The 230686-nt window shown below is 54.7% G+C and carries 217 protein-coding genes, 9 pseudogenes and 1 other annotated feature (2 of these 227 cut by a window edge); of the genes and pseudogenes, 129 read left to right on the plus strand and 97 right to left on the minus strand.

All coding sequences use genetic code 11. The features are described from left to right. The 6 genes from oppA to M2433_RS01090 all read left to right on the plus strand — a co-directional run. On the plus strand, window positions 1-932 hold the 3' portion of the coding sequence (gene oppA / locus M2433_RS01065) for an oligopeptide ABC transporter substrate-binding protein OppA (protein ID WP_059311605.1). The gene continues 700 nt to the left of window position 1, outside the view; only the last 932 of its 1632 coding nucleotides appear in the window; its start codon lies beyond the left edge, outside the window; the stop codon is at window positions 930-932. Window positions 933-1016: 84 nt separating this feature from the next. Beyond that, on the plus strand, window positions 1017-1937 hold the full coding sequence (gene oppB / locus M2433_RS01070; protein ID WP_047348244.1) for an oligopeptide ABC transporter permease OppB: 921 nt from the start codon (window positions 1017-1019) through the stop codon (window positions 1935-1937). A gap of 14 nt (window positions 1938-1951) precedes the next feature. After that, window positions 1952-2860: an oligopeptide ABC transporter permease OppC gene (oppC, locus tag M2433_RS01075; RefSeq protein WP_047348245.1), complete on the plus strand. Its 909-nt coding sequence runs from the start codon at window positions 1952-1954 to the stop codon at window positions 2858-2860. 11 nt (window positions 2861-2871) lie between these two features. Then, complete coding sequence (locus tag M2433_RS01080) at window positions 2872-3885, plus strand: ABC transporter ATP-binding protein (RefSeq protein ID WP_429052293.1); 1014 nt, start codon at window positions 2872-2874, stop codon at window positions 3883-3885. Then, a complete protein-coding gene (oppF, locus tag M2433_RS01085; RefSeq protein ID WP_025756558.1) occupies window positions 3882-4886 on the plus strand; it encodes a murein tripeptide/oligopeptide ABC transporter ATP-binding protein OppF in 1005 nt (334 codons plus the stop codon). The genes M2433_RS01080 and oppF overlap by 4 nt, the downstream gene beginning before the upstream one ends. A 14-nt stretch (window positions 4887-4900) precedes the next feature. Beyond that, window positions 4901-5770 (plus strand): ion transporter, encoded by an 870-nt coding sequence (locus tag M2433_RS01090; RefSeq protein WP_429052295.1) that lies wholly within the window; start codon window positions 4901-4903, stop codon window positions 5768-5770. A gap of 31 nt (window positions 5771-5801) precedes the next feature. Here M2433_RS01090 and M2433_RS01095 read toward each other — a convergent pair whose 3' ends face one another. Further along, the gene (locus M2433_RS01095) at window positions 5802-6131 is read right to left on the minus strand and encodes an HI1450 family dsDNA-mimic protein (RefSeq protein WP_006810881.1); all 330 of its coding nucleotides are present in this window, start codon (window positions 6129-6131) and stop codon (window positions 5802-5804) included. Between the two features lie 33 nt (window positions 6132-6164). Next, on the minus strand, window positions 6165-7625 hold the full coding sequence (gene cls / locus M2433_RS01100) for a cardiolipin synthase (protein ID WP_047348247.1): 1461 nt from the start codon (window positions 7623-7625) through the stop codon (window positions 6165-6167). A 158-nt stretch (window positions 7626-7783) separates the two neighbouring features. On the opposite strand from cls, the gene M2433_RS01105 reads away from it, so the two are divergent. The 7 genes and pseudogenes from M2433_RS01105 to M2433_RS01135 form a co-directional block, all read left to right on the plus strand. After that, a complete protein-coding gene (locus tag M2433_RS01105) occupies window positions 7784-7957 on the plus strand; it encodes a YciY family protein (RefSeq protein WP_086379783.1) in 174 nt (57 codons plus the stop codon). A 108-nt stretch (window positions 7958-8065) separates the two neighbouring features. Then, on the plus strand, window positions 8066-8701 hold the full coding sequence (leuE, locus tag M2433_RS01110; RefSeq protein WP_047348248.1) for a leucine efflux protein LeuE: 636 nt from the start codon (window positions 8066-8068) through the stop codon (window positions 8699-8701). Between the two features lie 115 nt (window positions 8702-8816). Further along, window positions 8817-8958 (plus strand): annotated as a pseudogene (locus M2433_RS01115) (Cox family DNA-binding protein); the annotation flags it as partial. A gap of 166 nt (window positions 8959-9124) precedes the next feature. After that, window positions 9125-9620: pseudogene (locus M2433_RS01120) on the plus strand (replication protein B). Between the two features lie 66 nt (window positions 9621-9686). Next, entirely contained in the window at window positions 9687-9905 is a 219-nt protein-coding gene (locus M2433_RS01125; protein WP_429052299.1) for a DUF2732 family protein, read from the plus strand. 22 nt (window positions 9906-9927) lie between these two features. After that, window positions 9928-10190 (plus strand): annotated as a pseudogene (locus M2433_RS01130) (DUF5405 family protein). Between the two features lie 388 nt (window positions 10191-10578). Next, window positions 10579-11346 (plus strand): annotated as a pseudogene (locus M2433_RS01135) (replication endonuclease); the annotation flags it as partial. Between the two features lie 127 nt (window positions 11347-11473). Here the strand turns inward: M2433_RS01135 and M2433_RS01140 are convergent. The 3 genes and pseudogenes from M2433_RS01140 to M2433_RS01150 all read right to left on the minus strand — a co-directional run. After that, the gene (locus M2433_RS01140; RefSeq protein ID WP_429052300.1) at window positions 11474-12121 is read right to left on the minus strand and encodes a HEPN domain-containing protein; all 648 of its coding nucleotides are present in this window, start codon (window positions 12119-12121) and stop codon (window positions 11474-11476) included. 2 nt (window positions 12122-12123) lie between these two features. Further along, window positions 12124-13320, minus strand: coding sequence for a DUF262 domain-containing protein (locus tag M2433_RS01145; protein ID WP_429052301.1), 1197 nt, complete (start codon window positions 13318-13320; stop codon window positions 12124-12126). Between the two features lie 386 nt (window positions 13321-13706). Further along, window positions 13707-14123, minus strand: a pseudogene (locus tag M2433_RS01150) (phage portal protein); the annotation flags it as partial. On the opposite strand from M2433_RS01150, the pseudogene M2433_RS01155 reads away from it, so the two are divergent. From M2433_RS01155 to M2433_RS01180, 6 genes and pseudogenes are all read left to right on the plus strand, one after another. Continuing rightward, window positions 14117-14293 (plus strand): annotated as a pseudogene (locus M2433_RS01155) (GPO family capsid scaffolding protein); the annotation flags it as partial. The pseudogenes M2433_RS01150 and M2433_RS01155 sit on opposite strands and share 7 nt — an antisense overlap. 5 nt (window positions 14294-14298) lie before the next feature. Further along, window positions 14299-14763, plus strand: a complete 465-nt coding sequence (locus M2433_RS01160; RefSeq protein WP_429052303.1) for a phage tail protein — start codon at window positions 14299-14301, stop codon at window positions 14761-14763. Continuing rightward, a complete protein-coding gene (locus M2433_RS01165; RefSeq protein WP_429052305.1) occupies window positions 14760-15929 on the plus strand; it encodes a phage late control D family protein in 1170 nt (389 codons plus the stop codon). Before M2433_RS01160 ends, M2433_RS01165 begins: the two co-directional genes overlap by 4 nt. 77 nt (window positions 15930-16006) lie before the next feature. Next, the gene (locus M2433_RS01170; RefSeq protein WP_429052306.1) at window positions 16007-16228 is read left to right on the plus strand and encodes a DNA-binding transcriptional regulator; all 222 of its coding nucleotides are present in this window, start codon (window positions 16007-16009) and stop codon (window positions 16226-16228) included. 89 nt (window positions 16229-16317) lie between these two features. Continuing rightward, on the plus strand, window positions 16318-17205 hold the full coding sequence (locus M2433_RS01175; protein WP_429052309.1) for a hypothetical protein: 888 nt from the start codon (window positions 16318-16320) through the stop codon (window positions 17203-17205). Window positions 17206-17509: 304 nt separating this feature from the next. Beyond that, window positions 17510-18463: a bifunctional helix-turn-helix transcriptional regulator/GNAT family N-acetyltransferase gene (locus M2433_RS01180; RefSeq protein WP_429052310.1), complete on the plus strand. Its 954-nt coding sequence runs from the start codon at window positions 17510-17512 to the stop codon at window positions 18461-18463. Window positions 18464-18504: 41 nt separating this feature from the next. Here the strand turns inward: M2433_RS01180 and M2433_RS01185 are convergent, their stop codons facing one another. Then, on the minus strand, window positions 18505-18801 hold the full coding sequence (locus M2433_RS01185; RefSeq protein WP_047348250.1) for a YciI family protein: 297 nt from the start codon (window positions 18799-18801) through the stop codon (window positions 18505-18507). 220 nt (window positions 18802-19021) lie between these two features. Here M2433_RS01185 and tonB point away from each other — a divergent pair, with 220 nt between their 5' ends. After that, window positions 19022-19744 carry a TonB system transport protein TonB gene (gene tonB / locus M2433_RS01190; RefSeq protein WP_429053093.1) on the plus strand — a complete coding sequence of 241 codons (723 nt, stop codon included), beginning with the start codon at window positions 19022-19024 and terminating at the stop codon, window positions 19742-19744. Window positions 19745-19783: 39 nt separating this feature from the next. On the opposite strand, the gene yciA is transcribed toward tonB, so the two are convergent. The 4 genes from yciA to M2433_RS01210 all read right to left on the minus strand — a co-directional run bounded on the left by yciA (window position 19784) and on the right by M2433_RS01210 (window position 22054). After that, window positions 19784-20179 carry an acyl-CoA thioester hydrolase YciA gene (gene yciA / locus M2433_RS01195; RefSeq protein ID WP_008502796.1) on the minus strand — a complete coding sequence of 132 codons (396 nt, stop codon included), beginning with the start codon at window positions 20177-20179 and terminating at the stop codon, window positions 19784-19786. Window positions 20180-20283: 104 nt separating this feature from the next. Continuing rightward, a complete protein-coding gene (locus tag M2433_RS01200) occupies window positions 20284-20823 on the minus strand; it encodes a septation protein A (protein WP_023312088.1) in 540 nt (179 codons plus the stop codon). A 57-nt stretch (window positions 20824-20880) separates the two neighbouring features. Next, window positions 20881-21624, minus strand: a complete 744-nt coding sequence (locus M2433_RS01205; RefSeq protein ID WP_429052312.1) for a YciC family protein — start codon at window positions 21622-21624, stop codon at window positions 20881-20883. 25 nt (window positions 21625-21649) lie between these two features. Beyond that, complete coding sequence (locus M2433_RS01210; protein WP_063429628.1) at window positions 21650-22054, minus strand: YkgJ family cysteine cluster protein; 405 nt, start codon at window positions 22052-22054, stop codon at window positions 21650-21652. 282 nt (window positions 22055-22336) lie between these two features. Here M2433_RS01210 and ompW point away from each other — a divergent pair, with 282 nt between their 5' ends. Beyond that, complete coding sequence (gene ompW / locus M2433_RS01215; protein WP_059309855.1) at window positions 22337-22969, plus strand: outer membrane protein OmpW; 633 nt, start codon at window positions 22337-22339, stop codon at window positions 22967-22969. A 145-nt stretch (window positions 22970-23114) separates the two neighbouring features. Then, window positions 23115-23288, plus strand: coding sequence for a hypothetical protein (locus M2433_RS01220; RefSeq protein ID WP_429052314.1), 174 nt, complete (start codon window positions 23115-23117; stop codon window positions 23286-23288). A gap of 192 nt (window positions 23289-23480) precedes the next feature. Here the strand turns inward: M2433_RS01220 and yedF are convergent, their stop codons facing one another. The 8 genes from yedF to trpL form a co-directional block, all read right to left on the minus strand. After that, window positions 23481-23714 carry a sulfurtransferase-like selenium metabolism protein YedF gene (gene yedF, locus M2433_RS01225; RefSeq protein ID WP_006175744.1) on the minus strand — a complete coding sequence of 78 codons (234 nt, stop codon included), beginning with the start codon at window positions 23712-23714 and terminating at the stop codon, window positions 23481-23483. Beyond that, window positions 23711-24922: a selenium metabolism membrane protein YedE/FdhT gene (gene yedE, locus M2433_RS01230; protein ID WP_429052315.1), complete on the minus strand. Its 1212-nt coding sequence runs from the start codon at window positions 24920-24922 to the stop codon at window positions 23711-23713. The genes yedF and yedE overlap by 4 nt, the downstream gene beginning before the upstream one ends. 179 nt (window positions 24923-25101) lie before the next feature. Beyond that, window positions 25102-25911, minus strand: a complete 810-nt coding sequence (trpA, locus tag M2433_RS01235) for a tryptophan synthase subunit alpha (RefSeq protein ID WP_429052316.1) — start codon at window positions 25909-25911, stop codon at window positions 25102-25104. Further along, a complete protein-coding gene (gene trpB, locus M2433_RS01240; RefSeq protein WP_429052318.1) occupies window positions 25911-27104 on the minus strand; it encodes a tryptophan synthase subunit beta in 1194 nt (397 codons plus the stop codon). Before trpB ends, trpA begins: the two co-directional genes overlap by 1 nt. Before the next feature lie 10 nt (window positions 27105-27114). Then, window positions 27115-28473, minus strand: a complete 1359-nt coding sequence (gene trpCF, locus M2433_RS01245) for a bifunctional indole-3-glycerol-phosphate synthase TrpC/phosphoribosylanthranilate isomerase TrpF (RefSeq protein ID WP_429052320.1) — start codon at window positions 28471-28473, stop codon at window positions 27115-27117. A gap of 3 nt (window positions 28474-28476) precedes the next feature. Beyond that, window positions 28477-30072 carry a bifunctional anthranilate synthase glutamate amidotransferase component TrpG/anthranilate phosphoribosyltransferase TrpD gene (gene trpD, locus M2433_RS01250; RefSeq protein WP_429052322.1) on the minus strand — a complete coding sequence of 532 codons (1596 nt, stop codon included), beginning with the start codon at window positions 30070-30072 and terminating at the stop codon, window positions 28477-28479. Then, window positions 30072-31634 carry an anthranilate synthase component 1 gene (locus tag M2433_RS01255; protein WP_429052324.1) on the minus strand — a complete coding sequence of 521 codons (1563 nt, stop codon included), beginning with the start codon at window positions 31632-31634 and terminating at the stop codon, window positions 30072-30074. The genes trpD and M2433_RS01255 overlap by 1 nt, the downstream gene beginning before the upstream one ends. 23 nt (window positions 31635-31657) lie before the next feature. Next, window positions 31658-31752: a sequence feature (Trp leader region), on the minus strand. Next, entirely contained in the window at window positions 31729-31773 is a 45-nt protein-coding gene (gene trpL / locus M2433_RS01260) for a trp operon leader peptide (protein WP_106993556.1), read from the minus strand. (Overlaps the previous feature by 24 nt.) Before the next feature lie 127 nt (window positions 31774-31900). Between trpL and rnm the strand changes: the two genes are divergently transcribed. From rnm to rluB, 3 genes are all read left to right on the plus strand, one after another. Beyond that, window positions 31901-32794 carry an RNase RNM gene (gene rnm / locus M2433_RS01265; protein ID WP_429052326.1) on the plus strand — a complete coding sequence of 298 codons (894 nt, stop codon included), beginning with the start codon at window positions 31901-31903 and terminating at the stop codon, window positions 32792-32794. Then, window positions 32791-33411 (plus strand): L-threonylcarbamoyladenylate synthase, encoded by a 621-nt coding sequence (locus tag M2433_RS01270; RefSeq protein WP_003856793.1) that lies wholly within the window; start codon window positions 32791-32793, stop codon window positions 33409-33411. Before rnm ends, M2433_RS01270 begins: the two co-directional genes overlap by 4 nt. 96 nt (window positions 33412-33507) lie before the next feature. Further along, window positions 33508-34383, plus strand: coding sequence for a 23S rRNA pseudouridine(2605) synthase RluB (rluB, locus tag M2433_RS01275; protein ID WP_008502809.1), 876 nt, complete (start codon window positions 33508-33510; stop codon window positions 34381-34383). A 33-nt stretch (window positions 34384-34416) separates the two neighbouring features. Here rluB and cobO read toward each other — a convergent pair whose 3' ends face one another. Then, window positions 34417-35007, minus strand: a complete 591-nt coding sequence (gene cobO / locus M2433_RS01280; protein ID WP_429052328.1) for a cob(I)yrinic acid a,c-diamide adenosyltransferase — start codon at window positions 35005-35007, stop codon at window positions 34417-34419. Next, window positions 35004-35765: a YciK family oxidoreductase gene (locus M2433_RS01285; protein WP_429052329.1), complete on the minus strand. Its 762-nt coding sequence runs from the start codon at window positions 35763-35765 to the stop codon at window positions 35004-35006. The genes cobO and M2433_RS01285 overlap by 4 nt, the downstream gene beginning before the upstream one ends. 251 nt (window positions 35766-36016) lie before the next feature. Here M2433_RS01285 and sohB point away from each other — a divergent pair, with 251 nt between their 5' ends. Continuing rightward, complete coding sequence (gene sohB, locus M2433_RS01290) at window positions 36017-37063, plus strand: protease SohB (RefSeq protein WP_429052331.1); 1047 nt, start codon at window positions 36017-36019, stop codon at window positions 37061-37063. A 34-nt stretch (window positions 37064-37097) separates the two neighbouring features. Here sohB and M2433_RS01295 read toward each other — a convergent pair whose 3' ends face one another. Beyond that, window positions 37098-37349 (minus strand): YciN family protein, encoded by a 252-nt coding sequence (locus M2433_RS01295; RefSeq protein ID WP_023312072.1) that lies wholly within the window; start codon window positions 37347-37349, stop codon window positions 37098-37100. 399 nt (window positions 37350-37748) lie between these two features. Between M2433_RS01295 and topA the strand changes: the two genes are divergently transcribed. The 5 genes from topA to acnA all read left to right on the plus strand — a co-directional run bounded on the left by topA (window position 37749) and on the right by acnA (window position 45232). After that, window positions 37749-40346: a type I DNA topoisomerase gene (topA, locus tag M2433_RS01300; protein WP_429052332.1), complete on the plus strand. Its 2598-nt coding sequence runs from the start codon at window positions 37749-37751 to the stop codon at window positions 40344-40346. 187 nt (window positions 40347-40533) lie between these two features. Further along, entirely contained in the window at window positions 40534-41508 is a 975-nt protein-coding gene (gene cysB / locus M2433_RS01305; protein WP_006175683.1) for an HTH-type transcriptional regulator CysB, read from the plus strand. Window positions 41509-41844: 336 nt separating this feature from the next. Next, entirely contained in the window at window positions 41845-41985 is a 141-nt protein-coding gene (locus M2433_RS01310; protein WP_216689425.1) for a YmiA family putative membrane protein, read from the plus strand. 311 nt (window positions 41986-42296) lie between these two features. Then, the gene (gene ymiC / locus M2433_RS01315) at window positions 42297-42395 is read left to right on the plus strand and encodes a small membrane protein YmiC (RefSeq protein ID WP_429053094.1); all 99 of its coding nucleotides are present in this window, start codon (window positions 42297-42299) and stop codon (window positions 42393-42395) included. Between the two features lie 161 nt (window positions 42396-42556). Continuing rightward, complete coding sequence (acnA, locus tag M2433_RS01320) at window positions 42557-45232, plus strand: aconitate hydratase AcnA (protein WP_429052334.1); 2676 nt, start codon at window positions 42557-42559, stop codon at window positions 45230-45232. A gap of 37 nt (window positions 45233-45269) precedes the next feature. Here the strand turns inward: acnA and ribA are convergent, their stop codons facing one another. Beyond that, complete coding sequence (gene ribA, locus M2433_RS01325; protein WP_047348267.1) at window positions 45270-45860, minus strand: GTP cyclohydrolase II; 591 nt, start codon at window positions 45858-45860, stop codon at window positions 45270-45272. Between the two features lie 197 nt (window positions 45861-46057). On the opposite strand from ribA, the gene pgpB reads away from it, so the two are divergent. From pgpB to yciH, 5 genes are all read left to right on the plus strand, one after another. Next, entirely contained in the window at window positions 46058-46825 is a 768-nt protein-coding gene (gene pgpB / locus M2433_RS01330) for a phosphatidylglycerophosphatase B (protein WP_059309867.1), read from the plus strand. 148 nt (window positions 46826-46973) lie between these two features. Further along, window positions 46974-47282 (plus strand): LapA family protein, encoded by a 309-nt coding sequence (locus M2433_RS01335; RefSeq protein WP_023312067.1) that lies wholly within the window; start codon window positions 46974-46976, stop codon window positions 47280-47282. 6 nt (window positions 47283-47288) lie between these two features. Continuing rightward, complete coding sequence (gene lapB, locus M2433_RS01340; RefSeq protein ID WP_047348269.1) at window positions 47289-48458, plus strand: lipopolysaccharide assembly protein LapB; 1170 nt, start codon at window positions 47289-47291, stop codon at window positions 48456-48458. 185 nt (window positions 48459-48643) lie between these two features. Then, entirely contained in the window at window positions 48644-49381 is a 738-nt protein-coding gene (pyrF, locus tag M2433_RS01345; protein ID WP_429052336.1) for an orotidine-5'-phosphate decarboxylase, read from the plus strand. Next, on the plus strand, window positions 49381-49707 hold the full coding sequence (gene yciH / locus M2433_RS01350; protein WP_047348270.1) for a stress response translation initiation inhibitor YciH: 327 nt from the start codon (window positions 49381-49383) through the stop codon (window positions 49705-49707). The genes pyrF and yciH overlap by 1 nt, the downstream gene beginning before the upstream one ends. 105 nt (window positions 49708-49812) lie before the next feature. Here the strand turns inward: yciH and osmB are convergent, their stop codons facing one another. The 3 genes from osmB to M2433_RS01365 form a co-directional block, all read right to left on the minus strand. Next, a complete protein-coding gene (gene osmB, locus M2433_RS01355; protein ID WP_008501216.1) occupies window positions 49813-50031 on the minus strand; it encodes an osmotically-inducible lipoprotein OsmB in 219 nt (72 codons plus the stop codon). Between the two features lie 263 nt (window positions 50032-50294). Beyond that, a complete protein-coding gene (locus tag M2433_RS01360) occupies window positions 50295-51047 on the minus strand; it encodes a DNA-binding transcriptional regulator YciT (RefSeq protein ID WP_047348271.1) in 753 nt (250 codons plus the stop codon). A gap of 43 nt (window positions 51048-51090) precedes the next feature. Continuing rightward, a complete protein-coding gene (locus M2433_RS01365) occupies window positions 51091-51273 on the minus strand; it encodes a hypothetical protein (RefSeq protein WP_047348272.1) in 183 nt (60 codons plus the stop codon). Between the two features lie 193 nt (window positions 51274-51466). Between M2433_RS01365 and M2433_RS01370 the strand changes: the two genes are divergently transcribed. Then, window positions 51467-52336, plus strand: coding sequence for a crotonase/enoyl-CoA hydratase family protein (locus M2433_RS01370; protein ID WP_429052339.1), 870 nt, complete (start codon window positions 51467-51469; stop codon window positions 52334-52336). On the opposite strand, the gene pdeR is transcribed toward M2433_RS01370, so the two are convergent. From pdeR to M2433_RS01405, 7 genes are all read right to left on the minus strand, one after another. Further along, the gene (gene pdeR, locus M2433_RS01375; protein ID WP_059309871.1) at window positions 52333-54324 is read right to left on the minus strand and encodes a cyclic di-GMP phosphodiesterase; all 1992 of its coding nucleotides are present in this window, start codon (window positions 54322-54324) and stop codon (window positions 52333-52335) included. The two genes, M2433_RS01370 and pdeR, sit on opposite strands and share 4 nt — an antisense overlap. 324 nt (window positions 54325-54648) lie before the next feature. Then, window positions 54649-56583 (minus strand): exoribonuclease II, encoded by a 1935-nt coding sequence (locus M2433_RS01380; protein ID WP_429052341.1) that lies wholly within the window; start codon window positions 56581-56583, stop codon window positions 54649-54651. Window positions 56584-56671: 88 nt separating this feature from the next. Beyond that, complete coding sequence (locus tag M2433_RS01385; protein WP_429052343.1) at window positions 56672-57658, minus strand: CMD domain-containing protein; 987 nt, start codon at window positions 57656-57658, stop codon at window positions 56672-56674. Window positions 57659-57810: 152 nt separating this feature from the next. Further along, window positions 57811-58599, minus strand: a complete 789-nt coding sequence (gene fabI, locus M2433_RS01390) for an enoyl-ACP reductase FabI (protein ID WP_003856831.1) — start codon at window positions 58597-58599, stop codon at window positions 57811-57813. Between the two features lie 270 nt (window positions 58600-58869). Continuing rightward, window positions 58870-61965: a multidrug efflux RND transporter permease subunit gene (locus tag M2433_RS01395; RefSeq protein WP_429052345.1), complete on the minus strand. Its 3096-nt coding sequence runs from the start codon at window positions 61963-61965 to the stop codon at window positions 58870-58872. A 4-nt stretch (window positions 61966-61969) separates the two neighbouring features. Next, complete coding sequence (locus M2433_RS01400; RefSeq protein ID WP_429052347.1) at window positions 61970-62881, minus strand: ABC transporter six-transmembrane domain-containing protein; 912 nt, start codon at window positions 62879-62881, stop codon at window positions 61970-61972. A 122-nt stretch (window positions 62882-63003) separates the two neighbouring features. Further along, window positions 63004-63390, minus strand: a complete 387-nt coding sequence (locus M2433_RS01405) for a hypothetical protein (RefSeq protein ID WP_047648706.1) — start codon at window positions 63388-63390, stop codon at window positions 63004-63006. Window positions 63391-63661: 271 nt separating this feature from the next. Between M2433_RS01405 and M2433_RS01410 the strand changes: the two genes are divergently transcribed. Next, window positions 63662-64366 carry a response regulator gene (locus M2433_RS01410; RefSeq protein WP_121423960.1) on the plus strand — a complete coding sequence of 235 codons (705 nt, stop codon included), beginning with the start codon at window positions 63662-63664 and terminating at the stop codon, window positions 64364-64366. Continuing rightward, window positions 64363-65427: an ATP-binding protein gene (locus M2433_RS01415; protein ID WP_429052348.1), complete on the plus strand. Its 1065-nt coding sequence runs from the start codon at window positions 64363-64365 to the stop codon at window positions 65425-65427. Before M2433_RS01410 ends, M2433_RS01415 begins: the two co-directional genes overlap by 4 nt. On the opposite strand, the gene M2433_RS01420 is transcribed toward M2433_RS01415, so the two are convergent. The 7 genes and pseudogenes from M2433_RS01420 to M2433_RS01450 form a co-directional block, all read right to left on the minus strand. Beyond that, window positions 65408-66349, minus strand: coding sequence for an ATP-grasp fold amidoligase family protein (locus M2433_RS01420; RefSeq protein WP_429052350.1), 942 nt, complete (start codon window positions 66347-66349; stop codon window positions 65408-65410). The genes M2433_RS01415 and M2433_RS01420 overlap by 20 nt on opposite strands. A 149-nt stretch (window positions 66350-66498) precedes the next feature. Continuing rightward, window positions 66499-67305, minus strand: coding sequence for a putrescine export ABC transporter ATP-binding protein SapF (gene sapF, locus M2433_RS01425; RefSeq protein WP_096151370.1), 807 nt, complete (start codon window positions 67303-67305; stop codon window positions 66499-66501). Window position 67306: 1 nt separating this feature from the next. After that, on the minus strand, window positions 67307-68299 hold the full coding sequence (gene sapD, locus M2433_RS01430; RefSeq protein WP_047348278.1) for a putrescine export ABC transporter ATP-binding protein SapD: 993 nt from the start codon (window positions 68297-68299) through the stop codon (window positions 67307-67309). After that, a complete protein-coding gene (gene sapC, locus M2433_RS01435) occupies window positions 68299-69189 on the minus strand; it encodes a putrescine export ABC transporter permease SapC (RefSeq protein ID WP_126786845.1) in 891 nt (296 codons plus the stop codon). Before sapC ends, sapD begins: the two co-directional genes overlap by 1 nt. Beyond that, complete coding sequence (sapB, locus tag M2433_RS01440; RefSeq protein ID WP_023335929.1) at window positions 69176-70141, minus strand: putrescine export ABC transporter permease SapB; 966 nt, start codon at window positions 70139-70141, stop codon at window positions 69176-69178. Before sapB ends, sapC begins: the two co-directional genes overlap by 14 nt. Next, window positions 70138-71778, minus strand: a complete 1641-nt coding sequence (gene sapA, locus M2433_RS01445) for an ABC transporter substrate-binding protein SapA (RefSeq protein ID WP_429052352.1) — start codon at window positions 71776-71778, stop codon at window positions 70138-70140. The genes sapB and sapA overlap by 4 nt, the downstream gene beginning before the upstream one ends. A gap of 104 nt (window positions 71779-71882) precedes the next feature. Further along, window positions 71883-72047 (minus strand): annotated as a pseudogene (locus tag M2433_RS01450) (site-specific integrase); the annotation flags it as partial. A 467-nt stretch (window positions 72048-72514) separates the two neighbouring features. Here M2433_RS01450 and M2433_RS01455 point away from each other — a divergent pair. From M2433_RS01455 to M2433_RS01470, 4 genes are read left to right on the plus strand one after another with little or no spacing between them, the layout of a single operon-like run. Then, window positions 72515-74239, plus strand: a complete 1725-nt coding sequence (locus tag M2433_RS01455) for a type I secretion system permease/ATPase (protein WP_429052354.1) — start codon at window positions 72515-72517, stop codon at window positions 74237-74239. Continuing rightward, window positions 74232-75545, plus strand: coding sequence for an HlyD family type I secretion periplasmic adaptor subunit (locus M2433_RS01460; protein WP_429052355.1), 1314 nt, complete (start codon window positions 74232-74234; stop codon window positions 75543-75545). The genes M2433_RS01455 and M2433_RS01460 overlap by 8 nt, the downstream gene beginning before the upstream one ends. 47 nt (window positions 75546-75592) lie before the next feature. After that, window positions 75593-76906, plus strand: coding sequence for a TolC family outer membrane protein (locus M2433_RS01465; protein ID WP_429053096.1), 1314 nt, complete (start codon window positions 75593-75595; stop codon window positions 76904-76906). 28 nt (window positions 76907-76934) lie between these two features. Then, the gene (locus M2433_RS01470) at window positions 76935-78668 is read left to right on the plus strand and encodes a polyurethane esterase (protein WP_429052357.1); all 1734 of its coding nucleotides are present in this window, start codon (window positions 76935-76937) and stop codon (window positions 78666-78668) included. 84 nt (window positions 78669-78752) lie between these two features. Here M2433_RS01470 and pspF read toward each other — a convergent pair whose 3' ends face one another. Continuing rightward, on the minus strand, window positions 78753-79730 hold the full coding sequence (pspF, locus tag M2433_RS01475) for a phage shock protein operon transcriptional activator (protein WP_429052359.1): 978 nt from the start codon (window positions 79728-79730) through the stop codon (window positions 78753-78755). A 165-nt stretch (window positions 79731-79895) separates the two neighbouring features. Between pspF and pspA the strand changes: the two genes are divergently transcribed. The 15 genes from pspA to M2433_RS01550 all read left to right on the plus strand — a co-directional run bounded on the left by pspA (window position 79896) and on the right by M2433_RS01550 (window position 94334). Continuing rightward, window positions 79896-80564: a phage shock protein PspA gene (gene pspA / locus M2433_RS01480; RefSeq protein ID WP_059309888.1), complete on the plus strand. Its 669-nt coding sequence runs from the start codon at window positions 79896-79898 to the stop codon at window positions 80562-80564. Between the two features lie 49 nt (window positions 80565-80613). Then, window positions 80614-80838: an envelope stress response membrane protein PspB gene (gene pspB / locus M2433_RS01485; protein ID WP_047348287.1), complete on the plus strand. Its 225-nt coding sequence runs from the start codon at window positions 80614-80616 to the stop codon at window positions 80836-80838. Then, window positions 80838-81197, plus strand: a complete 360-nt coding sequence (gene pspC, locus M2433_RS01490; protein WP_023617934.1) for an envelope stress response membrane protein PspC — start codon at window positions 80838-80840, stop codon at window positions 81195-81197. Before pspB ends, pspC begins: the two co-directional genes overlap by 1 nt. A 12-nt stretch (window positions 81198-81209) precedes the next feature. After that, entirely contained in the window at window positions 81210-81431 is a 222-nt protein-coding gene (gene pspD / locus M2433_RS01495; protein WP_429052361.1) for a phage shock protein PspD, read from the plus strand. Between the two features lie 212 nt (window positions 81432-81643). Continuing rightward, a complete protein-coding gene (locus M2433_RS01500) occupies window positions 81644-83329 on the plus strand; it encodes a sugar phosphorylase (protein ID WP_429052362.1) in 1686 nt (561 codons plus the stop codon). A 15-nt stretch (window positions 83330-83344) separates the two neighbouring features. Next, window positions 83345-84637, plus strand: a complete 1293-nt coding sequence (locus tag M2433_RS01505) for an ABC transporter substrate-binding protein (RefSeq protein WP_429052363.1) — start codon at window positions 83345-83347, stop codon at window positions 84635-84637. A 22-nt stretch (window positions 84638-84659) separates the two neighbouring features. Further along, on the plus strand, window positions 84660-85541 hold the full coding sequence (locus M2433_RS01510; protein WP_429052364.1) for a carbohydrate ABC transporter permease: 882 nt from the start codon (window positions 84660-84662) through the stop codon (window positions 85539-85541). After that, entirely contained in the window at window positions 85528-86370 is an 843-nt protein-coding gene (locus M2433_RS01515) for a carbohydrate ABC transporter permease (protein ID WP_429052365.1), read from the plus strand. The genes M2433_RS01510 and M2433_RS01515 overlap by 14 nt, the downstream gene beginning before the upstream one ends. A 31-nt stretch (window positions 86371-86401) precedes the next feature. After that, the gene (locus M2433_RS01520) at window positions 86402-87454 is read left to right on the plus strand and encodes a zinc-dependent alcohol dehydrogenase (protein ID WP_429052366.1); all 1053 of its coding nucleotides are present in this window, start codon (window positions 86402-86404) and stop codon (window positions 87452-87454) included. A gap of 16 nt (window positions 87455-87470) precedes the next feature. Further along, window positions 87471-88259: a sugar phosphate isomerase/epimerase family protein gene (locus tag M2433_RS01525; protein ID WP_429052367.1), complete on the plus strand. Its 789-nt coding sequence runs from the start codon at window positions 87471-87473 to the stop codon at window positions 88257-88259. 2 nt (window positions 88260-88261) lie between these two features. Then, window positions 88262-89329 carry a Gfo/Idh/MocA family protein gene (locus M2433_RS01530; RefSeq protein WP_429052369.1) on the plus strand — a complete coding sequence of 356 codons (1068 nt, stop codon included), beginning with the start codon at window positions 88262-88264 and terminating at the stop codon, window positions 89327-89329. Beyond that, window positions 89323-91602, plus strand: coding sequence for a glycoside hydrolase family 65 protein (locus M2433_RS01535; RefSeq protein WP_429052370.1), 2280 nt, complete (start codon window positions 89323-89325; stop codon window positions 91600-91602). Before M2433_RS01530 ends, M2433_RS01535 begins: the two co-directional genes overlap by 7 nt. After that, the gene (pgmB, locus tag M2433_RS01540; RefSeq protein WP_429052372.1) at window positions 91592-92260 is read left to right on the plus strand and encodes a beta-phosphoglucomutase; all 669 of its coding nucleotides are present in this window, start codon (window positions 91592-91594) and stop codon (window positions 92258-92260) included. The genes M2433_RS01535 and pgmB overlap by 11 nt, the downstream gene beginning before the upstream one ends. A 10-nt stretch (window positions 92261-92270) precedes the next feature. Further along, a complete protein-coding gene (locus tag M2433_RS01545; protein ID WP_429052373.1) occupies window positions 92271-93353 on the plus strand; it encodes an ABC transporter ATP-binding protein in 1083 nt (360 codons plus the stop codon). Between the two features lie 66 nt (window positions 93354-93419). Beyond that, window positions 93420-94334, plus strand: coding sequence for an OmpG family monomeric porin (locus tag M2433_RS01550; RefSeq protein WP_429052376.1), 915 nt, complete (start codon window positions 93420-93422; stop codon window positions 94332-94334). Window positions 94335-94368: 34 nt separating this feature from the next. Here M2433_RS01550 and M2433_RS01555 read toward each other — a convergent pair whose 3' ends face one another. Continuing rightward, entirely contained in the window at window positions 94369-95379 is a 1011-nt protein-coding gene (locus M2433_RS01555) for a LacI family DNA-binding transcriptional regulator (protein WP_429052377.1), read from the minus strand. A gap of 155 nt (window positions 95380-95534) precedes the next feature. Here M2433_RS01555 and M2433_RS01560 point away from each other — a divergent pair, with 155 nt between their 5' ends. From M2433_RS01560 to tyrR, 3 genes are all read left to right on the plus strand, one after another. After that, the gene (locus M2433_RS01560) at window positions 95535-96932 is read left to right on the plus strand and encodes a YcjX family protein (RefSeq protein ID WP_429052378.1); all 1398 of its coding nucleotides are present in this window, start codon (window positions 95535-95537) and stop codon (window positions 96930-96932) included. Then, on the plus strand, window positions 96929-97981 hold the full coding sequence (locus M2433_RS01565; protein ID WP_429052379.1) for a TIGR01620 family protein: 1053 nt from the start codon (window positions 96929-96931) through the stop codon (window positions 97979-97981). The genes M2433_RS01560 and M2433_RS01565 overlap by 4 nt, the downstream gene beginning before the upstream one ends. 112 nt (window positions 97982-98093) lie before the next feature. Further along, window positions 98094-99635 carry a transcriptional regulator TyrR gene (tyrR, locus tag M2433_RS01570; RefSeq protein WP_059309903.1) on the plus strand — a complete coding sequence of 514 codons (1542 nt, stop codon included), beginning with the start codon at window positions 98094-98096 and terminating at the stop codon, window positions 99633-99635. Window positions 99636-99672: 37 nt separating this feature from the next. On the opposite strand, the gene M2433_RS01575 is transcribed toward tyrR, so the two are convergent. Beyond that, on the minus strand, window positions 99673-100881 hold the full coding sequence (locus M2433_RS01575) for an aldose 1-epimerase family protein (protein WP_429052381.1): 1209 nt from the start codon (window positions 100879-100881) through the stop codon (window positions 99673-99675). Window positions 100882-101156: 275 nt separating this feature from the next. Beyond that, the gene (tpx, locus tag M2433_RS01580) at window positions 101157-101663 is read right to left on the minus strand and encodes a thiol peroxidase (protein ID WP_429052382.1); all 507 of its coding nucleotides are present in this window, start codon (window positions 101661-101663) and stop codon (window positions 101157-101159) included. Window positions 101664-101770: 107 nt separating this feature from the next. Here tpx and ycjG point away from each other — a divergent pair, with 107 nt between their 5' ends. Then, window positions 101771-102736, plus strand: a complete 966-nt coding sequence (ycjG, locus tag M2433_RS01585; RefSeq protein WP_429052384.1) for an L-Ala-D/L-Glu epimerase — start codon at window positions 101771-101773, stop codon at window positions 102734-102736. Here the strand turns inward: ycjG and mpaA are convergent. Next, window positions 102727-103440 carry a murein tripeptide amidase MpaA gene (gene mpaA, locus M2433_RS01590; protein ID WP_429052386.1) on the minus strand — a complete coding sequence of 238 codons (714 nt, stop codon included), beginning with the start codon at window positions 103438-103440 and terminating at the stop codon, window positions 102727-102729. The genes ycjG and mpaA overlap by 10 nt on opposite strands. Window positions 103441-103625: 185 nt before the next feature. Here mpaA and M2433_RS01595 point away from each other — a divergent pair, with 185 nt between their 5' ends. Both M2433_RS01595 and M2433_RS01600 read left to right on the plus strand, forming a co-directional pair. Beyond that, complete coding sequence (locus M2433_RS01595; protein ID WP_429052387.1) at window positions 103626-105242, plus strand: peptide ABC transporter substrate-binding protein; 1617 nt, start codon at window positions 103626-103628, stop codon at window positions 105240-105242. 122 nt (window positions 105243-105364) lie between these two features. Further along, window positions 105365-106120 (plus strand): hypothetical protein, encoded by a 756-nt coding sequence (locus M2433_RS01600; protein ID WP_429052389.1) that lies wholly within the window; start codon window positions 105365-105367, stop codon window positions 106118-106120. A 55-nt stretch (window positions 106121-106175) separates the two neighbouring features. Here M2433_RS01600 and M2433_RS01605 read toward each other — a convergent pair whose 3' ends face one another. From M2433_RS01605 to M2433_RS01620, 4 genes are all read right to left on the minus strand, one after another. After that, complete coding sequence (locus M2433_RS01605; RefSeq protein WP_429052391.1) at window positions 106176-106739, minus strand: DJ-1/PfpI family protein; 564 nt, start codon at window positions 106737-106739, stop codon at window positions 106176-106178. 216 nt (window positions 106740-106955) lie between these two features. Continuing rightward, a complete protein-coding gene (locus M2433_RS01610) occupies window positions 106956-107096 on the minus strand; it encodes an Ecr family regulatory small membrane protein (protein WP_048339062.1) in 141 nt (46 codons plus the stop codon). Between the two features lie 72 nt (window positions 107097-107168). Further along, entirely contained in the window at window positions 107169-108401 is a 1233-nt protein-coding gene (locus tag M2433_RS01615; protein ID WP_429052393.1) for a diguanylate cyclase domain-containing protein, read from the minus strand. 92 nt (window positions 108402-108493) lie between these two features. After that, on the minus strand, window positions 108494-110623 hold the full coding sequence (locus tag M2433_RS01620) for a putative bifunctional diguanylate cyclase/phosphodiesterase (protein WP_429052396.1): 2130 nt from the start codon (window positions 110621-110623) through the stop codon (window positions 108494-108496). Between the two features lie 456 nt (window positions 110624-111079). Here M2433_RS01620 and M2433_RS01625 point away from each other — a divergent pair, with 456 nt between their 5' ends. From M2433_RS01625 to dbpA, 4 genes are all read left to right on the plus strand, one after another. After that, window positions 111080-112222, plus strand: coding sequence for a methyl-accepting chemotaxis protein (locus M2433_RS01625; protein WP_429052398.1), 1143 nt, complete (start codon window positions 111080-111082; stop codon window positions 112220-112222). Between the two features lie 155 nt (window positions 112223-112377). Continuing rightward, window positions 112378-113361: a zinc transporter ZntB gene (zntB, locus tag M2433_RS01630; RefSeq protein ID WP_047348324.1), complete on the plus strand. Its 984-nt coding sequence runs from the start codon at window positions 112378-112380 to the stop codon at window positions 113359-113361. 273 nt (window positions 113362-113634) lie between these two features. Further along, a complete protein-coding gene (locus M2433_RS01635) occupies window positions 113635-113817 on the plus strand; it encodes a hypothetical protein (RefSeq protein ID WP_072250527.1) in 183 nt (60 codons plus the stop codon). Window positions 113818-113844: 27 nt separating this feature from the next. Further along, window positions 113845-115218, plus strand: a complete 1374-nt coding sequence (dbpA, locus tag M2433_RS01640; RefSeq protein WP_429052401.1) for an ATP-dependent RNA helicase DbpA — start codon at window positions 113845-113847, stop codon at window positions 115216-115218. A 42-nt stretch (window positions 115219-115260) separates the two neighbouring features. Here dbpA and ttcA read toward each other — a convergent pair whose 3' ends face one another. After that, window positions 115261-116196 carry a tRNA 2-thiocytidine(32) synthetase TtcA gene (gene ttcA / locus M2433_RS01645; RefSeq protein ID WP_429052403.1) on the minus strand — a complete coding sequence of 312 codons (936 nt, stop codon included), beginning with the start codon at window positions 116194-116196 and terminating at the stop codon, window positions 115261-115263. Window positions 116197-116245: 49 nt separating this feature from the next. After that, a pseudogene (locus M2433_RS01650) lies at window positions 116246-116494 on the minus strand (tyrosine-type recombinase/integrase); the annotation flags it as partial. A 535-nt stretch (window positions 116495-117029) separates the two neighbouring features. Here M2433_RS01650 and M2433_RS01655 point away from each other — a divergent pair. The 8 genes from M2433_RS01655 (at window position 117030) to M2433_RS01690 (ending at window position 122229) form a co-directional block, all read left to right on the plus strand. Next, window positions 117030-118553: an EAL domain-containing protein gene (locus tag M2433_RS01655; protein WP_429052405.1), complete on the plus strand. Its 1524-nt coding sequence runs from the start codon at window positions 117030-117032 to the stop codon at window positions 118551-118553. A gap of 95 nt (window positions 118554-118648) precedes the next feature. After that, window positions 118649-118993, plus strand: a complete 345-nt coding sequence (locus M2433_RS01660; RefSeq protein ID WP_429053097.1) for a DUF1294 domain-containing protein — start codon at window positions 118649-118651, stop codon at window positions 118991-118993. A gap of 70 nt (window positions 118994-119063) precedes the next feature. Continuing rightward, window positions 119064-119504 (plus strand): VOC family protein, encoded by a 441-nt coding sequence (locus M2433_RS01665; protein ID WP_429052406.1) that lies wholly within the window; start codon window positions 119064-119066, stop codon window positions 119502-119504. A 154-nt stretch (window positions 119505-119658) separates the two neighbouring features. Further along, complete coding sequence (locus tag M2433_RS01670; RefSeq protein WP_429052408.1) at window positions 119659-120108, plus strand: hypothetical protein; 450 nt, start codon at window positions 119659-119661, stop codon at window positions 120106-120108. 254 nt (window positions 120109-120362) lie between these two features. After that, the gene (locus M2433_RS01675; RefSeq protein ID WP_429052411.1) at window positions 120363-121394 is read left to right on the plus strand and encodes a methyltransferase; all 1032 of its coding nucleotides are present in this window, start codon (window positions 120363-120365) and stop codon (window positions 121392-121394) included. Between the two features lie 65 nt (window positions 121395-121459). Beyond that, the gene (locus tag M2433_RS01680) at window positions 121460-121657 is read left to right on the plus strand and encodes a hypothetical protein (protein WP_429052413.1); all 198 of its coding nucleotides are present in this window, start codon (window positions 121460-121462) and stop codon (window positions 121655-121657) included. 3 nt (window positions 121658-121660) lie between these two features. After that, on the plus strand, window positions 121661-122077 hold the full coding sequence (locus tag M2433_RS01685; protein ID WP_429052415.1) for a GFA family protein: 417 nt from the start codon (window positions 121661-121663) through the stop codon (window positions 122075-122077). Between the two features lie 74 nt (window positions 122078-122151). Continuing rightward, on the plus strand, window positions 122152-122229 hold the full coding sequence (locus M2433_RS01690) for a hypothetical protein (protein ID WP_223239581.1): 78 nt from the start codon (window positions 122152-122154) through the stop codon (window positions 122227-122229). 337 nt (window positions 122230-122566) lie between these two features. On the opposite strand, the gene ompC (M2433_RS01695) is transcribed toward M2433_RS01690, so the two are convergent. Both ompC (M2433_RS01695) and nifJ read right to left on the minus strand, forming a co-directional pair. Continuing rightward, window positions 122567-123676: a porin OmpC gene (ompC, locus tag M2433_RS01695; RefSeq protein ID WP_047348331.1), complete on the minus strand. Its 1110-nt coding sequence runs from the start codon at window positions 123674-123676 to the stop codon at window positions 122567-122569. A 389-nt stretch (window positions 123677-124065) separates the two neighbouring features. Continuing rightward, the gene (gene nifJ / locus M2433_RS01700) at window positions 124066-127590 is read right to left on the minus strand and encodes a pyruvate:ferredoxin (flavodoxin) oxidoreductase (protein ID WP_429052417.1); all 3525 of its coding nucleotides are present in this window, start codon (window positions 127588-127590) and stop codon (window positions 124066-124068) included. Between the two features lie 271 nt (window positions 127591-127861). Between nifJ and M2433_RS01705 the strand changes: the two genes are divergently transcribed. Beyond that, window positions 127862-128128, plus strand: coding sequence for a putative hemolysin (locus tag M2433_RS01705; protein ID WP_047349054.1), 267 nt, complete (start codon window positions 127862-127864; stop codon window positions 128126-128128). On the opposite strand, the gene hslJ is transcribed toward M2433_RS01705, so the two are convergent. The 4 genes from hslJ to M2433_RS01725 all read right to left on the minus strand — a co-directional run bounded on the left by hslJ (window position 128129) and on the right by M2433_RS01725 (window position 131232). Next, window positions 128129-128566, minus strand: a complete 438-nt coding sequence (hslJ, locus tag M2433_RS01710; protein ID WP_429052419.1) for a heat shock protein HslJ — start codon at window positions 128564-128566, stop codon at window positions 128129-128131. A 127-nt stretch (window positions 128567-128693) separates the two neighbouring features. Then, on the minus strand, window positions 128694-128822 hold the full coding sequence (locus M2433_RS01715; protein WP_008501283.1) for a DUF2474 domain-containing protein: 129 nt from the start codon (window positions 128820-128822) through the stop codon (window positions 128694-128696). Further along, window positions 128822-129832, minus strand: coding sequence for a cytochrome d ubiquinol oxidase subunit II (gene cydB, locus M2433_RS01720; protein ID WP_429052421.1), 1011 nt, complete (start codon window positions 129830-129832; stop codon window positions 128822-128824). The genes M2433_RS01715 and cydB overlap by 1 nt, the downstream gene beginning before the upstream one ends. Continuing rightward, window positions 129832-131232, minus strand: coding sequence for a cytochrome ubiquinol oxidase subunit I (locus M2433_RS01725; RefSeq protein ID WP_429052422.1), 1401 nt, complete (start codon window positions 131230-131232; stop codon window positions 129832-129834). Before M2433_RS01725 ends, cydB begins: the two co-directional genes overlap by 1 nt. A gap of 391 nt (window positions 131233-131623) precedes the next feature. Here M2433_RS01725 and M2433_RS01730 point away from each other — a divergent pair, with 391 nt between their 5' ends. From M2433_RS01730 to patD, 7 genes are all read left to right on the plus strand, one after another. Beyond that, window positions 131624-131812, plus strand: a complete 189-nt coding sequence (locus M2433_RS01730; RefSeq protein WP_047348336.1) for a hypothetical protein — start codon at window positions 131624-131626, stop codon at window positions 131810-131812. A gap of 82 nt (window positions 131813-131894) precedes the next feature. Beyond that, window positions 131895-133304, plus strand: a complete 1410-nt coding sequence (locus M2433_RS01735) for a PLP-dependent aminotransferase family protein (protein ID WP_429052424.1) — start codon at window positions 131895-131897, stop codon at window positions 133302-133304. 272 nt (window positions 133305-133576) lie between these two features. Beyond that, the gene (gene ydcS / locus M2433_RS01740; protein WP_429052426.1) at window positions 133577-134722 is read left to right on the plus strand and encodes a putative ABC transporter substrate-binding protein YdcS; all 1146 of its coding nucleotides are present in this window, start codon (window positions 133577-133579) and stop codon (window positions 134720-134722) included. 17 nt (window positions 134723-134739) lie between these two features. Next, window positions 134740-135753, plus strand: a complete 1014-nt coding sequence (locus M2433_RS01745; protein ID WP_429052428.1) for an ABC transporter ATP-binding protein — start codon at window positions 134740-134742, stop codon at window positions 135751-135753. 7 nt (window positions 135754-135760) lie between these two features. Continuing rightward, entirely contained in the window at window positions 135761-136699 is a 939-nt protein-coding gene (locus tag M2433_RS01750; protein WP_429053098.1) for an ABC transporter permease, read from the plus strand. Further along, window positions 136689-137495, plus strand: coding sequence for an ABC transporter permease (locus tag M2433_RS01755; protein ID WP_008501291.1), 807 nt, complete (start codon window positions 136689-136691; stop codon window positions 137493-137495). Before M2433_RS01750 ends, M2433_RS01755 begins: the two co-directional genes overlap by 11 nt. A gap of 24 nt (window positions 137496-137519) precedes the next feature. Beyond that, window positions 137520-138944 (plus strand): aminobutyraldehyde dehydrogenase, encoded by a 1425-nt coding sequence (patD, locus tag M2433_RS01760; protein ID WP_429052430.1) that lies wholly within the window; start codon window positions 137520-137522, stop codon window positions 138942-138944. Between the two features lie 37 nt (window positions 138945-138981). Here patD and M2433_RS01765 read toward each other — a convergent pair whose 3' ends face one another. Genes M2433_RS01765 through M2433_RS01775 form a run of 3 tightly spaced genes read right to left on the minus strand, consistent with a single transcriptional unit; the run spans window position 138982 to window position 139876 of the window. Beyond that, window positions 138982-139164, minus strand: coding sequence for a DUF1869 domain-containing protein (locus M2433_RS01765; protein WP_159339355.1), 183 nt, complete (start codon window positions 139162-139164; stop codon window positions 138982-138984). Between the two features lie 4 nt (window positions 139165-139168). Next, a complete protein-coding gene (locus M2433_RS01770) occupies window positions 139169-139522 on the minus strand; it encodes a DUF1971 domain-containing protein (protein WP_063428347.1) in 354 nt (117 codons plus the stop codon). 27 nt (window positions 139523-139549) lie between these two features. Beyond that, window positions 139550-139876, minus strand: a complete 327-nt coding sequence (locus M2433_RS01775; RefSeq protein ID WP_063428399.1) for a DUF1971 domain-containing protein — start codon at window positions 139874-139876, stop codon at window positions 139550-139552. Window positions 139877-140120: 244 nt separating this feature from the next. Here M2433_RS01775 and M2433_RS01780 point away from each other — a divergent pair, with 244 nt between their 5' ends. Next, window positions 140121-140294, plus strand: coding sequence for a GhoT/OrtT family toxin (locus tag M2433_RS01780; RefSeq protein ID WP_003856960.1), 174 nt, complete (start codon window positions 140121-140123; stop codon window positions 140292-140294). An 86-nt stretch (window positions 140295-140380) separates the two neighbouring features. Beyond that, the gene (locus tag M2433_RS01785) at window positions 140381-141151 is read left to right on the plus strand and encodes an alpha/beta fold hydrolase (RefSeq protein ID WP_063956551.1); all 771 of its coding nucleotides are present in this window, start codon (window positions 140381-140383) and stop codon (window positions 141149-141151) included. Window positions 141152-141207: 56 nt separating this feature from the next. On the opposite strand, the gene M2433_RS01790 is transcribed toward M2433_RS01785, so the two are convergent. From M2433_RS01790 to M2433_RS01800, 3 genes are read right to left on the minus strand one after another with little or no spacing between them, the layout of a single operon-like run. After that, a complete protein-coding gene (locus M2433_RS01790) occupies window positions 141208-143385 on the minus strand; it encodes a virulence factor SrfC family protein (RefSeq protein WP_063956548.1) in 2178 nt (725 codons plus the stop codon). Then, a complete protein-coding gene (locus M2433_RS01795; protein ID WP_429052434.1) occupies window positions 143382-146363 on the minus strand; it encodes a virulence factor SrfB in 2982 nt (993 codons plus the stop codon). The genes M2433_RS01790 and M2433_RS01795 overlap by 4 nt, the downstream gene beginning before the upstream one ends. Window positions 146364-146367: 4 nt before the next feature. Beyond that, a complete protein-coding gene (locus M2433_RS01800; protein WP_429052436.1) occupies window positions 146368-147708 on the minus strand; it encodes an SrfA family protein in 1341 nt (446 codons plus the stop codon). Between the two features lie 283 nt (window positions 147709-147991). Between M2433_RS01800 and M2433_RS01805 the strand changes: the two genes are divergently transcribed. Continuing rightward, on the plus strand, window positions 147992-149590 hold the full coding sequence (locus tag M2433_RS01805; RefSeq protein ID WP_429052439.1) for an ABC transporter substrate-binding protein: 1599 nt from the start codon (window positions 147992-147994) through the stop codon (window positions 149588-149590). Between the two features lie 96 nt (window positions 149591-149686). Continuing rightward, window positions 149687-149920, plus strand: coding sequence for a YdcY family protein (locus M2433_RS01810; RefSeq protein WP_429052440.1), 234 nt, complete (start codon window positions 149687-149689; stop codon window positions 149918-149920). 3 nt (window positions 149921-149923) lie between these two features. Here M2433_RS01810 and M2433_RS01815 read toward each other — a convergent pair whose 3' ends face one another. Continuing rightward, window positions 149924-150373, minus strand: coding sequence for a DMT family transporter (locus M2433_RS01815; RefSeq protein ID WP_032656841.1), 450 nt, complete (start codon window positions 150371-150373; stop codon window positions 149924-149926). Further along, complete coding sequence (locus M2433_RS01820; RefSeq protein WP_047348350.1) at window positions 150370-150888, minus strand: GNAT family N-acetyltransferase; 519 nt, start codon at window positions 150886-150888, stop codon at window positions 150370-150372. Before M2433_RS01820 ends, M2433_RS01815 begins: the two co-directional genes overlap by 4 nt. Window positions 150889-151036: 148 nt before the next feature. On the opposite strand from M2433_RS01820, the gene M2433_RS01825 reads away from it, so the two are divergent. The 3 genes from M2433_RS01825 (at window position 151037) to M2433_RS01835 (ending at window position 153642) form a co-directional block, all read left to right on the plus strand. Continuing rightward, the gene (locus M2433_RS01825; RefSeq protein ID WP_008501301.1) at window positions 151037-151612 is read left to right on the plus strand and encodes a helix-turn-helix domain-containing protein; all 576 of its coding nucleotides are present in this window, start codon (window positions 151037-151039) and stop codon (window positions 151610-151612) included. Window positions 151613-151677: 65 nt separating this feature from the next. After that, window positions 151678-152718, plus strand: a complete 1041-nt coding sequence (locus M2433_RS01830) for an NADP-dependent oxidoreductase (protein ID WP_429052444.1) — start codon at window positions 151678-151680, stop codon at window positions 152716-152718. Between the two features lie 255 nt (window positions 152719-152973). Beyond that, window positions 152974-153642, plus strand: a complete 669-nt coding sequence (locus M2433_RS01835; protein WP_429052446.1) for a GntR family transcriptional regulator — start codon at window positions 152974-152976, stop codon at window positions 153640-153642. Between the two features lie 119 nt (window positions 153643-153761). Here M2433_RS01835 and pqqU read toward each other — a convergent pair whose 3' ends face one another. Beyond that, window positions 153762-155876, minus strand: a complete 2115-nt coding sequence (pqqU, locus tag M2433_RS01840; protein ID WP_429052448.1) for a TonB-dependent receptor PqqU — start codon at window positions 155874-155876, stop codon at window positions 153762-153764. Window positions 155877-156118: 242 nt separating this feature from the next. Here pqqU and M2433_RS01845 point away from each other — a divergent pair, with 242 nt between their 5' ends. Then, entirely contained in the window at window positions 156119-157180 is a 1062-nt protein-coding gene (locus tag M2433_RS01845; protein WP_429052449.1) for a YncE family protein, read from the plus strand. A gap of 50 nt (window positions 157181-157230) precedes the next feature. Here the strand turns inward: M2433_RS01845 and ansP are convergent, their stop codons facing one another. Then, complete coding sequence (gene ansP, locus M2433_RS01850; protein ID WP_429052450.1) at window positions 157231-158727, minus strand: L-asparagine permease; 1497 nt, start codon at window positions 158725-158727, stop codon at window positions 157231-157233. A gap of 328 nt (window positions 158728-159055) precedes the next feature. Beyond that, window positions 159056-159946: a LysR family transcriptional regulator gene (locus M2433_RS01855; protein ID WP_429052451.1), complete on the minus strand. Its 891-nt coding sequence runs from the start codon at window positions 159944-159946 to the stop codon at window positions 159056-159058. Window positions 159947-160058: 112 nt separating this feature from the next. Between M2433_RS01855 and M2433_RS01860 the strand changes: the two genes are divergently transcribed. Then, entirely contained in the window at window positions 160059-160457 is a 399-nt protein-coding gene (locus M2433_RS01860) for a (R)-mandelonitrile lyase (RefSeq protein WP_429052452.1), read from the plus strand. On the opposite strand, the gene M2433_RS01865 is transcribed toward M2433_RS01860, so the two are convergent. Next, on the minus strand, window positions 160454-161989 hold the full coding sequence (locus M2433_RS01865) for a methyl-accepting chemotaxis protein (protein WP_429052454.1): 1536 nt from the start codon (window positions 161987-161989) through the stop codon (window positions 160454-160456). The genes M2433_RS01860 and M2433_RS01865 overlap by 4 nt on opposite strands. Before the next feature lie 341 nt (window positions 161990-162330). On the opposite strand from M2433_RS01865, the gene M2433_RS01870 reads away from it, so the two are divergent. The 11 genes and pseudogenes from M2433_RS01870 (at window position 162331) to M2433_RS01920 (ending at window position 172619) form a co-directional block, all read left to right on the plus strand. Continuing rightward, window positions 162331-162870, plus strand: coding sequence for an AAA family ATPase (locus tag M2433_RS01870; protein ID WP_429052455.1), 540 nt, complete (start codon window positions 162331-162333; stop codon window positions 162868-162870). A gap of 110 nt (window positions 162871-162980) precedes the next feature. Beyond that, the gene (locus M2433_RS01875; RefSeq protein ID WP_429052457.1) at window positions 162981-163982 is read left to right on the plus strand and encodes an LLM class flavin-dependent oxidoreductase; all 1002 of its coding nucleotides are present in this window, start codon (window positions 162981-162983) and stop codon (window positions 163980-163982) included. After that, window positions 163979-165100: an amidohydrolase gene (locus M2433_RS01880; protein WP_429052459.1), complete on the plus strand. Its 1122-nt coding sequence runs from the start codon at window positions 163979-163981 to the stop codon at window positions 165098-165100. Before M2433_RS01875 ends, M2433_RS01880 begins: the two co-directional genes overlap by 4 nt. 16 nt (window positions 165101-165116) lie before the next feature. Further along, a pseudogene (locus tag M2433_RS01885) lies at window positions 165117-167380 on the plus strand (NtaA/DmoA family FMN-dependent monooxygenase). 9 nt (window positions 167381-167389) lie between these two features. Then, window positions 167390-167899 carry a GNAT family N-acetyltransferase gene (locus M2433_RS01890; RefSeq protein ID WP_059309951.1) on the plus strand — a complete coding sequence of 170 codons (510 nt, stop codon included), beginning with the start codon at window positions 167390-167392 and terminating at the stop codon, window positions 167897-167899. 9 nt (window positions 167900-167908) lie between these two features. Beyond that, window positions 167909-168835: an amino acid ABC transporter permease gene (locus M2433_RS01895; RefSeq protein ID WP_047348365.1), complete on the plus strand. Its 927-nt coding sequence runs from the start codon at window positions 167909-167911 to the stop codon at window positions 168833-168835. Next, window positions 168819-169592 carry an amino acid ABC transporter ATP-binding protein gene (locus M2433_RS01900; protein ID WP_059309952.1) on the plus strand — a complete coding sequence of 258 codons (774 nt, stop codon included), beginning with the start codon at window positions 168819-168821 and terminating at the stop codon, window positions 169590-169592. Before M2433_RS01895 ends, M2433_RS01900 begins: the two co-directional genes overlap by 17 nt. Before the next feature lie 9 nt (window positions 169593-169601). Further along, window positions 169602-170489, plus strand: a complete 888-nt coding sequence (locus tag M2433_RS01905) for a transporter substrate-binding domain-containing protein (protein WP_429052463.1) — start codon at window positions 169602-169604, stop codon at window positions 170487-170489. A gap of 47 nt (window positions 170490-170536) precedes the next feature. After that, window positions 170537-171154: a glutathione S-transferase family protein gene (locus M2433_RS01910; protein ID WP_429052464.1), complete on the plus strand. Its 618-nt coding sequence runs from the start codon at window positions 170537-170539 to the stop codon at window positions 171152-171154. Between the two features lie 37 nt (window positions 171155-171191). After that, a complete protein-coding gene (pptA, locus tag M2433_RS01915) occupies window positions 171192-171422 on the plus strand; it encodes a tautomerase PptA (protein ID WP_047348369.1) in 231 nt (76 codons plus the stop codon). Window positions 171423-171617: 195 nt separating this feature from the next. Continuing rightward, on the plus strand, window positions 171618-172619 hold the full coding sequence (locus M2433_RS01920; protein ID WP_429052465.1) for a Kdo(2)-lipid IV(A) acyltransferase: 1002 nt from the start codon (window positions 171618-171620) through the stop codon (window positions 172617-172619). Between the two features lie 44 nt (window positions 172620-172663). On the opposite strand, the gene M2433_RS01925 is transcribed toward M2433_RS01920, so the two are convergent. Then, complete coding sequence (locus tag M2433_RS01925; protein ID WP_429052467.1) at window positions 172664-174349, minus strand: NAD-dependent malic enzyme; 1686 nt, start codon at window positions 174347-174349, stop codon at window positions 172664-172666. Between the two features lie 413 nt (window positions 174350-174762). Here M2433_RS01925 and M2433_RS01930 point away from each other — a divergent pair, with 413 nt between their 5' ends. Beyond that, window positions 174763-176085 (plus strand): 2-hydroxycarboxylate transporter family protein, encoded by a 1323-nt coding sequence (locus M2433_RS01930; protein ID WP_429052469.1) that lies wholly within the window; start codon window positions 174763-174765, stop codon window positions 176083-176085. Window positions 176086-176119: 34 nt separating this feature from the next. Here M2433_RS01930 and M2433_RS01935 read toward each other — a convergent pair whose 3' ends face one another. Then, complete coding sequence (locus M2433_RS01935; protein ID WP_429052471.1) at window positions 176120-176581, minus strand: winged helix-turn-helix transcriptional regulator; 462 nt, start codon at window positions 176579-176581, stop codon at window positions 176120-176122. Window positions 176582-176641: 60 nt separating this feature from the next. Between M2433_RS01935 and M2433_RS01940 the strand changes: the two genes are divergently transcribed. Further along, on the plus strand, window positions 176642-176878 hold the full coding sequence (locus M2433_RS01940; RefSeq protein ID WP_429052474.1) for a tautomerase family protein: 237 nt from the start codon (window positions 176642-176644) through the stop codon (window positions 176876-176878). A gap of 36 nt (window positions 176879-176914) precedes the next feature. Here the strand turns inward: M2433_RS01940 and M2433_RS01945 are convergent, their stop codons facing one another. After that, window positions 176915-177214: an ArsR/SmtB family transcription factor gene (locus tag M2433_RS01945; RefSeq protein ID WP_429052475.1), complete on the minus strand. Its 300-nt coding sequence runs from the start codon at window positions 177212-177214 to the stop codon at window positions 176915-176917. A 161-nt stretch (window positions 177215-177375) separates the two neighbouring features. Here M2433_RS01945 and fusA point away from each other — a divergent pair, with 161 nt between their 5' ends. Then, on the plus strand, window positions 177376-179475 hold the full coding sequence (gene fusA / locus M2433_RS01950; protein WP_429052478.1) for an elongation factor G: 2100 nt from the start codon (window positions 177376-177378) through the stop codon (window positions 179473-179475). 77 nt (window positions 179476-179552) lie between these two features. Here the strand turns inward: fusA and M2433_RS01955 are convergent, their stop codons facing one another. Beyond that, the gene (locus tag M2433_RS01955; RefSeq protein ID WP_429052479.1) at window positions 179553-179978 is read right to left on the minus strand and encodes a DUF3828 domain-containing protein; all 426 of its coding nucleotides are present in this window, start codon (window positions 179976-179978) and stop codon (window positions 179553-179555) included. Window positions 179979-180001: 23 nt separating this feature from the next. Here M2433_RS01955 and M2433_RS01960 point away from each other — a divergent pair, with 23 nt between their 5' ends. Beyond that, entirely contained in the window at window positions 180002-180142 is a 141-nt protein-coding gene (locus M2433_RS01960; protein WP_429052481.1) for a hypothetical protein, read from the plus strand. Window positions 180143-180213: 71 nt separating this feature from the next. Here the strand turns inward: M2433_RS01960 and M2433_RS01965 are convergent, their stop codons facing one another. The 3 genes from M2433_RS01965 to M2433_RS01975 all read right to left on the minus strand — a co-directional run bounded on the left by M2433_RS01965 (window position 180214) and on the right by M2433_RS01975 (window position 182305). Next, the gene (locus M2433_RS01965; RefSeq protein WP_429052483.1) at window positions 180214-180693 is read right to left on the minus strand and encodes an Hcp family type VI secretion system effector; all 480 of its coding nucleotides are present in this window, start codon (window positions 180691-180693) and stop codon (window positions 180214-180216) included. Between the two features lie 186 nt (window positions 180694-180879). Further along, window positions 180880-181593, minus strand: a complete 714-nt coding sequence (locus tag M2433_RS01970) for a hypothetical protein (RefSeq protein ID WP_429052484.1) — start codon at window positions 181591-181593, stop codon at window positions 180880-180882. Window positions 181594-181732: 139 nt separating this feature from the next. Beyond that, a complete protein-coding gene (locus tag M2433_RS01975; protein ID WP_429052486.1) occupies window positions 181733-182305 on the minus strand; it encodes a flavin reductase family protein in 573 nt (190 codons plus the stop codon). Between the two features lie 106 nt (window positions 182306-182411). Here M2433_RS01975 and nhoA point away from each other — a divergent pair, with 106 nt between their 5' ends. After that, a complete protein-coding gene (gene nhoA / locus M2433_RS01980) occupies window positions 182412-183257 on the plus strand; it encodes an N-hydroxyarylamine O-acetyltransferase (RefSeq protein WP_429052487.1) in 846 nt (281 codons plus the stop codon). Between the two features lie 39 nt (window positions 183258-183296). Here the strand turns inward: nhoA and M2433_RS01985 are convergent, their stop codons facing one another. Next, window positions 183297-184223, minus strand: a complete 927-nt coding sequence (locus M2433_RS01985) for a LysR family transcriptional regulator (protein ID WP_429052488.1) — start codon at window positions 184221-184223, stop codon at window positions 183297-183299. A gap of 153 nt (window positions 184224-184376) precedes the next feature. Between M2433_RS01985 and M2433_RS01990 the strand changes: the two genes are divergently transcribed. The 12 genes from M2433_RS01990 (at window position 184377) to M2433_RS02045 (ending at window position 197656) form a co-directional block, all read left to right on the plus strand. Next, window positions 184377-185465: a 4-oxalomesaconate tautomerase gene (locus M2433_RS01990; protein ID WP_429052490.1), complete on the plus strand. Its 1089-nt coding sequence runs from the start codon at window positions 184377-184379 to the stop codon at window positions 185463-185465. 75 nt (window positions 185466-185540) lie between these two features. Continuing rightward, window positions 185541-186785, plus strand: coding sequence for an MFS transporter (locus M2433_RS01995; protein WP_063428287.1), 1245 nt, complete (start codon window positions 185541-185543; stop codon window positions 186783-186785). 70 nt (window positions 186786-186855) lie between these two features. Next, entirely contained in the window at window positions 186856-187719 is an 864-nt protein-coding gene (locus tag M2433_RS02000) for a fumarylacetoacetate hydrolase family protein (RefSeq protein WP_429052492.1), read from the plus strand. Between the two features lie 18 nt (window positions 187720-187737). Next, on the plus strand, window positions 187738-188805 hold the full coding sequence (gene citC / locus M2433_RS02005; RefSeq protein WP_429052494.1) for a [citrate (pro-3S)-lyase] ligase: 1068 nt from the start codon (window positions 187738-187740) through the stop codon (window positions 188803-188805). A 24-nt stretch (window positions 188806-188829) separates the two neighbouring features. Then, window positions 188830-189120 (plus strand): citrate lyase acyl carrier protein, encoded by a 291-nt coding sequence (gene citD, locus M2433_RS02010; protein WP_429052496.1) that lies wholly within the window; start codon window positions 188830-188832, stop codon window positions 189118-189120. Continuing rightward, window positions 189120-189995: a citrate (pro-3S)-lyase subunit beta gene (gene citE, locus M2433_RS02015; protein WP_429052497.1), complete on the plus strand. Its 876-nt coding sequence runs from the start codon at window positions 189120-189122 to the stop codon at window positions 189993-189995. Before citD ends, citE begins: the two co-directional genes overlap by 1 nt. A 30-nt stretch (window positions 189996-190025) precedes the next feature. Then, window positions 190026-191546: a citrate lyase subunit alpha gene (citF, locus tag M2433_RS02020; RefSeq protein WP_429052499.1), complete on the plus strand. Its 1521-nt coding sequence runs from the start codon at window positions 190026-190028 to the stop codon at window positions 191544-191546. Between the two features lie 5 nt (window positions 191547-191551). Continuing rightward, window positions 191552-192091, plus strand: coding sequence for a citrate lyase holo-[acyl-carrier protein] synthase (gene citX / locus M2433_RS02025; protein WP_429052500.1), 540 nt, complete (start codon window positions 191552-191554; stop codon window positions 192089-192091). Then, entirely contained in the window at window positions 192066-192941 is an 876-nt protein-coding gene (gene citG, locus M2433_RS02030) for a triphosphoribosyl-dephospho-CoA synthase CitG (protein WP_429052501.1), read from the plus strand. Before citX ends, citG begins: the two co-directional genes overlap by 26 nt. Before the next feature lie 18 nt (window positions 192942-192959). Further along, window positions 192960-193508 (plus strand): RBBP9/YdeN family alpha/beta hydrolase, encoded by a 549-nt coding sequence (locus M2433_RS02035; protein ID WP_429052502.1) that lies wholly within the window; start codon window positions 192960-192962, stop codon window positions 193506-193508. 17 nt (window positions 193509-193525) lie between these two features. Continuing rightward, window positions 193526-196120 (plus strand): bifunctional aconitate hydratase 2/2-methylisocitrate dehydratase, encoded by a 2595-nt coding sequence (gene acnB / locus M2433_RS02040; RefSeq protein ID WP_429052504.1) that lies wholly within the window; start codon window positions 193526-193528, stop codon window positions 196118-196120. Window positions 196121-196216: 96 nt separating this feature from the next. Beyond that, window positions 196217-197656 (plus strand): anion permease, encoded by a 1440-nt coding sequence (locus M2433_RS02045; protein WP_429052505.1) that lies wholly within the window; start codon window positions 196217-196219, stop codon window positions 197654-197656. A gap of 82 nt (window positions 197657-197738) precedes the next feature. On the opposite strand, the gene narI is transcribed toward M2433_RS02045, so the two are convergent. The 6 genes from narI to M2433_RS02075 form a co-directional block, all read right to left on the minus strand. Continuing rightward, the gene (narI, locus tag M2433_RS02050) at window positions 197739-198419 is read right to left on the minus strand and encodes a respiratory nitrate reductase subunit gamma (protein ID WP_429052506.1); all 681 of its coding nucleotides are present in this window, start codon (window positions 198417-198419) and stop codon (window positions 197739-197741) included. Next, window positions 198416-199111, minus strand: a complete 696-nt coding sequence (gene narW / locus M2433_RS02055) for a nitrate reductase molybdenum cofactor assembly chaperone (protein ID WP_429052507.1) — start codon at window positions 199109-199111, stop codon at window positions 198416-198418. Before narW ends, narI begins: the two co-directional genes overlap by 4 nt. Next, on the minus strand, window positions 199111-200655 hold the full coding sequence (gene narH, locus M2433_RS02060; protein ID WP_047348396.1) for a nitrate reductase subunit beta: 1545 nt from the start codon (window positions 200653-200655) through the stop codon (window positions 199111-199113). The genes narW and narH overlap by 1 nt, the downstream gene beginning before the upstream one ends. Beyond that, entirely contained in the window at window positions 200652-204392 is a 3741-nt protein-coding gene (locus tag M2433_RS02065) for a nitrate reductase subunit alpha (RefSeq protein ID WP_429052509.1), read from the minus strand. Before M2433_RS02065 ends, narH begins: the two co-directional genes overlap by 4 nt. A 67-nt stretch (window positions 204393-204459) precedes the next feature. Beyond that, window positions 204460-205845 (minus strand): NarK family nitrate/nitrite MFS transporter, encoded by a 1386-nt coding sequence (locus M2433_RS02070; protein WP_429052510.1) that lies wholly within the window; start codon window positions 205843-205845, stop codon window positions 204460-204462. A gap of 209 nt (window positions 205846-206054) precedes the next feature. After that, window positions 206055-206630 (minus strand): TetR family transcriptional regulator, encoded by a 576-nt coding sequence (locus tag M2433_RS02075; RefSeq protein ID WP_429052512.1) that lies wholly within the window; start codon window positions 206628-206630, stop codon window positions 206055-206057. A 116-nt stretch (window positions 206631-206746) separates the two neighbouring features. Between M2433_RS02075 and M2433_RS02080 the strand changes: the two genes are divergently transcribed. Together M2433_RS02080 and M2433_RS02085 are read left to right on the plus strand one after the other, a co-directional pair. Beyond that, window positions 206747-208234, plus strand: coding sequence for an MFS transporter (locus tag M2433_RS02080; RefSeq protein ID WP_429052513.1), 1488 nt, complete (start codon window positions 206747-206749; stop codon window positions 208232-208234). 95 nt (window positions 208235-208329) lie between these two features. After that, window positions 208330-210213, plus strand: coding sequence for a potassium transporter Kup (locus tag M2433_RS02085; protein WP_429052515.1), 1884 nt, complete (start codon window positions 208330-208332; stop codon window positions 210211-210213). 8 nt (window positions 210214-210221) lie between these two features. Here M2433_RS02085 and M2433_RS02090 read toward each other — a convergent pair whose 3' ends face one another. The 7 genes from M2433_RS02090 to M2433_RS02120 are packed head-to-tail and all read right to left on the minus strand — an operon-like array spanning window position 210222 to window position 216672. Next, complete coding sequence (locus M2433_RS02090) at window positions 210222-211448, minus strand: Zn-dependent hydrolase (protein ID WP_429052516.1); 1227 nt, start codon at window positions 211446-211448, stop codon at window positions 210222-210224. Beyond that, window positions 211445-211927 carry an L-2-amino-thiazoline-4-carboxylic acid hydrolase gene (locus M2433_RS02095; protein ID WP_059386947.1) on the minus strand — a complete coding sequence of 161 codons (483 nt, stop codon included), beginning with the start codon at window positions 211925-211927 and terminating at the stop codon, window positions 211445-211447. Before M2433_RS02095 ends, M2433_RS02090 begins: the two co-directional genes overlap by 4 nt. A 17-nt stretch (window positions 211928-211944) precedes the next feature. Continuing rightward, window positions 211945-213102: a branched-chain amino acid ABC transporter substrate-binding protein gene (locus M2433_RS02100; protein ID WP_429052518.1), complete on the minus strand. Its 1158-nt coding sequence runs from the start codon at window positions 213100-213102 to the stop codon at window positions 211945-211947. A gap of 28 nt (window positions 213103-213130) precedes the next feature. Next, a complete protein-coding gene (locus M2433_RS02105; protein ID WP_429052520.1) occupies window positions 213131-213850 on the minus strand; it encodes an ABC transporter ATP-binding protein in 720 nt (239 codons plus the stop codon). Further along, window positions 213843-214610, minus strand: coding sequence for an ABC transporter ATP-binding protein (locus M2433_RS02110; RefSeq protein WP_429052522.1), 768 nt, complete (start codon window positions 214608-214610; stop codon window positions 213843-213845). The genes M2433_RS02105 and M2433_RS02110 overlap by 8 nt, the downstream gene beginning before the upstream one ends. Continuing rightward, window positions 214607-215713, minus strand: a complete 1107-nt coding sequence (locus M2433_RS02115; protein WP_429052523.1) for a branched-chain amino acid ABC transporter permease — start codon at window positions 215711-215713, stop codon at window positions 214607-214609. Before M2433_RS02115 ends, M2433_RS02110 begins: the two co-directional genes overlap by 4 nt. A gap of 8 nt (window positions 215714-215721) precedes the next feature. After that, the gene (locus M2433_RS02120) at window positions 215722-216672 is read right to left on the minus strand and encodes a branched-chain amino acid ABC transporter permease (RefSeq protein ID WP_063956486.1); all 951 of its coding nucleotides are present in this window, start codon (window positions 216670-216672) and stop codon (window positions 215722-215724) included. Window positions 216673-216842: 170 nt separating this feature from the next. On the opposite strand from M2433_RS02120, the gene M2433_RS02125 reads away from it, so the two are divergent. Continuing rightward, on the plus strand, window positions 216843-217787 hold the full coding sequence (locus tag M2433_RS02125) for a LysR substrate-binding domain-containing protein (protein ID WP_429052525.1): 945 nt from the start codon (window positions 216843-216845) through the stop codon (window positions 217785-217787). Here the strand turns inward: M2433_RS02125 and M2433_RS02130 are convergent. From M2433_RS02130 to yddG, 3 genes are all read right to left on the minus strand, one after another. Beyond that, window positions 217777-218217, minus strand: a complete 441-nt coding sequence (locus M2433_RS02130) for a GFA family protein (RefSeq protein WP_059309986.1) — start codon at window positions 218215-218217, stop codon at window positions 217777-217779. The genes M2433_RS02125 and M2433_RS02130 overlap by 11 nt on opposite strands. A gap of 77 nt (window positions 218218-218294) precedes the next feature. Beyond that, window positions 218295-219377, minus strand: coding sequence for a porin OmpC (gene ompC, locus M2433_RS02135; protein WP_429052527.1), 1083 nt, complete (start codon window positions 219375-219377; stop codon window positions 218295-218297). Between the two features lie 620 nt (window positions 219378-219997). Next, window positions 219998-220876, minus strand: coding sequence for an aromatic amino acid DMT transporter YddG (yddG, locus tag M2433_RS02140; RefSeq protein WP_429052529.1), 879 nt, complete (start codon window positions 220874-220876; stop codon window positions 219998-220000). Window positions 220877-221097: 221 nt separating this feature from the next. On the opposite strand from yddG, the gene fdnG reads away from it, so the two are divergent. The 3 genes from fdnG to fdnI are packed head-to-tail and all read left to right on the plus strand — an operon-like array spanning window position 221098 to window position 225690. Continuing rightward, a complete protein-coding gene (gene fdnG, locus M2433_RS02145; protein ID WP_429052531.1) occupies window positions 221098-224145 on the plus strand; it encodes a formate dehydrogenase-N subunit alpha in 3048 nt (1015 codons plus the stop codon). An 11-nt stretch (window positions 224146-224156) separates the two neighbouring features. Next, window positions 224157-225041 (plus strand): formate dehydrogenase subunit beta, encoded by an 885-nt coding sequence (gene fdxH, locus M2433_RS02150; protein ID WP_047348414.1) that lies wholly within the window; start codon window positions 224157-224159, stop codon window positions 225039-225041. Continuing rightward, window positions 225034-225690: a formate dehydrogenase-N subunit gamma gene (gene fdnI / locus M2433_RS02155; RefSeq protein ID WP_429052534.1), complete on the plus strand. Its 657-nt coding sequence runs from the start codon at window positions 225034-225036 to the stop codon at window positions 225688-225690. The genes fdxH and fdnI overlap by 8 nt, the downstream gene beginning before the upstream one ends. A 65-nt stretch (window positions 225691-225755) precedes the next feature. On the opposite strand, the gene M2433_RS02160 is transcribed toward fdnI, so the two are convergent. The 3 genes from M2433_RS02160 to ppk2 form a co-directional block, all read right to left on the minus strand. After that, window positions 225756-226079, minus strand: a complete 324-nt coding sequence (locus M2433_RS02160; protein WP_429052535.1) for a CcdB family protein — start codon at window positions 226077-226079, stop codon at window positions 225756-225758. After that, window positions 226079-226267, minus strand: a complete 189-nt coding sequence (locus tag M2433_RS02165) for a type II toxin-antitoxin system CcdA family antitoxin (protein WP_429052537.1) — start codon at window positions 226265-226267, stop codon at window positions 226079-226081. Before M2433_RS02165 ends, M2433_RS02160 begins: the two co-directional genes overlap by 1 nt. A gap of 102 nt (window positions 226268-226369) precedes the next feature. Beyond that, on the minus strand, window positions 226370-227137 hold the full coding sequence (gene ppk2 / locus M2433_RS02170) for a polyphosphate kinase 2 (RefSeq protein WP_429052539.1): 768 nt from the start codon (window positions 227135-227137) through the stop codon (window positions 226370-226372). A 253-nt stretch (window positions 227138-227390) separates the two neighbouring features. Here ppk2 and M2433_RS02175 point away from each other — a divergent pair, with 253 nt between their 5' ends. After that, entirely contained in the window at window positions 227391-228035 is a 645-nt protein-coding gene (locus tag M2433_RS02175) for a QnrE family quinolone resistance pentapeptide repeat protein (RefSeq protein ID WP_429053099.1), read from the plus strand. A 120-nt stretch (window positions 228036-228155) separates the two neighbouring features. Next, window positions 228156-229331: an MFS transporter AraJ gene (gene araJ / locus M2433_RS02180; protein ID WP_429052540.1), complete on the plus strand. Its 1176-nt coding sequence runs from the start codon at window positions 228156-228158 to the stop codon at window positions 229329-229331. Window positions 229332-229336: 5 nt separating this feature from the next. Here the strand turns inward: araJ and M2433_RS02185 are convergent, their stop codons facing one another. Together M2433_RS02185 and M2433_RS02190 are read right to left on the minus strand one after the other, a co-directional pair. After that, the gene (locus M2433_RS02185; RefSeq protein ID WP_429052542.1) at window positions 229337-230428 is read right to left on the minus strand and encodes an alkylhydroperoxidase domain protein; all 1092 of its coding nucleotides are present in this window, start codon (window positions 230426-230428) and stop codon (window positions 229337-229339) included. 10 nt (window positions 230429-230438) lie between these two features. Continuing rightward, on the minus strand, window positions 230439-230686 hold the 3' end of the coding sequence (locus M2433_RS02190) for a putative FMN-dependent luciferase-like monooxygenase (RefSeq protein WP_063956470.1). 742 nt of this gene lie beyond the right edge of the window; the window shows 248 of its 990 coding nt (coding positions 743-990); its start codon lies off the right edge, out of view; the stop codon is at window positions 230439-230441.

Below are 230686 nucleotides of genomic sequence, written 5' to 3' on the forward strand. Positions count from 1 at the left end.
CGCAGTATTGGGACAACGCGAAAACCGTGATTAACCAGGTGACCTACCTGCCAATCTCTTCCGAAGTGACTGACGTTAACCGCTACCGCAGCGGTGAAATCGACATGACCTATAACAACATGCCGATTGAACTGTTCCAGAAACTGAAAAAAGAGATCCCGAAAGAAGTTCACGTCGATCCGTACCTGTGCACCTATTACTACGAAATCAACAACCAGAAAGCACCGTTCACCGACGTGCGTGTACGTACTGCGCTGAAGCTGGCACTGGATCGCGATATCATCGTGAACAAAGTGAAAAACCAGGGCGATCTGCCGGCGTACAGCTATACCCCTCCATACACCGATGGCGCAAAACTGACTGCGCCAGAGTGGTTCAAAGAAACGCAGGAACAGCGTAACGCAGAAGCGAAGAAATTGCTGGCCGAAGCGGGCTATACCGCTGACAAGCCGCTGACCTTCAGCCTGCTGTACAACACCTCCGATCTGCACAAAAAACTGGCTATCGCCGTTGCCTCAATCTGGAAAAAGAACCTGGGCGCAAACGTGAAGCTGGAAAACCAGGAGTGGAAAACCTTCCTCGACAGCCGTCATCAGGGCACCTTTGATGTGGCGCGTGCAGGCTGGTGTGCGGACTATAACGAACCGACCTCCTTCCTGAACACCATGCTGAGCGACAGCTCAAACAACACCGCGCACTATAAGAGCCCGGCGTTTGATAAGCTGATTGCTGACACGCTGAAAACTACTGACGAAGCACAGCGTACCGAACTGTACTCTAAAGCTGAGCAGCAGCTGGATAAAGATTCCGCGATCGTTCCGGTTTACTACTACGTTAACGCCCGTCTGGTGAAACCGTGGGTAGGTGGGTATACCGGTAAAGACCCGATGGATAATATCTACGTTAAAAACTTGTATATTATCAAGCATTAATGGCAATGAGTGGGGCGGGCTTGCTCGCCCCACGGTGTCTAACCAACGTCACATTATATAGGCACACGCCAGAAGGTACGGGCAATGTTGAAATTTATCCTACGTCGCTGTCTTGAAGCGATTCCAACGCTTTTTATTCTAATTACGATTTCCTTCTTTATGATGCGTCTTGCACCGGGAAGTCCATTTACCGGTGAGCGTACGCTGCCGCCAGAAGTTATGGCGAATATCGAAGCGAAATACCATTTAAACGATCCTATCTCCACCCAGTACTTCAATTATCTTAAGCAGCTGGCCCACGGTGATTTTGGACCGTCATTTAAATATAAAGACTATTCCGTTAACGACCTGGTGGCGTCCAGCTTCCCGGTTTCGGCCAAGCTGGGTGCTGCGGCATTCATTCTGGCCGTCGTTTTCGGGGTTGCCGCAGGCGTTATCGCCGCGCTCAGACAAAATACCAAATGGGATTACGCCGTAATGGGGGTGGCGATGACCGGGGTAGTCATACCCAGCTTCGTTGTCGCGCCATTACTGGTAATGATATTTGCCATCACGCTGAAGTGGCTGCCTGGCGGCGGCTGGAACGGCGGGGCATTAAAGTTCATGATTTTGCCGATGGTGGCATTATCTCTGGCGTACATCGCCAGTATCGCGCGTATCACCCGTGGTTCAATGATTGAAGTGCTGCACTCAAACTTCATTCGTACCGCGCGCGCAAAAGGGCTGCCGATGCGCCGGATTATTTTCCGCCACGCGCTCAAGCCGGCGCTGTTGCCCGTGCTCTCCTACATGGGGCCTGCCTTCGTCGGGATCATCACCGGTTCAATGGTTATCGAAACGATCTACGGTCTGCCGGGCATTGGCCAGCTGTTCGTTAACGGCGCGCTCAACCGCGACTATTCGCTGGTGCTGAGCCTGACCATCCTCGTTGGTGCACTGACCATTCTCTTTAACGCGATCGTCGATGTGCTGTATGCCGTCATCGATCCGAAAATCCGTTACTAACGCTGGAGCACGCCATGATGTTGAGTAAGAAAAACAGCGAGGCGCTGGAAAACTTCAGTGAAAAACTGGAAGTAGAAGGCCGTAGCCTCTGGCAGGACGCGCGCCGTCGCTTTATGCACAACCGTGCAGCGGTCGCCAGTCTGGTTGTTCTGGTGATTATCGCGCTGTTTGTGACCCTGGCGCCGATGCTGTCGCAATTTACCTATTTCGACACCGACTGGGGCATGATGTCCAGCGCGCCAGATATGGAATCCGGACACTATTTTGGCACAGACTCTTCCGGGCGCGATCTGCTGGTGCGCGTTGCTATCGGTGGCCGTATCTCGCTGATGGTGGGTATCGCAGCCGCGCTGGTGGCGGTGATCCTGGGCACGCTTTACGGCTCACTTTCCGGCTATCTTGGCGGTAAAGTGGACTCGGTAATGATGCGTCTGCTGGAAATCCTGAACTCCTTCCCGTTTATGTTCTTCGTCATCCTGCTGGTGACCTTCTTCGGCCAGAACATCCTGCTGATCTTCGTGGCCATCGGGATGGTTTCCTGGCTGGATATGGCGCGTATTGTTCGCGGCCAGACGCTGAGCCTCAAACGTAAAGAGTTTATCGAGGCCGCGCAGGTAGGGGGCGTCTCTACCGGAAATATCGTGGTTCGTCATATCGTTCCTAACGTGCTGGGCGTGGTGGTGGTGTACGCCTCGCTGCTGGTGCCAAGCATGATTCTGTTTGAATCCTTCCTGAGCTTCCTCGGGCTGGGTACGCAAGAACCACTGAGCAGCTGGGGCGCGCTGCTGAGCGATGGCGCAAATTCAATGGAAGTCTCACCGTGGCTGCTGCTTTACCCGGCGGGTTTCCTGGTCGTCACTCTGTTTTGTTTTAACTTTATCGGCGATGGCCTGCGTGATGCCCTCGACCCGAAAGACCGTTAAGGAGCGCCGTCATGAAAATTATTGAAACGGCCACTGCGCCACAGGCGCAACAGCAGAGCAATCTTCTGCTGGATGTGAAAGACCTCCGCGTGACCTTTAAAACGCCGGACGGGGATGTTACCGCCGTCAACGATCTTAACTTCAACCTGCGTGCGGGCGAAACGCTGGGGATCGTGGGTGAATCCGGCTCGGGTAAATCCCAGACCGCCTTTGCGTTGATGGGGTTGCTGGCAGCGAACGGTGTGATTGGTGGTTCCGCAAAATTCAACGGCCGTGAAATCCTCAACCTGCCGGAGCATGCGCTGAACAAGCTGCGCGCCGAACAGATCTCGATGATTTTCCAGGATCCGATGACCTCGCTGAACCCGTATATGCGCGTTGGCGAGCAGCTGATGGAAGTGCTGATGCTGCACAAAGGCCTGGGTAAAGCAGAGGCCTTTGAAGAGTCCGTTAAAATGCTGGATGCGGTGAAAATGCCGGAAGCGCGTAAGCGTATGCGCATGTTCCCGCACGAGTTCTCTGGCGGTATGCGTCAGCGCGTGATGATTGCGATGGCGCTGCTGTGCCGCCCAAAACTGCTGATTGCCGATGAACCCACCACCGCGCTGGACGTCACCGTTCAGGCGCAAATCATGACCCTGTTGAACGAGCTTAAGCGTGAGTTCAACACGGCGATTATCATGATCACCCACGATCTGGGCGTGGTTGCGGGCATTTGTGACAAAGTGCTGGTGATGTATGCCGGTCGAACCATGGAATACGGAAACGCGCGCGATGTGTTCTATCAGCCTGCGCATCCGTACTCAATCGGCCTGCTGAATGCGGTCCCGCGTCTCGATGCGGAGGGGGAAGCGCTGCTCACGATTCCGGGCAACCCGCCAAACCTGCTGCGACTGCCGAAAGGCTGCCCGTTCCAGCCGCGCTGTCCGCACGCGATGGAAATCTGCAACAGCGCACCGCCGCTGGAAGAGTTTGCACCAGGCCGTCTGCGCGCCTGCTTTAAGCCGCAGGAGGAGCTGGTATGAACGCATTAGATGAAAAACGCAACGTGCTGCTCGAAATCGCAGACCTTAAAGTGCATTTCGACATCAAAGACGGAAAACAGTGGTTCTGGCAACCGCCAAAGACGCTGAAGGCAGTGGATGGCGTGACGCTGCGCCTGTACGAAGGGGAAACCCTGGGCGTGGTGGGCGAATCCGGCTGCGGTAAATCGACCTTTGCGCGAGCGATTATCGGTCTGGTAAAAGCCACCGGCGGCAAGGTGGCCTGGCTGGGTAAAGATCTGCTGGGAATGAAGCCTGACGAGTGGCGGGACGTGCGCAGCGATATCCAGATGATATTCCAGGATCCGCTGGCGTCATTAAACCCGCGTATGACCATCGGTGAGATTATTGCCGAGCCGCTGCGTACCTATCATCCGAAGATGCCGCGTCAGGAAGTCCGCGATCGTGTTAAGGCGATGATGATGAAAGTGGGTCTGTTGCCTAACCTCATCAACCGCTATCCGCACGAATTCTCCGGTGGCCAGTGCCAGCGTATTGGTATTGCGCGCGCGCTGATCCTCGAGCCGAAGCTGATCATCTGTGATGAGCCGGTTTCCGCCCTGGACGTTTCTATTCAGGCTCAGGTCGTAAACCTGCTGCAAAAACTGCAGCGTGAAATGGGGCTGTCGCTGATCTTCATCGCACATGACCTGGCCGTAGTGAAACACATCTCTGACCGCGTGCTGGTGATGTACCTGGGTCATGCCGTGGAGCTGGGCACCTACGATGAGGTGTACCACAATCCGCTGCACCCTTACACCAAAGCGCTGATGTCCGCGGTGCCGATTCCCGACCCCGATCTGGAAAAGAATAAAACGATACAGCTTCTGGAAGGGGAATTGCCCTCACCGATTAACCCGCCGTCAGGCTGCGTCTTCCGGACGCGATGCCCTATGGCCGGGCCGGAGTGTGCGAAAACGCGTCCGGTTCTGGAAGGCAGTTTCCGACATGCGGTTTCCTGCCTGAAAGTAGACCCGTTATAATCGCAAGGGCTGACATGATGTCAGCCCTTATTTTTTGCGAGGTAATCGTGTCGCGTTTATTCACGTCAGCCCGTCGTCGGCTTTATCATTTATTATTCGATCCTGAAACGGTATCCGGACGACGCTTCGAAGGTCTTTGTGGTTTATTTGCGCTGCTCAGCGTGGTTGTCATCTTTATTGAATCGGGGGCCGGGACGCAATACCACCTGACGTTTGATGAATGGCATATCTTTGTCTGGCTTGAGCTGGCGATAACGCTGGTCTTTACCGCTGAATACATCCTCAGAGTGGTTACCTGGCCTAACCCAGCCCGATATGTTTTTAGCTTTTGGGGGGTTATCGATTTAGCCACCATCCTGCCGCTCTATGTAATGTGGCTGTGGCCGGAAATCAGCCTGAGCTATGTCTTTGCCTGGCGCGCGATGCGCGTTATTCGGGTATTACGTATTCTGAAATTACTGCGGTTTATGCCGTCATTGCGCATATTCTGGAGTGCAATCGTTAGCGCGCGACATCAGCTTATTCTGTTCTATTCCTTTATTGCCATCGTCATGATTGTTTTCGGCGCGCTGATGTATTTGATAGAAGGGCCGAAGTATGGCTTTACGACGCTCAATGCGTCGGTGTACTGGGCGATTGTGACCGTCACGACCGTGGGGTACGGTGATATCACACCCCATACGCCACTGGGCCGCATTGTGGCGTCAGTGCTTATCTTGATTGGATATTCGGTGATTGCAATCCCGACGGGACTCATTACTACGCACATGAGCAACGCATTTCAGAGCCGCAAGCAGCAGCGTAAATGCCCGAACTGCCATCAGGGTGAACATGAACACAGCGCCCGGTTTTGTAACCGCTGCGGAAGTGAATTGCCGGAGTAAATAAAAAAGGCTGCAATCGCAGCCTTTTTTATTATTCGCGCCAGAGTATATGGCACAGCTTGTGGTCTTTCTCGCGACACAGCAGGACGCGGGCGAAGATGTCGTTAATTTCGCCGCCATCTTCATCGGCCAGCCCAATCACCACTTCGGCAAAGAAGTCAGGATTAAGGTCAAAATCCACATGCTCAGCCCAGTCTTCTGAAGGGTCGAACAGTTCAGCGCCGCCGCGCTCTTCGAACTGAAGATTAAAGAGGATCACGTCTGCGGGATCGAGGTTATCAACCGCCAGTTCGAGAAAAATGTCATAGGCCTGCTCGAGCGTTTCGTCTTCGGTCAGGCGATTGTTCAGATCCATTTCCATGATGACTACCTGTTTAACATCGTTGGGCACGTTTTACAGCAACGGACTAAAGAAGTAAAACAGTCGTTCGGCAATTCTCTGCCACAGCGGACGTTTTACCCACAGTCTGGCATCCAGCAGCCGCGAGCGGGAGATATAATCATCCTGCACCGCCGCAAGATCGCCGCCAAAGCCGGCATCATCAATCACCAGCGTGATTTCAAAGTTTAGCCACAGGCTACGCATATCCAGGTTGACCGTCCCCACCAGGCTCAGCTCGCCGTCGACGAGAACGCTCTTGGTGTGGAGCAAGCCGCCCTCAAACTGGTAAATCTTCACCCCCGCGGCCAGCAGTTCGCTAAAGAATGCGCGGCTGGCCCAGCCCACCAGAAGGGAGTCATTTTTGCGTGGCAAAATGATGCTCACATCGACGCCGCGCTGCGCTGCGGTGCAGATTGCGTGCAGAAGATCGTCGCTCGGGACAAAGTAGGGCGTCGTCATGATCAGATATTCACGCGCCGAGTACGTTGCCGTCAGCAGCGCCTGATGGATCAAATCCTCCGGGAAACCCGGCCCGGAGGCAATGGTATGGATGGTGTGACCGCTGGCCTCCTCAAACGGCATAATATTGCCGTCCGGCGGCGGCGGCAGGATACGCTTGCCGGTCTCTATCTCCCAGTCGCAGGAGTAGACGATGCCCATCGAGGTGGCAATCGGCCCCTCCATGCGCGCCATCAGATCCACCCACTGGCCAACACCCGAGTCCTGCTTGAAGAAGCGCGGGTCAACCATATTCATGCTGCCGGTGTAGGCAATATAGTTATCGATCATGACCATCTTACGATGCTGGCGGAGATCCATCCTGCGCAGAAATACGCGCAGGAGATTCACTTTCAGCGCCTCTACCACTTCGATACCTGCATTTCGCATCATGCCCGCCCACGGGCTACGGAAGAACGCTACGCTGCCTGCGGAGTCAAGCATCAGGCGGCAATGAATGCCGCGCCGCGCGGCGGCCATCAGCGATTCAGCGACCTGGTCGGCCATCCCGCCGGGTTGCCAGATGTAGAAGACCATCTCGATGTTATGGCGGGCCAGCTGGATATCGCGGATTAACGCCTGCATGACGTCGTCGGACGAGGTCAGGAGCTGGAGCTGATTGCCTTTAACGCCGCCAATCCCCTGACGAAGCTCGCAGAGCTTAAACAATGAGGAGGCGACGCTACTGTTCTCCTCGGCAAAGATATGTTTGCAGGCTTTAAGATCGTGGAGCCACTTCGCGGTTGAAGGCCACATGGCGCGGGCCCGTTCGGCTCGGCGTTTACCCAGATGAAGCTCACCGAAAGAGAGATAGGCAATAATTCCGACCAGCGGCAGGATGTAGATTATCAGAAGCCAGGCCATGGCAGAGGGTACGGCTCTGCGCTTCATCAGGATGCGTAACGTCACACCCGCGATTAACAGCCAGTATCCCAAAATGACCAGCCAACTCACCACGGTGTAGAAGGTTGTCATAGGTAAAAAAATCCTTTTGAAAGCGTATTGTTAAGAGTGTACGCATCAGGATTCATCTGGCAAATAAAAACGCCAGGTAAAAGCGCTGGTTTGCTGCCGGGTTGGGTTTATAATGGCCTTTCTTTAAGAGAAAAAGTGTTAGAGAAAGAGTTGTAAACATGAAGCGCAGTAGAACAGAAGTAGGGCGCTGGCGCATGTTGCGACAGGTGAGTCGTCGCAAGGCTCGTTGGCTGGAGGCACAATCCCGCCGCAATATGCGTATTCACGCCATCAGAAAATGTGGATTGACCAGACATCGTAACGCGTTGCTGTTCGCCGTCCAGGATATCTGAGAACCATGAGGGCACCGTAATGGTGCCCACTGTTTTTATAGCGTCTGATTTTGGGGAATAGCGTATTTGCAGCGATATTCCTGTTGTGTTTAGCAAAAGGAGGGAGAAGTGTTTGCGGAGTTTGGTGTACTGAATTTCTGGACGTACGTTGTTGGCGCATTTTTTATTGTGCTGGTGCCGGGGCCAAATACCCTGTTTGTGCTGAAAACCGGGATCGGCCACGGCGTTAAAAAAGGCTATCTCGCCGCGACAGGGGTATTTATCGGCGATGCGGTACTGATGTTTCTGGCCTGGGCGGGCGTGGCTGCATTAATCCAGACTACCCCGGTGCTGTTTAATATCGTGCGCTATCTCGGGGCCTTCTATCTGCTGTGGCTGGGCGGTAAAATGCTCTGGTCGGTTATCACCCGGCAGAATCATGCTCACGAGAGCGGAACCGAGCCTGCCAGCGCGATCATGAAACGCTCGCTGGTATTAAGCCTGACGAATCCAAAAGCGATTCTGTTCTACGTATCGTTTTTCGTTCAGTTCATTGACGTGAATGCTGAGAACACAGGTACCTCTTTCCTGATCCTCGCCACCACGCTTGAACTGATTAGCTTTATGTATATGAGCTTCCTGATCTTCTCCGGCGCGTTTGTAACGCGTTATCTGAAAACCAAAAAGAAACTGGCAAAGCTGGGGAACGGGCTGATAGGGCTGCTGTTTGTCGGGTTTGCGGCGAGGCTAGCGTCGCTACATTGATTGAATGAAAGGCTCCTGCGGGAGCCTTTTTAATGTCTGGCGTAGCTGGAAAGCCGCGCCAGACAAGGCTTCACGTTTTACTACTAGCAGTCAAAAGCCATAAAAAGCGGCTAGAGTGACTGATCCGCAGTCAACGAGTGGGCGCGCAGGGGAATATTGGGTCTACCTGCCAGCATGGAACAAAGAAATGAAGATGGCTTATGACAGCCGCCCGAAGGGGTTGGCTAATGTGGCTCGGATTAGGGGAGCCAGTATGAAGAATGAACCTCGTTGCATTGCACAGTTACTTCGAAGAGAAAGCCCTAATCTGATCAACTTCACTATCACTCGCGGTCGCGGACGCAAGGGCATCATCATCCGAACCCGTAAGACGGGTGTTATCGAGAAGCTTCGTCGCTTGGTTAAAAAGAGAGGACTGTGGTTATGACGGTAATGACACTTGATGTAATCCAGAAACAACCAAAAGCGCTTCGTGGTCTGCAAGTATCTGGCTCAGCCTCGCTGGCAGGACACTTGCGATTTTTACAATCAGATGATGGAGCGGGAGCGTCTTACGGTTTGTTTCCACGCTCAATTAAAACAGCGTCACTCTGTGATGCGCTTAGAGGAAATGACCGAAGCCGATCGTGAGCGTCTTGTTTGTACACTTGATGAAATGAGAAATGCATTCACCCGGTATCGTCAACTTGGCGCGTCAAAAGCAACTTTCACCAGCCGCCTGACCCTCAGCCAAAGGCGCTCATTGTTTCTTCATGCTGGGCTGACAGAGCAGGAATTTATGATGCCGCACTGGCGTTTGAATGAAGAGGATTGTTACTGGCGTGACAAACTTTTCCGCGCTCTGCGAGAGCTGTTCAGTCTTTTTGAGTACGCACCAACTATTCTAACCTCGGTAAAACCTGAGCAGTATTTATATTAATTAATCTGGATTCGTTTTATTACGCGCCATACAGCGTGGGGACTCCTTTTGTCCGAAGATAGGCAAATGCAAAAACAAAATACAGCGCAGCGGGGGATGTATTCGGCACATCTGGCGCAGGCAGTAAGCGAGGCACAGCGCGACTTGGCGACCCGTTTCTCTTCTCAGTTTGATGGGCTTATCGCGTACATCAGTAAGTCAGAACTTAATCGTACCGAGATTATCGAGTTATTAGGCCTGGAGTCGGAAAAGTTACACAACTCAATTTTCGGTAGAGCTGGTTAACCACTGTTAACAGGAAGCAAAAATGAGCATACACATCGAGATTAATAACCAATACGTCATCACCAGTGACCTCTATCAATTCATTTTGCAGGAAAAAAGACCGCTACATCCGGGAAAAATGAAGGTAAGGAATGGTTGGACGTTGTGGGTTACTACCCAACTATCCCTAAGCTTATCTCAGGCCTGGTTTTGCATGATCTTTTGACCAGCGATCTTACTGGCTTCTCAGCTTTGGAAGCTCGGATTGAACGCATGGGGAAGCAATGTCTGGACGCTTTTAAATAATATGTCCAAAGAACCTCAGGGGCGTGTTGCCCCCTCGCCACCACCACCATTTTTGAAGGGGACCAGTGATTCATTCGTTGGTGCTTATCCCTGGAATAACGTCACCAAAGAGGCAATTGGCCGCGACAGACACCTTACACGTGCCGAACTCCGTCAGGTGCAAGGTGTTTTAAACCGGATTGACCGTCTGCCGTTTTTCCTGCAAACGCTGTTTACATCGCGTTATAACTTCATCCGCCGTAAAAAGAGCCCTTTAGGTGGGCTGTATTTCCTTAAAAACACATTTGAGCGCAAGCTGCTGCCACGTCTTGAGCGTGTTAATGAGCTGTGCGGGATAAATGAAACCGCCTCGATTGGGTTTCTGTCTGCGCGGGATGAATATGCACGCCTCCCGACGATGGGCGCTTACCGCGAACTACGCAAACTGCCGCGTGGGGTGAGTATTGCCTGCGAGTTTGACGACAGGGTCCGGGCCGCGCGAGCTGCTGCAGATGAGGGGGACTTTGAGCGGTACATCATCGCGCAGGGTGGGGCAAACATGCCGCGTGATGCTCAGGCCGTCAGGGTCGCCCGTAAGGTGACGGATGAGGTCAACGAAGACGAGGAAGATATCGAGAGGGTTGTTGGGATTTATGCCCCTCATCTCGGGGCTCATCGTGTCCATGTAACCCGTACAGCCGAATGGCGCATCGTTCCAAAGATTTTGGCCGTTGAGCCTTTGACCTTAAAAAGCGGCTCTGCCGCGCCTCGGAGTCCTGTCAATAACTGTGGAAAGCTCGCCGGCGGTGGTGATCCAGTGATGACACCTACACCGACTGAGCAAGCCGCAGCGGTGTTAAATCTGATTGAGCGCGGGGTGACCGGATGGAACGAGCCAGATGTCGTGAAAGGGCTTCACGGGGCGTTAAAAGCTAGCGCACCTCGCAGGAATCGCCAGCAAATAAAGAATGTACCACTTAAAACTAGCGAGCAAGCGCCATCAGCGAGGATGACAAAGCTCGAAAGAGGGAGGATGGCGCAAATACGATTCGATTTAGCTCAGGAAGGTATTACCCCGGAGCGGTGGGAACTCGATGCGCTGTCGCGTGGAGCAACGGTGATTTATGGAGATAGAAAATTCTCTTATCCAGATAGCGATGAGTGGCTGGGTTTCTAAACAAGCATGTAAAGATGATTGAATTGTTAAAGTACCGAGGACTAGTTGTGAGTGATATCAGTGATTTTCTCAGGAGTTTGTCAGCTGAAAGCCATGTAAAAACATGGCTTAATTTTATATCTAGGAGCTATATCGTTTCTTTTATTGCAGCTAGCTTTAAATCTAGTTCACGGAAACAATTGAGTAAAAAATTAACATCTTCGAGCTCGTCTTGAGGGTTGATTTGTTGATTAACTCTTCCTGATGTGTGCGCGATCTCACCTCGCTTGGAGCCAAAACTATCCAATTTTGGCAACATTTCAGGCTCTAATTCTTCGATATCTATACCAGTAGGTAATATAAGTAATTTGAAATTTTTAGCTTTAATTCCATGATTGGACTTTACTTTTTTCATGAATTGCTTACTGGCTATATTCATGACTTCACGGAGGGATTCTTTGGGATGGCTTCTTCCTTGAGATAGATTGATTATCTCCTGATTATTTTCTTCATCACCGACAGACCAGCAACTGTGATATGCAGCAAGAAACGAAACAATCGTCATGGAAGGAATTTTGTTCTCCCCCCATTGCCTTAAAGCATAATTCACAGTCTCAGCAGATACATCTTCCAAATAAGATTCAAACTCTGCATGAGTCAAAAGCCGATATCCCTTTGCCATATCTAACTGGACAGGGTCGTACTCACCTATAGGAGAAAACTCCGCAGGAAGCAAGTGTCTCCTTAATTCTTCGAGCCTCTCCTGCAATGTGATAAACCGACTGGAGCTAGCCATAATTACACCACTTTAATTCTATTAGTAGTATCATCAATAACCAGAGTAGGTAATTTAGTCCCTAATAATAAATTTAATTCATCGAACCATACTGAAATCCTAGTATGGGTTGATTTGAGGCTTTTTGTAGTAGTTTCAATTGATGTAAGGAATGCAAAGTTTTCATTGCAAAGCCTTCTGAACAGCTCCTCAACCTCCTTTTCTCTGCCAATCACTGCCGCACGCACTTCAGGATATGAGAATGCAAGAGTCATGATGTCAAAAATAGCTCTGTTAAATTTCTTTTCATAATCGACTGCGAACCATTTTCTATAACTGTTACCATTAAATATTTTTACAATGGTTTCATGAGCATGATTGAGATTTTGATATTGATCTTCAATCATACTCTCAACTTTTCCCCAATCCCTATTGAAAATAAGGCAGGTGTTATCCAGGAACTTTTTAAGATCACCAGCATAGTCTGGAAGGAAATTTTTGAGTGCATAATATCTCAAAAGTAGTTCATTATCACGCATTCGAAAATCGGGTTTTTTAAGTTTTAATATGCTTTTGATCGCTTCGTTTTCTGGCGCGACACTATCAATATAGGAAACGAAACTTCCCGGATGAAGAGCTTGCCTAAGTTCTTGAGGTGCGAGTTGTACGCTGCCAGTGTTGAGCCGTAAAAACACATGATAAAGGAACTCTTCACTTGGCCAATTCTTAATTACAACGGTTCTTATTGGCTGGTTTTCGAAAGCAGCAACATCGTTAAAAAAATCAGCATTCTCTCTAAGATCGTGAAGGTTTTTACCTTTGAGATCAGCTCTGATTTCTAGACCGCTTAATTTTAAGGACTCATAAACCAAATCATCTTTTTCAGCGGCAAATTGACGAATGCTTAATAGTCGTTGCTTTCCGTCGAGAACTATATATGCGCCTCGCTGATCCTTTCTTTCTGCCAAAACAAGCTGCGGGATAGGTAGCCCCAATATCAATGATTCAATAAAATTACTTTTCCTAGATTTGTCCCATGCATCGCGACGTTGAAAATCAGGATTGAGTTGAATATTGTTTTTATTAATCTGATTGATAATAGTTTCTGTAGTCCAATCAGTACCGCTAACTACAGCAGCCGAGAAGTCTGTTCCTTCGACCAACTCAACATCATCTTCGTTTTCAGCCTGTTCTTCATACTCAAAAAAATAATCTGACATAAACCCCTCTCCTATACAGGTTCAAGCTTTTGATTACAATGTTACTTATACAATCTACAAGTTCGAATGCATCTTTTCCTGCATCAGGATGCATCAAAATGCATGCAGAATGTTAAGTAGTTTTTATTAACTGATACCTCATCATAGCTCTTTGAGTAGTAGTGATGCAATTGCATCAAAAGCGACCCATTAAGCGGGTAGGCGAGGCGGGGATAGCACTGCGCGCCAGACGTGGTGACGGGATTTATTTTTGCGCGTCTGTGCGTGTCGTGGTGGCGCGCTGTAATGTGAAGTCGGTCAAGGTGATGTCGGGGCGCTTGCGTCGCGTATGCGGCGTATGGTTTGCTCTGAGGGTGTGCCGCCCGGAGGCGGCATTTTGGGCGGGTTTAGTCGGTCTCGATGCTGTAATCCTTAAAGCGGATCACCTCCATTCCTAACCAATCGTGAATCTCTTTAAACCGCTCCTGCAGCAGCGTCAGCTCGTTACGCACAAATACCCGCGCCACCTTCTCGATATCGCCCATCGAGCCGATATTTTCAGGCTTGCCGCCCATGAGCTGGAACGGCACGCGGTGCGCGTCGAGCAGATCAGCGGCGCTCATCTTCTTGATGTTAAAAAAATCATTCTTCTTGGCGACTTCACTCAACGGCACGATCTTAATGCCATCCGGTTTCCCGTTCGGGTCGTAGAAAAACAGTTTTTTAAAATTCCCGAGTCCTTTCGAGTCGCGCATCGCGGAGCGCAGCGCCTCTACGTCGGTGCTGCTTTGCGCCGCGTCGGTCACGTACATGATGTAAGCAGGCCAGCGATGACGCCCGTCTCGCTGACGTGCATGAGGCGGTGACCGCCGTCACCGAGCAGGTGCAAACCAATCTCAGCGCTACCGACCAGCGCGTCACTGAACTGGAGACCGCTTATGCGCAGCTTAAGCAGGAACTGACCAGAAAAGTCGATGAAAACGCGCGGGTGTTTAAAGCATGTTAATGGTTTTAGGTTTGTTTGTGTTTGAGCGCCGCACGCTGCCCTATCAGTCCATGCAGTATTCGAAGGATTACCGCTGGGCGTCAAACGACCGTATCGGACAGCCACCGGCTTACCAGTATCTCGGGGAAGGTGAAACCACGCGCACGCTGTCGGGTGTGCTCTATCCCGAAATTACCGGCGGACGCCTGTCACTGACCGCCATCGAGCTGATGGCAGACGAGGGGCGCGCGTGGCCGCTGATTGACGGAACGGGCATGATCCACGGCATGTATGTAATCGACAAAGTGACGCACACGCACACCGAGCTATTCAGCGACGGAGCGGCGAGAAAAATCGAGTTTAGCCTTTCCCTTAAGCGGGTCGATAAATCGCTGGCGGTCATTTATGGCGATCTGAAAACGCAGGCCGACAATCTGGTCACGTCTGCCGGTGACTGGCTGGGAGGGCTGGCAGGATGATTACGGGAATGGATATTCAGGCCGGGGCGAAGATTGCCCCGGCGTTTATGCTCAAGCTCGATAACGACGATATCACCCAGGATTTTAGTGACCGCCTTATCAGCCTGACCATGACCGATAATCGCGGATTCGAGGCCGACCAACTCGATATCAAGCTCGATGACACTGACGGCCAGATAGCAATGCCACCGCGCGGAGCAAAGTTGACGCTGTGGTTAGGCTGGCAGGGATCCGCGCTGATAAAAAAAGGGACGTTCACGGTCGACGAAATCGAGCACAGGGGCGCACCTGATACGCTGACCATCCGGGGGCGAAGCGCCGATTTTCGCGGGATGCTGAACTCTCGTCGGGAACAGTCATGGCATGACACCACGCTCGGGCAAATTGTGGAGACGATTGCGGCACGCAATAAACTGATGGCCAGCGTGGCCGACACGCTGAAAACCGTCGTCGTGCCTCACATTGACCAGTCGCAGGTATCCGACGCGGTGTTTCTGTCCCGCCTGGCTGAACGGAACGGGGCGTCGGTTTCGGTAAAAGCAGGGAAACTGTTATTCCTGAAAGCGGGGAGCGGTAAGACGGCCAGCGGAAAGCCCATTCCGCAGATGACGCTTGAGCGCGGGGACGGCGATCGTCATCAGTTTGCCATTGCTGACCGGGAAGCCTATACCGGCGTGACGGCAAAATGGCTGCACACCAAAGACCCGAAGCCGCAAAAGCAAAAGGTGAAGCTCAGGCGTAAGCCAAAAGAGAAGCATCTCCGCGCGTTGCAGCACCCGAAAGCGACCCAAGCCCCGGCAAAGGCCAAAGCCAAAAAAGAGCAGGAAGCGCACGAGGGTGAGTATATGGCCGGAGAAGCTGACAACGTGCTGGAGTTGACGACCATTTACGCGACAAAGGCGCAGGCCATGCGCGCCGCTCAGGCGAAGTGGGACAAGCTGCAGCGAGGTGTCGCGGAGTTTTCAATCTCGCTGGCGTTTGGCCGGGCAGATTTATTTCCTGAAACGCCAGTCGCGGTAAAAGGGGTTAAGCGCGTCATAGACGATCAGGCGTGGATAATCAGCCGGGTGGTGCATAACCTCAACGGGAGCGGCTACACGACGGGCTTAGAGCTTGAGGTTAAGGTTTCGGATGTGGAGTACGAAAGCGAAGAATTAGCGCAGTGATTTGCTTTTTAAGTCTTTGTTATATAAAGTAAAAGTGAGTAAAATTAACGCATCTAAAATTAAATGAGGTGCTCGCCATGTTTCACTGTCCAAAATGCCATTTTGCCGCTCACGCCCGCACAAGTCGCTATTTTACTGACACGACCAAAGAGCGGTATCACCAGTGCACAAACATCAACTGCAGCGCGACGTTTGTGACCACTGAAACGGTCGAACGCTTTATCGTTTCACCGGGTGAGGTGGTGCCAGCATCGCCACACCCGACAGAGTCAGGTCAACAAAGAATTCAATGGATTTGATCATTAAGTGATTAGTGTATCAACAATTTGCATGTGTGAATGGTATAATTAAGTTTTTGAAATAGATTGTATTTATTAAAGGATGGTATATGCAGCAGCAGGAATTTTATTTACATGATTTTAATGGTTTATTAGAAAAATACAATGAGGTTTGTTCATGGTTTTCTAGTATGGGGTTTAAGTATGCTTCCACAAGATATGGCATCTATCAAAAAAATCTTCAAAAAATGAACTCTTGGTCAAAAGGAGAAAAGATTTTCGATCTAGTAGAGGATGAAAATAAAATCCCTTTAATAAAATCGTTCTTGAATTCTCATATAGAAGCTAATGAAATTATAAGAGTTTATAATGATTTGTCTGTATTGAATCATCAGGAATTTCAAGACCAGATTAATAAAATAATCTCCGGGCAGGAGTATAGAGGATTGGTTGATAACGATCAGGCAAGAGATTTTTTGTTTGAATTATCGACCGCATCAAGATTTATTCGTGCTGGCTACAATGTCTCGCTCAAAGGTATATGCGACATAGTTGTTGAACTCCCTGATGGGAAATCTCTATTTGTAGAATGCAAGAGAATAAAATCGATTAAAAAACTTGCCAAGAATATTAAGATAGCTAATCAACAAATCGACAGGAGAATCAAAGATAGCGGCTCCTTGAAAAACATTGGATTAGTCGCGATAAACATAACGGATTTGCTTCCGGAAATTTATTTAATGCCTCTTGATAATATACAATCAGTAATCACTTTTCATAGGGAAGTAGCGAAAAGATTTGCATTTGATAATGCTGAAAGCTTCGGTTCTGGTAAGAAAAATAAAATTATTGGAGTTATTAGTGAAAGTTCGATTTCGAAGTTAATCACTACGGGAGGAATAGCTTACTCAAGACATACAGGTAACATTCCTTATGTTGAAAGTGATTTTTTTGAAGAGTTAGCTCCTAAGCTAAGCAATCAAGATATTGTAAAATAAAATTCTGGTGAATATTCACAAACTCACCAGAGTTAATGTGTTTTATTAATGGATCTAATATTAACGCATATCAAACATTAGTTTTTATCAGAGAATATCAGTAATATTTACCTTATGAAAAAAGCCCCGCAATCGCAGGGCTTCTCATACCGATGTGGTCAACATGTGGACATGATCTGAAACAAATCCTTTTATTTCATTATGTTGAAGCATTTAAAAAAACTCCTGAGGGAGCCTTTTTAATTCTGTTTGACAGCCGCTCACTATTTAGTTGTATAGTGCAACTAAATAGTGAGGGCATAATATGCACACCGAAAATCCCGTAGTCAGCGTTATCCGTAGTTCCTCGCGTCTGATGGTGCGAGAGTTAGGCTTTATGGCTTCCACTCTGGCCTCAACCCATTATTCACCCTCTGCCGTGCACACCCTCGTCGAAATCGCATTGCGCAAGAAAATGACGGCGGGTCAACTGGTGCAGCTGCTGGGTCTGGAAAAGTCCAGCGTCAGCCGAATGCTGGCTCGCCTGATTGCCGCGGGTGAACTGGAAGAGGTGGTCTCCACTGACGATGCCAGAGCAAAATGTCTCAGGTTGACTGCGAAAGGCCATGAGACGGTCAAAAAAATTAATACCTACAGCAACGAGCGAGTTGTCTCAGCGATAAAGTCCCTGGAGCCCGCTCAGCAGCAAACCATCTCTCAGGGATTATCCCTTTACGCCAACGCGCTGCTGGCGTGTCGTGAGACGACTGTCGATACCCGCCCCGACGAGCTTAAGATTGTGCAGGGTTATCTACCCGGCATGATTGGCCGCATTGCCGAAATGCACGGGTGCTATTACGCCCGAGGGCATAATTTTGGTCGCTTCTTTGAGGCCAAAGTGGCCGCAGGTCTGGCTGAGTTTAGTGGTCGGCTGGACAAACCCTGTAACCAGGTCTGGCTGGCGGTGATGAACGACAGGATCGTGGGGTCGGTGGCAATCGATGGCGAGGACTTAGAACAGGGCGAAGCCCACCTGCGCTGGTTTATTATCGACGACGGCTGTCGGGGCCATGGCGCGGGAAAAAAATTACTCACCGAAGCCATGCGTTTTTGCGACAGCGTTGGGTTTTCAGCCGTGCATCTCTGGACATTTAACAAGCTGACCACCGCCCGGCGGCTTTATGAATCGTTTGGTTTTACGCTGGTGAAAGAGTGGGAAGGCGACCAGTGGGGAAGCCTCATGACGGAGCAGCAGTTTACCCGGCACAGAGACGCGTAGCCGCCGCCATAAAAAAGGCTCCTTTCGGAGCCGCTTTGGTATCAGAACACTTTCTTATACGGTCGAACCGTCACCTTCGCATACACGCCCGCAGCAACGTACGGATCAGCGTCAGCCCAGGCCTGAGCGGCTTCCTGGGATTCAAACTCGGCAATGACCGTGGAGCCCGAAAAACCGGCGGCACCTGGGTCATTGCTGTCTACTGCAGGCATCGGGCCAGCGGTCAGTAACCGACCTTCATCCTGGAGCAACTGCAAACGCGCGAGGTGGGCAGGGCGAACAGACTGGCGTTTTGCGAGTGAATCAGCAACATCTTCAGAGTAAATCACGTAAAACACGGCGAAGCTCCTTAACCGGTAAAAGTGTCAGTTACGTTATGTGAAAGGGCAAACGACTGCAATGTAAAATAAAAACAATGTTAATGTCCTGATCTGAATGCGCCTTTTTTGGCCTCTTATGCGCTAAAGTTGCGCCAGAGCAAAGTGTCTTATTGAATATGATTGCTATTTGCATTTAAAATCAGTGTTCGGTTTTTTAACGTTGATGATTATGACTTCGATGACCCTTGATTTACCTCGCCGCTTTCCCTGGCCGACACTGCTTTCCGTCGTGATTCACGGTGCCGTTGTGGCGGGTTTGCTGTATACCTCGGTTCATCAGGTTATTGAAATGCCAGCGCCCGCGCAGCCGATTTCGGTGACAATGGTATCACCGGCGGATCTCGAACCGCCGCAGGTTGCACCTCCGCCGCCACAGCCGGTTGCTGAGCCGGAGCCAGAACCCGAGCCCGTTCCGGAGCCGCCGAAGGAAGCCCCGGTGGTTATCCATAAACCTGAACCGAAGCCAAAACCTAAGCCGAAGCCAAAGCCGGTGAAGAAGGTCGAGGAGCGTCCGAAACGCGAGGAGCGCCCGGTTGAACCGCGCGCGACGCAGCCGGTTGAAAATGCAGCGCCTTCACGTCCGGTGATGAACAATACGGCAACGACCGCAAAGCCGACGGTAACCGCGCCTGCGGGTCCGCGTGCCCTGAGCCGCAATCAGCCTCAGTATCCGCCTCGCGCTCAGTCCCTACGTATTGAAGGCCGCGTGCGGGTGAAGTTTGACGTCACGGCGGAAGGTCGCGTTGATAACGTGGAAATCTTGTCTGCTCAACCGTCTAATATGTTTGAGCGAGAAGTGAAAACGGCTATGCGCAGATGGCGTTATGAGCCCGGCAAGCCTGGTAATGGCCTGATAGTGAACATTGTTTTCCGCCTGAACGGCGGGGCGCAGATGGAATGAAAAAAGCCTCCTGATGGAGGCTTTTTTTTTGTCTGTCGATCAGGCCTGCGGAAGCTGACGAGGTTTACCCTCGCTGTCCACTGCGACATAAATAAACAGCGCTTCGGTGGCCTTGTAGCGCTGTCCAATCGGCTCAGATGAGACTTTCTTGACCCATACTTCAATGTTGATTGAAATAGAGGTATTGCCGCGCTTGACGCAGCGCGCGTAGCAGCAAACCACATCCCCCACCGCAACCGGGCGCAGGAAGGTCATGCCATCCACTCTCACGGTGACCACACGCCCATGTGCGATCTCTTTTGCCAGAATTGCGCCGCCCATATCCATCTGCGACATCAGCCAGCCGCCAAAAATATCGCCATTGGCATTGGTGTCAGCGGGCATTGCCAGTGTGCGTAAAACCAGTTCGCCCTGAGGGGCGTTAGTTGTTGTCATTGTTTTAACTCGTAACGGAAGACTTCAGGCGGGATGCTACTATGATTTCGAGGCGGTGAGAATAGACCAGAACGCCTGTCGTTAACGTCCTGGTCAGTCCTTAATCAGTGCTTATCGTCCTGCGGCATGTGGCGATAGATATATACGCCGCTTAACAGCGTGAAGATAAGCGTCAGCGCGGTCAGGCCGAAGACCTTAAAGTTGACCCAGATATTCTGCGGCAGCCAGAAGGCGATATAGATGTTGGCGAGGCCGCAGAGAATAAAGAAGACCGCCCAGGCGATATTCAGACGCGACCAGACTTCCTGAGGCAGGGTCAGCTCCTTGCCCAGCATGCGCTGGATCAGCGGTTTTTTCATTACCCACTGGCTGATGAGCAATGCACCGGCAAACAGCGCGTAAATCACCGTCACTTTCCACTTAATAAATTCATCGTTGTGGAAGAACAGCGTAAGACCGCCGAACACGGCAACCAGGACGAACGTTATCAGCGCCATTTTTTCGACTTTACGATAGCGAACCCAGCTGTAGATCAGTACAACAGCGGTCGCAACGATCAGCGCAGTGGTCGCGGCATAAATGTCATACAGCTTATAAAAAGCAAAAAAGACCACGAGCGGTAAAAAATCAAGAAACTGCTTCATTCTCTGTGATTCCATCTTCTGAGCGGGGCGGGAGACAGCGATGTCCCCGCCTCAGGATTACTGACGAATTAACATATACAGGCGGAACAGATAGACCAGCAGTACCGCTGAAATAAGATTGCTCAGCGTATTCGCCACCACTGCGCCAACGTTTGGCGTCAATACCGCAAAATTCGGTGCAAACAGTAACAGGAGCGTTTTGGCGAGCAGCCAGCCGATCACGGCGGGAGCCACAAGACGCATATTAGCCCATGCCAGTCTGATGCTGCTGCGCATCGCGGTAAAAATACCCATTTTGTCCTGCACAACCATGACAGGGGCAAAGGAGAGCACGATAGCCAGTAACACACCCGGCACCACGACCAGCATAATCCCCATTTGCACCAGCAGGGTGGTTAAAAAGATCAGGATAAAAAGCTTAGGCAAGACCGGCGCGCTGGCACCAATCGCCCGTAAGGCGCTGACCCGGTGACCCGCCGATACCAGCTGAATCATCAGTAAAACGCCGCCCGCCAGAACCGCATTACCAATAAGGCCTGAGAAGGTGGATGCGGCAGAGGCCCGCAGCAGAATTTGCTGCTGCTCCGGCGTCATGTTTTGCACCAGCTCAAACAACCCCACGCTTCCCGCAAGATGGTCGCCCTGGCTCAGGCTGGCAATCTGTTCTTCACTCGGTGAGAACGCATGACCCAGCATCACCGTGATAAAGGCGCAAAGCAACGCGATCAGTAAAAAGGTTATGAACTGATTGCGGAAAAAGTTTCCCGTGTCACGGTAGACAGACTTCGCCGTGATAGACATGCACTCTCCTTGAGTATTGCAGGTGTTAATTAGCCGGCAATTGTACACCGGATGCGCCTGCTGTGGCAGCATCAAGGCTTGTATGGAAAAGCATATCTTTGTAAAGCGGCGGTAATCCAACGCGCGCCCGGGCGCGATTGCAGGATTCATTGACCTGCCCATCTTCTCCCGACATGGCAAATTCCCGGCACGGGCTGGGACGATCCTCATAGATAGAACACCGGGTAGCGACCCCGGGCTCACCCTGTAGCGCCGCGCAGCGGACCTGTTTTTGGTTCGTGCCGCTCATGCAGCGCAGAAAAGGCGTTAGCGGCTCTGTGAGATGAACCGGAACGGTACCGCCGCCATCGCTGGCTTCGGCCCAGTAGAAAGAGACTCGAAAATACGCACAACAGGCTCCGCACGTCATGCACGGGTTTTTATCACTCATGGCACACCTGCAAATGAAGAACGCATCAAATCAACTTGTGAGAACGCTAAATTATCCAGCCGCCAGAGGAAGAGCAAGAGGGGGAAATGAGAAAATTCTGTAACTGTGAAATGCCAAAAATTGACATGGAAACAACTTATTGCTTTTTGATGTGCCACAAAAAATTAACCCAGATCAATGAATGTTAAATTACTGGTTTTAATGTGATCTGCGGCAGATCACTTAATACTCTTTTGTGAGTATATTCTCACCCGCGATTAAAACCACAACGATGGAGCGGATATGAAAAAATTAGCGGTGGCAGCCCTTGTATTAAGCAGTCTCTCTGGCGGCGCGTATGCGCATGAAGCAGGCGAATTCTTTATTCGTGCCGGTTCGGCTACGGTTCGCCCAACTGAAGGTTCTGATAACGTGCTGGGGATGGGCGGTTTTAACGTCAGTAATAATACCCAGCTAGGGTTAACCTTTACCTATATGGCGACGGATAACATTGGTGTTGAGCTTCTGGCCGCAACGCCTTTCCGTCATCGCGTAGGTCTTGGACCAACCGGTGATATCGCCACGGTGCATCATCTGCCGCCAACGCTGATGGCGCAGTGGTACTTTGGTGACTCAAGCAGCAAGGTGCGTCCTTATATTGGCGCAGGTGTGAACTACACCACCTTCTTTGATGAGAAGTTTAACGATACCGGGAAAGAGGCAGGTCTGACCGATCTCAGCCTGAAAGATTCGTGGGGCATGGCAGGGCAGGTCGGGCTGGATTATCTGATTAACCGCGACTGGTTAATTAACGCTTCCGTCTGGTATATGGATATTGATACCGACGTACGCTTCAAAGCGGGCGGTCAGCAGCAAAGCATCAGCACTCGCCTCGACCCGTGGGTATTTATGTTCTCTGCGGGTTACCGTTTCTGATCTCCCGTCAAACTGGCCACGCGGTGGCCAGTTTGTTTTGCATGCTTCAAAACGACGGATACACCGGTCGCTCATCAAGTTTTACGCAGTGCCTCAGGACCTTTTCCCCATCATATAAATAGCTGAAAGCGTCGCTGGAGGTGGAATGGAAAAGAATATCGCCATTCGCAAACGGGATAATTTCGGTATCTCCCGCGCGCTTGTGTCCCGCACCGGTTTCGAAATGACCGCGCCACCTTTCCTGCGTATGGTCGTAAACGTGCAGAATAATCTCGACGAGCCCTCTTTCCGGACAGTTAAGGCGCAGGAAGGTAGATGAGAAATTCAGGGAGAATGCGTGAAAGGGAATCAATAGGGTGAAAACCAGTAAAGCTCGTAAATACATCAAACCGCTAAAACCTCCTTTAAAAGGGATGTGAGATTTTACTTAAGTCGAAGGTTTGGGTTTTGCTGTGGATCAAGACGCCTTACAATTCAAAGCGATAAAGGCCCCTTATGGGGCCTTCAGCGATTATTTTTGAATCAAATAGCGAATGGTCGGGCCATCCTGCTGGATGTCCAGCACGGTGTAGCCGTGATTTTTGGCATCCAGAGGAATGTTATTTATGGACTGCGGGCAGTCGCTCACCACTTCCAGAATTTCACCTTTTTTAAGCTGCGGGAGCGCTTCAAGCGTCGCGACGGCCGGGTAAGGGCAAGGTTCACCGACCATATCCAGGCGGTAGTCAGGCACGATATCTTTCATGCAGCATTCTCCTGCGTTTCAGTTTTGACGGTGGCACGACGAAAGAACCGTTTCTCCTGCGCGACAACCAGTAAAAAAGCGACAAGCAGCAGGCCATAGGTGACCAGCAGGCCGCCGAGCGGACCGAAAGCGCTCAGCAGGTTGACCTTATCCCAGCTCGTGGCTAGCGCCGGGGAGAGATCGTCCCAGAAGTACGCCAGGATCGTCGAGCCGATAACGTTTCCGAGGCCCACCCACCAGTAATGCACCTGACCTTCAACGGCGCGGTACATCCAGCCGGTTTCACACCCGCCGGCCAGCACAATTCCGAAGCCAAACAGCAGACCGCCAATCACCGCGTTAGGGCCAGCCCACATGATTTTCGGTTCGACGCCTAGCTGAACATAGCTGAAGATACCGATGGCGCTGACCGCCATCCCGGCGATAATCGCCTTCGCCATCATCGTGCGGCCGGTGATCCACATATCGCGAAACGCTGAGGTGAAGCAGATCTGCGCGCGTTCAATGAGCAGGCCAAAACCCACACCGAACAGCATTGCCAGACCGAGTTTGGGCTGGTTCATGGCCGTACACAGCGCCCATGCCACCATAGCGAAAAAGACCAGCATACCGAGGCGGAAACGGCGACGCGCCTGAGAGGGCTTTTGCGTGAGCGGCGACGCGGCGCTCACTTTGACCATTTTGACGGGAATACGAAACAGCGGCAGAAGGGTAAATTTAGCGCCAAAGTAAGAGCCGATGGCCGTAGCGACAGCAAAGAACCACGCATGCAGCGAAAACTGAGGGATCCCGGTAAAGAAAGCGGCAAGGTTACACCCCATCGCCAGGCGCGCGCCGAATCCGGCAATGATGCCGCCGACAATCGCCTGCAAAATGCGGATCCGGCTTTTGGGCAGCCTGAGCTTGACGTTATTTGCCCACAGCGCGGCAGCAAAACAGCCGCCGAACATGCCGATGATCATCATGCCGTCGATGCGGGTTAGCGGCGTGCCGTCAAGATGAATGAGTTTAAAGTATCCCCACTCTTCGGTATGTACGCCAGCCAGTTGCAGCAGTTGCCCACCCCAGCGGGTGAACTCGCCGGTAACTGCCCAGAAGGTGCCTGTAATGCCGAAGTAGTATGTAGAGAGAATGCCCGCCGCAATGACGGCCGGGACAGGTGACCAGAACTTAACCAGGTAAGTCTGTTTGAAGTATTGCCATGACATGAATAAGCCTCTGAACTCAGAAGGTTAATACTGAAAAGAGACCAGATAATACGCTTATGGCAAGGGTTGAAAAGCCATTCACACCGAAAATATCGACAGGATCAATTTTGACCTAATCCTTTGGTGACGTTGGGCACGGAAGGAGAACCGTCTGGCTGGAATGCCAGACGGTAGAAGGGTTATGCTTTGCGCGTCGCGGCTTTCATGCCGCTGACGAACGCTTTCAGCTCGGCCAGCATCTGCTCTGGCTTGTCCACGTTCTTCTCAATGATTTTGACGATAGCAGAGCCGGAAATCGCACCTGCCGCTTTCGCCTCAATCGCCGCGGTGACCTGATCGGGAGATGAAATCCCGAAGCCCTGCAGCGGAGGTGCAGCGTGGTATTCAGCCAGCTTTTCCACCAGATGATGCAGCGGGAGCGCCGCCTTGTTCTCCGCACCGGTCACGCCAGCCCGGGAGAGCAGGTAGGTATACCCGCGTCCGTAAGAGGCAATCTGGCGCAGCAGCTCGTCATCAGCATTTGGTGGGCAGATGAAAATCGGGGCCACATTATGGCGTATCGCCGCCTGGCGGAACGGCGCGGACTCTTCAACCGGCACGTCGGCTACCAGCACCGAGTCAACGCCCACCCGCGCGCACTCGGCATAAAATTCGTCGATTCCGCGGTTAAACACCAGGTTAGCGTACATCAGCAGACCAATAGGAATGGTCGGGTGCTTCTGGCGGATCGCGGCCAGCATCTCGAAACACTGGGTTGGCGTCACGCCCGAAGCAAATGCGCGCAGCGTCGCGTTCTGAATGGTTGGGCCATCCGCCAGCGGGTCAGAGAACGGAATACCCAGCTCGAGTGCATCAGCGCCGGCTTCAATCAGGGTGTCAATAATCTTCAGCGACTGTTCCGGGCCCGGATCGCCCAGAGTGACGAAGGGAACGAACGCGCCTTCCTGGCGGGATTTCAGCTCTGCAAATACGTTATCGTAGCGTTCCATCAGATTTCCCCTCGTGCTTTCAGAATATCGTGAACGGTGAAGATATCTTTGTCACCGCGACCGGAAAGGTTCACCACCAGCAGCTGCTCTTTTTCCGGGTTTTCTTTAACCATTTTCAGCGCATGCGCCAGCGCGTGCGAAGACTCCAGCGCCGGGATGATCCCTTCGCTGCGACACAGTGTTTTGAATGCTTCCAGGGCTTCGTCATCGGTAATGGAAACATAATCCGCGCGACCGGTGCTGTTCAGGAAGGCATGCTGTGGCCCTACAGAGGGGAAATCGAGACCGGCAGAAATAGAGTAAGACTCTTCAATCTGGCCTTCATCGGTCTGCATCATTGGCGCTTTCATACCGAAGTAGATCCCCACGCGGCCATGCTTCAGCGGCGCGCCGTGTTCGCCCGTTTCAATTCCGTGGCCGGCGGGTTCAACGCCAATCAGGCCCACGCTGGTGTCGTCAATGAAATCGGCAAACATGCCGATGGCGTTAGACCCGCCGCCAACGCAGGCGATAACGGCATCCGGCAGGCGACCCTCTTTTTCGAGGATCTGCGCTTTAGTTTCTTCACCGATCATGCGCTGGAATTCGCGCACGATGGTCGGGAACGGATGCGGACCCGCAGCGGTACCCAGCATATAGTGCGCGGTCTCATAGCTGCCAGACCAGTCGCGCAGCGCTTCGTTACAGGCATCCTTCAGCGTGGCGGAGCCGCTGTGCACCGGGATCACTTCGGCGCCCATCAGACGCATGCGGAACACGTTCGGTGACTGACGCTCAACGTCTTTCGCGCCCATGTAGATGCGACACTTCAGGCCGAGCAGGGCGCTGGCGAGCGCGGAGGCGACACCGTGCTGGCCCGCGCCGGTTTCAGCGATGATTTCGGTTTTGCCCATACGCTTTGCGAGCAGCGCCTGACCCAGAACCTGGTTGGTTTTATGGGCACCGCCGTGCAGCAGATCTTCACGCTTCAGATACAGCGTGGTTTTCGTGCCTTCCGTCAGGTTACGGCATTTGGTCAGCGCCGTTGGGCGGCCCGCGTAATTTTTCAGCAGGTCGGTGAATTCAGCCTGAAACGCCGGATCTTTCTGCGCGCTGACAAAGGCTTCTTCCAGCTGGCGCAGCGCGGGCATCAGGATTTGCGGGACGTACATCCCACCAAACTCACCAAAATACGGGTTAAGTAATGTCGTCATCTTCTCTTCCTTAATATGCACGCAGAGTTTTAAACACTGAGGCCAGTTTGCTGGCATCTTTTATGCCGGGTTGGGTCTCTACGCCTGAATTGAAATCAAGGCCTGCGCAGCCGGTTTTGGCGGCTTCAACACAGTTATCCGGGCTTAATCCACCCGCCAGCAGGACGTTGTCCAGCTTTTCGCCGTTCAGCAGCGACCAGTCAAATCGCTGGCCCGTGCCGCCCTGGCCGTTATCGAGGACGTATTTGTCCACATGGTTCAGGTTTCGCGGGGGCAAGGTATCGCCGACGCTTTGTGCTTTCCAGATCTGCACCTGAGGCGCGAGAGCGGTTCGCAGGGCATCGATATACGCCTGATCTTCGCCACCGTGGAGCTGCACCGCGCTCAGAGATAACGACTCGGCTTTTGCCACGACCTCTGCGATATCCGCATTGCGGAACACGCCGACATAGCTGAGAGGGGCCGCGGCGATCACCTTACGCGCCTGCTCTTCGCTCACCGCCCGAGGGGAGGTATCCACGAAAATCAGTCCGCCGTAAATGGCACCTGCTTCATACGCGGCCTGGGCATCCTGTTCGCGGGTTAAGCCGCAGACTTTGTTTTCACCCAGCAGCACGCGTCGCACGGCAGCATTGAGATCGTCATGCTCCATCATGGCGGAGCCAATCAGGAAACCGTTAGCAAAGTGGCTCAGCTCTCGTACCTGGGCGTAACTGTTAATCCCGGACTCGCTGATTACGGTTACGCCCGGGCCCAGGCGCGGCGCCAGCTGGCGCGTGCGGTTGAGGTCAATCGACAGATCGCGCAGATCGCGGTTGTTGATCCCGACCACTTTGGCCCCGAGTTCGATGGCGCGTTCCAGCTCCTCTTCGTTGCTAACTTCGGTCAGCACGCCCATATTCAGGCTGTGCGCGACGGCAGCGAGCTGGCGATACTGTTCGTCATCAAGCACCGAAAGCATCAGCAGGCAGGCATCAGCCTGGTAGAAACGCGCCAGCCAGATCTGATACGGGTCAATAATAAAGTCTTTGCACAGGATCGGCTGCGGTGCGATGCCGCTGACGATCGGCAGAAAATCGAAGCTGCCCTGAAAATATTTTTCATCCGTCAGCACCGAGATGGCTGACGCATGATGCTTATAAATGCCGGCAATACGCGCCGGATCGAAATCGTCACGAATAACGCCTTTAGACGGGGACGCTTTTTTGCACTCAAGAATAAACGCGGTGCGCGCACCCTGCAGGGCGTCATAGAAACGACGGCTGCTCGGGGCGACGTCGTTCTGGAAACTGGCAAGCGGCTGCTGTTGCTTGCGGGCTTCCACCCAGATGGCCTTGTCGGCAACGATTTTCGCTAAAACGGTCTGCATTCTTTACCCTCTTGCCGCAAGTGCGGTAACGCGATCGTAAGCTGCACCGGAGCGCAGTACATCCAGAACTTTTTGAACGTTGGCCTTCAGGTCTTCCTCACCGTGCAAACGCATCAGCATGGCGACGTTGGCAGCAACGGCGGCCTCATGGGCGACCTCACCCTTACCTTGTAATAAGCGCGTCAGAATGTCACGGTTTTCTTCCGGCGTACCGCCTGCCAGCGCTTCCTGATGGTACGGCGCAAGGCCGAAGTCGGCAGCGTCCAGCTGGTAGCTCATAATTTCACCGTCGCGCAGTTCGGCCACCAGCGTCGGGGCATGCAGCGATACTTCATCCATTCCGCCGCTGTGCACCACGGCGGCACGCTGGTAGCCCAGGACGCGCAGCGTTTCTGCAATCGGCAGGACCAGCTCCGGGCTATAGACGCCAATCAGCGCCAGCGGCGGGTGAGCTGGGTTGATCAGCGGCCCCAGGACGTTAAACAGCGTGCGGGTTTTAAGCTGCTGACGAACCGGCATCGCGTGGCGGAAACCGGTGTGATACTTCGGCGCAAACAGGAAGCAGACGCCCAGGTCATCCAGCGCTTCGCGGGAGCGCTCGGCGTTCATATCGAGATTAATACCGAATGCGGCGAGCAAATCAGACGAGCCTGACCGGCTGGAAACGCTGCGGTTACCGTGTTTCGCCACCTTCAAACCACACGCTGCCGCCACGAAGGCGCTGGCGGTGGAGATATTGATGCTGTTACTGCCGTCACCGCCGGTGCCGACAATATCGGCAAACTGATAGTCCGGGCGCGGGAACGGCGCGGCATTTTCCAGCAGGGCCGTGGCGGCGCCGGCGATCTCCTGCGGGCTTTCGCCGCGCACTTTCATGCTCACCAGCGCGGCCGCCAGCTGCTCAGGCTTCAGCTCGCCGCGAACCACCGCGGAGAAGAGCTGGTGGCTCTCCTGCTGGCTCAGGGTCTGCGCCTGGTACAGTTTTTCCAGAATCGGCTGCAGGGTGTTGGTCTGCTCCAGCTTCTGTAACGCCCAGTCCAGGGTCTGTTCCAGCAGACGGGCACCGTGGGAGGTCAGGATCGATTCCGGGTGGAACTGCATGCCGCAGACGCGGTCAGCATCGTGACGCACCGCCATCACCATCCCTTCAAACGAGGCGTTAATGGTCAGCCCGGCGGGAATGTTGCTTCCGACCAGCGAGTGGTAGCGCGCAACCGGGAGCGGATTCGGCAGCCCGGCAAACATCGCCTGGCCGTCATGTTCGATGCTGGACGCTTTACCGTGCAGGATCTCACCCGCCTGGCCGACGTAGCCGCCGTAGGCTTCAACGATGGCCTGATGGCCCAGGCAGATGCCGATAATCGGCAGCTTGCCGCGCATGCGGGTCAGCAGCTCGGGCATACAGCCCGCTTCGCTCGGTGCGCCAGGCCCCGGGGAGAGCATCAGCACCGGGTTTTGCATGGTTGCCAGACGGTCAATCAGGGTCTGCGCCGGTACATGGTTGCGATAGATAACGACGTTATGACCATTCGCACGCAGCTGATCTGCCAGGTTATAGGTAAAGGAGTCGATATTATCGAGCAGCAGAATATCAGCCATCAGAAAATCTCCTGTGCATGGTGTGCGGTAGCAATGGCGCGAAGGACCGCACGCGCTTTGCTGCGCGTTTCGTCAGCTTCAGACTGCGGAACAGAATCAAGAACAATACCGGCACCCGCCTGTACGGTGGCAATGCCGTCTTCGACATAGGCGGAGCGGATCACGATGCAGGTATCGAGGTCACCGTGGGCCGTGAAGTAGCCCACCGCGCCGCCATAGCTTCCACGACGGCGTCCTTCGGCCGCGGCAATCAGCTGCATGGCGCGCACTTTCGGCGCACCGCTCAGGGTGCCCATGTTCATGCAGGCGCGATAGGCGTGAAGCGCGTCGAGATCGTGGCGCAGCTCGCCGACCACGCGGGAGACCAGGTGCATCACGAACGAATAACGATCGACTTTGGTCAGGTCCGCCACGTAGCGGCTGCCCGGGGTGCAAATGCGGGCCAGATCGTTACGCGCCAGGTCAACCAGCATCAGGTGCTCGGAGAGCTCTTTGTGGTCGGTACGCATCTCCAGCTCAATGCGGCTGTCGAGATCGCGATCCAGCGATCCATCGGCGCGGCGTCCGCGTGGACGGGTTCCGGCAATCGGGTAGATCTCAATCTGGCGGCTGGTGGCGTCATATTTCAGCGAGCTTTCCGGCGACGCGCCAAACAGCGTGAATTCGTTGTCCTGCATAAAGAACATGTACGGGCTTGGGTTGCTCTTTTTCAGCACGTCGTAGGCTGCGAGCGGCGACGGGCAGGGCAGTGAGAAGCGGCGTGAAGGCACCACCTGGAAAATTTCCCCGGCGCGAATCGCCTTTTGCATCTGGCGAACCACGGCGCCGTACCGATCGTCAGTCTGATTAACGTCGCATGTCATTTTTTCCACGCGCTGCACTGGCAGTGCAGGTGGCGCTTCGCGCATCTGCTGTTCCAGTTGTGCGATACGGTGTTCGAGACGGTCTTTCTCCGCGCTGGACGGCGTGAACAGGCTAGCCTGGATGCGGGTGTACTTTTTCTGATGGTCGATCACCAGCAGGGTTTCAGCCAGATAGAAGCAGTAATCCGGGCAGCGGTTACCCTGTTCCGTTTCCGGCAAATCTTCGAAACCGGCAACCAGGTCGTAAGCAAACAACCCGCCAAAGAACATCGCTTCGCGTTCCTCTGCCGGCACGGTGACCAGGTTCTGCAGCAGGCGGAAAGCATCAAAAACGGAAAGAGAGCACAGCCGCGCGTCTTCGTCCAGCAGCTGGCTGACCGCCGGGAAATGCAGAATGCGCATTTCCGGGTGGCGTTCATTTTCAATACCTGAAGGCAGAGCGGCATCCAGCAGCGGCAGCAGCGATGCGCCATTTTCTGACAGCGCCTTGATCGTGACAGTGTCACCTAACGCGGTAATGCGCAGCGCGCTATCAACCAGCAGCAGACTTTTGAGATCGTCCTTGCTGTCGATATCCGCAGATTCAAGCAGCAAGGTCGCCGGACGGGCTCCGCACACCTGATGAAACAGGGCAGTAGGGTTGTGACGATAGGCCGCCTCGCAGGTCAGCAATTCGAGGTGTGGTTTGGCTGTTTGCATTATGTTGTTCTCATTTTCTGTTCAAAAAAAAGCCCGCTTGGTAGCGGGCTGGGTATCTGTTTGCATTTCGCAGACGCGTGACACTGCCCGAAGATCAGGAAGTACGCCACCAACCGTGCAGAGTGAAATGTGCTGTCATTTTCAGATACCTTTCTCGTGTGAACTTGCGTACTAGTTAACTAGTTCGATGGCTGGTTGTCAACCCTTGATTTCAGAATTTCGCGTTAAGTCGGTATCATGGTGGTTTCGGATGTCTCCAACCTGTTATGGAAAGTGCTTTGAGCGATACCACCTACGCCATTATTTATGATTTACACAGCCATACTCAGGCTTCTGATGGCCTGCTGACACCCGAAGATCTGGTTCGTCGCGCCGTTGAAATGCGCGTTGGCACGCTGGCGATAACCGATCACGATACGACTGATGCTATTCCGGCGGCGCGCGCCGAGATTGCCCGCAGCGGATTGACGCTAAATCTGGTGCCCGGCGTCGAGATATCCACGCTCTGGGAGAACCACGAAATTCATATTGTTGGCCTGAACATCGATATAGAACATCCGGCACTTCGTGCGTTATTGCAAGAACAAAAAACGCGCCGCAACCAGCGCGCAGAGATGATCGGCGAGCGTCTGGAAAAGGCGCATATTCCGGGCGCGCTGGAAGGCGCACAGAAGATGGCGAACGGCGGGGCGGTCACTCGCGGCCATTTCGCCCGTTTTCTGGTCGAGACAGGCAAAGCAACGACCATGGCGGATGTCTTTAAAAAGTATCTGGCACGGGGGAAAACCGGATACGTTCCGCCACAGTGGTGTACAATAAAACAAGCTATTGATGTGATTCATCATTCTGGCGGTAAGGCCGTGCTGGCCCATCCGGGACGGTATAATCTTTCTGCTAAATGGCTGAAAAGACTGCTGGCACACTTTGCCGAATGCGGCGGTGAGGCGATGGAAGTCGCCCAGTGTCAGCAGGCGCCCAACGAGCGCGCGCAGCTCGCGACCTATGCCCGCCAGTTCGGCCTGCTTGGGTCACAAGGGTCTGATTTTCATCAGCCCTGCGCCTGGATCGAACTGGGGCGCAAGCTCTGGTTGCCCGCTGGCGTTGAGCCTGTCTGGCAGCTCTGGGAACAGCCGCAGCAAATTGAAGAGAGGGAAGTATGAGTCAGTTTTTCTATATCCATCCGGATAACCCGCAGCCGCGCCTGATTAACCAGGCCGTGGAGATCGTCCGCAAAGGCGGCGTGATCGTCTACCCGACCGATTCAGGCTACGCGCTGGGCTGCAAAATTGAAGATAAAGGGGCAATGGAGCGCATTTGCCGTATTCGCCAGCTGCCGGACGGCCATAACTTTACCCTGATGTGCCGCGATCTTTCAGAGCTGTCGACCTATGCCTATGTCGATAACGTGGCGTTTCGCCTGATTAAGAACAACACGCCGGGTAATTACACCTTCATCCTGAAAGGGACAAAGGAAGTGCCGCGTCGTCTGTTGCAGGAAAAACGTAAAACCATCGGTATGCGCGTGCCGTCGAACCCGATTGCGCAGGCGCTGCTGGAAACCCTCGGTGAACCGATGCTCTCTACCTCGCTGATGCTGCCGGGAAGTGAGTTTACCGAGTCCGATCCGGAAGAGATCAAAGATCGCCTGGAGAAGGTGGTCGAGCTGATTATTCACGGCGGCTATCTTGGCCAGCAGCCGACCACCGTCGTCGACTTAACCGAAGATGCCCCGGAAGTGATTCGTGAAGGCGTGGGCGACGTAAAGCCTTTCTTGTAAAGGTATAAGCAGATATACTACGCGGCCATCAAAGCAGGGCGCGGCCCTGTTTTGACCTGATTCGACGCCTGTGAAGGCGACACCTGAGGAAGCTCAATGAGCGAGAAGTTACAGAAAGTGCTGGCGCGCGCCGGCCACGGTTCACGCCGTGAAATCGAAGCCATTATTGAAGCGGGCCGCGTGAGTGTGGACGGTAAAATCGCCACGCTGGGCGACCGCGTAGAAATCGTACCGGGGCTTAAGATCCGCATCGACGGTCATCTTATCTCCGTGAAAGAATCCGCTGAGCAGATCTGCCGCGTGCTGGCTTACTACAAGCCGGAAGGCGAGCTGTGCACCCGCAACGACCCGGAAGGTCGCCCGACGGTGTTTGACCGTCTGCCAAAACTGCGTGGCGCTCGCTGGATTGCCGTAGGTCGTCTGGACGTGAACACCTGCGGTCTGCTGCTGTTTACCACCGACGGTGAACTGGCAAACCGTCTGATGCACCCGAGCCGTGAAGTGGAGCGTGAATACGCCGTGCGCGTATTTGGCCAGGTTGATGAAAATAAACTGCGCGATCTGTCGCGCGGCGTTCAGCTGGAAGACGGTCCCGCGGCGTTCAAAACCATCAAATTTACCGGTGGGGAAGGCATTAACCAGTGGTACAACGTGACGTTGACCGAGGGCCGTAACCGCGAGGTGCGTCGTCTTTGGGAAGCGGTGGGCGTCCAGGTTAGCCGTCTGATCCGCGTCCGCTACGGCGACATTCTGCTGCCAAAAGGTCTGCCGCGCGGTGGCTATACCGAACTGGATCTGACGCAAACCAACTACCTGCGCGAGCTGGTTGGCCTGACGCCAGAAACCACCTCTAAAGTGGCGGTTGAAAAAGATCGTCGTCGCATGAAGGCGAATCAGATTCGCCGTGCGGTGAAACGCCACAGCCAGGTGAGCAGCAACCGCCGCTCCGGCAGCCGTAACAACAATGGTTAAAAACGAAAGCCCGGTCAGTGACCGGGCTTTTTTTTAGTAATCAATCCCGATTTGCGCTTTGATGCCCGCATCGAAGGCGTGTTTCACCGGACGCAGCTCGCTGACGGTATCTGCCAGCTCCAGAATATCCCGATGACACCCGCGCCCCGTGACGATAACCGTCTGATGCGCAGGGCGGTTTTTCAGGGCTGTCAGTACGGCCTCCAGCGGCAGATAGTCGTAGGCGACCATGTACGTTATCTCATCCAGCAGAACCATATTCAGCGTGGGGTCGGCCAGCATCCTTTTGGCGTGCTCCCAGACGGCGAGGCAGGCTGCGGTATCGGTTTCCCGGTTCTGCGTGTCCCACGTAAATCCGGTGGCCATCACCTGAAACTCAACGCCGTGAGGCTCAAGTAAATTTCGCTCGCCGTTGGGCCATTCGCCTTTGATAAACTGGATAACGCCGACTTTCTGCCCATGGCCGACCGCGCGGGTGGCAGTACCAAACGCGGCAGTGGTTTTCCCTTTGCCGTTGCCGGTAAACACGATGACGATCCCACGTTCGTCCTGCGCTGCCGCGACGCGTGCGTCGACCTGTTCTTTCAGACGCTGCTGGCGCTGCTGATGACGTTCTTCACTCATTGCGAAATTCCCGGTTTACGGCCCGGCTGGGCATCAAAGGTCATCCCGGTCTTGCGGCGGCTGTCGTCGCCCATCAGCCAGAGATAGAGCGGCATAATATCGGCCGGAGTTTTCAGCTTCTGCGGATCTTCGCTCGGGAACGCGCTGGCGCGCATTTTGGTGCGCGTACCGCCCGGGTTAATGCAGTTCACGCGAAGATGGCGGCTCTGATACTCCTCCGCCAGCACCTGCATCATGCCTTCGGTGGCGAATTTTGATACGGCATAAGCACCCCAGTTTGCGCGCCCTTCGCGGCCTACGCTGGAGGAGGTAAAGACCAGGGAGCCTGACTCGGATTTGAGTAGTAAAGGAAGCAATGCCTGGGTGAGGAAAAACGTGCCGTTGACGTTAACCTGCATCACCTGCTGCCAGATATCCGGATCCTGTTCATCCATTGGCCGCACCTCGCCAAGCAGACCGGCGTTATGCAGCACGCCGTCGAGCCGCGGATAGTGGGTGCTGATGCGTCGGGCTAATTCCTGGCAATTCGCGGGCGTGCAGGTCAGTAAATCGAGCGTATACCACGGAACCGGAGTGCCGTATGCGGCCTCAATCTCCTGAGCGACGCTTTTCAGTTTTTCTTCGTTGCGCCCTATCAGAATAACGTTCGCGCCGTACTCGGCGTAGGTCAGGGCCGCCTCGCGGCCAATCCCATCGCTGGCACCGGTGACAAGAATGATCCGGTTCTGCAGCAGATTTTTTTGCGGTTGATAATGCACGGTGGCTCCTCAGGTGTCCGGTAATTCAGTGGCACCTTCATAATGACTTTTCGGCTTTATGCCCGAATTAGCATGAGAATTCAATCAGTCTACAGGACGCATTACTGTAAAATTAACAATTTGCAAATATTTAAACTACACGCCGGGGATTCCTGAAGGCGGCTCGCAGAGGTAATGTCACGAGCGAGACGCATGGGCAGGGCTGTTGTACACTGCCGTGAAAGATTCGTGGTTAAATCAAGGTGGAACGCGTGGAATTACTTTCTCAATATGGGTTGTTTTTGGCCAAAATCGCAACGGTAGTGATTGCCATTGCGGTGATTGCCGTTCTGATTGTCAACCTGACGCAGCGTAAGCGTCAGCGTGGGGAGTTACGCATCACCCGCCTGAGCGAGCAGTATAAAGAGATGCAGGAAGAGATGTCTCTCGCGCTGCTTGATAGTCATCAACAGAAATTGTGGCTGAAAGCGCAGAAGAAAAAGCATAAGCAGGATGCTAAAGCGGCAAAGGCAAAAGCGAAGCTCAATGCACCGCAGGATAAGGCCGCGCCACGCGTTTACGTGCTCGATTTTAAAGGCAGTATGGATGCGCATGAAGTTTCCTCTTTGCGGGAAGAGGTCACCGCCGTTCTGGCCGTGGCGACCCCGCAGGATCAGGTTGTTGTGCGTCTTGAAAGCCCGGGCGGCGTGGTTCACGGCTATGGGCTGGCCGCTTCGCAGCTGCAGCGCCTGCGTGAAAAACAGATCCCGTTGACCGTTGCCGTGGATAAAGTGGCGGCGAGCGGGGGCTACATGATGGCCTGCGTGGCGGACAAAATTGTTGCCGCGCCGTTCTCCATTATTGGTTCAATCGGCGTAGTCGCCCAAATTCCGAACTTTAACCGCTTCCTGAAAAATAAAGAGATTGATATCGAACTTCACACGGCGGGTCAGTACAAACGCACCCTGACGCTGCTGGGGGAAAATACGGAAGAAGGGCGTCAAAAATTCCGTGAAGATCTCAACGAAACGCATCACCTCTTTAAAGACTTTGTGCACCGGATGCGCCCGACGCTCGATATCGAACAGGTGGCGACGGGTGAGCACTGGTACGGAACCCAGGCGCAGGAGAAAGGGCTGGTGGATGAAGTCGGGACCAGCGATGACCTGCTGCTCAAGCTGATGGAAGGCCGGGAGCTGGTTGGGGTGCGCTTCACCCAGCGTAAGCGAATGCTGGATCGCTTTACCAACAGTGCGGCAGAGAGTGCGGACCGCCTGCTGCTCCGCTGGCTGCAGCGCGGACAAAAACCGCTGCTGTAAACAAAAACGCGAGGCATATGCCTCGCGTTTTGCATTAATCGACCAGGTGATATTTCTCTGAAAGCGTATGTGCCAGGTATTTAAACATGTTAAACACGGCGGTGCTTTTCGGGGTCGGTAACCCCTGTTCGTCAAGGAAGTATTCGCCGCTGAAAATCAGCACGCCATTACGCTGCTCTACGCCGGTGGCTTCAATGCCTGCCAGCGTATCTTCATGGTCACGGATAAGCTTGTTTGCTTCGATAAGCAGAGAGGCTCGGTCAATAGGTTGGGTCGTATTCTGCATAATCCACTCCTTAAACAGTGACAATAGTCTACGCCGCGGGCGCTTTGGGGGCAAATTTTCCCTGTAATGTGAGGGGGTAAGGTACCGGGACCCGGCTGGCAGGATTTGCTTTTGCATGCTAATAAAGTTGCGTAACGAATTTTATCAGGTAGAGTGTGCGCTTTCGTCATTCTGGCAACAGAATTGCTTGACATTCGACCTGGAATTCGTCACGAATTACACGAGATGTGAGAAAAATACCCGAAAACTCAATCACCTGGGCGTTTTTTGTTTGACGCTCAGTAAGACAAAGGGGTTGATATCTCCTGACGCAGTCGCAATATCAGTGGCTCGTCGTCAGTGGAAGGGAAATCAACGTGCGGCGTATTCCTGGAAGAATTAAATTAGGTAAAGGTGAATATGGGTAAAGCTCTCGTCATCGTTGAGTCCCCGGCAAAAGCCAAAACGATCAATAAGTATCTGGGTAATGACTACGTGGTTAAGTCCAGCGTCGGTCATATCCGCGATTTGCCGACCAGTGGCTCAGCCAGCAAAAAGAGCGCAGACTCTACCTCCACCAAAGGGGCTAAAAAGCCTAAAAAGGATGAACGTAGCGCGCTTGTCAACCGCATGGGTGTTAACCCATGGCACAACTGGGATGCACAATATGAAGTGCTGCCCGGGAAAGAAAAAGTCGTTAACGAGCTGAAGCAGCTTGCTGAAAAAGCAGACCACATCTATCTCGCAACCGACCTTGACCGCGAAGGGGAAGCCATTGCATGGCACCTGCGGGAAGTGATCGGTGGTGATGACAAACGCTACAGCCGTGTAGTGTTTAACGAAATTACGAAGAATGCGATTCGTCAGGCTTTTGAAAAGCCGGGCGAGCTGAATATCGACCGTGTAAACGCACAGCAGGCACGTCGCTTTATGGACCGTGTAGTGGGTTACATGGTCTCTCCACTGCTGTGGAAAAAGATAGCCCGTGGGCTGTCCGCAGGTCGCGTGCAATCCGTCGCTGTGCGTCTTGTCGTTGAGCGTGAACGCGAAATTAAAGCCTTCGTGCCGGAAGAGTTCTGGGAAGTTGATGCCAATGTGACCACGCCGGGCGGTGACGCTCTGCCGCTGCAGGTAAGCCACCAGAACGACAAGCCTTTCCGTCCAGAAAACCGCGACCAGACCATGGCCGCCGTGGCGCTGCTGGAAAAAGCGCGCTATCAGGTGCTGGAACGAGAAGACAAACCGACCAGCAGTAAGCCTGGCGCGCCGTTTATTACCTCTACGCTGCAGCAGGCTGCAAGCACGCGTCTGGGCTATGGCGTGAAGAAAACCATGATGATGGCCCAGCGCCTGTATGAAGCGGGTTACATCACCTATATGCGTACCGACTCAACCAACCTGAGCCAGGACGCGGTCAACATGGTGCGCGGCTACATTGGTGACAACTTCGGCAAGAAATACCTGCCGGAAAGCGCCAATCAGTTCGCCAGCAAAGAGAATTCTCAGGAAGCCCACGAAGCGATTCGTCCTTCCGATGTCTCTGTGCTAGCCGAATCCCTCAAAGATATGGAAGCCGACGCCCAGAAGCTGTATCAGCTTATCTGGCGGCAGTTCGTGGCGTGTCAGATGACGCCAGCGCAGTACGACTCCACCACGCTGACCGTCGGTGCGGGCGATTTCCGCCTCAAGGCGCGCGGTCGTATCCTGCGTTTCGACGGCTGGACGAAAGTCATGCCTGCGCTGCGTAAAGGTGATGAAGACCGAACGCTGCCGGCGGTGAACAAAGGTGACGAACTGTCTCTGGTTGAACTGATCCCGGCTCAGCACTTTACCAAGCCGCCTGCGCGCTTCAGCGAAGCCTCGCTGGTAAAAGAGCTGGAAAAACGCGGTATCGGTCGTCCGTCTACCTACGCGTCCATCATCTCGACGATTCAGGATCGTGGCTACGTTCGTGTTGAAAACCGTCGTTTCTATGCGGAAAAAATGGGTGAGATCGTCACCGACCGTCTGGAAGCCAACTTCCGCGAGTTGATGAACTACGATTTCACCGCGCAAATGGAAGACAGCCTCGACCAGGTCGCCAGCCACCAGGCGGAATGGAAAAAGGTACTCGATAGCTTCTTCAGCGACTTTACCGACCAGCTTGAAAAAGCGGAGAAAGATCCTGAAGAGGGCGGCATGCTGCCTAACCAGATGGTACTGACCAGCATCGACTGCCCAACCTGTGGCCGTAAGATGGGGATCCGTACTGCCACGACGGGCGTTTTCCTCGGATGCTCCGGCTACGCGCTGTCGCCAAAAGAGCGCTGCAAAACCACCATCAACCTGGTGCCTGAGAATGAAGTTCTCAACGTGCTGGAAGGTGACGATGCGGAAACGAACGCTCTGCGTGCCAAACGCCGCTGCAAAAAATGCGGCACGGCAATGGACAGCTACCTGATCGATCCAAAACGTAAACTGCACGTGTGCGGTAATAACCCAACGTGTGACGGATATGAGATCGAAGAGGGTGAGTTCCGCATTAAGGGCTATGACGGCCCTATCGTTGAGTGCGAGAAGTGTGGTTCTGAAATGCACCTGAAAATGGGACGTTTCGGTAAGTACATGGCGTGCACCAACGACGAGTGTAAAAACACGCGTAAAATTCTGCGTAACGGTGAAGTGGCGCCGCCGAAGGAAGATCCGGTTCCGCTGCCTGAGTTGCCGTGCGAGAAATCTGACGCATACTTCGTGCTGCGTGACGGCGCTGCGGGTGTCTTCCTGGCCGCCAACACTTTCCCGAAATCGCGTGAAACGCGCGCGCCGCTGGTTGAAGAGTTGCATCGTTTCCGCGATCGTCTGCCTGAGAAACTGCGCTATCTGGCCGATGCGCCACAGCAGGATCCGGAAGGCAACAAAACCGTGGTACGCTTTAGCCGTAAAACCAAGCAGCAGTATGTTGCGGCGGAAAAAGAGGGTAAAGCGACCGGATGGTCAGCCTTCTTTGTCGATGGCAAATGGGTTGAAGGCAAGAAATAATCTTCCCTTACCGTAACTTACCTGTAAAAGGGCCGGACTTCCGGCCCTTTTTTATTGCCTGGTTATTATTTTTTGTTCCGTACTATACAGTCAGGCTATAAATGATATAGTGGTTATAGTTAACCTGTTTTTTATTATTAAATCGTCTTAAGCGATTGACCGCGTGCGCTAAATCGGATGGTCTGGCATGAAATTACAGCAGCTTCGTTATATCGTTGAGGTGGTGAATCACAACCTTAACGTCTCTTCCACCGCCGAGGGGCTATATACCTCTCAGCCGGGCATCAGCAAACAAGTTCGTATGCTGGAGGACGAGTTAGGTATCCAGATATTTGCCCGTAGCGGTAAGCACCTCACCCAGGTGACGCCAGCGGGCCAGGAAATCATCCGCATCGCGCGGGAAGTCCTCTCTAAAGTCGATGCGATTAAGTCTGTCGCAGGGGAACATACCTGGCCGGATAAAGGCTCGCTGTATATTGCCACAACGCATACGCAGGCGCGCTATGCGCTGCCGGGCGTCATTAAGGGCTTTATCGAGCGCTATCCCCGCGTTTCTTTGCATATGCATCAGGGCTCGCCAACGCAAATTGCGGAGGCGGTATCGAAGGGCAACGCGGACTTTGCCATCGCGACGGAAGCCCTTCATCTGTATGACGATCTGGTGATGCTCCCGTGCTACCACTGGAACCGTTCGATTGTCGTGACGCCCGATCACCCGCTGGCGGGCAAGGGGTCGGTGACGATTGAAGAGCTGGCACAGTATCCTTTAGTGACCTATACGTTTGGCTTTACCGGACGGTCTGAGCTTGACACGGCGTTTAACCGGGCTGGGTTAACCCCGCGTATTGTCTTTACCGCGACCGATGCCGACGTGATTAAGACCTATGTCCGGCTTGGTCTGGGGGTGGGCGTTATTGCCAGCATGGCGGTCGACCCGGTGTCAGACCCTGACCTGGTGCGCCTTGATGCGCATGATATTTTCAGCCATAGCACCACAAAAATTGGGTTCCGCCGCAGCACCTTCCTGCGTAGCTATATGTATGATTTTATTCAGCGCTTTGCCCCTCATTTAACGCGTGACGTGGTTGATACCGCCGTTGCATTACGTTCAAATGAAGATATCGAAGAGATGTTTAAAGATATCAAACTCCCTGCAAAATAATCACACCCGGTATCTTTCCCTTACGGAAAGATACCGAAATAACCCCTCAAAGCTAAATTAGAATTATCTTCATCTACGCTTCCTGCCAAATAATGTCAGTATCCTTTTAATTTATGTGGTTATAATGTCGTGAATTGGCGACAAAAGTAGAAACTAATTAACGGCTACGCAAATTTTTCTTTTCAATTATTTATTTCTGGTCAAAAGATTGAATATTTCCTACCTCTTGATGCGTAAATTCACTGGCTTTTCGGCTAAAGTTTCTTTAGGATTTATCTCAACAGATGATTAATTGTACCAATTGTTTGGTCCTAAATGATAAGCGATATCGATTGTATGAGGTTAGCAATGCCTTCAGGAAGTGAAGAACCGCAAAGGGATCCTGCGCTCAAGCGTAAAGCCTGGCTGGCGGTCTTTCTCGTTTCCGCCCTGTTTTGGGTGGCTGTTGCTCTCCTAGCCTGGAAATATTGGGGTTAAATATGGCAGTGACGGTTCGTACAGCAACGGTAAAACAGATGTGTCAGCATCGTGACAATGGTCACAGAGGGCGTAAAGCACCTGCGACTGTTGTACCCGCGTCCTGGAAACTGACGCCGCAGCAGCAAGCGTTTATTGATGTGTTCGCAGAAGACGAACCCAAAAAACAATAATTTAGTTTATTGTGTAATGATGCAAATAGTGTGAATAACGACTCTGCACTTTTGTACTCTTTAATAAATACACATCAGCAATATAGCACTGAGGACAAACCTCGGAACTTTTTATAAATAATGCCTGGTGTCCCTATGATGAATAACATGACGTCTCACAAATACTGGTCATGGATCGGCGTTTTTACCGTGTCGATTCTGTTCTGGAGTCAGCTCATCTGGTTGGCCCTCAACTAAATTGTAAAACCTCGCTACGGCGGGGTTTTTTGTTTCTCCCCTCTGGACCAATCCGAAATTTATCAATTTGGGTTGTTATCAAAACGTTACGACATCTTTGTGTTATCTTTAATTACGGCCCTGACGATTGTCAGGGCATCTCTGTGATTAAGGAGGAGCTTATGTCGTTAACCCTACGCGAAGCCAGTAAGGACACATTACAGGCAGAAAATAAAACCTGGCATTACTACAGCCTGCCGCTGGCTGCCAGAACGCTTGGGGACATTTCGCGTTTACCCAAGTCATTGAAAGTTTTACTGGAAAACCTGTTGCGCTGGCAGGACGGTGATTCCGTCACCCTCGACGATATCCAGGCACTGGCCGGGTGGCTTAAGAATGCCCATGCCGACAGAGAAATTGCCTACCGCCCGGCGAGGGTCCTGATGCAGGACTTTACCGGCGTTCCTGCCGTGGTTGATTTAGCCGCGATGCGCGAGGCCGTTAAGCGTCTCGGCGGTAATACGGCAAAAGTGAATCCACTTTCCCCTGTTGACCTCGTCATTGACCACTCCGTCACCGTTGACCACTTCGGTGATGATGCCGCTTTTGGTGAGAACGTGCGCCTGGAGATGGAGCGTAACCACGAACGCTACGTATTTCTGAAGTGGGGGCAACAGGCGTTCAGCCGGTTTAGCGTGGTTCCACCGGGTACCGGTATTTGTCACCAGGTTAACCTTGAATATTTGGGCAAAGCCGTCTGGAGCGAACTGCAGGATAAAGAGTGGGTGGCCTATCCGGACACGCTGGTGGGCACGGACTCCCATACCACCATGATCAACGGCTTGGGTGTGCTGGGCTGGGGTGTCGGCGGTATTGAAGCGGAAGCCGCCATGCTCGGCCAGCCGGTTTCCATGCTCATCCCTGATGTGGTGGGCTTCAAGCTGACGGGTAAACTGTCTGAAGGCATTACCGCTACCGATCTGGTGCTCACCGTTACCCAGATGCTGCGCAAGCATGGTGTTGTAGGCAAGTTTGTTGAATTTTACGGCGACGGACTGGATTCGCTGCCGCTGGCCGACCGCGCCACCATTGCCAATATGGCGCCGGAATATGGCGCAACCTGCGGCTTTTTCCCTATCGATGACGTCACGCTCGAGTACATGCGCCTTAGTGGTCGCAGCGAAGAGCAGGTGGCGCTGGTGGAGGCGTACACCAAAGCGCAGGGCATGTGGCGAAATCCGGGTGACGAACCGGTCTTCACCAGTTCGCTAGAGCTCGATATGGGGAGCGTCGAGGCGAGCCTCGCCGGGCCTAAACGTCCTCAGGATCGGGTTGCGCTGACTGACGTGCCAAAAGCATTTACCGCCAGCAATGAGCTGGAAGTGAACGTGGCGAAGAAAGACCATCGTCCAATCGACTATGTTCTGAACGGTCATCAGTATCAGCTTCCGGACGGGGCGGTGGTTATTGCAGCCATTACCTCCTGCACCAATACCTCGAACCCCAGCGTGTTAATGGCGGCCGGTTTGCTGGCTAAAAAAGCGGTAGAACTTGGGCTAAAACCTCAGCCGTGGGTCAAGGCCTCGCTGGCACCGGGCTCCAAGGTGGTATCAGATTACCTGGCTCAGGCCAGGCTGACGCCGTACCTCGACGAACTGGGCTTTAACCTCGTGGGCTATGGCTGTACGACCTGTATCGGTAACTCCGGTCCGCTGCCTGAACCCATTGAAACAGCGATCAAGCAGGGCGATCTGACGGTTGGCGCAGTCCTTTCCGGCAACCGAAACTTTGAAGGGCGAATTCATCCGCTGGTAAAAACCAACTGGCTCGCCTCGCCGCCACTGGTGGTGGCCTACGCCCTGGCAGGGAACATGAATATCAACCTGGTGACCGATCCGATTGGTCACGATCGCAAGAATGACCCTGTCTACCTGAAAGATATCTGGCCGTCATCGCGTGAAATCGCGCTGGCCGTTGAAAAGGTCTCGACCGAAATGTTCCGCAAAGAGTATGCGGAAGTCTTTGAAGGTACGCCGGAATGGAAAGCCATTAACGTCGCAGGTTCGGATACCTATGACTGGCAGGATGACTCGACCTATATCCGTCTGTCGCCGTTCTTTGATGAGATGCTGGCCGAGCCGGCGCCGCTTAAGGATATCCACGGCGCGCGCATCCTGGCGATGCTGGGGGATTCGGTCACGACCGACCACATCTCTCCGGCGGGGAGCATCAAAGCCGATAGCCCGGCAGGCCGCTATCTGCAAAGCAGGGGGGTGGAACGCCGTGATTTTAACTCCTACGGTTCGCGCCGCGGTAATCATGAAATCATGATGCGCGGCACGTTTGCCAACATCCGCATTCGTAACGAAATGGTACCGGGGATTGAAGGGGGCATGACGCGCCATCTGCCGGGGACGGAAGTCGTGTCGATTTATGATGCGGCCGTGAAATATCAGCAGGAAGGAACGCCGCTGGCGGTGATCGCCGGGAAGGAGTACGGTTCCGGCTCAAGCCGTGACTGGGCGGCGAAAGGTCCGCGGCTGCTTGGCGTTCGTGTGGTTATCGCCGAATCGTTCGAACGTATTCACCGCTCGAATCTGATCGGTATGGGGATCCTGCCGCTTGAGTTCCCGCAGGGCGTGACGCGCAAAACGCTGGGCCTGACTGGAGAAGAGCAGATTGATATCAGCGATCTGCAAAACCTGAAGCCGGGAAAAACGGTGCTGGTGAAGTTAACGCGGGCTGACGGGAAAACCGAGGTGCTGGAATGCCGGTGTCGTATCGATACGGCAACCGAGCTGACCTATTACCAGAACGACGGCATCTTACATTATGTGATTCGCAAGATGCTGGATTGATGAAGCAAGCCCGGCACCCGTGCCGGGCTTTTTACGTTTACTCGTTCAGGAGATGGCCCATTTTAGCCGCTTTGGTATCTAAATAGTGGGCGTTTTTTGGGTTACGGCCGACAATCAGCGGGACACGCTCAACGATATTGATCCCGGCTTCGGTCAGGATCTCCACTTTTTTCGGGTTATTGGTCAGCAGGCGAACTTCATCCACGCCCAGCAGCTTGAACATATCGGCACACAGGGTGAAGTCACGTTCGTCAGCGGCAAAACCGAGTTGGTGGTTCGCTTCAACGGTATCGTAGCCCTGGTCCTGAAGCGCGTAAGCGCGGATTTTATTCAGCAGACCAATATTACGACCTTCCTGACGGTGATAAAGCAGCACGCCGCGACCTTCTTCAGCAATATGAGAAAGGGCCGCTTCCAGCTGGAAACCGCAATCACAGCGCAGGCTGAACAACGCATCGCCGGTAAGACACTCTGAATGTACGCGGGACAGCACCGGCGTCTGCCCTGAAATGTCGCCGTACACCAGCGCGACATGATCCTGTCCGGTTGCCAGTTCTTCAAATCCGACCATCAGGAAATCGCCCCATGGGGTTGGCAGTTTGGCTTCTGCCACACGTTTAAGCTGCATGTGATTCTCCAGAGTAGGCTGACACGTTTCGCGTCGTTGCCCTGTTTTGCTTTCTGTATCCGTTCATTTTGCCACAAGCTCAGCATGTTCGCCTAATGGGCGCCACGCTATATGAACGTTAAACGCACGATCCGACATATCCACCGAGTGAATAAATTTCAGTTATGATTGTGGCGCTTAGCGAAAAAGGAGAAGACATGCTTTCGATCGCCAGACGTACGGCAGCAGGTGCGGCCATTTTACTGATTATGCCTCTGGCCGTATGGGCCTCAGGGTGGATATGGCAGCCCGGGCAGAACGCCACGTGGCTGAAATCGTTATACTGGATAACGGAAACGGTCACTCAGCCGTGGGGGATCATTACCCACGTGCTTCTCTGCGCCTGGTTCCTGTGGTGTTTGCGCTTTCGTCTGCGCGCGGCGCTCATGCTTTTTGCGATCCTCGGTGCTGCCATTGTTATTGGCCAGGGCGTCAAGTCCTGGGTGAAAGATCGCGTTCAGGAGCCGCGTCCTTTTGTCGTCTGGCTGGAAAAAGCGCATCATGTTCCGGTAGATGAGTTCTACAATTTAAAGCGTAAAGATCGCGGTGCATTGGTAAAAGAACAGCTTTCGGAACAGCAGGATATCCCGAAGTTTTTGCGTAAACACTGGCAAAAAGAGACGGGGTTCGCGTTTCCTTCCGGTCACACCATGTTTGCGGCCAGCTGGGCGTTACTGGGCGTTGGGCTGCTTTGGCCAAGACGTCGGACGGTCACTATCGCGATTTTACTGGTCTGGGCTACGGGTGTGATGGGCAGCCGCCTGCTTCTGGGAATGCACTGGCCGCGGGACCTGGTTGTCGCTACGCTTATTTCATGGCTGCTGGTGACGCTGGCGACCTGGCTTGCTGAACGATTCTGCGGCCCGCTAACGCCACCGCCAGAAGAGAAAGAAGAAATAGCCGAAAGGGAGCAAAGCGACGCCTGACGGTTGATATTCCGTATTTTGCCCATAAATCCATGGCTGGCGCGTTACTTTTTCCGTTTCGCGCCCGTCACTAAAATGGTAGTTTATAAGGCTGATTGCGGTGAGTTGAACACACTTTATTCGCTTGAACCACATAACGGGAAGTAATGTGAAATATTTACTCATTTTCTTACTGGTATTGGCGATTTTTGTCATTTCAGTCACATTGGGTGCACAGAACGATCAACAGGTGACGTTTAACTATCTGCTGGCCCAGGGCGAGTATCGCGTGTCGAGCCTGCTGGCGGTCTTATTTGCTGCGGGCTTTGCCATTGGCTGGCTGGTTTGCGGTCTGTTCTGGTTAAAAGTCCGTGTCTCTCTTGCGCGCGCTGAACGTAAAATTAAACGACTCGAAAATAACATTGCGCCTGCGTCCGACATTCCGGAAAGCTCCGGTGTGCCGGTCGTGAAGGAATAATCGACTATGCTGGAGTTGTTGTTTCTGCTTTTGCCTGTCGCCGCAGCCTATGGCTGGTATATGGGCCGCAGAAGTGCGCAACAAACAAAACAGGATGAGGCCAATCGTCTCTCCCGCGACTACGTGGCGGGGGTGAACTTCCTCCTGAGCAATCAGCAGGACAAAGCGGTAGATCTGTTCCTCGACATGCTGAAAGAGGATACCGGTACTGTTGAAGCGCATCTCACCCTCGGAAACCTGTTCCGCTCGCGGGGTGAGGTCGATCGCGCCATCCGTATCCACCAGACCCTGATGGAAAGCGCCTCGCTGACCTACGATCAGCGTCTCCTTGCGGTGCAGCAGCTGGGGCGCGATTACATGGCTGCGGGGCTGTACGACCGCGCTGAAGATATGTTCTCCCAGCTGGTGGACGAAACGGATTTCCGTATCGGTGCGTTGCAGCAACTGCTGCAGATTTATCAGGCCACCAGCGACTGGCAGAAAGCCATTGATACGGCTGAACGACTGGTGAAGCTGGGTAAAGATAAGCAACGCGTTGAGATAGCGCATTTCTACTGCGAGCTTGCCCTTCAGCAGATGGGCAATGACGACATGGACAAAGCCATGGCGTTGCTGAAGAAAGGGGCCGCCGCAGACCGCAACAGTGCGCGTATCTCCATCATGATGGGGCGTGTCTTTATGGCGAGTGGCGACTATGCCAAAGCCGTTGAGAGCCTGCTGCGCGTCATTGATCAGGATAAAGAGCTGGTCAGTGAAACGCTGGAAATGCTGCAAACCTGCTACCAACAGCTGGGCAAGCAGGAAGAGTGGGTGGCATTCCTGCGTCGCTGCGTAGAAGAGAATACCGGGGCGACCGCGGAACTGATGCTCTCAGACGTGGTTGAGCAGTATGAGGGAAGCGACACCGCGCAGGTTTATATTACCCGACAGCTGCAGCGCCATCCGACCATGCGGGTTTTCCATAAGCTGATGGATTACCACCTGAACGACGCTGAAGAAGGGCGCGCCAAAGAGAGCCTGATGGTGCTGCGCGACATGGTTGGCGAGCAGGTGCGCAGCAAACCGCGCTATCGTTGCCAGAAGTGTGGTTTTACCGCCTATACGCTCTACTGGCATTGTCCTTCCTGCCGCGCATGGTCCACCATTAAGCCAATTCGTGGTCTGGACGGGCAGTGATTTTTTAAAAGACCTCACTTTAGTTACAACATACTGTTCCGTTTCTCACAGCTTCTGACTCCGTGCAGTTTGCCGGCCTGGCAGGAAAGCAAATGGATTCTGTCAATTTGCGGCGCCGGCAGGTAGAATGCTCGCCGTTTATCTGTTCCGCGCCGCTGCGCGCCCATAGACGAAAAGGGCTGGTCATGACGTCTGTTACATCCTCCACTTCCCGCATAGTTACGGATTCTCCTGTTGTTGTTGCGCTTGATTACAATAAGCGTGACGCTGCACTGGCGTTTGTCGACGGTATCGACCCTCGCGATTGCCGTCTGAAAGTTGGCAAAGAGATGTTCACGCTCTTTGGACCGCAAATCGTTCGCGATCTGCAGCAGCGCGGCTTTGACGTTTTCCTCGACCTCAAATTCCATGATATCCCGAATACCACAGCGCACGCCGTGGCTGCAGCCGCCGATCTGGGCGTATGGATGGTTAACGTCCATGCATCGGGTGGGGCGAGAATGATGACGGCTGCCCGTGAAGCGCTCCTGTCGTACGGTAAAGATGCGCCACTGCTGATTGCGGTCACCGTGCTGACCAGTATGGACGAAAGCGATTTACGCGACCTCGGCGTGACGTTGTCACCTGCCGAACATGCCGAGCGTCTCGCACGTCTGACGCAGCATTGCGGTCTTGATGGCGTCGTCTGCTCCGCGCAGGAGGCCGGGCGCTTCAAATCAGCACTGGGTCAGGAGTTTAAGCTGGTCACCCCGGGGATCCGTCCTGCTGGCAGTGAAGTCGGCGATCAGCGACGCATTATGACCCCTGAGCAGGCACTGGCTGCAGGCGTTGACTACATGGTCATCGGTCGTCCGGTGACGCAGTCCGCAAACCCGGAAGAGACGCTTAAGGCTATCAACGCGTCGCTGAAAAAGGGGGCATAATGACCGATTCTAACAGTCGTCTGGTTTACTCAACCGACAGCGGGCGTATCGACGAACCGAAAGCGAAAGCCGAGCGTCCTAAAGGTGACGGTATTGTTCGGATCCAGCGTCAGACCAGCGGGCGAAAAGGCAAAGGGGTGTGCCTTATCTCCGGAATTGACCTGGATGATGCGGAGCTGACAAAGCTGGCGGCCGAGTTGAAAAAGAAATGTGGCTGCGGCGGTGCCGTGAAAGACGGCATTATCGAAATCCAGGGAGATAAACGCGATTTAATAAAATCGCTGCTGGAAGCCAAAGGCATGAAGGTCAAACTGGCGGGCGGCTAAAATAAATAAGCCACGGCAAATGCCGTGGCTCGTGTTATATACGTGCGTATGTCAGACCTGAAATGCGTTCAAATATCGCAATGCCGCGGAAGGCTTATAGAATAATTATTTGCCGACCTGGTGACCGATAATACCACCGACAGCAGCGCCACCTAATGTACCCAGCGTACTACCATCCGTTAATACTGCACCACCGAGAGCACCGGCACCGGCACCAATCGCGGTGTTACGGTCACGTTTAGACCAGTTAGAGCATGCGCTCAGGGACATAGCTACAGTGATTGCCAGAACAGCGGCGGCTAATTTTTTGCTGGTTAAGGTCATAATACTTTCTCCTGAATTATCGATTCACGGAAAGATGTACACGTTAAGTATAGACGAATCGAATACTTAATTCTGTTCTCCGTGAAAGCTGGTCGCGCAGGCGTTACGTAATCACGCAGGTGATAGTCACTTCCTGTTATATCGCTAACATTAATTTTACGACTTTAGGGCGAGTTAAACAGGTAAAAACTCTTAAAGAAGTACCAGGAATCATCTCAGAGAAAGAAGGGCGAGAGCGCCCGAAATTCGGGCGCACAGAGGGCTCAGGCGGTTGTTTTAATAATATTGACGATGAGACCGTCATCTTCCAGTTTATTACGGTGCTCTTCGCGTAAACGTTCGTCAGTAATAACGCGGCTAAAGCGAGAAAGAGGCCCCATCGTATACGGGTGAACGGCGCCGAATTTAGAGCTATCGGTGAGCACAATGGCTTCACACTCTTTTTCCAGTACGGCATTCACGACGTCAGAGCGCATCATATCCCGGCCGGTGAACCCCGTCTCAGGCTGCCAGCCGTCAATCCCGATAAAGGCCTTACTGAAATGAACCTGCTGGACGTACTGGCGGGTCAGCGGGCCAACCATGCTTTCGCTTTTTTTCTGGTAAATACCGCCCAGCAGAATAACCTCGCAGCGCGTCTCTTTGAGCAAATGCGCGATATAGCTACTGACGGTGATGATGGTAACGTCTTTTTGATCGGCAAGCGTGCGCGCCAGAAGGGCATTACTGCTGCCGTTTTCAATAAAGACCGTTTCACCATTGTTCACTAATGACGCGGCAAATTCCGCCAGTTCACGTTTGAGCGCGTAGTTATTCATCATGCGCGTCTCAACGTCATCGCTGTCCAGCGGGACGGCATAGCCGTGCGCGCGACGCAGGTAGCTCTGTTTTTCCAGCAGATTAAGATCCTGACGGATTGTGACTTCAGACACGCCGGTCGTTTTAGCGAGATCGACTACGCTTACGCGTCCCTGATCGATGACCATCTGCAAAATGAGTTGTTGTCGGGAATTCATAGCATCCATTTAATAAAGCGAAACGAGATCGGAAACGGTGGGCTTAAACTTCCCACGGCGCTTTGGGCTGTCTGTTTTCAGGTGGCACGTCAGCGCCGTTCTGAGCAAGAAGTTCAGACTTCAGGATCTCGAGATTGCGGATAGCAGAGTGATAATCGCCTGCCACCAGGATATCCAGCACGGTATCAATACGTTGTGCTACAGCTTGTGCATCAATAGTCGACATAATCTCACCCCCAGGCGCGAAAAGTTAATATTTTCAATGATGCAGAAATTAGGATCAAAAGAGAAGGGAAAAAATACAATAACTAAATTACTTAAACGGAAGTGATAAATTTATTCCCCCTCATGTAGCGGGCTTATTGAGTGGATTAGTCTAAAACTGCGCGCAACGCGCTTTTTATAAGAGGAATGAGACTATGACCGTTATCAATCAGCCTACCTGCACACTGTTTACCGATACTGAACGGTTCACTCAGCTGTCAGGGTATTACGAGGCGGAGCGACGCACAGTCTGGATGATGCTGCGGGCCCAGCCGCGTCCTTGCTTCAACCACGCGTTAATCGAGGAGATCATGAACTTTGCATGGCTGGTTCGCCAGTCTGGTTTTGCGGTTGATTTTTGGGTAACCGGTTCGCTGGTTCCCGAGATGTACAACGTCGGCGGTGATTTGCAGTTCTTCGTCGAGTGCATTCAGAACGGACGTCGGGAGGCGCTGCGAGCGTACGCGCGCGCCTGCGTTGACTGCGTTCACGCGGCATCCCGCGGGTTTGATACGGGCGCCGTCTCTCTGGCAATGGTCGAAGGCAGTGCGTTAGGCGGCGGGTTTGAGGCGGCGCTGGCGCACCATTTCGTTCTGGGTCAGCGCGATGCCCGTTTAGGTTTCCCGGAGATTGCCTTCAATCTCTTTCCCGGCATGGGGGGGTATTCTCTGGTAGCACGCCGTTCAGGCATGAAGCTGGCGGAGGAACTCATCTATAAAGGGGAATCCCATACGGCGGAATGGTACGAACAGCACGGGCTGGTGGATGTCCTGTTTGAGCCCGGGCAAAGCTATGTCTCCACCAGAACCTTCATCGATACGCTGCGGCCAAAACTGAATGGCGTAAGGGCGATGCTGCGCGCCCGTACGCGCGTCCTGCAATTGCCTCGCAGTGAACTGATGGACATCACGGAAGACTGGGTTGATGCTGCGTTCTGCCTGGAGCCGAAGGATATCGCCTACATGGAGCGTCTGGTGATGCTGCAAACCCGCCATCAAGCGGCGGGTTTGCGGAAAGCCAGTTAACGCTGTTTACGCGCTTGATATCGTTTTAGCCATCGCTCGAATGCGGCAGCGGGCATCGGCTTAGCAAACAGAAAACCCTGCCGTTCGTTGACGCCGTTCTTGGTCAGAAAGGCGTCTTCTTTTGCACTTTCGACCCCTTCAGCAATCACCTGCAGGTTCAGCGCCTGCGCCACCGCGACGATGGCGCGCACCAGAGACTGGGAAATTGACTGCTTATGAATATCCCTGACAAAGGATTGATCGAGCTTGATGGCGTCGATGGGGAAACGGGCTAGCTGGGAGAGGGAAGAGTAGCCGGTACCAAAGTCGTCCAGGTGAATTTGCGCCCCGAGTCGGCTGAACTGCTGGATCACCGAGAGCGCCAGCTCTTCATTCTCGATAAGACAGCTTTCGGTTAATTCAACGTCTACGGGGCAGTATTCAAAATTAAGATCTTTTAGCGCCTGCTTTAAGTCACTGAAAATAGTCTGGTCGGCCAGCTGTCGCGCTGAGACGTTCACGGCCACGCGCAGGTTTATCCCCTTATCGCGCCATTTCGCCACCTGGCGAACCACATCAAGCATGACCCAGCGCCCCAGCGGCACAATCAGGCCCGACTCCTCGGCATAAGAGATGAACTCCAGCGGCGGAATCAAACCGCGTTCCGGCGATTGCCAGCGGACCAGCGCTTCAAGGCTTCTGATCTCCCCGCGCCAGGTTATTTTAGGCTGGTAGTGGATCAGGAGCTGATCGTTATCCAGCGCTTTACGCAGGTTGGTATCCAGCCAGAGATACTCAAACACGCGCTGGTTCATCTCGGGCGAGAAGACGCAGAACTTGCCGCGACCGTTCTCTTTGGCGGTATACATGGCGGTGTCGGCGTTACGAATGACGCTTTCCCGGTCGTTGCCGTGCTGCGGAGCGAGGGCGATGCCCAGCGAGCAACCGGTGTAAATCTCAATCAGACCGATTCTGAACGGCTGGCGCAGGCGGGTCAAAATACGCGACGCCATCGCTTCCAGAGAGCCCTGTGAGGTATTGGTGGCCATGACGATAAACTCATCGCCGCCAAGTCTTGCCAGCACCTGTCCTTCATCCAGACAGCTCAAAATGGCGAGAGCGACGGCCTGTAACAGCTGATCGCCAAACATATGCCCGTAGGCGTCGTTGACCTTTTTAAAGTTATCCAGATCGAGATACACCACGCCAACCTGCGTATCGCCGCGGCTGGCGATGGCGTCGGAAATCAGTTCATGGATGGCATTGCGGTTTGGCAAGCCGGTGATGGTATCGGTATTGGCCAGCACGCGCAGCCGCTCCTGCGCGCGACGTTCCTCGGTAATATCGGTACCGGAACAGATAAGGAAAATTTCATTTTTACCGCTGCCGCTGTGAACGAATTTGTTTCTGAACAGAAACAACCGCTGCCCTTTACGCGTTTTAATCCAGCGTTCGACCTCGTAGGAGCTGCCGTTACGGAAGAAACCGGTGATATTACGCTTTGAGGCCGCCGCTTCGCTGCGGCTCATAAACAGCTTAAACACGTTCTGACCAATCACTTCGTGTTCTTTCAGGCCGGTATACTCTTCGCTCAGCCGGTTAAAACGCTGAATATTGCCGTTTTGATCGAGAATAACAATGACGGAGTTGGCCTCTGAGACAACCTGTTCCGCGAAAGAGAGCCCCTGAGCCAGATCGCGCGCGACGGAGGGCGTATCGTTCCAGGCGGACGCGGTGCCGGCCCACTCGTTGCGGGTAATTTTGCGCCCCACGAGATGCACCGGAACATCTTCCCCGTACAAAGAGAGCGACATGGAGATGCTGGAGGTAATAACCGTTAACTGACGGATGAGATCGGCCTGTTCATCGTCCAGTGAAACCACCTGAGTGACATCGGCGTTTTCGCTGGTGGCAAGGTGCAGAGCATTGCTGTCAGCTGACAGGCGCCACCAGGGGCTATGCGTCCCCATGTAACGAAACAGCAAATTCTGCTCCAGATCGTCCATCATGTCTTCTCCCGCCGCTGTTCATTAGCGCACAAATTATTCATTTGCAGTCGACTTTTCCGTTGCGAAACAGCGGCAAAACCGAAGTGAACTTATTGTTTTTTCCCTGTTTTTTTATATTAAAACGAGTCGGGTAAAAAAGAATGCTCAGCGTATAAAAATTCACGTAACCGAATATAACAACACTCTTTTACTGTAGATAATTATGGCGAGTTTGGGCGGCGGTAAACGGAAAATAGTGAGAAAAAATGATGATTTTGTGGCGGGGATAAAAAGAAACATTGTCGGCCCCTCCGGAAAGGAAATGGCCGACAATTTAACAGGTTATCAGGCGACAGGGCGCGCGATAATACTGCGGGTTTCCATGCGGACTTCGGCGATGTTGACGTCAATCACGTCTGTGACCTTGTAAACTGTTTCACCTTTAATTTGCACCGTCCCGTTTTCCTGACTGCAGACCATTTCATCGCGCACGGCATGCAGGAATGGAGCAGGGATAAAGGCGACAGCGCCGTTATCGACCAGACGGACGCGCATACCGCCGCGGCTGATATCAATGATCTCAGCTGCGAAACGGGTATCCGTACCGGCTTTATCCTGCAGGAAGCGCGCGTACAGCCAGTCTCCCACGTCACGCTCCGCCATGCGGTTCAGGCGGCGACGTTCGGCCATCTGCAGCGTGGTATCGTCCTGAGGACGCGCGATCGTTTCGCCTTTGATAATCGCTTTCAGCAGACGGTGGTTAACCATATCGCCATACTTACGGATTGGAGAGGTCCAGGTAGCGTAAGCTTCAAGGCCAAGACCAAAGTGCGGGCCTGGCTCTGTGCTGATTTCCGCGAAGGACTGGAAGCGACGAATGCGGCTGTCCAGGAAACCGGACGGCTGCGCGTCCAGCTCACGACGAAGTTTGCAGAAGCCCGGCAGCGTCAGCACCTCTTCCGGATCAACGTGCACATCGTGATTCTTCAGCAGGGCCGCCAGCGCTTCGGTGTTCGCAGGATCAAAACCGGTGTGGACGTTGTAAATGCCGAAGCCCAGCTTGTCGCGCAGCACGCGTGCGGCACAAATGTTGGCAGAAATCATCGCTTCTTCAACTATGCGGTTCGCAATGCGTCGCGGCTCGGCCACGATGTCCAGCACTTCGCCTTTTTCACCCAGAACAAAGCGGTAATCCGGACGGTCTTTGAACACCAGCGCGTGGGTTTTACGCCACTCGCCGCGGTTCAGACAGATGCGCTGCAGCAGACGGATCTGCGCGGCAATAGCGTCTGATTCAGGTTTCCAGCTACCGGTATTTTCAAGCCAGTCGGACACGTTATCGTAGGCCAGCTTGGCTTTCGATTCGATGGTAGCGGCAAAGAACTCGATATCGTCTTCAATCGCGCCATCCGCTGCGATGGTCATGCGGCAGGCAAGGACCGGGCGCACTTCATTGGGACGCAGCGAGCAGAGATCGTCTGACAGTTCGCGCGGCAGCATTGGAATGTTGAAGCCCGGCAGGTAGTTGGTGAAGGCACGGATTTTCGCCGCGTCATCCAGCTTGCTGCCTTCGGTAATCCAGGCGGTGGGATCGGCAATGGCAACCGTCAAATGCAGTTTGCCATCGGCGCTCTCTTCAGCGTAGAGCGCGTCATCCATATCTTCCGTGCTGGCGCTGTCGATGGTGACAAACTCCAGGGCAGTGAGATCGCGACGCGTCAGACCTTCGTCCTGCATCTCCGTCGCTACGCCGTTAGGTGCTTCTTTTTCAAGATTGTGGCGTGCGAGCGTGACCCACCACGGCACGAAATGGTCGGCGCCAAAGGTGATGAACTGAGTCAATTCAGCATAAAAACCGCGGTCACCTTTCAGAGGATGACGGCGCATTTCTGCTACGGCCCAGTCACCTTCTTTAAAATCATGCTCGACGCCGCGGGCGGCGCGGCAGGGGATGGCATCTTTCAGCAGGGGATGATCCGGCACGATAGACAGACGATCGTCTTTTCTCTGCACCTTACCCACAAAGCGGGTCAGGAACGGTTCGATCAGTTCTTCCGGCTCGGCGGACTCTCGTTCCTTTTCGGTATGAATGACGGCCATGACGCGGTCGCCATGCATCACTTTCTTCATCTGCGGTGGCGGAATGAAGTAGCTTTTCTGCGCGTCAACTTCAAGGAAGCCAAAGCCCTTTTCCGTGGCTTTTACGACCCCTTCTGCACGCGGCGTCTGGGAATGCAGTTGCTGTTTAAGCTGCGCTAGCAGCGGGTTGTCCTGAAACATAATGTTCTATTTTCGTAGCCATTGAGCGGCTGACAGTTTTACGCGATTCTCACTGTCTCAGCAAGCGGTCTTTGGGTAATTAGTATGGTTATTCCTCTTTGCCAAACGCGACTTTCAGACGCGTAAGCCAGCCATCAAACGCACTTTGGGTAAGCAGTGAGATCGCCTGTTCGGCAGAGAGTCCTTGATCCGTGAGCGGGGTAAACTGTGCGGCACTGAAGCGATCCGGAGAGCGCGTCAGCAGTTCGACCGCTGCCGAAAGTGCAGGAGAAGTCAGAGAAGTCTCTTCGCGACTGTTGATCAGGATTTCTCCCGTCAGGTCGAGCAGCGTCGGCTCATGGCAAAGAACCGGCGTCAGCGCTTCAAGCGCGGGTTCTGCCTGCCAGCGGGACAGCGACTCAAGCTGATGTGCGCTCGCATAGCGCAGTTCGACGACCGGCAAAAGCGACACCCAGGCGTCGTGGTTTGCGGGCAGGGTGTGCGGCTGAATATGATGGCCCGGCAACCAGCGAACAGGTTGTCCTAACAGCGCCTGAAAAACCGCGACCACGCGCGCCTGAAAACCAATAAAACCGATAATCTGGTTAATCACCACCATGTCATATATTGACAGGCCAACCTCATCAAGCTGGTTCTGCGCTTTATCATCAATAACATCAGGGGAGCTGGAAAGCTGGCGGGCATACTGCGTGATTTGCGCCAGGCGTTGGTTGCTTTCGCGCGAGGAGTCCGGGCCAGGTAGCGGGGCGAGGAGGGCGGCGTAATGGTTACAAAGCCGCTGAACGCCACAGGCCTGGGCGACCGTCAACGCGGTACTGAGCCGATCGTAGGCGCTGAGCGTATGCAGGCGGTTCACGGGAATCGAGAGCGGAAACAGCTGGTGGCATAAGGCTCTGGCAGGGGCAAGCCAGCCAGAACAGGCGGCGACAATCTCATCAGGCAGGGCTAAATCGAGCAAAAAACGATCGTCGACGTTAGCGGCTTCGGGCACCAGGGGCAAAACATCCGTCTGCGCGTGGTTTGACTGGGTTTCGTGATACCAGTGGCCTTTGCCGGAAAAACGGCGTTGTTCCATGTGCGTTCCTTGATCTCAAAATGGCGATCAATATCCTGGCGTAACGCAGATAAAGGGAAAAATATTGTTAGGTGATAACAAATAGCAGAACGGAATAACGAAGGGGTGGTGCGGGGGGAAACTCTCTTCCCGCGCGGGAAGAGAGTCACAGCTTATTTAATTTCCAGCTCGTTCATTGCAGCGATGTTGAAGCCGCCGTCAACGTGAACCACTTCGCCGGAGATACCTGCGGAAAGGTCAGAGCACAGGAAGGCTGCAGAGTTACCCACATCTTCAATGGTAACGGTACGACGAATCGGGGTTACCGCTTCGCAGTGTGCCAGCATTTTACGGAAATCTTTGATGCCGGAAGCTGCCAGGGTGCGGATAGGACCTGCAGAGATGGCGTTAACGCGCACGCCTTCAGGACCCATTGCGTTCGCCATGTAGCGTACGTTCGCTTCCAGAGACGCTTTAGCCAGGCCCATAACGTTGTAGTTAGGGATAGCACGTTCAGCGCCCAGGTAGGATAGGGTCAGCAGGGCTGCGCCCGGGTTCAGCATCGCGCGGCAGGATTTCGCCATCGCCACGAAGCTGTAGGAGCTGATGTCGTGAGCGATTTTGAAGCCATCACGGGTAACCGCGTTCACGTAGTCGCCGTCCAGCTGGTCGCCAGGAGCGAAGCCAATGGAGTGAACGAAACCGTCGAATTTCGGCCATGCTTTTGCCAGTTCAGCAAACATGCCGTCGATGCTTTCGTCTTGTGCAACATCACATTCCAGAACAATGCTGGAACCCAGCTGCGCGGCAAACTCTTCAACACGGCCTTTCAGCTTGTCGTTCTGGTAGGTGAACGCCAGCTCAGCGCCTTCGCGATGCATTGCCTGTGCGATGCCGTATGCGATGGACAGTTTGCTGGCAACGCCAGTCACCAGAATGCGCTTACCGGAAAGAAAACCCATAGCTTTAATCCTTATATTCATTGCTTATTTTGCCTTGTAATTCATAGCGTTACAGGCAGTATTTCAAAATCATTCGAAATTAGCTCGAAATTATAGCCCACTCACAGCCCCTTGTGTCACGATATTTCTCGCACTTCTCCGAAGACGCCTGCCCCGAAGAATGCACCGCGGACTCGCGGGGGCTCAAAATTTCAGCATTCGTCCAGTATATCACCCGGTAACAGCTTCGCCTCATCCAACCAGAGAAGGAGCGCGATTCCACCAGGGTATTCACGCTTTCCTGATGTTGTCGACGAAACGCGCAATGACGATAAAGAAAACCGGTACAAAGAAGATCGCGAGAAGCGTGCCGCTGATCATACCGCCAAATACGCCGGTACCTATGGCATGCTGCGTACTGTCGCTTGCACCCCTGGCCAGCATCAAGGGAACAACTCCTAAGGTGAAGGCTAACGAGGTCATCAGAATGGGGCGCAGGCGCTGGCTGGCGGCATGAACGGTTGCCGCCAGCAGGGGCTGTCCTTCGCGATGGAGCTGCCTCGCAAATTCAACAATCAAAATGGCGTTCTTGGCCGACAGGCCGATAAGCGTGATCAGGCCGACCTTGAAGAAAACGTCATTCGTCATGCCCGCAACAGACACCGCTATCACCGCGCCGATAAGACCCAGCGGAACGACCAGCATGACCGCAAAAGGAATAGACCAGCTCTCATACAGCGCGGCGAGAACCATAAATACGACCAGTATCGACAGGACGATAAGGCCCGGAAGCTGAGACTCCGATTTTCGCTCCTGCAATGAACTCCCGGCCCACTCGCCCGCCATGCCCTGAGGTAAATCTCTGGACAAACTCTCTATAACCTTCATTGCGGTGCCGCTGGACTCTCCCGACGCTGCATTTCCGGTAATGCGAATAGCAGAATATCCCTGATAGCGGGTCAACTGCTGCGGCGCAACGTTCCAGGAAAGCGTGGCAAACGTCGATACCGGTACCGTCTGACCCATCCGGTTTTTCACAGATAATGTCAGTATCTGCTCAGGCTGCATTCGGTAGGGCGCATCGGCCTGAATAATCACCTGCTGAACGCGGCCGCTATTCGTATAGTCATTGACATAATTTGAGCCCAGGGTGACGGAGAGCGTCTGGTTGATTTCATCAAAGGAGACGCCCATCGCTTCCGCCTTTTCTCTGTCCACCTGGAGCGCAAGGCTTGTTCCTTCCGGAAGACCGTCTATATACACGTCACTCAGTTCAGGACGTTCATTGGCTTGCAGGACCAGCGCGTCGGCAGCGCGCTTTAACGCCTCGTAGCCCAGTCCCGCTCTGTCCTGCACGTACCAGGTGAACCCCGAGGAAGTGCCCATATCCGAAATGGCCGGCGGGAGCAGGCTCATCGTGACGGCATCAGAGACGTTCGCCATGCTGGCCTGAATATGGTCGGCTTCGTTCTGGGCCGTCGAGCCCTGCCGGTTTTTCCAGTCCTTAAGCGTGGTGAAGGCCATAGCCGAATTCGGCCCTGAACCTGAAAACCCAAACCCCAGGATCATAATGTTGCTTTCAATATCCGGCCGGGCCGCAATTTCCTCTTCAAATTTTTTAACCACGTTGAGGGTGCGCTGCATCGTGGCATCAGAAGGCAGCTGGATTGAGGACATAAAGTAGCCCTGATCTTCGTCCGGCAGAAAGGACGACGGTAACGAAGACAATCCCAAAAAAAGCGCAGCGCAAAGCGCAACGTACAGGAGCAGCATACGTCCGGTTCGCTTCAGAACGGCACCCAGCCCGGCTTCGTAGCAGACGGTGAGCGAACGGAAGCGCGCGTTAAACCTGGCAGCGAACCGTCCACTTCCGCTCTTTCCTGCCCTGTGCGGCTTGAGTAACGTTGCGCACAGGGCGGGCGTAAGCGTCAGGGCTAGAAACGCGGACAGCAGTATGGAGACCGCCATGGAAATACAAAATTGTCGGTAGATAATCCCGACGGATCCTTCAGCAAACCCCATGGGGATAAAGACGGCGGTTAGCACCAGCGTGATCCCTATAATCGCCGGGGTGATTTCCTGCATGGCTTGCCGCGTGGCGTCACGCGGGGACAGGCTTTTTTCCTCCATCAGTCGTTCAACGTTTTCTACAACCACGATGGCATCATCAACGATAATTCCTATCGCCAGCACCATGCCGAACATCGTCAGAATATTGATGGAGTATCCGCTCAACAGCATCACCGTGAAGGTGCCAAGAAGTGCGACGGGAGCAACAAGCGCCGGGATAAGCGTACAGCGTATCTTATGCAGAAACAGCAGCATAACCAGAAAGACGAGAACCATCGCTTCCGCAAAAGTCTGAACAACCTTCACGATAGAAAGTTTCACAAACGGCGCGGTATCGAAGGGAACCGTAAACGCCATTCCGTCAGGTAACACCCGGGAAAGCTCGTCGATGCGCGAGCGCACGCCTGAAGCCGTACTCATTGCGTTGGCGCCAGGCGAGAGCTGGATTGCCGCCGCCGTTGCGGGCACCCCATTTTCGCGGATACCAAAGGCATAGCTTTGCAGGCCAGATTCAATCCGCGCAATGTCGGACAGTTTCAGGCGGGCGCCTGATGCGTCAGATTTCAGGGTGATATTCCTGAACGCCTCGACCGAGGAGAGTTGTCCCTTCACGGTGATGGGATACGTCACCCCTTGTCCTGCAGCTGTGGGCTCATCTCCCGTTTTACCGGGCGAAACCAGGGCATTTTGCTGGCCAACGGCGGTAAGAACATCACTTATCGAAAGCCCATAGCTATGGAGCTTCATGGGATCCAGCCAGATGCGCAGCGCTTTTTCGCCGCCAAACAGCTGAACTTTCCCTACGCCGGGCACGCGACGAAGCTCGTCACTGACGTTTCTGGCAAAATAGTCGCTTAAATCGGCTTCCTCAAATTGACCTGTCGTGGACTTCAGCCCCACCATCATTAAAAAGCCAGAGTTAGCGGCCTCAACGTTAATGCCGTTTTGTTTTACCGCCTGAGGCAGACGAGGCTCGACGATTTTAATCTGATTCTGCAGGTCCATCTGCGCCACCTTGATGTCCGTACCTGGTTTAAACGTGACGGTAATCGATGCCGAACCGGTTGTGTCACTGGATGATTCAAAGTAGAGCAAATTGTCTACGCCAGAGATTTCGCGCTCGATTAACGATACCACTGACGTATTCATGATATCGGGACTGGCCCCCGGGTAACTGACGGAAATAATGATCCCCGGCGGTGCCACTGCCGGATATTGCGCAACCGGTAAACGGGGAATAGACAGAAGTCCCGCCAGAACGATAAAAAGCGCCACTACCCAGGCGAAAACGGGGCGTTCAATAAAAAAATGAGGCATTAAATTAACGTCCAGTTACGTGAATTTCATCATCAGTGGAGACGCGTTTACCGATATCCCTTAGCTGCGAAAATTTCTCAAGAAGCTGCGGTGCGTCATCGAGGCTCGTCGCGAACATCCACATGTAGGTCATCACGGAATAAATATGCCCGGCGGTGATGCCGGTTGAGCGCGTCATCCAGACGATGGTCAGTGTAAAAAGCGCGGCAACAAGTACGCCAACCCACAAATAGCCCCACGCCTCGCGGTCAGATAGTGCGATACGTAAACGCGCCAGCGTGGCGTAATGACGGTGAAGGGGCGCCGTGCCAGCCTTATGAACATAATCCACGTCTTTTTCCAGCCGATTATTCAGCCGCATGAATAGCCATTCATTTTTACGGGCATATCCGGAGACAAATCCGAGCAGGATAAATACAATCGCAAAGCACATGACGCCGGCCCAAAATTCAATAAACAGCAACATGATGGCGGCACCAAAAAGTGAGCTCAGCGATGTAATCAGCAGGGGAAGGTGCATTTCAAAGAAATCCACATATTCGCGCGAGAGCGTGACTCTGGCGGCGATTGCCGAATGGTTTAGCTGATATCTGCGCTGTGCCAGGACGACGGATACCGCGAGTCCGGCATAAATGCGTGCAAACGTGCGCGTGTCGATGCTCCGTCTGGCCGCGCCGATGAGCCACATACAAAGTACCATCAGGCCATACAGCGCGGCGTTAAGCGTCTTACCTGCGAGGATGGCATTTATCGCGATGCCTGCCAGAACGGGATAAAGTAAAAAAGTCACGTTTTCGGCCACCACCAGGAAGAAGGTGACAGCCAGTTTTTTTCGGTGCCGTATCGCGAGTTTTTTAAGCGAGTGCATCACACCGGCAGGTTCAGAAGAACGAAGATTATTATTACGGTTCATCATTATGGGTAAGTCGTGTCAGACTTTTCAGTGAGTTATTTTTGTGCAAAAAATGAGACAGAGAGTCTACCGCTAGCCTGTTTAGCGGACATGGGCGGTTTATGGAGGACGTGTGGAGCAGCGGCTCAAATCATTCTCATAATGAGGTACAGCGGTGCTCCGCCAAAAAAAATGATCAAATAACACTCGTAGTAAAAGACCAGATCTTCGATATCGGGCATCGCATTTAACAGCACGGTGAACGTAATGATGAGATAGACAAAAATCACTATTAGCCAGAAGGCGATGACAAGCAGCTCCGTCAACGCGCCAGCTTTATTTTGAATTATCAGCGAGACAACCGACAATGCGATGCAGCCATAGATAATGGGTGAAGAGAGCAGCGTCGAGGCGACTTTTTCATCCATTCTGTGCACCAGCACCAGCCAGGTATAAAGTAATCCCCACGACAGCAGCAGAAACAGGGAATATATGCCCAGTTTTTTAGGAGAGAAATATTTTGAAAGTTCCATGTTCATTATTTCAGCCAACTTCATAAAATCTTTAAGAAACAGTGGTAATTTGCAACGCGCAATGCACAAAGGGTTATGCCTCAATAGCGATTATGAGTGGACATTGTCGAGTCTTTATTGACTGAATGTGTAGGCTGTGTGGAGAAATAACCGGGCATTTAAATTACCCGGGAAATTTTCGTGACCACGGCACTTTTTCGCGGAGGCTGTGTCTTATTGTGCTAAAGATATCTGATAGCGTGCTCAAAGGGATTTCACCCACGGAGATAAAATGCACAAAAATACGCTGATCCTTATTGTTGAAGATGAAGACGAAATCGCCGATATACTGATGAGCTACTTAGAGCGTTCGGGAATGAAAACGCTCAGAGCCAGGCAGGGCGAGCAGGCCATAACGCTCAATCGCCTCCATAAACCGGATCTTATATTGCTGGACATTCACCTGCCCGTATGTGACGGCTGGAGCGTACTTACCACGCTTCGTCAGGAAAGTTCTGTCCCCGTCATTATGGTTTCCGCTCTCGATCAGGATGTCGATAAGCTCATGGGGCTGCGGCTGGGCGCGGATGATTACGTGATCAAACCCTTCAACCCTTCTGAGGTTGTCGCACGGGTTGAGGCGGTGCTGCGCAGAACAAAAACTGCGCTTCAGCAGGCGGGTTCCCTGCCGCTCAGAACGCCCTTTATTACGGTCTATCCAGATGACTTCTACGTGGAAGTGACCGTGGGAGAAGAGGTTATCTCCCCGGTATTAACGACGACCGAATTTAAATTACTTACCTGGCTGATGCGATATCCGCGAAAGGTTTGTTCCCGCGAAGAGTTACTCAACGCATGTCTGCCTGAAGGTGATGCGCTCGACAGAACGGTCGACAGCCATATGAGCAAGCTGCGTAAAAAACTGGAGCTTGCCGGCCTTTACGGTGTTCCCGAGAGCATCAGAGGCATGGGCTACCGGCTTGGGGAAAAGAAATGAACAAAGAGTCTGTCCTGAGTCGTCAGATCTTAACCTATATGCTCTTGCTGACGTTTACGATAATTGCCATAGCCATACTCGGCTCCTGGTTTTTTTACTCCTTTATTCTGGATCACCTCCCGGGCGGCCCTGCTGCGGGCGATGACGAGCAGATGACGATGTGGGACTGGGCATGGATTGGGACCGCGACTACGATCAGCATGATTATTGCACTCTTTTTCACGGTCAAACTCTCATCGCGAATACTCACCCCGCTAAACGCGGTAGCGTCTAGCCTGAAAAGGATTTCTCAGGGCGATCTGGATGCGAGGGCATTTTGCGCCAGTTCCCGGCTGGGTGAGATCAATCACCTTGTGATGGATTTCAATGAAATGGCGGAAAAATTACAGACGCTGGATATTCAGAGAAAATCCTGGAATGCCGCTATTGCGCATGAGCTGAGAACGCCGGTCACGATCTTACGCGGACGGCTTCAGGGGTTGGTTGACGGTGTTTTTACCCCAGACCCGGTACTGTTTAATAATCTTCTCAAACAGACGGAAGGGTTAACCCGTCTGATTGAAGATCTCCGGGTTGTCAGTTCGAATGGCGGGGCGGGATACACGCTGTGCCAGTCAAGAACGGATCTAAAAAGGACAATACAGGATGCACTCGATACATTCATGCCCGAGTTCAACCGTAAGGCATTTACCGTCAATACAGAACTGAGGGAGCAGCAATGCGTATTCGATCCGTTACGCATCAATCAGTGTCTGACCGTTTTTTTTGACAATGCCTTACACTATTCAACCTCGCGCAAACTCATCGTGAAAAATGGCGTTTCTGATAAAGGCAATTATATTCTTATTCAGGACGGGGGACCGGGCATCCCCAGGGAGTTTCATGATTTCTTATTTCAGCCCTTTCAGCGCGATAATGGCGCCAGACATGTGAACCCGGAAGGCTGTGGTCTGGGCTTGTCGGTGGTAAAAGCCATCATGCTGGCTCATGGTGGCGATGTTACCTATACCTTATCGACGCAAAACCACTCGATATTTAAGCTCACCTGGCCCGACTCGTGAGCTTCAGCGGCAGGTCAAATGCGCCTGCCGGCGCTAAATGCCATATTTTTCCTAACTTAGCATCCCATTCCTGCGGGGTAATCGTCAGTTTACCGCGTCTCGGGCTTAGGGTTATTTCACTGAAATAGATTTCATCTTTCTTTAGCATCAGATCAACGCGGCAATAGTCAATTCCATCCGCCAGCTCCTGGGACGCCAGCAATGCTTGTCGGAACAAGACCGGTTCGCCTGGATCTGCTGAAGTATTGGGATATTCCATCTGGAAGGGTTGTAAGTTCCAGTGCCTGTCATAAACGTTGATAAAACCGTTGCCTTTATCATCCGTAAAATCCGCTTCAACATAGTGGGCAACGCCGTGAAAGCAATGGATCCTCAACATTTCGGGCGTTGTATTTCTGTCAGCATCATCGAAGAGATCGACGAACGGCTCGCAAAGTATACTCGGCGTAATGTTTTTGTACTGCCATTCGCGCGTGGTGTAGTAAAGATTTTTCTTTAACGCGAGGCTCAGTTTTTTACACGCTTCCCTGACATTAAATTGCGCTTTATTTGTACATATTATTGTGCTGCCGCTGTCATGGTTGCACTTAAGGACGAATTTATCAGGGAGTACTGAAAAATCAATCTGCGACGGCCGGGAATAAACACCAATTAATGGCACTGTTTTCACACGCGTTGTTCTGGAGGAAACGTATGCCCGAACGGCGAGTTTATCGGCGAGCATTGTGTAGAGGTTATTATGGTCATAAACCAGACGATGACATATTTTTTCACTCAACGTTGTGGGTGATTGAATGTCAGGGGTTTTCCCGGATGTTTTCCTGAGCCTCACAGTATGAAAGTGCAGGTCCGTCATTAAAAATGAACGGCATTTTCTGATGAGATATTCGGTGTATTTTAGAACATAAGTAGTGGTGTTCATTTCTTCTCCTCCGTAATGTCCGGATATTCTGGAGAAGAACTGTTGATTTATTTTGCTTAGAATATGGAGCAGGAGTGGAGATGAAAAAGTTAAAGGATTAAACAACGTGTAAAAGCTATTTAATCCTTATTGAACAGTGCAACGTGGGTTTAACGGTCTTTGCGCCATGCATCGGCGGTTAATGCTTCGCCGAAATGACCGGCTATCAGTCGTTTCGTCAGCTCATGAAGCGGGGAGGCCATTACATCCGCCGTGCTGCCGCGCTCGACGACTTCCCCCTGGTGCATGACCATCACCTGATCGCTGATGTGCTTCATCATCCCCAGATGCTGGGTGACGTAAATATAAGAGATACCCTGTTTTTCCTGTAGCTCCAGCATCAGGTTAATCAGCTGCGAACGCATCGACATATCCAGCGAGGCAAGCGCTTCGTCAGCGATGATTACTTTCGGGCGCAAAATTAGCGCGCGCGCCAGACCCAGACGCTGTTTCTGACCAGGGGCCAGCATATGCGGGTAGTAGCTTTCGTGATCCGGTAACAGCCCAACCATGCGCAGGGTTTCAAAGACGCGCTTACGGCGCGCCTCCGGCTCCAGGTCGGTGTTCAGGCGCAGCGGAAAATCGAGGATCTGCGAAATACGCTGGCGTGGATTAAGCGAGGTAGACGGATCCTGGAAGATCATGCGGATGCGCTGGCTGCGGAAAGAATAATCCCCGAACGCCAGAGGATGATCGTCAATCAATACCTCGCCTGCGGTGGGTTCAACCATGCCAGCGAGCATTTTTGCCAGGGTAGATTTCCCGGAACCGTTCTCGCCGATGATCGCCAGGGTCTGTTTTTCACGCAGGGTAAAGCTCAGGGGCTTCACCGCGTCGACGGTTTGACGGTGAAACAGCCCCGTACGGTAGCGAAAGGTCTTACTCAGGTTGCGGACTTCCAGCAAGGTTTCGACCATTTCACTCTCTCTCCATGTTCAGCGGGAAATGACAGGCGTAAAGATGATTTTTGGCCCCGGCCAGGCGAGGCGTCTCGATACATTTACGCTGAGCATAGGGGCACCGCGGCCCCAGACGACAGCCTATCGGCAGGGATTCCAGCAGTGGGATCGCCCCCGGCAGGGTATTCAGGCGGCTCTTATGCGGCATGGCGCTGCCAAAATCCGGAATGGCGCGGATAAGCGCCTGCGTATACGGATGATGCGGGGCGTTGATAAGATCTTCACTCGGCGCGGTTTCGACCGTTTGCCCGCAGTACATCACATCGATTTTGTCCGCCCATTTGCTAAGCATTTGCAGGTCATGGCTAATCAGCAAAATGGTGGTGTTGTTATTCTGGTTGAGACGCGACAGCAGGCGGAAAATTTGCGCCTGCGTGGTGGGCTCCATCGCGTTCGTGGGTTCATCCGCAATCAGCAAACGCGGCTGATTGGCCAGCGCGATGGCAATCATCACTTTCTGACACTCGCCGTCGGTCAGCTCATACGGGAAGCTGCGCATCGCATCTTTGTGATCTTTAATGCCGACGCGGTGCAGGAGCTCAATCGCGCGGCGCTTGCGCCAGCCCACGCGCTGCCACCAGCGGCCTTTGTAGGTCCAGCCGGGAATGTTCTGCATCAGCTGTTTGCCCACGCGTTCGGACGGGTCGAGGCAGGACTGCGGCTCCTGGAAAATCATCGAGACGTTATGCCCGACCAGCTTGCGCCGCTCGCGAGGGGAGAGGCGCAGCAGGTCGATATCATCAAAGCGCATACGGTCGGCGGTCACGCGCCAGTTGTCTTTCGCCACGCCGCAGATGGCTTTGGCAATCAGGCTTTTTCCGGAGCCGGATTCCCCCACCAGCCCGCGAATTTCCCCCTCAGCGAGGGTGATGCTGATGCGATCGACGGCTTTAACCCAGCCTTCACCGGTTCTGAATTCAATGGTGAGGTTACGAATATCAAGAAGCGGCATTATTGCACCCCCGCGTTAATTGCACGGCGAATACCGTCGCCCAGCAGGTTGATCAGCAATACGCTCACCATAATCGCCGCGCCTGGCAGCATGACAGTCCACGGCGCAACGTAGATTAATTCCAGCGCGTCACCGAGCATCGCGCCCCATTCAGGCGACGGCAGCTGTGCGCCGAGGTCGAGGAAGCCGAGTGCAGCGATATCCAGAATCGCCATCGACAGGGCGCGGGTGATTTCGGTGACCAGCCCGGCGGCGATGTTTGGCAAAACGGCAAACCACAGAATATTGAAGGTTGTCGCACCGTCCAGACGGGCCGCGACGACATACTCTTTCTCCAGCTCGTCATGCACCATGCTGTAAACCGATCGCACGATGCGGGGTAGAATAGCGAGCCAGACGGCGAACATGGCATGCGACAGATGCGGACCGGCAAAGGCAACGACAATGATCGCCAGCAGCAGAGAGGGAATGGAGAGCAGCGTGTCCAGAATGTGGTTAAGCACCGCCGAGCGCAGACCATGCGTGGAGCCCGCAAAAATACCCAGCGCCAGTCCGCAGACAGTGGCCGCGAACGTGACCACAAATGCGCCGCCCACCGTCGGGGCAGCACCGCTCAGCAGGCGGCTCAGCACGTCGCGTCCCAGGTCGTCCGTCCCCAGGAAGAAAGAGACTTCACCATAGCGGGACCAGGAAGGCGGCAGCAGCTGATAGCCCAGGAACTGCTGGTCAATGCCATACGGTGCAAACCACGAGCCAAAGACGCACAGCAACACCAGCCCGGCGCAGCCGTAAAGGCCGATCATTGCCGTGGTGTCACCATAGAACTTACGCCACACGGTACGCAGCACGCCGGGCGTGCGCTTTTCACTGTATACGCTATCGTAAGGCATACCATTCCTTATGCTTCAATGGGTTAGCCATAGCACCCAGAATATCGGACAACACGTTAACAATAATCACCAGCGAACCAATTACCATCACACCCGCGGAAATAGCCGCGTAGTCCTGCTGGCGGATGGCGTTAATCAGCCAGCGCCCCAGTCCTGGCCAGCTAAAGACCATTTCGGTGATCATGGCCAGCGTGAGCATGGTGGAAAACTGTAATCCCAGACGCGGAATAACCGGCGGCAGCGCGTTGTGCAGCACGTTGCGGCGCAGTATGGTCAGGCGCGATAGCCCGCGCGTGGCGGCGGCTTTTACGTAGTTTTGATCAAACACCTCGATGGTGCTCAGGCGCATCAGGCGGATCACTTCAGTCGTTGGGGCAACCGCCAGCGTCAGAACCGGCAATACCATATGGCGCAGGGCGCTGACGATCATCTCATGGCGCCACACGGAGTCGGACAGCCACGCGTCAATGATGGCGAACCCCGTCACCGTTTTAACCGTGTAGAGCAGATCAAAACGTCCGGAGACCGGGAGCCAGCCCATCGTCAGCGAGAAGAATAGCGTCAGCAGCAGCGCCAGCCAAAAGACCGGGATGGAGAAGCCGAGCAGGGCGAGAGCGCTGATAAACTTATCCTGCCATTTGTTGCGATAAATACCGGCCAGCATGCCCACGGGGATCCCGACCATCAGGGCAAAGCCGAAGGCCAGAATGCACAGCTCCATCGTGGCCGGGAAAACCTCTTTCAACTGCTCGGAAATCAGCTGTCCGTTAATGCTGGACACGCCAAAATCCCAGTGCAGCAGCCCGTTAAACCAGAAGAGCCACGCATCCCACAGCGACGATCCCTGGAGTGGGGCGTGGGGCGTAAAATAGCTCAGGCTGAAGCCGACAAAGTTCAGGAAAAAGAGCGTCACCAGCAGCAACAGGAGTCGACGTAAGGTAAAAATAATCATGGTTTTTTCACCTCTTGTTCTTTTTCACGCGACACGCCGGCGAACGAGGCGTTGCCGAACGGGCTCAGCACCAGGCCTTTAATATCATAGCGATAGGCCTGTAGACGCAGGGAAGAGGCCAGCGGCAGCACCGGCAGTTCCTGGGCCAGGATCTTCTGCGCTTCGTCATAGGCGTCGATACGTGAGGCCAGCTGTTGGGAAGCGAGCGCTTTTTGCAGCACGGCGTCAAACTCCCGGTTACACCAGTGGGCGTAGTTAGTCTGTGAGTTTATTGCCGCGCAGCTCAGCAGCGGCCGGAAGAAGCTGTCCGGATCGTTACTGTCGGTTGCCCAGCCGGTCAGGGTTAAATCATGATTCATGTCCATCAGGCGCGCCTCCTGGAAACGGCCTTCAACCGGTACGATGATCACTTTTACGCCCACCTGCGCCATATCCGCCTGCAGCAGTTCGGCGGTTTTCAGCGGGCTCGGGTTCCACGCCTGGGAACTGGTCGGCACCCAAAGCTGCAGCGTAAGGTTTTCCGCCCCCAGCGCCTTCAGCTGTTCACGCGCTTTTGCCGGGTTGTATTCCGTAATTTTAGCCTCACCGTCATAGGCCCACGAGGCGCGCGGTAAAATTGAGGCGGCGGTTTCCGCCGTGCCGTAGTAGATCGACTGCATCAGGCGCTGGTTGTTAATCGCCAGCGCCAGGGCATGACGAACGGCAGGGTTATTCAACGGTGGCTTATCGGTGTTAAAGGCCAGATAAGCGATGTTCATGCCGGGGCGTAACGTCAGGCGCAGGCGCGGGTCGTCGCGCAAAATGGTGAGCTGGCTGGCAGCGGGCCAGGCGAGCACGTCACATTCCCCGGTGAGCAGTTTCGACAGACGTCCCGTCCCGCCAGAACCCAAATCGACCACCACCTGAGGCATCAGTGGCGTACCGCGCCAGAAATGTTCATGGCGCTGCAGACGAATGTATTGCCCCGCGCGGTATTCGGCCAGCTGGAACGGGCCGGTGCCGACCGGCTGGCGATCGAGCAGCTCCTGACGATCTATTTTCGTCAGCTTCGCCGCGTATTCGGCAGACATGACGGACGCATAGTGGGTCGCCAGGTGCCAGAGGAAGGAGGCATCCGGGCGCTTCAGGCTGAATTCAACCGTCCGGTTATCCAGCTTGCGCACGCTTTTAACCGTATCGGCAAACTGCAGGCTGTCGAAATAGGGGAAGTTGCCGCCGTTAACGTTATGCCACGGATGATTGCGGTTAAAGATACGCTGGAAGGTAAAGACCACGTCGTCCGCATTCAGCTTGCGCGTGGGGGTAAACCACGGCGTGTTCTGGAACGCGACGTCATCGCGCAGATGAAAACGGTAGGTAGCGCCGTCATCCAGCACTTCCCAGCTTTCCGCAAGCTCGGGTACCAGACGGTAGGTGTAAGGGTCGACATCAAGCAGACGATCGTAAAGCTGTGCGGCAAGGGTATCCACAATCAGGCCGCTGCCCGCTTTCTGCGGGTTAAAGGTATCCACCTGGCCGCTCACGCAATAGACGAAGCCGCTGTCACGAATGTCAGGCTGCGGCGTTTGCCCGGGCGCAGCTAAGGCCAGGCTACTGAACAGACCGAGTGCAAAAAAGGACGATAAAACCAGACGCATAATTTTTAAGGTATTTTATATGAAGTGGCTATCTTACTAATTTTAAACGACATTATCCAGTGTCGTTTATCCCTGAGGGCATCCTGGGGCAGGAGCGTTTGCAGTCACTCATTCAGCATGCCTGCCTGATCGGCGTTCATACCAACTATCCACTTTGAATATACCTCATACACCATCTTAGCATTTTCACGGCCCATCTGACTCGCTATAAACGAAGGTTTCGCCCCGGCAGACGCCATCCAGTCAGTCACCGTATGGCTTAGCTGAAAAAAATAACTCAAGATTTCTTCCTGTAATCTTACGACTGACATTAATATTGGCGAATTGTCTTAAAATCCACTCATTGATATTAATTTCGACATAAAATTTCATAATAATGTGCACGGTGTTTATATCGTGCAAGCAACACGCCAGTAAGCGAATTTTTATAGTGGATGCGTATTGTCATAAGAAATATTCAGTAAAAGCATGTTTGCCCAAGTAACTGTTGCCGTCATGATAATGATGGTTTATATACTGGCTCTCTGAGCCAGCAATTTGACTGAGCGAAAGGGGTGTCAGAGAAAAATGAAACTCTACAACGTTTAGGAAAATTACATATTTCATGTTATCGACCCGAATGTCGATTGCCTGTTAATTTCTGAGGTTTCGAAATTCATCGTGATGTGGTTTCAATAATGACGTCTAATCGTCACATTTAAAATGTGGCGATGGCAAAGATATCAAAGGCTTATGGATGAGTAAACCCTTGCAGGTATTTAAGAATTTTACACATGCGCGCTTGCGGTTATTTGTGATTATTGCTTTTTTCTCTTCAGTAATAAATGTACTGATGCTTACGCCTTCAATTTACATGCTGCAGGTCTACGATCGCGCGCTGTCATCCGGGAATACAACAACTCTCTTTATGTTGACCTTGTTGGTGTTATTTATGTTCACCATCATGGCACTCATGGATTATGCCCGTGGCATCATCATTATCAGATTAGGTAATCAGTTTGATAACGCTCTTTCGCCTGTACTGTATACCGCAGCATGTGAAAGCAATCTCGTTAAGCGTAGCCCTAATGCCGGGCAGGCTATCAGCGACCTCGCCGTCATACGCCAGTTTGTTACCGGTCCGGCGTTATTCGCCGTTTTTGATTCGATCTGGTTTCCAGTCTATATAGGCGTCATTTTTCTTTTTAATACCTGGCTTGGATTGTTCTCTCTTTCAGGCGCGTTTGTGCTGCTGGCTCTGGCTTTTATTAATGAAAAAATAACGCGTCAGCTTTTAAATGAAGCGGGTGGTTATGCCCTGGTGTCTAATCATCAAGCTAACAGCACCTTGCAATGTGCTGAGACGCTGCAGGCGCTGGGGATGACTGAAAACGTCAAGGCGCGCTGGTGGCGAGCACATCGACAGTTCCTTTACTGCCAGAGTGCGGCCAGTGAACGTGCTGTTTTTATGTCTGCCATCACCAAAACGGTACGTATGGCACTCCAGTCGCTCATGCTGGGGCTTGGCTGCTGGCTGGCGATTCTGGGAGATATCTCGGCGGGCATGATGATCGCAGGCTCTATTTTGCTGGGAAGAGCGTTGGCACCGGTTGAGCAACTCATCAGCGTGGCGAAAGGCTACCGGTCAGCTCGCCAGGCATGGGGGCGCATGGTTCATTTGACAAGCGAGTTTCCACCGGCGCTGGAGAGCATTCGTCTGCCGGAGGCACAAGGCTTGCTCACGGTGGAGAATGTCACCGTCTTCCCGCCTGGAAACTCCCGACAGCCCATACTGCACAATATCAATCTGCGGGTTGAACCGGGTGAGGTACTGGGGATTGTGGGGGCCAGTGCATCGGGAAAATCCTGTCTCGCCAGGGTGTTATGCGGTGTCTGGCCCGCCGGAGAAGGGGATGTCAGGCTGGATGGCGCAGATATTTATCAATGGCAGAAGCAGAAGCCAGGTCCCGGAATCGGTTACCTGCCGCAGGATGTTGCGCTCTTCACGGGAACCATCGCTGAGAATATTGCGCATTTTGGTGAGATTGATTCAACGCAACTGATCGCCACTGCAAAGATGGCCGGCATTCATGAAATGATTTTGCGCATGCCTGAAGGCTATAACACCCTGACCGGCGAGCAGGGTACGGCCCTTTCGGGCGGACAAAAACAACGCATTGGCCTAGCACGTGCGCTGTACGGCAACCCGGCGCTGGTGATCCTTGATGAGCCCAACGCTAACCTGGATGAATCGGGCGAAAAGGCCTTACAGCAGGTCATCCGACAGCTTAAACAGCAGAAGAAAAGCGTCGTCATCATTTCTCATCGTCCGGGTATTTTGCCCCTGACCAGTCACCTGCTCGTGCTGGAGGGGGGGAAATCAAAGCTTTATGGCCCGACAGAACAACTCTTACAGCAGTCAACTCGCCCGGTGAATCAGACCAAAAGCGTCCCCGTAGAACAAGGAAAAGCCCATGCATGATACCGATGCGCTGAAGACGCCTCTTGTTGACGTCATTCCCTTTGTCCGCTTTGGCTGGATCGTGCTGCTGGCAGGCCTGGGCTCTTTTTTGCTCTGGGCTGCCCTGGCTCCTCTGGATAAAGGGGTTGTGTCATCCGGAACAGTGGTGGTCGACGGATACCGTAAGGCCATACAGGCTCCCATCGGCGGCGTGGTGACAAAAATCGCGGTCAAAGAGGGTCAGACGGTACATAAGGGCGACCTGCTCGTGATGCTCAGCCAGCAAACCTCACTCGCCCAGTTCTCCGCTGCGCGCCAGCATTATCTGACTTCGCTTATTGCTGAAAGCCGTCTTCGATCGGAGCTGGCTGGCATGCAAACGCTGGCGTTGCCCCCTGAGGCTGAGGAAGAGGCCCTGCAGGATGCCATGAAGCCAATTGTCTTACAGCAAAGCCAGCTTATGCATGCCCGGCAGGAGGCGCTGAAAAACGCCCAGCAAAACGATGCTCAGGCCATCGCGGGGCTGGCGCGCCAGCGTGATTCTCTTTCCAGAACCTGCGAGACGAAAGAGCGAGGGCTCGCGCTGGTAAATCGTCAACTTAAAGACCTGAAGCCGCTGATGGAGGAAGGTTATTTTCCCCGTAACCGCTTTCTTGATATCCAGGTGCAATCTGCGTCACTGGCGGGCGAGGTGGGGGAAACTCGTAGCAAAATAGTGGAATTAGGTAATCAGATTGAGCAGCTCAAGCGCAGCATGCAACAGCGGTTGATTGACAACCGGAAAGATATTGAAACGCAGATCGATCAGCTTCGCCTGCAGGTAAGTGAGAGTAAAAAACAGCTGACGCTCTCCGATGTCGATCTCTCGTTGACCCGAGTCGTGGCACCGCAGGACGGTGTGGTAATGAACCTCTCGCTTGCCAGCGATAGCGCGGTAGTGAGTGCGGGAGAGCAGCTTTTGGAGCTTGTCCCGCAGACATCCCCCCTGACTATCGACTCACATATCGATGTGGCCTTGATCGATAAAGTTCATAAAGGCATGCCTGTCACCCTGATGTTCACTGCCTTCAACCAGCAAAGCACCCCAAGGATCCCGGCCCAGGTATCACTGGTTTCGGCGGATCGCCAGACAGATCCCACTACCCAGCAGCCGTACTACAAGATTCAGATCGCCGTTTCGCCAGAGGGTATGAAAAAGCTGGAGAGTGAAGATATTAAACCCGGTATGCCGGTAGAAGTCTTTATTAAAGCCGGAGAGCGCTCGCTGTTGAGCTATCTGTTGAAACCGATTGTGGATCGAGCGTCGCGGTCGTTCATCGAGGAATAATGATGCTGAGTGCACACTTTACACGCGTTTTATATTTTCTCGCACTGATGGCGCCGTTTTCAGCAGGTGCCTTAACGCTTGCACAGGGCTGGTTCATGGCGCTTGATAACGATCCCCATTACCGTGCTGCCGTTAAGGATCGGCTTGCCGGGGAAGAATACATTCCCATTGGCCGCGCCGGGTTGCTGCCAAAAGTCAGCGTCAGCTATCAGCGCGCACCGCGTAACTGGCAACGGCAACAGTACCAGCAGTCAAATTTGCTGGGCGAGCGTTCTGAGGTGGTGCAGCATCAACAATATGACAGCCATTCAGGATCGCTTACCGTCGTTCAGCCGCTGTTTGATTACGATGCCTATGCGGGCTATCGCATCGGCATCATCAAAAAATTGCAGTCTGATGAACGCTACCGAAGCAGCCTGATTGACCTGCAAAACCGCTTCATTACCGCATGGCTGGATGTTGCTGAGGCACACCAGCGACTCCAGCTCGCAGCCCTGCATCGCCAGGGTCTGGAAGAGCAGAAAAAGCAGACCCAGCGACGGTTTGAATCCGGAGAGGGGTCAATAACGGATATCACGGAAACCGCGTCTGCGCTCAGCCTTGCTGTTGCTGACGAGGTAGAAGCGCAGGATACGCTTGATACGGCAAACGTTGCGCTTTCGGCGATAGTGGGCATGGATCTGTCGGATACTTCAACGCTGCCGACGCTCGGTGAAAAGCCCCTTACGCTTCCGCTGGCATCGAGAGACTATCATTACTGGGAACGAAAAGCGTCCTCTCATAACCCCGATATTCTGTCTGCCGGGCACAGCGTGGAAGAAAAGCGCTATGAAATTGAGCGCAGCCGCGCTGGCGCGCTTCCCCGAATACAGCTTTACGCAATGCATTCAGAGAACGACTCCAGCAACGATAACACCATCAACCAGAAATATCGTACCGACAGCGTAGGAATGCGCATCAGTATGGATTTGTTCTCCGGAGGAGGCGTGTCCGCTTCCGTGCGCCAGGCGGCAGCCCGTTACGAGCAGGCAAAATATCTTCACGACGCGCAGCGGCTGGTTACCTATAGCGAAATCAAAAAATCATTAAATAAATGCCTTCATGCGCCAGAGCGCATTGCAGCCTATGCCTCCGCGGTGGAAGCCGCCAGGCGACAGGTTGAAGCGACCCAAAAAAGTATTCAGGCTGGCCAGCGTATGAATATTGATTTATTAAATGCGGAACAATCTTTCTATAAAACCAAAGTTGAGCTTACTGCTGAAAAACATGCTGTCATTAAAGCATGGGTCAGTTTGCTCGCGCAGACGGGTGAAATAAATAATGACAACGTTATGTTGCTTGATTCTTATTTCGCTCATTAATTGTCAATGTTAAACAGAGGGACAGACTATGCCTGTATTTGATTATCAGGGCGAGAAAAACACGCAGCTTATTAAGGAAGCGCTGACTATTGAAAGTATCAATTTTGGTGCGGCGACCTATGCTGATTATACCTATACGGAAGAAAATGGCTGGAAAGTATTAGACGGTGCGACGCTCAACTATAGTGGTTGTACTAATCCCTATGGTGCTTTTTATGGCGAAAGTCTTCTGGAGGCGAGCGCCGAATGCAACGTCATGGGGAAATATGATGCTAATGGTAAGCTGGTGAACATAGGAATTAGCTTCTGGGGGACGGGCACTTACGCGAGCGCGCCTTCACTTCAGCATACCGTTAACACAGCGATGGATACCGTCAGCGACGTTTTATCTGCGGTAATCGACGGCTATGCAGATAACTATGTTCTCAATGCTTATAAAAACCTCATGAGTTCGGTGGCCGCGTTTGCCACTGCAAACGGCCTTACCGGCAATGACGTTATCGTCACCGGGCATAGTCTCGGTGGACTGGCTGTTAACAGCATGGCGACCCTTTCCGCGCAGGGCCAATGGGATAGTTTTTTTGAGGACGCGAGCTATGTCGCTTTTGCCTCTCCGACTCAGAACCTTGCTGATGACAAAGTGCTTAACATTGGTTATGAAAACGACCCCGTGTTTCGTGTTTTAACTGGCCATAGCCTGTCTCTGGACAGTTTATTTAATCATGACACTCCGCTTGAGACCTGTACCAACAACCTTGTCTCTTTTAATGATTACTATGCAGGCCTGACCAGCGATTGTCAGTTCTTTTCGATCGCGAATATGGCGTCATGGGCCGGGCATTCAGGTCAGGGTTATACGGACGGCGCGTTAAGAATTATGGATTCTGAAATCTATGATTTCACGCATCAAAACTCCAATATTATTGTTTCCAACCTTTCTGAGGCGTATCGCTCGACAACCTGGGTTTCCGATCTTAATAAATCCGTAACGCATGTTGGTTCGACGTTTATTATTGGTACAGAGTCGAATGATTTATTACAGGGTGGAAAGGGTAACGATTACCTTTGCGGTGGAGGGGGAGATGATAGTTTCAAAGACCACAGCGGCTATAACGTTATTTATGGCGGTGCGGGAAGCAATACCTACGTAACGGAATGTAATATCGCCGATTTTACCTTCAGCCACGACACCGAGGGAACGCTGTACTTTAAGTATTCTACCGGGGATGTTACCCGGGCAGAGGATATCCACTACGTTAATGCTGACCACACGTTATTCAGCCTGTTTGGCATTAACTTCAACCAGAACGCTACATGGCAGGTAACCGATTATGGGTTAGAAGGCGATAGCGGCTCAATCGCCTATGCGAAAAGCTATTATGCTGATACATCTAACAGTTTCACTATCTCGACCGCCAGTAATGACAGCTGGTTCTATTCAGGGGCAAATGACAGCGATATCAACATAGCCGGTAACAATAATAATGTTGTTTCCGGGTTTGCAGACGACGCCATTCACCTCAACGGTAGCGAAAACACGCTTCTCTTTTATGGTGATTTCGGTCACGACACTGTCTATAACCTCTCAACAAGCGACAGCCTGATCTTTATGGCTAACCAGAGTATTGCAGATAATGACAGTTATCTTAACCACCTGTCGTTTGACGGTGATAATGCTTTACTGACCTATGGTGAGAGCAGCGTCACGCTAGTGGGTGTAAATACCGATATGCTTTCACAAATGCACATAGCGGTAGCATGAGTCTTATCCCCGCGGGATGCTCCGCGGGGATAAGTTCCGTCTAATCTTTTCCAACTGCATTGCGCTGTCGTACGCTTCCGGCTGTCAGCGCATTTGATGTTTTTTGAGCAATGCCCTTAATTGATGGTAGGTCAGACCCAGCAGTTCAGCCGCGCGTTTCTGGTTATATTTCGCTGCCTTCAGGCTTTGTTCAAGCAGCCGTTGCTCCTGGTCGTGCTGGAACTGACGCAGATCGAGAGGGAGTGAGGGCGCATCGCCCGCGATCGCCGGTGCGGCATCGGGTGACGTACTACGCTGAAACGGATCGATAATGATGTTATCCAACTCCGTCTCGCTGCTCCCGTGGCGGTACACAGATCGCTCCACGACGTTTTTAAGCTCGCGGATATTTCCCGGCCAGCGGTAAGCCAGCAGCGTCTCCTGCGCATAATCGCTGAAGCCGGGGAACAGCGGCAGGCCGAGTTCACGGCACATCTGAATTGCAAACTGTTCCGCCAGCAGCATGATGTCGCTTTGACGCTCGCGCAGCGGGGGAAGCTGAACGACGTCGAAAGCCAGGCGGTCAAGCAGATCGGCACGGAATTTTTCCTCCGCCACCATATCCGGCAGGTTGGCGTTAGTGGCGCAGACCAGGCGCACATTGACCTGCAGCGGCTGGCTACCGCCGACGCGTTCCAGCTCGCCGTACTCAATCACGCGAAGCAGTTTTTCCTGCACCAGCATGGGGGCGGTGGCCAGTTCATCAAGAAACAGCGTGCCGCCGTCAGCGCGCTCAAAGCGTCCGGGATGGCGTTTCTGGGCGCCGGTAAAGGCGCCCGCTTCATGGCCGAAAAGCTCGGTGTCGAGCAGGTTTTCATTCAGCGCCGCACAGTTAAGGGAAATGAAGGGGCCATCCCAGCGCCCGGATAAATAGTGCAGACGGTTGGCTATCAGCTCCTTACCTGTTCCGCGTTCACCGATGATGAGCACCGGTTTATTGAGCGGAGCAAGGCGCGAGACCTGTTCCAGCACTTCCAGAAAGCTATTTGCTTCACCGAGTAAATTGTCTTTGTATCCGGTCATGATGAAATTAACCACTCCTTAGTGTTATTCACCAGGTAAGAATAGTCATGCGCTGCGTGAAAATCAATCAGGACGAGTAAAATCAATAGGATAAAAAGTTGGCATGGGATTTGTATAATCCGTATAGCGGGCATCGCCCGATAACAAAACTATGAGGATTAGATTATGGGTATTTTTTCTCGTTTTGCCGACATCGTGAACGCCAACATCAACTCTCTGCTCGAGAAAGCGGAAGATCCGCAGAAGCTGGTACGTCTGATGATTCAGGAGATGGAAGACACGCTGGTTGAAGTGCGTTCCACCTCCGCCCGCGCGCTGGCTGAGAAAAAACAGCTGACGCGTCGTATTGAGCAGGCTACCGCTCAGCTGAACGAATGGCAGGAAAAAGCGGAGCTCGCGCTGCGCAAAGATAAAGAAGATCTGGCCCGTGCGGCGCTGATTGAAAAGCAGAAGCTGGCCGATATGGTTGCTACGCTTGAGCATGAAGTGACGCTGGTGGATGACACACTCGCCCGTATGAAGAAAGAGATTGGCGAGCTTGAAAACAAGCTGAGCGAAACGCGCGCGCGTCAGCAGGCGCTGACCCTGCGTCACCAGGCGGCAAGCTCTTCCCGCGACGTGCGTCGTCAGCTGGACAGCGGCAAGCTGGATGAAGCAATGGCGCGTTTTGAATCGTTCGAGCGTCGTATCGACCAGATGGAAGCGGAAGCCGAAAGCCACGGCATCGGTAAGCAGAAGTCGCTGGATCAGCAGTTCGCCGACCTGAAGGCCGACGATGAAATCAGCGAGCAGCTGGCGGCACTGAAAGCCAAAATGAAGCAAGATAACCAATAATAATGCCTGCGGCACCTGAGCGTGCCGCATCATAAGACAAGGAGTACACATGAGCGCGCTTTTTCTGGCCATTCCCCTGACTATTTTCGTGCTGTTCGTATTGCCGATTTGGCTATGGCTGCACTACAGCAACCGTTCTTCACGAGGCGAACTGTCCCAGAGTGAACAACAGCGTCTGGCACAGCTCTCCGATGAGGCGAACAGAATGCGCGAACGCATTCAGGCGCTGGAGTCTATTCTGGATGCTGAACATCCAAACTGGAGGGACCGTTAATGTCTGGACTGAATCTGAACAAAAAGTTGTGGCGTATTCCGCAGCAGGGCATGGTGCGCGGCGTCTGTGCCGGGCTGGCCCACTATCTTGATGTCCCGGTAAAACTGGTGCGCGTGGTGACGGTGCTTTCGATCTTCTTCGGTCTGGCATTTATTACCCTGGTAGCGTACATCGTGCTGTCGTTTGTCCTTGACCCTATGCCTGAAGGGGAGCTGGCTGCAGAAGGGGCTCCAACCAGCAGCGATCTCCTCAATGCCGTTGATGAGCAGCTCGCAGCCGGTGAGAAGCGGCTACGGGAAATGGAACGCTATGTCACGTCGGATACCTTTACGCTGAGAAGTCGTTTTCGTCAGCTTTAAGAGAGAAATGAGATGAAACAACACTGGCAACAGGCCGGTCAGAGAGTAAAACCCGGCCTGAAAATCGCAGGTAAACTGGTCCTGCTGACCGCCTTACGCTACGGTCCGGCGGGTGTGGCAGGCTGGGCGATAAAATCCATTGCCCGCAAGCCGGTCAGAATGGTGCTGGCCGTGGCGCTCGAACCGCTGTTGCAAAAAGTGGCAAAACGGCTTTCACGCCGCTATTTATCCTGATACTTCTCACTGGCGCCAACCCCTTCTTTTCCCGGAGAAGGGCCAGGGACGATTAACCGCATTTCCGCTTTTCCCCCTTCTTTCTTTGCGGCAGCTCACAATACTACGCTGAGCTGCTTTGCAATCACGTTTTTCTGCCTCCCGGTCCGTTGACAGATATTTTCCATGCGAGTAGATTGCGTTCCGTGGGACCGCTACCATGGAAAATAAAAGTGAACGTAAAAATTAAAGAGCTCATTAATCTTATTTATGGGGAATCGTTTTCTGAAGCACAGCGTAATGTGCTGCTGGAAAATATTGGAAAGGCCGCCTCTGTTATTACTGAAAAGCGTAAAACGGGGTGGGATGAAAAAGACGTTGTTCTGATTACCTATGCCGATCAATTTTCGGCGAAAGGGGAGAAGGCACTGCCGGTTTTTACGCGTTTTTATAACAAGTGGCTTTCTCACTCTTTTTCTCATGTCCATCTTTTACCATTTTATCCATGGTCTTCGGACGACGGTTTTTCTGTCATTGATTATCATGAGGTTGCAGCTGAAACCGGAACGTGGCGAGACGTTGCCGAATTAAAACAGTCAACCAGTTTGATGTTTGATTTCGTCTGCAACCATATGTCTGCCAAAAGCAAATGGTTTGCGAATTACCTTAAGCAAATACCCGGGTACGAAGATTTCTTCATTTCCGTCGATCCCAAAACAGACTTATCCGCGGTGACACGCCCGCGCGCATTACCTCTTCTTACGCCTTTCACGCTTCATGATGGCAGCGTGCGACACCTGTGGACCACCTTCAGCGAGGACCAGGTCGATCTCAACTTCGCCTCTCCGCAGGTGCTGATTGCGATGGTTGACGTCCTGCTGCATTACCTGATGGAAGGGGCACGATACATTCGTCTGGATGCCGTTGGGTTTATGTGGAAAATACCCGGAACATGCTGCATCCATCTTGAGGAAACCCACAAGCTCATCCAACTCTTCCGCGCCATTACCGAGGCTGTGGCACCTGGGACGGTGATTATCACTGAGACGAACGTTCCGCATAAAGATAACGTTGCTTACTTCGGTGACGGTGAAAATGAGGCGCAGATGGTTTATCAGTTCTCTTTGCCCCCGCTTGTTTTGCATGCGGTACGTTGTCAGGATGTGCGTGCTCTCAATCAGTGGGCAGCGTCGCTAAAGCTGCCCTCAACGAAAACCACCTGGTTCAACTTCCTGGCCTCGCATGACGGCATTGGCCTTAATCCGTTACGTGGAATTTTACCTGAGTCAGAGATTATTTCACTTGTGGAAAAACTGCAGGCCGAAGGGGCGCTGGTTAACTGGAAAAATAACCCGGATGGGACACGTAGCCCGTATGAAATTAATGTGACCTATCTGGATGCATTAAGCCCAGGTGACAGCGATGATAATCATCGTATCGCACGGTTTATTCTGGCTCACGCCGTGCTGTTAAGCTTCCCGGGTGTACCTGCTGTCTATATCCAAAGTATTCTTGGTTCCCGTAATGATTATGCAGGCGTTGAACGTCTGGGATACAACCGCGCGATAAACCGTGAGAAATACATCGCAGGACAAATTGATAGCGTGCTTGAGGATAAAACCAGCCTGCGTTATCAGGTCTATTCCAGGTTAAGTCATTTAATTGCGCTGCGCCAGAAAGAAAAAGCATTCCATCCTGACGGTGAGGCTTACTTTAACGCGGCGGGGGAGCATGTTTTAAAAATTATTCGTGTTGCGAAATCTGACGAGAAGATAATAGCATTGTTTAATTTCAGCGATCGCTCTCAAACGGTTGAATCCGATATTCAATCCGGAAGGGATTTGATCGCCGGAGAGGATATTACAGATACGGCTCTGACCCTTACTCCATGGCAGGTGTTGTGGATTAAAGAAAACTAAAAAAGGACCTTAAAAATGAGAATGCCCAGAATTGTGCTGATATCAGCACTGGTTTCGTGCGCCTTGTTATCAGGCTGCAAGGATGACAAACCGTCTGCTGTCACGATTGAGTTTATGCACTCATCAGTAGAGCAGGAGCGTCAGGCGGTAATTACGAAACTGATCGAAAAATTCGAGAAAGAGAATCCTGGTATTACCGTAAAACAGGTGCCGGTGGAAGAAGATGCCTACAACACCAAGGTGATTACGCTGGCCAGAACGGGGGCGTTGCCCGAAGTGATCGAAGTCAGCCATGACTACGCAAAAGTCATGGACAAGGAGCAGTTGCTGGATCGCAAGGCCATAGGCGAAGCCATTAAGGCGGTAGGAGAAGACACCTTCTATGACGGTATCCTGCGCGTCGTGCGTACGGAAGATGGCTCTGCATGGACAGGCGTACCCGTCAGTGCCTGGCTGTCCGGCGTCTGGTATCACAAGGATGTGCTTGCCGCGGCGGGTATTGAAGAGCCGCGTAACTGGGAACAGCTGTTGAAGGCCAGCCAGAGTCTTAACGACCCGGCTAAAAAACATTACGGCATTGCGCTGCCAACCGCAGAAAGCGTGATGACCGAACAGGCCTTCTCCCAGTTTGCCCTGTCAGGAGGTGCGAACGTTTTTGATGCTAAAGGGGACATCGACGTCGATACCCCCGAAATGGCGAAAGCCCTGGCATTCTACAAAGCCCTGGCCGCAACCACCATGCCCGGATCAAATGATGTCATGGAGATCAAAGACGCCTTTATGAACGGTTCTGCGCCAATGGCCGTTTACTCCACCTACATCCTGCCGGCGGTCTTTAAAGACGGAAATCCGTCCAATCTGGGCTTTGTCGTCCCCACTGAAAAAACGTCTGCGGTCTACGGCATGGTCACCTCTCTGACGATCACCACCGGCCAAACCGAAGATGAAACGAAAGCGGCAGAGAAGTTTGTCACCTGGATGGAACAGGCTCAACACGCCACTGATTGGGTAATGATGTCGCCGGGTGCGGCATTGCCAGTGAACAAGCGGGTGGTTGGCACGGATACCTGGAAAAACAACGATGTGATTAAAGCGTTTGGGCAACTGCCTTACGAACTGATCGCACAGTTCCCGAATGTGCAGGTGTTTGGTGCGGTGGGAGACAAAAACTTCACCCGCATGGGAGATGTGACGGGGTCCGGCATTATCAGTTCCATGGTGCATAACGTCACGGTGGGGCAACAAGATCTCAGCGCGACCTTAAGCAACAGCCAGAAGCGACTGACTGACCTGATTTCACAACGATAGGAGCGCTTTGCGGAAGGAAATTATGAAGACGTTGTTTTCTGGTCGTTCAGATATGCCTTTCGCCATGCTGCTGTTGGCCCCCAGCTTGATTTTGCTGGGGGGCCTGGTGGCCTGGCCAATGATTTCCAATATCGAAATCAGTTTTTTACGCTTGCCGCTTAACCCGCGCATTAGCGCTGTATTTGTCGGGCTCGACAATTACATTCGCATTCTCAGTGATGCGGCATTCTGGCACTCGCTGTGGATGACCTTCTGGTACACGGCACTGGTCGTGATGGGTAGCACGGTGCTGGGGCTGGCCGTTGCCATCTTCTTTAACCGGGAGTTTCGTCTGCGAAAAACGGCGCGTTCGCTGGTGATTTTGTCCTATGTCACCCCATCCATTTCGCTGGTATTTGCCTGGAAATACATGTTCAACAACGGCTACGGCATCGTGAACTATCTGGGCGTTGATGTGCTGCATCTGTATGACCAGGCCCCACTGTGGTTCGACAATCCTGGCAGCAGCTTTGTGCTGGTGGTGCTGTTCGCCATCTGGCGTTACTTCCCGTACGCCTTCATTTCGTTCCTGGCGATTTTGCAGACCATTGATAAATCGCTGTATGAAGCCGCGGAAATGGACGGAGCAAATGCCTGGCAGCGTTTTCGCATCGTCACGCTGCCCGCGATTATGCCGGTGCTGGCAACGGTGGTCACGCTGCGCACTATCTGGATGTTCTACATGTTTGCGGATGTCTACCTGCTGACGACCAAGGTCGATATTTTAGGCGTCTATCTTTACAAAACTGCCTTCGCTTTCAACGATTTGGGTAAGGCAGCGGCTATCTCCGTCGTGCTGTTCGTGATCATCTTCGCGGTGATTCTGCTGACCAGAAAAAGGGTAAACCTCAATGGCAACAAATAAACGCGTGCTGAGTCGTATTGGTTTTTATCTGGGGCTGGCGGTGTTTCTGGTCATCACGCTGTTCCCGTTCTTCGTGATGTTAATGACGTCCTTAAAGAGCGCGAAAGAGGCGATATCGCTTCACCCGACCATACTACCGCAGGAGTGGACGCTGCAGCATTACGTCGACATTTTTAACCCGCTGATTTTCCCGTTTGTGGACTATTTCAGAAACAGCATGGTGGTGTCGATGACCTCATCGGTGATTGCCGTGTTTCTCGGCACGCTGGGGGCTTACGCCTTATCCAGGCTGCGTTTTAAGGGCCGCACGACGATCAATGCGAGTTTTTACACCGTCTACATGTTCTCCGGGATATTGCTGGTGGTACCGCTGTTCAAAATCATCACTGCTCTGGGGATCTACGACACCGAGTTGGCGCTGATTATCACCATGGTGACCCAGACGTTACCGACAGCGGTGTTCATGCTGCGCAGTTATTTCGACACCATCCCGGACGAGATTGAAGAAGCCGCGATGATGGACGGCCTCAACCGTCTGCAAATCATCTTTCGCATCACCGTGCCGCTGGCGATTTCCGGCCTCGTATCGGTGTTTGTCTACTGCTTTATGGTGGCGTGGAACGACTACCTGTTTGCGTCCATTTTCCTGTCCAGCACCAGCAATTTCACGCTGCCGGTTGGGCTGAACACGCTCTTTAGCACGCCAGATTATATCTGGGGTCGCATGATGGCGGCATCGCTGGTGACGGCGCTTCCGGTGGTCATCATGTACGCCCTGTCTGAACGTTTTATTAAAAGTGGTTTGACCGCCGGCGGCGTTAAGGGCTGAGGCGGCCAATATTTTTTACCAGGAGCAAGTCATGAAAAAGTTAGTTGCAACAGCGCCTCGTGTGGCGGCGCTGGTGGAATATGAAGATCGTCCGGTTGCAGTACATGAAGTGAAAATTCGTGCGCGCTTTGGCGCACCAAAACACGGAACTGAAGTGGTGGATTTTCGTGCGGCCAGTCCGTTTATCGATGAAGAATTCAACGCGGAGTGGCAGATGTTTACCCCGCGTGAAGAGGGCTCGCCGCGCGGGATAGAATTCGGTAAGTTCCAGCTGGGCAATATGATTGTTGGCGACATTATCGAGTGCGGTGATGACGTCACTGAATATCAGATCGGCGATCGCGTCTGCTGCTACGCACCTCTGCAGGAGACGGTTATCGTGAATGCCGTTAACAACTACAAGCTGCGCAAAATGCCGCAGGGTGCCTCCTGGAAAAATGCCGTCTGCTACGATCCGGCGCAGTTTGCGATGAGCGGCGTACGCGATGTTAACGTGCGGGTAGGCGATTTTGTGGTGGTGGTGGGGCTTGGGGCGATTGGACAGATCGCGATCCAACTGGCGAAAAAAGCCGGCGCGTCAGTCGTCATCGGCGTCGATCCTATCGCACATCGTTGCGAGATTGCCCGTCGTCACGGGGCAGACCACTGTCTTAATCCGATCGGTACTGATGTCGGTCTGGAAATCAAAGCGCTGACCGGGAAGCAGGGGGCGGACGTCATCATTGAAACCAGCGGCTTTGCCGATGCCCTGCAGTCCGCGCTGCGCGGACTCGCCTACGGCGGTACCATCTCCTACGTCGCCTTCGCGAAACCGTTCGCAGAAGGCTTCAATCTCGGTCGCGAAGCGCATTTCAATAACGCGAAGATTGTCTTCTCGCGCGCCTGCAGCGAACCCAATCCGGATTATCCACGCTGGAACCGCAAACGTATTGAAGAGACCTGCTGGGAACTGCTGATGAACGGTTATCTGAATTGCGAAGATCTGATCGACCCGGTCGTGACCTTCACCACCAGCCCGGAAAGCTACATGACGTATGTCGATCAGCATCCGGAACTCAGTATCAAAATGGGCGTCACTTTTTAAGCTAAGGAGAGCAACAATGAAAATCGCAACCCAAAACCAGGCCTTTTTCCCAACCTCGATTCTGGAGAAGTTCCAGTACATCAAAGCGATGGGATTTGATGGCTATGAAATTGACGGCAAACTGCTGGTTGAGAACCTCGATGAAGTGAAAGCGGCTATCCACGCCACGGGGCTGCCGGTGACGACGGCCTGCGGCGGATATGATGGCTGGATTGGCGACTTTATTGAAGAACGTCGGCTGAACGGTTTAGCGCAGATTGAACGTATTCTGGAAGCACTAGCCGAAGTGGGTGGAAAGGGCATTATTGTGCCTGCCGCGTGGGGGATGTTTACCTTCCGCCTGCCGCCGATGATCTCTCCACGCAGCCTTGAAGGCGACCGCAAAGCGGTGAGTGCTTCTCTACGCTGGTTGGATGAGGTGGCAGCGCGCACCGGAACGACCGTCTATCTTGAACCGCTGAACCGCTACCAGGATCACATGATCAACACCCTGGCGGACGCGCGTCGCTATATCGAAGAGAATGCGTTGAAGCACGTAAAGATTATCGGCGACTTTTACCATATGAATATCGAAGAAGATTCGCTGACGGAGGCGCTGCATCGCAACCGGGATCTGCTTGGCCACGTCCACATTGCCGATAATCATCGCTATCAGCCGGGAAGCGGTAGCCTGGACTTTGCCAGCCTGTTCGATCAGCTGCGCGCGGATCGTTACCAGGGCTATCTGGTTTACGAGTGCCGTGTACGCGCCGATGATCCGGCTCAGGCTTACCGGGATTCACTGACTTATTTACGTGAATGCTAAGGATGGCAAGCGCGATGAGTCCTTCAACACCTTCGCTACTGCGCGTCGCCATAATTGGCGCCGGGCAGGTCGCGGAAAAAGTCCATGCCTCGTACTACGCCACGCGCGGTGATGTTCAGATGGTGGCTGTCATGGATAGCCACCCAGAACAGGCACAGGCGTTTGCGGAACGTCATGCCATCCCTTCTGCATGGCATGACGTGCGAGAGATGCTCGGGGCGGTTAAGCCGGATGTGGTGAGCGTCTGTTCGCCTAACCGGTTTCATTTTGAACACGTTATGGCAGCGCTGGAAGCCGGCTGCCACGTGATGTGCGAAAAACCGCCGGCGATGACCCCGCAAGAGGCCGAACGGATGCGCAACGCCGCGCGCAAGGCGGGAAAAGTGCTGGCGTATGATTTTCACCATCGTTTCGCACTTGATACGCAATTGCTGCGTGAGGCCGTGATGAACGGCGCGCTGGGAGAAATTTATTTCACCACGGCCCAGGCGCTTCGGCGCTGCGGGGTTCCGGGCTGGGGCGTCTTCACCAACAAATCGTTACAGGGCGGAGGACCGCTGATTGATATCGGCATTCATATGCTTGATGCCGCGATGTACGTCCTGGGGTTCCCGGCGGTAAAAAGGGTGACGGCGCATAGCTTCCAGAGGCTGGGAAACCGTAAAAGCAGCGGCCAGTTTGGCGCGTGGGATCCCGCTCAGTTTACCGTTGAAGATGCCCTGTTTGGCACCATTGAATTTTGCAACGGCAGCATTCTGCGTCTGGACACGTCGTTTGCGCTCAATATTCGTGAGCAATCGATCATGAACGTCGCATTCTGCGGTGAAAAGGCGGGTGCCACGCTGTTTCCGGCGCACATCTACAACGACGAAGCCGGTCTTTTAGTCACCCTCATGCAGCGTGAAGAAGCAGATGACCAGCGTCATCTGCGCAGTATGGATGCCTTTGTACGGCATGTGCAGGGAGAGCCCGTCATGATTGCTGATGCAGAGCAGGGGCTGGTTATCCAGCAGCTTGTCGCCGCGCTGTATGAATCAGCAGAAACAGGGGAAAGCGTGACGTTATGCTAAACGTGTCTGTCTTAACCGATCCGGGCTTTTGTCCACACAGCCTGAATAAATACGCCTCCATCATGGCCTGCGGTAACGGCTACATGGGGATCCGCGCTGCGCACGAAGAAGATTACACCCGGCAAACCCGAGGCATGTATCTTGCGGGTCTTTATCATCAGGCGGGTCGTAACGAGACCACTGAACTGATTAACCTGCCAGATATTACCGGTATTGATGTTGAGCTGGATGGCGTCAATTTCACGCTCCTGTCAGGCGAAATCCTTGAGTGGCAGCGCGAGCTGGCGTTTGCCAATGGCGAACTCTGTCGCAGCGTCCTCTGGCGCGCGCCCAACGGGAAACGCTATCGGCTGGAGAGTCGTCGTTTTGTCTCGCTGGACCAGTTGCCGTTAGCGGCAATGCAGCTTTCGGTCACGCCTCTTGATGCCGCGTCTCATGTAGTACTGAAAACCGGCATTGACGCAACGCAAACCAATAGCGGCAGGCAGCATCTGGATGAAATGTCGGTCAGAGTGTTCGACCAGCATTACATGCAGGGCGTGTATGAAACGCAGGACAACGTCTCTGATGTTGCTGTGTCGGCGTTTTGCCAGCTCTCAACGAAGAGCGACAGCTGTTTCACCGCTAAAAATCGTCGTCTCAGCGTTCATCATTCGCTGACGGTGGCGCAGTGTGACACTGTCACGCTCGAGAAAATCGTCTGGGTTACGCATCGCAGTGATAAAACCCTGTCGCAGGAGTCTTTCGCTCGCGACGCGCTGGCCGATCTCAAAGTCTGTGCGGCACGGGGCTACGATGCGTTGCTTGAGAGCTCGTCGTATGCCTGGAAAGAGTTCTGGCTTGACGCTCGGGTGGAAGTGACGTCAGCGGAACGCCAGGATCAGATCGCGCTGGATTATGCCGTCTGGCATCTGACCACCATGACGCCAGCCCATGATGAGCGAAGCAGTATCGCCGCCAAAGGGCTGACGGGAGAGGGGTATAAAGGCCACGTCTTCTGGGATACCGAAATTTTTCTGCTGCCTTTCCATCTCTTCACGCGTCCCCAGATCGCCCGTAGCCTGCTGCGTTATCGCTGGATCAACCTGCACGGGGCGCGGGAAAAAGCCCGTCGCAACGGCTGGCCTGGTGCGCTATTCCCGTGGGAAAGTGCTGCGAGCGGTCAGGAGGAGACGCCGGAGTTTGCCGCCATTAACATCCGAACGGGCACGCGCCAGAAGGTGGCGTCCGCGCTGGCTGAACATCATATCGTGGCGGACATTGCCTGGGCCGTCGTCGCTTACTGGCAGGCAACGCACGATGAGGCCTTTATGCGCAATGAAGGTCTGACGTTGCTGATGGAAACCGCCGCCTTCTGGATGGGGCGCGTAACGGATATCAATGGTCGTCTGGAAATCCATGACGTGATTGGACCGGACGAATACACCGAGCACGTCAACAATAACGCCTATACCAACTATCTTGCCTGGCATAACGTTGCCTGCGCTCACCAGTTTATGGCGATGTTTGGGCGCGAGGATGAAGGTTTTACGCAAAATGCCACACGGTTCCTGACGCGCTTGTGGCTGCCGGAGGCCAATTCAGACGGCGTGATACCACAGGATGACACCTTCATGGCGAAACCAGCCATTGATTTGAGTCGCTATAAAGAGAAAGCGGGTAAGCAGACCATTCTGCTCGACTATTCCCGCGCGGAAGTGAACGAGATGCAGATTCTAAAACAGGCTGATGTGGTGATGCTTAACTACCTGTTGCCAGAGCGGTTTACGTCGCAACAATGTGTTGCCAATCTCGCGTTCTACGAGCCCCGTACGATCCATGACTCTTCGTTGAGCAAGGCCATTCACGGCATTGTGACTGCCCGCTGTGGTGATATCGAAGGAGCCTATGCCTTCTGGCGTGATGGTGTCGCTATCGATCTGGGGGACGATCCTCACAGCAGTGATGACGGTATTCATGCCGCAGCCACCGGCGCGATCTGGTCCGGCGTCATTCAGGGATTTGCTGGTATGCAGATTATGGAAGGGGAACTGCATCTTGCACCGAAATTACCAGCCCACTGGCGAAGACTTGCTTTTCCGTTGCGCTGGCAGAACGCACGACTGCACGTCACGTTTGAAAATGACGTTTTAACCATCGATACCACCGCGCCCGTCACGTTAACCCTGTGGGGTAAAACAGTGTACATATCGGCGCGGCAGGTACTGACGCGTAAGGAATTTCTTGCATCTTTTAATGGGACCGCTACCACGGAGGCCAGCCATGAAGCCTGAAGCCGTTGTATTCGATCTTGATGGCGTGATCACCGATACCGCGCATTTGCACTTTCTTGCCTGGCGTACCGTGGCGCAGGAGATTGGCATTTCCATCGATGAGGCCTTCAACGAGGAACTGAAGGGAATTAGCCGCATGGAATCTTTACAACGGATCCTGCGACAGGGTGGAAAAGAGGGGGCGTTTAGCGACAAACAGTGTCTGGCGCTTGCGAGTAAAAAAAATACGCTTTACGTCCAGTCTCTGGCGTCGTTGACGCAGGACTCTCTGCTTCCCGGCATCCGCGACGTACTGGCGGAAATACGTGCGGCGAAGGTCAAAATCGGGCTCGCCTCCGTTTCCCTGAATGCGCCCGGCATATTGCATGCGCTGGGTATTCAGAACGCTTTTGATTTTTGCGCCGATGCCTCACTTATTGTCTGTTCGAAACCAGACCCGGAGATCTTCCTCGCAGCCTGCGCAGGTCTGAATGTGCGTCCTGAAGCGGCCATGGGTATTGAAGATGCCCCCGCCGGCGTTGAGGCGATCAACGCCGCGGGAATGCTATCGGTTGGGATTGGAACTGGCCTGAACCATGCGGGATTACAACTTCATTCAACGCGGGAACTGACCTGGAAATGCCTGACCGATTTCTGGGCCTCCCGGGCGTATTGTTAAGGAATTAAAAATGGCCCAACTGTCACTGAAACATATTCAGAAAATCTATGATAACCAGGTCCACGTGGTTAAGGATTTCAATCTCGACATTGAGGACAAAGAGTTCATCGTTTTCGTCGGTCCGTCAGGCTGCGGCAAATCGACGACGCTGCGCATGATTGCGGGGCTGGAAGAGATCTCCGCCGGTGAACTGGTCATTGACGGCGTTTGCATGAACGACGTGCCAGCCAAGTCTCGCGACATTGCCATGGTATTCCAGAACTATGCGCTTTATCCGCACATGACGGTCTACGACAACATGGCGTTTGGCCTGAAAATGCAAAAAATTGCGCCCGCGGTGATTGAGGAACGCGTTAACTGGGCGGCCCAGATCCTCGGTTTACGTGAATATCTCAAGCGTAAGCCGGGTGCGTTGTCGGGCGGTCAGCGCCAGCGCGTGGCGTTAGGCAGGGCGATCGTGCGCGAAGCGGGCGTCTTCCTGATGGATGAGCCGTTATCCAACCTTGATGCCAAGCTTCGCGTGCAGATGAGGGCTGAAATCAGCAAGCTGCATCAGAAGCTCAATACCACGATGATTTACGTGACCCACGATCAGACGGAAGCGATGACGATGGCTACCCGCATCGTTATCCTTAAGGATGGCATTATTCAGCAGGTGGGGGCACCGAAGCAGGTTTATAACGAACCGGCGAATATGTTTGTTGCAGGTTTCATTGGCTCACCTGCCATGAACTTTATTCGCGGCGCGCTGGACGATCGTTATTTCGTGACGGAAACGCTGCGCCTGGCGATCCCGGAAGAGACGCTCGCGGCGCTCAATAACGCGGGATATCAGCGTAAAGCCGTGGTCTTTGGGATCCGCCCGGAAGATATTCTGACGCTTCAGCACCGTGATGACGACATTGCTGCGAAAGTCAGCGTAGCCGAATTGACTGGCGCGGAGTTCATGCTCTATGCCACCGTTGGCGGGCATGAGCTGGTTGTTCGCGCTGGAGCCGCGAATGATTATGCCGCAGGGGATAATATCGGCATTCAGTTCGATATGAATAAGTGCCATTTTTTCGACGCTGAAACCGAAGCGGCTATTAGATAAGAAAGGTGTTCGCCGGAAATGAAAATTTCCGGTTTTTTTGTTTGTTACTTATAAAGGGAATATTTAATGAGTACTCTACTAAAAAGTGCTGCGCTCGTTCTGTGCGCAGGGGTTAGCTACGCACAAGCATCAGAAACAGCTAAGCAGTGGGAATTTAATATTGGTGCAATGTATGAAATTGAAAACGTCGAAGGTCAGGGCGACGATAAAGATGGATTATATGAACCTTCCGTGTGGTTTAATGCAACCTGGGATGCGTGGACGCTTTCGCTGGCAATGTATCAGGAAGGACCGGTTGATTACAGCAGTATGACCCGCGGCACCTATTTTGATCGTCCTGAATTTGAATTACGCTATCGCTTTATCGGCACCGAAGATTTTACACTCGGCCTGACCGGCGGTTTCCGTAATTATGGCTATCACTTCAAAGATGAACACGGTGCGAAAGACGGCAGCGCAAATATGCAGCGCTATAAGGTTCAGCCTGACTGGGATATTAAATTAACCGACGACTGGCGTTTTGGCGGCTGGTTTGCCATGTATCAGTTTGCCAACGATCTCGAGAAAACCGGCTATGCTGACAGCCGCGTCGAAACCGAAACGGGCTTTACATGGACTATCGACGGAACCTTTGCAGCAAAAGTGAATTACTATTTAGAACGTGGTTTTAATATGGACAGTTCTCGTAATAACGGCGAATTTTCGACGCAGGAAATTCGTGCGTATCTGCCCATTTCGTTAGGCCAGACCACGCTCACGCCTTATACCCGCCTGGGGCTTGACCGCTGGTCTAACTGGGACTGGCAGGACGATCCCGAGCGTGAAGGACATGATTTCAACCGGCTTGGTCTCCTCTACGCCTATGATTTCAACAATGGTTTATCCATGACGCTGGAATATGCCTACGAGTGGGAAAACCACGATGAAGGCGAAAGCGACCGCTTCCACTATGCGGGTGTTGGCGTAAACTATGCGTTCTGACCAACGGCGGACCAGGGGCAGTAAGCCCCTGGTTTTAGCGAAGTGAGGCAGCCAACAAAAAATGGGTATCAACAAGCACTTTTTGCGGGGCGGGATGGCCGGCAATACGCCTGAAAAGAAGATCGCAACTCTCTTCGCCCAGCTTACGGGTGGGAATATCAAACCCGCCCGGCGCTGGCGTTAAAATGAGAGACAGCATCGGGTCACTGTATCCGGCTATCACCACCTGCTCTGGGATCATTAGATTTAACTCATCCGCCGCGCGATAGAGGCTGAGTAACTTCATGCTATCGGTAGCAAATACCGCATCAGGCGGAGTGGGTGAGGATAATAATTCAAGCGCTGCCGCTAGCGCGCTCTCATGGGTATATCCTCCATCCCTGATCCAGCCCGGGGTAAGAGCAATGTTATGCTTTTCCAGGCTGGCTTTATAGCCTGCAAGACGATCAATCGAAACATGATAATCAAGCGGCGCATGCAGACAGGCAATTTTACGGCGACCATTTTTAATAAAGGTTTCCGTCAGCGTCGCGCTGTCATGAAAATTATCTGTATCGACAGAATATATATTCTGATAATTACCTTCCACTTTACCGATGACCACTACCGGTACGCCATAGGGATCCAGCGTGGTGAAAAAGGATTCATTTGCCGGTGAACTTAGCATAATGATCCCTTTGATCATCTTCTGTTTTATTTTACTTACACATTTCAGCAGATCGTCTTCACTGCTTTTTGAGGTTTGCAAAATAACATCAAAACCTTCCTCTTCCGCTTTTGCCGTAATGGCATGAAGGACATCGGAGAAAAAAGGGTTTCCGGCAGTGGTTTTGGTTGAACGGGTCGAAATAACCATAATGGCGTCGAAACCCGAAGAGGTCAGGGCACGGGCCAGTTTGTTGGGTTGATAATTTAATTCGTCAATCGCCTTCAGCACTTTTTCACGCGCTTCGGGAGAAATATTGGTTTGTTTATTCAGAACGCGGGAAACGGTTGATTTCGATACGCCCGCAACCCGTGCGATATCATAAATGGTGGGTGACATACACCTTACTCACTCCGGACTGACAGCAATGCCGTTCATCTTACTGGAGAGAAAACGGCAATAGCAATAAATAAGAATTGATAATCAACGATCTGCCCCCATTTATTGTATTCTGAAGCAATGCATTCAAGGCTTCCGGGCAACGAAGGACGGCGATGAAGCGACTTAAAAACGAACTCAATTCACTGATGAACCGCGGCGTTGACCGTCATCTGCGTCTGGCGGTAACGGGGCTGAGCCGCAGCGGTAAGACGGCGTTTATCACCGCGATGGTGAACCAGCTACTGAACCTCCACGCCGGGGCGCGCCTGCCGCTGCTGGGCGCGGTGCGGGAAGAGCGTCTGCTGGGCGTTAAGCGCGTCCCCCAGCGCGATTTTGGCATTCCACGTTTTACCTATGACGAAGGGCTGGCGCAGCTTTATGGCGATCCGCCCACGTGGCCGACGCCGACGCGAGGGGTCAGTGAAATTCGCCTTGCGCTGCGTTTCCGCTCGAATGAATCCCTGATGCGCCACTTCAAGGATACCTCCACCCTGTACCTTGAAATCGTCGATTATCCCGGCGAATGGCTACTCGACCTGCCGATGCTGGCGCAGGACTACCTCAGCTGGTCCCGGCAGATGACCGGGTTACTGCAGGGGCAGCGCGCCGAGTGGTCGGCCAAATGGCGACAGCTGTGCGAAGGCTTAGACCCGCTCGCCCCGGCCGATGAAAACCGTCTGGCGGCCATTGCCGAAGCCTGGACGGCGTATCTGCATCAGTGTAAGCAGGAAGGGCTGCACTTCATTCAGCCGGGACGTTTTGTTCTGCCGGGTGATTTAGCGGGAGCGCCGGCGCTTCAGTTCTTCCCGTGGCCGGATGTGGACGGGGCTGGCGAGTCGAAGCTGGCGCAGGCCGACAGGCACACCAACGCCGGAATGCTGCGCGAGCGTTACAATTACTACTGTGAGAAAGTGGTCAAGGGATTCTATAAAAACCACTTTCTGCGTTTTGACCGCCAGATTGTGCTGGTGGATTGCCTGCAGCCGCTTAACAGTGGGCCGCAGGCATTCAACGATATGCGCCTCGCGCTGACGCAGCTGATGCAAAGTTTTCACTACGGGCAGCGGACGCTGTTCCGTCGTCTGTTCTCACCGGTGATCGACAAACTGCTCTTTGCGGCCACAAAAGCCGATCACGTTACGGTCGACCAGCATGCCAATATGGTGTCGCTGCTGCAGCAGCTGGTGCAGGACGCCTGGCAAAACGCCGCCTTCGAAGGGATCAGCATGGATTGCCTGGGGCTCGCGTCCGTGCAGGCGACGCAAAGCGGCCTGATTGACCTCAACGGCGAGAAAATACCCGCATTGCGCGGAAACCGACTCAGCGACGGCGAACCGCTTACCGTATATCCGGGCGAAGTGCCCGCGCGGCTGCCGGGCCCGGCCTTCTGGCAGAGCCAGGGCTTCCAGTTTGAAGCCTTCCGTCCGCAGGTCATGAGCGTCGACCGGCCGTTACCGCACATCCGTCTGGATGCGGCGCTGGAGTTTTTGATTGGAGATAAATTGCGATGACGGAACCGTTAAAACCGCGTATAGACTTTACCGGAACGCTTGAGCAAGAGCAGCAGGAGGCATTTAAAACGGCGCAGACGTTCAGCGGCACGCAGGCTGATAACTTTGCCCCGGCGCTGACGGAGGAGCCTGACGTTGAGGACGGTCCAGCGGAGGCGGCCGTGGAGGCCGCGTTGCGTCCGAAGCGTAGCCTGTGGCGTAAAATGGTGACCGCGGGTCTGGCGCTGTTTGGCGCAAGCGTGATTGGTCAGGGCGTACAGTGGACGATGAATGCCTGGCAAACCCAGGACTGGGTCGCGCTGGGTGGGTGTGCCGCGGGCGCGCTGATCGTGGGGGCGGGCGTCGGGTCGGTTGCCACCGAGTGGCGTCGGCTCTGGCGTCTGCGACAGCGCGCGCATGAGCGTGACGTCGCCCGGGATCTGCTCCACAGTCACGGCACCGGTAAAGGCCGTGCGTTCTGTGAAAAGCTGGCCAGCCAGGCCGGGATCGATCAGTCGCACCCGGCGCTTCAGCGCTGGTATGCCGCCATCCATGAAACCCAGAACGATCGGGAAGTGGTGACGCTCTATTCACATATGGTTCAGCCGGTGCTGGATGCTCAGGCGCGACGCGAGATTGGCCGTTCTGCGGCGGAATCAACGCTGATGATCGCCGTCAGCCCGCTGGCGCTGGTCGATATGGCCTTTATCGCCTGGCGCAACCTGCGACTGATCAACCGTATCGCGAACCTTTACGGCATAGAACTGGGTTACTACAGCCGGCTCAGACTGTTTAAACTGGTTCTGCTCAATATCGCCTTTGCCGGTGCGAGTGAGCTGGTGCGCGAAGTGGGAATGGACTGGATGTCGCAGGATCTTGCGGCGCGTCTTTCTGCCCGTGCCGCCCAGGGTATCGGCGCCGGATTATTAACCGCACGTCTGGGGATTAAAGCGATGGAAGTCTGTCGTCCGCTGCCCTGGATCGATGGCGATAAGCCCCGGCTGGGGGATTTCAGGCGTGAACTGATCGGCCAGCTTAAAGAAACGCTCAATAAAAAACCTGCCCCGTGAGGATTTGTTCACTAATCGTGCTGGCTGTCAATATTTCTTGACAGCCATCTTCCGGATCACCGTGTTCTGACATATCATTTTACTGTTATTGGCTTAAAACGGTGAATTTCCCATGCGTCTTGAAGTCTTCTGTGAAGACCGTCTCGGTCTGACCCGCGAATTACTCGATCTTCTTGTTTTGCGTAGCATTGATTTACGTGGCATTGAGATCGATCCTGTCGGGCGAATTTACCTCAATTTTGCCGAAATTGAATTTAATACATTCAGTAGCCTGATGGCGGAAATCCGCCGTATCGCTGGCGTTACGGATGTACGCACCATTCCCTGGATGCCGTCTGAGCGTGAGCACCTGGCGTTGAGCGCGCTGCTGGAAGCCATGCCGGAGCCGTTCCTCTCCCTGGATTTGAAAAGTAAAGTAGAGCGCGTTAACCACGCGAGCTGCCAGCTTTTCGCACAGAGCCAGGAGAAGCTGAGCAATCACAACGCCGCGCAGCTGATCCCCGGTTTCAACTTCCAGCGCTGGCTGGACAGCAATCCGCAGAACACCCATAGCGAGCATGTGGTGATTAACGGCCAGAATTTCCTGATGGAGATCACGCCGGTCTATCTGAAAGGGGAAGGGAATACCCGCGTGTTGACCGGGGCGGTGATCATGCTGCGGTCGACGTTACGCATGGGCCGTCAGCTGCAGAACATTTCCAGCCAGGATGTGGGCGCCTTTAGCCAGATTATTGCCGTCAGCCCGAAAATGCGCCATGTCGTTGACCAGGCGCGCAAGCTTGCAAGCCTGACCGCGCCGCTGCTGATTACCGGCGATACCGGCACCGGGAAAGACCTGCTGGCGCACGCCGTGCACCTGGCGAGCCCGCGTGCGGCAAAACCGTATCTGGCGCTGAACTGCGCCTCTATCCCGGAAGATGCCGTTGAAAGCGAGCTGTTTGGTCATGCTCCGGAAGGCAAGAAAGGGTTCTTCGAGCAGGCGAACGGTGGCTCGGTGCTGCTGGACGAGATCGGCGAAATGTCGCCGCGCATGCAGGCTAAGCTGCTGCGTTTCCTGAACGACGGAACGTTCCGCCGCGTCGGTGAGGATCACGAAGTGCATGTGGACGTGCGGGTCATTTGCGCCACCCAGAAAAACCTGGTCGAACTGGTGCAAAAGGGGATCTTCCGCGAGGATCTCTATTACCGCCTCAACGTCCTGACGCTGAATATTCCCCCGCTGCGCGATTGTCCGCAGGACATCATGCCGTTAACGGAGCTGTTTGTGGCCCGCTTTGCCGACGAGCAGGGGGTTCCGCGTCCGAAGCTTTCTGCCGATCTCGGTACGGTGCTGATGCGCTACGGCTGGCCGGGCAACATTCGTCAGCTTAAGAACGCCGTCTATCGTGCGCTGACTCAGCTCGAAGGCTATGAACTGCGTCCGCAGGATATCCTGTTGCCTGATTACGACGCCGGGACGGTATCGGTAGGCGAAGAGGCAATGGAAGGTTCGCTGGACGACATCACCAGCCGTTTCGAGCGCTCGGTACTGACGCAGCTGTATCGCAGCTATCCCAGCACCCGCAAGCTGGCAAAACGTCTTGGCGTCTCGCACACCGCGATTGCGAATAAGCTCCGCGAGTACGGTTTGAATCACAAGAAGGGTGACGAATAACAAAAAGCCTCTGTAGAGAGGCTTTTTTACTATCCGCTTATTCCTTCGCCAGAGGCGTGGTCACGATTTCGGTTTTTGCCTCTCCCTGAATCGACGCAATACGGCTTTCGACGTCTTTTACCTGCTGCGGGCTGTGAAGCAGGGTATAGGTCAGGTCAAACTGCGCGCTGGCGCCAGGCTGCAGCTGCTTAACGCGCTTCTGCTCGCGCTCAATGGTGACGGGGTAGGCGTAGCTGGTGCCTGGCTCAATACCCGTGACATAACCCTGCTTCAGCGTGTCGGTATTTTTCCATAAGGTCAGCACGGGCAGCTGGCGGGTATCAAACTGGATTGACGCGCCTTTATCGCCGGCTTTATTGACCACGGCCGCGATCGTTTCATGGTTGTTGTCCGCAAGCGGTTTGATGTTAAAGACCATCTCATCAAAGCCTTTTGTCGGCCCGGCATAGGTTTGCCAGTCGTTAACGCCCGCTTTGGCGTAGTCATTGAACGGGCTCACGCTCTCCGCCGGCGCAAGGAAACGTGCGCCTTCTTCGAGGATCGGCGTCCCGAAGTTGCTGTGATAGATGATCTGGTAATCATGAGGGTAATCTGCATGGTTTGTCAGCACATCGTGCAGGCTGAACTGGTTGGTTCCAGGTACGTAACGTAGCTCTGTCATGGTTTGCAGATCCGCTTTTTTAAACGTGCTCTCTTTGATCAATCCCCGCACGCGGATTTCATGCGGGGCGGTATCTGCAACCTCGACCTCAACCTGCGATACAGGGGTATTGCCGGCCTTGCCGTGAAGGGTATAAATCTGTCCGTCAGCGGTGACAGGGTGTCCCGTCCACTCATAGCCACAGCGCACCATCATCTCGTTGAAACCATCCAGCCAGCCAAGACCGTTTCGGCTTTCCAGATTGATATAAGCCGGGTTCACAACCTCTTTGACGGGTGAGTTCCACCCCAGCCTGGTGCCAAACCCTTCAACGTGCAGAAGGTTCATCCCGCGCGTTGGGCTAAGAGTAATGGTCAGGCCGTCTTTGCTGCTTATAATGATGACTTTGCTGCCTTCCTGTTTACCGCCGTGTAAGACTTTTTGCTCAATGCTGAACGTTTGATCTTTAACATTCAGCTCATCGCTGGAAATTTTCCAGTTTCCTTTTTCTACGCTGCTTTCAGCACTTGTCAGCACCCAGGTTTTTGCCGCCGCATGGCCAGAAGCCAGTACCGCAAGGAGCGTGAAAGCGAGTTTGATCTTCATGTTTTATCCTTTTTGCTGAAACGATTATTTTCTTTCGTAAGCAAATCTAATGTTTAGACAGAAAGGGAAATGTGATGAGCTTCACTGGAGGAAAAAACAGGCAATTTTAACGATAATAGTGTGTTAAGGGTCACATTAATGTTGGGTACATTGGTTTTTGTTACACAATTAATGTGATTTTATATTATTTATGCTTTAACGATTCAGCTCGGCGGTAATAAAAAACCCCGCCGTGGCGAGGTTGATAATTAATTGTATAGAATGCTCAGTACTTATTATGCTTTCAGCACGTCCAGCGCGGCAGCGTAGTCCGGCTCGGTGGTGATTTCGTTAACCAGTTCGCTGAAGACGACAGTGTCGTTTTCATCAAGAACCAGTACGGCACGTGCTGCCAGACCTTTCAGAGGGCCTTCCGCGATGCTGACGCCGTATTTCTCGAGGAAATCCGCGCTGCGCAGGGTGGAGAGGGTAATGACGTTGCTCAGGCCTTCGGCACCGCAGAAACGGGACTGGGCAAACGGCAGGTCAGCGGAAATGCACAGCACAACGGTGTTGTCCATTTCAGTCGCCAGCTGGTTGAATTTACGCACGGATGCAGCACAAACGCCGGTATCAATGCTTGGGAAAATGTTCAGCACTTTGCGTTTACCCGCATACTGAGCCAGTGTGACGTCAGACAGATCTTTAGCCACCAGAGTAAAAGCCTGCGCTTTGCTGCCAGCCTGCGGAATGGAACCTGCAACAGCAACCGGGTTGCCCTGGAAATGAACGAGTTGTGACATAGATATCTTCCTGTTTACATATAGTTAACGTCGGGGCTAGTGTATGCCATCAGCGGATAACACGGCAAACCAAATTTTTCGCCTTTCCGGGCCGCAAGGAGTCAGTGATGAGAAGCGTTAAGGTCTATGAAGAAGCCTGGCCATTGCATACCCCGTTTGTGATCTCCCGCGGCAGCCGAAGTGAAGCCAGCGTGGTCGTGGTTGAAATCGAAGAAGAGGGATTTAAAGGCGTCGGGGAATGTACGCCTTACCCGCGCTATGGGGAAAGTCTTGCATCAGTGATGGCGCAGATCATGACCCTGGTACCTGAGCTGCAAAAAGGGCTGACGCGCGAGGCGCTTCAGCCGCGTTTACCCGCCGGCGCGGCGCGCAACGCCATCGACTGCGCGCTCTGGAACCTTGAGGCCGCAAAGCAGCAAAAATCGCTGACGTCATTGCTGAGCGTGGCGCTGCCGCAATCGGTCGTCACCGCGCAAACGGTCGTGATTGGTGAGCCGGAGCAGATGGCAGCTAGCGCAAAAGCGCTGTATGACGCCGGGGCTACGCTGTTAAAAGTGAAGCTCGACGATCGCCTGATCAGCGAGCGGATGGTCGCCATTCGCTCGGCGGTTCCCTCAGCCACGCTGATTGTTGACGCCAACGAGTCATGGCATCCCGAAGGGCTTGCCGCGCGATGTCAGCTGCTGGCTGACCTCGGCGTGGCCATGCTGGAACAGCCTCTGCCGGCGAAGGACGATGCGACGCTGAAGAATTTTATCCACCCGCTGCCCGTCTGTGCGGATGAAAGTTGCCATACCCGCGCGAATTTGAGCGAGCTTAAGGGCAGCTATGACATGGTCAACATTAAGCTCGACAAGACCGGAGGGCTGACGGAAGCGCTGGCCCTGGCGGCGGAAGCTCAGGCGCAGGGTTTTTCACTGATGCTGGGATGTATGCTCTGCACGTCCCGGGCGATCGGCGCGGCGCTGCCGCTGGTCAATCAGGTCCGCTTCGCCGATCTGGATGGCCCGACGTGGCTGGCGGTTGACGTTTCACCGGCGCTCGATTTCACCAGCGGCGTGCTTCATCTCTGAGGCTGCCAGCGCAGAAGCTCCATCATGGCTTTCAGGTATTTTTCGCTGGCTTCGTCAGAGGAGATCGGCGGGAATTCAGCGGTGATACAGGGCAAGCTCAAATCGGCGCACCAGCTGCCGAATGAACCGGGTGTTTCATAGCCAACGCTGGTGACGAGCGGCAGGGCGAACGCCTGTGCCAGCCAGGCGCCCAGCTCGGAGTGGCGCGGATCTTCAATACACGCCAGCGGATCGTGGAAGGAGACAACCCAGGCAGGGTGAATCTTATGGATAAGCTGGCACAGCGCCTGCGTTTCCGGCTCCGAGCCGGGTTTGTCTCCCGTCAGCAGGACCACGTCCCGCTCCTCGGCGGAGCTGTTCCAGCGATATACCGTTTCCCCGGCGCGCCAGTTTGCTGCCGGAAAATTACGGTTCAGGTCGACTCCTCTCGCATTAGCCCGTAATCCAAGCTGACAGCCGTCCGGATTCACGGCAAGAATGACGTGATGGCGTCGCAGTGCAGGGGTGAGCGTGCGCAGCGCGCACGAGAGCGTGACGACGGACGAATTCTCATCCCCGTGGGTGCCGGCAACGATCAAACCGCTGTCGCGATTGGCATCGGGTGCCGGGAACCAGATCAGCGATGCGCCTAAGAATGAGCGGCCATATTGCTCAGCGCCCGGCGGAAAGGCGCCGCGTTCCGCTCGTGGTCGGGTGGTTGCCATATGAAATCCTGTTAAAGAAGTCTCTACTGGCAGTGTTGTGCAAAACCCGCGGTTAATCAAATAGTTTCCATAACGGCTTAGAATTGCCTTAAATCACTATTCAGGAGTAAGGTATTTGCAATTCTCTTTGTCGAAACAAATAATTACGCATCTGCTTGTTACCTGAATTCATTAAAGGGGATCCTATGAAGCATCCTGTTTCGCGTCTTTTCGCCGCACTGTTCCTGTGCGGACTCTCTACACTCTCGTACGCTGCTGATGTGCCACAAGGCACGGTACTGGCGCAAAAACAGGAGCTGGTCAGACACATTAAAGACGAACCGGCTTCGCTCGACCCGGCGAAAGCGGTGGGGCTGCCGGAGATTCAGGTGATTCGCGATCTTTTCGAAGGGCTGGTGAATCAGAACGAGAAAGGGGAACTGACCCCGGGCGTGGCGACGCGCTGGCAGAGCAACGATAACCGTATCTGGACGTTCACCCTGCGCGATAATGCGAAATGGTCTGACGGTACGCCGGTTACCGCGCAGGATTTTGTCTACAGCTGGCAGCGTCTGGTTGACCCGAAAACGACCTCTCCGTTTGCCTGGTTTGCCGCGCTGGCGGGTATCAACAACGCGCAGGCCATCATTGACGGTAAAGCGGCGCCTGATACCCTGGGCGTGACGGCGGTGGATGCCAGAACGTTACGCGTCCAGCTGGACAAACCGTTGCCGTGGTTTAGCAACCTGACGGCAAACTTTGCCTTCTATCCGGTGCAAAAAGCGAACGTCGAAAGCGGTAAAGAGTGGACGCGTCCGGGAGCGTTGGTCGGTAATGGGGCATACGTTCTGAACGACCGCGTGGTGAATGAAAAGCTGGTTGTCGTGCCGAATACTCACTACTGGGACAATGCGAAAACCGTCCTGCAAAAAGTGACCTTCATTCCGATTAATCAGGAATCGTCCGCCACGAAACGCTATCTGGCAGGGGATATTGATATTACCGAATCGTTCCCGAAAAACATGTATCAGAAGCTCCTGAAGGAGATCCCAGGACAGGTCTATACGCCGCCTCAGCTCGGCACTTACTACTATGCGTTCAACACGCAAAAGGGCCCGACGGCCGATTCACGGGTCCGTCTTGCGCTGAGTATGACTATCGATCGCCGCATTATGGCGGAAAAGGTCTTAGGTACAGGCGAGAAGCCGGCCTGGCATTTCACCCCTGACGTGACGGCGGGCTTCACGCCTGAACCTTCACCGTTCGAACAGATGTCTCAGCAGGAGCTGAATGCGCAGGCGAAAACCTTGCTGCAGGCCGCAGGCTACGGTCCTCAGCGCCCGCTGAAGCTGACCCTGCTGTACAATACCTCGGAAAACCACCAGAAAATTGCGATTGCGGTGGCGTCCATGTGGAAGAAAAACCTCGGTGTGGATGTCAAACTGCAAAACCAGGAGTGGAAAACCTATATCGACAGCCGCAATACCGGCAATTTTGATGTGATCCGCGCGTCATGGGTGGGGGATTACAACGAGCCCTCGACCTTCCTGTCCCTGCTGACCTCCACCCACAGCGGCAATATCTCGCGTTTCAACGACCCGGCTTACGATAAGATCATTCACCAGGCGACGCTGGAAAGCACGGCGAAAGCGCGTAATACGGACTACAACATGGCGGAGAAAATCCTCATGGAAAAAGCACCTATCGCGCCCATTTACCAGTACACCAACGGTCGTCTTATTAAGCCCTGGGTGAAAGGTTATCCTATTAATAACCCGGAAGACGTGGCGTATAGCCGGACGATGTATATTGAGAAGCACTGACGAGCCCGGATTCTACGGTAACTATCGTTAAGAAGAGTAACATTGTGAACTGGCGCATCTGGCGCCAGTTGTTTTTTATTCCCGAAAAGTGTCTGTTTCAAAAATAATCGCATGGATAAATTATGACGGATGAAAAGAAAGACAAACCCTCATTTCCGGCAGGCTTAGGTATTATGGATAAAATCTGGGAATGGCAGTGGATTATACGCTTCATCTATATTGTCCTTTTCGCCGATCTGGCGCTGCTGGCTTACAGCGGACAGGGGATTTTGACCTGGCCCGTACAGGCCATTAGCTGGACCGAACATCTTGGCTTCTTCTGCGTCGCGCTGGCGGCTCTGGGGCTGATAGCCACAACCCTTATGCCCGTTGTCGCTAATGTCTTCAGGCAAGTGCTGAATGCGATCGTATACAGCAGCATCTTCCCGGATATTCTTCGCCCGCAGAGCGATTACCAGAAACACCCCGGTGAGGTGCCCTCAAGGGAAGTGCTTGATTTAGCGTTGAAAGAGAACAATCAGTTTTTACTTAATTACTATGAAAAACATGATTCCGCCTGGCGCAGTAAATTCAGTGAAAGATTCAAAGTTGGCGATTTACTTTTTGGTATCCTGTTTTTCATGATACTTGATTACCATCCGCACTGGTTCAGTCACGCTCAGCATTCCTTAGCAAGGGACATTTTCAATCTGGGCGATGATGAGGGCTTTATTATCTTCGCTATCATCCTCATCACTGTATTTAGCGCCCTGATGAATATCTGGTTCGGCAAGTGGGACTGGGGGCACATTTATTATCCGCCGCTGTACCGTAAAAAAGAAGAAGCGCGAAGAAAACAGCGCGAGATGGAAGCAGAATGGCGTCGGCAGGAGCGATGAATATTGTCTTGTGAATCTGCGCCCGCCCAGGCTGAGCTGGCGGGAGCAGGTATTGCTATTCTAACAGCGCATTAAACTTCGCCAGCCACTGCGGATGGGCGGGCCAGGCGGGGGCGGTCACCAGGTTGCCGTCTACGTGAGCCTGATCGATGCCGATACTGGCGTAGTGTCCACCGCTGAGCCGGACCTCAGGGGCGCAGGCCGGATAGGCACTACAGGTTCGTCCTTTCAGTATGCCAGCGGCAGCGAGCAGCTGCGGGCCGTGGCATACCGCTGCGATCGGTTTACGCGCGGCGTCAAATGCCTGTATCAGCTTTAACACCTCCTCATTTAATCGCAGATATTCGGGCGCTCGTCCGCCGGGGATGAGCAGCGCGTCGTAGTCCTGCTCCTTAACAGTGGAAAAGTCGGCATTGAGGATAAAACGGTGGCCGGGTTTTTCGCTGTAGGTCTGGGCGCCGTCAAAGTCATGGATCGCCGTCATGATGTAGTCGCCCTTCGGTTTGTCGGGGCATACCGCATCCACCTGGTGGCCAACCATCTGTAACGCCTGAAAAGGGACCATGGTTTCGTAATCTTCGGCGTAATCGCCAACCAGCATCAGGATCTTCTTGCTCATCATTCCTCACCTTTATCAATAACGATGATTAAGATATAGCCTGGCGTGGCAGAATTGCGGAAATAAAAAAGCCCGTCAGAGAACGGGCAACATAAGCAAGTGAATAAGTGATTCGTTATCAACGTTGTTGGAGGATAACGCCGCGTATCTTACGCGGCGGGCGGTAATACCGGAACCTGACAAATTCGGTAGGTGAAACAAGAAATTAAACATGCGTTACAGTGCGTCGAAGGTGGGGTAAAGGCTATTTTCAAGAAACTCGACGAGATACCAGATTTCACCGCTAAAGATAAACCAGAAACCAAATATAATAAGGAATAAAATAATTATGGTGAGTATTATTTCTGTTTTTCCCATTGGAGATTTTACCCACCTACGTCATTTTATTCGAGGTGGCATTGTAGCGGGGCTTTTCCGGATACACCAGTTTCATGCAGCAAGGACTTTATTGCGTCCGTCATTTTTAGCACGATACAGCGCATCGTCGACACGCTTGAACAGCTCATCAATACTCTCTCCCTGGTTATGCCGCGCCACGCCAATGCTGACGGTAAACCGAGGCAAGCCCGGGATCGTGATACGCGCAACTGCCGCTCGGATCGACTCCGCAATCTCAAGCGCCGCGTCGAGAGAGGTGTGCGGCAGCAGGATGACGAACTCTTCTCCACCCCAGCGGAACACCATGTCGTCTTTCCGACTACAGGCTTCAAGTGTTCGGGAGAGGGCGATAAGCACCTCATCGCCTTTCAGATGACCGAACAGATCGTTGATGTTCTTGAAACGATCGGTGTCCACCAGCAGCAGGCTAAACTGCTGTTGTGCAGGAAGTTGATTCAGGCTGCTTTGATCGGTAATGGCGTAGAACTGGCGACGGTTGAGTAATCCGGTCATGGAGTCCCGTAAAGCCGCGTGTTCCAGCTGCTGCTCCAGTCTTTTTTGCTCGGTGATATCGTGGATGATGCACAGCATCAGCTTGTCACCGTAAATCTCAATGGGCCCTGCATACGTCTGAACATGGCGCGTGGAGCCGTCGGCAAGACGATGAACGAAGTTGAGCGGCTTATGACCGCCGGGCAACGCGGCAATTTCAGTCATTATGGGCATCACATCTCGCCCCAGGGTATTTATTTCCCAGGTATGTTTAGTGCACATACTCTCATGTGAATAACCGTAAAAATTGAGTGCGGCCAGGTTAGCATCGACGATTTGGCCGTCGCGCGCAGGATCGATTAACAGCATCGGGGCGCTGTTGGTGAGAAAAAAACGCGCGTAAAATCCCTGTTTTTTGCGCTGATAGGTGGCGGAGCGGCTGGCCTTCAATCCGGAGACGACTTGCGGGGAGATCCCCTCAAAGACGATCGCATCACCCCAGGGCGCGTAGTGGGCAAGCGAGAGACGACAGCTTAACGGCGCGTCGTGTCCATCCCGGCTGATTGTCCAGATTTCGATGATTTCCTGCTCTGTTTTCAATTCAGGAACATACATCGACAGGAGGGTTTGTGCATTTGCGGAATAGGTCCCTTTGCGCAGCAGGTCGAGAGTTTTATCTCCCATGAGCTGCGTTGCGGACATATTCGCAAAAATAATCTGTTCCGACACGGGTGAAATGAGCCACACGGGTGTTTTAATTACATTCAACGCATCAAAACAAGGTTGCGACATAGGCGTTTCCTGTTCATCGGCACGATGTGCCTGACTGTCATGGCAGAATGAACTCGCGTGTACTCCTTTGAAACATACTCTACTTAACCCCGTCAGGCATGATTTTTTTGTGAAATAAATGCGGGGTCCGTTTGAATTTTATTAATAGGTATAATTTGCTTATCTGAGTTTTTCTGCAGCAGAAGCCACGGCACCTGTTCGGCAGGTAATGGCCGGGAGAAAAGGTACCCCTGCAGATAGTCGCAGCCGAGACGGGTGAGGACCGCCTGCTGTTCTTCCGTTTCGATCCCTTCTGCCACAACATTCATCTCCATGGTTCGGGCAATACTCATAATGGTTTCGACCAGCTTGTAGCTTTTTTCATTTTCCAGCATCGACGTGACAAAGCTTCTGTCGATTTTAAGCTCTTTTGCCGGAAGCACGCTCAGCATCAGCAGGTTGGAATAGCCCGTGCCAAAATCATCAATCGAGACGACGATCCCCGCACGATTAAACGCATCCAGCAGCTCAATGCTGCGGTCGAGGTTTTTAAGCGCGGTGCTTTCCGTCACCTCGAGGATCAGCCTGGCGGGCGACAGGCTGTATTTTTCCAGCATCGACGAGACGATATGGAAGATGTCCGGCTGTTCGAACTGGACGGGGGACAGGTTGAGCGACAGCGTCCACTGGCTGAAACCTTGTTCAGTCCAGAAATGAAGCTGTCGGCACGCCGCTTCAATCGCCCAGTTCCCCACAGGTATGATTAAGCCTGTTTGTTCCAGCGAAGGGATAAACAGGTTAGGCAGTAAAACGCCTTGCTCAGGATGCCGCCAGCGCAGAAGGGCCTCAAAACCATGAATAGTCTTATCTTCCGCATGCCAGGTTGGCTGGTACCACAGTTCAAACTGATCGCGCTCAAGCGCCTGGGAAAGTTCCTGTAGAAAACCGGGTTTAGCCGGGACAGCGGTTGACATCTCGGTTCTGTAAACGGCCCAGCCATTGCGACCCTCTTCTTTGACGTGATGTAGCGCTGCGTCCGCCTTGAGTTTCAGCTCATGCAGCGTTTCGCCATCATGAGGATAGAGGCTGACACCCGCGCTGATTGTTGTGCTAAGCGTATGTCCGCAGAGCGAAAGCGGACGCCGCATATCGTCCAGCAGTGCGGTGAGCAGGGCGTTGAGCTTGTCGTCGTCACATTCAGGCACCAGCAGGATAAAGGCGTCTCCGCCCAGCCTTGCCAGGGTCATCTCACGCGTGAGCCGGGCCGTGATGCGCTGGGCAACGGTGATTAATAGCTCATCCCCGACGCTGTGACCCCAGGTATCGTTTACGCGCTTGAAGTGATCGACATTCAGGAAAATGACGGCAAATGGCTTTTTGCTCAGCAGCGCGCTGCGCAGACAATCCTGCATGCGGATATCCATCTGATGGCGGTTTGCGAGCCCGGTAAGTGCGTCAAAGCGCGCCTGTAGCTCAAGCTGGCGATTGAGCTGCCGCAGGTTATCCGTCAGCCGGCCGGTGCGCCAGTGAGAATCGATAAGCGAAATAATTAACATCACGCCGAGCAGGCAGAGCGTGGTGACCGACACCCAGATGGATAACCCCAGCTCGCCGATCCCGCCGGGGAGGGTGTGCGACATTTCCTGAAACTGCGCGGCACTCATGCCGGTATAGTGCATCGCGCAAATGGCCGTGCCCATGACGAAGGCCGCGAGAAGGCGATCGATAAAGACCCCTTTGTGTTTATCCCGCAGACGGAAAGCCAGCCACAGCGCCGCGCCGGAGGCAATAACGGCAATGACCACGGACAATGCCACAAGGCGTCGATCCCAGATGATGCTCCCGTCCAGCATCAGGGCAGCCATACCGATGTAGTGCATAGAGACTACGCCCGCGCTCAGGATCGTGGTGGCAAGGATCAGTCGTAAGGGAGAGAGTTTTTTTCCCGTGACGGCAATATTAATGGCAGTGGTCGAGGCAACCACCGCGACGCCCAGTGACGTAAGGGTTAACCACAGGTCGTAGCTCATCATCATTGGCATTTGCATGGACAGCATGCCGATGAAATGCATCGACCAAATTCCGATGCCCAGCGTGACCCCTCCGGCAATGCGCCAGAACAGGGCAGCCCTGCGGCCGGAAAGCGGTATTTTTCCGGCGCTGTCCAGCGCCACAAAGGAGGCAATAAAAGCCACCAGATAAGAGATAGCGATCAACACAGGGTCCCACGATATATTGAGCATTATGCAATCCCACGCCTCAGAGGGTTACCGATTTCGCCTGCCGGCACATCTTAATCTGGCAGCGAACATGCGCATTCAAACAATATGAGTTATTTATCGTGAAAAATGACCGGTCATATTAATACTCTACAGCTTATTAAGAATATAAAATATATTCTCGTTGTTAACGTATTAAGCACTGCTAAACAAAAACGAATAACAGTAGCAAAGCGCCTTAAATATGAGGGCGATCGTATCATCTCACCGCAGAGAATGGTATCGCTTCACATGGCCGGAGACCAGTATCGCAGCATGCCGGGAATAACATTTTCACTAATACGCTCTTTTTGTCTGACTTAAGCAAAATCTCAGGTTGCTAACGGCGAAACAAAAAACAAGCGTCGTTTGCGAGGAAAAACCGCTGCGCCAATGCTATAAGTCTAAATGCCGACCAAAATATAAAACGTGGATATCATCATGCTAAAAAATATTAGTGTCAGGACCTTTATTATCGGGTTCCTTTTATCTCTATTTTTGGTAAATGCAGGTGTCGTTGTTCTATTTTCCAGCAATTCCTCTCTCTTTATTTCCCTTAACGTAATCAACTTCGTTGCGCTATTTTTGCTCTGGCTCTATATGACGAAGTATCTTGTGACGCCGATCAATACGGTGAAGAAAAGCATCGAAGAGGTGACCGCGGGCAACCTGGGAGTGTCTATTCCCGAGTTTGGCAACAACTGTGCGGGTCGACTCATCCCGGGGATCAATAGCCTTTCCGGCAACATTGCTACGCTGGTGCGCGAGATCAGGGCGTCATCGCAAACCGCGATGACCTTATCGGACCAGCTCTCGCAACGTAGCGCGCAGCTTTCGGTGAAAACCGAGCAGCAGTCTGCATCTTTAGTGCAAACCGCAGCCAGCATGGAACAAATGGCGGCGAGCACTAAAAACAATGCCGATAACACCCGTCTGGCGAGCGAGCAGGCCAATGTCGCGACGCTGCAGGCGCGCAAGGGCGGAGAGCTGATGGGGCAGGTCGCCACCAATATGCAGTCCATTACTGAATGCGCACAGCAGATGACGGAGATTATTTCGCTGATCGACGGCATTGCATTCCAGACGAATATCCTGGCACTCAACGCGGCCGTTGAGGCGGCGAGGGCGGGAGATCATGGAAAGGGGTTTTCTGTGGTCGCGGAAGAGGTCAGAAACCTGGCGCACCGCAGCGCAGAGGCGGCGAAAAATATCAAAACGCTGATTGAAGTGACCAGCAATAACGTTACGCAGGGCGTTACCGTGGTGTCACAGGCGGAGAAGAATATGCAGGAAATCGTGACGGGCTCCGGGAACGTCAGCCGGCTGATGGACGACATTTCCGCGTCGACGTCAGAACAGGAGAAAGGCATTTCTCAGATCACGCTGGCGCTCTCGGAGCTGGAGCGGGTCACGCAAAGTAACGTGGCGATGGCAGAAGAGCTCAACGGTTCCTCTGATGTATTGCGTAATCAGGTGATTGAGCTGCAGGCCCGAACGCGTAATTTCAGACTTGATCAGGGCTCTTCTTCCTCATTACATGGCGGCTCGCCAACCTTCCTTCACCGGCCAGAACACTCTCTCTGATTGAACCTCAAAGCCTGGCGTGCCGGGCTTTTTTTTCGCCTCTCGTCAGCATGTTCATTTCCTGAGCGATTTCAGCGTGATGGGAAACATAGTTGTTGCTTAAGCCCTGATGGAGGCTAGACTGACACCGGAAGAGTTAAAAAGGTGGAGGCGCTGTGGAAAGCATTAAAGGATCTGAACTAAACGTTCCTGACGCAGTTTTTGCGTGGGTGCTGGATGGTCGCGGCGGTGCACGACCGCTGGAAGATAATGATGTGATCGATAATGCGCATCCCTGCTGGCTACATCTGAACTACACCCACACGGACAGCGCTGACTGGCTGGCCTCGACCCCGCTTTTACCTAATAACGTGCGCGATGCGCTGGCGGGTGAGAGCCTGCGTCCCCGCGTGAGCCGAATGGGTGACGGTACGCTGATCACCCTCAGATGCATTAACGGCAGCACGGATGAGCGTCCGGATCAGCTGGTTGCGATGCGTGTCTATATGGACGATGGGCTGATTGTCTCCACCCGGCAGCGTAAAGTCCTGGCGCTGGATGACATCGTGAACGATCTGAAAGAGGGTACCGGGCCAACCGACTGCGGCAGCTGGCTGGTGGACGTGTGTGACGCGCTTACGGATCACGCGAGCGAGTTCATCGAAGAGCTGCACGACAAAATCATCGACCTGGAAGATAACCTGCTCGATCAGCAGATCCCACCCCGCGGTTTTCTTGCCCTGCTGCGTAAGCAGCTGATTGTGATGCGCCGCTATATGACGCCGCAGCGCGATGTTTATGCGCGTCTGGCCAGCGAAAGGCTCGCCTGGATGAATGACGATCAGCGGCGCAGAATGCAGGATATCGCCGACAGACTGGGCCGCGGGCTGGATGAAATTGATTCCTGTATTGCCAGGACGGCGGTGATGGCGGACGAAATCGCGCAGGTCATGCAGGAGTCGCTGGCGAGAAGAACCTACACGATGTCCCTGATGGCGATGGTATTTTTGCCGAGCACGTTTCTTACCGGGCTGTTTGGCGTTAACCTGGGCGGAATTCCAGGCGGTGCGTATCGCTACGGCTTTACCGCGTTTTGCGTCATGTTAGTTGTTTTGATTGGTGGTGTTGCATGGTGGTTGCATCGTAGTAAATGGCTGTAAATTTACGCTTTTTTCACCTTTTACAGAGTTCAAAACGCTCTTTTAATTGAGCGAAGTCAATAAAACTCTGCCCTGTAAGGTGCAATATTACTCCCGCAGGTGAATGCAACGTCAAGCGATGGGCGTTGCGCTCCATATTGTCTTACTTCCTTTTTTGAATTACTGCATAGCACAATTGATTCGTACGACGCCGACTTCATAGTCGGCTTTTTTTTGCCTCCTGATTCTCAACGTCTACCCTAAAAGGGATGACAGCAAATTCTGGAGGGAATGATGAGCATCCTTAGCGCTCTGCTACTGCCACAATGGCGTCAATCCGATCCCATCCCCACCGATCCGGTGCCGATGCCCGATCCCATCCCGCGTCCTCAGCCGATGCCCGACCCGCCGCCAGATGAAGAACCGATTAAATTGTCGCATCGGACCGCGAGATCTGCGAGGATACGCGCCATCTGACCGCAAAGATGACCACGAGAGACTACTGTGACCGCTTTTTCTACCCTAAATGTTCTGCCCGCCGCCCAACTCGATAACCTCAACGAGTTGGGTTACCTCACGATGACGCCCGTCCAGGCGGCCGCCTTGCCCGCTATCCTTGAAGGCCGTGACGTGCGCGTACAGGCGAAAACGGGCAGTGGGAAAACGGCGGCATTTGGCCTTGGCCTGTTGCAGCATATCGATGCGGCGCTTTTTCAGACCCAGTCTCTGGTGCTGTGTCCGACCCGCGAGCTGGCGGACCAGGTCGCGGGCGAACTGCGTCGTCTGGCGCGTTTCCTGCCTAACACCAAGATTTTAACCCTCTGCGGCGGGCAGCCGTTCGGCGCGCAGCGTGATTCACTCCAGCATGCGCCGCATATTATTGTCGCGACGCCCGGCCGCCTGCTGGATCACCTGCAAAAAGGCACCGTCTCGCTGGATGCGTTACAAACGCTGGTGATGGATGAGGCAGACCGGATGCTGGATATGGGCTTCAGCGATGCGATTGACGAGGTGATCCGTTTCGCACCGGCCAATCGTCAGACGCTGCTGTTCTCTGCGACCTGGCCAGAAGCTATCGCCGCTATCAGCGGGCGCGTGCAGAAAAACCCGCTCACCATTGAAATCGACAGCGTAGATGCGCTGCCCGCCATCGAACAGCAGTTCTTTGAAACCTCGCAACAGGGAAAAATTGCGCTCCTGCAGAAGCTGCTGAGCCAGCATCAGCCCGCGTCCTGCGTGGTGTTCTGTAACACGAAGAAAGACTGTCAGTCCGTTTGTGATGCCCTGAATGCCGCCGGACAGAGCGCATTGTCACTTCACGGCGATCTGGAACAGCGCGATCGCGATCAGACGCTGGTCCGTTTCGCCAACGGCAGCGCCCGCGTGCTGGTTGCCACCGATGTTGCCGCGCGCGGCCTGGATATTAAATCGCTTGAGCTGGTCGTGAACTATGAGCTGGCGTGGGATCCTGAAGTCCACGTTCACCGTATTGGCCGTACCGCGCGCGCGGGAAACAGCGGCCTGGCCATCAGCTTCTGCGCGCCGGAAGAGGCGCAGCGCGCCAACATTCTCTCTGAGATGCTGCAGATTAAGCTGAGCTGGATGAATCCCCCTGCCGGCGTCAGCCTGGTGCCGCTGGAGGCTGAAATGGCGACGCTGTGTATCGATGGCGGTAAAAAAGCCAAGATGCGTCCTGGTGATGTATTAGGTGCGCTGACCGGGGATGTCGGTCTGGACGGGGCGGATATCGGTAAGATTGCGGTCCACCCGGCACATGTCTATGTGGCGGTTCGCCAGGGTGTTGCCCACAAGGCATGGAAGCAGCTACAAAACGGGAAAATCAAAGGTAAAACCTGCCGCGTACGTCTGCTGAAATAAGGAATGGCGCGTCTCAGAAGGTCCTTCTGAGACGCTAATCGCTTACTTCACTTCAAGCACGTTCAGACGCAACTCTTCAAACTGATTGTCATCGTCTTCCGGCTGCCAGCCTGCAGGCTGCATAGGGATATCTTCCCGATCAAAGGCCAGATCGCCGCCATTCACCACGTCTGAATCGTGGTTGATGCCTTTGAAGTCGAACAGCTCAACGTCCGCGAGATGTGAAGGGACGACGTTCTGCATCGCGCTGAACATGGTTTCGATACGACCCGGATAACGCTTATCCCAGTCGCGCAGCATGTCGCCAATCACCTGACGCTGCAGGTTCGGCTGAGAGCCGCAGAGGTTACATGGAATGATCGGGAAACCTTTAGCCTGAGAGAAACGCTCAATGTCTTTTTCGCGGCAGTAGGCAAGAGGGCGGATCACAATGTGTTTGCCGTCATCGCTCATCAGCTTAGGCGGCATGCCTTTCATCTTGCCGCCGTAGAACATATTGAGAAACAGCGTTTGCAGGATATCGTCGCGATGGTGGCCAAGCGCAATTTTGGTCGCGCCCAGCTCGGTCGCGGTACGATACAAAATGCCGCGGCGCAGACGGGAGCAAAGAGAGCAGGTGGTTTTCCCTTCCGGGATTTTCTCTTTCACAATACCGTAGGTATTTTCTTCGACGATTTTGTACTCAACGCCCAGGTTTTCGAGGTATTCCGGCAGAATATGCTCCGGGAAGCCCGGCTGTTTCTGGTCAAGGTTGACCGCCACCAGGGAAAAATTCACCGGCGCGCTTTGCTGAAGATTACGCAGGATCTCCAGCATGGTGTAGCTGTCTTTACCCCCTGACAGGCAAACCATGATGCGGTCGCCTTCCTCAATCATGTTGAAGTCTGCAATGGCTTCGCCCACGTTACGGCGCAGTCGCTTTTGCAGTTTATTGAGGTTGTATTGCTCTTTTTTGTTAATATATTGATTTTCTTGCATTTATTACTACCTTCGGAGCCAGTAGGGGCATAATAGGGGCAAAATTTTATCAGCGTGCCAGCTTATCGTTAAGCATCAGCACCTGTTCGCCATTCATTTCTTCAATCCACGCACCGTAGATGTCATAAACCATTTGCGCGTTTTCATGCCCCATCTGGCTGGCTATGAAAGACGGGTTAGCGCCGGCAGAAAAAAGCCAGCAGGCAAAAGTATGCCGCGTATGGTACGGATTCCGGCGACGAATGCCAGCACGTTTTACAGCGGCGTTGTATCTGGAGCCGATACTCGATAAAGCGTAGTCGGCTTTCTTTCCACTTTCGTGCACAGGTGGGCAGGAATACAAAGGGTTGCATGCATTGGTTTTGTAAATATATCCTTATGGGGTTATCTGTATGGTTAATATTCCATGCATTTTCTGTCACTTTTATCCCATTGGAAGGGGTTAGCGTGTTCAAACTTAATTTATCTCTACTGGCGGTTTTGCTCCTGTCAGGCTGTAGCTCCGATCTGGTTCTCACTCCCCCTAAGCAACCTGAATACAAGTCGATGCCTGAAATAACCCAGTCTGTGACGCCATCACAACAGCGCGCAATCATGGCTGGCGAGCGGCCTGACTGGTCAGAAAGAACGCCGATAATAAAGCGATATTAATCAACATTTATCCTTCAGGGCTGCCGTTCGGCGGCCTTTAGTTACTCATCAATCTGGTGGGCGAGAAAATTTCTGACACCTGACGTGGTATTTATTGCTTTATCAACCATGCTTAAGACGATGACAATTCAATCACTTCAGCATTATTGAAGCGGCAACTTCACTCTAATCGAGAGCCATCAATGCGCCACGCATCTATCCCCTTAGCTGCAGCCACGTCAATTTTTATGCTGGGCGTTTTTATCATCAATTTACAGGTTTGGTATTCTGCACGTGCTGACAGCCTTGCAGAGGCACGCTATGTCGTCAGAGACCTGAATACCATGCTTAAAGAAGCGCGTCATGCTACACAGTTAGCCATGCAGCTTGCTGATAATGAGTGTGATACTGAAGGACAATATCGGCTGGGTACCGAAGCGGCATTACAGCCGCACCTGAGAACGATCGTTATTCTCAAAAAAGATGCGGTCTGGTGCTCTTCGCTGCCGGGAAACCGCGTATTGTTAGTCAACAGCTCAGCGCTACCAGAATCATCATTGTTGCTCGTCCCTTCGGGAAGTACGGTAAACGGGCTGCCGGTTCTCTTATACCAGACAAATTATGCCGGAAGCCGAATCATAGTGAGTATTAGCGATAGCCATATTCGGGATGCTCTGGACGTACCATTAAATGGCGTTAAGTATTCACTCAGAGTAGGTGATCGTGTTTTAGGCCTGTCAGGCGATGTGGTAACGAGAGTCGATTCGAGCAAAGAGGTATTAACGGTTAAAGCCTCTGATTATCCTTTCTCGATTCAATTTAGCTCTCCACCCCTTTTTAGCCTGACGAGATTATTCAATCGAGCCGGGGGCGTGTTGTTATTCCTGCTTATCATTTCTTTGCTTGCTGCGTATATTCTGCAGAGATATCTTTCCAGGGATATTTCGCCCGAAGAGTCGCTGCGCACGGCCATTTACAGAAATGAAATTATTCCTTACTACCAACCCGTAGTGAGCGGTAAAGAGGGATCCTTGCGCGGGGTTGAAGTGCTGGCAAGATGGAAGCATCCACATTCAGGGTTTATCTCTCCCGCGTCGTTCATTCCTCTCGCCGAGAAATCCGGTTTAATCATTCCATTAACCCAGAGCTTAATGCGTCAGGTTGCAGCGCATATGAATTCCATCTCTACGTTGCTGCCAGAAGGATTCCATGTTGGTATTAACTTCAGTGCGTCCCATATCATTGCCTCCACCTTTGTTGAGGAGAGTCTCAACTACAAGCGCAGTTTTATTCGACAGGATCTTAACCTTGTCATTGAGGTGACCGAGCGCGAACCCCTCCATATCGATGAACATCTCGTTAAGACGCTGAATGAGCTACATGAGATTGGTTTCGCTATTGCTCTGGATGATTTTGGAACGGGATATTCTGGTCTGTCCTACCTGCAGGATTTGCACATTGATTACATCAAAATCGACCAAAGCTTTGTTGCCAGGGTTAATGCTAATGAGGACTCAACCGTTATACTTGATTCGGTACTGGAACTGGCAAAAAAATTGTCAATCAGCATTGTGGCGGAAGGGGTTGAAACACAACAGCAACTTGATTACCTCATCCACAATAATATCAAATTTTTACAGGGGTTCTTCTTCTACAAGCCTGTTCCTTTTAAGGATCTGGTTAAAGTTCTCTTGTCGAAGCCTAAGATTACAGTGAGGGTGGAATAACGTTTATTTATATTACAGCGTTTCGGCCCGATCTCTGCGTCAGATAGCGTATAATGCGTCTTCGCAAACCGCTTCACAACCCAGTGTTCAGTGCTATGACCCTCAATCGCTTTTGTTATTTACTCCTGATTTTCGCTGCGATAGCTAGCCTTCTTACCTCTCATCCGGTACTTATCTGGTTTCTGCTGATTAATGCCCTCACGACAGGCATGTATGGCGCCGATAAAATGGCGGCGCGCAAAGGCCTGCGCAGGGTCCCGGAAGCCACGCTACTGGTCTTCGGCGTGACGGGCGGCTGGCCAGGCGCCATAGTGGGCCAGCAACTCTTTCGCCATAAAACCCAAAAGCAGCCCTTCAAAACCTACTTTTTCATCAGCGTTGTCGTCAGCATCGCCGCGACGGCGGCGCTTTATCATTTCACTTCGTTTTCTTCTGCATGAGCGTGTTGACATCAAGTTAACTTGAGCTTTTAAGATGTGTGTATCACTTTGAAAGGAGTAACATCTTAAAATGAAAGACATTGATGTAGGTTTCACGCATGTGGCGTTTATGGTCCGGGAGCTGGAAAAAAGTATTGCCTTTTACCGTCGCTATGCCGGCATGGAGGTGATTCATTCCCGCGAACCCGATCTGCCTGATGCAAGGAAAGTTGCATGGCTTAGCGACCATACCCGTCCTTTTGCACTGGTTCTGGTGCAGGCAGACACGGTGACCGATACACCGCTTGGCAACTTTGGCCACCTTGGTATTGCCTGTGCCACCCGTGAAGAAATTGACAGAAAAACGGAGATGGCCACCGCAGAAGGGGTATTAAGGAAAGCGCCCGAGAATCTGGGCGATCCCGTCGGCTATTATGCTTTTTTTGCCGATCCTGATGGAAATACATTAGAACTGTCATTCGGACAGCGCGTCGGCCTGGAGGCGATTCGAACGGCGTATAGGGATAAATAGAGCGGGCTAATGGCCGGAGCTCACAAGTAGAAAGTATCGTACGTCGATATGCCTTCCCTCCATCACTGCCAATAGTAGTAGGACTATTCTTAAGAGGTTGCTGTTTTTTGCACAATCTGAATAATACGTGCAACAACACGGACGACAACATCCCATGAAAATAGAATCTATTACGCTGGCAGTGCTGACGATCTTTTCTGCGCCTTCCTGGTCCGCCTTTCAGGAGCGGGAATATAATACCTGGTATATAAAGAATGCTGTTCTTTATGATATGACGCAGACCTCGGAAGGGTTTCCTGTCATGGTAAGCGTCTCTCAGCCAGGAAAAAAATCCGCTAATTTGCTGGTGTCATATATTACGGAAGGCCGTTGTGGTGAGAATTACCTGCCGCTTAATGTGAACGGTAAAGTGCTGCCTGCCAAATATCACTGTGTGCAGGTGGGGCAGAACAGAATTGAACATTTTTCGGTAGTTGATGCGGACAGCGTGAATGACATGGTGACGCATTTGAAATCAGATTTTACTCTTCTTCTGCAAAACGATATCAAGATTTGGGCCGCCAATATTAAAACGCCAAAATATGGAGTGACGCCGCGATTCTAAATGTGGAATGTTTATTTTGACAAGAATTTAAATGGCGTAGCAATCATGTTGAAATTAATAGTTTCAGAGCATGACTAATCAATTTGAGGAGTAAGTGGCCTCGTTTTTTTACGTATTTAAATAAACTGTATGCTAAACGGTACAATACAGCCTAAGTAAACCTGTCTGTAATTATGGATAAAGCTCACTACCAGACTTACGCTTGCTAGCGACTTTTCGTTGTTCAGCACAACTTTATTGGTAAGGAGCAGAAAATGTCACAACGTAATAGCCTTGATTTACTAAGCCGTAAAGAAGGAATGTGTTTGCTAGAGCAAAGCATGGGGTTTGTCTGGCAGGCAGCACTTCGGGCGGTCGCGGTAATAGGCGTTGCAGATCTTCTGGTAGAAGGAAAAAAATCCGTTAAGCAGTTGGCGAAGGAGCTCAATGTCGATAGCGACTATCTTCATCGAATCATGCGCTTATTATCTTCTCGTGGTGTGTTCAACGAATTATCCGAAACGGAATACGGTCTTAGCCACTCAGCGCAATTCCTGCGTTCCGATCATGAATTTTCCTTACGTGCGGCGGTGATCATGCTGACAGACCAAACGTTCTGGCAGCCAGCGGCTAAATTGGATGAGTTATTGCAGGGCAAACCTGTTTTTAATGAGTTGTTCGGCAAGCCTTTTTACAACTACTGGCAGCATGACGAGAGTGTAGCTGATAGCAACATTTTTCATGCCGGTATGGCCTCTATGTCATCCGTGGAGAATGAAGTCATTGCAGAAACTTATTCGTTCCCTCAAAACGCTGTCGTTGCCGATATCGCTGGTGGGCTGGGTAATTTATTGCTGGCAGTTTTACGTCGAAACCCGACCATAACAGGCATCCTGTTTGATCAAAAAGACGTACTGGCGCGGAATCGACTGTACCTTTTGAATGATAACCGTCGATGGAAGACTGTAGAGGGCAGCTTTTTTGAATCTTGTCCCGCAGCGGACATTTATCTACTTAAATATATTTTGATGGACTGGCCTGATGAGAAAGCAATTCAGATACTTCAATGCTGCAGAAATGCAATGAAAGAAAACGCCCGTTTATTAATTTTTGAACCGCTTATCAAGAAAGACAATAATGAGCAGGGAAGATTTGAAATTGATCTTCTTCTGTTAACAAGCTTTGATGGCGGGCGGGCTAGAACAGAGCTTGAGTATCAGATCTTGTTTGAACAGACCAATCTTAAGCTAAACAAAATAATAGACACCCGTTCGTATCTGTCGATTTTAGAGGTCGTACCTGTCTAAACGTGTCCGTCATTTCGTTTTAGCGTATTCCTGCTACGCTTGTTTGTTGTACCAGGAGCATGAATATGAAAAACAAAGACGAACAAACAGGATTAGTGGGGCTGGCGATTGGGGCGGCGGTTATTGGGCTGGTTTCAGCGCAGAAACCGATCCATCGCAACAGTATTGTCGATGAACTGGTCAGGCTCGGTAGGCAAAAAGGCGATGGTGTAGAAGATGAGGTTTTCCTTAAAGCCGCTGAGCTGGTAAGAAAAGGAGTATAGCTAATGGCCGAAAGACGAAATGCGAAGTGCCATTGTGGCGCGGTGGCGTTCACCGTTGAGCTCACGGATGGCATGAACACCGCTCGGCGCTGCAGCTGTTCCTTTTGCCGAATGCGGGGTGCGGTTGTCGTCTCTGCGCCGCTGTCAGGTATTACGGTGACCAAAGGTGAGGATAAGCTCACGGAGTACCGTTTTAACACGGTAACCGCTCGACACTTTTTCTGCTCGGTGTGCGGGATTTATACGTTCCACCAGCGGCGTTCTAATCCGAATGAATACGGTGTGAATGTCGCCTGTTTTGAAAACGTATCACCTTTTGATTTCCCTGAGGTAACGGTAATGGACGGCGTTAACCATCCAGCTGATGGGAGGAGTGGGGTGTTTGGCTATCTCTCTTTTCGTGAAAAAGGGGTGAGTTAAGCCTGATTGCCGCCTGGCCACTCTTCAAACAGCCTGGCTATAGTGGAGAGTGGTTAACTGAAACAGGAGAAATTATGCTCTGTGTTGAAAAAGACGATCCGCGTGAGGCACCTGAATCAGGGGACAAGAAGCCTCAACCCGTGAAAAAATAACGTTACGCATACGTTTAACCGCCACCGGCACTGCTGGTGGCTTTTTATTTCACAGGAACAAGGTTAACTGCCATCCAGATGGTTTAACAGAGCACCGAGATGCCCGACAATATCAGCAAAATCAAAAATTAACGCCATCCAGATTAGCGCTAAAAGAGTAAGTACGGCAACGGATACACGACTAAACAACGCTGTTATCCTTAGTGATGAAAAGGCTATCACCGCAGTTTAAACAGCTTTTTCTCAACTGCCCCTCAACCACACGACTCCGGTACCTCTTTTTTGTGACAAGCTTCAAAAAGTGAGTGAGCCCGCATCATGATGCGGGCTCTGACCATCAGAACTGGTAAACCAGACCTAACGCTACGACATCATCTGTGCTGATACCGTTGTCTTTGTAGAAGTTGTCATCTTCATCCAGCAGGTTGATTTTATAATCAACGTAGGTGGACATGTTTTTGTTGAAGTAGTAGGTGACGCCTACGTCAGCGTATTTAACCAGATCCTGATCGCCCTGGCCGTTGCCGAGGTCCTTACCTTTCGACTGCAGGTAGGAAAGGGACGGACGCAGGCCAAAGTCGAACTGGTACTGTGCGGTCACTTCGAAGTTCTGGGTTTTGTTCGCTACGGCGTCGGTGTTATCGCCATACGGCGTCATATTGCGGGTTTCAGAATACATTGCCGCCAGATAGATGTTATTGGCGTCATATTTCAGGCCCGCGGTCCATGCATCCGCTTTGTCACCACCCGCAGTGGTATTCATCACCTGCTCGTTGGTGCGGTCAGAAGAGGTGTACGCGGCACCCGCAGTAATCCCCATACCAAAATCATAGGTGGTAGAAATACCGAAGCCGTCACCGTTCTCGTGGCGCGTGTCGCGACCGTTGTTGGTGCCTTCCTGGTTGTTGCTGGCGTCTTCATTTTTGCCCTGATACTGCAGCGCAAAGTTCAGGCCCTGAACCAGGCCATAGAAATCTGTGTTACGGTAAGTGGCTACGCCGTTGGCGCGGCCGGTCATGAAGTTGTCGGCTTTGGTGTAGGAGTCGCCACCGAACTCAGGCAGCATATCGGTCCAGCCTTCCACGTCGTACAGGACACCGTAGTTACGACCGTAATCGAAGGAGCCGTAGTCACCCACTTTTACGCCAGCGAAGGCCAGACGCGTCCAGGACTGATTGTCAGACCCTTCGGTGTTATTAGCCTGAATGTTGTATTCCCACTGCGCATAGCCGGTCATCGTGTTGTTGATCTGCGTTTCACCTTTGAAACCCAGACGCATATAGGTTTGATCGCCGTCAGCACCTTTATCATCGGAGAAGTAGTGCAGGCCATCTACTTTTCCGTACAGATCTAATTTGTTACCGTCTTTATTATAAATTTCTGCCGCATGCGCAGCACCAGCCATTAACAGAGCCGGAATCATCAGAGCCAGTACTTTTCTTTGCATTATGATATTCCTTTGCAGTTGTTTTTATTTAATTACCTGTTGAACTTCCTGAATGAGAAAGTTGTCTCATGCTAATTCACTCCTGTGTAAGAGTAATAAAGTATAATTGTTACGAACTAAGTAAAATCTAAACTGAATAAATCAGTAGAAATGGTCATTAGTTTGATGGATGATTTAAAGTTAAGTATATTAAATTAAAATTATTAATCAGAGGTTAATTACGTTAATCTCAACGGCGTTATATGCCTTTAAGATTATTTGTCCATAATCCGTATGAATGTGATTTGGGAAACTAAAGAGATATTCATTGATTATCTGGATTAGCCCGGTGTGAAAACACCGGGCTTTTTTTATGGCAAAAAAATGCCCGGACAAGCCGGGCAGGGAAGTTAGTCGCTGGTCGATTTTTCGGCTTTACCCGCCATCTGCGCCAGGAAATCATAGCGTTTTTGCAGATCGGCCGCCGCGTCTTTCCACAGCTGTTCTGCCACTTCCGGCTGCTGCGCGTTAAGGCGACGGAAGCGCTGTTCCTGCATTAACGTCTCGGCCAGGGCATCAGACGGCGGACGCGAATCCAGCGCCAGCGGTAATTTACCCTCATCCGCACGGCGCGGATCGAACCGGTACAGCGGCCAGAAGCCGGTTGCCGTCAGCTGACGCATCTGATCGTGGCTCAGCGCCAGGTCGTAGCCATGCTCTTCGCAAGGGCTGTAGGCAATGATCAGCGACGGGCCAGGATAGGCTTCCGCTTCCTGAATCGCTTTCACCGTCTGGTTAAGCTGTGCCCCCAGCGAGATTTGCGCGACATAGATGTGACCGTACATCATCATGCTCACGCCAAGATCCTTGCGCGCCTTGCGTTTACCGTGCTCACCAAATTTGGTCACTGCGCCTAACGGCGTGGCTTTCGACGCCTGACCGCCGGTATTGGAGTAACACTGCGTATCCAGAACCAGGATGTTGACGTTTTCGGTGAGGCTCAACACGTGATCCAGCCCGCCGAAGCCAATGTCGTAGGCCCAGCCGTCGCCGCCAATCAGCCAGATCGATTTTTCGACCAGGGCGTCCGCGTCGGTCAGAAGCTGTTCAGCACCCGCCACGCCCTGAAGCGCCTGTCGCAGCTGAGCAACCTGTTCACGTCGTAGCTCTGGCGTCGCGTCCGCGTGAAGGGCGTCATTGAGCTCTGCTGGGATCAGCCCGGCAAACTGTTCCAGCAGGCGCATCACGCGCGTCCGGTGCTGGTCGACGGTCAGGCGGAAGCCGAGACCAAATTCGGCGTTATCCTCGAACAGCGAGTTTGCCCACGCCGGACCGCGACCGTTGGCATCGGTGGTGTAGGGGGTAGAAGGCAGATTGCCGCCATAAATCGAGGAGCAGCCGGTTGCGTTGGCAATCAACATCCGGTCACCGTACAGCTGGGTAAGCAGCTTGATATACGGCGTTTCACCACACCCGGAGCAGGCACCGGAGTACTCAAACAGCGGCGTGATCAGCTGTGACGTACGAATATCAATACGCTCCAGTTTGCTGCGATCGATTTCCGGCAGATTCAGGAAGAAGTCATAGTTGACCTTCTCCTCTTCAACGTGCTCCAGACGCGACATCATATTGATGGCCTTGATCTCCGGATTCTGCCGATCTTTCGCCGGACAGACTTCGACGCACAGGTTACAGCCGGTGCAGTCCTCAGGTGCGACCTGCAGAACGTATTTCTGTCCGCGCATATCGCGGGATTTCACATCCAGCGAATGCAGGCTAGCCGGCGCGGCTTCCATCTCTTCCGGTGAAACCACTTTGGCGCGAATGGCTGAGTGCGGGCAGGCCGCCACGCAGTGGTTGCACTGGGTACACAGCTCTTCTTTCCAGATGGGGATCGCTTCTGCGATGTTGCGTTTTTCCCAGCGGGTGGTGCCCATCGGCCATGTCCCATCCGGCGGTAGCGCAGAGACGGGCAGGGCGTCACCCAGACCGGCCAGCATCGCCGCCGTCACGGTCTTCACGAAATCAGGCGCCTCGTCGGAGACCACCGGAGGACGATTCGGGCTTGTGCTATTGACCGGCTGCAGAGGCACCTCGAACAGCGACTCGCGCGCCAGCGCCAGCGCCTGCCAGTTACGTTCGACCAGCTCCTGCCCCTTGCTGCTGTAGCTTTTGGCAATCGCGCCCTGCAGCTCCATCAGCGCGCTGTCGCCCGGCAGGATGTTGGTCAGGTGGAAGAAGGCCATTTGCATAACGGTATTGATACGCGCGGCCAGGCCGCACTCGCGGGCTATTTTCGCGGCGTTAACCACATAGAAACGGGCCTTTTTCTGGTTCAGCACCGCCTGAACTTCCTGCGGCAGGCGCGCCCAGACCTCATCCGCGCTGTATGGGGTATTGAGGAGGAAAATACCGCCGGGTTTCAGGCGCTCAGCCATCTGGTATTTATCGATAAACTGCAGCTGGTGGCAGCCAACAAAATCAGCCTGAGATATAAGATAGGCAGAGCGGATTGGCTGTTCGCTGACGCGCAGGTGAGAAACGGTCAGGCCGCCTGCTTTTTTGGAGTCGTAAACGAAGTAACCCTGGGCGTACCACGGCGTTGAGTTGCCGATAATTTTGATGTTGTTTTTGGTCGCGGAGACGCTACCGTCGCTGCCCAGACCATAGAACAGCGCCTCAAGTTTAGCGGTCGACGGCAGGGTGTTCTCCGGCAAGGCCAGGGAGAGGTTGGTCACATCATCATAAATGCCGACGGTAAAGCGCGGCCTGGGTTTCGCCTCGCTTAGCTCGTTAAATACCGCCAGCACGCAGTCCGGGCCAAACTCCTTGGAGGACAAACCGTAGCGCCCCCCAATGGTGCGCGGCAGCGTCTCACGTTCACCGTTATTAAAGGCTTCTGCCAGGGCGGTCATCACATCCAGATACAGCGGTTCCGCCTGCGCGCCCGGCTCTTTCGTACGGTCGAGCACCGCCACCGCGCGCGCGCTTTCAGGTAAAGCGGAAAGCAGATGTTTGGCCGAGAACGGACGATAGAGACGCACTTTAAGCACGCCGACCTTTTCTCCGCGCGTCAGCAACTCGTCAACCACCTCTTCACAGGTGCCAATGGCTGAACCCATCAGCACAATCACCCGTTCTGCCTGCGGATGGCCGTAGTATTCAAACGGCTTATATTCCCGGCCGGTCGCGGCGGCAAAGTCGTTCATCGCCTGTTCAACATGGTCGTAAACCGCGTTGTACCAGGGGTTCGTGGCCTCGCGGGACTGGAAATAGGTGTCCGGGTTTGCCGACGTTCCGCGAATGACCGGATGTTCCGGGTTAAGGGCCCGGGCGCGATGGGCGTCGATCTCCGCCTGCGGCAGCAGGTTCAGGATAGTATCGTCAGCCAGCGGGACGATTTTATTGATTTCGTGAGAGGTGCGGAAACCATCAAAGAAGTGAATAAACGGAACCCGGCTTTTGAGCGTGGCGATATGCGAAATTAAGGCAAAGTCCTGGGCTTCCTGAACGCTGCTGGCGCACAGCATCGCGCAGCCGGTCTGGCGCACGGCCATCACGTCAGAGTGATCGCCAAAAATCGAGAGCGCGTGGGTGGCAACGGTACGCGCGGCGACGTGCAGAACGAAGGGGGTGAGCTGGCCGGCGAGCTTGTACAGCGTAGGGATCATTAACAACAATCCCTGAGAGGAGGTAAACGACGTGGACAGCGCGCCTGTCTGAAGCGCACCGTGTACCGTAGCAATCGCTCCGGCCTCGGATTGCATTTCAACCACTCTCGGGACATCGCCCCAGACGTTTTTTAACCCGTTACCCGCCCAGGCGTCCGCCTGCTCAGCCATGGTGGAGCTCGGCGTAATCGGATAGATGGCGATAACTTCACTGGTGCGAAACGCGACTGAGGCAACCGCACCATTACCGTCAATAGTTTGCATAGGACAACACCCTTACATTGCGCAAAAAATAGGGGTCTGTATTACGGCAACAAACCCTGAATATTATCTGTGTATTCTAGCAAACGGGTGATTTTTCGATTTTCGCTTTTGTGTCCTCGGTATTCTCGCCATCAATGTGTAGATCAAACTTTTGGCGAAAAAATTGCGAGAAAGTGTTTCAGGAGCGCATAAATACGCACTTCCGCTCTCGACGACGCGGGATGTGATGCCTATTATGCATAGGTTTCGCATTATTCATGGGGGAGAGAGCATGCGCTCAGCATTTTTGGTAGGGTGTGCCGCATTATTGTTGTCGGCATGTAGCAATGAACCTGTCCAGCAGGCAACGGCAGCCCACGTGGCGCCGGGAATGAAGGCGGCGATGTCCAGTTCCGGTCAGGCTAACTGCGCGATGATCGGCGGTTCGCTGTCGGTGGCCCGCCAGCTTGATGGTTCTGCTATCGGGATGTGCGCCTTGCCAAACGGCAAACGCTGCAGTGAACAGTCGCTTGCCGTTGGAAGCTGCGGTAACTACTGATTAGTCTGCACGCTTAAACATCAGCGTCTTATCGGCCGTCGCCAGCGTTAACTGGTCTTCTGTCAGGTCGACCTGCGCCCCGTTGCGCAGCATGTCGCCGATGGCCTGATCCAGCTCATTCAGCTGCGGTTCAGTACAGAGTTTGCGCGTCATGGCCAGCGTTTTCACCTTTAGCTCGCCTTCGGACAATTTCCCCTGTCCGTTGAAGCGGTTACACATCACGCCAGAGACGCTGATGTTATTAACCAGGCTGATATCTGGCAGCGCGCTAAAACCGATCTCAGGTTGCGCTGTCGCGGTCTTCACGGCCTTACCGTTCACGTTTTCCAGCACAAAGCGGTGGTTTTTCAGTTGCTCCGGCTGTACGGAGGCTTTGCCGGGATTAACGCAGCCGGTAAGGACAAGACTAATAACGCTTATCGCAATGAGCTTTTTCATTTTTCTTCTCAAACTATAAATACTGTGAATCTTTTTCCAGTGTAACGATACTCCGCGGTGCGTTAATGGGGTTTATCTGAAAGTGCGGGGGAAGGTGCCGGGCAACGCAGCGGATGCCCGGGTGACGTTAATGAGATTTAAACCCTGCCGCCGTCATCAGCATGCGGAAGAGCATGCTGACAGCCGCCAGCGCCAGTACGCTGCCGCCCCAGATAATGGCCAGCCAGAGTAATCTTTTCCAGACCGGTTGTTGCATCAGTGATATCCCTCCCCATGCTGAACTTTGCCGCGAAATACGTAGTAGCTCCAGAAGGTGTAGACCAGAATAACGGGAATGATCAACAGCGCGCCCACCAGCATAAAGCCCTGGCTTTGCGTCGGCGCGGCGGCCTGCCATAGGGTGATCGACGGCGGAATGATGTGCGGCCAGATGCTGATCCCAAGCCCGCTAAAGCCGAGGAATATCAGCCCCAGCGTCAGGATAAACGGTCGGCTATGGCTGTCGGGATTGTTCAGGCAGCGCCACTGATAGAGGCTAAACATCACCACCAGGGCCGGGACCGGCAGCAGATAAAACAGGTTCGGCAGCGTAAACCAGCGCGCAGCGATGGCCGGATGTGCAAGCGGCGTCCAGAGGCTGATCGCCGCAATAAACGCCAGCAGCACGAGTAACAGCGTTTTCGAGACCTCGCGCATCCGCTGCTGCAGCGCGTTTTCGCTTTTCATCACCAGCCACGTAGAGCCTAACAGCGCATAGGCCACCACCAGGCCCGCGCCGCAAAACAGGTTAAACGCGGTAAACCAGTCAAAGGGCCCCCCGGTATAGGCCCGGCCGGTAACGGTAAAGCCGTTAATGACGGCACCCACCGTCACGCCCTGGGTAAACGTCGCCAGAATGGAACCGCCAATAAACGCCTTATCCCAGAAGGTACGGTGCGCCGGCGTAGCTTTAAAGCGAAACTCAAACGCCACGCCGCGGAATATAAGTCCGATCAGCATTAACGTCAGCGGAATGGTCAGGGCGTCAACGATCACCGCATAGGCCAGCGGGAATGCGCCAAAGAGAGCGGCTCCGCCAAGCACCAGCCAGGTTTCATTTCCGTCCCAGACCGGCGCAACGCTGTTAACCATTACGTCGCGATCGTCGGCGTTTTGCGTGACCGGGAACAGAATCCCTATCCCCAGATCAAAACCGTCCATCACGATGTACATCAGCGTGGCGAAGACGATAATGACAAACCAGATGATGGAAAGATCGATACCCATTATGGCTGCTCCTTATGTTCAGCGGTGACGGCAGAAAGCGGGCGCGCCGGACGTCCGTCGGACTCGGTGGCGAAAGATTCATGCGGCTGCGGGCCTTTACGGATGAGGCGCACCATATAGCTGTAGCCCACGCCGAATACCGAGGTGTAAACGACGAAGAAGGCCAGCAGGCTCACGCTCATATGCAGATCGCCATGGGCAGAAACCGCATCCTTCGTTCGCTGAAGTCCGTAGACGACCCACGGCTGGCGGCCCACTTCGGTGGTGATCCACCCGGCCAGAATCGCAATCAGCCCTGATGGCCCCATCAGTAGCGCAAACCACAGGAAAGGACGGGAGGAATAAACGCGCTTTTTATAGCGCAGCCAGAGTGCCGCCACGCCAAGCAGCAGCATCAGCATCCCCAGGCCTGCCATAATGCGGAACGACCAGAAGACAATGGTGGCGTTAGGACGATCTTCCCTTGGAAACTCTTTGAGTGCCGGAACCTGTTTATCCAGGCTGTGGGTCAGGATAAGGCTCCCCAGAGCCGGGATCTCCAGCCCAAAGCGGGTGCGTTCCTGTTCCATATCCGGCCAGCCAAACAGCAGCAGCGGGGTAGGCTCGCCCGGCGGATTTTCCCAGTGCCCTTCAATGGCGGCAATTTTCGCGGGCTGGTGCTTTAAGGTGTTCAGCCCGTGCATATCGCCCACCATGGCCTGGATGGGCGCGACGATCAGCGTCATCCACAGCGCCATTGAAAACATCGCGCGGATGGCGGGGGTATTATTGCCGCGCAGCAGATGCCATGCCGCCGATGCGCCAACAAACAGGGCGCTGCTCAGGAAGGCGGCTATCGACATATGCAGCAGGCGGTAAGGGAAGGAGGGGTTAAACACCACGGCGAACCAGTCCACCGGTACCACCTGACCGTTGACGATCTCATAGCCCTGCGGGGTCTGCATCCAGCTGTTCGATGAGAGGATCCAGAAGGTGGAGATAATGGTGCCCAGCGCCACCATGCAGGTGGAAAAGAAGTGCAGTCCCGGCCCGACTTTATTCCAGCCGAACAGCATCACGCCGAGGAACCCGGCTTCAAGGAAGAAGGCGGTAAGCACTTCATAGGTCAACAACGGGCCGGTAATGCTGCCCGCAAACTGCGAAAAACCACTCCAGTTAGTGCCAAACTGGTAGGCCATCACCAGCCCTGAGACCACGCCCATGCCAAAGTTGACGGCAAAAATCTTCGACCAGAAATGGTACAGCGAGCGCCATACCGGATTTTTTGTTTTCAGCCACAGGCCTTCGAGCACGGCAAGATAGCTGGCCAGACCGATGGTGATTGCCGGGAAAATAATGTGAAAGGATACGGTAAACGCAAACTGTATCCGTGCAAGGTGAAAAGCATCTAAACCAAACATGCACAGCCTCAATGTCAAACGGTGTGCTGTTATGGTATAGGGACGCAAATAAGACTATCAGACGCAGAAAAACGATTTTTAACCATAACAGTTGGTGTAAAGACCATGCTTCAGACATCTGATATACGTCGCGGATAGGGAATAAAAACACTTCTTTTATGAATTTTCCGCATAAAACTGCTTGCCTTGTCGTCAGCGCCGTGCGTTAATGGCCTTCTGGTTTTGAGTCCAAATAAATATCTGACGTAGTTTTATAAAGCAGTTCTCATCACGTTGTGCCTCTCCGCAGCCTCTCTTGGGTCTTTATCTACATTCCGATTAGTTTTGTTTAAAACCATTATTGCCCAATCGGCCCATTAGTAATTTACGTTTTACGTTTCAGGAGAATCCTATGACTTCTTATATCCATTTTCGCTGCCCATGCTGTCATGGCTCGCAGTACCGTACCTCAGTCTTTGATGTGTCTGAGAAAAACCCGCTCGGCGCGAAATGCATCTTTTGCAAATCGTCGATGATTACGCTTGATCACCTGGCCGCTGCGCGTCAGGCGCAAAGCCACATCACCGAGTACCGTAAGTAATTCATTTTCAAAACTATAACAGTTAGCTAAATCTTCTCTTTTTCTCCTGCTGATATACACTGTCAGTCATAAGGAGAATCTGATGAAAAAATACCAGCGTCTGGCGCAACAAATTATCTCGCAGATTGAGCTTGGCGTATGGCTGCCGGGCGATAAGCTGCCTTCCCTGCGAGAGCAAGTGGCGAGCAGCGGCATGAGTTTTATGACCGTTGGCCACGCGTATCAGATGCTGGAAAGCCAGGGGCGCATAGTCGCCAGACCGCAGTCGGGCTATTACGTTGCCTCGCGCCCGACCGCACACCAGCCTGCGCCACCCGCTCAGGTGATGCGTGACGAAGCGGTGGATATCAACACCTACATCTTCGAGGTCTTACAGGCCAGCCGCGACCCCTCCGTTGTCCCTTTTGCTTCCGCGTTTCCCGACCCCCGGCTTTTCCCGCTTCAGCAGCTCAACCGCTCGCTGGCAAACGTCAGCAAAACCGCGACGGCGATGAGCGTGATTGAAAACCTGCCGCCGGGTAACGTCGATCTCCGCCACGCCATTGCCCGCCGCTACGCGCAGCAGGGGATGAATATCTCCCCCGAAGAGATCGTGATCACCGCCGGCGCGCTCGAAGCACTTAATCTCAGCCTGCAGGCGGTAACCGAGCCCGGTGACTGGGTGATTGTCGAAAATCCCTGCTTCTACGGGGCGCTGCAGGCGCTGGAACGCCTGAAGCTCAAAGCCTTGTCGATTGCAACGGACGTCCGCGAGGGGATCGATCTCAACGCCCTGGAACAGGCGCTGAATGACTACCCGGTGAAAGCCTGCTGGATCATGACCAACAGCCAAAACCCGCTTGGCTTCACGCTGAGCGCGGAGAAAAAAGCGCAGCTTGTCGCGCTGTTAACGCAGCACAACGTCACGCTGATTGAAGATGATGTCTACAGCGAGCTCTATTTTGGGCGTGAAAAACCGCTCCCGGCGAAAGCCTGGGATCGTCAGGACATGACGCTCCACTGCTCGTCCTTTTCAAAATGTCTGGTGGCCGGTTTTCGCATCGGGTGGATAGCTGCGGGAAAACACGCGCGGCGCATTCAGCAGCTGCAGCTGATGAGCACGCTCTCAACCAGCTCTCCCATGCAGCTGGCGCTGGTGGATTACCTGGCGACCAGGCGCTACGACGCCCATCTTCGCCGCCTGCGACGAACCCTGGCCGAGCGAAAACAGCAGGCCTGGCAGTCACTGCTGCGCCATATGCCTGCCGGCGTCAAAATTCATCATAACGACAGCGGCTACTTTTTATGGCTGGAACTTCCGGCGCAGCTGGATGCGGGTCTGCTGAGCGAAAAGGCCCTCATGCACCACATTAGCATTGCCCCCGGAAAGATGTTTTCTACCTCAGACGCGTGGACACCGTTCTTTCGATTCAATACCTCCTGGGCCTGGGGAGAGCGGGAAGAGCAGGCGGTCATTCAGTTAGGGAAATTAATTAGCAGCATGCTGGAATAATTTTCCTCGCCCGCAATTAAATAATCATTTCTTATCCTGATGACGGCACGGCGAATATTTCGCGGTGCCGTATCATAGGAAATCTGCATACCGCCTCTCGCGGCTAACTCCTTGTCTATAATCCAGTTAACGGGGAATGCGCCCTCGGTCACACCTTGATGAAATTTCCTTAAGCCGCACGGTGCGGCGCATTTGCGCGGTCTACGTTTAATAAGGGAGATATATTTACGGCACGGCTGCCGCTAAATTTCATTGCGACAGGAGTAATTCTTATGAGCAAAAAATTTGCCCGCAGCAGCCTGTGTGCGCTCGGCATGACTATCATGACAGCGCAAGCCGCAGAACCGCCGAAGGTCATTGGCGACGGGGAAGGACGGCTGGATATTATTGCCTGGCCGGGATACATCGAGCGGGGGCAGACGGATAAAAACTATGACTGGGTCACCCAGTTCGAAAAAGAGACCGGCTGCGCGGTCAACGTCAAAACGGCGGCCACGTCGGATGAAATGGTCAGCCTGATGGCGAAAGGGGGATACGACCTGGTCACCGCGTCGGGTGATGCGTCGCTCCGCCTGATCATGGGTAAACGCGTTCAACCGATTAACCCCGATCTCATTCCCAACTGGAAAACACTCGATGCACGGATGGTGAAAGGAGAATGGTTTAACGTTGGCGGTAAAGTCTACGGCACACCGTACCAGTGGGGGCCAAACCTGCTGATGTACAACACCAAAACCTTCCCGACGCCGCCGGACAGCTGGAGCGTGGTCTTTACCAAACAGGATCTGCCGGACGGTAAAACCAATCAGGGACGCGTTCAGGCCTATGACGGCCCGATTTACATCGCCGATGCGGCGCTGTTTGTCAAAGCCACTCAACCTCAGCTGGGGATCAAAGACCCTTACCAGCTCAGTGAAGAACAGTATGCTGCCGTGCTCAAGGTGCTTCGCGATCAGCATGCCCTGATCCACCGCTACTGGCACGACACCACCGTTCAGATGAGCGACTTCAAAAATGAAGGCGTCGTGGCCTCCAGCGCCTGGCCGTATCAGGCGAATGCCCTGAAGGCCGAAAACCAGCCCGTTGCCACCGTCTTCCCGAAAGAGGGGGTAACCGGCTGGGCGGACACCACCATGCTGCACGCGCAGGCAAAACACCCGATGTGCGCCTACAAGTGGATGAACTGGTCGCTCACGCCGAAAGTGCAGGGCGATCTGGCCGCATGGTTTGGCTCGCTGCCCGTCGTCCCGGAAGGGTGTAAGGCCAGCACGCTGCTGGGGGATAAAGGCTGCGAAACAAACGGGTATAACGAGTTCGACAAAATCATGTTCTGGAAAACCCCTATCGCAGAAGGCGGCAAATTTGTGCCCTACAGCCGCTGGACGCAGGATTACATCGCCATCATGGGTGGCCGTTAATCGCCCGGGAGCAGAACATGACGTACGCGGTAGAGTTTAATAATGTTTCCCGCCTGTACGGCGACGTGCGGGCGGTGGACGGGGTCACCATTGCGATCCGTGACGGAGAATTTTTCTCCATGCTGGGGCCTTCGGGCTCCGGCAAAACCACCTGCCTGCGCCTGATCGCCGGTTTTGAACAGCTGTCGGGCGGCGCGATTTCTATCTTCGGCAAAGAGGCGAGCGAACTGCCTCCCTGGGAGCGGGACGTGAACACCGTGTTCCAGGACTACGCGCTGTTCCCGCATATGTCGATCCTCGATAACGTCGCCTACGGGCTGATGGTAAAAGGCATTGATAAGAAAAAGCGCCATGCGCAGGCCCGTGACGCCCTGGAAAAAGTGGGCCTGAGCTTTGCCGTTGCCCGCAAACCGTCGCAACTTTCCGGCGGCCAGCGCCAGCGCGTCGCCATCGCCCGGGCGCTGGTCAATGAGCCGCGCGTGCTCCTGCTGGACGAGCCCTTAGGGGCGCTCGATCTCAAACTGCGTGAGCAGATGCAGTTCGAGCTGAAGAAACTTCAGCAGGAACTCGGCATCACCTTTATTTTCGTCACCCACGACCAGGGGGAAGCTCTCTCCATGTCCGACCGGGTGGCGGTGTTCAATAACGGGCGCATCGAGCAGGTAGATACCCCGCGCGATCTCTACATGCGGCCGCGCACGCCGTTTGTCGCCGGTTTTGTTGGCACGTCCAACGTTTTTGACGCGGCCCTTGCGCAGAAACTGTGCGGCATGGAGGGCGCTTATTCGCTGCGCCCGGAACATATTCGCCTTAACGAGAGCGGTGACGTTCAGGTTCAGGGATGCGTGCAGGCCGTTCAGTACCAGGGCGCCGCCACGCGTCTGGAGCTGAAACTCGACGATGGCGTAAAACTGCTGGTGAGCCAGGCCAACCTCAGTGACGCCTCGCCGCTGAACGGCGTTGCGCCGGGGCAGGTCGTTATGGCGTCATGGTCGCGCGAGGCGATGATCCGCCTTCACGAGGAGAGGTGAAATGGATATGAGCGTTGCGCATCCTCCCGCCTCCCGCAGCCGCCTGAGCCGCATGACGGCACTGTTCTGGCGTAGGCCGTCGCTCGGGCTGTTCCTGCTTCTGCTTGCACCGCTGATGTGGTTCGGCATCGTCTATTTAGGATCGCTGCTGACCCTGCTGTGGCAGGGGTTTTACACTTTTGACGATTTCACCATGGCGGTCACGCCGGACCTGACCCTGGCGAACATTCAGGCGCTCTTTAACCCGGCTAACTACGACATCATTGTACGCACGTTAACCATGGCGATGGCGGTGACCATCGCCAGCGCCATCCTGGCGTTCCCGATGGCCTGGTACATGGCGCGATACACTCGCGGCAAATGGAAAGCGTTCTTCTATATCGCCGTGATGCTGCCGATGTGGGCGAGCTACATCGTCAAAGCCTACGCCTGGACGCTGCTGCTGGCGAAGGACGGCGTGGCGCAATGGTTTCTCAGCAACATGGGACTGGAGCCGATCCTGACCTCGCTCCTTACGCTCCCGGCGATCGGCGGCAACACCTTGTCCACCTCCGGGCTGGGACGGTTTTTGGTCTTCGTCTACATCTGGCTGCCGTTTATGATCCTGCCCGTCCAGGCGGCGCTGGAACGCCTGCCGGCTTCTTTACTGCAGGCCTCAGCCGACCTCGGCGCGCGTCCCCGCCAGACCTTTCGCTACGTCGTTCTGCCGCTGGCGATCCCGGGCATTGCGGCGGGCTCGATATTCACCTTTTCCCTGACGCTGGGGGATTTCATTGTTCCCCAGCTGGTGGGGCCGCCGGGCTATTTCATCGGCAATATGGTCTATTCCCAGCAGGGGGCTATCGGCAATATGCCGATGGCCGCCGCGTTCACGCTGGTTCCCATCGTGCTGATTTCTCTCTATCTGGCGTTCGTGAAGCGCCTGGGAGCATTCGATGCACTCTGAACGCGCACCGCTGTTCCTGAAAGTGGCAGCGTGGGGAGGGGTTATCTTCCTGCACTTCCCGCTGCTGATTATCGCAACCTATGCTTTTAATACCGAAGATGCCGCCTTCAGCTTTCCGCCGCAGGGGCTAACGCTGAAGTGGTTTAGCGTGGCGGCGGGGCGTGGGGACATTATCGAGTCCGTGACGTTGTCACTTCAAATTGCCGCGCTGTCCACCGCGATAGCCCTTGTGCTTGGCACGCTTGCTGCAGCAGCGCTGTGGCGAAGCGAGTTTTTTGGCAAGAATGCGATCTCACTGCTGCTGCTGTTGCCGATTGCGTTACCGGGGATCATTACCGGCCTGGCGCTGCTGACCGCATTCAAAACCATCAACCTTGAGCCGGGCTTTTTCACCATCGTGGTGGGACACGCCACATTTTGCGTGGTGGTGGTGTTTAACAACGTAATTGCCCGGTTCAGACGCACCTCCTGGAGCCTGGTGGAAGCGTCGATGGATCTCGGGGCCGACGGGTGGCAAACCTTCCGCTATGTCGTGCTGCCCAATCTGGGTTCAGCGCTGCTGGCCGGGGGAATGCTGGCGTTTGCCCTGTCGTTTGACGAGATAATCGTCACAACGTTCACGGCGGGACACGAGCGCACGTTACCGCTGTGGCTGCTTAACCAGCTCGGGCGTCCGCGCGACGTGCCGGTTACTAACGTCGTTGCACTGCTGGTGATGCTGGTGACAACCATCCCCATTCTGGGAGCCTGGTGGCTAACCCGCGACGGCGAGAACATTGCCGGCAGCGGGAAATAACATTCATTTCAACAGGACAATGCTATGCAAACACATCTGCTGATTAAGGGTGAACTGGTTGCCGGAGAAGGCGAGAAACAGCCGGTTTATAATCCGGCCACCGGAGAGGTACTGCTGGAAATTGCTGAAGCCTCGCTGGCCCAGGTCAACGCGGCGGTAGAGGCCGCTGACCAGGCTTTTACCGACTGGGGGCAGACCACGCCCAAAGCGCGCGCTGAGTGCCTGCTGAAGCTGGCTGACGCCATCGAGGCGCAGGGTGAAGAGTTTGCCCGGCTTGAGTCTCTCAACTGCGGCAAGCCGCTGCACTGCGCCCTCGGGGACGAAATTCCGGCGGTGGTCGACGTTTTCCGCTTCTTTGCCGGGGCGGCCCGCTGCCTGAACGGGCTGGCCGCCGGAGAGTATCTTGAGGGCCACACGTCGATGATCCGCCGTGACCCGGTGGGCGTGGTTGCCTCTATCGCGCCGTGGAACTACCCGCTGATGATGGCCGCGTGGAAGCTCGCACCCGCGCTGGCCGCCGGTAACTGCGTGGTGATCAAACCCTCCGAAATTACGCCGCTGACGGCGCTGAAGCTGGCGGAGCTGGCAAAGGATATCTTCCCGGCGGGCGTGCTGAACGTGCTGTTCGGACGGGGCAAGACGGTAGGCGATCCGCTGACCGGGCATGAAAAGGTCCGTATGGTCTCGCTGACCGGTTCGATTGCGACCGGGGAACATATCATCGGCCATACGGCGTCCTCCATCAAACGCACCCACATGGAGCTGGGCGGAAAAGCGCCGGTTATCGTGTTTGATGATGCCGACCTGGATGCGGTTGTCGAAGGCGTGCGGACGTTTGGTTTCTACAATGCCGGGCAGGACTGTACGGCGGCCTGCCGCATTTATGCCCAGAAGGGCATTTATGCTGCGCTTGTGGAAAAACTGGGCGCAGCGGTAGCCAGCCTCAAAATGGGCGCCCCTGAGGATGGGGATACCGAACTGGGACCGCTCAGCTCGGCGGCCCATCTTTCGCGCGTCTGTCAGGCTGTCGACGAGGCAAAAGCGCTCGGCCATATCCGCGTCGTCACGGGCGGGAGTAAAAAAGAGGGGGCGGGCTATTACTTCCAGCCAACCCTGATGGCGGGGGCAAAACAGGACGATACCATCGTTCAGCGCGAGGTGTTTGGCCCGGTGGTGAGCGTCACCGAGTTTGACGACGAGGCGCAGGTGCTGGCCTGGGCGAACGATTCACAGTACGGGCTGGCGTCGTCGGTCTGGACGAAAGACGTGGGCCGCGCCCATCGTCTGAGCGCGCGCCTGCAGTACGGCTGCACCTGGGTGAATACCCATTTTATGCTGGTGAGCGAAATGCCGCACGGCGGCATGAAATTGTCCGGCTACGGAAAGGATATGTCGGTGTACGGGCTCGAGGATTATACGGTTGTCCGGCATGTCATGATAAAACATTAAGAACCATGCCCGGCGGCCAGTACCGCCGGGCGTTTTCTTACCAGCCACAAACCTCGTGTTCATTTTCCGTGTCGTAAGCGCGAACGGTATTCACCAGCTCTTTCACCACGTCTGCGGCGACGTCCGGGATGAGCAGTTCCATTGGGGCGTCTGTTTCATAATCCACCGAGACGCCATTGCTGTTGTTGGTGACGGTCACGGTGTACGTTGCTTTACCCACGCTGTTACTCCTTATGTGTATTAACCACTTTTCCGATACCTGCGCCCTGAAGCGTAACGTCAGGGTCGGCAAAAAAGTCGATGTTGAAATAGGTATCGTCGGTCAATAACTCAATGCGGTGCCATTTTTGCGGCGGTGAGATGCCAAACGATCCGGCCTCGATCACCAGCTCCAGATCCGGTTCTGTCGCGTCTGCATCCGGGAAGCCAAAATAGCGCACCGCGCCCTGCATCACGGACAAACGGCCGTAGACGCTGGCTTTCGTATTATGATGGGTGAAAAGGGCTTTTGGTGCCGTGTCTTTGTTCCAGAATGGCGTGGAGCGGGTATGAACAAAATTCTCAGGAATACGTAGCATAATGGTTTCCTCGTAAGTGCAAGCCACTTAAAGCGACCTCAGTACCTCGGGTTCGACGAAAAAGTCGATATTGAACAGCGTGTCATCGGACATCACTTCGATGTGATGCCATTTCTCAGGCGGAAACACGCCGAAGTGGCCAGCCTTGATAATCAATGTGCTGTCAGGCTCGGGAGTCAATTCATCGGCATAGCCTAAGTAACGCACGGCACCCTGCACCACGGTCAGGCGAGGATAGACGCCCGGACGGGTACCCGTGTCGAGATGACGCTGAAAGATCCCGGCAGGCGCGGTGTTTTTATTCCAGAAAGGGGTGGAGCGGGTATGAATACAACTCGGCGGAATGCGCAGCATATTGCCTCCCATGAATGTCTGCCTTTATTAGACGCCTTTTCAGAATTCAAAATTTATCAAAAAGTGCATTTAATATACATGTTATCAATAAAGGTTATTGTTCACTCTCCCGGCTTGTTACACAGAATACTCAGTTGTTATTAGCCTTAATATTTAAGTGGTTATTGTGTAACGAAAAAACTTGATCTGTATCAACATATGACGCATATTGCGTGCGGTTATTTTTTCGGCTCTGGTATCAAGAATGACGTTGTATCAAAAGATGTTGGTTTTTTACGCAATCATGGCTTCCATCTGCGCATTAATTACCTGGTTCCTCTCCAAAGACCGCAAACGTATCCGCCTGCTCAGCGCTTTTCTGGTGGGATCAACCTGGCCAATGAGCTTTCCCGTTGCGCTGCTGATCTCGCTTTTCTGAAGCACGCTTCCCGTTTTAAAAGATGAACGTAGCATTCCGGATGTAATGACTGTATAAATACACAGTGAGTCATAAAAGGAGTGCTTATGAACAGCTTTTACTCGCAGCAGGCCGGCTGCACCGTGCGCTGGCATGATTTGCCTGGCACAGGCGATCCCGTGGTGTTCATTCACGGGCTGGGCTGCGCCGCTTCCTATGAATATCCCCGTGTCGTTTGTGACCCTCTTTTTGGCGCACGCAGAGCCATTCTCATCGATCTGCCCGGCAGCGGCTACAGCGACAAACCTCTGCACTACTCCTACCGAACAACTGACCAGGCTCGCGTCGTCGTGGAGCTGATTAACCATCTCAAGCTTGATGCCTTATGGCTTTATGGTCACAGCATGGGCGGCAGTATTGCTATCGAAACGGCGGGGCTGCTGGGCACCCGCGTTAAGGGACTGATGGTGTCAGAACCTAATTTTCACGCGGGCGGGGGCATGTTCAGCCGGTCTATTGCGGCACAAACCGAGCAACAGTTTCTGGAGCAGGGCTATGACGCCATGCTGCGGGCAGAAACCACGGCGTGGGCGGGGTGCCTGCAGAGCAATGCCCCTTATGCCGTCTGGCGCGGTGCATCGAGCCTGGTGGAGGGCGTTGAGCCAGAATGGGAGGCGCAGTTCCTGTCACTCACTTGCCCGGTGACGTTGATTTTCGGCGAGCTGTCGCTGCCTGATGACGACGTGGATAATCTGAAGCAGAAGGGCGTTGCGGTGAAAATCATCCCTGCGGCGGGGCACTCAATGTCGTGGGAAAACCCCTCTGCGCTGGCGCAGACGCTAGCGGACTGTGCTGCGAGCCAAAAAATCAGAATGTAGGCCGGGTAAGCGCAGCGCCACCCGGCAAGAAAGGCGGCTACATGATTAATCAGCGTTCAGCGCAATAACGCGTGTAAGGCCTGACGCGCGCCAGGCTGGACATCATGCGGGTGCTGGTAATCAATGTTCTCTATCGCGCGGCTATAGAGCGCAACCAGCCAGTCGTAAACGTACGCGGTGGCCGCATGCACGGGCTGTTCCCCCAGGCGCGTCAGGCGGGGCTCGGCGCTGCTGACCACTGGCGTAATGAAGATTGCCTGACCCTTGCGGATGCGGCTTGCCGGACGCGTCGCCGCTGGCGTCTGGTCGTAACCCAGCCAGCCAATGAAGTTACCCATTACGGCATGCAGCTGCGCAGCGCTGCTTTTATCCGCTTCGACAATACGCTGAAGCTGCTGAGCCAGATCCAGCCGGTAGCTGGTGACCACCAGAACATCCGCGATTTGCTGTAACACCGCGGGTTCCAGCCCAAGACGGGTGGCCGTGGCCTCATTGCGGCTCCACTGACGCAGATGATTAATCCACACCCTGTGCGCCAGACGCGCTTTGTCTTTTGTCTGGAACAGTCCGGCGCTTTCCTGGGCGCTATCGGCAAACAGGTCAATGCTATCCGTAAACAGCCCGTTAACCTGCTCCTCGCGCGGCTGCTGAACGGCCAGCAGCGTTTCAAAGGCTTTTAGCGGCGGCAGCAGGCCATCAAGCAGCTCGCCGTGGCGGGCGGCGCTGCTTTGCAGCGTACGCACCATGTTTTCTGCCTGAGCGCGTCGGGTACCCGGCTCTTCAACCAGCGGAGCCAGATAGCTTTGCATCAGCGACGAGAGCTCCTGGCGCAGCGCGTTTTTCAGCGTGCTGAGACGCTTTTGTCGCTGCGCGGGCAGCGTGGCCTGAGACAGCCACTCGATGACGCGCTGCATGCTGTGGCTGTCCAGCGCCTGCAGCGTGCCCCAGCGTAAACCCGGTTTCCCGAGCAGATGCTGTACGGCTTCATCAAGATTCTGCCGGGTGGTAAAGCGAGCGTCGTGCGGGGTAATGGCCCATACCAGGCCCGGCAGGGCAGAGTCTTCAGCGGGCTGCGTCTCTTTGACCCAGTTCATCAACACTTTTGCTTTTTTGGCCGTCTGTTCGTGGTGCGCCGTCGCATTGCAAATGACCAGCACATCCGGCTGCAGCTGTTGACGGTAGTGCTCGAGCAGCCACTGGGATTTTGCCTGGCGCAGCGGGTCGGCACGGTTATCTTCGAAAACCGGGATATCAATAATATCGACGTTATCCAGCGCGCCGTTCTCAACCGGCAGCACCAGCTCGCGGGTCAGGAAGGCAAGCACATCGACGGGAACGCTGATGGCGTTGAGCATCTCACCGTTATTCAGCGGATGAAGCAGCGTCTCCTGCGCATCCTGAAGGGCCGGCGTGCCGTCGTGCGTCAGGAACCCTTCACCCGGCAGACCAAAGCTGTCCACCAGCAGGCTGAGCGGGGCGGCAAGCTCGCTGGCATGGCTGGTCTGATGCAGCACGTGGGCCAGGTTTAACCACTGCTGGGTCAGCTCCTGCTGCTCGCCCCACAGCAGCGACCAGACGCTGGCCCGGGTGCTGAGATCGAGCGAAGGAACCAGCTGGGCAAACGCATGCCACAGGGCATCGTCAATTTGCTGTTTGGCGGCGGGCACCGTGCTCTGCCAGAAGCGGGCAATCGCGCCCACTTCCTGAGCCGTGATGCCGGGTACGCCCTGCGGCTGGCGCAGGCCGCGCCATTTTTCCAGACGCGTCTCAATGACCGCCTTATCCACCGCGCGCATCTGCGGATGCAGCGTCGTGCGGGCAATAAACAGCTGCACCAGCTCGGCCTCGGTGACCAGACTCAGGCGCAGCGGGAACGCCTCATCGGATACCGCCGGGGTTTCCCGGGTGAAGCGGACGGCCATATTGGTCAGGGCATGACCCGGATTGATATGCGAAAAATAGTCAAAGGTGCGCTGGCCCGGCGTCACGTTCAGGCGTCCATTGCCGCTGCCGCACAGAGACAACAGCAGGTGCGCTTTCGCGCTCTGCGAATGGCCGTAAAGCCCGATGCTGCTCTGGCGGGTCATGGCGCGTTCAATGGCCTGCTCCCGCGCCTGCGCCGCGTTGATGCGGGCAAGCAGGGCGTCGGCATCGTTATCCAGCACAGGGGCGTTCAGCCGCGTCTCGTTAATCCACCCGATTAAGGCCTGAGTGGTGGTCGTCGTCGCTGTCATTTCAGGTATACGCTCCCGCTGTCGATCCAGTAGTGGCTGCCGCTGTGTCGGCGATCGGCCAGAGTATTCAGTTTGAAGGTTAATGCGTCAGGTGCCACCGGCGTACCGTCCTGCAGCCAGGCATCGCTCAGCTCGAAGGCCTCCGGCCCCTCCTGCTTGCTGCCGCCGCAGAGCTTGAGGCGCACGTTCAGCACGCCGTCGCCGGCAATCGCTTTCGCCAGTTCAGCCGAGTTAATGCTGAGCGTGTAGAGCGGCGTAGCGGGCCAGCGCGCGTTCGCCAGCTGGCGGAAGCCGAGGGTGACGTTACCGCGCAGCGGGAAGTGCAGACGCGCGTCGAGCTTCGCGCCCGGCTTATCGAGATCGATATCCTGATACCAGACGTTTTCCTCGCGCAGGGTGTTGACGGTGTTATCCAGCACGCCCAGATAGCGCACGGTTGAATATGCACCAATGTCCGCGGCTTTAAAGTTGAAGCGCGGCAGGCGCAGGTCGAGCGCCAGGCTGCAGAGCATGGCCCCCACGGCGGCCGTCGATTTCGGGTTGCCAATGCGCCCCTGCTGGTTGAACGGATACCACTCGTGCACCTGGTATTTATCCAGCCAGACGATGCGGTTGACCGGCACCGGCTGCAGATGGCGAATGAGCGCCTGAACGCCGGGCAGGCAGCCAGGGCGACCGGTGATCAGCAGAATATCGCAGCTGTAATGCGAAATTGCCTCACACACCGCGTGGAGCGGTGAGGCCAGCGTAAATTGCCCGGCCAGCATTGCATCCTGCATTTCGCGGAAATTGACGTGCAGCGGCACGGCGAAGAGGTCAAAAGCAACTGAACCCGCAGGCAGGGCGTGATCGATCGCCTGCTGCAGGTAATTCATCACGTTGCGGGTCGGTTTCTGCGCCAGGAGATCGCCAAAGGTGGCATGCAGGCCGGCCAGCGGATCGTCAACGTCGCTCGACTCCCACGCGGCAAGAATGGCATGGCCAATCGGCATAAAGAGCTGCAGTGCCGTCTGCTGGCGGAGTACGGCCTGGGTATCAATGCGCCCGGAGTCGCCGAACAGTGAAGCCATCAGCAGCGAGGCGTCCGCAATACCGGATTTCTGCAGCTGCGTTTGCAGGGCGGGCAGCACGTAGCGCTGGATCACGTCGAGAAGCGTGTCGTCGCCCGCCACCTTAAAGCCTTCGCGGAACAGCAGCTGCGGGGTAATTTTGACGTTATTCCCGGAGCCGTCGTCCAGCTGATAGTGGGTGATCGCCATATCCGTTGTGCCGCCGCCGATGTCGATGGAGGCAACGCGCAATGCGCGACCCGGCTGAATACCCGGCTCAGGGGCGCGGTCCGGGCGGGCAAGGGAGGCGAAGAAGGCTTCCGTCTGGCCGCCAAAACGAGAGATCGCTTCGTTATACAGCCAGACCAGCTGACCGCAGCTGGCTTCATCCCACTCCATCTGAATTTCAGGCACCGGCACCACGCTCTTATCCTGCTGTTTGCGGGTGACAAAATCCTCATCCTGCGGGTGCCAGCCCATCGCTTTCCAGACGATAGCGATGGCTTCGAACATGCGGCGACGGAAAATCTCACGCTCCTGCTTGGGCATGGCGGAGGGCAGCGTCAGGATCAGGGTGCGCAGCTGGCGTGGAGACGCCGGGAAGCCCAGACGCAGGCGCGTGGCGACGCTGTTGATCTGCCCCAGCGCCTGAGCCAGCAGTTCGCATAGCATGTGCGTCATCAGCGTGCTGCGGCTGTACTGCGGCGAGAAGACCGGCAGCCGCTCGTCCTGCGGCAGCGTGAAGAGCGGTTCACCGTCATCGTTCATCAGGTTCATCAGCGGAAACGCGGTGGCAAGCGGCTCACGCTGGGTTTTGCTGTTCATCTGGCTAAAGCGCCAGTCCTGCACCACCGGCGTTTCATCCCACAGGTAGCGGCGCGGGCTGGAGATGCCGCTGTTGCCTTCGGTACCCAGACGCTGCATCGCCAGCTTGCGGGCTTCATCGCCGACGCGGACAATCGACGGCCAGACAAAGGCATCTTCGCGACCGCTTTCAACCGAAAAGTGCTGCTTGCCAAAACGCGCTTCGGAAAACTCGAGGCGGCTGGTGAACAGCGGCTCGTTCAGGAACTGCGGTTCGCTTAACGAGCGCACCTGCAGCTCGGCGGTCTGGCGCAGCCCATCGTTCGCATCGCCGTGGTCTTCAATAATGACGCCGCAGGTGTGGGTATTGCCCACGTCGAGGATCAGGTCGACCGGAATGGCAGGCGTGCTGAGCGTATGGGTCACAAATTTCACTTCCGGCACGGTGAGCTGCTCGCCGAGCATAGTCAGCACGTTGAGCCAGTGGGCCTGATACTCAAAACTGCGCATCGCCTGCTGGAGATCGCGTTCCGGGCGGTTCTCAACGCTGTCGGCATACTGGGTAAAGGCCTCGCGCAGCCAGCCGTCAATCCAGGTCTGGTCGAGGAAGCTTTCAACCTCATTGTCTCGCCAGGCCAGCGCGAAGCGGGTGCCGTTCAGAATATCGTTTTCGACCGGGGACAGGGCGGACGTGGCATGTTCGGCAATCTGGCTGTCAAGCGCAAGGGTCACGCGGTGCGTATTGCCAGCCGCGTCGGGAGTATCCAGCTCGCGCACCTGAACGCGGGCCCAGTTATCCGGGCCTTCAACAAAGGTCCGCGGCGGGTTGAAGCGCAGGAACGGAACCGGAAGCCAGACGCCATCAAGTACCGCCAGCGACTGATGCAGCGGGATGGTGGTTTCCGGTTTAACCACTTCAGGCTGCCCGCCGTTCGTTCCCGGCAGGGTGTAGCGACCGTTGACCAGGTCGAAATCGAGTCGCAAAAGCGGGCCGTTCGCTGTTTTACGTACGAAGCGCCCGTGGCTGGCGGTGTCCTGCGGCGTCAGACCAAAATCAAGGAACTGAACGCCGCTGTTAGCGATAAGCGTGACGCTTTGTTTATAGTCGCAAAGATTTACCAGCATAGGATCAGGCACCTGCTTTCTTGAACGTCAGTGGGACGACGGTATTTGCGTCATAACGGGCGCGACATTCTGCGATATCGCTGGCGCCGGCTTTACAGGCTATCTCCGGCATCGGGTAGCGTGAACCGTCGGTGCAGCGGGCATGACCGCGACTCTTAATCATCAGCTCGCCGTTGCTGTGCAGCCCGGAGAACACTTCCGTGCGGCAGACAACGTTGTCACCGTGGACAACGCGGGCGAAGCCTTTATTGTTCTGGATCTGATAGCGCAGCGACGGCGGCTTGCCGGTCACCGGATCTTTCACATCGAGGATGGCGCGCCAGGTTCCGTTCAGGAAACGCGTCGATCCCGCTTTTACCTGGTTCGCTTCCATTACCATGGCATCTTTCGGGATGGCGACAATCACCACCGGAGCGGGCTGTGGCGCAGGAGCTGGAGCCGGTTCTTTTTCTTTGCTCGCCACGACTTCAGCCTGATGCAGCGGTAAGTTCATGGCCAGCGGCTCAACCGACTTGATTGGTTTTGGCGCAATCTCCACGGGCTGAGGTGCCGGTGCGGGCTCGGCGGAAGGCGCCTGTTTTGGCCACAGCAGCGGCGCGGCGATGGCGGCAACAATCACGGCGGCAACCGGCAGCGTCCACAGGGGGATACGGCGCTTTTTCGCGACAATTGCCGGGGCCGGTTCCTGTACGGGTTGCGCAACAGCCGGAGCTGGCTCGGGCTCATACAGCTCCTCCGGCGTAATGCGTACCACCGTGGAAGGGGCGATCAGCGGTTCATCAGCGTGCTCAAAGGTCATCACCGGTTCGGGTTCTGGCTCGGGTTCAGGATCTTCAATCACAACGGGCGCAGGCTCAGGGATCAGCGATTCACGCAGGCAGTCGAGGACATCGTCGCGCGCATTTTCGTTCAGGTTTACAAATCCCCAGAAGCTGATAACCGGCTTTCCGTCCACCAGGAACAGGAAATTTTCCCCCGGAAACTGGAACGCCTTTGACAGCAGAGAACCAAAAAGCTGCTGCGCGGTTTTGGGCGACTGGAGGCATTTCTTGCTTAACGATTCGACGCTGGCAAGCGTGTTTTCCAGATAGCGGAGGGCGCGATAGCGGTCATCTTCATCGGCCGCTTTCCAGCTGGTCACGCTCCCTTCAACAGGGGAGTACCAGTCCACGCGGTCGCCGCTGTCGTTGACCTGAGGAATAGCCAGACAGTCGACGATGGCCTGTTGTTTGCGCAACCGGAGCGCTTCCCGGATTTGTAACGCTGATTCAAAAACGGCTTGTCCGCCGCCGCCAACGGCCTGAAAATCATCCAGGTTACCGCTGCGTAAAAGAGTTTTTGCCACGATTTGATCCCATATACTTCTTCACACCGTTACTTTAACGAAACGAGGACGCAAACAAACGGAGGAAGAGACGCCAAAAGGGCCGATTTCTTGCGGCATAGAAAGTGACGGTTGTGCTTGACGAATAATGGCACTTAAGGCAAATCGTCTTTTGGGGGGCTGGCTGTAAAACCAGCGAAAAACGCGGCTTTAGAATAACCTGATAGTGTTTCGTTATTTGCCAGGTCATAACGCCTGTGCTGTTATTACTGTCCTATATAATAAAACTGTCAGGGTTATAACCATGTCTACAGGGAAAACACTGCTCGCCCTTGCGCTGAGCGCTTTATTACCGGCCGGTGCCGCATGGGCGGCAAACAACGACACCCTTATTTACTGTTCTGAAGCGTCCCCCGAGTCGTTTAACCCGCAAATTGCCAGTTCTGGTCCGTCTTTTGTGGCCAGTTCTCAGGTGCTGTATAACCGCCTGATCAATTTCGACCCGGTGAAAAATACCCCGGTTCCGTCGCTGGCTGAGTCCTGGACGATTTCACCGGACGGCAAGACCTATACCTTCACCCTGCGCAAAGGGGTGAAGTTCAACAGCAATAAATACTTCAAACCCACGCGCGACTTTAACGCCGATGACGTTATTTTCTCGGTCATGCGTCAGAAAGACCCTAAGCACCCGTACCACAACGTGTCGCAGGGCAACTACGAATACTTCAACGATGTGGGTCTGGATAAGCTGATCCAGGATGTTAAAAAGGTCGACGATTACCACGTTCAGTTTACCCTCAGCGAGCCCAACGCCGCGTTCCTTGCCGACTGGGGGATGGATTTCGCCTCCATTCTTTCCGCTGAATACGCCGACGCGATGCTGAAAAAAGGCACGCCGGAGAACGTGGACACCTGGCCGATTGGGACCGGGCCTTATGTCCTCCAGCAGTACAAGGTGGATTCGCTGATCCGCTATGTCGCTAACCCGAACTACTGGGACGGCGAGGTTCCAACGAAGCACCTCATCTTTTCCATCACGCCAAATGTGGAAACCCGGCTGGCGAAGCTGCAGACCAACGAGTGCCAGATCGTTCCTGCGCCGTCCCCGGTGCAGTTCGATGTTATCAAGAACAACAAGGACCTGACGCTGCACGCCGTCGATGCGCTGAACGTCGGCTACCTGGCGTTTAATACCGAGAAAAAACCGTTTGATAACGTGCTGGTGCGTCAGGCGCTGAACTACGCGACCGACAAGAAGGCTATCGTTAATGCGGTATTTATGGGGTCGGGTACGGTGGCAAAATCGCCGATCCCGCCAAACATGCTGGGCTTTAATAAAGACCTGAAGGACTACAGCTACGATCCTGAAAAAGCGAAAGCGCTGCTGAAGCAGGCCGGGCTGGAGAAGGGGGCGGAAGTCACGCTGTGGTCAATGCCGGTTCAGCGTCCTTATAACCCTAACTCGCGCCGTATTGCTGAGATGATCCAGAGCGACTGGGCCAAAGTCGGCGTGAAGGCCAAAATCGTCTCCTACGAGTGGGGTGAATACCTCTCCGGAATGCGCAAAGGCGAACATGATTCCGCGCTGTTTGGCTGGATGTCCGATAACGGCGATCCGGACAACTTTGCCGATGTGCTGCTGGGCTGCAACAGCATCAAAACCGGTTCAAACGCCGCGCGCTGGTGCGATAAGGGGTATGATGGTCTGGTGCAAAAAGCGAAGCTGACCAGCAACCCGGCCGAGCGGGCGAAACTCTATGGCCAGGCGCAGGAGATTTTCTACCAGCAGGCGCCGTGGATTGCGCTGGCAAACGGCAAAACGTTCTATGCGACCCGCAGCAACGTGACGGGATACAGCGTGAGCCTGATGGGCAGCGACTTCTCGAAGGCGAAGCTGAACTGATCTTGTGCCCGGTGGCGCTGCGCTTACCGGGCCTACGGTTCCCTCTGTAGGCCGGGTAAGGCGTAGCCGCCACCCGGCAATTCTCAAGGAGTGACAATGTCACATTTAAGCGAAGTTATCGCCCGCGTCGATGCCGCGATTGAAGAGAGCGTCATCACCCACATGAATGAACTGCTGATTGAACTGAGCGATGACGCTGTGCTGGGCCGCGATGAACGCTACGTCCAGCAGCAGCGCCTGCGTACCGCGATTTCGCACCACGGGAAGCAGCATAAAGAAGAGATGGAGGCGCGCCAGGAACAGCTCACCAAAGGCGGCGTCATTCTGTAACGTTCAAAACTGGCGTCGCGCCACCAGCCAGGCACCGACGACCAGCATCACCGCGCCGCACACCGGGCCTATCAGGGCGCGCAGCGGAATGCCGTTGCTTCTCAGCACGTCCATCACCAGCCCGCCGATGAGCTGGCTTGCTACCAGCACGGCGATAGTCGTCGCCGCGCCAACGTTCTGATACCCGCTGATGCTGGCAAACACGAAGAACGACCCCAGCAGCCCCGGAATGAGTGTCCACCAGCGTACCGTTGCGGCCAGCTCGCTAAACCCGGCGACGCCCTGTTTCAGCAGCAGAATGCTGACAAACAGCACAATGCCCACCAGGGAATTCAGCAGCATCGCGATAAGTATGGTGGAAGAGGACTGGGTGATTCGCACCATTAAGGTGTTTTGCACCACCAGACCAATGCCCGCCGCCACCAGAAACGCCAGCGTCAGTGACTGATTCATGGGATGGCGTCCGGGTCGCTGCGCTCGTCCAGCTGCAGCTGCATAAAGGTTAAGTCCAGCCAGCGGCCAAACTTGGTGCCCACCTGTGGCATCTGTCCCGTCGTCACAAATCCCAGCGTTTCGTGCAGATGAATCGAGGCGTGGTTCTGCGCTTCAATTCCCGCCACCATGACGTGTTTGCCGATCTGACGAGCCTCAATTATCAACGCCTTCATCAGCGTGCGGCCAATGCCTTTGCCCTGATGCCCCGGGTGGACATAAACCGAGTGCTCAACCGTATGGCGAAAACCGTCAAACGCGCGCCAGTCGCCAAAAGAGGCGTAGCCGGTGATAACGCCGTCTTCTTCGCTTACGAGAACCGGGTAACCCGCGAGCGTGCGCGCCTCAAACCAGGCGATTCGGTTATCGGTATCGACGGTTTTATCGTTCCAGATTGCGGCGGTATGCAGCACCGCGTGGTTGTAGATCTCTCCTATCGCAGCGCAGTCTTCTTTGCAGGCGTGACGAACGATCATGATTAAACCTCTGTGTGTTGTTCACTATAGTATTACGTTGTTGCTACGATATTACACAACCGTATAGCCCGAACGCTACGGCATAAGCCATATTTTTTTGTTATCAAAAGCTCATTGAAATGCCGTTCATACACTATAGTATGACGTCATGAACACCATAACAGACACGATGAATCAACGGATTAGCGCAAGAATTCGCCTGGAGCGCGAGTCTCGCGGATGGTCCCTGAGCGAGCTTGCCGACCGGGCAGGCGTCTCCCGCGCCATGATCCATAAGATAGAGCGCGGGGACAGTAGCCCGACGGCCACCTTGCTTGCCCGCCTGTCAGGGGCGTTTGGCATCAGCATGTCCACGCTGATTGCCCGGGCCGAGATGCAGGAAGGCAAGCTGCTCCGCCTGGCAAACCAGCCCGTCTGGCGCGACCCGCAGACGCACTATCTCCGCCGCCACGTTTCTCCCCGCACCGATCTGCCCATCGACCTTGTTCAGGTTGAACTGCCTGCAGGCAGCGATGTTCCGATGCCGGCATCTTCATACGCGCTGGCGCGTCAGCTTATCTGGCTGCAGTCCGGCGAGCTGGTGTTTCAGGAGGGCGATACGCGCCACGAGATGCACGCCGGAGACTGTCTGGAGCTGGGGCCGCCAAATGACTGCCGGTTCATCAATGAAACGAACGAAACCTGTATCTATCTGGTTGTACGGCTTAACCAGTCTGGCTCGTAATGCTAATGCGGTAACGCCAATCGTGAGCCAGGCTGTAATGACATTTGTACCAGAAGGAGATCCCGATGAATCAACCTGTTTCGCAAAATCGCCGCTGGGTACTGGCCTCTCGTCCACAGGGCGCGCCGGTCGCAGAAAATTTTCGTCTGGAAACGCAGCCTGTTCCGGCGCCTGCTGAGGGGCAGCTTTTGCTCCGTACCGTCTGGCTGTCGCTGGACCCGTACATGCGCGGCCGCATGAGCGATGCGCCATCCTATTCGCCTCCGGTAGAGTTGGGGGCGGTGATGGTAGGGGGGACGGTCAGCCGCGTTGAGCAATCCCGTCACCCCGATTTCAAATCCGGTGATTGGGTGCTGGGCTACAGCGGCTGGCAGGAGTATGAACTTTCAGACGGCAGCGGCCTGGTGAAGCTCGGCGAAAATCCGACTCATCCTTCCTGGGCGCTGGGTATTCTGGGCATGCCGGGCTTTACCGCCTATATGGGGCTGCTGGATATCGGGCAACCCAAAGCGGGTGAAACGCTGGTGGTTGCCGCGGCGACGGGCCCGGTGGGCGCGACCGTCGGGCAGATCGGCAAAATTAAAGGTTGCCGGGTGGTCGGCGTCGCCGGTGGTGCTGAAAAATGCCGCCATGCCGTAGAGGTCCTCGGGTTTGACCAGTGCCTGGACCACCATGCCGCGGATTTTGCCGAACAGCTGAAGCACGCCTGCCCGAAAGGGATTGACGTTTATTATGAAAACGTCGGCGGAAAAGTCTTTGATGCCGTTCTGCCGCTACTGAATACCTCCGCCCGCGTGCCGGTTTGTGGGCTGGTGAGTGGCTACAATGCGACGGGCCTGCCTGAAGGGCCGGATCGACTGCCGCTCCTGATGGCGACCATTCTGAAGAAACGTATTCGTATGCAGGGCTTTATCATCGGACAGGACTACGGGCACCGCATTAAGGAGTTCCAGGAAGAGATGGGTCGCTGGGTGCAGGAGGGCAAAATTCACTATCGTGAACAGGTCACGGACGGGCTGGAGAACGCCCCTGAGGCGCTGATTGGCCTTCTTGAAGGGCGCAACTTCGGCAAAGTCGTGATTCGCGTCGCGGGTGACAATAAATAAACAGCATTATGGCGGGGTTTCCCGCCATATTTATTTGTGAAGATACGATATATTGTCTTTAATTAATGGACATGGCATTTCGCGCCTTCATCCCTGATGAGCCCGAAACCGATAAAAAAATGACGTTTGCTTTTTTTGCTGTTTTTACGTACTTCCCACCACCAGGCATGACGATACAGGATATATCGGACCAGCGTCGTTTTATTTAAACTGGCGTTTAAAAATAGCATTAAGTTTTAGCTACAGGAATTGAACATGCTTGATTTGGACCACTTAGAAAAAGCCCAAAGGATCAGTCTTACCATGCAAGTTGAACTCAGTTTGAAAGGAGCGTTAATAACAGGCTCACTCAAACCTGGGGCACGACTGATTACGAAAGAGATCGCCGATAAATTAGGTACCAGTATTACACCGGTTCGCGAGGCGCTTTTGCGCCTGGTGTCATCAGGGGCGTTACACGCCACGCCGGCGCAGGCATTTCTGGTTCCGGAGGTGTCGCTGGAGCGGTATAACGAGATAAACGCCATCAGAAAACAGCTTGAGCCGATGGCGGTTGCTGCCGCATGCCAGAATATGTCAGACGGCAAGCTGGAGACGTTGCGCAAAATGTCAGAGGTATTCCATGAGGCCATGCGCAACGGAAACGTTCAGCAGGCACTGCATGCGAACCGCGTCTTCCGGTTTACGCTTTATCAGTATGCGGAAATGCCCACGCTTAACGCGTTAATTGAACAGCTCTGGGTGCGTATCGGGCCCTGTATGAACTATCTTCACCAGGAGCTTAACGACATTAAAGCATCGACGTATCACTATGACGAACTCCTTTCCGCCCTTGAGCGAAGAGATGTTGTTGCCAGCCAGAAGGCGATTGATAAGGTGATTGATGAAGCGAATTCTCTTTTACAGCGACAATATTTTAACTAAGCGATTATTTAACAGAGCGACTATATACCGTATCTAATTATTTATCTGGTGAATAACTCCTGATGGCTTATTGCCATCAGGAGCGTTATTTCATCAATAAAATAATCTTTTCTTTTTGATTACTCGAAGCGATAAGAGACCGAGAGGCCGACACCGTAGTTACGGCCAGGTGCAGGCTCGTAATAACGCCCGTTGGATTCGTTGACAATAACTGAGCCGGCATACTCTTTATCGAACAGATTATCGACGCGACCAAAGACGTCCATGCCCCAGCTGCCGTAGTTGAATTTATACCCAGTATTCAGCCCGACCACGGTATACGACGGCGCTTTCGCCGTGTTCTCGTCGTCGGCCATGATATCGCTCATGTAGCGCACGTCTGAACCGGCGTACCAGCCTTCTTCAGGCTGCCAGCCAAACGAGGCATAACCCATGTTGCGGGCGATGCCCGGCATACGGTTACCGTTGCAGTCTGCGTCGCCGCATACGTTGGTGCGGTAGGTGGCGTCCAGATACGTCCACGCCAGCTTCAGTTTCCAGTTCTCAGCAAACTGCTGGTCGAGGGAGACTTCCACACCCTGACGAAGGGTTTTACCGGCATTTTTATAGCTGGTACGCCCGCCAGAGCTGGCATCCACCACGATCTCATCATCCGTATCGGTGCGGAACAGGGCTGCGGTCAGCAGGCCATTGCCGATGCGGGTTTTGCTGCCCACTTCATAGGTGTTGTTGGTGGATGGCTTCAGGCCAATGTTCAGACCACCCTGATTATCGGCACGATAGGAGAGTTCGTTGATGGTTGGCGTTTCGAATCCGCGCCCTGCGGCGGCGTAAAGATTCCATGCGTCCGTCACCGCATACTTCACGGAACCGGCCGGGAGCCATTTGTGATAGCTTGCGTCGCCGCTGTCATCGCCATTGCCCGGCGTAACGTAATGGTCGTTGGAATCAAACCAGACCGAGCTGTAGCGCACCCCGGCATCCACTGACAGCTTCTGCGTCAGCTGCCAGCTCGTTTGCAGATAAGGATCGACGTTCCACATCAGGTTACGTTCGTTACGACGCTTGTCACCCTTCACGCCGTAGTCCGGCATGCCGTTGTTCATCACGAAGTTCTCGTACCCGCGACGATCTTCGCTCAGGTTTTCGTAGTTCAGGCCGGTGGTAAAGGTGACCGGCACCAGCAGCTCGCCACGGTGCGTCCAGCGGGTATCGATGCCCTGATAGTGGCGCTGCATATCAATCACCCCGCCGGAGTGGGAAGGTTTGAGCTGCGGCTGATAGGGAATCGACTGATACTGCGTCATTTCACGCTCGCCGGCGTACATCATCACGCTGAGGTCGTCCTGCGCGCTGAGCTGGCGGTCGTAGCGCAGGCCGGCCTGCGTCTGCTTAATGGTCTTACGCGTATTGTACTGATCGCCCCGCGGGGACTGGCGCGGATTGTCCCGCCACTCCTGGTAGTTCAGCCCGCCCGGATCGTTGGCCTTCATGTCCACGCTGTTGAAGATAAGCGTCAGCTTGCTGACGTCATCAATCCGCACGCCCAGCTTAGCGTTGGCAAGGTTCTTCCGCGCGCCGCTGTGGTCGCGAAACCCTTTGGTGGTGAAGCGGGTGGTGGAAACGGTGTAATCCACATCGCCCGCGTGGGTGCCATCACCCATCGCGCCGGTGGCTTTCATGCCGTAGCGCCAGGTCCCGTAGCTGCCGTAATAGCTGCTGGCTTCAATGGTCGGCGGCTGCTGCCCGGTCTGGGTATTGATGTTAATCACGCCGCCAGAAGCGTTGCCGTACAGGGCAGAGAAGGGGCCGCGCAGCACTTCAACGCTCTCCACGCTGGAGAGATCGATGTTGGAGGTCTGGCCCTGTCCGTCCGGCATGGTGGCAGGAATACCGTCGACGTACATACGGATACCGCGCACGCCGAAGGTTGAGCGGGCGCCAAACCCGCGCATCGAAAGCTGGAGATCCTGGGCATAGTTCTGACGGTTCTGAATTTGCAGCCCCGGGACGCTGCCGAGGGACTCAGACAGGTTGATACGAGGTGTGGCCTGGCGCATATCGTCGCCATTAACGACGCTGACCGCCGCCGGGGTATCGAGTTCCGATACGGTTTGCGGCGTGGCGCTGACGATCATGGTTTGTTCTTCCGCGCTCATTGCGCTAAGCGGCGCCAAAACAACGGGAACCAGCAGCAGCGGGAGAGAAGCCTTACGGGCAGAAATGATTTTCATGAATAAAACCGGTTGTGGTGTATAAACGAACCAAATGGAACATGTCCGTACATGTTAAATGTTTTGTAAATGTTTTGAAAACTATAACCGCACATTGCGTTAATGAAAGGCGAAACGGGAAAGAAAAACTCCACATTCGTTTGATTAATGATTACTATTCTCATTATCAAAAGGCAATGCCACGACGTTGCCTGCCGGAAGTGATGTCAGCAGAAAACCCTCTTTTCAGAAAAGGAATTGTTATGTCTTTACGTCAACTGTGCTCGCCGCGTCTGAGCGTGTCGCTGCTGTCTGCCGCTTTACTGTTTGCCGGAACGTTCCAGGCGCATGCCGCCGAAGAGGTGCTGCGCAAAGCGGTGGGCAAAGGGGCGTATGAAATGGCGGTGAGCCAGCAGGAGAACGCGCTGTGGGTGGCAACGGCGCAAAGCCGTAAAACCGACAAGGGCGGCGTTGTCTATCGTCTCGATCCGGTCACGCTGGACGTCACGCAGGCCATTCATAGCGATCTCAAGCCCTTTGGCGCCACCCTTGACGGCGCGAGCCAGACGCTGTGGTTCGGCAACACCCTCAACGGCGAGGTAACGGCCATTGACGCCAAAACGGGCGACGTAAAAGGGCGTGTGGTTCTGGACGGACGTCAGCGTAGTGACACCGTTAAACCGCTGCAGCCGCGTCAGCTGGTGGCAGACGACCGCACCCACACCGTTTACATCACGGGCGTGGGGAAAGAGAGCGTGGTTTGGGTCGTGGATGGCGCAACGCTGAAGCTGAAAGAGACCATTGCCAACACCGGTACGTACGGCACTGGCCTGGCGCTGGACGTGCAGGCGAAACGTCTCTATACCACGAATGCGGACGGCGAGCTGGTGACGATTGATACGGCCAGCAACAAAATTATCAGCCGTAAAAAGGTGCAGGATGACGGGAAAGAGCACTTCTACCTGAATCTGAGCCTCGATGCCGCCGGTCAGCGCGCGTTCCTGACCGATTCAAAACAGCCGGAAGTGCTGGTGGTGAGCCTGAAAGACGGCAGCGTAATCAAGAAAATCGCCGCGCCGGAATCGCTGGCCGTCCTGTTTAACCCGGCCCGCAACGAAGCCTACGTGACGCACCGTGAAGCCGGTAAGGTGAGCGTGATTGACGCGAAATCCTATAAGGTCACTAAAACCTTCGACACGCCGGTCTACCCGAACAGCCTGGCGCTTTCAGCGGATGGCAATACCCTGTACGTGACGGTGAAACAGAAATCTACCCGCCAGCAAGAAGCCACTCAGCCTGACGATGTGATTCGTATTGCGCTGTAAAATAAAAAAGGGAAGGCATTTGCCTTCCCTTTTTGATACTTACTGGATACTTAACGCGAGATTTCTTCAACCAGCGGCGCGTCGTGTTTTTCATCGTCAGGATGAACCGGCGCGGTGCTGTGAATTTCGTGAACGCGTTTACGCACGCCAAACCAGCCGGCAATCAGCAGCACGGCCAGCAGCGGAATGGTCGCAATGGTATAGGTGCCGTTCGGGTAGTCGAACGCCATCAGCACCAGCACGCTGAACAGGAAGAGCAGGGTGAGCCAGGAGGTCACCGGCGCGCCAGGCAGCTTAAAGCTAACGTCAGCCGCTTTCCCTTCTTTAATGGCTTTACGCAGACGCATCTGGCAGACCACGATAAAGGCCCAGGACGCGATAATACCCAGCGCGGCCACGTTCAGAACGATTTCGAAGACCTGAGACGGGACCAGGTAGTTCAGGAACACGCCGAAGACGTAGACCACCAGGGTTGCCAGAATACCGGCGTACGGCACGTGCTGCTTGCTCATTTTTGACATGAACTTCGGCGCAGAGCCGCCCATTGACATGGAGCGCAGGATACGACCGGTAGAGTAAAGGCCGGAGTTCAGGCTGGAGAGCGCCGCCGTCAGCACCACGATGTTCATGATGCTGCCAACGTAAGGCACGCCAAGCTTAGAGAAGAAGGTCACGAACGGGCTCTGACCCGCCTGATAGGCGTTCCACGGCAGCAGCAGAACCAGCAGCACCACGGAACCCACGTAAAACAGACCGATACGCCAGATCACGCTGTTGATGGCCTTTGGCACCATCGTCTGCGGATCTTTACATTCACCTGCCGCAGTACCCACCAGCTCAATGGAGGCAAAGGCGAACACGACGCCCTGAACCAGCACCAGCGCAGGCAGCAGACCGTGCGGGAAGAAGCCGCCGTTATCGGTTATAAGATGGAAGCCGGTGGCATTGCCATCCAGCGGCTTACCGCTGCCGAGGAAGACGGTACCGACGACCAGGAACACCACGATGGCCAGCACTTTTACCAGCGCAAACCAGAACTCCATCTCCGCGAACCACTTCACGCCGATCATGTTCATGGTGCCAACGATCGCCAGCGCGCCAAGCGCAAAGACCCACTGCGGCACATCGCCAAACGCGCCCCAGTAGTGCATATACAGCGCAACGGCAGTGATATCGACAATACCGGTCATTGCCCAGTTAACGAAATACATCCAGCCCGCAACGTAGGCCGCTTTTTCACCAAGGAATTCACGGGCGTAAGAGACGAAGCTTCCACTGGAAGGGCGATGGAGTACCAGTTCGCCCAGCGCGCGTAGAATGAAGAAAGAGAAGATCCCGCACACCAGATAGACCAGGGCGAGAGCCGGGCCAGCCATCTGCAGACGTGCACCTGCACCTAAAAACAGACCCGTTCCGATAGCGCCGCCGATGGCGATCATTTGAACCTGACGGTTGCCCATCGCTTTGTGGTAGCCCTCTTCATGGGAGTTTAACCAGCGACGTTTAGCAGCATGATGATCGGCTGCGCTTTTATTGCTTGTTTTCATTGAGTTACCTGTTTGCCTGTCTGAACCATTATCGTGATAGTCCTGCCTGGCAGAAAGCAATACAAACGATTGCTTCTGCGCAAACACATGTCGCCTTCCCAGTCATTCTGCGTATGGATAAGGCGAAACATGGCGAGGCATCCTACCTGCAATTCATAAGCGACGCAAAATATAACCGTGCCGAAAGTGATGCACGTCGAAGGAAATCGTGTGGTCAGAGCAGACGGCGATCGCAACACGCTGAATCATGGTGCGTTTTTAGACAAAACAGTTGCGAGGTTGATTATTTAATCATCAGATTCGCTTAATAATTACCAGGTGGTAAAGTTTATGACTGCCGCAGGGCGTCCAGCAGTAACCTGAAAGCGGTAGTGTGCTGGCGACGGCTGGGATAATAAAGGTGGTACCCTTCAAAAGTGGGGCACCACGGCTCAAGGACGCTGACTAACCGCCCGTCATTCAGCGCCGCCAGAACTGACGCTTCCGGCACGTAGGCTAATCCGAGACCATTCTCAGCGGCGTCGATGCGCTGCGACAGGCTGTTCAGCGTAAGCTGTCCCTCAACCCGCACGCGCCGCTCGCGCCCGTCGCGTTCAAATTCCCAGTGATACAGTCCCCCACGCGTGGGCAGGCGCATGTTGATGCAGCGGTGGTCAGCGAGCTGCTCCGGCTCATGCGGCACGCCAAAGCGTGCCAGATAATCCACTGAGCCGACGACGGCCATGCGCATGTCCGGAGCAATCCGCACCGCAATCATATCTTTTGCCACCTGTTCACCGAGGCGTACTCCCGCATCGAAGCGGCCGTCCACGATGTCCGTCATGCCGTTATCGACCGTCACCTCGACGTTAATCTCCGGATACTGCAGCATAAACCTCTTCAGTACCGGCCAGAGCACGGCGTCCATCGCGTGCTCGCCGGCGACGATGCGGACAGCGCCTGCGGGTTTGTCGCGGGCGCTACGTAGCGCCGCAAGCTCCTGCTCTATCTCCCGCAAATGCGGGCTTAAGCGCGTAAAGAGCTGCTCGCCCGCCTGGGTGGGCACCACGCTGCGGGTTGTGCGGGTTAAAAGGCGCACGTCTAACCGCGCTTCCAGCTTGCGCATGGCATGGCTAAGGGCCGATTGCGAGACGCCCAGCTGCGCCGCTGCGCGCGTAAAGCTGCGCTCGCGTGCAACCACCATAAAAGAGAGCAGGTCGTTGAAATTATCTTTTAGCATCGCGGTTGCCTCTATTTATGAATTTCAATCATATTTCCTATCTGATTATGCACGCTAATGGTTCGGATTGCTTTGCGCTACCGTTAACGCAACAGTCAACGAGGAGTTCAACATGAAAATTATCCGCAGCGGTTCATTACCTTCAGCGAAGGGGCCGGAAGACTGGTTCACCGGCACCGTCCGCATTGACGCGCCCTTTCAGGCGACCGAGCCTGCCCGCGTCGGCGGGGCAACCGTGACCTTTGAGCCGGGGGCGCGCACGGCGTGGCATACGCACCCCCTGGGACAAACGCTGATAGTGACGCAGGGGCGCGGCTGGCTACAGGAGTGGGGCAAAGCGGCGGAAGTACTGAATCAGGGCGATATCGCCTGGATCCCACCCGGCGTGAAGCACTGGCACGGGGCAAGCGCGCAAACGGCGATGACGCATATTGCCATCGCCGAATTGGAAAACGGCAGCCCGGTTGCGTGGCTGGAAAAAGTCACCGACGAGCAGTACCCGAACGGCTAACCGCCAAACACGGCAATCGCCTGCTTAAGGCGCGTCGTGCGCTCCGTCAGGTGATTCGCGGCGTGAGTGACGTTATCCACCATCCCCGTATTGGTGTGGGTCATGGCACCGATGCGGGAGATGGACGCGTTGATGAGCGTTAGCGCCTGGGTTTGCTCCTGCGTGGCGTGGCCGATCTCCTTAATCAGTGAAGAGACCTGCAGAACGTTTTCGATCATCACCGTCAGCTGCGTTTCCGTCTGTTCTACCTTCTCCACGCCCGCGTTGACGCTGGCAACGGTTTTCTCAATCAGCGCTTTGATCTCTTTCGCCGCCGTCGCCGAGTGCTGCGCAAGATTGCGCACCTCAGCCGCCACCACGGCAAACCCGCGGCCGGCCTCACCGGCGCGCGCCGCTTCAACGGCAGCATTTAGGGCAAGAATGTTGGTCTGGAAGGCAATACGATCGATAACGCTGATAATATCGACAATCTGGCTATTATCCTGCGACACGGACTGCATCATACCGATGGTTTCTTTCATCATCGCTTCACCGCAGCGGGCGCTAGCGCGGGTGCGATCCGCCATCTCCGTGGCCTCTTTCGCGGTTTCCGCCGTCTGCTTCACCGCGCTGGCGATCTCTTCCACCGCAGAAGCGGTTTGCTGCAAAAAGTCTGCGCTCTCTTCGGAGCGCGACTGCAGCGCTGCACCTTCTTTCGCGACCTGCTGGCTGATGTCGCCAATTCCGCTGATTTGCGCCCCAACGTCATCGACCAGCGAATTCAGGTTTAAACCAGACTGATTCACCAGGCGCATCATCAGCCCGATGTCATCGATCCTGTCAAAATGGTAATACGCCGTTTTACGCCCTGAAACCACGCTCTGCATCTGTTGCACGATGGATTTTAACGGCCGGGCGATCTGCGCGTGAAGATAACAGGCGAGAGCAACAAACAGCAGCATCAGACTTCCGGCCTGAACGCGACTATCAGGGAATAAATACATCGCCAGGCAGGCGAGTAACGCTGTTGCTGCAATACCGAGGTGGATTCGTTTGCCGGTGCTGAGACGTTTAAAAAGCGACATAAAGGAAAATAAACCGCGCCGAATTAACAGTCCTTTATAAAAACGGTAATGTTTTAATTCATTATTACGCACTTTTTCATAGAGTTTTTCACTGGCCGCTATCTCTTCCCGGGAGGGGATATTCCGCACGGAAATATAGCCCGTGAGGGTTTCATCCTGCCAGACCGGCGTCACGTTAGCCCGCACCCAGTAATGATCGCCATTCTGACGACGATTCTTCACCATCCCCGTCCAGGTCTCACCCTGCTGCAGGGTAAACCACATATCGCCAAACGCCCCGGCAGGCATGTCGGGATGGCGGATGAGGTTATGCGGTTCACCCAGAAGATGTTCTTCTTTATATCCGCTGGCTTCAATAAAAGCGGAATTGGCATAGGTAATATGACTTTCTGTATCGGTGGTCGACATTAGCGTCGAACCATCGTTAAGCAAATACTCGTTTTGTGTAACGGGAGTGTTACGCCTCATGAGTTACTCCATAATAATGTGCAAGAATAAAATACACCCGGAAAACGCTCAGGTAAGATTAATGTGATTATTTTTATAACTGTCTGAGGCTATTCTCTCTGAAATTAATATTATTCGAAATAGCCCCGTTAATTATTTTTATAGGGTTAATTTCTTCGAATGTAATAAAAATGAAAATATTTCCAGGCGCGCTTTATTGAACCGCTGTAAATAAATGACCTAAACCAAACTGAAAGAGGGAGATCGCCACCCAGGGAAAATTGCCCTGCTGATATAGCGTTTCGTTAACAGGATGAAAACGTTATTATTTGGTCAGTTTTCGTTAACGGGGTGAGGCTTGAGTGAAAATTAACGTCATCGGAACCAGCGGGAGTGGAAAAAGCACACTGGCGAAGCAGATTGCGGCCGAACTGGCGATTCCCTACATCGAGATGGACAGGCTCTACTGGCGTCCCGAGTGGCAGGGAACTCCGGACGATCTTTTTGAGGAAAAACTGGAGCTGGCACTACAGGCGTCGCCAGACTGGGTGCTTGACGGTAACTATAACCGCACGCGGCCCATTAAATGGCGCAACGTTGACGTTGTGGTGTGGGTAGATTACGGGTTTGTCCGCACCCTCAGGCAGGCCGTCATCAGGGCCATCAAACGGGCCTGGCACAAGCACGAACTCTGGCCCGGCACGGGGAACAAGGAGAGCTTTCGTCGCGCGTTCCTCAGCAGAGAGTCCATCATCATCTGGACAATGAAAACCTGGCGCAACAACCGCACGCGTTATGCAGCCGATCTGCAAGATCCGCGCTACGCGCACATTCGCTTTGTCCGCATTACCCGCCGCGAGCAGGCGGAAACGCTGATCGCCTCCCTAAAGTCTTATTCTTAGCATGGTTTTATATATCTGATTTCCGGCAAACCAAATGTAAATTAATTGTTTCTCAGTGGTGAAATGCGCCTTTAATAATGTCGACATGTTAAGTCAAACGAGAACGCAACATGTCATGGCGAATCAGCATTCTGGATAAAAGCCCCATCGCTGAAAATGAAACGGCTGCCGATGCACTGGCGCGTACCCTTGCGCTGGCTCAGCAGGCAGAAAATCTGGGCTATCACCGCTTCTGGATTGCCGAACACCACAATACCCCACAGCTTGCCAGCCCCTCGCCGGAGCTGCTGATTGCCTGGATCCTCGGGCAAACCACGCGGATTCGCGTCGGCTCCGGCGGCGTGATGCTCCAGCACTACAGCCCTTATAAAGTTGCCGAGAATTTCAACGTCCTGGCCGCGCTGGCGCCGGGCCGCGTGGATCTCGGCGTCGGAAAAGCCCCCGGTGGCCTGCCGCTCTCGACCCGCGCGCTGCAGCAGGGTCTGAATCAACAGGAAAAGGGCAGCTTTGCCGAACAGTTGGCCCAGCTCGATCGCTGGATTCGTCCTGAACATCAGTCAACAGAAGAAGCCGTGCTTGCCACGCCGCTGCCGCCATCGCCTGCGCAGGGTTTCCTGCTGGGAGCGAGCACCGAAAGCGCGCTGCTGGCCGCCCGGCTTGACTGGCACTTTGTCTTCGCCGCGCACCTGAACGGCGATCCGGACCTGCTGCGTGAGGTGATTACCACCTGGCGTGAAAACAGCACCCGCGAGGCGATTGTGGCGGTGCAGGCGATTGTCGCGCCGACGCAGGCCGAAGCGGAAGCGCTGGCGCAGAAGGTGGAAGTGTGGGGCGTTGAGCTGGCCAACGGACAGCGCGTCACCGTCGCCAGCGAAGAGCAGGCTTACGCGTTTGCGCGCCAGGCGGGAAGTGAACCGGTGCGCATTGCGCGTCGGGCGCAATCTCTGCTGGCGGGCACGGCGGAATCTGTGCTTGAACACCTGAACGCCCTCCATGAAACGTGGGGCATTGACGAATTTATTATTGATACCCCGATTGCGAATGGCGCCACGCGCGTGGCGTCCCTGCGGCTGCTGGCCGAGGCGCGTCTTAACAGGGAGGTTACCGTATGAGCTTTGGCGAACAGCTGATTGCCTGGCGGCGCGAGCTGCACCAGAACCCGGAGCTGTCGGGTCAGGAAGTGGAAACCACCGCGCGCCTGCGCCAGTGGCTGACAAACGCGGGCATTGCGCCGCTGCCTTATGAGCTTTCGACCGGGCTGGTGGCGGAAATCGGCACCGGCAGCAGGCTGATTGCGCTGCGGGCAGATATTGATGCCCTGCCGATTGAAGAGCGCAGCGGCGTGCCGTTTAGCTCTCAGCACGCAGGCGTCATGCACGCCTGCGGACATGACGTTCACACCAGCGTCATCCTCGGCGCGGCGCTAAAGCTGAAAGAGCGGGAAGCCTCGCTTAACGGCCGGGTGCGTATTCTGTTTCAGCCCGCGGAAGAGAACTTTGGCGGCGCGAAGAGCATGGTGCGGGCCGGTGCCCTGCGCGACGTGAGCGCGATTTTCGGTATGCATAACGAGCCCGGCCTGCCGGTCGGCGAGTTCGCCACCCGCGGCGGGCCGTTCTATGCCAACGTCGACCGCTTCGTGATCCGCATTACCGGCAAGGGCGCGCACGCCGCACGTCCGCACGAAGGCAATGACGCCATCGTGCTGGCGAGCCAGCTGGTGACGGCGCTGCAGAGCGTCGCCAGCCGCAACGTTAACACGCTGGATTCGGTAGTGCTGAGCGTCACGCGCATCGCGGGCGGCAACACCTGGAACGTGCTGCCGGAAAGCGTCGAGCTGGAAGGTACGCTGCGCACCCATCGCACGGAAGTGCAGCAGAACGTGAAGGCCCGCGTGGGCGAAATTGCCGCCGGGTTTGCCAGCGCCTTTAGCGCGCAGATCGATATCACCTGGTATGCCGGGCCCACCGCGCTGGTGAATGACGAACGCTGGGCCGACTTCGCCACCTCGGTTGCCCGGGAAGCCGGTTACGAAACCCGGCACGCGGAGCTGCACATGGGCGGGGAAGACTTCGCGGTCTATTTGCAGTCCATTCCCGGCGCGTTTGTCAGCATTGGCAGCAACAGCCCGTTTGGTTTACACCACCCGGCGTTTAACCCGGACGAAGCATTAATTGAGCCCGCTGCCCGCTATTTTGCACAGCTTGCGGAAAAAGCCCTGCAACACGTTTAATTCAGAAGAGGTGAATATGTCTGCACATCGTCAACTGCGGCTCGGGACCATTTTGCATGGTGCATCCGGGAATATGTCCGCCTGGCGTCACCCGGCGGCCGTCGCCGATGCCAGCATCAATTTTGATTTCGTCAAAGCGACGGCGTTAAAGGCGGAAGAGGGCAAACTCGATTTCTTATTCGTTGCCGACGGTCTTTATATTAACGAGAAGTCGATCCCGCATTTTTTAAACCGGTTTGAACCGCTGACGGTGTTATCCGCGCTCGCCAGCATCACCTCGCGCCTGGGGCTGGTGGGAACCTTATCCACCTCCTACAGCGAGCCCTTTACCACGGCGCGCCAGTTCGCCAGCCTCGACCATCTGAGCAACGGCCGCGCGGGCTGGAACGTGGTGACCTCACCGCTGGAAGGATCGGCGAAGAACTTTTCCCGCGAAAAGCACCCTGAACACGCGCTTCGCTACCGGATCGCCGATGAGTATCTCGACGTGGTGAAAGGGCTGTGGGATTCCTGGGAAGGTGATGCGTTCGTACGTAATAAAGAGAGCGGGCAATTCTTTGACGCGTCAAAGCTTCACACCCTGGATCACCGCGGTGATTTCTTCCAGGTCGCCGGGCCGCTGAATATTGGCCGCACCCCGCAGGGGCGTCCGATTGTATTCCAGGCCGGCGCGTCGGATGACGGGAAAAAGCTGGCGGCGAAACATGCCGACGCCATTTTTACCCATCACGAAACCGTCGATGAAGCAAAAGCCTTTTATCGTGACGTGAAGCAGCAGCTGGAAACGCACGGCCGCCGCGCCTCTGATTTACATATTTTCCAGGGCGTCAGCGTCATTGTCGGTAACGATGCCGACGACGTGGAAAACCAGTATCAAACCACGGCGGCGCTGGTGTCGATTAATGATGCCCTTAATTACCTCGGGCGTTATTTCGAACATCATGATTTCAGCCAGTATCCGCTCGACGAACCGTTCCCCGATATCGGCGACTTAGGCAAAAACAGCTTCCGCAGCACCACCGATGAAATCAAGCGTAACGCCCGCGAGCGCAGCTTAACCCTGCGTCAGGTGGCGCTGGAAGCCGCTTCGCCGCGCCCGCGCTTTTCCGGCACGCCGGAAGAGGTTGCGGACGGCCTGCAGGCCTGGTTTGAAGGCTATGCCGCAGACGGCTTTATCATTCAGGGCGGTACGCCGGACACCTTCCCGCGTTTTGTTGACCAGGTGGTGCCCGTGTTACAGGCTCGCGGCCTGTTCCGCACCGACTACCCGGGCACCACGCTGCGCGAAAGCTTAGGCCTGGACGAGCCGAAAAACGCCTTCACACAACAATAAAAGAGAACACCGCTATGCAGAAAACATCGCTTATTCTGGCGCTCGCGCTGGCCTTTACCCCTGCCGTCTGGGCAGAGAATGTGAATATTAACGGCACCGGCGTGAGCATTGAGGCCAATAAAACGCCGATCAACACCGCCAAAAACGGCGATGCCATCGCCCAGCTGCCGAAAGACTATCGCTTCGCCGTGCCGGGGAAATTTACCGTGGCGGTGGCCGCGCTTAACTCGCCGCCGCTGACGGTCTTCTCCGATGACAACAAAACGCTGTTGGGAAGCGAGGTCGACGTTGCGCGTCTGGTGGCGGACAGCCTTGGGCTGGAGCTGAACGTGGTGCCGACCTCCTGGGAGGACTGGCCGCTGGGCGTGGCCTCCGGGAAATACGATGCGGCTATCAGCAACATCACCGTCACCAAAGAACGCAAACAGAAGTTTGATTTTGCCACCTACCGCAAGGATTCCCTCGGTTTCTACGTGAAATCCACCAGCCCGATTACCTCGCTTCAGAAGGCGGAAGACATCGCCGGGCTGCGGATTATCGTGGGCTCCGGTACCAATCAGGAAGCCATCCTGCTGGCATGGAATGCTGAAAACCTGAAGAAGGGGCTGAAACCCTTTACCCCGATCTACACCAAAGACGATGCGGCACAAACCCTGGCGCTGCAGTCCGGGCGCGCGGACGCCTTCTTTGGCCCGAACGTGATTGGCGCGTGGAAAGCCGCGCTGACGGGTAAAACCAAGCTGGTCGGCAGCGTCGACGGCGGCTGGCCGAAGGCGGCGCACATCGCGGTAACGCTGAAAAAAGGCAGCGGCCTGGTCGAGCCGGTACAAACCGCATTGAACGGTGCTATCAAAAGCGGCGATTACGACAAGGTGCTGAACCGCTGGGGTGAAGGCGTTGAGCGCATCCCGAGTTCAGAAGTGAACCCGGCTGGCCTGGGTGATTAAGGAGGCGCGATGAGCGAACAATTTCGTGATGTTTCGCCGGAAGACGCCGAACTCCAGCCCATTATCGAGGGGCTGTTCGGTGAATACGCGGCCCGTTACGGGGACTACTTCTCTAAGGACGCAGAAGTCGAGCTGACGGAGTGGTATCTGGCGCCGCAGGGGCTGTTTATCGTCCTGGAGCGCGATGGTGAAATCATCGCCACCGGTGCCTATAAGCCCTTTGACGAGCGGACCGCAGAGATTAAACGTATCTGGACCAACAAATCCCTGCGTCAGCAGGGGCTTGCCGGGCGCGTGGTGCAGGAGCTGGAGCGCAGGGCGGTGCTGGCAGGGTATAGCCAGATCTACCTGACAACCGGTTTTCGTCAGCCGGAGGCGGTCAGGCTCTATATCAGCCAGGGCTACCAGCCGCAGTTCGATCTGAACCGGGATCCGGAAGAGTATAGCCAGCCGCCGTTTGACGGCCGGCTGCGATTCACCAAAACGCTGGTACGCGAAGCGTTCAGTCAAACCGCATGAGGAACGACGATGAGCAACGTTGAAACCATTAAGGTGGTCCCGGCGCGATATCCGCTGCGGGCCGTCGGCGCCGCGGTGGCGCTGTTTGTCCTGGCGGTCGTCATTCAGTCCGTGGCCTTTAACCCGCGCTGGGAGTGGGCGGTATTCGCCCGCTGGTTCTTTGACCCGGTGATCCTCGAAGGCGTCGGCCAGACTCTGCTGCTGACGCTGATCGGTACCGCGCTGAGCGTGGTGATTGGCGGCATGCTGGCCCTGGCGAGACTCTCGTCGTCCTGGCTGCTGAGCAGCCTGGCGTGGGCCTACATCTGGCTGTTCCGCTCGCTGCCGCTGATCGTGGTGCTGATCATTCTCTACAACTTTTCCTATCTCTACGACACGCTCTCTCTCGGCGTGCCGTTCACCGGCATCACCTGGGGAAGCTTTGAAACCATTAACGTGCTGGGGCAGTTCTCCACCGCCGTGGTAGGACTCACCCTGGTGCAGAGCGCCTATACCGCCGAGATCATTCGCGGCGGATTCCTCGGCGTCGACCACGGGCAATATGAGGCGGCCGCCGCGCTCGGCCTGCCGGCCTGGCGCCGCACGGTGCGCATTATTTTGCCGCAGGCGCTGCGCACCATTCTGCCTTCGGGATTCAATGAGATCATCAGCCTCGCCAAGGGCACGGCGATGGTCTACGTCCTGGCGATGCCGGAGCTGTTTTATACCATCCAGATGATCTACAACCGCACGCAGGAGGTGATCCCGCTGTTGATGGTCGGAGCTGCCTGGTACCTGGTGATTACTACCGTCTTGTCCGCTATCCAGTACGGTGTTGAACGCGCGCTCGCCCGCAGCGAACGCCGCTCTGCCGTTAATCAGAACCGCGCCACCCGTCGTAGCCGTTCTGTCACCACCGCACCAGCACAGGAGCCCGTCCATGCAAGCCTCTCCTGAAGGACACATTTCGATTACCGGCGTCAGCAAGTATTTTGGTCGCCATAAGGCGCTCGACAACGTCACGCTTGAGATCCCGCCCGGATCCGTGACGGTGATCCTCGGGCCGTCCGGCTCGGGCAAATCGACGCTGCTGCGCACCATTAACCACCTGGAGCGCGTCGACGAAGGCTTTATCCAGATTGACGGCGATTACATTGGCTATCGCCGTCAGGGTGACAGGCTCTACGAGCTGAAAGAGAAGGAGATCCTCAAGCAGCGCATCAACGTGGGCTATGTGTTCCAGAACTTCAACCTCTTTCCGCACCTCACGGTGCTGGAAAACCTGATAGAGGCGCCGGTCGCGCATAAAAAGCTCAGCAAAAAAGAGGCGGTGGAAAGGGCGTTTAGCCTGCTGGACGTGGTTGGGCTGCGGGATAAAGCGGACGCCTGGTCCCGCCATCTTTCCGGCGGCCAGCAGCAGCGCATTGCCATTGCCCGCGCGTTGGCGCTGCGTCCGCGCGTGATGCTGTTTGATGAACCCACCTCGGCGCTGGATCCGGAGCTGGTGGGGGAAGTGCTGGACGTGATCAAAAAGCTGGCCCGGTCCGGCACCACGCTGGTGGTGGTCACCCACGAGATCGGCTTTGCCCGGGAGGTGGCGGATCAGGTGGTGTTTATGGTCGACGGCAAAATTGTGGAGCAGGGCAGCAGTGACGAGGTGCTGAATCATCCGTCGCACCCGCGAACGCGCCAGTTTCTCTCCAAAGTATTGTAAGGAGCGCCAATGAAATACGGACTTCTGGCGGGGCTGATTTTTTCAGCCGCCAGCCACGCCAGCATTGATTTAAAAGCCAACGAGCTGCCGCTGCCGGTGACGGTCGATCCGCAGGCGGTGGCAAAGATCCCCGCAAATTACCGGTTCGTTGAGCCCGGGACGCTGACGGTGGCCATTTCGGCGCTGAACTCCCCGCCGCTGGCGCTGCTGGCCAGCGATAACCGGACGCGGATTGGCAGCGACCCGGATATCGCCCGCCTGCTGGCGGGCAGCCTGGGGCTGAAGCTGAAGCTGGTGCCGACGGCGTGGGAGGACTGGCCGCTGGGGATCGCCTCCGGGCGCTACGACGTGGCGCTGGTGAACATTGCGGTGACCGAACAGCGGAAAGAGAAGTTCGATTTTGCAACCTACCGCGTCGATTCGCTGGCGTTTTCGGTGAAATCCACCAGCGAGGTGCAGTCCATTAAAAACGCGGAAGATCTGGCGGGGAAAAAGGTGATTGTCGGCTCGGGTACCAATCAGGAACGTATCCTGCTGGGCTGGAACGAAGAGAACCAAAAGGCAGGGAGGGCGCCTGCGCTGCCGGTCTATCTCCACGACGATGCCTCGGGCAACCTCTATATTCAGTCCGGCAGGGCAGACGTGTTCTTCGGGCCGCAGTCGGTCTCGGCCTATAAAGCGGCGCTCACCGGCAAGACCCGCGTGGTCGGTTTAGGGCCGAAAAAAGCCTATGTTGCGACCACCACCAAAAAAGGCAATGAGCTGGTGTACGCGCTGCAGGCCGCGCTGAACGGTGCGATTACGCGCGGAGATTACCAGAAGGTGCTGGCGCGCTGGGGGGAGCAGGGCGAAGCGGTAGCGCAATCGGAGGTCAACCCGCCTGGGATAACCTACTAATGGTGCTCTACACTTAGGGTTTTCATCCCTCACCCTCAGGGGGCAACATGATTAAACTCTATGGCGTACCCGGCTGGGGCTCGGCAATCAGTGAAGTGATGCTAACCCTGGCTGATATCCCTTATCGATTTATCAACGTGGACGGGTTTGACCAGCCCGGCCCGCAGCGTGAGCTGCTGCAAAAGCTAAACCCGCTGTGCCAGGTGCCCACGCTGGAGCTGGAAAATGGTGCCATCATGACCGAAACGGCGGCGATTGCCCTGATGGTGCTCGACAGATGTCCCGATCTCGCCCCGCCCGTAGGGCAGGCCGAACGCCAGCAGTTTCAGCGTTTGCTCATCTGGTTTGTGGCGAACGTCTATCCCACGTTTACGTATGCCGACTATCCCGAACGCTGGGTGCCGGACGCGCCGGAGCAGCTGCAGAAAAACTGCATCGAGTACCGGAAATCCCTCTATTTGTGGTTCGAAGAACAGCTCAGCGCGGCCCCGTTTGCGCTGGGTGAACGTCTGACGCTGCTGGACGTGTATATCGCGGTGGCGCGTACCTGGGGGCCCCGACACGCCTGGTTTGCGGCCAATACGCCGAAACTGACGGCCATTGCGGATACCGTATGCCAGCTGCCGGAACTGCACAAGGTGTTAAAGGCCAACGATATTATCTGATAACGTGGAGCCCTGACTCACAACTGGAAGCCTGCGCATGCCACACGTAGATATCAAATGTTTTCCCCGTGATTTGAACGACGAACAAAAAACCGCCCTGGCGGCGGATATTGCCGAGGTGATTATTCGCCATTTCAACAGCAAAGACAGTTCCGTGTCGGTGGCGTTGAACCAGGTGAATCAGGAGGACTGGAAAGCGCAGGTCTGGGATACCGAAATAGGACCGAAGCTGGACGAGCTGATTAAGAAGCCCGGCTACTCTATGTAAGATCTTTATGCCGGGGAGCGGATCCGTTCTTCCCCGGCTTTCCCCGCCTGTCATCCCGCTTTTCGCAAAAATCGATAAAAATGAGTTTTATCTTATCCGCTACACTTTACGGTTCTGACTGACATTTCATAAATCCTTAGGAAAGATCTTCAACAGAATCAGTTAAGGACAGACACGTTAAAGGATAATTTTCTGATGACAAAATTACCGCAGTTTTCCCTCGCTTTTCTTCACCCCCGCTACTGGCTCAGCTGGGTCGGCATTGCCGCGCTGTGGCTCATCATGCTGCTGCCTTATCCGCTGTTGTTCCGAATCGGTCACGGCCTGGGGCGGCTGGCGATGCGCCTGCTCCCTCGCCGCGTCGAGATTGCCCGCCGCAATCTTGAGCTTTGCTTTCCAGAGATGAATGAGAATGAACGCGAGACGTTGCTGCAGCGTAATTTTGAATCGGTAGGCATGGGGGTGATCGAAACCGGGATGGCATGGTTCTGGCCGGCGTGGCGGGTGCGCAAATGCTACACCGTGGTGGGCTATGAACACATGGAAAAGGCGCGGGCGAAAGGCAATGGCGTGGTGCTCGTGGGCATGCATTTCCTCACCCTTGAGCTGGGCGCGCGGATCTTTGGCATGCTTAACCCCGGCATTGGGGTGTATCGTCCTAACAATAACGCGCTGCTTGACTGGCTGCAGACGCGCGGCCGCCTGCGTTCCAATAAAACCATGCTCGATCGCCATGATTTAAAAGGCATGATCCGCTCGCTGAAGCAGAATGAAATTTTGTGGTACGCCCCGGACCATGACTATGGCAAAACCAATAGCGTCTTCGTGCCGTTTTTTGCGGTGCCGAATGCCGCCACGACGGCGGGCAGCTATATGCTGGTCAAAAGCGCGCGGCCTGCCGTGATCCCCTTCGTGCCGCGGCGCAGGGCGGACGGCTCAGGTTACGAGCTGATTATTCTGGAGGATATCGGTGAAGCGCTGCAGGGGGGAGATAAAGAATCCGTTGCGACGCAGATGAACAGGGCAATTGAGCACGCGGTACGGATGGCGCCAGAGCAATATATGTGGCTGCACCGTCGCTTCAAAACGCGTCCAGAAGGCCTGCCTGACCGGTATGCCCGCCGCAAACCGGCGGCACCGCGGGTTGATATTCTGTCAGCCGACGATTTTTCCGACCGCTCGGGCGTACAGCACTAAAACAGCACCAGGGCCCTCACCGCGCGGTGAGGGCATGACCGATGCTACAGCGCGGAGCGGCGGTAAGGCGCATAGTCCGCCTGCCACCATGTCTTCTCGATGCGCGCCATCAACGTCTCATCATCTATCGCCGGGGCAATGCCCTGGGCAATTGCGGCCCGTGCCACGGCGACGGCTATCTGGCGTGACACCGCTTCAATACAGTCAACCGGCGGCAGCAATCCCCCTTTTTCCGCGGTGACCAGCGGAGACTGCGCCGCCAGGCTGCGGCTTGCTGCCATCAGCATCTCTTCGGTCACCCGGCGCGCGTTGCTGGCCAGAACCCCTAATCCCAGTCCCGGGAAAATATAGGCGTTGTTACACTGGGCGATGTCGTACTGCGCGTCCTGCCAGAATACCGGGGCAAACGGGCTGCCGGTGGCCACCAGCGCGGCGCCCTGAGTCCAGGCGATAAGATCCTGCGGCTGAGCCTCCGCCCGTGACGTCGGGTTCGAAAGCGGCATGATAATCGGGCGCGGGCAGTGGCGATGCATCTCTTTGACAATCTCTTCGCTGAACAGCCCCGGCTGGCCCGAAACGCCAATCATCACCGTTGGGTGCGCGTTTTTAACCACGTCCAGCAGGGAAATATTCTTCGCCACTACCTGCCAGCGGCTAATGGCGTCGCGCGCGGTGAGCAGGCTTTTCTGGAAATCGAGCAGGTTGGTCATGTCGTCGGTGAGCAGGCCGAAGCGATCGACCATAAAGATCCGGCTGCGGGCTTCGGACTCGGTCAGGCCGTCATCCACCATCAGCGCCACAATTTTTTCTGCTATCCCGCATCCGGCGGAACCGCTGCCCAGGAAGACCACGCGCTGGTCGCGAATGCGCGTGCCCGCGGCATGGGCCGCCGCAATCAGCGTACCTGCGGTAACGGCTGCCGTTCCCTGAATGTCATCATTGAAGCAGCACAGCTGGTCGCGGTAGCGCTGGAGCAGTCTGGTGGCGTTTTTCTGGGCAAAGTCTTCAAACTGCAGAAGAACGTTGGGCCAGCGCGCCTTGACGGTGCTGACAAACATATCCATAAACTCAGCGTATTGATCGTCGCTGATGCGCGGATGACGCCAGCCCATGTACATCGGGTCGTCCAGATGCTGCTGATTGTTGGTGCCGACGTCCAGCATGATCGGGAGGGTAGAAGCCGGATGGATCCCCCCGCAGGCGGTATACAGCGACAGCTTGCCAATCGGGATACCCATTCCGCCGATACCCTGATCGCCAAGCCCTAAAATACGCTCCCCGTCCGTCACCACAATCACGCGAATGTCGTTGCGCGAGAAGCTTTGCAGCATTTCATCAATACGATGGCGGTTAGGCCATGAAATAAACAACCCGCGCGCACGGCGATAAATCGTCGAGAAATGCTCGCAGGCTTCACCTACGGTCGGGGTATAGATAATTGGCAGCGTCTCTTTCAGATGCAAACGCAGGAGATTATAAAAGAGGGTTTCATTGGTATCCTGAATATTGCGCAGATAAACATGACGGGAAATATCGCTTTTAAAATGGCAGAACTGCACCCAGGCACGTTCGGTTTGTTCTTCAATGGTTTCAACGTTGTGCGGTAATAGGCCATGCAGGTTAAAATTATCACGCTCTTCTTTAATGAAAGCGAGCCCTTTATTTAATAACGGATTTTCCAGCAGTACGGCCCCGTTATAGGGGGTATACAGCACTTCTTTGCGAGACATGGTTAACTCCTGAATATGTAAGCGATAAAGATAAAAGATGAGCAAAAACAGTGCCTTTAATGGTTGTAAAGACACGGTATTTCGTGCGTTTGGTTGGGGGCTAATTTAGCGCTTAGCTAACGGAGCAGGAGTGATAAAGTTCACATTCTTTCTGCTTTTATTAATTTCAAAAAGGAATGCATTGATCGCCATGAATAACTTTAGTTACATAATGATGAATTAAATTATTTAAAAGGAAAGCGTTGTTGTGTTCACATTTCTCTTCGGGAACGCATGTTAATTTCACCCTGAGCCTGTTTTTAGAAAAGGCCGCATAATTCATTATTTATATTTATGGACATTTATTGGTATCAGGAATAGTTTCCAGCCTATTCCTTTCTCTGTATATCCGAACACAATTTTCAGGTGATTATATGAAAGATAATCCTGTACCAACGTCTGCGCTGCCGACCTCGCGTTTCGCCTTTGGGCTCAACACTGAGGTTGGCGCGGTCCCGCTGATGCTGTTTGTCGGGATTGCCGCTATTGTGGCGACGTCCGCCTGGGCAGGGCTGCTGCCGAAAAATATGATTGGCGGGCTGGCGGTCATCATGACCCTCGGCTTCGCGTTTGCCAAAGTGGGGCGTCAAATCCCCCTGCTGAAAGACATCGGCGGCCCGGCGATCCTGTGCCTGATGGTGCCCTCCGTGCTGGTCTATTTTGGCGTATTCGGCAAGCAGACCCTTGATACGGTGCATCTGCTGATGAAAGAGGCGAATCTGCTCTATTTCGTCATCGCCTGCCTGGTGGTCGGCAGTATTCTGGGGATGAACCGGGTGCTATTGATCCAGGGGATGATGCGCATGTTTGTTCCGCTGGTGGCAGGGACATTCATGGCCGTGCTGAGCGGGCTCATTGTGGGATCGCTGTTTGGCTATACGCCTTACCACACGTTCTTCTTTATCATCGTTCCGATTATTGGCGGAGGGATTGGCGAGGGGATTTTGCCCCTGTCACTGGCCTATTCGGCAATACTCGGGCAAACGCCGGACGTCTACGTTGCCCAGCTGGCACCCGCGGCGGTCGTGGGGAACATCTTCGCCATTATTTGCGCAGGCTCGCTGGCGCGTCTTGGGGCAAAACGTCCCGCGCTTTCGGGTAACGGCATGCTCACGCGAAGCAAAGAGGACGTCAGCCTGTTTGCCGGGGCGCAAAGCGCTCAACAGACGGATTTTCATCTGATGGGGGGCGGGTTGCTGATGGTGTGCGCATTTTTCATCGTCGGAGGATTGTTTGAAAAACTGGTCCACATTCCCGGCCCGGTGCTGATGATCCTGATTGCCGTTCTGTGTAAGTACTTCAGGGTGATCCCGTCCTCCATGGAGCAGGGGGCGCACAGTTGCTATAAATTCGTCTCGGCCGCGCTTGTCTGGCCGCTGATGATCGGCCTTGGGATGTTATACGTGCCGCTTGAAAGCGTAGTGTCGGTCTTCTCGGTGGGGTACGTGGTGGTGTGCGGCTCGGTCGTGATTGCAATGGCGCTGAGCGGCTACTTTATTGCCTCGCGTCTGAATATGTATCCCGTGGAGGCGGCCATTGTGACCTGCTGCCACAGCGGTCTGGGCGGAACGGGGGACGTGGCCATTTTGTCGGCCTCTAACCGGATGTCGCTCATGCCGTTTGCGCAGATTGCCACTCGCATCGGCGGCGCGTCGACGGTGATCCTCGCCACGCTGCTGATGGGATGGATTATGTAACGCGGTGCGGGTAGGCCGGGCAGCATCGCCGGGCTTACCCCTTTTCGGACGGCACAATGTGAACATGGTTTTGTTTCACCTCCTGACCCTGCGCATTCACGTAGCCGATATGCAACGGATCACCCGTTTCGCTGTCCACCAGGGTTAAATGCGGCGCGGTATGTAACACATGTTTGTGCCCCCACTCCATCAGCGACAGAAGCACCGGGGCAAGAGTGCGGCTTTTGTTGGTAAGCTGGTATTCATACCGTTCACGTTCACCCTCTTCCCGGTAAGGTATTCGGGAAAGCAACCCCAGCTCCGTCATCAGCTTTAAACGCGTCGCTAACGTCTGCTTCGTGATTCCGGTATGGCTTCGCATGGTTTCAAAGCGCGTCACCCCGTAAAACGCCTCCCGCAGGATCAGCAAAATCCATTGATCGCCCACGATTTTTGCTCCTTCAGCCAGACCGCAGAGTTCGGGGGAGAGGTAAGGCAACGATTTATCTTTTGACACCGGGTGTTTTCCTTTCTAATCTAAGTATGATTTTTAGACCTTGCTTGCAGGAAGAATACAATGCCTTTTGTGAATGTACAATCGATTAAAGGGATCATGAACGCCGAGCAGAAAAGCGAGCTGCTGCGCCGGATGACGGACTTAATGGTGGAAATCGAGGGGAAAGGGGATCCGGAGTTCCGGCGCTCGGTCTGGATCCGTATTGATGAGCACGACCCTGAGCAGTGGAGCCTGGGCGGATTACAGCCTACCGCTGAAATGATTGCGAAGAAATTCGCGTCGACGCAGGTACCCTGATGAGAGGCCGGGAGGCGAAACTGGCCTCCCGGCAACTCACTGAGCCCGCAACAAAATGTCCATCAGCCCGGGAAAACGGGCATCCAGATCCTCTCTGCGCAACGAAATCATATTTTCTCGTCCCTGCGGACGCTGCCAGATGACGCCGCTGTCGCGCAACACGCGCCAGTGATGGGTCATCGTGGACTTCACCACGTCTTCCGGGCGCAGCGCGTTGCAGCTGAGTTCGCTGCCGTCGGCAAGCCGGCGAATAATCGACAGCCGGAGCGGGTTGCCGAGGGCAAACAGCACATTTTCCAGCAGTATTTGTTCAGTTTCAGGATGGTTAGGGATCATCGTTTTCCTGCGTCTGGTGTCAGATTGAGCTATATCAACAATAGGTCAACCATTAAAAAATAGTTCGATAATACTCGTACAATAGGACTATTATAGCAAACGAACGAATACGCGACCATCCCGGTCGTCACAAACAGGTCAAAGAGACTTAAGGAAATATCATGCCCCGACCCATCCCTCTCGAACGTTATCGCAACATCGGTATCTCCGCGCATATCGATGCCGGTAAAACAACCACCACCGAGCGCATCCTGTTTTACACCGGGATGAGCCACAAGCTGGGTGAAGTACACGATGGCGCGGCAACAACCGACTGGATGGCGCAGGAGCAAGAGCGCGGGATCACCATTACGTCTGCGGCCGTCAGCTGCTTCTGGCCGGGTATGGACAGAGGGTTTGAACCGCACCGGATCAACATTATCGATACCCCAGGGCACGTGGATTTCACCATTGAGGTGGAACGCTCCATGCGCGTTCTCGACGGTGCCGTGATGGTCTATGACTCCGTGGGCGGCGTGCAGCCTCAGTCCGAAACCGTCTGGCGTCAGGCGAATAAGTATCACGTGCCGCGTCTGGCCTTCGTCAACAAGATGGACCGTCCGGGCGCCGATTTCTTCCGCGTCGTGCGGATGATGCAGGAGCGCCTGAAGGCGAATCCGGTACCGATTGTGATCCCGGTTGGCGCGGAAGAGCACTTCACCGGCGTGGTGGATCTCATCAAGATGCGCACCATTCTGTGGGACGATGCCACCCAGGGCATGGTATTTACCTATGCGCCCGTGCCGGATGACTTAGTGAAAACCGCTCAGGAATGGCGGGAAAAAATGGTCTCTGCGGCGGCGGAGGCCAGCGACGATCTGATGGATAAATACCTGGAAACGGGCGATCTCGACGAAGCGGAAATCATCCGGGGGCTGCGTATTCGCACCATCTCGGGTGAAATCCAGCCGATGCTGTGCGGCAGCGCGTTCAAAAACAAGGGCGTGCAGCGCATGCTCGATGCGGTCATTGAGCTGATGCCGTCGCCGCTTGACGTGCCGGCGATTGACGGCGTAGATGAAAAAGGGCAGCACGCCGAGCGTCATCCCAGCGACGATGAGCCGTTCTCCGCGCTGGCGTTTAAGCTGATGAGCGACCCGTACGTCGGGCAGCTGACCTTTATCCGCGTTTACTCTGGCGTGCTGCGCAAAGGAGATGCGGTGTATAACCCGGTGAAAGGGAAGAAAGAGCGTATCGGGCGTATCGTGCTGATGCATGCCAACGATCGCCACGAGGTGGACGAACTGCGCGCCGGGGATATCGCGGCCTGCGTTGGGCTGAAAGATGTGACCACGGGTGACACCTTAACCGACCCGAACGCAGTGATCACGCTTGAGCGGATGGAGTTCCCGGATCCGGTTATCTCGCTGGCGATCGAGCCGAAAACGAAAGGCGATCAGGAGAAAATGGGGATCGCGCTGCAGCGTCTGGCGGCGGAAGATCCGTCTTTCCGCCTGCACACTGATGAAGAGTCCGGCCAGACCATTATCTCCGGGATGGGTGAGTTACACCTGGAGATTATCGTTGACCGCATGAAGCGTGAGTTTGGCGTCGAGGCGAACATTGGTCGTCCGCAGGTGACCTACCGCGAAACCTTGCGTAAAGCGGTGAAGGATATCGAAGGCAAATTTGTCCGTCAGTCCGGCGGTAAAGGGCAGTACGGTCACGTGGTGCTGAGCCTTGAGCCGACCGAACCCGGCAGCGGCTTTACGTTTGAAGATGCCACCAAGGGCGGCGTGGTGCCGCGGGAGTATATCCCGTCCGTTGAGAAAGGACTGCGGGAAGCCATGAACAGCGGCGTTCTGGCGGGGTACCCGGTTGTCGATGTCAAAGCGACGCTGACGTTTGGTTCGTATCACGAGGTCGACTCTTCGGAGATGGCGTTCCGCATGGCGGCGATCCTCGGCTTTAAAGAGGGCGCTCGCAGGGCGAATCCGGCGATCCTTGAGCCGATTATGCACGTGGAGGTGGAAACACCAGAGGAGTACTCCGGCAATATTATGGGCGATCTCTCCTCCCGCCGTGGCATGGTGCAGGGGATGGAAGAGCAGTACGGAAGCCAGATTATTCGTGCTGATGTTCCGCTGGCAGAGATGTTTGGTTATGCCACGACTTTGCGCTCGATGTCCCAGGGACGTGCGACGTACACGATGGAGTTCCATCATTTCGCGGAAGCCCCGAGAAATGTTGCGGATGAGATTATTGCGCGGCGTGCGAAGTAGTGAAGTAATTGCACATGGTAGCCGATGGGCTACCGTGTGCTTTTTCCGCTCTTACAGGCGGCTTTAATATCGCGTGGTCACTTAACCAGCGTGGCCGATCGAACTTTCCATTTCCCTTTTTCCTCAACGAGACAATCGGTAACAACGTGGTCCTGCTTATTACCAAATGCGATATACACGTTTGTGCAAACGGCATCAAAATCAGAATGCAACACTGTTATCTGCTCCCAGTCCTCATTCCAGTCCTGCGATTTAATAAACATATTTGCATCGGGCATGTCTTTTTCGTTACTGTCGCCAGAGTACATTTCTTTAATTGCTGCGATAGTTTCTGAGGTAACGTAGTCACTCCTGCTGTCCGGATTGAGGACTGGCGGTTTGTCCTGATTCAACTGCGCGATATACCATTGATTGAATTTAAGCGCCGCCATCCCCGGTGGAGAGATGCTATCAGCGACGGCGAAAGGAGGCAGGGCGAAAAGAAAAAAGAAGAGTGCTTTCATTAGTCATGCCTGAAGCGTTCGTAATGGGACTGTATGCTTCGGTAAGCCTTTACTGGGTACAGGGTGCGTTGTACGAAATCGCTGATCCACTGCTGGCCATCGTAGATGCAAATCTGTCCGCTATTGTGACCCACAATATTCTGGATAACGGCTACGTCGCCTGAATGCGGTTGATCATATACCAGGCGGAAGAAATAGGGCACTGTTACTGAGATAGTGCAATTAGTATATGCTGTTAGGCTACGACTCTATGGTTCCAGCTATCTTTGTAAACAATATTACCATCACAGTGCTTCCAGGTAATACTTTCATAACGTAGAAGGATTGTTTCGAGGTGTGTGCCTGATCCTGCACCAGGATATAAGTCAGGAGTTATGGACGTGATTTTTACATTCTCCAGGGAAATATTGAAATATTCGCTTTCTATTCCAGCCTCGCTAATTATGTACATCTTTATAATTGCTGATTTGAGTGTGGCGCCTGTAGTTAAAGCTTTGTACAAAAGAGGGGTCACCCGATCAAACTCTTTCTGAAACATAATCGGCGCGTGAATTCGTGTACCCGTCAGGCGGCCTGTATTGCTATCGGCCGGAATATTGACATTATGAGTTAGTGATTTTAGCTCAATAGCCCCGATACGCCCGGAGACAAGAGATGAACCAATCATTGGTGAACCATTTTCATCAGTTAACCACATATAAGCTGGATTAGACATAGTAAATCCTTTTATTTCAGTTTTGTTATGCGTGAAGTTAATCGAGGGAATAACCAAATAAGTATAATAATTGTGAGCAACGTCAATGATAGACAGTACTCAGGAAATAGATGAAGCCATAATAAACCAAAACCTATGACGAGCACAGGAAAGACTATACTTTCTAATAACAGTCTGATTAAGTTTTTAAACATTCAAGTCACTTTGTATATAATCGGCTAAATCATCCAGGTTTGAAAAGGCTTTTAATTTCATTTTTTCAAATAATTTTGAAATGGCGGGCTCGCAAAAATAATACAGCATCTCCAGTTTCGCCTGGTATAGAATCCAATAATAATCGGGATTAATAACTTTCAATTGGCGAGCAGCGAGTGCACATTTCTGTTGTATGCCATAAAACTGGAGAACTAAGACCCCTTGTGGTAATTTACCCGAGAGACGTTCAACAACAACTTTCGAAACAAGACTGGATTGAGAAAGAGCTACCGAGGCAGCAGTGGCAAATGCATAGCGCGTTGCTCCCGCTACGTTCATGTGAGAGCCAAATTCTGCAATTCTTTGGATGAGTTTACGGGCTGAACCTTCTGGATTGCCATTATCTATGTCATCACATATCGTTTTCAGGTACAGATAAAACATGTATGCAATGACATCAGCGTGTTTGAAAACCGACTCTATTGAGTAGAGTGTTCTGATTTCTTCAGCTTTTAACTCCTGACAGACATTATTGTACTGGGGAATAAAACATGATGAATACCAACTGGCTCGCTCAATACCAGAATATATAACGGATGCAACACCTCTTGCTGATTGCAAAATGCCACCAATTGCGTTCTGCATTGTGAGGGCCAGATGGTGGTCACTCTGAAATTTTATCCTTAAATAGTCAGATGCATTCATGATGTGAGATCCTTAATGCGATTTTTATTTCACGTTATCATTGCAATCACATAGCGAATATCCTCTTTTTTTTTGAAAGCTGGTAAGCATTTAATGTTATATGAAATCATTATATCTCTAAGGTATCTGATTGAGCTTATCAATCCAGCGCCTTCACCATCTTCCCACTCGCCACAAACGTTCCGGCCCCAAGGTGATGCAGCGTATTCAGCTTATCGCCATCAAACTGCCAGCGTCCGGCGACAAACGCGCGTTCATCTGCTGCCGCTGATACCACTTCGCCAAACAGCGTATCGTACTTTTCTGCCGCCGATGTGGCGGGTAATAATCGACACTCCATCCACGCCAGACATTTTTCTTCAATGACCGGCAGGCCGAGTTCGGGGCCGTTTACGACCGGGATCCCGTAGCAGTTGAATTTGTCTTCATCGCGCCCGCTGACGCTGCCTACCGCGTAAGTCCAGCTGGCCGCCGCCACGCCGGGGATGACGATGCCAAACTTCCCGCTGCGTTCGATCAGCTCGCGCGACCAGGCGCTTTTATCCACCACAATCGCAATACGCGGCGGTTCAAATTCGACGGGCATTGACCATGCGGCGGCCATCACGTTGCGTCTGTCCAGGGTTTCATCCCGGCTGGTAATCAGCACGGTAGGGCCGTGGTTCAGCAGGCGGCTGGCATGACGTAATTCAACAGGGCGAAAGTGGCTCATAGGTTCTCCTCATAAACAATCGAGTATGCAGAAAAAGCACGGAAATCAAAGTGAACGCGTAAAATTAGTTTATAAACAAAACATCACTTTTAAAGGAAACTGATGCATGTCTCCCTTTCTGACTGCCTATTTTGCTCGCATCGGCTGGAAGCAACCGGCTTCTGCTGATATAGACACCCTGCGCGCGCTGCATTTACATCACAACTGCGCGATCCCGTTTGAGAATATCGATGTTGTCCTGCCGCGCGAAATTCATCTTGAAGACCCGTGTCTGGTCGACAAACTGGTGACCGCCCGTCGCGGGGGATACTGCTTTGAGCAAAACGGCCTGTTCGAGCGCGTGCTGCGCGAAGTCGGGTTTACGGTGCGCAGCGTGCTCGGACGCGTGGTATTGGCGAGTCCGCCGCAGATGCCGCCGCGCACGCACCGCCTGCTGCTGGTGGAACTTAACGGCGAGCGCTGGATTGCCGACGTCGGGTTTGGCGGCCAGACGCTGACGGCGCCGATCCGCCTGCTTGCCAACGAAGAACAGGAGACGCCGCACGGGCTGTATCGTCTGCTCAGCGAGGGGAATGACTGGGTGCTGCAGTTCCGTCACCACGAGCACTGGCAGTCAATGTACCACTTTGACCTGACGACGCAGTATTTCAGCGATTATGTGATGGGGAATTTTTGGTCGGCGCACTGGCCACAGTCGCATTTCCGCCATCATCTGCTGATGTGCCGCCATCTGCCGGACGGCGGCAAGCTGACGCTGACCAACTTTAACTTTACCCACTGGCAGAACGGTCATGTGGAGGAGCAGATCCATCTTCCCGACGCTGCGGCGCTGTATCAGCTGATGCAGGCGCGCTTTGGGCTGGGCGTTGACGATCCGAAGCACGGTTTTTCTCTGGCGGAGCTGACGGCGGTGATGGCGGGGTTTGATACGCATCCGCAGGCCGGGAAATAATGCGCAAAGGGGCGCGGGCCCCTTTCTCCGCAAGGGCTACTACTGAGTAAACTTGCCGATCCACGGGCTGCTGTTTTCGCCAGACCACAGATGTAAAATCAGCTCGCGGAATTTTTCCGCCGCCGGGCTAAGGGGTGTTTCCCGGCGTTGCACAAGCCCCAGCGTTCGGCGTATGACGGGTTCAATCAGCGGGCGACTGACAAGGACGTGATGTTCATCGGTCGGCATCGCCAGACTTGGAACCACAGACACGCCGAGACCCGCTTCCACCATCCCCAGTGACGTTGACAAATGACGCACTTCATAAAACCAGTTCGGTTTCCAGGCCATTTTCTCGAACGCCTGATCGATAAGCGAACGGTTCCCGCTGGAACGTCTTACCCCAATCAGCTTCATTCCGGCCAGATCGTCCCACGTGACCAGCGGTTTTTTCGCCAGTTCATTGTCGCGCCGACATGCCAGAACAAAGGGTTCATTCACCAGCGGCGCAAAATCGATATTAGGATGTGTGATGTTTATCATATTTATGCCGAAATCTGCGTCACCATTCAAAACCGCTTCGAGACAATCGCTGGCACTGTGCTCAAGTATGCGGATCCGGATGTTTGGGTAGTCATTGTTATAATCTCGTATCACTGATGGCAGAAAATAGAAGGCCGCGGTAGGGATACAGGAAACCGTAATCACGCCTGCCTGATGCGTCGCCATCTCTTTAATACTCAGGATTGAACTTTCATAAAAATCGATTAAATTCCTCGCTTTAGGTAAAAACTCTCTTCCCACCGTCGTAAGCTTCACGCTTCGCGTCGAACGCTCAAACAGCGTGGCTCCCAGGCTCTCTTCCAGTTTTTGAATCCTGCGTGTTAACGCCGGTTGTGAAATATGAAGAAATTGCGACGCTTTTGTAAAACATCCGATTTCTGCAATTTTTACAAACGCTTGTATTCCCTGTAATTCATGTTGCATATCCGCATCCCGTTCTCGCTTTTCTTTAACCACGATAACGCAGGGGTTATTAATGTGCAAAACGTATTAATCCTTCTTTTTTTGACATTAGAGTTATCAACAGGAGTGTGAAAACCTTATTGCGTTCCTGATAAAACGAAATGAGAAAAACACATGTTAAAGATCCCTTGCGTTTTAATGCGTGGCGGTACGTCAAAAGGCCCCGTTATTTTGGCCAGCGACCTGCCTGAGGAAACCGAAGAGCGCGACGCGGTGTTACTCAGCTTGATGGGCGCAGGCCATGAGCTCGAAATTGACGGCATTGGCGGTGGAAGCCCGCAAACCAGTAAGGTGGCCATCGTCAGTCCTTCCGACAGTCCGGATGCAGATGTGGATTATTTATTCGCACAGGTGATGGTGAACGAACGTCGCGTCGATACCACGCCAAACTGCGGCAATATGCTCTGCGCGGTGGGGCCCTTTGCGATAGAAAAGGGGCTGGTGAAGGCGCACAGCCCGGTGACAACGGTGCGGATCCGTAATCTTAACACCGGAACGCTGGTTGATGCGGAAGTGCAAACGCCTGATTATCGGGTCACCTATGAAGGCGATACCCAGATTGACGGCGTTCCGGGTACGGCCGCACCCGTTGGCTTAACTTTCCTGAATTCAGCGGGTTCCAAAACAGGGAAATTGCTTCCGACCGACAGCGTCACAAACGTATTCGACGGTATTGACGTTACCTGTATTGATATGGCGATGCCGATGGTATTGATTGAGGCCTCGGCCCTGGGGAAAACGGGAGGGGAGTCACCCGCGGAACTGGATGCCGATACGGCGTTTAAAGCAAGGCTGGAGAGCCTGCGTCGTCAGGCGGGCGAGGCGATGGGCTTAGGGGATGTGTCAAATAAAGTGATCCCTAAACCGGTTCTCCTCAGCCGGGCGCGCAACGGCGGAACGCTTCAGGTGCGGTATTTCATGCCACACACCTGCCATAAATCGCTGGCCATTACCGGCTCGATTGGTATTTCGACCGCGACGCTTATAGAAGGCTCTGTCGCCGCTAAAATCATCGCCGATCGTCCAAAAGAGCGCTTTACCAATATTATTGATATTGAACACCCAAGTGGAAAAATATCCGTGTCATTGTTGAGGGACGGGAACAATATCGAAAATACCCGAGCTGCGGTAATTCGCACTTCCCGTAAGCTCTTTGAAGGTGTCGTCTGCGTACCTGAAAAAATGCTCTCTGAAGTTGATTAAGTAAAAGCCAAACTAAGAAATAGTTCCACCTTAAACAATTATATTCTGTACCTTAACTATAAAACTGAGGTTATTATGGCGTTAACGCATGCTAACAATACCCTGAAAGCGCCCGATCCTGTAAAAGCCAGCGCGCATATTCGCGTAATTCTGGCACTCGCATTATCCGGGCTTGCAGAACTTGCTTCTCTGTTTTTTATTCAGCCACTGCTTCCGACGCTTGCTGTGGAGTATAATGTCCCGGTCAGCCAGGTGAGTATTATCTTATCGGCAGAAACAGCGTTGCTGGCAATCGGATTGCTGTTTACCGGGACGTTATCCGATCACTATGGCAGGAAGCGATTAATTATCGTCTCCCTCCTGTTGGGCGGCATTCTGACGCTGCTCTGCCCGCTGGTGGAATCCTGGGCGATGCTGGTGGCGCTGCGTGCGGTGATTGGTCTGGCGCTGAGCGGCATCGCTGCGGCAGCCACCGCCTACATCAGTGAAGAGGTCGCACCGGTGGCGGCTGGCATCGTGACGGGCTATTTTGTCTTCGGTAACTCGATGGGCGGCATGTCCGGCCGTATTGTTGCCAGCCAGCTGATCGATCACGTTTCAATCAATGTCATCTTTTACGGTTTTGCGGTCAGCCTGATTGCGGTTGCCGTTCTGGTGAAGTTCCTGCTTCCGGAATCTAAAAACTTCAAGCCCACGCAGAGCCTTAACGCCATGCGTATGGTGAAAGGGGCGGCATCCCACTTCAAAAATAAAAATCTGGCGCTGGCGTTTGTCATCAGCTTTATTATCTTCGGCGCATTTACCTCACTGTATAACTATCTGGCCTTCTTCCTGAAAGGTGAACCGTTCCATATTTCACCGGCAAATGCAGGCCTGCTCTCCTTTAGCTTCGCCCTGAGTTTCTTTACGGCACCGCAGGCAGGCCGCTTATCGGCAAAATATGGCGCAATGAAAGTCCTGCGGGTGTTGTTCCTGATCATGGCGTTCGGCATGCTGCTGACGCTCACGTCGAACGTTGTCACGTTTATTGTTGGCGCCGTCATTTTTACCGGCTGTTTCTTCGGCTGCCACTCTATCGGCCTAAGCTGGGTCAGTAAAAATGCAACCCATGCAAGAGGCCAGGCCGTCGCGCTCTATTTATTCTTCTACTACATGGGCGGTTCGGTGATTGGTTTTATTAACGGTTTTGTTTTCCATTCGATGGGCTGGCAGGGGATGACCGGATTTATTCTGGCATTGCTCGGGGTTGGCGTTGTGGTGGCGACATATCTGGCATCCGGTAATAAACCGGTACTGGTTCCCGCCCAGTCCGCAGAATAAAAGTCAGGCAATGTGTTCACGCCCCAGGGCGTGAACACAGAAAGAACACGTATATCAATCGGGTATTATCATGAAATTAGCAAGCTATATTCATCAGGGCCGTAAAAGCTACGGGATTTATACGCCATCCGGCTTTATCGATTTGGGTAATAAAATCGGCCATCAATATGCGACATTAAAAGATCTTCTTCACTGGGATGCGGTAGACGTCGCCAGACAATATCTCGATTGCCCGGTGGATATTAGGCCTGAAGAAATCACCTTTTTGCCCGTTATAGAAGAGCCCGGAAAGATTTTCTGCGTGGGGATGAATTACGCTGAAAAAAGAAAAGAGTTTGCTGAGACGAATAATGCCCCCACGCTGTTTATCCGTTTTCCTGATTCGCAAACCGGGCATGCGCGGCCGGTGATAAAACCGGTTCTTTCCAGCGAGTTCGATTACGAAGGCGAGCTGGCCGTGATCGTCGGTAAACCCGGTAGCCGAATTGACGTCAGTAACGCGCTCAGCCACGTCGCGGGATACAGCTGCTATATGGACGGCTCCGTGCGCGACTGGCAGCACGCCTGGTTCACCGCCGGTAAAAACTGGACGCAAACCGGCGCCTTCGGCCCGTATATGACCACGGCGGACGAGATCCCCGACCCTCACGCCCTGACCATTCATACCTGGCTGAACGGCATGCTGGTTCAGAATGACTCCACCGGCAGCATGATCCACAAAGTAGCGGATCTTATCGCCTACATCAGCACGTTTACCTCTCTCAGCGCCGGCGACGTCATTATTACCGGTTCGCCGGGCGGCGTCGGCAAAAAGCGTAATCCGCCTCTGTTTATGCACGACGGCGATCGCGTTGAAGTGGAGATCGAAAACGTTGGCCGACTGGTCAATACCATTGTGGAAGCTCAGCCGCAGCCACAAGCGTTAGCTGTCTAAACGCTCAGGAGAGAGAAGATGTACACCGCCAGAACACCCGAGTTTGAGGTTATTAACGCCGGTAACGCCCAGTCCCGGGAAGAGGTTATCCGCTTCCTGGCCCGCAACGGTTTAGGCATTGATGATGATATTGAGCAATTTATTGTTGCGCGCTATCAACGCCATCTGGTCGCCTGCACCGGGATTGCAGGTAACACGCTGAAGTGCATCGCGGTGGATCCCGCGTGGCGGGGCACGTCGTTAAGCCTGACGTTAATCCATGAAGCCGAGCTTCAGGCGGCGCAGAACGGTGAACATCAGCTCTTTCTTTTTACCTGTCCGGATAACGTGAAGTCGTTTCGCGGATGCGGGTTTTATCCGCTGGTGACGGTCGAGAACCGTGCGTCATTAATGGAGAATACGCCGGTAGGTATTCATCGTTATTGCAGTCAGCTGCGCCGCCACCATTTCGTGCCGGGGAAAAATATTGGCGCAATTGTGATGAACGCCAATCCGTTCACCCTCGGCCATCAATATCTTATTGAGCATGCGGCAAGCCGGTGCGACGCGTTACATGTTTTCGTGGTCCAGGAAGATGTCTCGGCATTTTCGTTTAAAGAACGGTTCGCGATGGTCAGGGAAGGATCGCAGCACCTGCCGAATGTCACCGTTCATCCAGGGTCGGCGTATATTATTTCGCGCGGGACATTCCCGGGCTATTTCCTGAAAGATAAGCAGGTCATCGATAAAACCTACGCGGCAATTGATCTCATGCTGTTCAGAAATTACATCGCCCCCGCGTTGAATATTAATCATCGTTTCGTGGGTACCGAGCCATTTTGTCCGTTAACCGCCGAATATAACCGGGCGATGCACCGCTGGCTGGAAGAAGAGACGAGCACAGCGGCTCGTATTAGCGTACACGAAATAGAAAGAAGAACGGACGGTAATAATGTGCCGGTATCGGCTTCAGCCGTTCGTCGTTTATTAAAAGAAAACAACATCGCTGCCGCCAGTCGCATGGTGCCTGCCACTACGCGCGCGTTTCTGAATAACGGAATACAGCATCAGCCCTGTTTATCCGAGCCGCTGACGGCAGCGGTTTAAGCGCATTATCACAGGAAAATGAATATGAAAATTGTGCAAGCCGCGATGGCGGGAACGCTGGAGTCCAGCGACCTGATGGTCAAGGTCAGTCCCGTCGAGAGCGGGCTCGATGTTGTCATCCAGAGCGAAGTGTATAAGCAGTTCGGCGACCGAATTGCAGAGGTGGTCAATGAAACCCTTGCGGCGTTCAATATCGAGCAGGGGCTGATCGTTGTCGATGATAAAGGCGCGCTGGACTGCGCGATCCGCGCCCGCGTGCAGGCTGCACTGCTCAGAGGTACAGCCCGGGAAGACATTGCATGGGAAACGTTATAATGAAAAAGTTACGCCGCAGTATGTTATTTATTCCCGGTTCAAGTGCAGCCATGCTGTCGACGGCATTTATCTATAAACCAGACTCAATTATGTTTGACCTGGAAGATGCCGTTGCGCTGAAAGAAAAAGATAGCGCGCGTCTTCTGGTATTTCACGCGCTGCAACATCCGATGTACAACGATATTGAAACCGTTGTCAGAATTAACCCGCTTAATACCCCTTTTGGTTTAAAGGATCTGGAAGCTGCCGTCAGGGCAGGGGTGGACGTTATTCGTCTGCCGAAAACCGACACTCCGGAAGATATTTATCAGCTCGAACGCGAAATCGTCCGTATCGAAGAAAGCTGCGGGCGTCCTGTTGGCTCAACGAAATTAATGGCGGCAATCGAATCCGCCGTCGGCGTCATTAATGCCGTCGCCATTGCGAAATCCTCCGAGCGTTTAATGGGGATTGCGCTCGCCGCCTTTGACTACGTGATGGATATGCAAACCGAGCGGGGCGACGGGACCGAACTGTTCTATGCCCGGTGCGCCGTACTGCATGCCGCGCGTGGGGCAGGGATCGACGCTTTCGACGTGGTATACGCCGACGTGAATGACGAGGCCGGTTTCCTGAAAGAAGTGGATCTCATCCGCCGGATGGGCTTCAACGGTAAATCGCTGATTAATCCGCGACAAATTGAAATTCTTCACAACGCCTACGCGCCCACGCAGGAAGAAGTGGACTACGCCGAGCGCGTGATTGCTGCCGCAGAAGAGGGAGAACGCAACGGACTGGGGGTGATTTCGCTGAACGGAAAAATGATCGACGCGCCAATCATCAACCATGCCCGCGTGGTTATCGAACGTAAAAATGCCTCGGGCATTCGTCAGTAATCCCTTATACCGCAAGCGACAGGATGAATAATGAAAAGTCTCACTGAAACCCTGCACCACATTCCTGGCTCTCGCCGTGAGTACGTCGCCTTCAGCGGCGCTAACGCGGCCACGCCTTATCTTGCTGACGCTGAGCAAAAGTCTCAGCGCAAACTTTTCGCCAGCGTGGACGATGTGCTGGCCCGCTGCGATCTGCATGACGGCATGACCGTATCCTTTCATCACGCGTTCCGCGAGGGCGATAAGGTCATTAATTACGTGATGGATAAGCTGGCTCAGCGCGGTCTGAAAGGGATCACGCTCGCGTCCAGTTCGTTAATGTCGTGCAATGCGCCGCTTATTGAACACATTCGCAGTGGCGTGATTGGCAAAATCTACACCTCCGGCATGCGTGGCGAACTGGCGGATGCGATTTCACACGGGCTGATGGACGAGCCGGTACAGATCCACTCCCACGGTGGGCGGGTGAACCTGATTCAAAAGGGCGAAATTGCCATTGATGTCGCGTTTCTGGCGGTCTCGTGCAGCGATGAGTATGGCAATGCCAGCGGCAACGGCGGCAACTCGCAGTGCGGCTCGCTCGGTTACGCCATGGTCGACGCGCAATATGCCAAAAAGGTGGTTTTGCTCACCGAAACCCTGAAGCCGTTCCCCAACCTGCCGGCCAGTATCGTCCAGGACCGGGTTGACTACGTGGTGCAGATTGAGAGCGTCGGTGACCCGGCAAAGATCAGCGTAGGCGCCGCAAGGGTCACCAGCAATCCACGTGAGCTGATGATTGCCCGCTCTGCCGCCGACGTTATCGAACACTCTGGCTATTTCCGCAACGGCTTTTCCATTCAGACTGGTTCAGGTGCGGCGTCCACCGCCTGTACGCGGTTTATGGAAGCCCGTATGCGCAAACACAATATTGTCGCCCGTTTTGCGCTCGGCGGGATCACCGGCAGCATTGTCGATCTGCATCAAAAGGGGCTTATTGAAAAGATCCTCGATACGCAAAGCTTTGACGGTGCCGCGGCCGCGTCCATGACAGTCAATCCTGGCCATGTGGAAATTTCCACCAACGTCTATGCGAACCCGGCTGCAAAAGCCGCCTGCTGCGACAGGGTGGACGTGGTCATCCTCAGCGCGCTGGAGGTGGATACCCAGTTCAACGTCAACGTGCTGACCGGTTCCGACGGCGTGATGCGCGGCGCGTCGGGCGGGCATTGCGACGTCGCCGCGGCGGCAAATCTCACCATCGTGGTTGCCCCGCTGATCCGCAGCCGAATTCCTACCGTTGTCAGGCAGGTCACCACCCTGGTGACGCCGGGCGAAAGCATTGATGTTCTGGTTACCGATCACGGTATTGCCGTTAACCCGGCGCGTCCGGAGATCCGCGAACGTCTGATTAACGCCGGGCTGGCCGTCGTCGACATCGATGCGCTCTATAACAAGGCGCTGCTCATCTCGGGGCAGCCTAAGCCTGTGGCGTTTACTGACCGGATCGTGGGCGTGGTGCGCTACCGCGACGGCAGCGTGATTGACGTGGTTCGCCAGGTTAAGGAGTAATTCCCATGACGGATAAAGCCTCGAACGTGAAGGTTTCTCTGGAACAGGTGCTGAACGCCAGAGAACAGCGAGCCCGCCGCCAGCAGGCGTGGCTCTTTCAGTCGGATCATACGGTGGTTTCCGTCACGCTGGTCTGGCCAGGGGAGGTGAAGGATACCGCGCTGGCCAGACGGGTGATGGCCGCTGCCAATGACGCGCTCGGTGAACTGTTCCGCGCCCATCAGTGGACGGTCTGCCGCCAGCAGATCCTGCAGCCGCTAACGGGGCCGGAGGCGCTCTGGGCGGTGGCGGCCCCCGCGTGGATGATTAAACACGTGACGGCGCATCTGGAAGATAACCATCCGCTGGGGCGCCTATGGGATATCGACGTGCTGTGTCCAAAGGCGGGCCTGCTGAAAAGAGACGCCATCCAGCAACCGATGCGCAGATGCTTTATCTGTCATGAACCTGCTCACGTTTGTTCCCGCATGCGACGTCATTCGCAGGCTGAGCTCACGCGCGTAATCGAGGCGTTAACCGATGACTACTTCACTTGCCAGATGTAATGCGCCAGACGCCCGGCGTCCCTTCGCGGAGCTGGCGGCCGAGGCCCTGTACCGGGAAATTCGCTTGACCCCGAAACCGGGCCTGGTGGATCGCGCTAACAGCGGGGCGCATAAGGATATGGATTTCGCCCTGTTCATGGCCAGTATCGCGGCGATTGCCCCCTGGTTCTCAACGTTCTTTAACGTTGGCAGAGAGACGGCTCGTCTTGCTGGCCCGCAAACACTGCGGGCGATAAGGCCAACCGGTCTGGCCTGCGAACAGGCGATGTTTAACGCCACCGGCGGGGTGAATACCCATAAAGGCGGGATCTTCTCTCTGGGGCTGCTGTGTGCCGCGGCGGGGCGTCTGACGCAGAGGCAAGTAATCCTCACGCAGCGCAGCCTGTGCGAGGAGTGCAGCGCAATCTGCACGGGCATCGTTGAGCGGGAGCTGAATAATCGCGGCGTGGCGAAAACGAAGGGCGAGCAGCAGTTCAAAGCGTACGGCTTCACCGGGGCCAGAGGCGAAGCGGAAAGCGGTTTTGCCACCGTCCGCCATGCTGGCCTTCCTCACTTTGAAACCGCACTGCGCCGGGGAGCCTCTGAGGAGGAGGCGCTGCTGAGGATGTTGCTCGGGCTGATGGCGTCGAATCCGGACACCAACCTTGTTTCACGTGGTGGAACGAAAGGGTTGAATTATGCCAGACGCTATGCCAGACGGATATTAACCGTGCAGCATCTGACGCCGGAACAATTAATTAACGCCTTATCCGGCATGGACGTTCAGTTTATTCGCCGGAACTTAAGCCCGGGAGGGAGCGCAGATCTTATCGCCGTCGGATGGTTATTGTCGCAGTTTCCGTCCGAATAATCGAAAAAGGAAAACGTCATGATTGAACAACGCCTGCAGCAGCTCGGTAACGTTTATACCCCAATTCTGGTGCCGGGGCTGAGAGACAGCGATGAACATCACTGGCAAAGCTGCTGGGGGCGGCGTTTTCCCTTCTGGAAGCGGATCCAGCAGAAAAACTGGTTCGAGCCCGATATTGAAAACTGGGTCTCCGCCATTACCCGCGAGCTGGCAGCGTGTCAACTGCCCGCCATTCTCGTTGGCCATAGCTTTGGCGCGCTGGCGTCATGCCGATTACTGCAAACGCGGCGGGTAAACGTCGCCGGGGTGGTGATGGTCGCGCCGGCAGAGCCCGCTATTTTCGGCCTGGAAGAGGCCATTCAGCCAGCGTCATTACCGGTTCCCTGCCTGATGTTTGCCAGCAGAAACGATCCCCTGATGCCTTTCGCACGCGCCCAGTTCTGGGCGGCACGCTGGGAGGGGCAATTAATCGATATCGGGGAAGCGGGGCATATTAATGCCGAATCCGGATTTGGTGAATGGCCTTACGGGCTCGAACGACTAACAGAATTTTGTGAACAACTTTAGCTTTAACAGGAGAACCTATGTTAGATGATTATAATCAGCACCTGAACGCGCGCGCTGAATCGGGTATTCCGGCAAAACCCTTAACAGTGGAACAGACCGATGCGCTTATTCATCGTTTAATTCACGATGCACCGACGCATCATCCGCGATTAATTGATTTATTAACCCACTGCGTTCCCCCGGGGGTCGATCCCGCGGCAAAGTTAAAAGCCGAATTTTTATTTAAGCTGGCACTGCAGGAATACCGTATTGACGGCCTTTCTCCCGACGCGGCCACGACGCTGCTGGGTTCCATGCAGGGCGGCTATAACGTTCAGCCGCTGATCGATCTTCTGGACCACCCGAGCCTGGCACCGCTGGCCGCGCAGCAGCTTTGTTCGACTATCCTTATCTTCGAAAAATTCAGCCAGGTTGAAGCCAAAGCGCTGAACGGTAACGTCCGGGCAAAAGAGGTGCTTCAGTCCTGGGCAAATGCCGAGTGGTTTACCCGCCGTCCGGCGATGCCTGAAAAAATCACCCTGAAGGTGTTCAAGGTTCCCGGCGAAACCAATACTGATGATTTGTCTCCGGCACCGGAGGCGTGGTCACGTCCGGATATTCCGCTGCACGCGCTTTCCATGCTCAGTAACGCCAGGGAAGGGGTTGAGCCGGATGAGCCCGGCGTGCGCGGCCCTTTGCGCCAGCTGGCAGAATTAAAAGAGGCGGGCTGGCCGCTGGCATACGTCGGCGACGTCGTGGGAACCGGGTCATCGCGCAAATCCGCCACCAACTCGATCTTATGGCACATCGGGAATGATATTCCGTTCGTGCCGAATAAGCGTAACGGTGGGTTTGTGTTTGGCGGCAAAATTGCCCCCATTTTCTTCAACACGCTGGAAGATTCCGGTGCCTTGCCGGTAGAGATGGACGTCTCCGCGCTGACGACCGGAATGCTGATCGATCTCTATCCCTACAAAGGCGAAATTCGCGAAACGGAAAGCCAGCGCCTGGTGACGCGCTTTACGCTTAAAACCGACGTGCTGCTGGACGAAGTGCGCGCCGGCGGGCGGATCCCGCTGATTATCGGACGCAGCCTGACCGCGAAAGCGCGGGAATCGCTGAAGCTTGCGCCTTCCGATGTCTTCCGTAAGCCCTCCGCCCCTGCGCCATCCGCAGCCGGTTTTACGCTGGCACAAAAAATGGTGGGTAAAGCCTGCGGCGTTGCGGGGATCCGTCCCGGGCAGTACTGCGAGCCGAAAATCACGACCGTGGGCTCTCAGGACACCACCGGCGGGATGACGCGCGACGAGTTAACCGATCTTGCCTGCCTGACGTTTTCCGCCGATCTGGTGATGCAGTCTTTCTGTCACACCTCGGCATACCCTAAGCCTGTCGACGTTCAGCTGCATGAAACCCTGCCGCAGTTTATCACCCGTCGTAACGGGGTTGCGCTGAAACCGGGGGACGGCATTATCCACTCCTGGCTTAACCGCATGCTGCTGCCGGATACGGTGGGCACCGGCGCCGACTCCCATACCCGCTTCCCGCTGGGGATCTCGTTCCCGGGCGGCTCCGGGCTGGTGGCGTTTGCCGCCGCGACGGGCATTATGCCGCTGGATATGCCGGAATCGGTGCTGGTTCGCTTTACGGGCGTGATGCAGAAAGGGATCACCCTGCGCGACCTGGTGCACGCCATTCCGCTCTACGCCAGAAAGCAGGGCCTGTTGACGGTCGAGAAAAAGAATAAGCGCAATATTTTCTCGGGCCGGATCCTCGAAATTGAAGGCCTGGAAACCTTGAGTGCAGAGCAGGCGTTTGAGCTGGCTGACGCCTCCGCTGAACGGTCCGCTGCCGCCTGTGTGATGCGCCTGGCGGAGGACAAGGTCGCGCAATACCTGCGTTCCAACGCGGCCCTGCTGCGCTGGATGGTTAAGCAGGGATATGAGAACGCCGACACGCTTGAACGACGCATCGCTGAAATCGAGGCGTGGCTGGCTAACCCGTCGCTGCTGTTGGCCGATCCTGACGCGGAATATGCCGCAGTCATTGACATCGATCTCAATGAAATCACCGAACCGGTGGTCTGCGCGCCGAACGATCCGGATGACGCTCGCTTACTTTCTGAGGTGGCCAACACGCCGATAGAGGAGGTCTTTATTGGCTCCTGCATGACCAACATCGGTCATTTCCGCGCTGCGGGTGAAATCCTGGCCGATACCAGTGAAAGCCAGGCGCGGCTGTGGATCGCGCCACCGACCAAAATGGATGCCCGGCAGCTTTCCCGTGAGGGCTATTTTAGCCAGTTTATAAAGTCGGGGGCGCGAATCGAGCCCGCGGGATGTTCCCTCTGCATGGGGAACCAGGCGAGGGTGCGCGAAGGGAGTTTCGTAGTATCGACGTCCACCCGAAATTTCCCGCATCGTCTGGGAACGAATGCCAGCGTGTTCCTTGCCTCGGCAGAATTAAGCACCGTCGCAGCCATGTTGGGTAAAATGCCAACCGTGGAAGAATATTTACGCTATACGGATAAACTTCACGGCGCGCGTGAAAATATCTATCGCTATCTCAGTTTTGACACCCTGGCCGAATATCAAATCACAGAAGATGATAATATCCCGGTTGTTAGCGTGTAGTTCCTTATTATTTCTTTAGCAAATGTATTTATCCGGCAGAGTCGCCTCCCAGGAGAACTCTCTGCCATTCAGGGACCCTTTTCTCATGGGTGAGATATGCTTAAATCCAATGTTTTAAAAACAATCTTACTTGCCGTAATAATATTATTATCAATATTTATTCCTCCGCCTGATGGATTAAGTAAAGAGGCGTGGATACTGGCAGGGATATATTTATCCGCTATCGTTGGCCTGGTCATTAAACCTTATCCCGAACCCGTCATTATGCTCGTCGCGGTCGCATTAACCTGTTTTACCGTGACAAAATTCCCGGATTCACCCGTCAAATCAATGGATGTGCTGAGCGGATACGCCTCCGGCACGACCTGGCTGGTGTTCAGCGCCTTTACGCTTAGCGCGGCGTTCGTTACGACCGGTCTGGGAAAGCGGCTTGCTTACTGGTTTATCCTTAAATTTGGCAGTACGACGCTAAGGCTAGGGTATGTGACCGCCTTGCTGGACCTGGTGCTGGCACCGGCGACGCCCTCCAATACAGCGCGGGCAGGTGGGGTCGTTTTTCCTATTATTAACAGCATTGCGACGGTATTGGGCTCAACGCCAAAAGAGTCGCCGTGTAAGGCTGGCCGTTATTTAATGGTCAACGTCTATATGGTCACTAAAACGACCAGTTATATGTTTTTAACGGGCTTTGCCGGGAACGCGTTAGCGCTTCAGCTCATTTCAGATATTTTCCATATTCATATTAGCTGGATCGGCTGGATGCTGGCGGGCGCCCCGCTGGGGTTATTGATGCTATGTATCATTCCCTATATTTGCTACCGGATAGCCTCGCCGGAAATTAAGCATATTGATAATGTCGCGATTGCGACCAACGGGCTGGAAAGCCTCGGGGCAATGAGCCTCAAAGAGAAGGGGCTGGTGTTTATTTTTATCGCCGCATTATTGGGCTGGATCTTCTCACGCCATCTTGGTCTCACTGAATCCGCCGTCGCCATTATCGCGATGGGGGCGGCTCTGCTGTTTAATATTATCGGCTGGAGCGATGTTCAGAAAAATAAAGGCGGCTGGAATACCCTGATGTGGTACGGGGGCATTATCGGTCTGAGCGCCACCCTGAGCAAGGAGGGGTTTTTCCGCTGGCTGGCGGATTTCCTCTCTGCGCATCTGGATTTTCTCAGCGCCGGTAATATGACCATCGTGATTATCGTGTTTCTCAGCGTGCTGGTTCGCTATTTCTTTGCCTCCGGCGGGGCATACGTCGCGGCCATGGTGCCGGTCTTTGCCACCGTGGGTCTGGTCACCGGAACGGCGCCCGTCCTGCTGGCGCTTGCGATTCTATTTTCCAATTCCTACGGCGGGTGTATCACGCACTATGGGGGCGCGGCCGGACCCATTATTTTCGCCTCGGGGTATAACGATATTAAGTCATGGTGGACAATCGGCACCGTCGTGGCGCTGTGCACGTTTTTAGTCCACATGCTCGTCGGCATTCCCTGGTGGGGTTTCCTCATGCAGCATGGGATGCTGCAGTCTTAATCGCCCGGTAGCGGCTACGCCTTACCGGGCCTGCATGAGTTTGAACGTAGGTCGGGTAAGGCGTAGCCGCTACCCGACAAAATCAACGGCGCGATCTCACCACCTGATAACGACGGGTAAAATACTCAAACGGCGCGCTCCATACGTGCACCAGACGGGTGAACGGGAAGATAAGGAAGATCGTCATCCCCAGCACCAGATGGATGCGGAAGATCGGCGCCACGCCTCTCAGCATTTCTGATGAGCCTCCCTTAAACGTCACGATCCCCTGCGCCCAGCCCACCAGCTTCATCATTTCACTCCCGTCAGGATACTGCGCGGAGAAGGGGATGGTGGTCAGCCCCAGGATGCACTGGATCAGCAAAATGCTCATGATGATGATATCCGGCGTGGTGGACGTGGCGCGCACGCGCTGATTGAACAGGCGGCGGTAAAGCAGCATAGACCCGCCAATCAGCGTCAATACGCCGCACACCCCGCCCGCCATCATGGCTAGCTGCTGCTTAACCGCGACGGGTAAAAACCAGGCGTACATCCAGTGCGGGGTTAACATGCCGAACAGGTGTCCGAAGAAAATCCCCAGGATCCCGATATGAAACAGGTTAGAGCCCCAGTTCATACCGCGTTTGCTGAGCATCTGGCTCGACGAGGCGCGCCAGGTGTACTGCCCGTAGTCGTAGCGCAACCAGCTGCCGAGGAAAAAGACGGTGGCGCAGATGTAGGGGTAAATGTCATAGAAAAACACGTTCAGGTAGTGTGTCATTTTGGGCCTCCGGCGCTGACGTCCACGTACTGCGGCGCGACGTCCTGGCTAAAGCGTCGTTGATATTGCTGCATCGGCGAGCTGTCGCACGATGTGGCGTTGTCTTCGATAAACTTGACCTGTTCCTCTTCCCATACGGCGTCCAGCGCCTGGCGGGAATCATCCCGTTTTTCACTGGACACCTGTGTCGCCACGCTGTCGCTGGAAAGCCGCGTACCCGCCAGCGCCAGCAGGGCGTCAAATAACTGGTAATGCGCCACGCCGCGCTGCTTCAGGCGTCCCCCAATCAGCGCCAGGATCGGCGCGACGTTTTGCAATCCTTCGCGCGCTTCGTCGTCGGTGACGATGCTGAGGTATTCCAGGTAGAGCGGCAGGTAGTCCGGCAGCTCGCGGCAGTCCAGCTGGAGCCCGGCTTTCTCGTACTGGCTCATCAGGTCGACCATCGCCTGACCGCGATCGCGGGACTCCGCGTGAACGTGCTCGAACAGCAGCAGCGACGTCGCGCGACCGCGCTCAAAAACCTCGCACCACTCGGCCTGTTTATCCAGCAGCGGGGCGTTCAGGTGCTGCCGGGTAAACGGCAGCAGCATGGGCGCGTCCTGCTCAATCAGCGAAAGCGCTTCGTCACGGCTTTCCCACAGGGTCTCATCGGGATACTCGATCAGCAGCGCGATGATTTTGAGGATTTGCATTATTCTCCCTCCCCGTGTTCACGCACCTCGGTGATGTTGATCGCGTCAATGCGGCTGCTGTTGAAGAGGTTGAATTTGGTATCGGAGCCGTGGCAGCCGTCGCCAAAGGTGAATCCGCAGCCGTTTTTCTCCGGGAAGGCGTCGCGCGCCATTTCGCGGTGGCTGGTCGGGATCACGAAGCGGTCTTCGTAGTTAGCAATTGCCAGATAGCGGTACATCTCTTCAACCTGCGCTTCGGTCAGGCCGACCTCTTCGATGGCGCGGGTATCGGTCACGCCTTCCACGGTCTGGGAGCGTTTGTAGTGGCGCATCGCCATCATGCGCTTAAGGGCGCGCAGCACCGGCCCGGTATCGCCCGCGCTGAGCATGTTCGCCAGATACTGCACCGGAATGCGCAGGCTCTCTACGGCAGGCAGTACGCCGTCGCTCTGCGGCAGGCCGCCGGCGTCCGCGTAGGACTGGATCGGCGACAGCGGCGGCACGTACCAGACCATCGGCAGGGTGCGGTATTCCGGGTGCAGCGGCAGGGCCAGCTTCCAGTCCATCGCCATTTTATAGACCGGTGAACGCTGGGCGGCGTCAATCACGTTCTGCGGAATACCTTGCTTCAGCGCTTCTTCAATCACCGCCGGATCGTTTGGATTCAGGAACACGTCGCACTGGCGCTCGTACAGATCGGTTTCATGCTCGGTGCTGGCGGCTTCTTCAATACGGTCCGCGTCATACAGCAGCACCCCGAGATAGCGGATGCGCCCGACGCAGGTTTCCGAGCAGACGGTCGGCTGGCCGGACTCAATGCGCGGGTAGCAGAAGATACATTTTTCTGACTTGCCGCTCTTCCAGTTGAAGTAGATTTTCTTGTACGGACAGCCGCTGATGCACAGACGCCAGCCGCGGCATTTGTCCTGGTCGATCAGCACAATACCGTCTTCTTCGCGCTTGTAGATGGCGCCGCTCGGGCAGGTGGCAACGCAGCTCGGGTTCAGACAGTGCTCGCACAGGCGCGGCAGGTACATCATGAAGGTGTTTTCAAACTGGCCGTACATCTCTTTCTGGATCTTCTGGAAGTTGCGGTCGCGGGCGCGCTTTTCGAACTCGCCGCCCAGCAGTTCCTCCCAGTTGGGGCCCCAGACGATTTTATCCATCCGCTTGCCGTCAATCAGCGAGCGCGGGCGGGCGGTAGGGAGGTGATCGCCCTCCGGGGCGCGATGCAGATCCTGATAGTCAAAGGTAAAGGGCTCGTAATAATCGTCTATCTGCGGCAGGACGGGGTTAGCGAAAATTTTCGACAGTACGCCCATCTTGCCGCCGAGGCGCGGCGTCAGCTTGCCGGTAATGCCGCGGATCCAGCCGCCTTGCCACTCCTCCTGATCTTCCCAGTTTTTCGGATAGCCGATGCCCGGTTTGGTTTCGACGTTGTTAAACCACGCATATTCCATCCCTTCACGCCCGGTCCAGACGTTCTTACAGGTGACCGAGCAGGTGTGGCAGCCGATGCATTTATCAAGATTCAGAACCATGCCAACCTGTGAGCGTATTTTCATTTTTTCGCCTCCTGTACCTGATCCCGACCTTCGCCATCCAGCCAGTTTATGTTTTTCATTTTGCGGATCATGATGAACTCGTCGCGGTTAGAGCCGACGGTGCCGTAGTAGTTAAAGCTGTACGCCAGCTGGGCGTAGCCGCCGATCATGTGCGTCGGTTTCGGGCAGACGCGGGTCACCGAGTTGTGGATCCCGCCGCGCCGTCCGGTCACCTCTGAGCCCGGAATGTTCAGGATGCGCTCCTGGGCGTGATACATCATGGTCATGCCCGGCGGCACGCGCTGGCTGACCACCGCGCGGGCGGTCAGGGCGCCGTTGGCGTTGAAGGCTTCAATCCAGTCGTTGTCCTCAATGCCCAGCTCGCGGGCGTCGGTTTCGCTGATCCAGACAATCGGCCCGCCGCGCGACAGGGTTTGCATCAGCAGGTTTTCGCTGTAGGTGGAGTGGATGCCCCATTTCTGGTGCGGCGTCAGGAAGTTGAGCGCTTTTTCCGGGAAGCCGTTCGGCGGGATCTCGCGCATGTGGCTGACGCTGCGGGTATCAATCGGCGGACGGTAGGCCACCAGGCTTTCCCCGAAGGCGCGCATCCACGGATGATCCTGATACAGCTGCTGGCGACCGGAAAGGGTACGCCACGGGATTAGCTCGTGGACGTTGGTATAGCCCGCGTTATACGACACGTGCTCGCTCTCAAGACCGGACCAGGTCGGGCTGGAGATGATTTTGCGCGGCTGCGCCTGAATATCGCGGAAGCGGATCTTCTCGTCTTCCTTGTTCAGGGCAAGATGGGTGTGATCGCGCCCGGTCAACTCGCCGAGCGCTTCCCAGGCCTTGACCGCCACCTGACCGTTGGTTTCTGGTGCCAGGGCGAGGATCACCTCGGAGGCGTCGATCGCCGTTTCAATCAGCGGACGACCTTTCGCCGGACCGTCCGGCTTGACGTAGTTCAGCTTGCCGAGGAAATCGACCTCGTTCTGCGTGTTCCACGATATGCCTTTTCCGCCGTTGCCGAGCTTGTCCATCAGCGGACCGAGCGAGGTGAAGCGCTCGTAGGTTTCCGGGTAGTTCCGCTCGACGACCGCAATGTTTGGCGCGGTTTTGCCGGGGATCAGATCGCATTCGCCTTTGCGCCAGTCCTGAATATCAAACGGCTGGGAGAGCTCAGCCGGCGAGTCGTGCTGCAGCGGCTGCAGCACCACGTCGGTTTCGGTACCCAGATGCCCGACGCAGACCTCGGAGAAAACTTTGGCGATGCCTTTGTAGATTTCCCAGTCGCTGCGGGACTCCCACGCCGGGTCGACGGCGGCGGAGAGCGGATGAATAAACGGATGCATATCCGAAGTATTCATGTCGTCTTTTTCATACCAGGTGGCGGTGGGCAGGACGATATCCGAGAACAGACAGGTGCTGGACATGCGGAAGTCGAGCGTCACCAGCAGGTCGAGCTTGCCCTCAATGGCGGCGGTCTGCCATTCCACCTCTTCAGGCTTCACGTCATCGGTCGAGCCGAGATCCTCGCCCTGAATGCCGCTTTCAGTGCCGAGCAGGTATTTCAGCATGTACTCGTGGCCTTTCCCGGACGAGCCGAGCAGGTTAGAGCGCCAGACGAACAGATTGCGTGGGTGGTTCTTGCCATTATCGGGCTGTTCACAGGCGAAGCGGATATCGCCCGATTTTAACGCCTGCACGGTGTACTCCTGCGGCGTCATGCCTGCCGCCTCCGCACGGGCTTTAACGTGCAGCGGGTTCAGGTTGAGCTGCGGGGCCGACGGCAGCCAGCCCATACGCTCGGCGCGGACGTTGAAGTCGATCAGGTGGCCGGCGAATTTCGAGGCGTCCGCCAACGGGGAGAGCAGCTCCTGCGCGGTCAGCTTCTCATAGCGCCACTGGCTGGCGTGGTTGTAAAAGAAGGAGGTGCTGTTCATCTGGCGCGGCGGACGGTTCCAGTCCAGCGCGAAGGCCAGCGGCAGCCAGCCGGTTTGCGGGCGCAGCTTCTCCTGGCCCACGTAGTGGGACCAGCCGCCGCCGCTCTGCCCGACGCAACCGCAGAAGACCAGCATGTTGATCATCCCGCGGTAGTTCATGTCCATGTGGTACCAGTGGTTCACCCCGGCACCCAGAATGATCATCGAGCGACCGTGCGTTTTGTGCGCCGTGTCGGCAAACTCGCGGGCGATTTTTTCTATCAGATAAGCGGGCACGCCGGTAATCTGCTCGCCCCAGGCGGGCGTATAGGCCTTAATCTGGTCATAGCTTTCTGCGGCGTTGCTGTCTTCCAGGCCGCGATCGAGACCGTAGTTAGCCAGCACCAGATCGTAAACGCTGACCACCCGCTTCTGGCTGCCGTCGGCGAGCGTCAGGGTTTTGCTCGGGACGCGGCGCGTCAGCACCGGCTCCTGCTTCACGCTGCGGAAATGCGGGTTTTCGTTGCCGCCAAAGTAGGGGAACGCCACATCGGCAACGCTATCATGGGTAATCAGCAGGGAGAGGGTCAGCTCGGTTTCATGGCCCGCGGCCTGCGGCTCCAGGTTCCATTTGCCTTTTTCTCCCCAGCGAAAACCAATCGATCCGTTTGGCACCACCAGGTTCCCGGCAATATCAAAGGCGACGGTCTTCCATTCCGGGTTATTGGCTTCCCCCAGCCCGTCAACCAGGTCCGAGGCGCGCAGCATGCGGCCCGGCACGACGCGGCCGTCCGCCTGCTCGTCCAGCAGCACCAGCATCGGCATGTCGGTGTAGCGGCGGCAGTAGTTGAGGAAGTAGTCGCTGGGGTTATCGAGGTGAAACTCTTTGAGGATCACGTGGCCCATCGCCATCGCGAGGGCGCTGTCGGTGCCCTGTTTGGGGGCCAGCCACTGGTCGCTCAGCTTCGCGACCTCCGAGAAGTCCGGCGTGATGGCGACGGTTTTGGTGCCTTTGTAGCGCACCTCGGTGAAGAAGTGGGCGTCTGGCGTGCGGGTCTGCGGCACGTTGGAGCCCCAGGCGATGATATAGCTGGAGTTGTACCAGTCGGCGGATTCCGGCACGTCGGTCTGTTCGCCCCAGGTCATGGGGGAGGCAGGGGGAAGGTCACAGTACCAGTCATAGAAGCTCAGGCAGGTGCCGCCCAGCAGGGAAAGATAGCGCGTGCCGGCGGCGTAGGAGACCATCGACATCGCCGGGATAGGGGAAAAACCGGCGACGCGGTCCGGGCCATAATGTTTGATGGTCCAGACGTTGGCGGCGGCGATCAGCTGGTTCAGCTCTTTCCAGTTCGAGCGGATAAACCCGCCGTGACCGCGCGCGCGCCTGTAGCTCTGCGCTTTTTGCGGATCGCGCTGGATGGCGTCCCACGCCAGGACCGGATCGTGATGCTGGGTCAGCGCCTCTCGCCACAGTTCAATCAGCCTGCGGCGCACCAGCGGGTATTTAAGTCGGTTGGCGCTGTAGAGATACCAGGAGTAGCTCGCCCCGCGCGGGCAGCCGCGCGGCTCGTGGTTAGGCAGGTCGGGGCGGGTGCGGGGATAGTCGGTTTGCTGAGTCTCCCAGGTCACCAGGCCGTTTTTGACGTAAATTTTCCAGCTGCAGGAGCCGGTACAGTTCACGCCGTGGGTGGAGCGCACAATCTTGTCGTACTGCCAGCGCTGGCGGTAGCTGTCCTCCCAGTCGCGGTTGGTGTGATACACCTGCCCGTGCCCATCGGCGAAACTGTCGCCTTTTGTTTTGAAGTAGCGGAAGCGGTCCAACAGTTTGCTCATGACATTTCTCCTGCTTCGATAGCATTGCCGGAGGGGGCTGCATCACGCTCCGGCTAAGAGGTCGTTATTATTTTTGTGCGGATTTGCGGCCATACACCAGCCAGGTAACGAGCACGCAGACGATGTAAAACACGAGGAACACCTTCATGGCGCCGACCGGCGATCCGGTCATTGCCAGCGAGGTGCCAAAGGCTTTGGGGATGAAGAACCCGCCCACGGCACCGATGGCGGAGATAAAGCCCAGCGCGGCAGCGGTCTCGGTCACCGCTTCATGCTGCGCCTGTTCGTCCGTTCCGCCCTGCTGCTTCACGCGGGTAAGGGTGATCTGGCGGAAGATGATGGCAATCATCTGGAAGGTGGAGCCGCTGCCCAGACCGGCGGTGAGGAACAGCCCCATGAAGACCAGGTAGAAGGCAATAAAGCTGCCGGAGCCCGTGCCGGGCAGGGTCAGGAAGATCAGGGCGCTGAACGCGGCCATAAAGATGAAGTTGACGAGCGTGACGCGTACCCCGCCCAGTTTGTCGGAGATCATTCCGCCCGCGGAACGCGCCAGCGCGCCAATCAGAGGGCCAAAGAAGGCGAGGTGAAGGATATTCACGTCGGGAAACTGGGTTTTTGACAGCATGGCAAAGCCTGCCGAGAAACCGATAAACGAGCCGAAGGTCGCGAGATAAAGCAGGCTCAGCAGCCACAGGTGAAAGCGTTTTAACACCGGGAGCTGGCTGGCGATAGAGGCCTTAGAGCTGGCGATATCGTTCATCCCAAAGAAGGCGGCAAGGGTGGCCAGCAGCAGCAGCGGTGCCCATATCCAGGCGGCGTTCGCCAGCCACAGGGTGGAACCGTCATCCTGCGGTACCCCCTGCACGCCCAGGAAGGTAAACATCGGCAGGAAGATCACCAGCGGCGCGATCAGCTGCATCACGCTGACGCCCAGGTTGCCCAACCCGCCGTTAATACCGAGCGCGCTACCCTGTTTTGCCTTGGGGAAAAAGAAGCTGATGTTGCCCATGCTGGAGGCGAAGTTAGCGCCTGCAAAGCCGCAGAGCAGGGCAATCACGATAAAGACCCAGTAAGGCGTCGCGGTGTTCTGAACGGCAATCCCCAGCCAGACGCAGGGGATAATCAGGATGACGGTACTCAATACCGTCCAGTATCGTCCGCCAAATATCGGCACCATAAACGAGTAGGGGACGCGCAATATCGCACCGGAGAGAGAAGGTAATGCCGTTAGCATAAAAAGCTGGTCAGTGGAGAAAGTAAATCCGATTTTATTCAGGTTGACGGCAATCGCGCTAAATAACATCCATACGCAGAACGCTAGCAGCAAACAAGCGACTGATATCCACAGGTTTCGCCGCGCGATATGTTTTCCTTTATTCTCCCAAAATTGCGTATTTTCCGGTTTCCAGTTACTCAACAGATGCGAATTACTCTTCTCACTTTGTTGTGACATATCACCCTCTTGCTCGCCAAGATGAAGATAAAAAACAAATGAAAACAGACGGATAGTTGTGGATGTGTTGACTGGTTTATTGGATGTTTTTGGATACAACTGAAAGGATAGATAAAAAAACGAACCCTTGAGTTTAGAAAGGAAATAAGGGTTCGCTTAATATGTTACTAATTGTAAGCGCAGCGGTAAATAATACTCCGTCAGGAGTATTAACCCAATTCGAGGGAAATCAGCTTGTCGAGATGCTTATTAAGCGCTGCATCGTCCATCCCGGGCATATTTAATATGGTGATCCCGTCAAGCCCGCAAACCAGCCCGATCAAACGCCAGGCAATATTTTCCGCACGGTCGGTAAGCGTAAAGGCACTGGACTCCGCCCCGGCGCGGATAATCGCCACGGTCTCCTGATGCCACATCTCCATGGTCAGGACATACGCCGCTTTGATTTCGGGATCCCGGCTGGCGAGGATTTGCGCTTCCCGCCACAGGCGAATGTAGGGTTCAAACCCGCCGTCATCGCTGCCGAGCATGTTGTGCAGCCGCTCGCGCCAGCTGGCGTTTTCACCCAGCATGTCGGCATCCAGCAGCTCGCGGATCAGGCGCACAAAGGCCAGCGATTTTAGCTCGCCGCCGGAGGTGAAGTGGTGGTGAACCTGACCGGTCGCGACGCCGGCTTCAGCGGCAATGCGTCGCACCGTCATGGCCGCCAGTCCTTCGGACAGCGCCACGCGCATGGCGGCCTGTAGGATAGCTTCCCGCCGTTCATCCTTGCTCAGATATGGCATGTTTACTCACTCTCAATGGGAACGAAACGAGTGTAACAAAAAGCTGGACACTCGTTCAACTTTACGTAGGATCGCATTCTGGACATGTGTCCATGTTTAAAAAGAAAAGGAAATTTATGTTTCGTCAGTGGTTAGCGTTAGTGATTATCGTGCTGGTGTATATCCCGGTGGCGATCGACGCGACGGTGCTGCACGTGGCGGCGCCGACATTGAGCATGACGCTGGGTGCCAGCGGTAATGAATTGCTGTGGATCATCGATATTTACTCGCTGGTAATGGCGGGTATGGTGCTGCCGATGGGCGCGCTGGGTGACCGGATTGGTTTTAAACGACTGCTAATGATTGGCAGTACGCTGTTTGGCCTGTCGTCCCTGGCGGCGGCGTTTGCCCCGTCGGCAGGGTGGCTGATTGCGGCGCGAGCCTCGCTGGCGATCGGTGCGGCGATGATCATTCCGGCTACGCTTGCTGGGATCCGTACGCTGTTTGTCGACGCGCGTGACCGTAATATCGCGCTTGGCGTCTGGGCGGCGGTGGGTTCCGGCGGGGCAGCGTTCGGTCCGCTGATCGGCGGTATGCTGCTTGAGCATTTCTACTGGGGATCGGTGTTTTTGATTAACGTGCCGATCGTGCTGGTGGTGGTTTCGCTGGCCGCGCGTTTTGTACCCCGTCAGCAGGGCCGCCCGGAGCAGCCGCTGAATATCAGCCATGCCATCATGCTGATTGTGGCGATTTTGCTGCTGGTCTACAGCGCCAAAACCGCGCTGAAAGGCGCGCTGTCGCCGTGGCTGGTTGCCTCCGCGCTGGTGACCGGCTCGGTGCTGCTGTTTGTCTTCGTGCGTATTCAGCTTCGCGCTCGCGTGCCGATGATCGACATGCGCCTGTTCTGCCACCGCATCATTTTGAGCGGGGTGGTGATGGCGATGACAGCGATGATTGCGCTGGTCGGCTTTGAGCTGCTGATGGCCCAGGAGCTGCAGTTCGTTCACGGCTTTACGCCGTTTGAAGCGGGCATGTTCATGCTGCCAGTGATGGTCGCCAGCGGGTTCAGCGGACCGATCGCGGGCGTGCTGGTTGGGCGTTTAGGGCTTCGCATCGTCGCGGCCGGCGGAATGGGGCTCAGCGCCGTCAGCTTTATCGGCCTGTCGATGCTCGACTTCAGCACCCAGCAGTGGCAGGCGTGGGGGCTGATGGTGCTGCTCGGCTTCAGCGCCGCCAGCGCGCTGCTGGCCTCGACCTCCGCAATTATGGCTGCCGCGCCGAAAGAGAAAGCCGCCGCCGCAGGGGCGATTGAAACCATGTCCTATGAGCTGGGGGCCGGGCTGGGGATCGCCATTTTTGGCCTGCTGCTGACCCGCAGCTTCTCGGCGTCGATTGCGCTGCCGCAGGGGCTGAATGCTTCTCTCATCGACAAAGCCTCGTCATCCATCGGTGAGGCGATGAAGGTGGCGCAGGATCTGACCCCGACCCTGTCGGAGTCGGTCATTGAGGCGGCAAAAAGCGCATTTATTACCTCGCACAGCGTGGCGCTGGGCAGCGCGGGCGGTATGCTCCTGCTGCTGGCCGTTGGGATCTGGTTCAGCCTGGCGAAGGTCAACCCTCGGTAAATAGCGCTGTAAACCGGGTTGGCGGTTGGCGGTTGGCGCGGGTGGGGCAGATGGGCTATGTTTTTTAAAGGATTATCTGACTCTTGCTGGAAAATATGAGCCCGCGCCAAAGCAGTGAACCGTCTCAACCCTTCACCCGGTTAACCCTGCTTGCAGGTGGGGCGCTGGGCGTCGTTTTTGGCGATATCGGCACCAGCCCGCTTTATACCTTCAGAACGGTGCTTTCGCTCTCTGAGCATGACCCGACGCCCGGCGTCATACTGGGCCTGCTCTCCCTGATTACCTGGACGCTCATCCTGGTGACATCCATAAAATATGCCGCCTTCGCCATGCGAATTGATAATCATGGCGAGGGCGGCATCATGGCCCTGATGTCGCTGCTGGTGGAAAAAGGGAAAGGCGGGCGCTGGGTGATTTTTGCCGCCCTTATCGGCGCAGCGTTGATTTACGGTGACGGGGCGATAACCCCGGCCATCTCGGTGCTTTCCGCGCTGGAAGGGCTGGAGATGGTCATTCCTGAATCGCAGCCGTACATCTTACCCCTCACTGTCGCGGTTCTGCTGGCGCTGTTCCTGATCCAGCCTTTTGGTACCGCCCGCATAGGGAAAATATTTGGCCCGGTGATGGCGCTGTGGTTTCTGGCGATTGCCGCGCTGGGCGTCTGGGGCATCATTCAACACCCTTCGGTACTGTTGGCCCTGAATCCGGCTTACGGCATCGCGTTTTTGTTCTCAAACGGGTACACCAGCTTCCTGGTCCTGGGCGGCGTTTTTCTCTGCGTAACGGGGGCCGAGGCCCTGTATGCCGACATGGGGCATTTCGGTAAAAAGCCGATCTGGCTTGCCTGGTACGGCGTCGTTTTTCCGTCCCTGCTGCTCAACTATGCCGGCCAGTCGGCGCTGATCCTGGCGGGGGCCGACAGCAAACAAAATCTCTTTTACCTGCTGTGCCCGCCGGTGCTGCAGGTTCCGCTTATCGTGCTTGCCGCGCTGGCAACAATTATCGCCAGTCAGGCAATCATCACCGGCGCCTTTTCCATGACCCGCCAGGCCATTCAGCTTGGCTGGCTACCGCGAATACGCATTAAACAGACGGCGGCAGAGAGCTACGGTCAGATCTATATCGGGACAATAAACTGGCTGCTGATGGTGGTGACCATCGGGCTGGTCGTGTTCTTCAAATCCTCCGATAAGCTTGCCGCCGCGTACGGCATTGCCGTGTCGTTAACCATGCTGATGACGACGGGGCTGCTGTTTGTCGCCATGCGGGAAATATGGCGCTGGAGCCTGCTCAGCAGCGCGGTCATCGCCCTCTGTTTCTTCGTGGTTGATGCCACCTTCTTATTCGCCAACCTGATTAAGGTCCTGGAAGGCGGCTACATTCCGCTCCTGATGGCGGCCGCCATTTGTACGGTGATGTTAATCTGGCACCGCGGCGTTCGGGCGGTCTCCGCGTCGGTGGGTGAGAAGGGCGTCAGCGTGGATGCGTTCTTTGCCCAGCTTAAGCAAAAGACGGTGCCCAGAGTGGCGGGCGCCGCCGTATTTTTGACCCGTACCCGGAACAATATCCCGCCGGTGATGCGCTGGCACGTCGCGCGAAACCGGGCGCTACAGCAGGATGTGCTGTCGCTGACCATTGATATTCTCAACGTGCCCTACGTCGGAGAAGAACAGCGCATCAGCGTGGAGCAGCGCGCGCCGGGCTACTGGCACGGCGTGGCGCAGTACGGCTTTATGGAACACCCGGACATCCCGCGTTTGCTGCAGGGCGTCAGCGAGATTAATGCGCTGTTTGCCACGGATGATGCCACCTGGTATGTCGGGCATGAAACGATTGTGGCAGGCGAAGGCGGGGCCGGTATGGCGGCGTGGCAACGGCACATTTTTGCCTTCATGAAGCGCAACTGCACGCACGTCATCAACCATTACCACCTTCCCAGCGATCGGGTTGTCGAAATCAGCCGGCGCGTTGCCGTATAGCGCCGCGCCTATTCCTCCTTGGCCGCGGAGAGAACGCTGTGTAACAACACGTTCGCCCCTTTCTCCGACCATTCCGGGAGGATCCTCTCCGCTTCGTTATGGCTGATGCCTTTAACGCAGGGGATAAATATCATGCTGGCAGGCGCAATCTTGCTGACGTAGCAGGTGTCATGTCCCGCGCCGGAGACCATCGGCTTCGACGAATAGCCCAGCGCCGCCACGGCCTTCTCCGTGCGGGCCAGACATTCGGCATCAAACGCGATGGGCGCATAGTCAAAAATGCGTTCAACGGAAGCGGTCACGCCACGCAGGCTCAGGCTTTCAGCCACCTTATGCAGCGCCGCTTCCATGGCTTCCAGCGCCTCCTGTGAAGGGTGGCGAAACTCCACGCTGCATACCACGCGCGACGGCACGACGTTGCGCGAGTTCGGCGTAACCTGCGCCATACCAATTGTCGCGCGTCCGTCTGGGGCATGCCGATAACCAATCTCTTCCACCTTCAGCGTCAGCTCGGCGAAGGCGGTCAGCGCGTCGCGGCGGCTGTGCATCGGCGTAGTTCCGGCATGGGCGGCGAAACCGTCCAGCGTCAGGGTAAACCAGCGCTGGCCCATTGCGGCGCGGACGAGCCCGATATCCAGACCTTCATCTTCCAGAATCGGGCCCTGTTCGATGTGCAGCTCGTAGCAGGCGTGAACCGGAAACGCGCGGGCAGGGATGTCACCGCGGTAGCCGATTGCTTCAAGCGCCTCGCGGACCGTGACGCGCTTGCTGTCCATCCGGGCGTAAGCAAACGCCTCGGTAAGCTGGCCTGCCCAGACGCCAGAGGCGAGCATGGCTGGCGCGAAGCGCGCGCCTTCTTCGTTAGTCCAGTTCACCAGCACAATGTCGCGTTCTGTCTCAACGGTATGGTCATTGAGGGTGCGCAGCAGCTCCAGCCCGGCCAGCACGCCGTAAACCCCGTCGTAGTTGCCGCCCAGCGGCTGGGTATCCACGTGCGAGCCGGTCATGACCGGCGCCAGCGCCGGGTTTTTCCCCGCGCGACGGATAAACATGTTGCCCATGCTGTCGACGTCGCAGGTAAAACCCGCCTCCTGCGCCCAGTCGCGCAGCAGGTTACGCGCAATACGATCTTCCTCACTCAGCGCCAGGCGGGTCACGCCCCCGGCGGGCGTGCCGCCGATCTGCGCCATCATCTCAAGCGTTGACCAGAGCCGTTCGGCGTTGACGCGGATCATGGCTTGTCCTTAGTGCTGCGGTAGCGGAAATCACAGCACGCGCCGCCCTGCATGATGGTGGTGGTGCGGGTCAGCTTCACGTCCGGCGCATAGCCAACGATGAACTTTTCATCGCGCGCGCAGGAAAGCAGGTGGCCAATTTCCCCCAGCCCCATCTCGTGGTACATCTCCGCGTAGCGGCAGCGGGTGACGTTGTAGTTGTACTGCTGGTCGTCGGCGTCGATCACCTTCACGTCGAGGGCATTATCTTTCTCCCACAGATACTGCAGGGCGATAAAGCTTTTGACGTCCGTGCCGTTGGGCTCTTTGCTGGCAAAGGCTTTGCCAGCGTCAATCGCGGCCTGCTCAATGGCCTCGCCAATCACCGCCTGGGCGCGGGTTTTCCCTATCTCGCGCACCAGGATTTCATAAATTGGCTTAATAATTTCTGCTTCAATTTTGCGGCGGGCGAGAATGCCCAGCTCGTTATTATCACTCATCACATTGCCTCGCTGCGTTACTTCGCTTTTGCGCCGCCCAGCACGGTCTGCGGCTGCCATTTGCCGTCGACAACCTTGTAGACCGTGAACGAAGGCGCTTTCAGGTTGCCCTCTTTATCAAACGCGATCTCACCCGTAACGCCGGAGTAGCTAATGGCGCGCAGGGCGGGCAGGTAGGCGGACGGCTCCACGGAGTCTGCTTTTTCCATTGCCGCCACCAGCACGCGGGTGGCGTCATAGGCGAACGGGGCGTGCAGTTCGATATGGGTGTGGTAGCGTGCCTGATAGGCCTGTTCAAACGCTTTGCCGCCCGGCATCTGGTCAACCGGCAGGCCCGGCTCCAGGGCGACAACGCCTTCTCCCTCTTTTTGCGCCAGCTGCAGGAACGTCTGGCTGACGAATCCGCCTGCGCCCATCAGCGTGGCCTTCATGCCCAGCTGTTTGATGCGGCGCGCCAGCGGTGCGGCCTGGCTGTCGACGCCGCCGAAGAAGATCAGATCGGCATTTTTACTGCGAATGGCGGTCAACACGGCGCTGAAATCAACCGTTTTGTCATCCACGTACTGACGATCGACAATCTTCACGCCCTGCGCTTCAAGCGATTTGATAAACTGGTCCGCCAGACCCTGACCAAAGGCGGTACGATCGTCGATCACCGCAATGCGTTTGGCCTTCAGGGTATTCACCGCGTACTGGCCGGCGAGCTGGCCGCCGTCGTCGTCGTGGCCCATCACGCGGAAGCTGGTGTCAAAACCCTGTTGGGTATACGCGTGGCCGGTCGCGACCGGTGCCACCTGCGCGATGCCCGCATCGTGATAAACGCGTGCCGCAGGAATGCTGGTACCGGTGTTCCAGTGCCCAACCACGCCCGCCGCGCCGCTGTCGACCAGACGCTGCGCGACGGCTACGGCGGTGCGCGGATCGGACTGATCGTCTTCAGACTGCAGCCTGAAGGTCACCGCCTTGCCGCCGATGGTCGGGTGCTGCTTGTTGATGTCATCGATAGCCAGCTGCGCGCCGTTTTCCAGATCTTTACCGATACGGGCAGACGGGCCGGTGAGCGGACCCGCCAGACCGATAACCACGGTTTCGCTGTCAGCGGCCCACGAGGACGTTGAGGCAAAACCACCGAGCAGAATAGCGGCGCTGAGCGCACTGATTTTTACTGTTTTCATTGTATTTCCCTGATGTTGGCTGGTGTTGTTAAACGGGCATTTCGCCCAAATAAATCTGTGCAATCTGGTCGTCATCGAGCATCGCTTTCGACTGGCCGTGATGAACGATGCTGCCGCTGTCCATTACCCACGCGCTGTCGGTTACCTCCAGCGCCAGGCGGGCGTTTTGTTCAATAAGCAGCAGGGCGACGCCGCGCTCGCGCAGGCCGGCGATGACGGTAAAAATGTTTTCGACCATCTTTGGGGCGAGGCCCATCGACGGTTCGTCGAGGATCAGCAGGCGCGGCTGGCTGAGCAGGGCGCGGTTAAGGGCCAGCAGCTGCTGCTCACCGCCGGACAGCAGACCGGCAAGCTGGTGCTGGCGCTCCCCCAGACGCGGGAAGCGCTCGAAGATCTCATTCATTTCGCGCTTAACCGTGACGGTGTCACGCCTGAGCCAGGCGCCCATCTGCAGGTTTTCCAGTACCGTCATGCGGGAGAAGATCCCACGGCCCTCCGGGACCATGACCAATCCGTCGCGAAGCAGGGCGTCGGGGCGGTGTTTGCCTACCGCTTTACCGTTAAATTCAATATTGCCGCTAAAGCTTTCCAGCCCGGTGATGGCGCGCACGGTGGAGCTTTTTCCCGCGCCGTTAGCGCCGATCAGCGTCGCCTGTTCGCCCTCGTGCAGGGTAAAGGAGACGTCGCGTACTGCCTGTATGCCGCCGTAATGCACGTCCAGACGTTCGACCTTAAGTAATTCAGACATGGGCGTTGCCTCCAAGCCAGGCGGCGATCACAAGAGGGTCGCGGCGCACGCTTTCCGGCGTGCCGCAGGCGAGCGTTTTGCCGTAATCCAGCACCGTCAGGCGATCGCAGATGCCCATCACCAGCTTGACGTCATGTTCAATCATCAGCAGGGTTTTGCCGTCATCGCGGATGCGGATGAGCAGTTCGCCGAGCGCCACTTTTTCCGCCGCGTTCATCCCGGCGGCGGGTTCGTCCAGCGCCAGCAGGAGCGGATCCGTTGCCAGCGCGCGGGCGATTTCAAGACGACGCTGGTGGCCATAGGCCAGATCGCAGGCGCGGTAGTGGGCGAACTGCGCAATGCCGGTATAGTCCAGCCAGTGCCAGGCCAGCTCGCGGGTCTGCCGCTCTTCCTCGCGGGCGCGTTTGTGACGGCTCAGCGCGGCCCACAGGCCGTTGCGGGTGCGCACGTGGCGGCCGACCATCACGTTTTCCAGCACCGACATGTCGTTAAAGAGGCGCACGTTCTGGAAGGTGCGCGCAATCCCGGCGGCGGTGACTTTCTCAATCTGCTTCGGGAAATAGGGCTTATCGGCAATCGAAAACTCGCCGCTGTCCGCCGGATAAAGCCCGGTGATCAGGTTAAAGCAGGTGGTTTTTCCCGCCCCGTTGGGGCCTATCAGCCCGTATATCTCGCCCTTGTTCACGGTAATCGACACATCATCCACGGCAGTCAGCCCGCCGAAGCGTTTTGACATATGGCGAACGGTTAACAGACTCATGCCTTCACCTCCTTGTGGCGTACCGGCCAGATGCCGGAAGGACGCACCAGCATCACCAGCACCAGCGCCAGGCCGTAGAACAGCTGACGTAACACTTCCGGGTCAATCAGCACCGAACCGAACAGCGCCTGCTGAACAGGGGCCGCCTGGCTGCGCAGCAGCTCCGGGAGGGCGGTGAGCAGTACCGCGCCGAGGATCACGCCCGGAATGTGCCCCATGCCGCCCAGCACCACCATCGCCAGCACGGCGATGGATTCCTGTAACGTGAAGGATTCCGGTGAGACAAAGCCCTGAAACGCGCCAAAAAGAGCACCCGCCACGCCGCCAAAGGAGGCGCCCATCGCGAAGGCCAGCAGCTTATAGTTACGCACGTTGATGCCCATCGCGCGGGCTACATCCTCATCTTCACGAATAGCGTGCCAGGCGCGGCCAATACGGGAATGCTGCAGGCGCAGGCAGACGAAAACGATCGCGATAATCACCACCATCAGCAGGTAGTACCACAGCCACAGGGCGGGCACTTTCACGCCGAACCAGTGGTATACGCCGCTGAACTTCAGGCCGAACAGGCTGAGCGTATCTACCCCGGTAATGCCCTTGGCACCGTTGGTGATGTTCACCGGACGATCGAGGTTACGCATCAGGATGCGGATAATCTCCCCAAAGCCGAGGGTCACTATCGCCAGATAATCTCCGCGCAGCTTAAGCGTGGGGGCACCCAGCAAGATGCCGCAGACGGCCGCCACGAGCGCGGCCAGCGGAATGATGAGCAGATAAGAGGTGTGCAGTCCGTCCGGGAACCAGACGCCGAGGATCGGGAACACCTCCAGCAGGTGTGGCGACGCCATCAGCGCCGCGAGGTAAGCACCGACCGCGTAAAAGGCGATAAAGCCCATGTCCAGAAGGCCGGTATAGCCGACCACAATGTTGAGCCCCAGCGCCAGCATGATGTAGAGCAGGGCGAAGTCGATAACGCGCACCCAGTAGTTGCCGCCAAGCTGCGTGGCCACCACGGGCGCAACCAGCAGCGCAAGGCAGAATAACGTCATGCCGGACCAGAACTTGCGCGTCGTTGCCGGGGCCTGGAGTTGAAGAGTTGTCATAGTGTCCCTTACGCTCTGTTTGCCACGCGCTCGCCCAGCAGGCCTGCCGGACGGAAGACCAGCACCAGAATCAGCACGATGAAGGCAAAGACATCCTGATAATTGCTGCCGAACACGCCGTGGGTCAGTTCACCCAGGTAGCCCGCGCCCAGCGCTTCGATAATGCCGAGCAGGATCCCGCCAATCATGGCGCCACGAATGTTACCAATGCCCCCCAGCACGGCGGCGGTGAAGGCTTTGATTCCGGGCAAAAAGCCCATCGAGAAGCTGGCGTTGCCGTAGTTGCTGGCCATCATGACGCCTGCCAGCGCGGCAAACGCTCCGCCAATGGCAAACGTCAGGGTAATGATGGCGTTCGGGTTAACCCCCATCAGCGTGGCCACGCGCGGGTTTTCCGCCACGGCGCGCATGCCGCGGCCCAGACGAGTGTATTCCACCAGCAGCCACAGCCCGGTCATCACCGCAAGCGCCAGCGCCACGGTGACAATGCCGGTGACGGTCACGATGGCGGGCGGGTGCATTTCACTTCCCGACGTAACGGCAATCGGATCCATGGGCAGGATCTGCGGGAACATCAGCGGGTTGCGCGTCCAGATAATCATCGCCACGGTTTGCAGCAGGACCGAAACGCCGATACCGGAGATCAGCGGCGCCAGGCGCGGGGCGTTGCGCAGGCGGCGGTAGGCAAAGCGCTCGACGGCCATGGCCAGCAGGGCGCAAACGGCCATCGACACCGCCAGGGCAACGCCGAGCTGCAACAGCAGCGGCATGTGCGGGAAGGCGGCATTCAGGGCGTTAATGACGGAGAGCGTGGTGAGCGCGCCGACCATCAAAATATCGCCGTGAGCAAAGTTAATAATGCGCAAAATGCCATACACCATGGTATAGCCCAGCGCGATCAGCGCGTAGATGCTTCCCAGCATCACGCCGTTGATCAGTTGTTGTATGAGTGTATCCAACGTTTGTACCCGCAAAGTGCTCTTTCTGCGGCTACCATCTAATAAATGAATTAAATTGTAAAATACGCATCTATTATTTCTTATGATAAATAAATATTGTTTTATCTTTATGATTTATATAAAGATAATGAAAACCTGTTTTTGGGTAAAAAGCCTAAAGAAATCAACATATGAATAAAACAGAACAATCGGTTGGCCTGTCTGCGTATGCAGAAAGTCGCCTGGCAAACGATCCGCCGCTTCGCGCCGTGCGTGCCTTTGAGGCCATCGCCCGGCTGGGTAGCGTCACGCTGGCCGCGCAGGAGCTGGCTATCTCTCCGTCGGCCGTCAGCCATCAGCTCAAGGTGCTCGAAGGGTATCTGCAAATGCCGCTGACGGAGCGTCAGGGGCGCAGGCTGGTTTTGAGCCAGCACGGGCGTGAATACTACCGCTCGATCCGCGCGGCGTTTAACGTGCTGCGCCAGGCGACGGAGCATCTGGCTGAGCAGGCGCAAACGCGTCAGGTCACCATCAGCCTGATCCCGCTTTTTGGCATGGGATGGTTTATCCCGCGTTTGCCTGCGTTTATGCGCGCCAATCCGCAAACCGAGATCAACGTGGTGTATGCCAACCACCGAAACTATCTGAGCGACGCGTCGGACATGTCGATTCGTTTTGGTAACGGCCAGTGGGCGGGCTATCAGAGTGAAAAGCTGATTTCCGGGCAGATGGTGCCGGTGTGCAGCCGCGCGTTTTTGCGCGTACATGGCCATATCGACACCCCTGAGCAGCTGCTGCAAATGCCGCTGCTGCACGATGAGGAGCGCACCAGCTGGCCCCAGTGGTTTCAGTTGCAGGGGGTAAAACGATCTCTGCGGCGCAGTGGCCCACTGTTTGAAGACGGGCTGTTGACGCTGGCAGGCGTGCAGGCTGGTCTGGGCTGTGCGCTGATGCGTGAGCCGCTGATCGCGCCTTATCTCGAAAGCGGCGAGCTGGTGAAGATATTCGACTCACCCATTGACGACGGACGCGACTATTACCTCTGCGTGCGTGCCGATTCAGAGATGACCGAGGACGGTAAGCTGCTGCAAAACTGGCTTCGTCGGGCTGCAGGCGTTGAATCGCTTACGGGGTAAGCAGGCACTGTTTATCCAGCGCTTCAATTTCCGAACCGCTGTATCGCGCGTATTGCCCGGTCAGGCCAAAAAATGCGGGCTGGGTTTCGGTGTAGATTTCCGCGGCGAGCACCAGCCGGCGTCGCTCATCTTCGCCCATTTCAAGCAGCGTCCAGGGAATGAAATAGCGCGACGTTGCGGTCAGTTTGAACCACAGCGGGCAGCCGCAGCCGGGACAAAACCAGCGCTCGCCGCGCGCCGATGACGCGAAATGAGAAGGGGCGATGGAGTCTTGCTCAAGAAGCGGTTCGCCCTGCGGCTCAAGATACATGGCAATGCCGCCTGACCACTTCTGGCATTGGGTGCAGTGACATGCGTATACGTCAAAATTGTTGAGGCTCACGCTGAACTGACTCATTCCGCACAAGCAGCGTCCTTTGAATATGTGCATGGCGTACTCCTTTTTGACGCCAGAAATCCGTATAAAAAAAGCCAGCCACATGGGCTGGCCTTTTATCGTGACAAATCTTAGAACTGGTAGGTCAGGCCTACAGCTACGATGTTGTCGGTAGCAACGCCAGTTGCTTTGGTGAAGCTGTTGTCGTCAACCAGGTTGATTTTGTAATCAACATAGGTAGACATGTTTTTGTTGAAGTAGTAGCTCGCGCCAACGTCAACGTATTCAACCAGATCCTGGTCGCCGTATGAACCCAGGTCTTTACCTTTAGATTTCAGGTAAGCGATGGATGGACGCAGGCCGAAGTCGAACTGGTACTGAGCAACAACTTCAAAGTTCTGAGCTTTGTTCGCAATATAACCATCACCGAAGTTGGTCATGTTGCGGGTTTCAGAGTAGGTGGTTGCCAGGTAGATGTTGTTCGCATCGTATTTCAGGCCAGCAGCCCAAACTTCTGCGTTCTCACCGCCAGCGTTAACGGTGTTAGCGACGCGACCTGCAGCAACCTGACGGTCAGTACGGTCAGATTTCGCGTAGGTTGCACCCACGCCGAAGCCGTCCATTTCATAGGTAGAAGACAGACCCCAGCCGTCACCGTTCGCTTCGGTGATGTTATTACGGTCGTTTTTACCCTGGTACTGAGCGGCAACGTTCAGACCGTCAACCAGACCAAAGAAGTCGGTGTTACGGTAGGTTGCAACGCCAGTCGTACGGCCAGTCATAAAGCCATCGGTCTGAGTCCAGGTATCGCCACCGAACTCTGGCAGAACGTCAGTCCATGCGCCGATGTCGTAAGCAACACCGTAGTTACGGCCGTAGTCGAATGAACCGAATTCGTTGAATTTCAGACCCGCGAATGCCAGACGGGTTTTGTTGCCGTCAGAGCCCTGAGATTCAGAACGGTTGCCTTTAAATTCATATTCCCACTGGCCGTAACCGGTCAGCTGATCGTTGATCTGAGTTTCGCCTTTGAAGCCCAGACGAACGTAAGTTTTGTCGCCGTCGTTGCTGGAATCATCAGAGAAATAGTGCAGACCTGTTACTTTACCGTACAGATCCAGCTTGTTACCGTCTTTGTTATAAACTTCAGCCGCGTTTACAACGCCTGCTGCCAACATGGAAGTCACTGCCACTGCAACTAATTTAAGTTTCATCTTAAATATTCCTTATAATTTTCTTAGGTATTTCCTGAGCCACTTTGAACGATTTCTAAACGAGGCTGATCGTCAATGGCATGCTATTTTTAAAAATCTTGTAGTCCTATTTCAATAATAAGTTTCAAATTATTAGCAATAATTTCAGTTAGTGTGATCGAGATCGGGTAAATGGCGGTGAAAAGGCGTGAATTGGTGGATATTCATTCAATTTTTTGCGTGATTGATTGTCAGCGATATAGTTACAACCTGGTTTTATAAAAAAAGGGTAATTATCGGTTTTTTCGTTCTTTGGGTGGGGGTTGGTGGCTTATCGAGCCGTAACGCCTTGTTTTAAACCTTTATTGCACGGAATTTTCGTTCTATCAAATGAAATAAACAGAAACACACTATTGCACTTTGTGCTATTAAGAACGTGAGTATTCGCAAGTAACTAATCACTCATGGGTGTCAATTTATGTCAACAAAAGTGAATGGGGACTTACGAAAGGACGCTAATATAAACAGAATCTAAACGCGTACTCTACTGTCCAGATAAATATTTTGGCGTGCGCTCACATATTAAATTTATGTTAATTTTTTGCTGTCGGAATAAATATTATCCGACAGCAAAATCGCCATTATTTTCTGGTTGCGTACCAGCAAAGCAGCGACCCGGCGCAGACCATCAGCGCGCCTTGCCAGAACGAGAAGGAGAGCGGGGAATTCAGCACCGCGGCGGCAAGCGCGGCTGAGAGGACTGGGGTGAAATAGGATACGGCAGCCAGAACCGTGACGTTACCGTGAAGGATGCCAATATTCCATGCGGCGTAACCAAACCCAAGGGCGATTCCGCACATTACGAGTTTTACCACCACCGGAAGCGTGAACACCATATCGGGCTGATCGCTGAGGGCATATTTCACCCACAGACTCAGCGCTGTCAGCAAAACAAACAGGGTGATACCGTTTTGCCCTTTCGCAAATTTACTGGTTACGGTGCAGTAGGCCGCCCAAATAAATGCCCCGGCGAATGCCAGCGCATAGCTCAGCGGACTGGACACGATATTGCGGGTGATTTCATCAAGATGTAACCCCTGTTCACCCCCTAATACCCAGCAGACGCCCAGCAGCGAGATGGCTAACCCGGGGATCACCCATAGGGTAGATTTTTGACCATTGAACAAAATGGCAAACACAATCGTCAGGCTTGGCCAGAGGTAATTCACCATACCGACTTCAATGGCCTGAGCGCGCGTTGCGGCATAGCCCAGCGACAGCGCCAGGCATATTTCGTAGCTGACAAATAAAACGCTACCCGCAATAAGATACCGGGGCGAAAACCGCCTGATATCAGGAAATCCCACCGTCACCAGACACAGTAATCCGCTGAGGGTGTATATCATCGCCGCGCCGCCTACCGGCCCCAGCCCTTCGCTCACGCTGCGAATAAGGCCGACCATGGTGCTCCATAACAGTATTGCTGCCAGCCCAATAAGCGTTGCTCTCTTTCTGTCCATTACTTAGCCATTGCAATAAAAATCAGAGGGAAAATGTAGCGCATTCATCCTGACGCTGTCGCGAATTATTCTCTTAAGCCGTTAATCAAAAAGGGGTATTTAACCGTACCGGAGGTGACTATTAAGGGGGGGAAGGGAGATGACCTTGATTTGACGCAAAAAAAACAGGGGCATTGCTGTTAGTTTGCGCCACGAAGTCTTATCAGATAACGAGGACAACAATGGACGTCAGCCGCAGACAATTTTTCAAAATCTGCGCGGGCGGTATGGCCGGAACAACAGCCGCTATACTGGGTTTTGCTCCCAAAATGGCACTGGCTCAGGCACGCAACTTTAAGCTGCTGCGCGCGAAAGAGATCCGTAACACCTGCACATACTGTTCCGTAGGTTGTGGGCTTTTAATGTATAGCCTGGGCGATGGCGCGAAGAACGCCAGAGAAGCGATTTATCATATTGAAGGGGATCCGGATCATCCGGTGAGCCGCGGCGCACTTTGCCCGAAAGGGGCGGGGCTGCTGGACTACGTTCACAGTGAAAACCGCCTGCGCTACCCGGAATACCGCGCGCCGGGCTCTGACAAGTGGCAGCGTATCTCCTGGGATGAGGCCTTCTCCCGAATCGCCAAATTAATGAAAGCCGACCGCGATGCCAACTTTATTGAAAAGAACGCGCAGGGCGTGACGGTAAACCGCTGGCTCTCCACCGGCATGCTCTGTGCTTCAGCGGCAAGTAATGAAACCGGCATGCTGACGCAAAAATTTGTGCGCTCTCTCGGCATGCTGGCGGTAGACAACCAGGCGCGCGTCTGACACGGACCAACGGTAGCAAGTCTTGCTCCAACATTTGGTCGCGGTGCGATGACCAACCACTGGGTTGATATCAAAAACGCGAACGTCGTGGTGGTGATGGGCGGTAACGCCGCTGAAGCCCATCCGGTGGGGTTCCGCTGGGCGATGGAAGCGAAAAACAACAACGATGCGACGCTAATCGTCGTCGATCCGCGCTTTACGCGTACGGCATCGGTGGCGGATATCTATGCGCCTATTCGCTCCGGCACGGACATTACGTTCCTGTCAGGCGTTCTGCTGTACCTGATTGAAAACAACAAAATTAACGCGGAATACGTTAAGCACTACACCAACGCGAACCTGCTGGTGCGGGATGATTTTGCCTTCGAGGACGGGCTGTTTAGCGGCTATGACGCCGAAAAGCGCCAGTACGATAAGTCCTCCTGGAACTATCAGTTTGATGAGAACGGCCACGCGATGCGCGATGAAACGCTGACGCATCCGCGCTGCGTGTGGAACCTGCTGAAACAGCACGTGTCGCGCTATACGCCTGACGTGGTGGAGAACATCTGCGGCACGCCAAAAGCGGACTTCCTGAAAGTGTGTGAAGTGCTGGCCTCTACCAGTGCCGCAGACAGGACCACCACGTTCCTGTATGCACTGGGCTGGACGCAGCATACCGTCGGCGCGCAGAACATCCGCACCATGGCGATGATCCAGCTGCTGCTCGGCAATATGGGCATGGCAGGCGGCGGCGTGAATGCCCTGCGCGGTCACTCCAACATTCAGGGCCTGACCGACCTCGGCCTGCTGTCCACCAGCCTGCCGGGCTACCTGACGCTGCCTTCGGAAAAGCAGGCGGATCTGCAAACGTACCTGGCGGCGAACACGCCAAAAGCGACGCTGCCGGACCAGGTGAACTACTGGAGCAACTATCCGAAGTTCTACGTCAGCCTGATGAAATCCTTCTACGGCGACGCGGCGCAGAAAGAGAACGACTGGGGCTATGAGTGGTTACCGAAGTGGGACCAAGCCTACGACGTTATCAAATATTTCAACATGATGGATAAGGGTAACGTCACGGGGTACATCTGCCAGGGCTTTAACCCGGTGGCCTCGTTCCCGGATAAAAACAAAGTGGTTCGCAGCCTGAGCAAGCTGAAGTACATGGTCGTTATCGACCCGCTGGTGACCGAGACCTCCACCTTCTGGCAAAACCACGGGGAATCGAACGATGTCGATCCGGCGTCGATTCAGACCGAAGTGTTCCGCCTGCCGTCCACCTGCTTCGCGGAAGAGGACGGCTCCATTGCCAACTCTGGCCGCTGGCTGCAGTGGCACTGGAAAGGTCAGGACGCACCGGGTGAAGCGCGCAACGACGGCGAGATCCTGGCCGGGATTTACCATCGCCTGCGCGAGATGTACCGCACCGAAGGCGGCAAAGGCGCTGAGCCGCTGCTGAAGATGAGCTGGAGCTATAAGCAGCCGGATCATCCTGAGTCGGAAGAGGTAGCGAAGGAAAATAACGGCGTGGCGCTGGCCGATCTCTACGATGCGAACGGCAATCTGGTGGCGAAGAAAGGCCAACTGCTGAACAGTTTTGCGTTGCTGCGTGATGACGGGACTACGGCCTCTTCCTGCTGGATTTATACCGGCAGCTGGACGGAGCAGGGTAACCAGATGGCCAACCGCGATAACGCTGACCCGTCCGGGCTCGGCAATACGCTGGGCTGGGCATGGGCGTGGCCGCTGAACCGCCGCGTGCTGTACAACCGCGCGTCTGCGGACGTCAACGGCAGGCCGTGGGATCCGAAGCGCATGCTGATCCAGTGGAACGGGGCGAAGTGGACGGGGAACGATATCCCGGACTACAACACCGCCGCGCCGGGTAGCAATACCGGGCCGTTCATCATGCAGCCGGAAGGGCTGGGACGCCTGTTTGCCCTCGACAAGCTGGCGGAAGGGCCGTTCCCGGAACACTACGAGCCGATGGAAACGCCGCTGGGGACCAACCCGCTGCACCCGAACGTTATCTCCAGCCCGGTGGTGCGTATCTACGAAGACGACGTGCTGCGCTTAGGCAAAAAGGACAAATTCCCGTACGTGGGGACGACCTACCGCCTGACCGAGCATTTCCACACCTGGACCAAGCACGCGCGGCTTAACGCCATCGCGCAGCCGGAACAGTTTGTGGAAATCAGCGAAACGCTGGCGAAAGCGAAAGGGATTGCCAACGGCGATCGCGTGAAGGTGAGCAGCAAGCGCGGGTTTATTCGCGCGGTGGCGGTGGTCACTCGCCGTCTGCAAACCCTGAACGTGCACGGTCAGCAGGTGGAAACCGTCGGTATCCCGCTGCACTGGGGCTTTGAGGGGGTGGCGCAGAAAGGCTACATCGCCAACACCCTGACGCCAAACGTTGGCGACGCCAACTCGCAAACGCCGGAGTACAAGGCGTTTCTGGTCAACATCGAGAAAGCGTAAGGAGCGATTAGATGGCGATGGAAACACAAGACATTATTAAGCGCTCCGCGACTAACCCGATTACCCCCGCGCCTCGCGCGCGGGATTACAAGGCAGAAGTCGCCAAGCTTATTGATGTCTCCTCCTGCGTGGGCTGCAAGGCCTGCCAGGTGGCCTGCTCGGAGTGGAACGACATTCGCGACGAAGTGGGGCATTGCGTTGGGGTTTACGACAATCCGGCGGATCTGAGCGCCAAATCCTGGACGGTGATGCGCTTTAGCGAAACCGAGCAGAACGGCAGGCTGGAGTGGCTCATCCGCAAGGACGGCTGCATGCACTGTGAAGATCCGGGCTGCCTGAAGGCGTGCCCGTCTGCCGGGGCGATCATTCAGTACGCCAACGGGATCGTCGACTTCCAGCAGGACAACTGCATCGGCTGCGGCTACTGCATCGCGGGCTGTCCGTTTAATATCCCGCGCCTCAATAAAGAGGATAACCGGGTATATAAATGCACTCTGTGCGTCGATCGCGTCAGCGTCGGCCAGGAGCCTGCCTGCGTGAAGACCTGTCCAACCGGCGCCATTCACTTTGGCACCAAAAAAGAGATGCTGGACGTGGCGCAGGCGCGGGTGGATAAGCTCAAAGCGCGCGGCTATGAGAATGCGGGCATCTATAACCCGCAGGGCGTGGGCGGCACGCACGTCATGTATGTGTTGCACCACAACGACCAGCCAGAGCTGTACCACAACCTGCCGAAAGATCCGGCGATCGATACCTCGATCAACCTGTGGAAAGGGGCGCTGAAACCGCTCTCTGCGGCGGGCTTTATCGCCACCTTCGCCGGGTTGATTTATCACTATATCGGTATTGGGCCAAACAAAGAGGTGGATGACGATGAGGAGGAGCATCATGAGTAAGTCGAAAATGATAGTGCGCACAAAGTTCGTTGACCGCGCCTGTCACTGGACGGTCGTGATCTGCTTCTTCCTGGTGGCGGTGTCGGGAATTTCGTTCTTCTTCCCGACGCTGCAGTGGCTAACCGAAACCTTCGGTACCCCTCAGATGGGGCGCATTCTGCACCCGTTCTTCGGCGTGCTGATTTTCGTGGTGCTGATGTTTATGTTCGTGCGCTTCGTTCATCACAACATCCCGGACAAGCAGGATATCCCGTGGGTGAAAGGGATCGTCGAAGTCCTGAAGGGTAACGAGCATAAAGTCGCGAAGGTGGGCAAATACAACGCCGGGCAGAAAATGATGTTCTGGACCATCATGAGCATGATTTTTGTGCTGCTGGTGACCGGGGTGATTATCTGGCGACCGTATTTCGCGCACTATTTCCCGATCCAGGTGGTGCGCTACGCGCTGCTGATCCACGCGACCTCGGCCATCATCCTGATTCATGCCATCCTGATCCATATGTATATGGCGTTCTGGGTGAAAGGCTCGATTAAAGGGATGATTGAAGGGAAGGTGAGCCGTCGCTGGGCGCAGAAACATCACCTGCGCTGGTACCGTGATGTGGAACGACTGGAAGCGAAAAGGGAAAGTACGGAAGGAATGAAGTGAACTTTGCGCCGTCGGCTTTGCCCGGCGGCGCTGCGCTTGCGCGGGCCTACCAGGCAGGCCTTAAGTCATGTGTTCGTCAATAAACGATCAATTGCCGCTATAACGTCATGACGTGCGTGGCGTAAATTACAAACAAAGTCTTTAGGACTGATTTTTCGATTATTAATATTCGTTATCATTGGCGAATAAATTAGAAACGTTTCAAAATCGATATTAACGCCAGGAGCCAACTGGCTCTGCCATAACGGTAGCCTATTGTTTCTCGCAAGCGGTACGATTACGCGCGTAGCCAGATCGTCAAAGGAATCATCCTGAATAAGCATATAGTAAGGTAGCCTGTCCCGTGTTGCGGCGGACGTATTACGATAAACATTAAATTGTCTCAGCATTAAAGCACCCTGAAAAAATCATCATCAGTAATCGTTCCATGCTTCTCTACAAACTCATTCATTGCCTGTATAAATGCACGATCTTCTTCTGAGGGCTGACGCCGTCTGGCCTGACATTGTTCACCATGACTCAAGGGCTTACGCGATGTAATGTTCTGGCTAGGCTTTGTTTCTGCGGTATGTTTCATTTTTACCTCCTTTGTTGGTGCGGTCATTATCAACCGCAGCCAACAAAAAACAATACCGTTCCCCCTGATAATCTACATTCTGCGAGCCGTCTTCCAGTAATATTAAAACTTCTCGGAAATATACCTGAACGGGTATTTCGTTGGCTTCACCTTACCTATTTTACGCTTCGGTAAATCGACCTTTTCAACGTGCAGTTCTTTATACGGGATCTGCGAAAGCAGGTGCGAAATAATATTCAGGCGCACGCGTTTTTTATCCTCTGAACGCGCCACAAACCACGGTGCCCAGGCGGTATCGGTGGCTTCAAACATGGCGTCGCGGGCGCGGGTGTACTCGTCCCACAGGTTAAAAGATTTAATATCCATCGGCGAAAGCTTCCAGATTTTACGACCATCGTTAATACGGTCGCGCAGGCGGCGCTCCTGCTCTTTAGGCGTCACTTCCAGCCAGTACTTCAGCAGGATGATGCCGGCATCGACCATCGCTTTTTCCATGACCGGCGTGCCGTCCAAAAATTTCTCAACCTGTTCCTCAGTACAGAACCCCATCACCCGTTCCACGCCCGCGCGGTTGTACCAGCTGCGATCGAAGATCACGATCTCGCCTGCCGAAGGCAGATGCGGTACATAGCGCTGAAAGTAGAGCTGGCTTTTTTCTTTATCCGTCGGGGCAGGGAGCGCAACAACGCGAAATACGCGTGGGCTGACGCGCTCGGTGATCGCTTTAATGGTACCGCCTTTGCCGGCACCGTCGCGTCCTTCAAAAACAATACACACTTTGAGTCCTTTGGCGACGACCCACTGCTGGAGCTTAACCAGTTCGACGTGCAGGCGACGAAGCTCTTGTTCGTACTCTTTGGTCTTTAGCACGGGTTTAACCAGGCTATCTGCGCTTGTTTGGTCACGGTCGCTGCTTTGGTTTTATTCTGCTTTGCGTTTCCCATGATAATCCTCATCTCCGGATCGGGTGATGTGCTTAGAAGGAACTAACACTTTGAAGTGTAATGCTGGCCTGCAACCTTCGCGGGAATTTTAGACATGTGTGTCAGATAAGCGTGTTTCACTTCTGCAGGTAACGGGTTAGAATGGTGAAAGATACTGTATGAATAAACAGGTGGTTGTGATGGCATTGATTTTTGAGGGCGAAAAAATCGGTCGTACTCGTTTTACCGGCGAGAAAATAGAGAATGCAATCTTTCGTAACTGCGACTTTTCCGGCACGGATTTAACCAGCACGGAGTTTATTGGCTGTCAGTTCTATGACCGGGAAAGCCAGCAGGGCGGTAAGTTTACTCGGGCGCAGCTTAAAGATGCTATTTTCAAAAGCTGCGATTTATCGATGGCGGATTTCAGGCATTCGAATGCATTAGGCATCGAAATTCGTGAATGCAGGGCGCAAGGGGCTGATTTTCGCGGAGCCAGTTTTATGAACATGATCACTACGCGTACCTGGTTTTGTAGTGCTTACATAACAAAAAGCAACCTGAGCTATACCAATTTTTCGAAGGTGGTTCTGGAAAAATGCGAGTTGTGGGAAAACCGCTGGAACGGTGCGCAAATACTCGGTGCCACCTTCAGCGGCTCGGATCTGTCGGGGGGCGAGTTCTCCTCTTTTGACTGGCGAGCAGCCAATTTTACCCACTGCGATCTGACCAACTCAGAACTGGGTGAACTGGACGTGCGCGGTATTGATTTGCAGGGTGTCAAACTGGACAGCTATCAGATTGCCCAGCTGATGGAGCGGCTTGGCATCGTGGTTTTGGGCTAGCGGTATTCACAACCTTACCTGAATTAATGGATTAACCTGTCAGTGGGCTGATTTGAACTGGCTCACCATACAAGATTATTCAATAATGCCCGTCGCGAGTGATTAACCAGTGGTTGAAGTATGAAAAAGACAATTTTTTCGTTGGCGCTGAGCACCTTTGGCCTGGGAATGGCTGAGTTTGGCATTATGGGAGTGTTAACCGAGCTGGCACATGACACCGGCATTTCAATTCCCTCTGCCGGGAATATGATCTCGTTTTATGCCTTCGGGGTGGTGATTGGCGCGCCAGTCATGGCGCTGTTTTCAGGCAAGCTCTCGTTAAAAACCACGCTGCTGTTTCTGGTGGCGATGTCCGCCGTCGGAAACGCCCTGTTTACCTTTTCAACGTCCTATTTCTGGCTGGCGGCGGGGCGCTTAATTTCAGGATTCCCGCACGGTGCGATTTTCGGCGTCGGGGCAATTATCCTCTCGAAAATTGCGCCACCGGGGAAGGTGACGGTCGCGGTGGCGGGAATGATCGCCGGTATGACCGTGGCGAACCTGGTGGGCGTTCCGCTGGGGACCTGGCTTGGGCACCAGTTCAGCTGGCGCTATACCTTTTTCCTGATTGCCGTGTTCAATGCGCTGGTGATCCTCTCGGTGCTGCTCTGGGTGCCGGACATCCATGACAAATCAGAAATTAAATTGACCGAGCAGTTCCATTTTCTGAAGAAACCAGAACCCTGGTTGATTTTTGCCGCCACGATGTTTGGCAACGCCGGCGTGTTCGCCTGGTTCAGCTTCGTTAAGCCGTTTATGGTCAACGTTTCCGGCTTCACCGAAGGCGTGATGACCATTATCATGATGCTGATGGGCCTTGGGATGGTGTTGGGCAATCTGTTGAGCGGTAAGCTCTCGGGTCGCTTTAGCCCGCTGCGCATTGCGGCCACCACCGACATGGTGATTGTCGCCTCGCTGCTGCTGCTTTTCGCCTTTGGCGAGCTGAAAACGGCCTCGCTGGTGATGGGCTTTATCTGCTGCGCCGGACTGTTCGCGCTTTCTGCGCCGCTGCAAATCCTGCTTCTGCAAAATGCGAAGGGCGGGGAGATGCTGGGGGCCGCGGGCGGGCAGATGGCGTTTAATCTCGGCAGCGCGATTGGCGCGTACTTTGGCGGGATGATGATTACACTCGGCTTTAGCTGGAGCTACGTCACGCTGCCTGCGGCGATACTCTCTTTCTCGGCCATGAGCGCGCTGCTGATCTACGGTTATCTGCGGGCCAGGCAGGCTCAGGCTAACGCTCGCGCGCTAGCCTGATCGGGTCAGGCAAGCCAGGGCTCGCCAAGGGTCAGCATCAGGCGGTTGGCCCAGGCGAAGAACGCCGCGGACTGTACCAGGTCAAGCTGCGCCAGGATATCCAGCCCCTCTTTTTCGAGTGCGGCAAGGTGCAGCGGCGTGGCGGCAGGCGGCGTAACCGACAGCGCTGCCGCAAAGTTAATTTCCGCCTGCCAGCGCGCAGACTGCCCCTCGCTCAGGGATTGCCCCGGACGCACCGCCAGAAGCGCCTCTACCGCGCCGTCATCCTTTGACAGCTGGCTGGCTTTACGTGCATGGACAGAGGCGCAGTAGATGCAGCCGTTGATTTTACTGGCGACCGTTGCGGCCAGCTCGCGCTCGGCGCGCGGCAATCCTCCTGGGGTATAAAAAATCCCTTTATCGGTCAGCGTGCGCTGTTCAAGCACCGGCAGATTGCGCCCCAGCAGGCGGAAATAGTCGGAATCGGTATGACCAAATTTCGCCAGTATGGCAACCTCATCGTCGCGGAAATCCGCCAGCGGTTTGGCGGCCAGCCACGGCTCCCAGCCCAGCTCCTGCTGGGTGAACGCGACGGGAGCCGCCTTCCCGGTGGCCGTGGTTGCGGTCGTGTGCCAGAGGCCTGCGGCTACCGGCACATCGCTTGCGGCGACGGGCCTGTCGTTCAGCAGCCGCAGCCCGGCAACCAGTCGGCTCTGGAAGCTCACAAACGCGATGAGCTGCGCCAGGGTGACGATACCTTCCTTGCTCCATCCCGCCTGGCTCAATGCCTTTAACGCGGCCGGCGTGGCTTCAACGGGTGAGAACGTCAGCAGGCGCGCGAAGTTCAGCGCCGGGGTCAGGCGTTCTGAGGTGGGGTCGGCCAGGCCAAACCCCGCGTAGTGCGCGGCCAGCGCCTCCGCGCTGTGCCATCTGGCCACTTTTGCGGCCACGGCGAAACGCTCGTCGAGTGCAAAATCATCATCCTGCTGGCTGAAGAGGATTTCGTAGCTGCCCTGCGCGTGGCGCGTGGCGGCATCCCGCGTGGCGCGCGCCTCTGCCAGAGGGGAACCGGGTTTAATTTCCGCCAGCTCGGCGAGAATGTCCTGACTTAATGACATAGGTGTCTCCTCAAAGTATGTGGGGGGCGATATGTTCGGCAATCAGCTCAATGGAGCGCAGCGTGTCGCGGTGCGTGGGCTCAACCGAATGGACCTGGAACGAGATATCCGTGGCGCGCCTGAGAATGGAGTCGGCGTGCAGTGAACGCAGTACCGTCTCGGGTGAACCGATATGGGCGTCAAACTGGCGGCGATAATCGGTGACGGTGTCACCTTTAACCGCGTGTCCGGCAGCGCGATGCTGCTGTGCCTGCTTCG

Origin of the sequence: Enterobacter sp. AC1 (genome assembly GCF_050434705.1) — a bacterium.
GTDB classification, from domain to species: domain Bacteria; phylum Pseudomonadota; class Gammaproteobacteria; order Enterobacterales; family Enterobacteriaceae; genus Enterobacter; species Enterobacter cloacae_L.

Bases quoted from the DNA above. Each gene is read 5' to 3' on its own strand.
- oppB (WP_047348244.1), top strand. From the start codon at position 1,017: ATGTTGAAATTTATCCTACGTCGCTGTCTTGAAGCGATTCCAACGCTT.
- oppC (WP_047348245.1), top strand. From the start codon at position 1,952: ATGATGTTGAGTAAGAAAAACAGCGAGGCGCTGGAAAACTTCAGTGAA.
- M2433_RS01080 (WP_429052293.1), top strand. From the start codon at position 2,872: ATGAAAATTATTGAAACGGCCACTGCGCCACAGGCGCAACAGCAGAGC.
- oppF (WP_025756558.1), top strand. From the start codon at position 3,882: ATGAACGCATTAGATGAAAAACGCAACGTGCTGCTCGAAATCGCAGAC.
- M2433_RS01090 (WP_429052295.1), top strand. From the start codon at position 4,901: ATGATGTCAGCCCTTATTTTTTGCGAGGTAATCGTGTCGCGTTTATTC.
- M2433_RS01095 (WP_006810881.1), bottom strand. From the start codon at position 6,131: ATGGAAATGGATCTGAACAATCGCCTGACCGAAGACGAAACGCTCGAG.
- cls (WP_047348247.1), bottom strand. From the start codon at position 7,625: ATGACAACCTTCTACACCGTGGTGAGTTGGCTGGTCATTTTGGGATAC.
- M2433_RS01105 (WP_086379783.1), top strand. From the start codon at position 7,784: ATGAAGCGCAGTAGAACAGAAGTAGGGCGCTGGCGCATGTTGCGACAG.
- M2433_RS01125 (WP_429052299.1), top strand. From the start codon at position 9,687: ATGCAAAAACAAAATACAGCGCAGCGGGGGATGTATTCGGCACATCTG.
- M2433_RS01140 (WP_429052300.1), bottom strand. From the start codon at position 12,121: ATGGCTAGCTCCAGTCGGTTTATCACATTGCAGGAGAGGCTCGAAGAA.
- M2433_RS01145 (WP_429052301.1), bottom strand. From the start codon at position 13,320: ATGTCAGATTATTTTTTTGAGTATGAAGAACAGGCTGAAAACGAAGAT.
- M2433_RS01160 (WP_429052303.1), top strand. From the start codon at position 14,299: ATGTTAATGGTTTTAGGTTTGTTTGTGTTTGAGCGCCGCACGCTGCCC.
- M2433_RS01165 (WP_429052305.1), top strand. From the start codon at position 14,760: ATGATTACGGGAATGGATATTCAGGCCGGGGCGAAGATTGCCCCGGCG.
- M2433_RS01170 (WP_429052306.1), top strand. From the start codon at position 16,007: ATGTTTCACTGTCCAAAATGCCATTTTGCCGCTCACGCCCGCACAAGT.
- M2433_RS01175 (WP_429052309.1), top strand. From the start codon at position 16,318: ATGCAGCAGCAGGAATTTTATTTACATGATTTTAATGGTTTATTAGAA.
- M2433_RS01180 (WP_429052310.1), top strand. From the start codon at position 17,510: ATGCACACCGAAAATCCCGTAGTCAGCGTTATCCGTAGTTCCTCGCGT.
- tonB (WP_429053093.1), top strand. From the start codon at position 19,022: ATGACCCTTGATTTACCTCGCCGCTTTCCCTGGCCGACACTGCTTTCC.
- yciA (WP_008502796.1), bottom strand. From the start codon at position 20,179: ATGACAACAACTAACGCCCCTCAGGGCGAACTGGTTTTACGCACACTG.
- M2433_RS01200 (WP_023312088.1), bottom strand. From the start codon at position 20,823: ATGAAGCAGTTTCTTGATTTTTTACCGCTCGTGGTCTTTTTTGCTTTT.
- M2433_RS01205 (WP_429052312.1), bottom strand. From the start codon at position 21,624: ATGTCTATCACGGCGAAGTCTGTCTACCGTGACACGGGAAACTTTTTC.
- M2433_RS01210 (WP_063429628.1), bottom strand. From the start codon at position 22,054: ATGAGTGATAAAAACCCGTGCATGACGTGCGGAGCCTGTTGTGCGTAT.
- ompW (WP_059309855.1), top strand. From the start codon at position 22,337: ATGAAAAAATTAGCGGTGGCAGCCCTTGTATTAAGCAGTCTCTCTGGC.
- M2433_RS01220 (WP_429052314.1), top strand. From the start codon at position 23,115: ATGGAAAAGAATATCGCCATTCGCAAACGGGATAATTTCGGTATCTCC.
- yedF (WP_006175744.1), bottom strand. From the start codon at position 23,714: ATGAAAGATATCGTGCCTGACTACCGCCTGGATATGGTCGGTGAACCT.
- yedE (WP_429052315.1), bottom strand. From the start codon at position 24,922: ATGTCATGGCAATACTTCAAACAGACTTACCTGGTTAAGTTCTGGTCA.
- trpA (WP_429052316.1), bottom strand. From the start codon at position 25,911: ATGGAACGCTACGATAACGTATTTGCAGAGCTGAAATCCCGCCAGGAA.
- trpB (WP_429052318.1), bottom strand. From the start codon at position 27,104: ATGACGACATTACTTAACCCGTATTTTGGTGAGTTTGGTGGGATGTAC.
- trpCF (WP_429052320.1), bottom strand. From the start codon at position 28,473: ATGCAGACCGTTTTAGCGAAAATCGTTGCCGACAAGGCCATCTGGGTG.
- trpD (WP_429052322.1), bottom strand. From the start codon at position 30,072: ATGGCTGATATTCTGCTGCTCGATAATATCGACTCCTTTACCTATAAC.
- M2433_RS01255 (WP_429052324.1), bottom strand. From the start codon at position 31,634: ATGCAAACAGCCAAACCACACCTCGAATTGCTGACCTGCGAGGCGGCC.
- rnm (WP_429052326.1), top strand. From the start codon at position 31,901: ATGGAAAGTGCTTTGAGCGATACCACCTACGCCATTATTTATGATTTA.
- M2433_RS01270 (WP_003856793.1), top strand. From the start codon at position 32,791: ATGAGTCAGTTTTTCTATATCCATCCGGATAACCCGCAGCCGCGCCTG.
- rluB (WP_008502809.1), top strand. From the start codon at position 33,508: ATGAGCGAGAAGTTACAGAAAGTGCTGGCGCGCGCCGGCCACGGTTCA.
- cobO (WP_429052328.1), bottom strand. From the start codon at position 35,007: ATGAGTGAAGAACGTCATCAGCAGCGCCAGCAGCGTCTGAAAGAACAG.
- M2433_RS01295 (WP_023312072.1), bottom strand. From the start codon at position 37,349: ATGCAGAATACGACCCAACCTATTGACCGAGCCTCTCTGCTTATCGAA.
- topA (WP_429052332.1), top strand. From the start codon at position 37,749: ATGGGTAAAGCTCTCGTCATCGTTGAGTCCCCGGCAAAAGCCAAAACG.
- cysB (WP_006175683.1), top strand. From the start codon at position 40,534: ATGAAATTACAGCAGCTTCGTTATATCGTTGAGGTGGTGAATCACAAC.
- M2433_RS01310 (WP_216689425.1), top strand. From the start codon at position 41,845: ATGAGGTTAGCAATGCCTTCAGGAAGTGAAGAACCGCAAAGGGATCCT.
- ymiC (WP_429053094.1), top strand. From the start codon at position 42,297: ATGAATAACATGACGTCTCACAAATACTGGTCATGGATCGGCGTTTTT.
- acnA (WP_429052334.1), top strand. From the start codon at position 42,557: ATGTCGTTAACCCTACGCGAAGCCAGTAAGGACACATTACAGGCAGAA.
- ribA (WP_047348267.1), bottom strand. From the start codon at position 45,860: ATGCAGCTTAAACGTGTGGCAGAAGCCAAACTGCCAACCCCATGGGGC.
- pgpB (WP_059309867.1), top strand. From the start codon at position 46,058: ATGCTTTCGATCGCCAGACGTACGGCAGCAGGTGCGGCCATTTTACTG.
- lapB (WP_047348269.1), top strand. From the start codon at position 47,289: ATGCTGGAGTTGTTGTTTCTGCTTTTGCCTGTCGCCGCAGCCTATGGC.
- pyrF (WP_429052336.1), top strand. From the start codon at position 48,644: ATGACGTCTGTTACATCCTCCACTTCCCGCATAGTTACGGATTCTCCT.
- yciH (WP_047348270.1), top strand. From the start codon at position 49,381: ATGACCGATTCTAACAGTCGTCTGGTTTACTCAACCGACAGCGGGCGT.
- osmB (WP_008501216.1), bottom strand. From the start codon at position 50,031: ATGACCTTAACCAGCAAAAAATTAGCCGCCGCTGTTCTGGCAATCACT.
- M2433_RS01360 (WP_047348271.1), bottom strand. From the start codon at position 51,047: ATGAATTCCCGACAACAACTCATTTTGCAGATGGTCATCGATCAGGGA.
- M2433_RS01365 (WP_047348272.1), bottom strand. From the start codon at position 51,273: ATGTCGACTATTGATGCACAAGCTGTAGCACAACGTATTGATACCGTG.
- M2433_RS01370 (WP_429052339.1), top strand. From the start codon at position 51,467: ATGACCGTTATCAATCAGCCTACCTGCACACTGTTTACCGATACTGAA.
- pdeR (WP_059309871.1), bottom strand. From the start codon at position 54,324: ATGATGGACGATCTGGAGCAGAATTTGCTGTTTCGTTACATGGGGACG.
- M2433_RS01380 (WP_429052341.1), bottom strand. From the start codon at position 56,583: ATGTTTCAGGACAACCCGCTGCTAGCGCAGCTTAAACAGCAACTGCAT.
- M2433_RS01385 (WP_429052343.1), bottom strand. From the start codon at position 57,658: ATGGAACAACGCCGTTTTTCCGGCAAAGGCCACTGGTATCACGAAACC.
- fabI (WP_003856831.1), bottom strand. From the start codon at position 58,599: ATGGGTTTTCTTTCCGGTAAGCGCATTCTGGTGACTGGCGTTGCCAGC.
- M2433_RS01395 (WP_429052345.1), bottom strand. From the start codon at position 61,965: ATGCCTCATTTTTTTATTGAACGCCCCGTTTTCGCCTGGGTAGTGGCG.
- M2433_RS01400 (WP_429052347.1), bottom strand. From the start codon at position 62,881: ATGATGAACCGTAATAATAATCTTCGTTCTTCTGAACCTGCCGGTGTG.
- M2433_RS01405 (WP_047648706.1), bottom strand. From the start codon at position 63,390: ATGGAACTTTCAAAATATTTCTCTCCTAAAAAACTGGGCATATATTCC.
- M2433_RS01410 (WP_121423960.1), top strand. From the start codon at position 63,662: ATGCACAAAAATACGCTGATCCTTATTGTTGAAGATGAAGACGAAATC.
- M2433_RS01415 (WP_429052348.1), top strand. From the start codon at position 64,363: ATGAACAAAGAGTCTGTCCTGAGTCGTCAGATCTTAACCTATATGCTC.
- M2433_RS01420 (WP_429052350.1), bottom strand. From the start codon at position 66,349: ATGAACACCACTACTTATGTTCTAAAATACACCGAATATCTCATCAGA.
- sapF (WP_096151370.1), bottom strand. From the start codon at position 67,305: ATGGTCGAAACCTTGCTGGAAGTCCGCAACCTGAGTAAGACCTTTCGC.
- sapD (WP_047348278.1), bottom strand. From the start codon at position 68,299: ATGCCGCTTCTTGATATTCGTAACCTCACCATTGAATTCAGAACCGGT.
- sapC (WP_126786845.1), bottom strand. From the start codon at position 69,189: ATGCCTTACGATAGCGTATACAGTGAAAAGCGCACGCCCGGCGTGCTG.
- sapB (WP_023335929.1), bottom strand. From the start codon at position 70,141: ATGATTATTTTTACCTTACGTCGACTCCTGTTGCTGCTGGTGACGCTC.
- sapA (WP_429052352.1), bottom strand. From the start codon at position 71,778: ATGCGTCTGGTTTTATCGTCCTTTTTTGCACTCGGTCTGTTCAGTAGC.
- M2433_RS01455 (WP_429052354.1), top strand. From the start codon at position 72,515: ATGAGTAAACCCTTGCAGGTATTTAAGAATTTTACACATGCGCGCTTG.
- M2433_RS01460 (WP_429052355.1), top strand. From the start codon at position 74,232: ATGCATGATACCGATGCGCTGAAGACGCCTCTTGTTGACGTCATTCCC.
- M2433_RS01465 (WP_429053096.1), top strand. From the start codon at position 75,593: ATGGCGCCGTTTTCAGCAGGTGCCTTAACGCTTGCACAGGGCTGGTTC.
- M2433_RS01470 (WP_429052357.1), top strand. From the start codon at position 76,935: ATGCCTGTATTTGATTATCAGGGCGAGAAAAACACGCAGCTTATTAAG.
- pspF (WP_429052359.1), bottom strand. From the start codon at position 79,730: ATGACCGGATACAAAGACAATTTACTCGGTGAAGCAAATAGCTTTCTG.
- pspA (WP_059309888.1), top strand. From the start codon at position 79,896: ATGGGTATTTTTTCTCGTTTTGCCGACATCGTGAACGCCAACATCAAC.
- pspB (WP_047348287.1), top strand. From the start codon at position 80,614: ATGAGCGCGCTTTTTCTGGCCATTCCCCTGACTATTTTCGTGCTGTTC.
- pspC (WP_023617934.1), top strand. From the start codon at position 80,838: ATGTCTGGACTGAATCTGAACAAAAAGTTGTGGCGTATTCCGCAGCAG.
- pspD (WP_429052361.1), top strand. From the start codon at position 81,210: ATGAAACAACACTGGCAACAGGCCGGTCAGAGAGTAAAACCCGGCCTG.
- M2433_RS01505 (WP_429052363.1), top strand. From the start codon at position 83,345: ATGAGAATGCCCAGAATTGTGCTGATATCAGCACTGGTTTCGTGCGCC.
- M2433_RS01510 (WP_429052364.1), top strand. From the start codon at position 84,660: ATGAAGACGTTGTTTTCTGGTCGTTCAGATATGCCTTTCGCCATGCTG.
- M2433_RS01515 (WP_429052365.1), top strand. From the start codon at position 85,528: ATGGCAACAAATAAACGCGTGCTGAGTCGTATTGGTTTTTATCTGGGG.
- M2433_RS01520 (WP_429052366.1), top strand. From the start codon at position 86,402: ATGAAAAAGTTAGTTGCAACAGCGCCTCGTGTGGCGGCGCTGGTGGAA.
- M2433_RS01525 (WP_429052367.1), top strand. From the start codon at position 87,471: ATGAAAATCGCAACCCAAAACCAGGCCTTTTTCCCAACCTCGATTCTG.
- M2433_RS01530 (WP_429052369.1), top strand. From the start codon at position 88,262: ATGGCAAGCGCGATGAGTCCTTCAACACCTTCGCTACTGCGCGTCGCC.
- M2433_RS01535 (WP_429052370.1), top strand. From the start codon at position 89,323: ATGCTAAACGTGTCTGTCTTAACCGATCCGGGCTTTTGTCCACACAGC.
- pgmB (WP_429052372.1), top strand. From the start codon at position 91,592: ATGAAGCCTGAAGCCGTTGTATTCGATCTTGATGGCGTGATCACCGAT.
- M2433_RS01545 (WP_429052373.1), top strand. From the start codon at position 92,271: ATGGCCCAACTGTCACTGAAACATATTCAGAAAATCTATGATAACCAG.
- M2433_RS01550 (WP_429052376.1), top strand. From the start codon at position 93,420: ATGAGTACTCTACTAAAAAGTGCTGCGCTCGTTCTGTGCGCAGGGGTT.
- M2433_RS01555 (WP_429052377.1), bottom strand. From the start codon at position 95,379: ATGTCACCCACCATTTATGATATCGCACGGGTTGCGGGCGTATCGAAA.
- M2433_RS01560 (WP_429052378.1), top strand. From the start codon at position 95,535: ATGAAGCGACTTAAAAACGAACTCAATTCACTGATGAACCGCGGCGTT.
- M2433_RS01565 (WP_429052379.1), top strand. From the start codon at position 96,929: ATGACGGAACCGTTAAAACCGCGTATAGACTTTACCGGAACGCTTGAG.
- tyrR (WP_059309903.1), top strand. From the start codon at position 98,094: ATGCGTCTTGAAGTCTTCTGTGAAGACCGTCTCGGTCTGACCCGCGAA.
- M2433_RS01575 (WP_429052381.1), bottom strand. From the start codon at position 100,881: ATGAAGATCAAACTCGCTTTCACGCTCCTTGCGGTACTGGCTTCTGGC.
- tpx (WP_429052382.1), bottom strand. From the start codon at position 101,663: ATGTCACAACTCGTTCATTTCCAGGGCAACCCGGTTGCTGTTGCAGGT.
- ycjG (WP_429052384.1), top strand. From the start codon at position 101,771: ATGAGAAGCGTTAAGGTCTATGAAGAAGCCTGGCCATTGCATACCCCG.
- mpaA (WP_429052386.1), bottom strand. From the start codon at position 103,440: ATGGCAACCACCCGACCACGAGCGGAACGCGGCGCCTTTCCGCCGGGC.
- M2433_RS01595 (WP_429052387.1), top strand. From the start codon at position 103,626: ATGAAGCATCCTGTTTCGCGTCTTTTCGCCGCACTGTTCCTGTGCGGA.
- M2433_RS01600 (WP_429052389.1), top strand. From the start codon at position 105,365: ATGACGGATGAAAAGAAAGACAAACCCTCATTTCCGGCAGGCTTAGGT.
- M2433_RS01605 (WP_429052391.1), bottom strand. From the start codon at position 106,739: ATGAGCAAGAAGATCCTGATGCTGGTTGGCGATTACGCCGAAGATTAC.
- M2433_RS01610 (WP_048339062.1), bottom strand. From the start codon at position 107,096: ATGGGAAAAACAGAAATAATACTCACCATAATTATTTTATTCCTTATT.
- M2433_RS01615 (WP_429052393.1), bottom strand. From the start codon at position 108,401: ATGTCGCAACCTTGTTTTGATGCGTTGAATGTAATTAAAACACCCGTG.
- M2433_RS01620 (WP_429052396.1), bottom strand. From the start codon at position 110,623: ATGCTCAATATATCGTGGGACCCTGTGTTGATCGCTATCTCTTATCTG.
- M2433_RS01625 (WP_429052398.1), top strand. From the start codon at position 111,080: ATGCTAAAAAATATTAGTGTCAGGACCTTTATTATCGGGTTCCTTTTA.
- M2433_RS01635 (WP_072250527.1), top strand. From the start codon at position 113,635: ATGAGCATCCTTAGCGCTCTGCTACTGCCACAATGGCGTCAATCCGAT.
- ttcA (WP_429052403.1), bottom strand. From the start codon at position 116,196: ATGCAAGAAAATCAATATATTAACAAAAAAGAGCAATACAACCTCAAT.
- M2433_RS01655 (WP_429052405.1), top strand. From the start codon at position 117,030: ATGCGCCACGCATCTATCCCCTTAGCTGCAGCCACGTCAATTTTTATG.
- M2433_RS01660 (WP_429053097.1), top strand. From the start codon at position 118,649: ATGACCCTCAATCGCTTTTGTTATTTACTCCTGATTTTCGCTGCGATA.
- M2433_RS01665 (WP_429052406.1), top strand. From the start codon at position 119,064: ATGAAAGACATTGATGTAGGTTTCACGCATGTGGCGTTTATGGTCCGG.
- M2433_RS01670 (WP_429052408.1), top strand. From the start codon at position 119,659: ATGAAAATAGAATCTATTACGCTGGCAGTGCTGACGATCTTTTCTGCG.
- M2433_RS01675 (WP_429052411.1), top strand. From the start codon at position 120,363: ATGTCACAACGTAATAGCCTTGATTTACTAAGCCGTAAAGAAGGAATG.
- M2433_RS01680 (WP_429052413.1), top strand. From the start codon at position 121,460: ATGAAAAACAAAGACGAACAAACAGGATTAGTGGGGCTGGCGATTGGG.
- M2433_RS01685 (WP_429052415.1), top strand. From the start codon at position 121,661: ATGGCCGAAAGACGAAATGCGAAGTGCCATTGTGGCGCGGTGGCGTTC.
- M2433_RS01690 (WP_223239581.1), top strand. From the start codon at position 122,152: ATGCTCTGTGTTGAAAAAGACGATCCGCGTGAGGCACCTGAATCAGGG.
- ompC (WP_047348331.1), bottom strand. From the start codon at position 123,676: ATGCAAAGAAAAGTACTGGCTCTGATGATTCCGGCTCTGTTAATGGCT.
- nifJ (WP_429052417.1), bottom strand. From the start codon at position 127,590: ATGCAAACTATTGACGGTAATGGTGCGGTTGCCTCAGTCGCGTTTCGC.
- M2433_RS01705 (WP_047349054.1), top strand. From the start codon at position 127,862: ATGCGCTCAGCATTTTTGGTAGGGTGTGCCGCATTATTGTTGTCGGCA.
- hslJ (WP_429052419.1), bottom strand. From the start codon at position 128,566: ATGAAAAAGCTCATTGCGATAAGCGTTATTAGTCTTGTCCTTACCGGC.
- M2433_RS01715 (WP_008501283.1), bottom strand. From the start codon at position 128,822: ATGCAACAACCGGTCTGGAAAAGATTACTCTGGCTGGCCATTATCTGG.
- cydB (WP_429052421.1), bottom strand. From the start codon at position 129,832: ATGGGTATCGATCTTTCCATCATCTGGTTTGTCATTATCGTCTTCGCC.
- M2433_RS01725 (WP_429052422.1), bottom strand. From the start codon at position 131,232: ATGTTTGGTTTAGATGCTTTTCACCTTGCACGGATACAGTTTGCGTTT.
- M2433_RS01730 (WP_047348336.1), top strand. From the start codon at position 131,624: ATGACTTCTTATATCCATTTTCGCTGCCCATGCTGTCATGGCTCGCAG.
- M2433_RS01735 (WP_429052424.1), top strand. From the start codon at position 131,895: ATGAAAAAATACCAGCGTCTGGCGCAACAAATTATCTCGCAGATTGAG.
- ydcS (WP_429052426.1), top strand. From the start codon at position 133,577: ATGAGCAAAAAATTTGCCCGCAGCAGCCTGTGTGCGCTCGGCATGACT.
- M2433_RS01745 (WP_429052428.1), top strand. From the start codon at position 134,740: ATGACGTACGCGGTAGAGTTTAATAATGTTTCCCGCCTGTACGGCGAC.
- M2433_RS01750 (WP_429053098.1), top strand. From the start codon at position 135,761: ATGAGCGTTGCGCATCCTCCCGCCTCCCGCAGCCGCCTGAGCCGCATG.
- M2433_RS01755 (WP_008501291.1), top strand. From the start codon at position 136,689: ATGCACTCTGAACGCGCACCGCTGTTCCTGAAAGTGGCAGCGTGGGGA.
- patD (WP_429052430.1), top strand. From the start codon at position 137,520: ATGCAAACACATCTGCTGATTAAGGGTGAACTGGTTGCCGGAGAAGGC.
- M2433_RS01770 (WP_063428347.1), bottom strand. From the start codon at position 139,522: ATGCTACGTATTCCTGAGAATTTTGTTCATACCCGCTCCACGCCATTC.
- M2433_RS01775 (WP_063428399.1), bottom strand. From the start codon at position 139,876: ATGCTGCGCATTCCGCCGAGTTGTATTCATACCCGCTCCACCCCTTTC.
- M2433_RS01780 (WP_003856960.1), top strand. From the start codon at position 140,121: ATGACGTTGTATCAAAAGATGTTGGTTTTTTACGCAATCATGGCTTCC.
- M2433_RS01785 (WP_063956551.1), top strand. From the start codon at position 140,381: ATGAACAGCTTTTACTCGCAGCAGGCCGGCTGCACCGTGCGCTGGCAT.
- M2433_RS01790 (WP_063956548.1), bottom strand. From the start codon at position 143,385: ATGACAGCGACGACGACCACCACTCAGGCCTTAATCGGGTGGATTAAC.
- M2433_RS01795 (WP_429052434.1), bottom strand. From the start codon at position 146,363: ATGCTGGTAAATCTTTGCGACTATAAACAAAGCGTCACGCTTATCGCT.
- M2433_RS01805 (WP_429052439.1), top strand. From the start codon at position 147,992: ATGTCTACAGGGAAAACACTGCTCGCCCTTGCGCTGAGCGCTTTATTA.
- M2433_RS01810 (WP_429052440.1), top strand. From the start codon at position 149,687: ATGTCACATTTAAGCGAAGTTATCGCCCGCGTCGATGCCGCGATTGAA.
- M2433_RS01815 (WP_032656841.1), bottom strand. From the start codon at position 150,373: ATGAATCAGTCACTGACGCTGGCGTTTCTGGTGGCGGCGGGCATTGGT.
- M2433_RS01820 (WP_047348350.1), bottom strand. From the start codon at position 150,888: ATGATCGTTCGTCACGCCTGCAAAGAAGACTGCGCTGCGATAGGAGAG.
- M2433_RS01825 (WP_008501301.1), top strand. From the start codon at position 151,037: ATGAACACCATAACAGACACGATGAATCAACGGATTAGCGCAAGAATT.
- M2433_RS01830 (WP_429052444.1), top strand. From the start codon at position 151,678: ATGAATCAACCTGTTTCGCAAAATCGCCGCTGGGTACTGGCCTCTCGT.
- M2433_RS01835 (WP_429052446.1), top strand. From the start codon at position 152,974: ATGCTTGATTTGGACCACTTAGAAAAAGCCCAAAGGATCAGTCTTACC.
- pqqU (WP_429052448.1), bottom strand. From the start codon at position 155,876: ATGAAAATCATTTCTGCCCGTAAGGCTTCTCTCCCGCTGCTGCTGGTT.
- M2433_RS01845 (WP_429052449.1), top strand. From the start codon at position 156,119: ATGTCTTTACGTCAACTGTGCTCGCCGCGTCTGAGCGTGTCGCTGCTG.
- ansP (WP_429052450.1), bottom strand. From the start codon at position 158,727: ATGAAAACAAGCAATAAAAGCGCAGCCGATCATCATGCTGCTAAACGT.
- M2433_RS01855 (WP_429052451.1), bottom strand. From the start codon at position 159,946: ATGCTAAAAGATAATTTCAACGACCTGCTCTCTTTTATGGTGGTTGCA.
- M2433_RS01860 (WP_429052452.1), top strand. From the start codon at position 160,059: ATGAAAATTATCCGCAGCGGTTCATTACCTTCAGCGAAGGGGCCGGAA.
- M2433_RS01865 (WP_429052454.1), bottom strand. From the start codon at position 161,989: ATGAGGCGTAACACTCCCGTTACACAAAACGAGTATTTGCTTAACGAT.
- M2433_RS01875 (WP_429052457.1), top strand. From the start codon at position 162,981: ATGTCATGGCGAATCAGCATTCTGGATAAAAGCCCCATCGCTGAAAAT.
- M2433_RS01880 (WP_429052459.1), top strand. From the start codon at position 163,979: ATGAGCTTTGGCGAACAGCTGATTGCCTGGCGGCGCGAGCTGCACCAG.
- M2433_RS01890 (WP_059309951.1), top strand. From the start codon at position 167,390: ATGAGCGAACAATTTCGTGATGTTTCGCCGGAAGACGCCGAACTCCAG.
- M2433_RS01895 (WP_047348365.1), top strand. From the start codon at position 167,909: ATGAGCAACGTTGAAACCATTAAGGTGGTCCCGGCGCGATATCCGCTG.
- M2433_RS01900 (WP_059309952.1), top strand. From the start codon at position 168,819: ATGCAAGCCTCTCCTGAAGGACACATTTCGATTACCGGCGTCAGCAAG.
- M2433_RS01905 (WP_429052463.1), top strand. From the start codon at position 169,602: ATGAAATACGGACTTCTGGCGGGGCTGATTTTTTCAGCCGCCAGCCAC.
- M2433_RS01910 (WP_429052464.1), top strand. From the start codon at position 170,537: ATGATTAAACTCTATGGCGTACCCGGCTGGGGCTCGGCAATCAGTGAA.
- pptA (WP_047348369.1), top strand. From the start codon at position 171,192: ATGCCACACGTAGATATCAAATGTTTTCCCCGTGATTTGAACGACGAA.
- M2433_RS01920 (WP_429052465.1), top strand. From the start codon at position 171,618: ATGACAAAATTACCGCAGTTTTCCCTCGCTTTTCTTCACCCCCGCTAC.
- M2433_RS01925 (WP_429052467.1), bottom strand. From the start codon at position 174,349: ATGTCTCGCAAAGAAGTGCTGTATACCCCCTATAACGGGGCCGTACTG.
- M2433_RS01930 (WP_429052469.1), top strand. From the start codon at position 174,763: ATGAAAGATAATCCTGTACCAACGTCTGCGCTGCCGACCTCGCGTTTC.
- M2433_RS01940 (WP_429052474.1), top strand. From the start codon at position 176,642: ATGCCTTTTGTGAATGTACAATCGATTAAAGGGATCATGAACGCCGAG.
- M2433_RS01945 (WP_429052475.1), bottom strand. From the start codon at position 177,214: ATGATCCCTAACCATCCTGAAACTGAACAAATACTGCTGGAAAATGTG.
- fusA (WP_429052478.1), top strand. From the start codon at position 177,376: ATGCCCCGACCCATCCCTCTCGAACGTTATCGCAACATCGGTATCTCC.
- M2433_RS01955 (WP_429052479.1), bottom strand. From the start codon at position 179,978: ATGAAAGCACTCTTCTTTTTTCTTTTCGCCCTGCCTCCTTTCGCCGTC.
- M2433_RS01960 (WP_429052481.1), top strand. From the start codon at position 180,002: ATGGGACTGTATGCTTCGGTAAGCCTTTACTGGGTACAGGGTGCGTTG.
- M2433_RS01965 (WP_429052483.1), bottom strand. From the start codon at position 180,693: ATGTCTAATCCAGCTTATATGTGGTTAACTGATGAAAATGGTTCACCA.
- M2433_RS01970 (WP_429052484.1), bottom strand. From the start codon at position 181,593: ATGAATGCATCTGACTATTTAAGGATAAAATTTCAGAGTGACCACCAT.
- M2433_RS01975 (WP_429052486.1), bottom strand. From the start codon at position 182,305: ATGAGCCACTTTCGCCCTGTTGAATTACGTCATGCCAGCCGCCTGCTG.
- nhoA (WP_429052487.1), top strand. From the start codon at position 182,412: ATGTCTCCCTTTCTGACTGCCTATTTTGCTCGCATCGGCTGGAAGCAA.
- M2433_RS01985 (WP_429052488.1), bottom strand. From the start codon at position 184,223: ATGCAACATGAATTACAGGGAATACAAGCGTTTGTAAAAATTGCAGAA.
- M2433_RS01990 (WP_429052490.1), top strand. From the start codon at position 184,377: ATGTTAAAGATCCCTTGCGTTTTAATGCGTGGCGGTACGTCAAAAGGC.
- M2433_RS01995 (WP_063428287.1), top strand. From the start codon at position 185,541: ATGGCGTTAACGCATGCTAACAATACCCTGAAAGCGCCCGATCCTGTA.
- M2433_RS02000 (WP_429052492.1), top strand. From the start codon at position 186,856: ATGAAATTAGCAAGCTATATTCATCAGGGCCGTAAAAGCTACGGGATT.
- citC (WP_429052494.1), top strand. From the start codon at position 187,738: ATGTACACCGCCAGAACACCCGAGTTTGAGGTTATTAACGCCGGTAAC.
- citD (WP_429052496.1), top strand. From the start codon at position 188,830: ATGAAAATTGTGCAAGCCGCGATGGCGGGAACGCTGGAGTCCAGCGAC.
- citE (WP_429052497.1), top strand. From the start codon at position 189,120: ATGAAAAAGTTACGCCGCAGTATGTTATTTATTCCCGGTTCAAGTGCA.
- citF (WP_429052499.1), top strand. From the start codon at position 190,026: ATGAAAAGTCTCACTGAAACCCTGCACCACATTCCTGGCTCTCGCCGT.
- citX (WP_429052500.1), top strand. From the start codon at position 191,552: ATGACGGATAAAGCCTCGAACGTGAAGGTTTCTCTGGAACAGGTGCTG.
- citG (WP_429052501.1), top strand. From the start codon at position 192,066: ATGACTACTTCACTTGCCAGATGTAATGCGCCAGACGCCCGGCGTCCC.
- M2433_RS02035 (WP_429052502.1), top strand. From the start codon at position 192,960: ATGATTGAACAACGCCTGCAGCAGCTCGGTAACGTTTATACCCCAATT.
- acnB (WP_429052504.1), top strand. From the start codon at position 193,526: ATGTTAGATGATTATAATCAGCACCTGAACGCGCGCGCTGAATCGGGT.
- M2433_RS02045 (WP_429052505.1), top strand. From the start codon at position 196,217: ATGCTTAAATCCAATGTTTTAAAAACAATCTTACTTGCCGTAATAATA.
- narI (WP_429052506.1), bottom strand. From the start codon at position 198,419: ATGACACACTACCTGAACGTGTTTTTCTATGACATTTACCCCTACATC.
- narW (WP_429052507.1), bottom strand. From the start codon at position 199,111: ATGCAAATCCTCAAAATCATCGCGCTGCTGATCGAGTATCCCGATGAG.
- narH (WP_047348396.1), bottom strand. From the start codon at position 200,655: ATGAAAATACGCTCACAGGTTGGCATGGTTCTGAATCTTGATAAATGC.
- M2433_RS02065 (WP_429052509.1), bottom strand. From the start codon at position 204,392: ATGAGCAAACTGTTGGACCGCTTCCGCTACTTCAAAACAAAAGGCGAC.
- M2433_RS02070 (WP_429052510.1), bottom strand. From the start codon at position 205,845: ATGTCACAACAAAGTGAGAAGAGTAATTCGCATCTGTTGAGTAACTGG.
- M2433_RS02075 (WP_429052512.1), bottom strand. From the start codon at position 206,630: ATGCCATATCTGAGCAAGGATGAACGGCGGGAAGCTATCCTACAGGCC.
- M2433_RS02080 (WP_429052513.1), top strand. From the start codon at position 206,747: ATGTTTCGTCAGTGGTTAGCGTTAGTGATTATCGTGCTGGTGTATATC.
- M2433_RS02085 (WP_429052515.1), top strand. From the start codon at position 208,330: ATGAGCCCGCGCCAAAGCAGTGAACCGTCTCAACCCTTCACCCGGTTA.
- M2433_RS02090 (WP_429052516.1), bottom strand. From the start codon at position 211,448: ATGATCCGCGTCAACGCCGAACGGCTCTGGTCAACGCTTGAGATGATG.
- M2433_RS02095 (WP_059386947.1), bottom strand. From the start codon at position 211,927: ATGAGTGATAATAACGAGCTGGGCATTCTCGCCCGCCGCAAAATTGAA.
- M2433_RS02100 (WP_429052518.1), bottom strand. From the start codon at position 213,102: ATGAAAACAGTAAAAATCAGTGCGCTCAGCGCCGCTATTCTGCTCGGT.
- M2433_RS02105 (WP_429052520.1), bottom strand. From the start codon at position 213,850: ATGTCTGAATTACTTAAGGTCGAACGTCTGGACGTGCATTACGGCGGC.
- M2433_RS02110 (WP_429052522.1), bottom strand. From the start codon at position 214,610: ATGAGTCTGTTAACCGTTCGCCATATGTCAAAACGCTTCGGCGGGCTG.
- M2433_RS02115 (WP_429052523.1), bottom strand. From the start codon at position 215,713: ATGACAACTCTTCAACTCCAGGCCCCGGCAACGACGCGCAAGTTCTGG.
- M2433_RS02125 (WP_429052525.1), top strand. From the start codon at position 216,843: ATGAATAAAACAGAACAATCGGTTGGCCTGTCTGCGTATGCAGAAAGT.
- M2433_RS02130 (WP_059309986.1), bottom strand. From the start codon at position 218,217: ATGCACATATTCAAAGGACGCTGCTTGTGCGGAATGAGTCAGTTCAGC.
- ompC (WP_429052527.1), bottom strand. From the start codon at position 219,377: ATGAAACTTAAATTAGTTGCAGTGGCAGTGACTTCCATGTTGGCAGCA.
- yddG (WP_429052529.1), bottom strand. From the start codon at position 220,876: ATGGACAGAAAGAGAGCAACGCTTATTGGGCTGGCAGCAATACTGTTA.
- fdxH (WP_047348414.1), top strand. From the start codon at position 224,157: ATGGCGATGGAAACACAAGACATTATTAAGCGCTCCGCGACTAACCCG.
- fdnI (WP_429052534.1), top strand. From the start codon at position 225,034: ATGAGTAAGTCGAAAATGATAGTGCGCACAAAGTTCGTTGACCGCGCC.
- M2433_RS02160 (WP_429052535.1), bottom strand. From the start codon at position 226,079: ATGCTGAGACAATTTAATGTTTATCGTAATACGTCCGCCGCAACACGG.
- M2433_RS02165 (WP_429052537.1), bottom strand. From the start codon at position 226,267: ATGAAACATACCGCAGAAACAAAGCCTAGCCAGAACATTACATCGCGT.
- M2433_RS02175 (WP_429053099.1), top strand. From the start codon at position 227,391: ATGGCATTGATTTTTGAGGGCGAAAAAATCGGTCGTACTCGTTTTACC.
- araJ (WP_429052540.1), top strand. From the start codon at position 228,156: ATGAAAAAGACAATTTTTTCGTTGGCGCTGAGCACCTTTGGCCTGGGA.
- M2433_RS02185 (WP_429052542.1), bottom strand. From the start codon at position 230,428: ATGTCATTAAGTCAGGACATTCTCGCCGAGCTGGCGGAAATTAAACCC.